Genomic DNA, 227725 nt, shown 5'->3' with positions numbered 1-227725 from the left:
AGAAGCCGAGGAAGACCACGTTACCGGTCATGTTCGCGACGAACACGTGGCCGAGGACCAAGATACTGATCGAGTCGGCCAGCCCCGTCGCAAAGGTCAGCAACAACAACGCCGCAACGGTGTATCGCTCGGTTACCGGCGACGTGGCGGCCACGGGTGCAGTATATTTCGGCGGCCGGACTACGGATGCGGTGTGAGGTCCAGGGAGGTCACGGTCGTCATCCTGGTCACCAGCCAGCGCCCGTTCGCGCGCTTCATGAACAGCCGGTAGGACAGGTACTTCAGCGCCGGAATGTCCTTGGTCAGCGGGCTGGTCGAGGTGGTGTTGGTGTAGACGATGACGACGGCGTTCGGGCCATCGAGCGATTCGACCGCCGCACCGGTGACCTGAGTCCGGTTGGTGATCTTGGCCTGCTTATTCGGTGCCACGATGGCGTCGACGAATTTGCGGTACTGGGCCTCGAAGTCACCGCTGAGGTAAGCCGACGCCCGATCGGCGAGGCTGTCCATGTTCTCCGGTGTGTAGGTCCACAGAGTCGTGATCGCGTTGGCCGCGGTGCGGGCGACGTTGAGCTTGGTTGCCGCCGTGGCGCGGTCGGTCAGATAGGGCTGCACGGCCGCACCCGCGAATGCCGCGGAGCCGACGAACAACAGTGCGGCCACCACCACGACGATGGCCATCCCTTTGCCGGCCAGCAGTTTGCGACGCTTGCGCCCGCCGTTCGCGGGCTCCGCGGCGGACCCCTCGGTCCGCACTTCGGCGTCGGCGTCAGTCTCGTCGGACTCGACCTTGTCCGCCGCTTCGGCGGATTCCGTTGCCGTGGCGGTGTTTTCGTCGCTCTCAGCGGCGTCGTCGGAGGCCGCCTCGGTGGTCAGATCACCTGCAGCAGGCTGCTTATCTTCCACTGATTCCCTTCCCGCGTAGCCGTTGCCGTCCAACGATTGGTGTTCTCGAATACCTGCTTTTGATCCGGCGACTTGGAGGTGACCTCGGTCGCCACCATGACGGTGGCGCTGCCGTCGTCGTTCCACCGTTCCACCGCGGCGCCGAGGATGGTGCCGGTCGCGGGCTCCGCACGCGCAACCTGCAACAGGATCTCGTTGGCCTTGTCGTGATACTGCTTAGCGAAATCGCCTGTCGCCTGGGCCATTATCCGCGTGACGTAGTCATTGGCGTGATACGGGTCGAGCGAAGTGAACTGCGTCATGAACCCCGTCACGTAGTTGAGCACCTCGCGGGTCTTGGAAGCCTCGTGCTCCCGGGATTCGTGGGAGATCAGCATCAGCGTGGTCAGCGTGATCGCCGCGGTCGTCACCACCGCGGCGACCGTACTCGCGACGGGAAGCCCCCACCGCCGGCGCTGCGTCTGCGGATCCGTCTCGACCAGCAGTGCGCCCTCGCCGGGCTCAAACCTGCGGCGGGGGCTCATTTTCCGTTCCCGGGTGGTTTCGGCTTGGTCAGCACGGTGAGGTTGTCGACCAGCCAGTGGCCGCCGGCGTCCTTGACGAAATTCACCCGGACGGTCGCGGTGATGTAGCGCTCCTGGGGGGCCGCGCCACGCCGGCCCTGCATGAACAGCAACATCGTCGCCCGATCCGGCGACGCCGATTCGATCGAGCCGTCGGTCACCCAGTACTCGTTGATGACCGGGTTTCCCTTTTGGACGATGTCCTGCTGCGCCTTGAGTGGGCCGCGGTAGTTATCGGTCGCCAGCGACTGGGCCCGCTTGAAATCCTCGGACAGCGTCTTCGGGTCGTAGGTCAGCATCTGCGCGACGATCTTCGGCCCCTGTATCGAGATCTCGGCCCGCGTCCGATCGGTCTGCTGGTCGCGGGAGTAGACCACTGCGTAGCTCACGGCCCCGCCCGCCACGCACAGTCCGGTCGCGGTGAGCACCGCGATGATCGTCCACCGCCGGATGATGTCGGGCCGCGGCGTCTGCGAGGCCCGCACGTCCGTGCGCAGCAACATGTCGGCGAACGTTCGGCGCTGCGAATCCCACAGCGGCCAAAGCCATCCCACGAGCGACACGGTGTCCAGCAGGTGCGCGAGATCACGCAGCAGCAGGCCCCAGGCGCCGACGACGGAGCCGTCCCGGTGCCGCACCGCGATCCCACACAGTGCGCGGCCCAGGCTCCAGCCGTAGACGGTCGGCAGCAGCAGCCGGTTGACCAACATCGTCAGGATGGCTACGCCGAGAACGCAAATGCTCAGCCACCACCACACACCCTGCGGCGGCACGGTGAACGACACCAACGCCATCGTGGTCGCGACCGCGGCAGCGGGCAGGACGTCGACGGCGAACGCGCACACGCGAATATGCCAGGGCGCCAAGGCATTCTCTGATGACACTTGGGGGGCCGTGGTCTGAGTCTCCTCGACCACCAGCGTCACTTCGTCACCTGGTCGAGCCTGGCGATCCGGTACTGGCCTTCGTCCAGCGCCATTCTCACCCGAAGCCGATAGCCAGTCTCGTTCTGTGATTGATCGGCGACCACCTGGACGCGCATCGCCACGAGTACGTCGATCGATCCGTCTTTGTTGTTGCGCTCGACTGCTCCCCGGACATCGGAGACCTGGACGTGGACGTTCGCGGACTGATAGGCCTGCACGAGCATCCCGGTGTAGACCATGGCCTGTTCGCGGAAGGCATCGGTGCCACATTCGATGATCTTCTGCTCGCTGGCGATCATCGCGTTCGTGTCGGGCGCCTGCGTGGCCGACACGCACTCGATCGCCGCCTTGAGCGCCGCGGCGTTGTTGCGCGCGATGGCCTGGCTCTCGTGGTGGTACCGCGTGGCCAGGTAGCCGCCGGTGCCGACGGCACCGGCCAGCACCACCAGAACCGCGGCGATGCCGGCCAGCCATCCGCGCCCCAGGGCCGACGGGGAGCGCCGTTGCGCATCCGCCTCGGTCGCGTCCTCGCCGTCGGTTTGCGGCGGTTCGGGATCGTCGGCCACGGCTTCGGTGGCGGACTCGGGCTGCTCCGCCGCTTCCGTGGCTTCGGGCTCCGGCGCGGCTTCGGGTTCGGGTGCCGCCGATTCCGGCGCAGTCACCTCGGTCTGCTCGGCTCCGACCTCGGATTCTGGCGAATCCTCGGCCGTCACCTCGGTGTTTGCCTCGTCGGCGACGTCGTCCGATTTCTTCGGCCGTCTCCGACGTAGACGACTAAGCATCGACATCGGTGGTGGGTTCAGCCGGCTGGTGCCAGCATCTCCTTCCATCCGTCGTCTCCTGTTTTGGTCGAGTTTTCGACGGAGTATTTGACCCCGTCGGGTCCTACCAGTTCACCACTCTGGGGACTGTATACCGCCGAGGGAGGTCCAAAGGGTGTGTAGACACACGGGTTGGGCTGCTGCCCGTTGCACTGCACGGTACCTTGCCCGGGTCGGGTCAATGGGTCACTGGTCGGCGGCGGCGTCCCCGCGACCCGGTCCGAAGGTGCCGGGTTCATGCCGTTGTTGATCGACGGCGCGGGGATCACCATGCCCGGGCGCACCGACTGATCGCATCGCGCTCCCGGCGCCGGGCAGGTCAGAATCTGGTTCGGGTCACCGAACCAGGGGTTCGTCCCAGCGGGAACATACGGATGGGGGTCGCGGCACTCCCGCGGCGTGGCCGCCCGCTTGCCGGGGATGTCGGTACACGGGATGTTGCGCGAGCCACGCACGCTGTTGGCCGGCGTATCCATCGGAATCTTGCAGTAGGTGCCCGACGGCAGCGGCTGCATGCTGGTGTCGGCCGGCGCCCGCCATTCCGGCGCGGGAATGAAGCCGGTCAGACACGGCGGCGGCTGGTTGATCGACAGCGCCAGGTCGAGTGCGGCCTGGTTCGGGAAGGGCGCGGCCACCGTCTGCGCGATCGAGGCACCCTGCGGCAGGAACACCAGCACCTGCTCGACCCCCGTGTGGTAGCGCTTGAGCAGGTCGAAGACGACCTCGAGATTCGCCAGCGTCTGCGGCAGCGACTCCCGCACGTCGCTGAACACGTCGTTGACCTGATCGGCGGTCGGCGCCGCTTGCGACAGAATGCTTTTCACGTTCGCATCGCGCTGCGCGGACTGCGCGGCCAGTGTGTTCAGGTTGCGCGCCCAGCGCTCGATTGCGTCATTGGACTTCACCTGGCTGTCCAGCACCGGGCCCGAGTTCGCGATGATGTCGTTCACGTTGGTGATGTTCGTCTTGAAGTCGCCGACGATCGCCTGGGTGGAGTCGACCAGGCGCTGCAACGCCGGGCCCAGGCCGCCGACCGACTCCGCCGTCTCGTCGAGCAGCTTGCCGATCTTGTCCTTGGGCAACGCCTCGAGCCCGCGGTTGGCGGTGTCGAGTGCCGGACCGATCTCGGCCGGCACAGTGCCCTTGGAGATGGTTTGCCCGTCGGCGAGGTACTTCCCGGGGCTGCCCGACGAGACGATGTCCAGATACTGCTCACCGACCGCCGACACCGAGTGCACGTTGGCGACCGCGTCGACCGGGATCTTGTACCGGCTGTCGATGCTCATCGTCGCTTCGGCACCGTGGTCGGTCGGCTCGACGTCGGTGACCTTGCCGATCGTGATGCCGCGATAGGTCACGTTGGCCGTGGGGTACAACCCACCGGACGCCGGCAGCTCAGCCTTCAGCGAGTACCGGCCGATCCCCATCAGGCTGGGCACCTGCAGGTAGTAGACGCCGAGCACCAGCAGCGAGACGACTGTGAGGACCAGGAACGCCCACAGCTGGCGTCGAATGAACGGGGTCAGCAATTCCGGTCCCCCCTTTCCACCAGCGGGCCGCCGGGCGCGTCATTCGGGTTCGGCGTGTAGCGGACGTCGGGAATCATCGTCTCCGGGTCGCGGCCGAACGACTGCTCGAGTGCCCGCAGTGCGCCCGACAACCCGGTCCCGGTGAGGAAGGCATTGTCGACAGAGCTGTAGGTCACGTCGAGCGTCAGCGAGATGTTCACGTAGTCACCGCGGAACATCTTCGGGACGGTGTCGATGTCGAACGGCTGGGTCAGGATCAGCTTCAGCGCGCCGATCAGGTACGGCGAGGAGCGGCCGAGTTCCTTCAGCGGGCATTGCAGCGCCTGCAGGTCGGTGTGCAGCGGACCGCGCGCCTCCGACAGGTACTGATCCGCGGCGCCGCTGAGCCGGCCCACCGAGTCGACGGCGTTGATCAGCAGATTCCTGGTGTCGGCGAAGTGCTTGATCAGCGGCGGGATGTCGGTCAGCACCCGGTCCAGGACGTCCGAGCGGCCGCCGACATAGACCAGCAGCCGGTTGGTGGAGTCGATCGCGTGAGTGATGTCGTCACGCTGCTGATTGAGCTGGGCGGTGAAGGTGTCCAGCTTGCCGATGAAGGAGCGGATCTGCTCGCCGCGCCCGTGGAAGATGTCGTAGACCTCGTTCTGCAGGACCTCGAGGTTCGGGATGCCACCACCGCGCAGGATCAGCGACAGGCTCGCCAGCGTCTGCTCGGTGGTGGGATACGACGACGAATTCTTCAGCGGAATGGTGTCGCCGTTTTTCAGCATCTCCGACGACGGGTTCGGCGGCGCCGCCAGCTCGACGTGCTGAGAACCCAGCAGCGATGTCTGGCCGATCCGCGCGATCGCGTTCTTCGGCAGCTTGACGCTGCTCTTCACACCCAGCGTCAGCGTGGCGACCCAGTTCTTCAACTCGATCTTCTTGATCGAACCGACGAACACGTCGGCCACCATCACCTTGCTGTTGCCGTTGATCGCCAGGGTGTCCGGTACCTGCACGTAGATGGTGTAGGAGCCGGGGCCGTCGCCGGGACCACCCGGAATCGCCACGTTGGAGATGCCCCGCCAACCACACGAGCTCAGCACCATGGCCACGACCAGCAGCACCATCGCCTGCCACGATCGGCGCCGAATCAATGCACGCGCCGCGCTCACTGGCCACCCCCGAAGTCAGGGCCGGACGGCGGCCCACCGGCGTTGGGTGCCACGGCTACGACCGGCGCGGGCGTCGGGGCGACGGGACCCGGAATGACGCCCGGTCCCGGTGCCGGCGGCTGGATCGGCGTCGGCGCCCGCAGCCCGATGGGCGGCAGGATCGGGTTCTCGTCGTAGGCGTTCGGCGGGCCCGGCGGGGTCTGCAGGTTCGACTGAACGGGTTCGATGTTGGGACCGCCCATCAGCTCCTCAAGCGACTCCGGCGTCATCAGGCCCGCGGTGATGGGCCCGACCTGCTGGCCTTGCATGCCCGGCGCCACGATCCAGCCTTGCTGGGTGTTGCGGTGCGAGGTCGGCGTATCCGGCACCCAGATACCCGGGACGGTGGTGTCCTTGTAGCCGTTGGGCGGGTGCAGCCGATCTTCGGAATAGGCGACCTGCTTGGGCAACGTCTCGGCGGTGCTGAACAGGTTCAACCCGAACGGCAGGTAATTGAACTTGATCGCATCCAGGATCGGCGCCAGGTACTGCGCGCACAGTTCGGCGGATTCCTGGTAACCGAGCCGGCTGCCGGCCTGAATCGAGCTGCAGATGAACTGCATCGGGTTCGCGAAGTTCGTGATCGCCGGAATGGCGACCACCGACCCGTGCGACGGGTGATAGATCTGGTTGATGTTGGCCGCCGCCGTCGGCAGGATGTGCAGCGCGGTCTCGAGCCCGTTCAGCGGCTCGGGTTGCAGCAGCGTGTTCGTCGCGGTTTCCAAGTTGTTGACGTCGGTGGTCAGCACCTCACGGTTCTTGTCCAGCCACGGGCGCACGGTGCTCAACAAGCTGTCGAACTGCTGCAGTGCATTGTTCAAGGCGCCGTCATCGCTGGCCAGCCGGCCGGTGACGTCGGCCAGGTTCTGGTTCAGCGCGACGAACTGCTGGTCGTCGGCGTGCAGCGCGTTGACGAACAGCGCCAGGCTGCGCACCACCGCGAAGAAGTCGCCGCGGCCCTCGTTCAATGCGTTCAACGCCGACGACAAACTGTTCAGCGCCGTGTTGATCTGCTTGCTCTTGCCTTCCAGGCCGTCGGCGAACGACGTAATGACCTCACCGAACGGACCCGTCGGCTGCTCCTTGGTCGGACCCAGCTTCGAGATGATGTTGGTGATGCTGTTGCGCAGTTCGTCCCACTCCACCGGCACCTGGGTGCGCTCTTCGGGAATCACCGCGTTGTCGCCCAGCACCGGTCCGCCCTTGTAGGGCGGCTCCAGCTGGATCGCGCGCGAGGCCACCAGGGTGGGGTTCAGGATCACCGCCGAGGCGTTGGCCGGGACCTTGTACTTGTTCTCGTAGTGGAAGGTCACCTTCATCTTGTCGCCGACCGGCTCGATGCTGTCGATCGAGCCCACCCGCAGGCCCATGATCTGGACCTTGTCCCCCTTGTAGAGGGCGTTCGCCGCCGGGAAGTAGGCGACGACGGTGTTGTTGGTCAGCTTCTCGAACAGCCGGTAGCCGACATACCCGACGACCAGGGCGACGACGATGACCAGCGCTCCGATGATCGCCGTCGTCCGGGAGAACTTCGGTAGCCGGACGTTGCGGACGTCAAAGATGGTGCTCAATTCTGGCTACCTCCCGTGACACCACTACCGCCCGAACCGCCGGGGTTGATGAACGGCGCCGGCAACTGGTTCCCCGGTCCGGGCGGGGCCGGGGGACCCGGCGGCAGACCCGGAGCGAAGGTCGACGGCGGCGGCACCGGGCCGGCCGGTCCCAGGTTCTCGGTGCGCGCGCCCGGCGGAGCCTGGGTCGGCAACGGCACCGGCGTGCCCGGAACGTTCGGCGGCGGATCACCCGGGCGCCCGGCGATATTGATGCCGGGCGTGGGCGGCAGACCGTCCGGGTTCGGCGGCGACGTCGCAACGTCGACCGGCGCGGGGAAGCCGGGCCCGCCGAAGGGACCGGTGGCCGCACCCGCACAGGGCAGCGGGTTCCACGGCCGCGGCAGACCCTCGTCGCCGACGGTGACGTTGCCGCCGGGGTTGGCCGGCGTGTAGGAGCACGGCGATCCGGGCGGGATGGCCGGTCCGGGGTGCTCGGGCGTGCCCTCCAGCACCGGCGGTGCCGGCGGCGGCGCGCCGTTGGGGAACCGGGTGCCGTTCGGGTCGGGCCAGCGGTATTCCGGCAGACCCGCACTGCGCCAGAAGTTCTCCGGGTCGATGCCGCGCTTCTTGAAGGCGGCGTCCACCCACGGCTGGATGATCTGGTAGAGCGCCAGGTTGTGCAGGACCACCTTGAAGAACGGTCCCGACGCGATGGCCTCGTTCAAGGACGGCAGGAAGTGGCCGACCTCGGTCAGACCCGCTGCCACGTCGTCCTTGCGCTCGACCAGGATCTTGCTGATCGTGCGCAGCTGCTCGAGCACGTGGTTGAGGTTCGGGTTGTCGTTGATCAGGCCCTTGACCTGTTCGGAGAACGCGGCGATGTTGCCCAGCAGGGCGTTGATCGCCTGCCCGCGCTCGTTGAACGCGGCCAGCAGCGTCTTGGCGTTGACCAGCAGGCGGTCGACCTGCTCACTGCGGTCGCCCAGCACGCTGGCCACCTGGTTGGCCTGGGCGAGCAGGTGCTTGACCTCGGCGTCGCGCTTGCCGACCGTGTCGGAGAACTTCGAGACGCCCTCGAGCGCCGCACTCAGGTGCGGGTAAGTCTGGTCGATGGTCTGCGACAGCACGTGCAGCGATTCTTTGACCGTATCGATGTTCCAGCCGGAAGCGGCCTTGGTGACGTCGAAGAACGCGTCGTAAATCTGATACGGCGTGGTGCTCTGGCCCAGCGGCAGCGAAGCGCCGGGCTTGAGCTGCTGGTTGCCGCGCGCCTCGATCTCCATGACCTTCTTACCGAGGATGGTGTCGGTGCGGATCGCCAGCCGGCTCTCGGTGCCGATGGTGTTGGTCCCGATCGAGAACTTCATCACGATGTGGTCGCCGTCGATCTTGAGGGCCTCGACCTTGCCGACGTCCATCCCGGCGATACGCACCTTGTCACCGACGTTGATCCCGCCGGAGTCGGTGAACTGCCCGTAGTACGCGGGGCGGGCCATCAGGATCGGCACACTGGTGAAGCTTTGCCCGACGCCGATCACGAGCAGCGTGACCACGATGCCCATCAAGCCGATCCGAAGCCGGTTCGGAGGTTCCAGCGTTCTCATTGCGGCGTGCACCTACCCGTCGGCTGCTGGAAGAGCCGGACCGTGCGGACCGGACCACCGCCCTGCAGGCCGTTGATCTTCAACGTGATGTCGCAGGCGTAGAAGTTCACGAAGTCTCCGTACGACCCGATCGCGCGCCCGATCATGTTCAGCGCGCTCGGCACCTTCTTGAGGTAGTCCTGCAGTTGGTCTTGCTGGTCGATCAGCGGCTGCTGAATCCCGTCCAGGTAGTTGATCGATTTGTGCAGCAGCGCGCGATCCTCACCCAGCAGATCGGCCACGGTGCCGGCCGCATTGCTGATGTGCGCGGTCCCGCCGGCCAGCTGATCGCCGTGGTCCTTGAGCCCGGTGATCAGCACCTCGAGGTTGTTGATGGTCTGGTCGAATTGCTGGCGATGCCGGACCGTCGTGTCCAGCACCACGTTCAGGTTCTTGATCACCTCGCCGATCGCCTGGTCACGCTCGCCGATCGCGTTCGTCAGCTGCGCGGTGTTGTCCAGGATGTCGTTGATCGTGCCGCCCTGACCCTGGAACACCGTGACGAGCGCGCTCGCGATCGTGTTGACCTTCTCCGGATCCAGCGCCCGGAACAGCGGCTTGAAACCACCGATCAGCGCGTCGAGGTCGAGTGCGGGCGCGGTGCGCGACAGCGGGATGAAGCCACCCGGCGGCAGCACCTCGTCGGCGCCTTCACCCTCGCCGCGCTTGAGCTCCAGGTACCGGTTACCGATCAGGTCCAGGTAGCGGATCTGCGCCGTCGTCGACTGATATAGCGGAACCGAGCGGTCCACGTTGAACTTCACCCGCACGCGCTTGCCGCTGTCGATCAGCTCGACCGAGTCGACCTTGCCGATCTCCACCCCGGAGGCGCGGACGAACTGGCCTTGCCGCAGCCCGCTGATGTTGCTGAACTCCGCGGTGTAGGCGTTGGTGCGGTCGAACCGCATCTGACCGAACACCACGACGATCATCACAGTGAAGAGCAGCAGCACCAGTGAGAAGATGCCGAGTCGGACGAGCGTACCGGTGATTTTCATGGGTTGATCGTGTTATCCCCTACCTGACGGCCCCACACGTATTCGATTGCGTAGGGCGAACCGGTGTCGAGATGGTTGTACGGCGCGATGCTGTTGCCGGAGTCCATCACCAACTCGGGAGCGGGCCACAGGTCATGCGTGATGTGCTGCCAGCAACCCGGCGCACCGCCCGGACCGCCACGGGCGTTCACCCGCGGCAGGTTCTCGGGATAGATGTAGGGGTTCGGCGCCCCACCGACCACCCCAGCCAGACCGCCGACCAGGCTGGCGATCGTGGCCACCGCGGAGACGGGGTTGGCGAGAAGACCGAGCCCCGACAGCGCTTCGGTGTGGGCGTTCAGCGAGTACCCGTTGCCGGCGAGGAACGAGGCGGCTTTGGGCTCGATGTCGTGGTAGTTGCGCAGGGTGCAGAAGATCGCCGGACTGTAGGTGTCCAGCAGCTGCGCCGTGGGCACCAGATCCTGTGCGCCCCGGGCCAGGTACGGCCCGCCCTTCTCGAAGATCTCCGCACCGGTGTTGCCGAACCCGGCCGCCGACAGCAGCGCCCGGTCCAGATCCTTCTGTTGCTGATTGATCGTGCGCGACGTGATGACCGCGTTGTTGAGGAAGTCGAACAGGTCCGGCGAGGCGTTGGCGTAGGTGTCGCCGAGGCCGGCCAGCTGCTGAATGTCGTGGCGGATCTGCGGCATCTGCGGGTTGACGTCATCGAGGACCGCGTTGCCGTTGACGATCGACTGCCCGAACTTGTCGCCGAGGCCGGCCAGCGATTGCGCGGCCGCGCTCAGCGTCAGGTTCAGCTTGACCGGGTCCACCTTCTCCGCGATCGAGGTGACGGTCTGGAACAGCGTGTTGATCTCGGTGGTCACCGAGCGCGCGTCGATCGTCGACGACGGGCCGAGTCGTTGCGGCGACGGGTTTTGCGGCGTCGTCAGCGACACGTACTTGCCGCCGAACACCGTGGTGGCCTTGATGTCGGCGTTGACGTTGGCCGGGATCAGCTTCAGGTACCGCGGATAGACGTCCAAGGTGAACTTGGCCGCCGGCTTACCGTCGCGCACGATCTCGGAGATGGTCGACACCCGGCCGATCTCCACCCCGTTGTAGGTCACCTTCGAACCGGGGTCCATCACCAAACCGGCCCGCGACGCCAGCATCGTCAGCTTGGTCTTCGGGGTGAAGTCGCCGCGGAACTGCCCGTAGATCAACACGAAGATCAGCGCGCCGATGACCAACAGGCCGATCCCCGCCAACTTGTAGGGCGGGGTCCGCGAAGCGTTCGTCTTTCCGGGGCGGGCCATGGCGCTACACCGTTAAGGCGAAGTTCGGGTTGACGCCGTAGAGCGCCAACGCGGCGGACAACACCACAACCTGCACCGAGACCAAAGAGAACCGCATCGAGCGGCCCACGGCCTCACCCACGCCGACGGGCCCGCCGCCGGCGTTGTAGCCGTAGAAGCAGTGCGTGATCATCACGACCGCGGTGATGATGATGGCCTCCAGGAACGACCAGAACACGTCGTCGGGGCGCAGGAACGTCCGGAAGTAGTGGTCGTAGGTTCCGTTGGACTGCCCGTAGAGCACCGTCGTGGTGATCTGCGGCGACAGGAAACACATGATCATCGCCAGCGCGTAGATCGGGATGATCACGACCAGCCCGGCCATGAACCGGGTGGTGGCCAGGAACGAGATCGACTTGATGCCCATCACTTCCAGGGCGTCGATCTCCTCGCTGATCCGCATCGCCCCCAGCTCGGCCGTGGCGCCCGCACCGACGGTCGCCGCCATCGCGATGCCGGTGACCACCGGAGCGGCGATACGCACGTTGATCAGCGCGGCGAAAAAGCCGGTGAACGCCTCGACACCGATATTGCCCAGCGACGCGAAACCCTGGATGGCCACCAGCGAGCTACCCGACAACGTCACGAAGCCGACGATGGCGACCGTGCCACCGACGACGGCCATCGCCCCGGTGCCCATGCCGATCTGGGCGATCAGCCGCAGCGTTTCCTTGCGGTAGTTGCGCAGCGCATGCGGCACGTGCGCGATGCAGATCATCCCGAACCAGGCCATCCGGCCCACGTCGTCGAGCCCGCGGCCGGCCGCCCCGCCGTAGCGGTTCAGGTTTTCAGCCGCCCGCGGGAACCGGGCGCGCAGTACGGCGACGTTTGTCATCTCAGTGTCCCGTTCCGAATCGCACGCCGATCGTGGTCAGCACCACGTTCACCGCGTACAGCGCGACGACGCAGAGCACCACGGTCTCGTTGACCGCAGTACCCAGGCCCTTGGAACCGCCGCGCACGGTCAGGCCGCGATAGCAGCCGACCAACCCGGCGATTAGGCCGAACACCGCGGCCTTGACCGTCGCGATGACCACCTCCGGCAGCCCGGTGATCGTGGTCAGGGTGGCCAGATAGGCACCACCGGAGACGTTCTGCAGATACACCCCGAACAGATAGCCACCCACCAGGCCCACGGTGATGACCAAGCCGTTGAGCAGCGTGGCGACCAGGGTCGCGGCGATCACCCGGGGCACCACCAGACGGTGGATCGGGTCGATGCCCAGCACCTCCATCGCGTCGATCTCCTCGCGGATGGTGCGTGCGCCCAGATCCGCACAAATCGCCGTCGAGCCGGCCCCGGCCACCACCAGCACCGTGGTCAACGGACCCAGCTGGGTGACCGCACCGATCGCCGCGCCCGCACCGGACAGGTCAGCCGCACCGAACTGCGCCAGCAGCACGTTGAGCGTAAAGATCAGCAGCACCGTCAACGGGATCGAGACGAAAACGGTCGGCAAGAACGCAACCCGCATGATGAACCAGCACTGCAGCACGAACTCGCGCCACTGGAACGGCCGGCGGAACAACGCCCGGCCGGTCAGCACACACATCCGGAAGAACCCGCCGATCAGCGTCAGCGGTGTCTCCAGCTGGTCGCGCAGGTAGCCGACCAGGTAGGGGCCCCGCCCGCCCGCAGACGTCGAAGTCACCACTGCCCCCTCATGCCGGCGCCGCGCGCCCCACGGCGCAGCGAATCGTCTCGCACGCCCTCACCTTGCCCCGGACCCACATGTGTGATCACCGACTCCCTACTGGCAAGTAGTAACGGAGACCACAGGAATGTACCCGATGGCCAAGCAGGTGTGAACCGCATCCGCACAATTAACCCTTCGTCAACAACGGGCAAACGTTACAGTTTCTGTCAGCTTTCCTTTCGTGACGTGAAATCGCTTGAACTAGCCTGATTTTGAGTTGTGCCGGGGCTGCCGTAGCGAACCCGTAGCTCAGTCTTGAGGACCTTGCCGGCCGGATTGCGGGGCAACGCGTCGACGATCTCGAGTGCCTTGGGGTGCTTGTAGCGGGCGAGGCGCTCGGTCAGGAATTCGCCCAAATCCTCGAGACTGAGGCGCTCGACGGCGATCGCCGCAACCGCGATCGGTACCTCGCCCCATTTCTCGTGGACCCGGCCGATGACCGCGACCTCAACGATGCCGGGGTGGCCGGCCAGCACGTTCTCCACTTCGGCGCAGTAGATGTTCTCGCCGCCGGAGATGATCATGTCCTTCTTGCGGTCCACCACCCAGACGTAGCCCTCCTCGTCCATCCGGACGAGGTCGCCGGAGTGGAACCAGCCGCCCGCGAACGCCTCCGCGGTGGCCTCCGGGTTGTTCCAGTAGCCGCTCATCAATGTCGGTGCCCGGTAGACGATTTCGCCGACCTCACCCACCGGCACATCGTTCATGTTTTCGTCGACGACGCGGGCGGCGACGGTCGGGATCACCTTGCCGACCGACCCGCGCTTACGGATCGCGTCCTCGCCGAGCAGCATGCAGGTGACCGGAGACATCTCGGTCTGGCCGAACGCGGCGAGGATCTGGGTGCCGGGGAAGGTGGCCGACATCTCCCGCAGCAGCGCGTCCGGAGCGGGGGCGGCTCCCCACGACATGATCCGCAGCTTCAGCTCGCGCGGGCGAGCCTGCTGCTCGGCGCAGACGGCCTGCCATTGCGCGGGAACGAGGAAGATGCCGGTGACCTTCTCGGCCGCCAGCACGTCGAGCAGCTGGCCCGGATCGAACGCCCCGAGGGGATAGATGACCGTGGGCAGACCGAGTAGCAGCCCGCCGAGCATGTTGCCGACGCCGGCGATGTGGAACAGCGGGACACCGATGAAGCCGACATCGTTGTTGATGTCGGCGCCGTTGGTGTAGAGCCCGGTCATCGTCTGCCCGGTCAGGTTCGTGTGGGTCAGCACGGCGCCCTTGGGGCGGCCGGTGGTGCCCGAGGTGTACATGATCAAGGCCGGCGAGTCGTTCGGGACGTCCACCGGCTCGAACGCGTCGCCGGGCTCGTCGATCAGGTCTTCGTAACCGAGCACGTTGTCGTCGGTCGAGCCCCCGGCCACCACGACGGTGGCGAGCAGGGGCGCAATGTCGCGCACGCCGGTGGCGACCGGAGCCAGCACCGCTTCGGTGACCATTACCCGCGCCTCGCAGTCCTCGACCAGCAACGCGATCTCGGACGGGGTGAGCCGGAAGTTCAGCGGAACCGCGATGCCCCCGAGCATGTTGGTGGCCAGCATCGCCTCGACGAACTCGGGGCGGTTGAGCATCAGGATCATCACCCGGTCGCCGGCGCCGACCCCCCGGCGGCGCAGCGCTGCGGCCAACGCGGTAACGCGTCGCTGCAGGTCAGCCCACGTCAGCGTGCGGCCGGTGAATCGCAGCGCGACGGCCTGCGGCTGCATGAGGGCGTGCCGCTCGAGCTGGTTGACCCAATTCTGCCGGCGGGCCAGATACGGCTGCGCGGTCGGGTGTGACGGCTGCGACGCTTGTGCCTCGTGGCTAGCAAGTTGCGCGGTCAACTAATACCTTCCCTTCACTCGCGCACCGCTTGCGACAGGTTGATATTTGATAAAACATGGTGTTGTGTGGGTCACACTATGGCCTTACCGCCCTGATGACAAGCCCCGATACGTCCTGAAAACTCCCTGAAAACGCCCCTTGAAAGCCTGGCCACCGACGTGAACGTACCTCTATCTACGCGAACCCACGGCAGGCGGCGGCAACTGCGCCGGGCGCAACTGTCGGACGAGGTCGCGGGTCACCTGCGGGCAGCGATCATGTCGGGGACACTGCGCCCGGGCACCTTCATACGCCTCGACGAGACGGCGGCCGAACTCGGGGTCAGCGTGACGCCGGTGCGCGAGGCTCTGCTGAAGCTGCGCGGTGAGGGCATGGTGCAGCTGGAGCCGCACCGCGGCCACGTCGTGCTGCCGCTGACCCGTCAGGACATCGACGACATCTTCTGGCTGCAGGCCACCATCGCCAGGGAACTGGCCGCGGCGGCCACCTCACACATCGCCGAGGCTGAGATCGACGAGCTGGAGCGGATCAACAATTCGCTCGCCGCGGCCGTAGGCGCCAGCGATCCCGAGACCATCGCCGGCATCGAGTTCTCATTCCACCGCGTCTTCAACCAGGCCAGCGGCCGGATCAAGCTGGCCTGGTTTCTGCTCAACGCCGCGCGCTACATGCCGGTGCTGGTGTACGCCGGCGATCCACAGTGGGGTGTCGCCGCGGTCGACAATCACCGACAGCTGATCGCCGCGCTGCGCCGTCGCGATACGTCCGCGGTGATCGAGCACACCGTCTGGCAATTCACCGACGCGGCGCAGCGACTGACCCAAATGCTGGACGGGGCCGGGATTTTCGGCTAACTGGCGGCCAGCTGTTCGGCGCGCTTCTTCAGGTTCTCCGCCAGGTGATCGAGCACGTTGTTCAGCATCATCTTCACCATCGGCGCGGGCACCGGCATCGACGGTTCGACGTCGATGTCGACGGTCAACAGGCTCGAGGCGCCGGTTTCCACGACGCTGAACAGCTGCTCCTGCTTCTTGAACAGCTCGCCCTGCTGCAGCACGGTCTGAATCTGGTTCGGTCCGGGGTAGTAGATGGCCTGAATGAACACGCCCTCGAAACCTTGGTAGGCGGCGTCCAAACGAATCTGGCTGGGCCGGCCGTCGTCGTAGCGCGCCAGCACCCAGCAGCCCTTGGCCCCGTCGCTCCACTCCGGGTACCGCTCGAAATCCGCGACGATGTCCATGATGGCCGCGGCGTTGGTCTCGACCTCGACAGTTTTGCTCAATACGGGCATTGCCGAAGCATAGCCGGGCGCGCGAAAGCCCCAGCGCCTGGCGCTATCTCGGTTAAGCCTCCACGCACGCCGTCGACAGCAGGGTCCGGATGGGGTCGGGAATCGGGGTGGGTTTGCGGTCGGTGCGGTCGACGTACACGTGCACCCAATGCCCCAGCGCGGTGACTGGCCGCGGCTGTTCACCCTCTGGTGAGTCGAACACGCCGAGCCGGTAGGTGACGCTGCTGCGGCCCAGCCGTGTCACGGCGAGACCCACCTCGAGACGCTGCGGGAATTGCAGTTCGGAGAAGTAGCGGCAGCCCGACTCGGCGACGACGCCCAATGCGGGCATCGTAGTCGGGTCGAGCCCGGTGCCGATCGTGATCCAGGCATTGATCGCGGTGTCGAACAGTTGGTAATAGACCGCGTTGTTGAGGTGACCGAACATGTCGTTGTCGGCCCACCGGGTACCCACCGGCCACAGCACCGGGAAGTCGCTGCTGGTGAGCCGCTCGGGTGCCGGCGGAATGATAGCCATGCTGGTATTCCAGCATGTTTGACACCCGGTGGGCGGTTCGACCGGCCCACGATTCGCTGCTGCTACCTCGGGTGCAGGGGTGCGACGGGTTCGGCCGCGATGTCGGCAAGGCGGTGATTTTCGATGTAGTCCCAACGGATCTGGTAACCGAGCCCGGGTGCCTGCGGTAGGTCGACGAATCCGTCCGCACGCAGTGGGTCGCACGACGCTTCGAGATAGGCCGGCACGGTGTCGTAGCGGACCCCGGGCCCGAGCAGGCCGCGCTCGTAGTATTCGCACACGTCCTCGCTCGTGGCACCCAGGACCTGCAGGTTGCCGAAACCGCTCATGTGTAGCTCGCAGCGCATGCCGACGGCCTCGGCCATTCCGGCCAACTTCATCACTCCGGTGATGCCTCCGCGCAAGACGTCGATGCGGGTGATGTCGGAGGCACGACGCAAGATCCAGTCCGCTCGGGTATAGACACCACCTTCGGCGATCTCCGGGGAGCAGATCGGGATATCAAGTGCGTCGGCCAGTTTCACGTATGACTCGACCCGGTACTCGGGCATCGGGTGCTCATACCAATAGAAGCCCAGCCGTTCCAGTTCGCGACCGACCAATAGGGCGTCTTCGAATGTCTGATAGGTGCCCCACGGGTCGAACATGAGCACCATGTCGTCTCCGACCGCTGCCCGAACCTCGCGGCACACCTGGAGGTCCCAGTCCACATACGACGGCCGCGGCAGCGCGGGCTGGCGGGTGGCGGGATTCCAATAGTGATACGGGTGGATTTTGTAGGCACGATAACCCTGACGCTGGCAATCGACGGCATGAGCCGCGTACTCGTCGGGACTGCCCAGATTGTTGAAGCTGCTCGCATAGGCCTTGACGCGGTCGCGAGCACCGCCGAGCACCTTGCGCGCGGGCAGTCCGGTGGCTCGGCCCGCCAAATCCCAAAGGGCCAGATCGATGACGCTGCACACGTTCTCGGGCAACTTCGCGGCCCAGAGTTGGCGCCAGATCTCCGCCCGGTCGAAGGGATCCTGGCCGGTGAGAAGCGGACTCAAAAATTGAGTTATCAGCGCCCGGTCCCCGGGCAACAGCCCGTCCTGGTCGCCGTGGAAATGACCCCCGAAGTAGTACCCCTCGACGGCCTCGTCGGTGAGTACCTTTGTCACTGTCTGCACCACACGGTAATCGGTAGTCAACTGGCCGAACGAGATTCGGTCGACAAAGGTTTCGAAGGGCACGACCTGTAAGCCGGTGATCCTCATAACGGGTCATTGTTCGCGACCTGACTCGTTGACGGGTAGGGGCAAAGGTCCTACGCCGGCGTCTCGAGCGCGGGCCCTAGATCGCGTACCAGACGCGCTGCAGCGCCTGACCCTGCAGCGTGAACAGCCGCTCGGACTCCGACCAGTCGGGCAGCAGCGAATCGAAGCCATGGCAGGTGCGAGCGAACACGTGCAGTTCGGTGGACACCCCGGCGCGCAGCAGCCGCAGCGCGTAGTCGATCGCTTCGTCGCGAAACGGATCGATCTCCGCACAGGTGATCAAAGTTGGTGGTAGATGCTTCAATTCGGGATGACGCGCCGGCACGGTATCCGGCGATGCGGGCCGCCCGCCCAGATAGTAGCGCCACATCAGTTCGGCCGCCTCGCCGTCGAACGCCGGGCTGGTGCGAAACTCCGCTTTCGACGCGGTAGCGCGGTCGTCGAGCACCGGCTGGTGCAACAGCTGGAACATGACGGGAGGCAGCGACCCATCGCCACAACGATGCACCAGGGATGCGGCCAGAGTGGCCCCGGCGCTGCTGCCCGCGATGGCCAGCCGGGCGATATCTACATCCAGTTCCGCCGCTTTGCCGGTGACCCACTTGAGCACCGTGATCGCGTCGTCGAGCGCGGCCGGGTAGGGGTGCTCCGGGGCCAGCCGGTAGTCGACCGACACCACCGTGCAGCGGCCGCGGCGGGCGAGTTCGGCGCACTGCCGGTGATCGGTGTCGAGGTTGCCCAGCGCGAATCCGCCCGCGTGGCAATAGACGACGACCGGCGCCGGTGACGGCCCGCCGCGATAGATGCGCACCGGCACGTTGCCGGCGGCGTCGCTGGTGATCTGCACGCCCGGCAACTCCGTGATGGCCGCGGTGTCGCGGCGGCGCTGGTCGAACGGTGCGCGCATCGACTGAATTGCCTCCGGGGAGAAGACCGTTCGCGTCGTCGCAACCGCACGCAGCGCCGGGTGCAGACGGTGCGCTCCGTCCAAGTCCGTCATCGCGCCTCCGGCGCGCCCAGCGCCCCATGGCCGGCGGATACCGGTCGGCGTGGATGGCTGCATAACACGAAGTCGCCGGGCGTGAACCTGCGTGTCATCTCCCAGAAACTACGCGCGCTGCGCGGCCACTGCGTGACCACGCGCCCGTTTGGAGCACGAAAGTAGTTGCTACACTGGGTCGTCCACACCGTGCCGACCATCCACTGGTCGATCTTGGCGATGAACCGCGCCAGCGCCGACGGCCGCACCGCCACGTACGTCTTGCCCCGGCGCCGCATGTACTTCAACGCCCGCACGATGTAGCGGGCCTGAGCTTCCAACATGAAGATCACGCTGTTGGAGCCGACATTCGTGTTGGGCCCATACAGCATGAAGAAGTTCGGGAATCCGGGGACGGCCATGCCGAGATACGCATGCGCCCCTTCACTCCACACCCCGCGCAGTGTGGCGCCGCCTTCGCCGGACACATCCAGCTGCCCGAGATAGTCGGCGGCGGCGTAGCCGGTCGCACACACCACGACGTCGACGTCACGCTCGGTGCCGTCTTCGGTGACGAAGGATCGGGCCTTGAGGTAGCGGGCCGGACTGGACACCACCTCGACGTTGGGTCGGGTCAGCGTTGGCAGGTAGTCCGAGGAGAACACCAGCCGCTTGCAGCCCATCGGGTGATCCGGAGTAAGCCGCTGTCGCAATTCCTGGTCAGGGACCGTCTTTTCCAGTAGGTCGAGGGCAATCGCGGTGAAATCCTGCGTCTTGTCGCTGCCGTGCTCGATCACCGAGATGTTGGATTCGCTGCGCAACCACAGCCGGGTCCGGTACAACCTTTTGGCGAATGGCAGATGAGCGAAGGCCCAGCGCTCCCGTCGGGTGTAGTGCCGATCCGGCTTGGGCAGAATCCAGGTCGGCGAGCGCTGCACCGAATAGACCCGGGCAGCGACCTTTGCGAGTTCGGGCAACAGCTGCGACGCCGTCGAACCGGTGCCCAGCACCGCCACCCGCGCGCCCTCGAGATCTATCGAATGGTCCCATTGCGACGAGTGCATCACCGTTCCGGTGAACGGCTCCTGCTCGACGAGCTCCGGGAAAAGAGGCCGGGTGAACAAACCCACGGCGGAGACCACAACGTCGAAACGGTGTTCTTCGCCGCTGCTGGTGGTAAGGCACCACTGCTGTGCTTCCTCTTCCCAAGTCGCCGAACGAATTTCGGTGCGCAGCCGCAGATGCGGCCGCATCCCGTATTTGTCGGCGCAGCGTTCGAAGTAGGCGAGGATCTCGGGCTGGCCGGACCATAGCCGCGACCAATGCGGGTTCAGGTCGAATGAGAACGAATACAGATGTGACTTGACGTCGCAGGCCAGGCCCGGATAGGTGTTGATCCGCCACGTGCCGCCGACGTCGTCTTCACGGTCGAAGATGGTGAAATCATGAAATCCCGCACGGTCCAACAGGATTCCCAATGCCAGCCCACCCGGCCCGGCACCGATGATGCCGACCGACAATGTCGTCCTCATCGGATCTGTAGGCATTGCCCACCATCGACGACCAGTTCTGAACCGGTGATGAACGACGCGTCCTGCGACACCAGAAAGGCGACCGCATCGGCGATTTCGGTAGGCTGCCCCAGCCGTCCGAACGTCGCCGTAGCCGTCAACCGAGCCTGCGTGGCATTGTCGAGCATCGAGGTTGCGATCGGTCCGGGAAACACCGCATTGACCCGGATACCCCACGGCGCGAGCTCGGCCGCCGCGGTTTGGGTCAGCCCCCGAAGCGCCCACTTCGACGAACCGTAGGCGCAGTGCGCCGGGAACGGGCGGATGGCTCCGGTGCTGCAGATATTCACGACCGCCGCGTGTTCGGCCTCCCGCAGTTGGCCGAGCGCGGCTCGCATACCCAGGAAGGCACCCAGACAGTTTACCCGCCAGGCGTTTTCGAAATCCGCGACCGTCTCGTCGCCCAGCGGGGCACGATGCAGCACTCCCGCGTTGTTGACCAGCGTGGTCAACTTCCCGAACCGGTCCACCGTCGTCGCGACGGTACTCTCCCACTGCTGCTCGCTGGTCACGTCCAGTTCGATCGCGATCACCTCGTCGTCGCCCAATTCGGCGACCGCCGCCGCGACATCCTCGGCGCGCCGGTCGCAGGCTGCCACGGAATACCCTTGGCCGCGAAGCCTTTTCGCGATCGCCCAGCCCTGGCCGCCCGCCGCTCCAGTGACGAGTGCAACGCTCATGATGACGGAACCTCCGGGCTGTCGGACAGGCCGTGGCTGGTGACGAATTGGCATCTGCGCTGCCGGAAACGCCATTGGCCGTCGCGGCGGACCAGCTGGTCGTCGTAGAGCGCGGGCCGCAGGTGCAGATCGCCGGCCCGGACGAACAGAACCTGGGTGCGGGCGGTCGCGGTGCCGGATTCGTCGGTGCCGACGTCGATGCGCGACACCCCGGTCAGGTGCAGGCCGCGGGGAGCATCGGTGAACATCGTGGCGATCCCTTCGTGTCCGGCGAAAGACCGTCCGTAGACCAGGAATTCCGCGTCGTCGGTGAACAGCTGCACGCACGCGTCGACGTCGCCCCCGTCCAGCGCGAGTGCATAATCGGCGATCAGTTCGCGGATCGCGGTGCGCTCGTCGGTCACTGCCCGGTCGCTTCGCGTAGATGCTCGATCGCCCCGCGTCGCAGCGCCGCCGATTCGGCGGCCAGGGTGATCATCCGAAAGCCGAGCTGCGCCATCGCGTGCCCGGCCTTGCCCTCACTGGCATGAATCCCGGTGACCAGTCCGGCCTCGGTCGCGACGCGGTGGATCCGCACGATCGCGTCCAGCACTTCGGGCTGCCGGGTCGATCCGACGGGCCGGTGGCCCATCGAGATCGCCAAATCGGCGGGCCCGATGTAGATTCCGGCCAGCCCGTCGACCGCACAGATGTCAGCGAGGTTCGCCAGCCCTGCAGCGGTTTCGATCATTGCGAACACGCTCACCCGCGCCTCGTGGGCGGCGGGGTCGAGCCCCAGGCCGGCACGCAGCGGCCCGAAGCTGCGGACGCCCGCCGGTGGGTAACGGGTCGCGGCCACGGCCGCGGCGGCCGACTCGGCCGACTCGACCATCGCGATGAAGACGGCGTCGGCACCGGCGTCGGCCACCCGCCCGATCGGTGCGGGGTCGGCATTGGGCAACCGCACCGCGGTCGCGATAGGTACCTGCTCGAGGCGCCGGAGGATGCCGGCGATGTCGGCGTCGTCGAGATAGCCGTGCTGGGCGTCGAATCCGACGTAGTCGTATCCGGCCCGGGCGAATTCCTCCGGCCCGATCAGCGTCGGGCCGGTGACCCACCCGCCCCAGATCGGGGCGACCTTGGCCGGCGCGTCGCGGAAGACGCTCACAGCGCGATCGCGATCTTGACGCGCTCGGGAACCGGCCGGCACGCCAGGTCGAATGCGCCCTGCACGTCGTCGATCCCGAAGGTGTGCGTGAGGTAGCAGCCGAGTAGCTCGGGATGTTCGGCGGCGAACTTGCCGGCGAGCTCGAGTACCCGCCGCCGGTCAAGCGTCACACCGGATTTCAGGGTCAGGTTGTTGCGCAGCATGAGACGCATGCTAATCGGGTAAGCCTCGTCATCGGCGACGCCGAAGTAGAAGACCGTGCCGCCGGGGGCGGTGGCCTCGATGGCATGGCCCAGCGTGGCCACCTGATGGCCGACGGCCTCGATGACGATATCCGCGCGATCGGTCGGCGCCAGTCGACCGACCCAGCGGTCGCTGGTCGCACGCACCACCTCGTCGACACCGAATGTCGTTGCGAGGCTTCGCCGATCGACCGGGTCCACACCGGTGACGCGCCGGGCCCCGGCGGCCTTGGCGACGTAGGAGAATAGTAACCCGATCGAGCCCTGGCCGATGATCGCGACGTGCTTGCCCGCCAGGTCCGGCAGTTGCTCGCAGGCATACAGCACGCACGCCAGCGGCTGCAGCCCGACCGCCTGCGCCGCGGTGAGCCCGGGGTCATACGGCGCCAGGCCGTTGCCGTCACTGATGACCCGCTCCATCAACCCGTCGAACCCGGACGCCCAGCCCACCACGCGATCCCCGGCCCGGTGCTCGGGATGCCGACTGGCAATCACCTCCCCGGCCACTTCGTGGATCGGGAAGCCGTCCTTTTCGGCGGCGCTGCGACCGTCGTCACCGGCAAGCCTGCCCTGGGCGCCGCGAAAACCCGGCAGGTCGCTGCCGCATACCCCGGCCGCCAGGAACCGCAGCAGCACCTGCCCGTCGGCCAGGTCGTCCGGCTTCTTCTCAACGATCGACGTGCGCTCGAACTCATACGGGGCGATGATCCGATAGGACCACACGTCAGACCTCCACCGGGATCTGGTTCCATCCCCACTGGAAGCTGGACGGCAGGCGGGTCGCGTCTTGGCCCTTGATCTCGAAGTCAGGCACCCGACGCAGCCATTCCTGAACGAGCACAGCGACTTCCAGCCGGGCCAGGTGATAGCCGATGCAGAAGTGCTGACCGCGACCGAAGACCAGCGAGCGGGCGATGGGCCGATCCCAGACGAACTCGTCGGGGTTGTCATACTCCCGTTCGTCGCGATTGGCCGAGGCGAGCAGCGTGATCACCCGCTGGCCCGGTTCGATGGTCCGGTCGTGAATCGTGAAGGGCCGCCGCGCCGTTCGGGCGAACCACTGCGCCGGCGCACAGTACCGCAGCATCTCCTCACGGGCCACCGGCACGGTGTTGACCGGATCGGCACGCACGGCGGCTAGCTGGTCGGGCCGCTGGCTGAGCTCCCACAGCCCGTGCGCAACGATCTTGGGCACGGTTTCGGTGCCGCCGATGAAGATGCACAACATCTGGGTGGCGGTTTCGACGTCAGACAGTGCGCTGCCGTCGGGCAGTCGGTAACCGAGCAGTCCGTCGACCACCGGGAGCGGCGCGCCGGATTGGTCGGCACGGCGCCGTTGGACCACCGGGATCAAGTATTCGAGGTAGTTGGGCCGAGCCTGCGCGGTGTCGACGCCCTCGCCGGGTGCCGCGAGGCTTCCGGCGTTGACAGCGGCCAACACCTGTGGCGCGAGTTCGGTTGATATTCCCAGCAAGTCGCACACCATCGAGGCGGCCACGATGCCGCCGTAGTCCTGGGTCAGATCGAAGGACCCCTGCGGCAGCAGCTGGTCGAGGCGCTCGTTGGCGAGCTCGCGGATCCTGGCCTCCAGCCCGGCGACCGACCGCGGCCGCAGTGGCGCCGAGTGGGACCGACGGATCTCGCCGTACAGGTCGGTGTCGAACACGGCGTGAAATGGCAAGGGATGCAACGGCGGATCCTCGACCGGGCCGCTGTTGTGCTTGGCCAACACGGTCGCCGGGGGCAGCGTTCCTTCCGACGCGACGAAGGTCCCGTCGTTGACTTCGAGAACTTGCCAGATGTCCTCGAAGCGGGACAGCGCGTAGGTATCCCATTGCGGCATGTAGTAGACCGGATGGTGATCCCGCAGAGTTCGGTAGTACGGCAACGGGTTTGCCATGACGTCCGCGTCGAAGGGGTCGTACGCGAAGTCGGCTGTGGGGGCGGTCACTGCAGCGGAGAGGGCGGTAGAGCCTGCAGAATCGAGTCTTCCCAGCCGTCGCGCAATGCCGGGGCCACGCTCATCCAGGTGACGATCTCGGCGGGCGGGCTGTCCTTCCAGGAGGGGTAGTGATTGGCGAAGCATTCCCAGCCGCCGTCCAGCGCCCAGTAGTGGATGACCTCGTTGAAACGGAACGTGGTGGTAAACGATCCCAGCCAGCGCTTCCCGGTGCGCTCCGACCACGGGACGTAAAGCCGTTCCAACTCCCGGATGTAGTCGTCCTGGCGCCCTGGCTTGGTTTGCATGATCTCCTGAATCACCAGTGGCGCAGCGAAATTGGCGTCGCGCAGCTGGGCCAGCGTTTTATTACTCGGCGCGGGGTACATGATCCGCCCCTCTCCCGAGGCCCCGATCTCGGATAGAAACGCCGCCCACTTGCCGGCCGCGGCCTCGTGGTCTCCCCCGCGGGCCTGGGCGGCCCCGATCCTCGCGTAGTCGGAGAATCCGTCGATCTCCCAGATGACGGTCACCTGCGGCCAGTGGCCGTTGTAGGGCGTGGTCTCCCACATCGCGAACAGCCGGGCGCCCAGCGCATCCATCATCGGCTGGTAGGTGTCGGTGAAAACCTCGGTGAAGCGGTCGCTTAACCCCGATCCCAGCGAGATCGTCTCGTGCAGGTAGAGCAGGGTGTGGCCGTAATACTTTTTCATCAGTCGAGCCGCACCGGTGCCGAGTCGACGCGCGAACAATTCGCCTCGCACAGCAGCGTCTCGGTCGGTTCGACCAGGGCAGACGGGATCCCCGCTGCCGCAAGGGCATAGCCCTTGAATGTGCGCGCCGCGGCCGACAGCACGTGCTGAGCTCGGGTCATGCCGCGGTTCACGCCCAGCGGCCATCCCTCGCCCCACAGCGCGACTTCGGTCAGCCGATCGTCGAGGGACTTGAGCACCTTGTCGCGCACCCGGGCGTCCGCGGTGAACGCCTCGGCGCTGACGGCCAGCGTGTGACTCGTCGAGCCCATCGCGGTCGCGACATCGTCGGTGTCCACCACCGCCACGCCGAGAATGCGCAGCGGTCGGGTGTCGTAGCCGCCCGGCAGCAGGACGGTCACCTCCCAGCCGGCCATCACCCGGTCGTAGAGCCAACCGCCGGCCGAGTGCACGACGTCGACCGCGCTTGCAGCCACCACATCCAGTCGATACCGCAGACACTCACCGTTGCCGCGGGTTGCTCGTCCAGCACTGACGCGTCTGCTCTGGCCGATGTCGAACGTCGGAGTGACCATCAAATCCGTTCCTCACCGCCACACCGCGGAGTGCGTTCGCTCCAAGGCAGCTGCAGCGCTTGTCATGGGCTTCCCAAGGGCTGACGCCGCCTCACACCGGGGTGACGCGACTCATGCCCCAGCGTGACACTTGTGTCGAAATTTGTAAAGCTCCCCCGGCGTGGTCAGCCGCGGCGGCGGGCTTTCAGTTCGGCGAGGATTTCGTCGGTGTGCTGCCCCAGTTGCGGTGCCGGGGAGCGCGGCGCCCACGGCGTCCCGTGGAAATCCGCGGGGGTGGCCACCATCGCGACGCTCGCATCGCCGTCGGGGACGTCGACGATGCCGCCCGCGGCATAGAACTGCTCGTCGGCCACGACGTCTTCGAGGGAGTTGATCGGCGACCAGAAGAAGTCCGCTTCCTCCGCGAAGGCCTGCGCCCATTCGTCCAGCGAGCGAGTGGCGAAGATTTCGTCCAGCTCGGCGATCAGCTCCGGGCCGTTGACGAAGCGGGCGGCGGCGTCGCGGTAGCGCGGGTCGTCGACCCATTCGGGGTGGCCGACGACGCGGCACAGCGGCGGCCAGTGCCGGTCGCCTTCGAGGCCGACGATCCAGAACCGCCGGCCGTCACCGGCGGCGTAATTGTTCATGCACGGGTTGCCCATCGTCTCGCGTTGGCCGATCGCGATCGGCTGACCGGTCAGCAGGTAGGTGTTGAGGTCGAAGCTGACGGTGTAGGCGCCCTGCCGGTACAGCGAGGTGCTCACCAGCTGACCGCTACCGGTGCGCTCGCGGGCCAGCAGCGCCGCGCAGATCGCCGCGGCCAGCGTCATGCCCGCCGAGTGGTCACCCATGCCGCCCCGCTGGAACGGCGGCGTCTGGCCGGGCCGGGTCAGCAGGTGCGCCACGCCGGCGCGCGACCAGAACGCGGCGACGTCGTAGGCGGCCCGGTCGGCGTCGGGCCCGGTCTGGCCGTACCCGGTGATCAGGCCATAGACCAGCCTCGGGTAGCGGGCGGACAGCGACTCGAAGTCGAAGCCGAGGCGTTGCAACGCGCCCGGACGGACGTTGGTCACGAAAACGTCGGCATCGGCCAGCAATTCGAAAGCGATGTCGCGGCCGTCATCGGTGGTCAGGTCTAAGACGATGCTGCGCTTGGAACGGTTGTCCAACTCGAACGGCGGGTTGACCCCGAGGTCGCAGCCCAGCATCCGGCCGAACATGCGGCCCGGATCGCCGGCCGGCGGCTCGATCTTGATGACGTCGGCACCCCAGTCCGCCAGGATGGCACTGGCGGCCGGTCCGGCCACCCACACTCCGAGTTCGACGACTTTGAGGCCTTCCACCGGTCCCGCCATGGCTACGTTCCTACTCCGTGGCTCAACCGGACCGCGCACTTGCCCCCGGTCAGCTCGCCTTGAGCTGACCCCGTCGCCCCGAAGAAGCGGTCGCCGGCGTTAACCTGGGCACCATGAGTCTGGTTGCCGGACGTGGTCCGCTCAGCCGGGATCCGGCCGGGCGGTTCGCTCCCCCGATTCCCGGTGACGTGATCTACATCGAGCCACACCCGCGCCGCGTGCAGGCATTCAAGGACGGACGTCTGGTGATCGACACCGAGCAGGTGCTGATGGTGCACCGGCAGGGCCACCCGCTGAGCTATCTGTTCCGCGCCGACGAAGTCGGCGGCCTGCCGGCCGAACCCGATTCGGCGGCACCGGGTTTCGTGCACGTGCCGTGGGATGCCGTCGACACCTGGCTGGAGGAAGGCCGCAAGCTCGTTCACTACCCGCCGAACCCGTATCATCGGGTCGACTGCCGGCCCACCACGCGTCACCTGCGCGTCAGCGTCGCGGACACCGTGCTGGTCGATACCGGCGACACCATGATCGTTTTCGAGACCGCGCTGCAGCCAAGGCTTTACGTCGATCCCGCGCATGTGCGGACCGATCTGCTGCGCCCTTCAGAGACGACGAGTTATTGCAACTACAAGGGATTCGCGACGTACTGGTCGGTGGGCGATGTCGAGGACATCGCGTGGAGCTATCCCGATCCGCCGCCGGAAAGCCTGCCCATCAAGGGTTTTCTGAGTTTTGACGGCGCGCGTGGCGACGTGCGTGCCGAATTGCCGCTCAGCTGGCCAGCGCCACGATCGCAAACATGAACAGCACCCCGCCGACCGTGCATGCCAAGGTGGCCGCAGTGCGATGTCCGGTGTGTGCTTTCGGCAGAATGTCGGCGCTCGCCAGGTACATCAGGAATCCCGCGAAGAAGCCGAGGTAGACCGCGAGCAGCCGGTGAGGAATCGTCACCAGCAGCGTGAGGGCCGCACCGAGGACCGGCGCGACGGCATCAGCGACCAGCAGGGTCAGCGCCCTTCGGCGGTCATTGCCATAGATCGACGTCACCGTGTACGTGTTGAAGCCGTCCGCGAAGTCGTGGCCGATCACCGCCACCGCGACCACTGTGCCCGCTCCCGCCCCCGCCTGGAAAGCGGCACCGATGGCGAATCCGTCCATCACGCTGTGGCCCACCAGCCCCGCTGCCGCCAACAACCCAATGCTGGGTGCGTCCGCGATCACCGCGTCGTTCATCGTTTGACTGCGATGAATACCGACGGTGTGTTCGACGATGTGCAGCACGAGAAAGCCGAGAACGAACGCCACGAGGGGAGCAGGAATGCCGAACAGCATCCACACGTCGCCATGGCTCAGCGCTTCGGGCAGCAGGTCGAAGCTCACCGCACCGAGCATCAACCCGGCGGCCAAGCCGAGTACGAGATATCGGTAGGAGGCGATACGTAGCGCCGCATATCCGCCGGACAACGTCGTGAGGAACGAACAGAAGGCCACCAGAACGACCACCGCGCGGTCTACCTTTCCGCCGTCCGTCCACTCGGAGCAGCACGGCCTCAAGCGTATGACGCGACCCGGTTGAAAGAGAGTTGCTAACCGCCGTAGCTGGGGCGCCCGAGCTTCAGCTCGTGCTGGGCGATCATGTTGCGGAAGACCTCCATCGTGCCGCCGTAGATCCCGGCGGGCACGCCGTGGCGGAAGATGAACTCGACGGCCCCGTTGTCCGCGGAACCCGTTGTGTCGGTGGGCAATGCCGATGCCATCCCCAGCATGTCCATCAATTCCGGTGAGACGTCGCGCATGGTCTGGATGAGCGCGACGCGTCCGTAGATCCCGGGAGTCGACAGCGCCGCCTCGATGCGGGCCATGGCGCGCCCGAGCCGGTATTTCGTCGACTCGTCGTCGATCGGGCGCTGCCCGTTGGCATTCGGCTTGGACAGGATCGCCGCGACTCCGTCGGCCGCCTCGGCCATCAGCTGGCCGTGCTCCGACATCATCGAAACATTCTGCAGGCCATGGTCTTCGGTCTCGGTAATGCCGTGTTCGGCGTCCAGGGCGAACCGCATGACCGTCCAGCCGGCGTTGATCTCGCCGATGCGGTAGAGATCGTCGACCCGCACGTCGCTGTAATACACGATGTTGGTGCGGTCGCCGTCCAGCGTGCGGATGCCCTGGATCTCGATGCCGTCGGAATCCAGCGGCACCAGAAACATGGTCAGGCTCTTGTGTTTCGGCGCTTGCGGATCGGTGTTGGTGAGCAGGAAGACGTACTTGGCGTTCTGCGCGTTCGAGGTGAACATCTTGGACCCGTTGATAACCCAGCTCGATCCATCCGCTTCCCGTACGGCTCGGGTCTTGCAGGTCGCGACGTCCGAGCCGCCCTCCGGTTCGGTGTAGCCCAGGCATAGCCGAATCTCACCGGACAGCACGCCCGGCAGTACCGCGTCGACGAGTTCGGGTTTCCCGAATTGCTTGACCAAACGCGCGACGACCGCGGTGGTGCCCCAGTGGAACCATGGCGTGTGGGCACGGCCGACCTCGAGATGAAAGATTCGCCGGCGCACCGGATCGAATCCCCCCTCGGACTCCTGCTTGAAATCCGACGCCAGATAACCCTCGGCGGCCAGCGCCAAATGCACTGGCTCACTGAAGTTTTCACCCGTCTCCCGATCACGGCGCAACACCTCGTCGGTGACGTGTTCGGCGATGAACGCCCGGGTATGGTCCAAGAATTCCCGGTCCGCGGGCGAAAGGTCGACGTAGGAGAAGTCCATTACGCCGCGTCGATCACGAGGCTGCGAAAACGATCAAGGGTCTCCAGCGCGTGCCCAATGCTGTCGCCGGGCAGGTGGACGCTGACCCAGGTGACCCCGAGCTTCGCCAACCTGTCCAAGCCTTCGAGGTAAGCGTCGGCATTGAAGTCGTCGTCGGTAATGCTGCCGCCCTCGAAGTTGGTGAAGGTGATGTCGATTGCCGACCAGTCCCTGCCCTCAGCATCGCAACGGCGCCGCAGATCGTCGATGCCGGCGGTGAGCTTGTCCAGCGAGTCGATGACCGCGGTGCCGGCGGTCTGCGCCAGCTGCGGCGGGGCGGGGAACGGGCACCAGCCGTCGCCGTACTGGGCTACCCGCTGACGAGACGCCGTGGTGTTGCCGCCGATCCAAATCGGCGGGCTGCTCGGCGGGCGCGGGTGCGCGGTGATGCCACGGGCGCTGAAATGCTTTCCCTCAAAGGTGATGTCGTCGCCGCTCCAGATAGCCCGGATCACTTGCAGGGATTCCTCGAACAGCTCGGCGCGCTCGTCGTAGCCGACACCGAGCGCCGCGAACTCACGCTTGAGGTAGCCGACGCCGACCGCGAGCGTGAAGCGGCCTCCGGAGAGCAGATCGAGGGTGGCACCGGATTTGGCCACCACGAACGGGTTTCGATAGGGCAGTACCACGATGTTGGGGATCAACCGCAGCGTCGACGTGGTGGCCGCCGCGAAACCCAATGCGACGAACGGATCTAGCGCATCGTGACCGCCGGCCTCCAGCCAGCGCTGCGACGGCGCCGGATGATCGGTGAAGCCGAATCCGTGGATGCCGGCCGCCTCGGTGGCCGCGGCCACCTTCCCGATGCCGTCCCCGCCGACCAGCTCCGGGTTGTAGGGGTGGCTGTGCATCGGATGAGTGATCGTGAAGCGCATCGCCGATTCCAGCCGTCAGAAGCGGGCGCGCGAGTCGATCGCGGTGTCGCTGGTGCGCAGCGGCCGGATCAGCGCCTCTTGTGCGAAGGAAGCCAGCAGCTCGCCTTCTTCGGAATGCACGGTGCCGCGCACGTACGACATGCCCGCGCCGACCTGGGTGCTCTCATGTGTGTAGAGCAGCCAGCCGGTCCAGTCCACGGGTTCGTGGAACGCCACCGAGATGCTCATCGGTGCAGTGGACACGGTCAGGTGCGCCTGGGCGGTGCCGATGCCCTCATGCGCGCGCATCGTGGTGGAGATGCCGAGATGGCCGGTGAAATACGCCAGCAGCGCCTTGGCCAGATCGTCTCGGGTAGGAATCGGGTCATAGTGCAGCCACGCGTACAGCTCCGGCGGGCCGACCTCGTCGGGGCTGTTCACGTCGACGACGTCGACCAGCCGCAGCTCCCGGCCGACCATCGGCATCGGCGAGTGGTGGGCGTCGGCCGGGGCCGCCACGTCGGGCTTGGGCAGGTGATGGCGGATCACGTCGTCGGTGGGGACGTCGGCCAGCACCGTGATGCTCAGGCAACGCCGGCCGTTCTGATGCACGGCGACCACGGCGGTCGCGGTCGATCGGCCCTCGGACACCACGTCGATGACGAGCTCGATCGGCGGGCCGACCGTCACGGCGCGGGAGAACACGGCGTGCGCCGAGCGCACCGCCTTGTCCGGGAAGCGTTTGGCCACCGCGACGATCGCCTGGGCCAGCACCTGAGTGCCTTCCACCACCTGGCGTTCGTCGCCGACGGCGATGCCGGTTTCACCGGTGAACCGGTCGTCGTCCCCGTCGGACCGCACATCAAACAGATCCAGCAGGCCCGCAACCGTCCATTCAGTCTGCTCAGATTCCGTGGTCAAATCCGATCCACCTCTCAGGTTGGCAGCTTCCGGCTCAGCGTGACACTTTGAGTAGGATTTGTAAAGGTTGGCTAACAAGACCGCGGCGGGCATGGCGGGCAGCACCCCTTCATGCCGCCGGAAAGCGCAGAGAGGCAACGTAATTGGGCATCGTGACGAGCACATCAGAGACCGCGTTCAGCCAGTCCGCCGAGACCGTGTACGACTTCGTCACCAACCCGGAGAACTGGACGAAGACCTATCCCGGCAGCGCGCACATCGGCAAACTGCCGCCGCTGCCGCTCAAGGTCGGCGACACCTGGGAGGAAGCCGGTCCCGACGGTGACCGGGTCTTCAGCTGGCAGCTGGCCGTCGCGGTGCGGCCCATCCAGTTCGTGTTCACCTCGATCGGGCGGCTGGGTCACGACCGCGACGGAAAGGGCGGGCTGGAGGGTCGCATCACGGTGTCCTACCGGTTCGCCCGCCCCGGCCAGGACATCACGCTGTTTTCCCGCACCATGACCATAGAGGCGCCCAAGCACGCCCCACTGCCCGACAAGCTCTTCGAGCAGGCCAATCCGGCGCGGATCGACGAGTATCACGCGGCCGTGGCGCGAGAGCTCGCCCGGGCAGCAGATTGACACCGGCGCCGCGAGTGCATGACACTTCTGCGATGTTTTGTAAAGGCCTGAGCCGATGACCCCCGAGGTGCTGGCCAACGGGTTCTGCTTCGGCGAAGGCCCCCGCTGGTTCGAGGGTCTGCTGTGGTTCTCCGACATGCTCGGCGAGGCCGTACACACCTCGACCCTGAGCGGCGCGCTCACCACGCTGCCGCTGCCGGGGCACTCGCCGTCGGGCCTGGGTTTTCGTCCCGACGGGTCACTGCTGATCGCTTCGGCCGAGGATCGGCGGGTGCTGCGCTACGACGGGGAAACCGTGGTGGAGATCGCCGATCTCACCGACCTGGTGCCGGCCAACCTCGGCGACATGGTCATCGACGACATTGGGCGCGCCTACATCGGATCCCAGGCCCGAAGCGGCGGCGTCATCGTCCGTCTCGATCCCGACGACGGCACTGCCAGGGCCACTGTTGTGGCCGAGGACCTCGACTTCCCCAACGGCATGGTCATCACACCGGACCGCAGGACGCTGATCGTCGCCGAATCGACCGGCCGGCGGCTCACCGCGTTCACCATCGACGACGCCGGCGCGCTGCACGATCGGCGGGTCTTCGCGGACGGCCTGGACGGCCCGCCCGACGGCATCGCGCTGGACGCCGAGGGCGGGGTGTGGACGTCGATGACGCTGGCGCACCAATTCGAGCGGATCGTCGAGGGCGGCGCGGTGACCGATCGCATCGACATGGGCGAACGGGTCGCCATCGCCTGCGCGCTCGGCGGCCCCGAGCGGCGCATCCTGTTTCTGCTGTCGAGCACCGACGCCTATCCTCAGCGGCTGGTGGGCACCAAACTCTCGCGGCTCGACGCCGTGCAGGTTGCCACGCCCGGCGCCGGGCTGCCCTGAGACACCCGAGAGGGAGACACGTGACCGACTCGTACTACGAGCTGATCGACCCCGCCAGCGCACCCGGCGAGAAGTTCCGGGCGACCGACCTGGCCCGCGGCACCTGGTCGGCGGCCATCCAGCACGGCGGTCCGGTGTCGGCACTGCTGGTCCGGGCATTGGAACGTTGCGAGCAGCGCGACGACAACAGGCTGTCCCGGGTCGTGATCGACCTGCTGGGCGGCGTGCCCTCGGAAGGTGACATCTGGGTTCGTGCCGAATTGCAGCGGGCCGGCAAGCAGATCGAGTTGGTGAGCGCCGAGATGCTGGCTCCTGGCCCCGACGGCCGGCCCCGCCCCGTCGCGCGGGCCAGCGGCTGGCGGCTGCAGCAACAGGACACCCGGGCCGTCGCGCACGCGGCGGCCGAGCTGCCCGCACCGCGCACCGACGCGCGCAACCGTAATCTCAAGGCCCGCGAATGGGACCGCAACTACGTGCACAGCCTGGAGTGGCTTTGGCTGACCGAGCCGCTGACGCCGGGCCCCGGCGAATCGTGGATCAAGCCGGAGGTCGACCTGGTCCACGGCGAGACGATGACGCAGCTGGAGCGATTGTTCGCGGTGGCCGACTGCGCCAACGGCATCGGCAGCAAGCTCGACATCACCAAGTGGACGTTCTTGAACACCGACCTTGCGGTGCACGTGTTTCGGGTACCCGACGGGGACTGGGTCGGTATTCGTGCGGAAACCAGTTACGGACCGGACGGCATCGGGACGACGATCGGCACGTTGTACGACGAGCAGGGCGCGGTCGGCGCCATCCAGCAGTCCGTGCTGGTGCGCCGGCGTCCGCCCAAGGCCTGAGGGGATTCGGCGTGGCTAGTTCGGCAATACTTCGTAAAGTTTCAGATATGAGCCAGCCGGCCGGGGCGACGACAGAGACCGAGACCGACACCTCGACGCGTCAGCGGATCCTGTTGGCGACGGCCGAGGTGCTGGGCCGCAACGGCAAGACCAAACTCAGCCTGTCCGAGGTCGCCGCCCAGGCCGGGGTCTCGCGTCCCACCCTGTATCGCTGGTTCGCGTCCAAAGAGGAGCTGCTGACCGCGTTCTCGCAGTATGAGCGCCAGCTGTTCGAAAGCGGACTGGTGCGGGCCACCGCAGGGCTCAAGGGCTACGACAAGCTGGACGCCGTGCTGCGATTCATCGTCGAGTACCAGCATTCGTACTCGGGCGTGCGCATGGTCGACGTCGAACCCGAGCACACGATCGCCGAGTTCGCCCACGTCATCCCGCAGATGCGCGACGGCCTGCAACGGCACCTGCCCGGGCCCAACGCCGCGGTCAAGGCCGCGACCGTGATCCGGATCGCCATCTCGCACTACATCGTTCGCAGCGACGACGCTGAGCAGTTCCTGGCCCAGCTGCGCCACGCCGTCGGCATCAAACCCGCGGCCGACTAGCACCCGTTTTCCGCGAAACTGTATTCCGCTACCTATTTCCCGAGAAGAGCCGTCGCGGAATACAGTTTCGCGACAAGCACATTAGTCGAACAGCACCGCCGCGTTGAGGTAGCCGGTCGGGTCGAGTGCGGCTTTGACCGACCGCATTGCCGCGATATCGGTTGACTGCCTTGACATTTCGAGGTAAGCACGCTTGCGGCTGCCGACGCCGTGTTCGGAGCTGACGTTGCCCCCGCACCGCGCGATCAGATCCATCATCGGCCCGTAGAGCGCCTTCTCCCGATCCAGCGGCACCCGCAGCACGTTGAGGTGCAGGTTGCCCTCCCCGACATGTCCGAACAACACCGGTATGGCGTCGCTGACCTGCTCGCGAATCAGCGCGACCGCCTCGTGCGCGAATCCGGCGATAGCAGCCAACGGCAGCGACACGTCGAACTTCAGCGGTGGCCCGTACACACCGAGCACCTCGGCCAGCGATTCGCGAACCCGCCAGAGTCGTTGCTGGGCAACAACATCCACACCCACCGCGGGCTCGGCGGACAGCGGCGCATCGGCGAGCAGGTCAGCCAGCCGTTCGGTCTGATCGTGGTCGGCGGCCAGCTCGATCAGCAGCAGCCAGTCCGCCTCGACCGGTGCGGCGATTCCGAGATGCTCGGCGGTCAGCGCGCCGGCCCGGCCGTCGATCAACTCGAGTGCGGCGATCCCGTCCACGTCCCGGAAGGCGCGGCCGGTGGCGACCAGCGCGTCGAGATCCTCGAAGCCGCACACCGCGGTCACCCGGTGCGTCGGCGTCGGATGTAGCCGTAGATCCAGCGCGGTGATCACCCCGAGGGTGCCCTCCGCGCCCACGAACAGCGCGGGCAGGTCGTATCCGGTGTTGTCGCTGCGCACCAGGCTGTGCCGGCGCATCAGCGACCCGTCGGGCAGCACCACGTCCAGGCCGACGACCTGCTCGCCCATGTTGCCGTACCGGACGGTGCGCAGCCCGCCGGCATTCGTCGAGGCCATGCCGCCGATGGTCGCGGTGTCGCGTGCGGCGAGGTCGACGCCGAACACCAGACCCGCCGCGGTCGCGGCGCGTTGCACGGCGGCCAACGTGGCTCCGGCACCGACCGAGATGCGACGCTCGATGGTATCGACATCGCCTAGCGCACAAAGCCTTTCGGTGGACAGCAGCACATCGTCGTGCTCTGGCACGGTACCTGCGACGAGCGAGGTGCGGCCGCCCTGCACGGTGACGTGGGCTCCGGCGTCGCGGCACAACCGCAACACCTCGGCGACCTCCTCGGCCGAACCCGGACGCACCAGCAGGCTGGCCTTGCCGCGGTAGCGACCGGTGTGGTCGACGCTGCGCCCGGACAGCACGTCGGGGTCGGTGACGACGTGATTAGACCCGACGATCCCACTGAGGTCCCCGAGGCTGCCTGGCATGTTCGCGGTTATAGCACCCCGAGCGTCAGAACAGGTCCTTGTGGTTCACGTCGGTGATCAGTCCGCCGTCCATGATGAACTCACTGCCGGTCGAGTAGGACGACTCGTCGCTGGCTAGGAACAGGATGAACGTCGCGACCTCCCGCACCTGTCCGGGCCGGCCCAGCGGAATGGTCACCATGTCCTCGGGCAGATGCTTGGTCATCGGCGTCTTGATGAAGCCGGGGTGCACGGAGTTGACCCGGATGTTGTGGGGCGCCAGCTCCAGGGCGGCCGACTTGGCCAGGCCACGAACTCCCCACTTGGACGCGACGTAGGGGTGCACCATGGGTGCGCCGCGCAGGCCCTCGATCGACGACACGTTGATGATCGAGCCCCCGCCGGCCGCGATCATCGGCTCGACGGCCACCCGCATGCCCAGGAAGGTCCCGGTCAGGTTGACGTCGATGACCTTCTGCCACTTGGCCAGGTCGAAGCTCTTGAGCGGGCCAAGGGCGACGGTGCCGGCGTTGTTGACCAGCACGTTGAGCTTCCCGAATTCATTGATCGCGGTGGCGACCGCGGCGTCCCACTGGTCGGGCTGCGTCACGTCGAGATGGACATAGCGCGCGGAGTCGCCGATCTCGTCGGCCAGTGCCTTGCCCTGGTCGTCGAGGATGTCGCCGATCACCACCTTGGCGCCCTCCTCGACGAGCAGGCGAGCGTCTTCGGCGCCCATACCGCCCGCGGCGCCACTGATAAGTGCAACTTTTCCGTCTACCCGACCCACGGAGGGTCTCCTTTCGTTAGGTGGTCACCAAAGTGCTTGGTGCGTAAAGGCCTTTGCCGGTCACCAGCGGCAGATCGAGGGTGGTCCGGATGCCCGGCGGTGCCGCGATCACGGCAGGGATGGCGTTGACGACGCGGCCCGCGGCTCCGGCGATCGCGGCGTGGTTGTGGTCGCCCTTGCGGCTGCTCGGAATGATGTCGACGGCGTAGGACGGTTCGCCGGTGATCTCGACGCGGTAGGAGCCGTCGCCGGAGGCGGGCTGGGGCAGGTCGGGGCGCAGGTCAGGCCGCAGCCGGGTGACATGCTCGATGACGATCGCGGGGTGGCCCTTGACCATGCCGCGAATCTCGAACTGCAGCACCGCCACGGTGCCCTTGGCCACGTGGCCGATCGCGATGTCGAAGTCTTCCGGCGCCGGTTCGCGCTGGTAGGACTCGCTGATCTCGTCGACCTCGATACCGAGACCGGCCGCCAGCTGACGGATGGCGGTGCCCCACGCGATGCTGAGAATGCCGGGTTGCAGCAGCATCGGGATTTCGTCCATCGGCTTGGCGAACCCCATGTAGTCCATCACCTCGGTCCCGTTGTACGAGGCGTAGTCGTGAATCTCCATGCAGCGCACCTGCTCGATGCGCTGGCAGGTGCCCGCGAGCGCGAACGGGATCAGGTCGTTGGCGAAGCCCGGATCGACGCCGCTGATGAAGATGCTCGAATTGCCTTGCTGGGCAGCGTCTTCCACGCGGGCGATGTATTTGTCGGGCATCACGCCCCAGGGAAACTGCAGCAGCCCGGGCGAGGATCCGACGACGTTGATGCCAGCGGCCAAAATGCGCATCACGTCGGCCATCGCGTCGGGCAGCCGGGTGTCGCCCATCGCGCAGTAGACGACGCATTCGGGTTTGGCGGCGATGATGGCGTCCAGGTCGTTGACGGCCTTGATACCGGTGACCGTGGGGGCATCCAGGCCGACGCCGCACAATTCCCCGGCGTCTTTGCCCACCTTCTCCGACGTGGACACGTTGACGCCGGTCAGTTCGAACTGCGGGTTGGCGATCAGTTCGGCCAGGGCCAGGCCCCCGACATTTCCGGTACCGACGTGCGCGACGCGGATTACCATCTTCAGTCTCCGTCCCTTGCAGCCTGGAAAACTTTTCTAGACACTAGTCCACTATTTTTGTGCCGCCTACCGGGGTCTTGCGGGTTAGGACGCGATCGCTGGCGAGCGTAAGCACACGGCGAAAAATCGAGCGCAATCTCGTGGTGTGCTTACGCTCGCGAGCAGGCAAGAATGGAGTGTCGATGACTCAGCGCGAAGATGTGCAATTCACCTCCGGTGGTGACCGGATCAGCGCGTGGCTGTATCGGCCCGCCGGCGGCAGCGATGCACCGCTATTGGTGATGGCACACGGCCTGGGTGGGGTGCGCACCATGCGCCTGGATGCCTACGCCGAGCGGTTCAGCGCGGCCGGCTACGCCTGCCTGGTCTTCGACTACCGCAACTTCGGCGACAGCGAAGGTCAGCCGCGCCAGGTCCTCGACATCGACATGCAGCTCGCCGACTGGGCCGCCGCGGTGGCCTACGCCCGCACCCTCGACAGCATCGACCACGATCGAATCGCGTTGTGGGGCACCTCTTTTGCGGGTGGTCATGTGATCACCACGGCCGCCCGGCTGCCCGGCACCGCGGCGGTCATCGCACAATGCCCGTTCACCTACGGCCTGGCGTCAGCCCGCACGATCTCCCATCCGCTGGCCACCGCGCGCATCACCGCACGCGCGATTCGCGACATCATCGGCGCCCGGCTGGGCCGGCCTCCGGTGATGATCGCCACCGCGGGCAAGCCCGGGGACGTCGCACTGATGACTACGCCCGACTCCTACGCGGGCTACCTGCGGCTGGTCCCCGACGGTGTCCAACTGCGCAACGAGATCGCGGCACGCATCACGCCGAAAATCTTCACCTACCGCCCGGGGCTGCTCACCCCGAAGATCGGCTGCCCAATCCTGTTCTGCGTGTGCGAATACGACTCGCTGGCGCCGGCGGATGCCACCCTGCGACACGCGGCCAAGGCGCCGCGCGGCGAGGTGCACACCTACCCCGAGGGCCATTTCGCGATCTACGTCGACGACGCTTTCGAGCGGGTGGTCGCCGATCAGATCGCGTTCCTCGACAAGCATCTGCGCCGAGCATGACGCTGGCGTCACGTTGGGCGCCGAGCGTGAAGCCAGCGTGACACTCGAGGGCCGAGACGCCCGAATCTGAGTAGTCCTACCCTGTCCGGTGCGGCCACGCTTTCGCATCCTGGGATACATGGATATTCCCAATGGCATTTCGAAGAACACCCCAGCCTTTTTCCTCCAGGCCGCGATCGCGTTCGGCGTCAGTTTCGTCAGCGCGCTCGGCGGGATCTTCTATCTCCCGCTCGACGCATGGCAGCGACTGTTCCTCGGCATCACCGTGTTGTTCCTCGTCTCCAGCGCGTTCACCCTGGCAAAGGTGATCCGCGATCAGCAGGAGGCCGCGACCGTGCGGGTGCGTCTGGATGAGGCGCGCATGGAGAAGCTGTTCGCCGAGCACAATCCGTTCACCACCGCGACCTGATCCCTGGGCGCGCCCGCGCCGGGGCGTCCCCGACTTATGCTGAGCGCAATGACGCGCCCTAATCCCGATCCGACGGCGCCGCTGTGGCGCGCGGCGCAGGTGTTCCGGCTGCTGAGTTGCCTTTACGCGCTGGGCTTTCAGATCGCCATCAACCCGGACCTGCGCCGGCCCGCGCTGGGTTGGGTGTTGTTCGCGGTGCTGATCGGATGGAGCGCGGTCTGCGCGATCGCCTACCTGCGCGGGTTCGGCCGACGGCCGGCGTGGGTGGTCACCGAGATCGTGGTCGTCGTACTGCTCATGTGGTCCAACCGGGTGGTCACGTTTGACCACTGGGCCTCGGAGAACCAGACCTGGCCGACGACATTGTGGGCCAGCAATCCCACGATCTCGGCCGCGATCCAGCTCGGTCCCGTCCGCGGCATGCTGACCGGACTGGTGGTGATGGCGACCAATTTCGCGGTCAAGAATTACTTCGACCTCAACATGAGCCACAACGCCACGATCATGATCGAGCTGGCGATCGGCATGGCCATAGGTTTGGCCGCCCAAACCGCGCGACGCGCCCACGCGGATCTGCAACGCGCCGCTGCGCTGTCCGCCGCGGTGCAAGAGCGCGAGCGGCTGTCCCGCGAGGTGCACGATGGCGCCATCCAGGTGCTCGCGCTGGTCGCCAAGCGCGGACATGAAATCGGCGGCCCCACAGCGGAATTAGCCGACTTGGCCAGCGAGCAGGAACGCGCGCTGCGACGATGGGTCACCGCCACCGGCATCGACGAGTACGGGGACCGCACGACGATCGATCTGCGCACGCTGCTGCGCCACCGAGAATCCGACCGCGTCTCGCTGAGCGTGCCGGGCACGGCGGTGGCGTTGCCGCGCCGGGTGGCCGCCGAGCTCGATGCCGCGGTGGGCAACGCCTTGGACAACGTTGCGGCGCACGCGGGCGCCGACGCCCACGCGTTCGTGCTGCTGGAGGATCTGGGCGATTCGGTGACGGTCAGCGTGCGTGACGACGGCGTAGGCATCGCCGACGGGCGACTGGAGGAAGCCGCTCAACAGGGACGCCTCGGAGTCTCGAAATCGATTGTGGGACGGCTCAATGCGCTGGGCGGCACCGCCCAGCTGCACAGCCGCCCGGGTGAAGGCACGGAGTGGGAACTGTGCGTCCCGCGCGACGGGGGATCAAATGACTGACGAAACCGCGGCGACGGTGATGGTGGTGGACGACCATCCGATCTGGCGCGACGCGGTTGCCCGCGACCTCGCCGAGGACGGATTCAACGTGGTCGCCACGGCCGACAGTGTGGCGGCCGCCCGCCGCCGGGCGGCCGTGGTCAAGCCGGACGTCGTGGTGATGGACATGCGCCTGTCCGACGGCGACGGCGCGCAGGCAACGGCCGAGGTATTGGCGGTCTCACCCGCCTCACGCGTGCTGGTGCTCTCGGCCTCGGATGAACGCGACGACGTCCTGGAGGCCGTCAAGGCCGGTGCCACCGGCTACCTCGTCAAGAGCGCCTCGAAAGCCGAACTGGCAGAAGCCGTCGAAGCCACCGCGGCTGGGCGGGCGGTGTTCACCCCCAGCCTGGCCGGACTGGTGCTCGGCGAGTACCGGCGCATCGCCCAGAGTAAGGACCCGGGGCCGGCCGGCCCCAGCCTGACCGAGCGCGAGACCGAGGTGTTGCGCCATGTGGCAAAGGGGTTGTCCGCCAAGCAGATTGCCGAGCGGCTGTCGTTGAGCCACCGCACCGTCGAAAACCACATCCAAGCGACCTTCCGCAAGCTGCAAGTCGCCAATCGGGTGGAGTTGACCCGCTACGCGATCGAGCACGGGCTGGACAGCGAACCCTAGGCCCGGTACGGCTGCTGCTTTGGCAACGAAATAGCCAGTGCAACAACAGCTATCGTGGCGACAAGGGTGTAGGCGAAGATGGCCCATGACACCGCCCCGGTGGGCAGTCCGGCCATCTGTTTGCCAAACACCAGCGGGGCCGGGACGAGGTGTGTCACCAGCAACAGGCCCGCCAGCAAGCCCGGCACCGATGCCACCAGGGTGACCCAGATGCCCGCGCGGCGGCGACACCACAGGATGACCGCGCCGATGAACAGCCCGGCCGCCGCGACGGCCTCCAGCAATGCCATCATCAGCAGGCCCATCCCCGTGGGCGCCGCCAGCAGCAGCGGAGACAAAAACCCAAGGCCGCGAACCAGTTTGGCCAGCTCCAGGTCGCAGGCGATAAAACCCAGTCCATGGACGGCCGCACCGGCCAGGGCGAGCAGTCCGGCCGCCACGGTGGCGGCCGACTGCAGCGGGGATTTCACGACCGCTCCCGAGCGGTCGCGGCCAGCGCCCGAGCGCCCAGCAGGGCGGTCACCATCGTCGCGACACACATCAGTCCATTGTCCTTCAGCCCCCACTTGATCGAGGCCAGGGTCGCTACGCCGGCGACGCACAGCAGCAGGCCCGCCGCCACACCCCGAGCGACCGAGGTGATCGCCCCGGCGCCGTCCCACCCGGCAAGCGGGTTGTTCTCCAGCGGCCGCAGCACCAGGAACAGCACCGCCACCACGGCGACCATCAGGATCAGTTGCATCACGCTGATGGCCAGGTAGTCCGGCCGGCCGGGGTAGCGAGGGTGACCGGTCAGATCGAAGAGCAGGTGCATGCCGAGCAGCGCGGGCATGTGCCACAGATACAGCGTCATCGCCCCGGAGTTGCCCAGTGCGGTCCACCACCACACGCGTGGCCGTTGCGCCCATCGGGTGATCGCGGGCATGGCCGCGATTGCCAGCGCGCTCAGGACAATGGCGTGGCCGGCCTGCAGCAGCGACGGCGGGCTGGTGTTGGACAGTCCGTGATGCCCGGTGCCGACCAGGCTGATTTCGTACGGCCCCCAGCACACCAGCGCGACGTCGACCGCGAACGCGACTGCGGCCGTCACCAGCGCGGCACGTCCGGGCAGCAGGCCGCGGCGGTACGCGACACCGAACATGGCAGGGATGAGCCAGACCGCCATGTTGAGGTAACCCAGCGCCGATGCGGCCGGCCAGTGCAGCCGGACGACGTCGATGGCGGCGATGACCCCATAGACCGCGGCCACGCCAGCAACGAAACGGGTGCGGGTGGTGATGCGGGCCATGGCCGGCATCGCGGCCAGCACCAGCACGTAGGCGCCGAGGAACCACAGCAGCTGAATGCTGACACCGGCGACGGGCTCGTAAATATGTTGGGGCAGAACGGGATACAGCAGAGTTAGCGCGATCGCCCAGAATCCGAGGTAGTAGAACACCGGCCGGAACAGCCTGGTGCAGCGTTTCATCAGCCAGCCGCCCCAGTTGGTGCCGGGCCGCCAGGACGACAGGCTCGCGGCGGCACCGGCGAAGAAGAACAGCGGCATGATTTGGAAGATCCAGGTGAGGGCCTGGAACACCACCGAGGTGGTCAGCAGGTTGTCCCAGATCAGCACGTGGTTGCGGATGACGCTGATGGCCATCACGGTGTGACCGGCCACCACGCCGATCAGCGAGACGATGCGGATGACGTCGAGGGCGCGGTCGCGATCGGCCGGCGTAGTGGCCGCCAGCTCGGCGGGGCTAGGAAGTGTTTGCACTCCAAAAGCATTGCCGGGCAGCGCCCCCCGGGACCCGCGCAGTTCTACGCGTTAAGCCTGAGTAGTTCTACTCAAACCGATCAGGGCCGTTACGGCCCGAGCGGAGACTCCGTGCGGATCGTCTCGTCACGGATCAGCCCCCGCAGCAGCGCGGTGCTGAACTCGGCGGCGATTTCCTTGGCGGTCCGGCGGCCGTCGGGGCGCAGCCAGCGGTAGGCGCCCAACGTCATGCCGATGTAGCCCAGCGCCACCACGTGGGTATCGCATTCGAAGAACTCACCGCTGGCGATGCCGCGGTCGATCAGGCCGTGCACGTGCTCGTAGACCTGGGTTTCCTTCTCCCGGACCTCGGCGACCTGCTCCTCGGTGAACCACTCGGTGATGTAGGGCGCCTCCTGGAAGTACACCGCCGCACCCTCCGGGTTCTCGGCGATGTTCGTCAGCAGCCGGACGGTGTATTGGTACAGCGCCTCTCGGGCCGTCCAGGACGGGTCGTCGTGGACGGCTTCCAGGGTGCTCTCGGCGGCCTGGCGGTAGATGTCGAACAGGATCAGCGATTTGCTGGCGTAGTAGTGGTAGACCGTCGCCTTGTTCAGGCCGATGACGTCGGCGACGTCATCCATCCGGGTGCCGTGGTAACCGCGGGCGGCGAACAGCTTGGTGGCGACCGCCAGCAACTCCTCGCGGCGCGTCAACCCGTTGCGGGTGATGCTGTCCGATGACATCTTTACTCACTATCGTCGCGCCAACGCGGCCGAATGGGCAGGGCTTCGGGTCCGGTCTAGGCAAAGTACCAATCAACTGGTTGGACAGTTTAGAGGTATCGGCGCCTGTCGCACCGGCACGGATGCGACTAGACTCGGATATTCGAACTGGTCGCGAGTGCAGAGGTGGGGCGATGGATCCGAGTCCGGATTATGACGGCAGCGACGAAATCGAATTCTTCATGAAGTATTTGACCTGGGGCCTGCGCGGGGTTCAGGATGGAAACGGCTACCCGCCGCCCGCCTACCCGCCCGTCTAAACAGACTTTTTCGCGTCCCGAATAAATCGCGGCACCGTCGCCGTTGCATTCCGCATTTGTTTTGTGTTGCAAGCGAATTCGGCGGGCTCAGTCACACCAATCACTGCTGCGGGCGGCACCTAAAATGCCCGCCTTCGAGCGACAAAATCCAGCGGGCTGCGTAGTGCGCCCTGGTTGTCGGGCTGCGTAGTGCGCCATGGTTGTCGCTCAGAGGCGGGCAATAGGCTGACCCGCCCCCGGACAAGTCGCTCGCAAGTCAGCCGCCGTAGCCGACGGCGAGGCGTTTGACGCCGTTGATCCAGCCCGACCGCAGTCGCTGCGGCTCGGCCAACTTGGTGATGTCGGGTATCTGCTCGGCGAGCTCGTCGAAGATCAGCTTGATTTCCATGCGCGCCAGGTTGGCGCCGATGCAGAAATGCGCGCCATTGCCGCCGAAACTCAAGTGTGGGTTCGGGTTGCGCGAAATGTCGAACTGGAAGGGATTGTCGAAGACTTCCTCGTCGAAATTCGCCGAACTGTAAAACAGCCCGACCCGCTGGCCTTCGCGGACGGTGACACCGCCCAGTTCGACGTCGGCGAGCGCGGTGCGCTGGAAACAGTGCACGGGGCTGGCCCAGCGGATGATCTCGTCGACCGCGGTGGCCGGCCGCTCGCGCTTGAACAGTTCCCACTGCTCGGGGTTGTCGAAGAACGCATTCATCCCGTGCGTCATGGCGTTGCGGGTGGTCTCATTGCCCGCCACCGCGAGCAGGATGACGAAAAACGCGAATTCGACGTCGCCCAGCGCGTCCCCGTCGATGTCGGCTTGGATCAGGCGCGTGACGATATCGTCGGCCGGGCAGCGGCGCCGCTCGTCGGCCATGTTGTAGGCGTAGGCCATCAGCTCGGCGTTGGCGGTGGTGGGATCGCTGTCGAAGTCGGGATCGTCGGTGTTCATGATCGCGTTGGTCCAGTCGAACAACTTCGCACGATCCGCCTCCGGCACGCCGATCAGGTCGGCGATCGCCAGCAGCGGCAGGTTCATCGCGATGTCGTTGACGAAATCGCCGTCCCGCTTGAGCGCGGCGGTACGCACGATCTCCTTCGCCGCCCCGGCCAGCTTCTCCTCGAGTTGGGCGATCGCGCGCGGCGTGAACAGCCGCGACACCAGCTTGCGCAGCCGGGTGTGTTCGGGCGCATCGTGGTTGATCAACAAGGCCTTGGTCAGCTCGAGCTGATCGGCGGTGACGCCTTCGGGAAGCCGCATCACGGCGCCCTTGCGATTGGTCGACCACAGGTGGCCGTCCCGGGAGACGGCCTTGACGTCCTCGTGGCGGCTGATCACCCAATAGCCGCCGTCGTCGAAGATCGACTCGGGCTGCGGGTTCCACCAGACCGGGGCCGTGCGGCGCAGTTCGGCGAATTGGGTGACCGGAAGGCCGGCCAACAGTACGTCGGGATCGGTGAAATCGAAGTTCTCTCCGAACGGACACGTCGTTGTGCTCATCTCGCCGATCATACAGACGATTGCGTGACGTATGACCTGGCGTGGCGCCACGCGTCGGATATCGTCGCGGTGTGCGGACCCGTGGATGGGGTGGCAGCGTGCCGGCCACCGACGAGGAGGCGGTGGCCCGCATCCTGGCGGCCACCCGCCGGACCATCGACGAGCGCGGCGAGCAGACCACGCTGGCCGATGTCGCGCGCACGCTGAACGTGACGCGGCAGACGATCTATCACTACTTCGCCTCGACCGACGAACTACTCCAGGCGACTGCTCTGGGGGCGACCGACGACTTCATGGACCACCTGGCGACGGCGCTACACGGGATGACCGACCCGGCGGCGGCGTTGATCGAGGGCATCTGCCTGACGCTCGAGCGGCTGCCCAAAGACCCCTACATCGGCCTGCTGCTGCGGGTGTCTCGCACCGGGGCGTTCGCCGAACAGGTCACGGTCACCAACGAGACCGCGCGCGTGCTAGGGCGCTCGATTCTGGACCGCCTCGACGTCGACTGGTCGGCCTATGCTCCCGCCGCGATCGAAGACATCCTGCAGATCGTGCTGCGCACGTTGCAGTCGTTCATCCTGTCGCCGCCGACCGGCGACGGGGCCGAACTGCGCCGACTGCTCGGCGTGTGGGTCGGTCCCGTCGTCGCGGCGCTACCGCGCGCCTAGCGGGCCCCTAAAGCGCCTTGAGTTCCTCGGCGACCTCGGTGACCGACTTCTTCGCGTCGCCGAACAGCATGCTGGTGCCCTCGCCGTAGAACAGCGGGTTGTCGATGCCGGCGAACCCGGAGTTCATCGACCGCTTCAGCACGATCACCGACTTGGCCTTGTCCACGTTGAGGATCGGCATGCCGTAGATCGGGCTAGAGGCGTCGTTGCGGGCCGCCGGATTGGTGACGTCGTTGGCGCCGATGACGATCGCCACGTCGGTACGGGCGAACTCGTCGTTGATGTCGTCCATGTCCTTCATGGCGTCGTAGTCGACCTCAGCCTCGGCCAGCAGGACGTTCATGTGCCCGGGCATCCGGCCGGCCACCGGGTGGATCGCGTACTTGACCGTCACACCCTTGTTCTCCAGCAGGGCCGCCATGTCCTTGACCGCGTGCTGGGCCTGCGCGACGGCCAGGCCGTAACCGGGCACCACGATCACCTGGTTGGCGTAGGCCATCTGGATCGCGGCGTCGGCGGCCGAGGTCGACTTCACGGTCTTGTCGCCGGTATCGCCACCGCCGACAGCCACGCCGCCGCTGCCGAATCCGCCCGCGACGATCGCGGGGATGGAGCGGTTCATCGCCTTGGCCATCAGGTTGGTCAGGATCGAACCCGAGGCACCCACGATCATGCCCGCCACGATCATCGCGGTGTTGTTCAGCGCCAGGCCCGCCGCGGCGGCCGACAGCCCGGTCATCGCGTTGAGCAGCGAGATGACCACCGGCATGTCGGCGCCGCCGATCGGCAGCACCACCATCAGACCGAGCACACCGGCCGCGGCCAGCAGGCCGACCATGTACCACAGCGACGCGCCACCGGTGCCCGGATGCGCGTGCAGGCCGACGACGACCGCCGACGCGACCGCGCCGGCCAGCAGCAACAGGTTGATCGGCTGCTGCGCCTTGCCGAAACCGATCGGCGAACCGGAGATGATCTCCTGCAACTTGCCGAAGGCGATGATCGAACCCCAGAACGAGATCGAGCCGATGATCGCGGCGAACAGCGAGGCCACCACGATGTGCACCGTCGGCGACTCGCCATGCTGGAACGCCGAAAAGCCTTTGGTCTCAATGAATTCCGCGAGTGCGATCAGCGCGACGGTACCACCGCCCACGCCATTGAAGAACGCCACCAGCTGCGGCATGGCGGTCATCTTGGTCAGCCGCGCCGGGGGAACACCCAGCGCGACACCAACGACCAGGCCGGCGATGATCAGCACCCACGACTCGGTGTGCCGGATCTTGATGAACGTCGCTGCCACGGCCAGGGCCATGCCCACCGCGGCGATCAGGTTGCCGCGCACCGCGGTCTTGGGGCCGGTCAGGCCCATCAAGCCGTAGATGAACAGCGCGAAGGAGATGATGTAGAGAACCGTCACCAGGTAGTTCATTTGGCGGCCGGCTCCTCAGTCTTGACGGGTTGCTTCTTGCCCTTGAACATGCCCAGCATCCGGTCGGTGACGATGAAGCCGCCGATGACGTTCAGAGTTCCGAACACCACCGCGACGAACAGGATGATCTGCACCGCCAGCGACGGATGCTCGACCTCCCCGAACACCACCAGCGCGCCCAGCACCACGATGCCGTGGATCGCGTTGGTGCCCGACATCAGCGGCGTGTGCAGCGTGTTGGGTACCTTGGAGATCACCGCGAACCCGACGAATCCGGACAGCACCAGAATCGCGAGGTTCTCTAATAGCTCGTCGTACATCTAGGAGTCCTCCTTGCGGGTGACGCACGATGCCGCGATGACTTCGTCGTCGAAGTCGGGGGCCAGCTTCCCGTCGGTCACCAACAGGTCCAGCAGCGCGGTGATGTTCTTGCTGTAGAGCTCACTGGCGTGCTCGGGCATCGTCGCCGGCAGGTTCAACGGCGAGGCGATCGTGACGTCATGCTTGACGACCGTCTTCCCGGGCTCGGTGAGCTCGCAGTTGCCGCCGGTTTCCCCGGCCAGGTCGACCACGACGCTGCCGGGCTTCATCGCCTGCACCGCGGCGGCGGTCACCAGACGCGGCGCGGGCCGACCCGGAACCAGTGCCGTGGTGATCACCACGTCGAATCCACTGATGGCCTTTTCCAGCGCCTGCTGCTGCTGGGCGCGCTCCTCGTCGGTCAGCTCGCGGGCGTAACCGCCCTCACCGGCCGCGTCGATGCCGACATCGAGCCACTGCGCGCCGACCGAACGCACCTGGTCGGCCACCTCGGGGCGCACGTCGTAACCGGTGGTGCGCCCACCGAGGCGCTTGGCCGTCGCCAACGCCTGCAGCCCGGCCACGCCCACCCCGAGCACCAGCACCGTGGCCGGCTTCACCGTGCCCGCTGCCGTGGTCAGCATCGGGAAGAACCGCGTCGACTCCGACGCCGCCAACAGCACGGCCTTATAACCGGAGACGTTGCCCTGCGACGACAACGCATCCATGGCCTGCGCCCGGGAGATCCGCGGAATCGCCTCCAGCGCGAACGCCTGCACCCCGGCCGCCTGGAGCGCGCCGATCGAGTTCTCGGCACTGCGCGGCGCCAGGAAGCCGATCAGCGTCTGGCCGCTGCGCAGCTTGCCCACCTCGTCGGAGGTCGGGGGCGCGACCTTGACGACGACGTCGGCGGACCACGCGTCCCCGATGGTGGCGCCGGCCTCGGTGTACAGCTCGTCGGGAAGCAGCGCCCGCGCACCCGCACCGGACTCGACCACCACCGCCACACCGCTGCTCACCAGGGATGCGACCGCCTTCGGTACCAGTGCAACGCGGCGCTCATCCGTCCCGGACTCGGCAACAACGCCGACCTTGACCGGCTCTAGCTGCGCATCTGTCATGGCGCGTACATCTACTTTCCTTAGCTCAGCTGCATTAATGCGAACCTCGTTGAGTTGAACACCCTAGCGGCCGTTACCAAAGCGGTATGTCTTGGCCGTGTTCCGACACCGGCCGGGGCCCGAAGTGGCGCCGCTGCGATGCGTCGATCCGGATGTCGTTGATGCTGGCCTCGCGGCGCGCCATCAAGCCGGACGGCGAGAACTCCCAGAGTTCGTTGCCGTAGCTGCGGTACCACTGGCCGCTCGCGTCGTGGCACTCGTACTGAAACCGCACGGCGATGCGGTCGTCGTGGAAGTCCCACAGCACCTTGCGCAGCGAGTAGTCCAGTTCGCGCTGCCACTTGCGGGTCAGGAACGCCACGATCTCGGCCCGGCCCACGACGTGTTCGTCGCGGTTGCGCCATTGCGAATCGGGCGTGTACGCGAGGCTGACCTTCTCGGGGTCGCACGTATTCCAGGCGTCCTCGGCGGCCTGGACCTTCTGCAGCGCTGTTTCGCGGGTGAACGGGGGGAACGGGGGACGGGATTCGGCGGCGTCGCTCATGCGTCCATCGTGCTGGATCGCGACCGCGAACGATACAGCCGTCGCGTTCGTCGAGACTGAAACCCCGCACCCCGGCCACGGCGTGTTACCTGCGTAGTTTCAGTGTCGCGTCGGTGGCCGGGAATCGAAGCGTTTGTCCCGCGAGCGCCACCCTTACCCACGTGTCCTATCGTGACGGTCATGGACTTCGCGATGTCGGCTAAGGCCGCCGACTACCACAAGCGGTTGTCCGACTTCATGACTGAGTTTGTCTTCCCGGCTGAGGCCGCCTACGACAGCTACCGCCACGAGGCCGGCGCAGATGACCACACCGTTCCGCCCGTCATCGAGGAACTCAAAGTCAAGGCCAAAGAACGCGGCCTATGGAACCTGTTCCTGCCGGCCGAGTCCGGGTTGACCAACCTCGAGTACGCCCCGCTGGCCGAGCTGACCGGCTGGAGCCTCGAGCTCGCGCCCGAGGCGGTCAACTGCGCGGCACCGGACACCGGGAACATGGAGACCCTGCACCTGTTCGCCACCGAGGAGCAGCGCAAGCAATGGCTGGAGCCGTTGCTGGCCGGCGAGATTCGCAGCGCCTTCTCGATGACCGAGCCCGCGGTCGCCAGCAGCGATGCCCGCAACATCCAAACGGCCATCGTGCGCGACGGCGCCGACTACGTCATCAACGGCCGCAAGTGGTGGACCTCGGGTGCGTCGGATCCGCGCTGCAAGATCCTGATCGTTATGGGCCGCACCAATCCCGACGCGGCCAGCCACCAGCAGCAGTCGATGGTGCTGGTGCCGATGGACACCCCCGGCGTGACGGTGGTGCGCTCGACCCCGGTGTTCGGCTGGCAGGACCAGCACGGGCACTGCGAAATCATCTACGACAACGTCCGGGTTCCGGCCACCAACCTGCTCGGCGAAGAGGGCGGCGGTTTCGCGATCGCCCAGGCGCGGCTCGGACCGGGCCGCATCCACCACTGCATGCGCGCGCTGGGCGGGGCCGAACGTGCCCTGGCTCTGATGGTGAACCGCGCCAACAACCGGATCGCGTTCGGCCGCCCGCTGGCCGACCAGGGTCTGGTACAGCAGGCAATCGCCCAGTCCCGCAACGAAATCGACCAAGCTCGGCTGCTATGCGAGAAGGCCGCGTGGACGATCGACCAGCACGGCAACAAGGCCGCACACCTCCTGGTCTCACAGATCAAAGCCGTTGCGCCGCAAGTTGCCTGCGACGTCATCGATCGCGCCATTCAGGTGCATGGAGCCGCCGGCGTGAGCGACGACACCGTGCTGGCCCGGCTCTACGGCTGGCACCGCGCCATGCGGATTTTCGACGGACCCGACGAAGTGCACATGCGCACCATCGCCCGAACCGAAATCGGTAGGGAGCAGTCCGCCTTCGCCGCAGCGGTGACCCCGCATGACTGAGGCATTGCGAGAACTGTCCGGCGCGTGGAACTTTCGCGATGTCGCCGACGGCGTGTCCGCGCTGCGGCCCGGACGGCTGTTCCGGTCCGGCGAGCTGAGCCGCCTCGACGACGAGGGCCGGGAGACGCTGCGCGAGTTGGGGATTACCGATGTCGCCGACCTGCGCGCAGCCCGCGAGGTGGCCCGGCGCGGACCGGGGCTGGTCCCCGACGGCATCGACATTCATCTGCTGCCGTTTCCCGATCTCGGCGACGAGGAGCCGACCGACGACCCAGAAGACGCAGCGCCGCACGAGACCGCGTTTCGGCGCCTGTTCGAGGGCGAGGCCCACCAGACCGACGAAGAGGTCAACGAGGCCGCCATCCGCCACATGACCGACGAGTACCGGCAATTCCCCACCCGTAATGGCGCGCAACGCGCTGTGCGGCATGTCTTTTCGTTGCTGGCCGCGGGGCGCCCGGTGCTCACCCACTGTTTCGCGGGCAAGGACCGCACCGGCTTCGTGATCGCCACGGTACTGGAGACGATCGGCATCGACGAGGATACCATCGTCGCCGATTACCTGCGCAGCAACGCCGCGGTACCCCAACTGCGCGAGCACATCTACGACATGATCCAGCAGCGCTCCGATGTCGAATTGACCCCGGAGGTCGTCACTTTCACCAAAGCCCGGCTGGCCGACGGTGTCCTCGGGGTGCGTCCCGAATACCTGGACGCCGCACGCCAAACCATCAACCGCGAGTTCGGCTCGCTGGAGGCCTACCTGCGCGATGCGGGCGTCACGCAGACGGATGTGGACCGCCTTCGCGGCGAACTGTTGGCCTGACTACTTGCGCAGGGTGAACTGATTGAGGTCGGTGTAGCCCTTGCGGAACAGGTTCGCGCACCCGGTCAGGTACTTCATGTACATCTCGTAGACCTCTTCGGACTGGATCTCGATGGCCTCGGCTTTGTGCGCCTGCAGACCCGCGGCCCACACGTCCAGGGTCTTGGCGTAATGCCGCTGCAGCGACTGGCGACGCTTCAGCTTGAAGCCGGCCTTCGCCGAGAATTCCTTGACCATGTCGATGGTGGGCAGATAGCCGCCCGGGAAGATTTCGGTCTTCATGAAGTCGCTGAACTCGACGATCGCCGGAGTCAGCGGCAAGCCGGACGCGATGATCTCCTTCTCCGACAGCACGGTGATCGTGTGCAGCAGGAACGTGCCACCGGCCGGCAGCAGCTCGTACGTGCGCTCGAAGAACGCCGTGTAGCGGTCCAGGCCGACATGCTCGAGCGGGCCGATCGCGACGATCCGGTCCACCGGCTCGTGAAAGCGCTCCCAGCCCTCCAGCAGCACCCGCTTGGAACGCGGGCTGTCCATTTCGTCGAGCACCTTTTGTGCGTGGACGGCCTGGTTCTTCGACAGCGTCAAGCCGACGACATTGACGTCGTATTTCTCGATGGCTCGCACCATCGCGGCGCCCCAGCCGCAGCCGAGGTCCAGCAGTGTCATGCCCGGCCGCAAGTCCAGCTTGCCCAACGACAGGTCGATCTTGGCGATCTGCGCCTGTTCCAGCGTCATGTCGTCGCCGCCCAGCCAGTAGGCGCAGGTGTACATCTGGGTGCGGTCGAGGAAGAGACGAAAGAAGTCGTCGGAGAGGTCGTAGTGCGCTTGCACGTCCTCGAAATGCGGCGTCAGCTCCTCAGACATGACTGTGCTGCCTTTCCCTGGATCCCGCCAGGTAGCCGTCAGGTCCAGTCGCTATGCGGCGTGGTTGGGTCGTCGTCCACTGTAAGGCGAATCCGGTTGGAGCGCTTGGCCAAAGGGACTATTGACGTTGTCGTCAGCGCACCATGAAGACGTCGCGCGGCCGGCCGTTGCACGCGTCGCACCACGGCCGGACCACGACGACTGGCTCCCTCAGCCGAGTTTGAAGTCGGCCTGCTTCGCCGCGGACAGATCGGTGATCTGGTCCCACTGCGCGGCGACATCGTCAACCGTCGGCGGCTTGTCGAAGTTGACGCCGTCGTTCTGGAACAGCGCGACGCGCTGCACCTTGCCACCACCGACCACGAAAACCGAAGCGCTGTTGGGGTTTTCCTCGGTGCACAGGTAGGACACCACCGGCGCGACGTACTCCGGGGTGAGCTTCTCGAGTACCTCGGGCGGCAGGATGTCCTGCGTCATGCGGGTGGCCGCGATCGGCGCGACGGCGTTGGCGTGGATGTTGTACTTGGCGCCCTCGAGCGCCAGGCTGTTGATCAGACCGACGAGCCCGAGCTTGGCCGCGCCATAGTTGGTCTGGCCGAAGTTGCCGAACAGTCCGCTGGTCGAGGTGGCGACGACGACCCGGCCGTAGCTCTGCTCGCGGAAGTGCGGCCAGGCGGCGCGAATGACGTTGTAACCGCCGTACAGGTGGACCTTGAGCACGGCGTCCCAGTTCTCGAACGACATCTTGTGGAAGGTGCCGTCGCGCAGGATGCCGGCATTGCTCACCACGCCGTGGATCGCGCCGAACTCGTCGAGCGCGGTCTTGATGATGTTCTCGGCGCCCTCGGGTTCGGCAACGCTGTCGTAATTGGCCGCCGCCCGGCCACCGGCGTCCTTGATCTCCTTGACGACCTCGTCGGCCATGTTGTGGCCGGCTCCGGTGCCATCGCGAGCTCCACCGAGGTCATTGACGATGACGCTGGCGCCCTCCTTGGCGAGGGTGAGCGCATATTCGCGCCCCAGTCCTCCGCCGGCTCCGGTGACGACGATGACGCGATCCTGCACTCCGGGCATCAGGTTCCTCTCTGCAATTAACCAACGGTCGTGGCCGACCCCCGAGCTAGTGTGTCAAAACAGCTTGCGCGCCATCTTCAGGGCCCGGTCGGTGTAGGGCGGGTAAGTGAAGCTGGACAGATCCGGACGGGTTGGTTTGGTCATCACCGACTTGCGGTGACTGAACTCCTCGAAGCCCCACTTGCCGTGGTAGGCACCCATTCCCGACGCACCGACCCCGCCGAACGGCAACTTGGCCGTCGAGACCTGGAAGGCGAGGTGATTGACCACCAGACCACCGGCCGGGACTTCCTGAATCACCTTCTCGCGCACCTCACGCGACTTGGTGAACAGGTACGCCGACAACGGCTTCGGCCGCGAGTTGACGAAACGTATTGCGTCGTCCAGGGATTGGACGGTGATCACCGGCAGCAGCGGTCCGAAGATCTCGTTGACCATCAGCGGGCCGTCCGGGTCGGGATCGACGACGACCGTCGGCTCGATGCGCAGGGTCGACGCGTCGGAACCGCCGCCGACGGTGGTCTTGCCGCCCGAGTCGTTGAGGTAGCTGGTGAGCCGGTCGAACTGACGCTGATTGGCCACCCGCATTCCGGTCGGCCCTTGCGAACGGAACTTCGTAATCGCCGCACCGATCTTGGTCACCAGCTCGTCGCGGATCGTCGCGTCGGCCAGCACGTAGTCGGGCGCGACGCAGGTCTGCCCACCGTTGAGCAGTTTGATCCAGGCGATGCGCTTGGCCGCGACGTCCAGGTCGGCGTCGGCCGCCACGATCACCGGGCTCTTGCCGCCGAGCTCGAGCGTGCACGGGGTCAGGTGCGGCGCCGCGCCTTCGTAGACCTTGCGGCCGATCTCGGTGCCGCCGGTGAACATCACCCGGTCCAAGCCCTGCGCGATCAGCTCCTGGCTCACCGAGCCGTCGCCTTCGAACACCGCGACGGCGTCGTTGTCGAGGTAGCGCGGGACCAGCTCGGCCATCAGATGCGACGACGCGGCCGCGATTTCGGAGGGCTTGAGTATCACGGCGTTTCCGGCCGCGATCGCGCCGACCGCCGGACCCAAGGTCAGGTAGAACGGATAATTCCAGGCGCCGATGATCAGCACCGTGCCGTAGGGCTCGTACTGGATCCAGCCGCGGCCGGGAAGTTGGGCCGCTTCGAGGAGCGCGTACTTGCGCTTCATCCACTTGCGGACCTTCTTGGCCGCGAACTTCGCCTCGCCGATGGTGCCGGCGACGTCGCCGATGAACGCCTCGAACGGGTGGCGGTCCAGGTCTTCGGCGAGCGCGGCGTTGATCGCGGTCTCGTTCTCTTCCATCAATCGCGCCAGCGCCAGCAGCTGGCGCTTGCGCCACTCGACGTCGCGGGTGCGCCCGGTGGCGAAAGTCTGGCGCAGCCGGGCCACCGTCGCGGGGATATCGGCGGGCCGGGCCTCCGGCCCCGACGAAGCCCCGTTGGTGGACTCGGACGTCTTGCGTGCAACCGATTCGGTAGTCATCGCTGTCTTCCCCTCTCGCACCTTCCCGGAAATGCCCACAACTGTGCGCGCGGACACATACGGGCGATAACCGCGATCCTAACCATCCGGTCGGTTGGGAGGTAAGGGAAGCTCCAACAGATGCGCCGAATATCGCGCCGACGAGCGATCGCGGCCGGCGAACCGCCTGGTCAGCCCTTGGTTGCGGTGACGAAGGTGTTCGCGAAGGGCCGGTCTTCGTTTTGTGGCTCGCGACCCAGCCGGGTGGCCTCCTCGCGCGCATTGACCGTCTGCACCGTCCAGCCGTGAGTGGCGAACCATTCGCCGCAGTCGGGGCGGCCCTCGTCTTCGAACCAGAGGTCGAACGGGTTGAACGAGGTGTCCTGGCCGCGCGCCTGGCGCTTGGCCTTCAGCTCGGCCCACCGCTGTTCGGCTTCGCGCCGCTTCTCGACGTCGACTCCGAAATTCTCGACGGCCACCCGACTACCCGCTGCGCTCAGCGCGTCGATCGAGACGAACAGCGCTTCTTGCGCCGCCGCCGGCAGGAACGGTAGCAGCCCCTCGGCCAGCCACGCCGTCGGCTGGCTCACGTCATAGCCCGCCTCGCGCAACGCCTTCGGCCAATCGTGGCGCAGGTCGACGGGCACGGGGCGCCGCACCGCGATGGGCGTCGAGCCCGCCAGCGTCTCGGCCTTGTACTCGAGGACCTTGGGCAGGTCGATCTCGTAAACCGTCGTCCCGGCGGGCCAGTCCAACCGGTACGCGCGCGAATCCAATCCGGCGGCCACGATCACCGCCTGGCGAATACCGGCGGCGGCCGCGGCGGCGAAATACGCGTCGAAGAAATGCGTGCGCACCGCCTGGTAGTTGATCATCTCCTGGGCACGAACCGCGCCGTCGGGATCGTCGTCCTCGGCGCCTGCCCACCACGCCGTCACCTGTTCGCGCACGCCCTCGAGTGCCGGCGTGGAGACCAGCGGCTCGGCGAACCGGTCGCGGATCAGCGGATCCGCGCTGGCGGTCTCGGCGGCGCGGGCCAACGCGACCATCACCGCGGTGGCCCCGACGCTGGTGGCGATGTCCCAGGAGTCGTCTGCCGTGCGTGCCATTACAACCGCTCTCCAATCACGAAGTTGGAAAAGATGTCCTGATCGTCGGCAACCGGGCGATTGTCGGTGCAACGACCCAGCCTGCGCCTCTCGTCTGCCGACAGCCACAGCTGCGCGCGCCAGCCGTGCCCGTTCAGCCACTGCGCGACATCCGCCCGATGCTCGTCGAAATACATCAGTTCCCCGGCGTCGGGGTTTTGCACCAGACCGATCTCGTCGGCCAATGTGCTCACGCGCTCGTGTACATGCGTGCGCCGTTGCTGGGCCCGGGCAGGGGCGGTCTCGACCGCGACCCGGCTTCCCGCCGCGCTCACCTCGCCGATCCGAACCAACAACCGATCCTGCGCCTCGGCGGGCAAGTACATCAACAGTCCCTCGGCCAGCCACGCCGTACGTGCCGATGCGTCAAAGCCGGCGGCACGCAGCGCCGACGGCCAATCCTGCCGCAGGTCGACGGCGACCTCGCGGCGATCGGTCGACGCACGCACGCCGTTTTCGGCCAGCGTCGCGGACTTGTAGGCCAGCACCTGCGGCTGGTCGATCTCGTAGATCGCGGTACCGTCGGGCCAATTCAGGCGGTAGGCACGGGAGTCCAGCCCGGCCGCGAGGATCACCACCTGACGGATTCCGGCGGCCGCGGCATCGGTGAGATAGCGGTCGAAGAAGTGCGTCCGCACAGCCACGTAACCGCGAATGTGGGCGAGATCGGCCACGAATTCCGGGTCGAGCCCTTCCACCTTGGCGGCGACGGCCGGGTCGAGCATGGCCCCCCAGAGGACCCCGATACCGGCGTTAGTGGCCAGCAGTTTGGCGTACGGGTCGCGGATCAGCGCATCAGGCTGTTCGGTTTCGACGGCCCGCGCCGCGGCGATCGTCACCGCCGTCGAGCCGACGCCGGTGGCGATGTCCCACGTGTCGTCCGCACTACGAGGCATGACTGGGACTTAACGTGCCGCCGGTTACAACCGCTCCCCGATCACGAAATCGGAGAACGAACCCTTGTCGTCGTCCAGCTGGAAACCGGCGACCCGGCGGCCTAAGCGTTCCATCTCGTCGACCGAGTTCTGCGACGTGGCGCGCCAGCCGTGATCGTTGAGCCACTCCGCGACATCCGCCCGATTCTCGTCGCGATACATCAGCTCGCCGACGTCGACGCTTTGCTCGATGCCGATCTCGTCGGCGACCTTCTTGAATCGTTCGCGCATCTGTTGACGCCGCTCATCGGAGTGCGTGGGTGCGGTTTCGGCCGAGACCCGGCTGCCCGCCGGGCTCAGCTCACCGATCTGGGTGAACAACTTGTCCTGCGCCTCGGCGGGCAGGTACATCAGTAATCCCTCGGCCAGCCAGGCGGTGCGTTGAGTCGGGTCGAAGCCGGCGGCACGCAGCGCGGCCGGCCAGTCCTCGCGCAGGTCGATGGGCACCTCACGACGGTCGGCGGACGGGGTGGCGCCACTTTGGGCCAGCGTGGCGGACTTGTAGTCCAGCACCTGGGGCTGGTCGATCTCGTAGACGGTGGTGCCGGCCGGCCAGTCCAGGCGGTAGGCCCGCGAGTCCAGTCCCGACGCCAGAATCACCACCTGGCGGATTCCGGCGGCGATGGCGTCGGCGAAGTACGCGTCGAAGAAGTGCGTGCGCACCGCCTGGTAGCCGCGCATGTGGTGGATGCGAGCAGCGGATTCTTCGTCGATGGCTTCGATCTTGGCGACGACCTCGGGGTCGAGCATGGCCTCCCAGATGATCTCGGCCCCGGCGTTGTTCACCAGCAGCCTGGCGTAGGGGTCGTGGATCAGCGCGTTGGGCTGCTCGGTTTCGATGGCCCGAGCGGCGGCCACCATGACCGCGGTACTCCCGACGCTGGTCTTGATGTCCCAGGTGTCGTCATGTGTGCGAAGTGAACTCATCGGCGGTGCTCCAGGTCTTGTGCGGTCGGGTCAGTGCGATGGTCCGGTGAAGCGCGCACGCAGCAGGGCGCTACGGACGGCATCGTCGGCCAGGTCTTCGGGGACGGCGCGGCCCAAACGGGCCATCTCGTCGCGGTTGTTCACGACGTTCACCTGCCAGCCGTGCTGGGTCAGCCACTCGGCGGCGTCGGTTCGGTCCGGCTCGTGGAAGGTCAGCGCCTGGACGTTGACGTCCAGCCCGAGCCGGTCGCGCATCCGCTGCCAGCGGTTGGTGTTGCTGCTCGCGTTGATCCCGAACACCTCGATGGCGACCTGGCTATCGGGCACGCTCAGCTCGGTGAACATCTGGAAAAGCCGGTCCTGGGCATCGCTGGGCAGATAGGGCAACAGGCCCTCGGCCAACCACGCCGTGGGCTGGGCGCGGTCGAATCCGGCCGCCGTCAGTGCCGCCGGCCAGTCGTCGCGCAAATCCACCGCGACCGTGCGCCGGCTGGCGGTGGGCACATGCGATTCCAGAATCTTGCCTTTGTACTCCAGCACCTGCGGCTGGTCGATCTCGTAGACCGTGGTCTCGGCGGGCCAGTCCAGCCGGTAGGCCCGCGAGTCGAGGCCGGCGGCCAGAATCACCACTTGCCGGATTCCGTCGCGGGTGGCGTCGGCGAAGTACTCGTCGAAGAAGTGCGTGCGGACGGCCTGGTAGTCGATGCCGAGACGATGCCCCCGCTGGCCCTGCTCGTCGCCGTCCAGCCAGGCCAGTTCGGGGTCGGTCAGCCGGGCCCATGCCGGTCCGGCCGGCGAGACCAGTTTCCGGGCGAAATCGTCACGAATTAGTGGGTTGGATCCGGCGGTCTCCGCGGCGCGCGCGGCCGCGACACCCAAAGCGGTGGCGCCGACGAGCTCGGTGATCGCCCACGAATCCCCCGCGGTGCGGAGCGAGGGTGGTAGCGGCGGCTGCAACGAGGAGGAGTCGTCGAGATCAGTCATTTCCGGGTAATCCTACCCGGAAAAGTTAGTTAGCCTATACGCTTTGTGCGCGATCTCACTCGCACCCGAACCGGGCTCAGTCCCGCCCCTTGAAAAGCGCGCCCTCCAGCAACTGGCCCAGCATGTCGGTGACGGCCTGCATCTCCCGGTAGCTCTGGACATAACCGGCGTAGAACCCCGCGCCGCAGAGCACCACCAAAAGCGTCTCGATCAACGCATTGGCATCGATTGAGACAGCGAACTCCCCCTGCTCGATTGCGTCATTGATGACACGCGTCAAGAACTGTCGACAAATCCTTACCGCGTCGTTTTCTGCTTGGCTCAATTCGGGGTGACGCTGGGATTCCAGAATCGAACCGATCAGAAACGCCGATGCCGCGGGATGCTCGGAATTTGTCGCCACGGCCGCCGAGATGAACCCGGTCAGCCGGGCCATCAGGGTCGTCTCGCGGTCCGCCTGTGCGATACCGGCCCCGAAGAGGAGTTCGCTGGTTTCGCTCAGCACCTCTCGATACAGCACCCGCTTGCTGGAAAAGTAATGGTTGATGGCCGGCCGGGTGAGATCGGCACGCACCGCGATGGCTTGAAATGTGGCTCCCTCGTAGCCACGTTCGCTGAATACCAAGCGACCGGCGCGCAAGATTCTCTTGCGCGTCTCGTCTGCCTTCGCGGCGGGTGGACGGCCCGGCCGGCGCCTCGCCGTGGACGGCACCGTTAGAGTGTGCCACCCCTTCGGGTAGGCATTAAAGCATTTGGCGGAATATTGCCGAATTTTCCCGCTTGGTAGTCCTCCAGTGCTTGGAGCAATTCCGCGCGCGAGTTCATCACAAATGGCCCGTAGTGGAATACCGGCTCACGAATCGGTTGTCCGCCCAGCAGTAACACATCAATTGCTGAGGTCGATGAGGATTCCTGAGTCGAGTCAGCCGTTACCGTGATCCGGTCGCCGGGTCCGAGCACGACCAATTGGCCCTGGTGAATCGGATGACCGACCGGTCCGACCGACCCACTGCCGGACAACACGTAAACCAGCGCGTTGAAATCGCGCCGCCACGGAATGTTGAGCCGTGCGCCGGTTTGAATTGTGGCGTGCGCCAGTGTGATTGGCGTGTGTGTGATGCCCGGGCCACCCTGGCCGTCGATCTCACCGGCGATGATGCGAACCAATGCCCCGCCGTCGTCGGAGGCGAGCAACCTGGCGTCGATACCTTCGATGGCCTGATACCTGGGCGCCGCGAACTTGGCTTTCTTCGGCAAGTTCACCCAGAGCTGGATGCCGTGGAACAGACCGCCACTTTCGACCAATTCGGCGGGCGGCGTCTCGATGTGCAGAATCCCGGACCCTGCCGTCATCCACTGCGTCGCGCCGTCGGTGATCAGCCCACCACCGCCGTGGGAATCCTGATGCGCGAACTTGCCGTCGATCAGGTAGGTGACGGTTTCGAAGCCGCGGTGCGGGTGCCAGTCGGTGCCCCGCGGCTCGCCCGGCTCGTAGTCCACCTCGCCCATCTGGTCCATGTGCACAAACGGGTCCAGGGCGGCGGCACTGACGCCGGCGAATGCCCGGACGACGGGGAACCCCTCGCCCTCGTATCCGCGCGGCCCCGTGGTGATCGAGCGGACCGGGCGTTCGGTGTCTTGCGGGGTGGCCGCGCCGACCCGGGGCAACGTCAACGTGTCTGCGGTGATGGCAGGCATATCAACCTCCTTGTATTGAGAACTACCCATATAACCGGACCGGAGTCCGGTTATTCCGCTCTGTCATAGGATGGCGCGGTGGAGCCGACGGAGGACGAGCCCCAGCCCGCTGTCGCTCCGGCCGCGGCCGCCGGCGGGCGGTTCGGGGCATCGATCAGACAGGCGAGCTACCTGCCCAAGTGGTTCGCGCTGGGCATCACGATCGGCGTGATCGCGGGCCTGGGCGCGGTGGTGTTCTATCTGGCCCTGAAATACGCCGGCGATTTCCTGCTCGGCTATCTGGCCGACTACCGCATCCCGACGCCGGTGGGCGAGGGCGGCAGCCGAGGGTCGGCCGGCTTCACGCGTCCGTGGGCTATTCCCCTGGTGACGACGGCCGGGGCGCTGCTGTCGGCCTTGCTGGTTGCCAAGCTCGCACCGGAGGCCACCGGGCACGGCACCGACGAAGCCATCGAGGCGGTGCACACCGATCCCCGCGCGATCCGCTTCCGGGCGGTGCTGGTGAAGATGGTCGCCAGCGCGTTGACGATCGGTTCGGGAGGTTCGGGTGGCCGCGAGGGCCCGACGGCACAGATCTCGGCCGGCTTCTGCTCGCTGCTGACCCGGCGGCTCGGCCTGTCCGACGAGGACGGCCGGGTCGCGGTCGCGCTGGGCATCGGCGCGGGTATCGGCGCGATCTTTGCCGCGCCACTGGGCGGAGCCGTGCTGGCCGCCTCGATCACCTACCGCGACGACTTCGACTATCGCTGCCTGTTGCCCGGATTCATCACCTCGGGGACGGCGTACGCGGTGCTCGGTGCGTTCCTCGGCTTCGACCCGCTGTTCGGGTACATCGACGCCGAGTACCGCTTCGAGAAGTCGTGGCCGCTGCTGTGGTTCGTGGTGCTCGGCCTGGTCGCGGCGGCGGTCGGCTACCTGTACGCCTGGACCTTTCACGCCTCGGTCCGGCTCACCCGCCGACTGCCGGGCGGGCCGATCCTCAAGCCCGCGGCGGGCGGCCTGCTGGTCGGGCTGCTGGGTCTGTTGATCCCCGAGATCCTGAGCAGCGGCTACGGCTGGGCCCAGCTGGCGGCCGACCGCACCGCCCTGTTGCAGATCCCGCTCTGGATCGTTCTCCTGCTGCCGCTGGCCAAGATCGTCGCGACGTCGTTGTCGATCGGCTCCGGCGGCTCCGGCGGGCTGTTCGGGCCCGGCATCGTGATCGGCGCCTTCGTCGGCGCCGCGGTCTGGCGTCTTGGCGAGCTAGCCGGGCTGCCCGGCATACCCCACGGGCCGGGCATCTTCGTCGTGGTCGGCATGATGAGCTGCTTCGGCAGCGTGGCCCGCGCACCGCTGGCCGTCATGATCATGGTCGCGGAGATGACCGGCTCGTTCTCGGTGGTGCCCGGAGCCATCATCGCGGTGGGTATCGCGTCGTTGCTGATGTCGCGCACCAACGTCACGATCTACGAGGCACAGCGCCTCAACCGAGAGGCGGCCGAAGCCGAGCGCGCGCACAAAGCCGCGCCCCAGTAGCTGCGCTACGACTTCTTGCGTCGCGCGGTGTCGGCCGCACCCTTTTCGGTCTTCTTACCCTCGTGAGTCAGCGTGCCGCCCGCGCTCTCCAGATGCGCACGGACGAACCACTGGAACTTCTCCAGTTGCCCGGCCTGACCGATCAACATGTCCTGGGTGACCTGGTCGAGTTCTTCTGTCTCGTCGATGGCTTCGCGGATGTCTTCGATCACGCCGTTGTAGACCAGATCCAGCGCAGCCAGGTGCGCCTGGACGGTGTCACGCCCAACCGAATAGTCGTCCCACGACCGGTCCCGAATGATGGCGCCCGGCGTACCCTCCGGCGAAGCACCAAGAGCCGCAATACGTTCGGCGACGTCATCGGCGAAACCGCGCACCGCCTCCACCTGGGGATCGATCATCTCGTGCACACCGATGAAGTTGGGGCCCACCACATTCCAGTGCACGTGCTTCAGCGTCAAGTGCAGGTCGTTGTAGGTACTCAACTGCTTCTGCAACAACTCGGCCAACCGGGCACCCTGCTTCTCGGTCAATCCCGGAATGGTGAACTGCGTCATCGATCGCTCCCCTGCGTTTCGTACCGGCAATTTCACGACGAGTACCCGATGACCCGGCCCGAAAACACCGGCTGGTCAGAGCGCGTGGATTTGCTGGACCGGCAGGCGCGCGCCACGCCGCGGCTCGTAGGCCAGACCGCTGGCATAGAGCACGCAGACCACCCGGTGCCGGTGTGGCCGCATCGGCTCCAGCAGCTCGAGCATGCCCTCGTCGTCGACCGGGTGGCCCAGCAACGTCCAGCCGATCATCTTCGGGATGTGGTAATCGCCGACCGAGACGGCATCGGCATCGCCGAATGCCCGTTGCGCGGTCTCGGCGGCCGTCCACTCCCCGACTCCCGGCAGTGACGTCAGCGCTTCGCGCACCTGCGCCGCCGGCCGTGACCCCAGCCGTTCCAGCGAGGCCGCCCGGCGCGCACACGTCACGACGGTCCCGGCGCGGCGCGGATCGACGTTGGCACGATGGAATTCCCAAGACGGGATGGTCCGCCAGACCTCGGCCGACGGCGGCACGCGCATGCCGGTCGGCGCCGGCCCGGGTGCCGCCGTGCCGTACTTGGACACCAGCTTCCGCCACGAGGAGAACGCGTCGGCGCCCGGCACCCGCTGCTCGATGATCGCCGGGATCAGCGCTTCCAGCACCTGCCCGGTACGGCCCAGGCGCAGGTGCGGGACGCGTGCGTGCGCCGCGGCGACCGTCGGGTGTGCCGGCGTGAAGTCCGAGGCGTCGTCGTCGGCACCCAGCAGTGCGGGTAGCCGCTCGAGAAATTCTTCGGCGCCGGCACCCCAGGCCTCGCAGCGCGCCGCGTCGGCGGCCGCGCGGCCGATACGCGCGGTGACCGGCCCACTGGGGAGCAGGCTGGTGCGCCAGATGGTGCCGTCGCCCGGGAGGCGAAAACAGGGGTCGCGGGGACCGCGGCGAAGCGGCGCCAGGGTGGGCCCGAAGCTGACCGCCCCGGGAAACGTCACCGTTCGCGTGCTCGTCACCGACGACTCCGGATTTCCACTCTGATTGACCGCCCACTACCTGCCAAGACACTATTGCGATGTGATGACGCCGTTCGATGCTCCCAATGCCGAGCTGGCCTGGATGTTCCTCCAGAGTCTGAGCGAAGGCGGCGACCTCGACGAGGGTTTCGCGTTGCTCAGCGACGACTTCAGCTATTGGAGCCTGTTTACCCGGGAGACCTACGACAAGGAAGCCCTGCGCCGCGTGACCGACCGGCGCAAGCAGTCCGTCGAGCTCACCATCGATTTGCTTCGCTGCATCAACGAAGGAGAAACGGTCGTCGTGGAGGCGTATGCCACCGGCACCAATTCCAACGGCGAGCAGTACGACACCCCGTTCGTGTGCATCTTCGAGACCAGTGACGGGCTGATCATCTCGATGCGCGAGTACAGCGACACCCGGGCCTACGCCAAGCTGCTGGGCGGGTGACCTATTCGGCGGTGACGCTGATCTCGGCCTTGTTGGGGTAAAACGCGACGTGCCCGGCGATCTCGGCTACCGCGGGGTACGGCTGCTCGTAGGTCCAGATCGCATCCTCGACGGTGTCACCCGCCGTAGTCGTGACGGCGTAGTAGCTGGCGTCGCCCTTGAACGGGCAGTAGCTGACGGTTTCGGTGCGAGTCAACCTGTCCTGGGCCACGTCGGACAGCGGAATGTATTGCACCCCAGGGATGGTCGCTTCCCGCAATTCGAGGGCCGAGGTGGTGTCCGCGACGACTTCGCCGTTGACGCGGACCTGGACGCGCCCCTTCGTCGGGCTGATGGTGATCGGGTGCCCCGCGTTGGGTTCCAAGATTTCTTTGTGGGCCATGCTGTTCCTCCTCAGACGTATCGGTGCAACACCGGCAGACGGTCAAGACTTCCCCGCATCGACCGGCCCGAAGGCGTAGCGGTGGTACTGCGACATGTAGCGCAACGCCGGAACCGCCGCCATCGCCTTGGCTATCCAGCGCACATACGGTGAAACCAGGTCGAACGTATCGCTATCGAAGACCGATTCCCAGGCCAGCACGCGCACCCCGGGAACCGCGTCGACGATGTCGCCGGGCCCGTCGATGCCCCAGTGCAGCTTCGAGCCGGAGCGCCGGACCACCGCATTGATCCACTGGGTACGAATGCCGAACGTGTTGAACGCGTCGAACTGCAACTCACCCGACGCGAACCGGTCGACGACGCGGCGCAGCAGCGCCAGCCCGTCGTCTTTGGTCAGATACATGGTCAGGCCTTCGCCGAGGAACAGCACCGGACGGTCGGGCAGTATCTCCGTTAGCCACGCCGGCTCGGTGACCGAGGCCGCCAGCATCCGGCAGTTGGCCCGCTGCGGGTAGACACGTTCGCGCAGGCTGATCACGTCGGGGTAGTCGATGTCATACCACCGCACACCCGGGCCCGGATCGAGCCGGTACACCCGGGAGTCCAGGCCGCAGCCCACGTGCAGCACGACTGCTTCGTCGTGCACGGCCAGAAACTGGCGGGCCCAATTGTCGAAGTGCGCGGTACGAACCGCGACCGACGGAGCGCGGCGCGCGTCGATAGTCGTTGCGGCCCAGTCATATTCGATGCGGTCCACGGCGGTCTTGGCGTAGTGATCGCTCAGGATCGAGTTGGGCGCGTCGGCGTCCAGCGCCTTGGCGTACAGCGTCGCCAACATCGTCTGCGGGGGCCCGCTGAGATCGACGCGAATCCGGTCCATTCGACCGAGCCTATTCGGGTTGAGTGGCCGTCCGGGGGGTGCGCATCGCGGCCCAGAACCGGGCGGCCTCGCGAATCGATTCCTCGACCGGGCGCGGCTGCCAGCCCAGCTCGCGGCGCGCCTTGCTGCTGTCCACCGGCGCTTCGGCGCGCATCATCCGCACCGACGCGAGGCTGAGTTGGGCGTCGGTGCCGGTGAGCTTGGCTTTCACGGTGCCGGCCGCCGCGAGTGCGTAGAGCATCGGGACCGAGATCGCCCGCTGCGGCGGCGGGACGCCGGCCTCGTCGGCGGCGATCCGGATCGAATCGTTGAGCGCCATCATCTTCTCCGAAACCAGGTAGCGCTCCCCGATGCGACCGTGCTCGGCGGCCAGGATCATGGCCCGGGCGGCGTCGTCGACGCCGACGACTTCGAGCTCAATGCCGTTCATCAGGAAGGGCAGTTTGCCGAAGACCGCGCCCGCGATGAAGGCGCCATGCGGGGTCCCGCCCCAGTCGCCGTCGCCGTAGGTGGTGGACACGCACATCGCGACGGCGGGCAACCCCGCGTCCGCGACGTAGCGCATCACCAGGTTTTCGGCCTGGACCCGGGATTGCACGTAGGGAGTCAGCCCGCGCGAGGCGATCACGTCGTCTTCGGTCGCCACGTGACCGTGCCGTCGGCCGACGGTCGCGTAGGTACTGGTAAAGATGAACCGGCGCAGGTTGGCGTCCTTCGCGACATCGAGCACGTTGCGCAGCCCGTCGACGTTGGTGCGAAACAGCGGCGCCGGGTCGCGCAGCCACGCGCGGGTGTCGACGACGCAGTAGTAGACGTCCTCGACACCGTCCATCGCCTCGCGCAGCGTGGCGGTGTCGAAGACGTCGCCGTGAAAGCGGGTGACGTCGAGGTCGTCGATAGAGCGGGTGTTCGCGCCTTCGCGCACCATCACCCGCACCTGCGCACCGTCGCCGACGAGTTGGCGGGTCACATGCGAGCCGAGAAAACCGTTGGCGCCGATGACAAGTTTCGGTTTGGCGCTCACTGCGCGCCTCCGTACTGCGCCACGAATTGCGCCCCCGCTTCGTCGAGGGTGCCGAGTTCGGCCGCCTTGCGGCACCACTTCAGCGTGGCCTGCACGAAGCGCAGCGGGTTGTAGATGTCTTCCTGCTGCCGCCACAGGCCGTCACCGGCGTAGGTGATGATCGAAATGTTGGTCTCCCCGATGACGGTGCCGTCGCCCGGATCGCGCATCGGGTTGTCGAGCTCCATGATGACGCGGCCGGTGGGCTCGTCGATGACATGCCACAGCGAGGGGAACGCCACCATGTGGCTGCCCGGAAAGCTGCCCATGGTCCGGCTGATCCATTCCCGGACCTCGTCGCGCCCGCGCATCGTGCCCGCCGCGTGTTCGATGTACAGGACATCGGGTGTGTAGTGCTGAACCCAGGCGTCCCAGTCATGCGATTGCGCGGCCGCATCGACGGTCGCTTCGAATGCGGCGAAGGCGTCGACGAGTTCGCTCCGGGAGAATTGCGGGCTGTTCACGCGAAAACTAGAACACGTTCTACCGTGGTTTGTCGAGGGCTTCGCCTCGCGGGTGTACGAGGTCAAGAACATCAGGATAATCGGAGGGAGATTGCGGCCATTGGGCCCGAACGAAATGAGGCAATGACATGACCGACACGCAAAAGGCGATTCTCGCCGGCGGCTGCTTCTGGGGCATGCAGGACCTGATCCGCAAACAGCCCGGCGTGGTTTCGACCCGCGTCGGCTACACCGGCGACCCGAATGTACCCAACGCCACGTACCGCAACCACGGCTTGCACGCCGAGGCCATCGAGATCGTCTACGACCCGACCGCCACCGACTACCGCACGCTGCTGGAGTTCTTCTTCCAAATCCACGATCCGACAACGAAAAATCGTCAGGGTAACGATCGCGGCACCAGCTACCGGTCGGCGATCTTCTACGTCGACGACGAGCAGAAGCAGATTGCGACGGACACCATCGCCGATGTCGAGGCCTCGGGGCTCTGGCCCGGCAAGGTCGTGACCGAGGTCAGTCCCGCCGGCGACTTCTGGGAGGCCGAGCCCGAACACCAGGACTACCTGGAGCGCTACCCCAGCGGATACACCTGCCACTACATCCGGCCGGGCTGGAAGCTGCCGCGGCGCGCGTCCGCCTAGCGCCGCCGCAGCACAACCCGGCCGCCGTCCTTCGGGATGAACGCGACTCCGCGGGAGTGCCAGCGCTCGCCGGGTGCATCGGTGGTCTCAATGGTGAAGTGGCGCAATACCGTTCGAAGTACCACGTCCATCTCCATGTTGGCGAAGGCGGCCCCGACACAGCGGCGGGTGCCGCCACCGAACGGAATCCAGGACAGCGCCGACGGCTTGTTTCCGATGAACCGCTGCGGGTCGAAGCGTCCGGGATCGGGGAATACGTCCGGATTGTCGTGTATCTGCGCGATGCCGACGATGATCGAGTAGCCGCCGGGAATCGCCCACTCGCCCAGTTGATACGTCTGCGGGTAGACGTGACGGCCGGCGAAGTCGATCACCGTCCTTGCCCGCTGAACCTCCAGGATCGTGGCCTGCCGCAGCTCGTTGCCGTCGCCGTCGGCCTCCTCGACGAGTTGCGCCAGCAGCGCAGGGTGCCGGCTGATCCGCTCGAATGCCCACGCCAGCGTCGACGCGGTGGTCTCGTGTCCCGCTGCCAATAGGGCCAGGAGCTCGTCGCCAATCTCCTTGTGCGACATGGTCGAACCGTCTTCGTAGCTGCTGCGCAACAGCAACGCGAGCACATCGGACCGATCCGCGAAGTTCGGGTCGGCCCGCTCCGCCGCGATCAGTTTCTCGATCACGTTGTCGTACTGGCGGCGCCATTCGTCCAGCCGGTGCCATGGGCTGAACCGGCCGTAGTCGCGCTTGGGCTTCGGCAGTGCGGCCAGGCGCGAGCCGAGCGTGACCCACGGCGGAATGAGCCGTCGTAGTTCGTCGAGTTCGGCGCCATCGGCTCCGAAAACCGCGCGCAGGATGGCGTTGAGCGTGATTCGCATCATCGGCGACAGCGTCGCGAACACCTGGCCCTGCGGCCACTCGGCGGACTCGCGCAGTGTCTCTTCTTCGATGATGCTCTCGTAATTCTTCATGCTCTTGCCGTGGAAGGGCGGCGCGAGCAACCGCCGACGGCGGCGGTGGTCGTCGCCCTCGAGTCCGAACACCGAGCCGGAGCCGAAGAATCTGCTCAAATTGGGCTGGATGTTGCCGAGTTCGTCTGGGCTGGTGGTGAATATCTGCTTGGCCAGCTGCGGGTCGCTGACCGCGATCACGCGCCCCCACATCGGGAGCTTCAGCGTGACCACACTGCCGTAGCGGCGTGACAGTCGTTGCATCATCGTTCGTCGTGACATCGCGAAGCCCAAGCCTTGCAACAGCTTTGGCGCCCGGACTGCCGGCGGCAGTCTGACTGCGGAGCCCGGCGGTGCGGCGGTGACTACTTCGCTCATGGCGCTACGTCTCCCAACATCAGCCCCGGTCCAGGGTTGGTACCGCGGTGTACCACAGATCTATCCGTGTACGGTACTCTGTGGTACCGAACCTGACAAGGGAGTGAACACCGAAAGGGCCGACGACCATGCCATCCGCGACGACGGTGACAGACGCGGTTGAGGTCGCGGTTGTTCAGGATCCTTTCCGGCTCCGGCTGCTCGACGGTCTGGCCACTTCCATCGGCGAACGCGGCTATCGCGCCAGCACCGTCGCCGACGTGGTGCGCCACGCACGCACGTCCAAGCGCACCTTCTACGGCCAATTCGCCAGCAAGGAAGAGTGTTTCCTCGAGCTGTTGGCCGCCGATATCGAAAAGCTCGGCGAGAGCATCGCCGACTCGGTCGATCCGGAGACCGACTGGCACGACCAGATCCGTCAGGCCGTCGAGGCCTATGTCGCCTATATCGAAGCGCGGCCGGCGATTACGTTGAGTTGGATTCGTGAGCTCCCCTCGCTGGGACCCGTCGGTCGACCGGTCCAGCGCCGCGGCCTACAGCTGTTGTCCGACTTGTTGATCGACCTCAGCGCCAGCCCCGGGTTCCAGCGCGCCGAACTGCCGCCACTGACCGCGCCGCTGGCCGTGATCTTGCTGGGCGGGCTGCGCGAATTGACCGCGCTCGCCGTCGAAGACGGCCAGGCCGTGCGCGAGATCGTCGAACCGGCCGTCGATGCCTGCGTCGCGCTGCTGGGCCCTCGCCACTAGCGGCTAACCTCGTCGCATGCGGCTATCCACTCGAAACCAGCTCAAGGGCACCATCACCGAGGTTGAACTCGGAACGGTGATGGCGGTGGTGAAGGTCAAACTCGACGGTGGCGATCAAGTCGTCACCTCCTCGGTCACCAAGGACGCGGCGCTCGACCTCGGCCTCAAGGTCGGTCAGCCCGCGACGGTATTCATCAAGTCGACCGAAGTCACGATCGGCGTCGAGTAGCTCACAGTTTCAAGAACGCGCGCACCCGGTCGAGCACCAAGTCGGGCCGTTGCGCGATGATCCAGTGGCCGGCATCATCGACCAGCTCCACCTCGAAATCGCTTATGTGGTCCTCGTATCCGTCGGTCAGGTCGGCCGTAATCACCGGATCCTGCGTACCGGTCAGCCAGCGCACGGGTACGTCGACGCGTGCATCCGCGTACTGGCCGCGCACCCAACGCAACATTTCTCCGGTCTGATAACTGCGGTACCACCGTGAGCCCGCCTCCGCGTGGCCGGGCTCGCGCATGCACTCGAGGTACAAACCGGCGCTCTCCTCGGGAATCGAGAACCCGCCACCGACCCAGGGACCCAACATCCGCATAAACCGCGAGTTGGGATCCCTGAGCAGCCGGGGACCGATCACCGGCAGCGATATCGGAATCTGGTACCACAGCCGCCACAGGTTGAGCACCCCCGACGGACTCAACTTCACAAAGGGCGCAACGGTGTTGATGCCGAAGAATCCGGTCACCTTCTCCGGATGGCGCAGCATCATGATGAACGCGGTCGGTCCGCCCCAGTCGTGGGCGACGAGCTTCACCTTGTCGATACCCAAATGGTCCAGCACGCCGGCGAGATCCTCGGCTTTCTCGACCTTGGTGTAGCGCGAGCGGGGCGCCGAACTCCAGCCCGCGCCGCGCAGGTCCGGACACAACACCCGATAGCCATCGGCGGCCAGCGGACCGATCAGCTCATGCCACTCCCACCAGTTCTCCGGGAAGCCGTGCACCAACATCACGGCCGGCCCGCCGGGCGGCCCGGCGTCGGCGACGTGGATCGTCACGCCGTCGCCGAGTTCTACGTACCGGTGTTCCAAAGCGACAGAGGCGTCCAACGCGGGCATGGTGACCATGCTTGAAAAGCTAGCGCACTGAGGCTAATCCAGGAACCGCTCGACATACGGAGCGAACCGTTCGCGCAGCGCGCTCTCCTGCAGACCGAACATTTCGAACGATGTCTGCACGTTGCCCAATCGACCGCGCTGGTGGCCCGCGAGGTAGTCGGCGATGGGCTTGCGCGCCTCGTCGGTGAACGGTTCGCCGGCCAGGGCGTAGACCCGCTCGGCGACACCGAGTTCGTCGGCCATGAATTCGTCGAACCGAATGTCGATCGAGCGATCCGGACCGATGGCGTCGCGATCGCGCACGAGCGCGGTGAGCATCGCATCGAGTCGGTCGATCCAGGAGCCGGCGATCTGTTCCACCGGCACCGGTGAGCGGTGCATGCGTGCGGAGTAGGTGATCATCGCGATCATCGAGAGCGCCACCGGCACCGGATCCCGGTGGGTGAACACGACGATGCTGTCGGGAAACACCCGATCCAGCACCCGCACCTGCTCGAGATGCTGCGGCGACTTGAGCAGCCAGCGCCGGCCGCCGCGCAGGAACTGCATCGCCCGCAGTTGTGTGGCGAGGTATTCGTAATGGGGTGTCTGGTCATGGGTGCGGTAGTAATCGCGCCAGCGCGGCACCTCGCCGAGCGTCTCGAACAGCATCGTAGAGATGTCGTTGGCCAGCAGCTGGATCTCTTCGTGCACGTGATCGGTGGTCATCTCATGCATCAGTGCGAAATGCGGCATCACCATGTTGACCACCCCGACCGCGACGTCCATCCTCGCGCGGCGCGGATCCGGTTCGACGCCAACCTCATTCGGCATCGGGAACGGCTCGTTGCTTTCCCAGTACGGCATGGTGCGGAAGGTGGGCGGCGCGGCCAGCAGGTTGTGCAGGTGCGTGGTGCCGGTGCGGGGCAGCCCGGCGATCACCACCGGCGAGCGCAGTTCGATGTCGTTGATCTCGGGATGCCGCTTCAAAAGGTCGGTCAGCAGGAGACGGTTCTTGAGCAGCTGCAGCAGTTGGCCGTAGAAGTTGACGATGCCGGCGCCGTGCAGCCCGTCGATCTCACGCACCGCGGCGAGGTAGACCTCAAGGCGTTCCCGGTAGTCGTCGGGCCCGAAGTCGTGCAGGCCGGTGTCGGCGCTGGCCTGCGCGTGCAACACGTCGGACTCCAGCGGGCACTGCGGAGCCATCGTGGCCATCATGTCGAGGATCTGCTGGCCCTCGGCGCTGAAACGGGGCAGGTCGAGGTCGTCTAGGCGAACGGCGTCGGTCACGGCGACTTATGTTACTCTGAGTTTCGTAATGGTAGTGGATTTTGGCCGGCCCCGTGACCCGCGCATCGACGGTGCGGTGGTGCGCGCCACCGTCGAGCTGCTGGCCGAGACCGGCTATCCGGGGCTGTCGGTCTCGGCCATCGCGGAACGCGCCGGCACCAGCAAGCCCGCGATCTACCGCCGCTGGCCCAGCAAGGCGCATCTGGTGCACGAGGCGGTGTTCCCGATCGGCGCCGCCACCGAGATCCCCGATACCGGGTCGCTGCCCGATGATCTACGCGAAATGGTCCGTCGCGCAATGGTTTTCCTGACCACACCGGCCGCCCGGGCGGCCTTGCCGGGCCTGGTCGGCGAGATGGCGGCCGATCCGACCCTGCATTCGGCGCTGCTGGAGCGCTTCGCCGGCATCATCGGCGACGGTCTCGGCGAGTTACTCGCGCGCGCCGCAGCTCGCGGCGAAGTGCGCAGCGACGCAACAGCTTCCGAACTCACTGACGCCATCGCCGGCATCACGCTGATGGGCCTGCTCACCCGCCCGGACGAATTCGATGACACCTGGGTAGACCGCACCACCACGTTGCTCCTGAAAGGAATCAGCGCATGACGCACGAATCGACGGCCGCGTGGAAAGGGCTGCTGGCCACCATCGGCGACCTCGACCGCTCCTTCCTCGAGGGCGACCGCGCGGTGGCCGACGACCGCCACATTGCCGACGGTTATCGCATGTTGGCCACCACCTTGGGCGTCGCTTTCGACACCTACTTGTTCCCCGAGCCCGGTCGTCCGCAGTTCGTCGCCGTGAACACCCCATTCCGTCGCGATCGCCGTTGGGGTGGCGACAACACCGACGCGTATTACTTCATCTGCCCGGTCGATGAGAAGCGGCGGTATCGCATCAGCGGCAATAAGGGTGACAGCGTGTACTTTTCGGTGACCGCCTACAACGAACCAGCACCGGGCACGTGGTCGGACCGCATCGTCGCGATCGTCCGCGACACCGATCTGGACATCGACGCCGACGGCAACTTCGCCTTCGATTTCCCGGCGACACCCGACGCGGTGGTGCTGATGACCCGCGATTACCAGGCCGACCCGTCGACCGGCCGCCCGGTGACATGGCGGATCGAGGCACTCGACGAGCCGGAGCCGATCCGGCACGGCGACGCCGAGACGGCGGCCAGGCTGCGCGCGGTCGCGGCCTGGATGCGCACCATGTTCGCCATCGTGCCGCTGGCCGTCGGGACACGGGTGGACGACCAACACGGCCTGGGCCACGAAACCGCCCACGCCGCAAACCAATTCGCCGACCCCTATCAGGTGCCCGATGCTAACTTCGGCTGGTCGGCCCGCGACGCCTGCTACGCGTACGGCAGTTTCGTGCTCGACGACGACGAGGCGTTGGTCATTACGCACCGACCACCGTCGTGCCGGTTCTGGAACCTGGTGGTGTGGAATCAGTTCATGGCCACCTATGGCGACGAGGGCGCCCGCTCGTCGCTCAACAACCACAGCGCCGCGCTCAACAGCGACGGCTCCGTGACGATCGTGCTGTCCAAAGACATACTGGCCCACCCGAATTCACTGACGACGCTCGGCTATCCACTCGGCAACCTGGCGTTTCGGTGGTTCCTGTCCGACGGGGTGCCGCAGCGGCCCGAGGTGCAACTCGTCAAAGCCATCGACGCACCGACCGCCACCACTTAACCCGAGTCAGCCCACGTCGCGGACCAGTTCGATCGCGCGACCCAGCGTCGTGAGCTTGGCATCCAGCGTGTCGCCGCCCGGATAGAGTCGCACGGTGTTGACGCCGGCATCGCGCCACACCGCCAGGCGCGCGCGGACCATCTGCTCGGTGCCGATCAGCGTGGTGCCCAGCACCATGTCGTTGCTCACCAGCGCTGCGGCGCCGTCGCGATCGCCGGCTTGCCAGCGCTCACGCACCGCAGCGGCGACATCGGCCCAGCCCTGCCGGCTGTAGGCCTGGTTGTAGAAGTTGGTGCTCGACGACCCCATGCCGCCGAGGCTGAACGCGAGTTCCTTCTTGCGGTTGGCGATCATGCCGCTCAGCTCGTCCTCGTCGGCCGCGAACGCGACCTCGGCGCCCTGACAGATGTCGATGTCCGCGCGGGTGCGGCCGGCGCTCTCGAGACCCTCGTCGAGGTGGGCGAAGTACGCCTCGCCAGCACCCTCGGGCACGAAACTGGTGCCCAGCCAGCCGTCGGCGATCTGTCCGGTCAGCCGCAGCATCGCCGGCGACAGCGTGGCCAGGTAGATCGGAATGGCGTGCGCTGGCGCGTTCGCCACCCGCATCGGGACCGCCTCACCGGGGCGGGGGATCTGAAACTCGTTGCCGGAGTAGGAGATCTTGCCCCCAGCGAAGACCTGCCGCACGATGTCGACGGTTTCGGAAACGCGGGCCAGCGGCCGGCGGAACGAGACGCCGTGCAGGCCCTCGATCACCTGGGGCCCGGAAGCACCCAGCCCCAGCAGGAAACGCCCGTTCGACAGGTTGGACAGCGTGATCGCGGCCTGGGCGACCAGCACCGGCGACCGGGTGCCGACCTGCAGGATGCCGGAGCCAAGCAGCATCGTCTCGGTGCGCGCCGCGAGGTAGCCCAGCGCCGACGCAGCATCCGCACCCCACGCCTCGGCGACCCAGCACACGTCGAGCCCCAGCTTTTCGGCTTCGACGGCCAGCGTCACCACCTGGCCGGTTTCTTCGCTGCCGCCGGACAACTCGACCGTGGTCGCGGTGCGCATCAGCGCACCCCATGTTCGGCCAGCCTCTTGATTGCCGCCAGGGTCTTGCTGATCGCGGTCTCGAATTCGCGCAGCCGGACGAACACGATCTTTTCCTCTTTGTCCGGCATGGAGTCGATTGCCGCCGACAGCCCCGAACGTCCCGGTCCCATCTGCATCCAGTAGCTCAGGGCAGTGCCGCCGTCCCGAGGTTCCAGCCGGAACCGCCAGATCGCCGACGGATGCCCGGCATCGCCGACCGCCCAAGCGAATTCGCGCTGCTGGTCGCAGACGACGATGTGCGAGGTGGTACTCCATTCGCCGAACGCGTCGTGCTGGTTGTGGCCGACGAAGCGGGCACCCACCTTCGGCCGGTCGGCGCCGCCGGCCCACTCCACGGACTGCAGCTCGTTGCTGAGGGTCGGCATCAGCTTGATATCCGAGACCAGATTCCAGACCCGGGCTGGATCGGCGTCGATCCACGTCGAAACTTCCACGGTCGGCTTGTCCGCGTAGCGTGCTCCGGTCCACTCCACGCCGCCCATTGTCCCCCACCGGGGCGGGACTCAGGCCGCGACGGGCTCGCGATCGGCCGGCTTGTCGGACTTGAACTTCGGCAGCAACGACGTCACCTTGCCCGGGTCCGGGAAGGTCAGCTTGACGATCTTGCGCACCACGGTGCCGAACTGCTGCAACAGCGGGCCCTTGTTGTAGGGGATCCCGTAGCGCTCGCAGATCTCTTGCACCTCGGACGCGATGTCGGCATACCGGCGGGCCGGCATGTCGGGGAACAGGTGGTGCTCGATCTGGTGCGACAGGTTGCCGGACAGCAGGTGGAAGATCTTGCCGCCGGTCAGGTTCGCCGAACCCAGCACCTGGCGGAAGTACCACTGGCCTCGCGACTCGTCCGTGGTCTCCTCGATCGTGAATTCCTGGGTGCCGTCCGGGAAGTGGCCGCAGAAGATGATCATGTACGACCACACGTTGCGCATCAGGTTGGCCGTCATGTTGCCGGTGAAAACGAACGGGGCGAACGGGCCGGCCAGCAACGGGAACGCGACGTAGTCCTTGAGGGTCTGGCGCTTGGTCTTCTTCCAGATCTCCTTCAGGGTGTCCTTCTTGTCCCAGACCCGGATCTCGCCGGAGCGGATCTTTTCGGTCTCCAACTCGTGCAGCGCGACGCCGTACTGGAACAGCACCATCAGCAGGAACGCGTACAGCGGGTTGCCGATGAAGTAGGGCGTCCATTTCTGGTCTTCGCTCATCCGGATGATGCCGTAACCGATGTCGCGGTCCATCCCCACGATGTTGGTGTGGGTGTGGTGCATGTAGTTGTGCGAGTGCCGCCACTGGTCGGCCGGGCACGCGGTGTCCCACTCGAACGAGCGCCCGGAGATGTTCGGGTCGCGCATCCAGTCGTACTGGCCGTGCATGATGTTGTGGCCGATCTCCATGTTGTCCAGGATCTTCGCGACGCCTAGCATCGTGGTGCCCAACAGCCAGGCCGGCGGCAGGAACAGCAGAGCGCGTCCGCCGACTTCCAGCGCCCGCTGAGTCTTGATGACGCGCCGGATGTAGTCGGCGTCTGCTGCGCCGAGGTCTGCCATCACGCGATCCCGGATGGCGTCAAGCTCACGGCCGAACGCGTCGGCCTGCTCGGGGGTAAGGGTGATCTTGTCGGGTGACATAGCTCCTCCTTCAAGGGTTGACGAGATTAAAGGGATAGATCGACGTCGCCCACAGGGACGGATACGCAGATCTGGATGTCTTCGTCGGCGCCGGTGGAGACCGCGCCGGTGGTGAGGCTGCGCACGGTGCCGGAGACCTTCCGGCGCGTGCAGGTGTGGCAGATGCCCATCCGGCATCCGTTCTCCGGCGTCAGTCCGGCCGACTCCGCCTGCTCAAGCAGCGAGCGGCCGTCATCGACGACGTCAATGCCGCTGTCCGCGAACGTGATTCGGCCACCCGACGGGTTCGACGGAGCCGTGGTCACCGGCGGTACGAAGCTCTCGGTGTACACGTTGTCGCAGTGCTCGCGGACGGCATCGACCAAAGCGGTTGGGCCGCAAACGAATACCGCGTCCGGCGCGGGCATCGCGGCGGCGAGATGCTGCGGCCCGAAGCGGCCGATCAGGTCGCCGGCGCCCGATCGCGTGTAGCCGTGCAGCACCCGTACCCCGGGCATCGCGGCCAGCTCGTCGCGGTAGCAGGCCTCGGCCGGGGTGCGCGCGTAGTGGACGAACGCGATTTCCGCCCCCTGGTTTTCCAAGTGACCCTCGGCGACCAGGGTGCGCAGCATCGCCATGACGGGCGTGATGCCACTACCGCCGGAGACCAGGAGAATCCGCCGCGGCCTTGCGGAGGAGTCCAGCGCCGGCAGGACGAAGTCGCCGCCGACACCGGTCAGTCCGACGACCATCCCGCGGCGGGCCTGTTCGTACAGGAAGTTCGAGACGAGACCGCCCTCGGAACCGGATCCGTGCCGGCCGACGGTCAACTCGAGGGTTTCACTGCCTTCGACATTGGCCGGGGAATAGCAGCGGGTATGCCGGCGGCCGTCGATTTCGACGGCGACGTTGACGTACTGACCAGCCCTGACGGTGTAGGTGGAGGTGAAGCTCTCGTTCGGAGCGAGGGTGAGCGTGACGCTGCGCGGCGTCGTGCGGCGCACATCGACGACCTTGGCGCGGGCTTCGCCCTGGGTCCAGGTTGGGTCTACCAGCTCGGTGTAGCGGTCGACACCGTGCGGGCCGGTAAGCAGGTCAACCAGGTCGGAACCGAGGATCCGGTTCCGGAAAGTCTTGGCGAAGCTCCGACGCGAGGTCTGACTTCTTTGAGTGAACATGTGTACACCGTGCGACTTAAGGGCGCAGCTAGTCAAGGGTTTCCGCAGCTCTGTGGTAGGGTTCACACAGTGAACGGTCGTACTCCTAGCTCACGGCCACACCGTTCGGGCCGCGAGCGTTCCCGGGAAAGCCCCTCACGCGAAGAGCGCAAGGAGGCCACTCGGCGCGCCATCATCGCCGCCGCACTCAAGCTGCTGCAGGACCGCAGTTTTTCGGCCCTGAGCCTGCGTGAGGTCACCCGCGAGGTCGGAATCGTGCCCGCGGCCTTCTATCGGCACTTCGAGTCGATGGAGGCGCTCGGGCTGGTGCTGATCGACGAGTCGTTTCGCAGTTTGCGCGACACCCTGCGCGACGCGCGCGCCGGCAAGCTCGACCCGAACCGGGTGATCGAGTCGTCCGTCGAGATCCTGATCGCCAGCGTCGCCGACCGCCGCGAGCACTGGCGTCTGATCGGCCGCGAGCGCAACAGCGGGCTCAGCGTGCTGCGCTACGCGATCCGCACCGAGATCCGGCTGATCACCTCGGAGCTGGCCACCGACCTGGCCCGATTCCCGGGCCTCAACGCCTGGAGCACCGAGGACCTCAATGTGCTGGCGACCCTGTTCGTCAACTCGATGATCGTCATCGCCGAGGCGATCGAAGATACCCAGACCGCGGAGGCGCTCGAAGACATTCGGCGGATCGCGGTCAAGCAGTTGCGCATGATCGCCATCGGCATCGCCGGCTGGCGCAGCAACCCGTGACCTCTAGCGGGGTTCGCGCCACATCGCCCACAGCGGTGGGCCGCCGCCCGGCAGCGGCATTTCCTGGGTGACCTCAAAGCCGAAACGCAGGTAGTACGGCACGTTTTCGGGCTTACTCGACTCGAGGTAGGCCGGGCAGTGCTCGGCATCGCAGCGGTCCAGCCGCGATTGCATCAACGCCTGGCCGTAGCCCTGACCACGCACCGTCGGGTCGCTGCCGATCGCGGCAAGATACCAGTGCGGCTCTTCGGGATGCTCGCGCTTCATCATTTCCTGGATGTCGCGTGCCATCCCGGTCCGCAACCCGAACACCCTCAAGAAGGCCGGCGTCATCGCGAACTGGGCTCGACGGGATTCCTGCCAGTGGCCCGGCGGATCCCACAGGGCAGCCGCGCCGATGCCGGATCCGTTGTCGGCCACCTCGACGCCGCCCTGGGGCAGATGATGGTGGCGGGTCATGGCGGTGAACATCCTCATCAGATGCGTGGTCCGGGTCATGCTGTTGGGGAATATCCAGGCCATCACCGGATCGTCGAAGAAGGCACGGCTCAGGGTGGCGGACAACTCGCGGAGGTCGGCTTTGCGCGCCGGACGTGCCTGGGGGGCCATCACGCCAGGCTAGTGGCAAATCCTGGTCAGAACGACGAACCCCGGAACATCATGGTGAAACCCGTGACCGCCGCGACGGCACCCACGGCGTAGACGACGATCGAAAGCCACAGCAGCCCGATCGTGGACGCGAGCCAGCACAGCAGCACAGCGCCGCACATCAGGCACACGCGGTAAAGCGGTGTGCGGTGTGGATGATCGATCCTCGCCATCGGTTGCCCCCAATTCCGATCCGGGTCCCGCCCCCGAACAGCACGCGTGCGACGGTGCAGCCGAGGGGTACTTTAGTGCGATGACCGGACTCTCACGTCGGACATTCGGGCAGATCGCCACCGGCGTGGGGGTGCTCGGCGCCGGCGCGTTGGCGCCGGGATGCTCGAGCGAACATCGTGGTTCTCCCAGTAATCCGCCGCCGGTGACCAAGGGCGTGGGAATCACGCTGTCGCACGAGCAATTTCGCACCGACCAGCTGGTGCTGCAGGCCCAGGCCGCCGAAAAGGCAGGCTTCCAATATGTCTGGGCCAGCGACCATATCCAGCCGTGGCAGGACAACGAGGGCCACTCGATGTTCCCGTGGCTGACGCTGGCGCTGGTGGGCAACAGCACCAGCCGCATCTCCTTCGGCACCGGCGTCACGTGCCCGACCTACCGCTACCACCCGGCAACGGTGGCGCAGGCCTTCGCGTCGCTGGCGATCCTGAGTCCGGGCCGGGTGTTCTTGGGCCTCGGGACCGGCGAGCGGCTCAACGAGCAGGCCGCCACCAACATGTGGGGCAAATATCCCGAGCGCCACGACCGGCTGGTCGAGGCGATCCAACTAATCCGCCAGCTCTGGTCCGGCGAGCGAATCTCGTTCGCGGGCCGCTACTTTCACACCAACTCGCTGAAACTCTACGACATACCACCGAACCCGCCGCCCATCTTCGTGGCCGCCAGCGGACCCAAAAGTGCACGGCTGGCAGGACAATACGGCGACGGCTGGATCACCCAATCCCGCGACCTGATCAATCCGAAGCTGCTGGCCGCGCTCAACGACGGTGCCCACGCCGCCGGGCGCGATCCCGCGACGTTAGGCAAGCGCGCGGAATTGTTCGCGGTCGTCGGCGATGCCGAGGAGGCCGCCCGCACGGCTGCCTTGTGGCGATTTACCGCCGGTGCCGCCGACCAACCCAATCCGGTCGAGATTCAGCGTGCCGCCGAGGCGAACCCGATCGAGAAAGTGCTGGCCAACTGGACCGTCGGCACCGATCCCGCCACGCACGTCACCGCCGTGCAGTGGGTTCTCGACGGCGGCGCCATCCCGTTTCTGCACTTCCCGCAGGGCGACCCTATCGCCGCGATCAACTTCTATCGCGACTACGTCCTGCCCAAGCTGCACTAGCTGCTTTCGCTTCTGGCCTGATTTGCGCTGTGGCGCAACGTATTGCGCTTCCGTCGGCTTCGTGCGGCCAACACCGGGTACAAGCCGCGCGCCAGATCGTGCAGAATGCGATCTCATGGACCCTTCGCAGCCGAACGCCAGGCATCAGCTGGCCGTCCGCATGGCCGAGCTTGCCCGCACAATTGCCACCCCGCGCGCCCTCGACCAGGTGCTCCGGGATGTCACCGAGGCAGCGGTGGAATTGATACCGGGAGCCGACGTCGCGGGAGTGTTGCTGGTGAAGAAGGCCGGGGAGTTCGAGTCCCTTGCCGACACCGATGGCCTGGCCGGCCAGCTCGACAAACTCCAGCAAGATTTCGGCGAAGGACCCTGCACGGAGGCGGCTCTTCACGAAACGATTGTTCGCGCCGACGATCTCCGTAGCGAGACCCGGTGGCCTCGATACGCACCGGCAGCCGTGCAGCTCGGTGTCCTCAGCGGCCTGTCATTCAAGCTGTACACGGCGGACCGCACGGCCGGCGCGCTGAACTTGTTCGGCTTCGAGGCGGGGGTGTGGGATACCGAAGCGGAAACCATTGGATCGGTGCTGGCCGCGCATGCCGCAGCGGCGATCTTGGCGGAGCGGCACGGAGAACACCTGCAATCAGCACTGTCGTCCAGAGATCGCATTGGCCAGGCCAAGGGCATCATCATGGAACGCTACGACGTGGACGACGTACGCGCCTTCGACATGCTGCGACTGCTATCTCAGGAGCAACAAACAAAACTCGTCGACATCGCGGATCGGGTCATCGAAACCCGCGGCAGCGTCGACTGAGTTGGGCCAGCGCGAGCACCGGCCTGCCTTGAACGCACGCCACGACGGACCGCATCTACGATGAGGTAGCTCGTTGCGGGCTTTATCTGAGATGCCGGTGCGACGGTGCACCGGGGGATGGGTGGCCACGGTGTGGGACTTCGAAACGGACCCGGAATACCAGGCAAAGCTGGACTGGGTCGAAAAGTTCATGGTCGAGGAGCTGGAACCGCTCGATCTGGTCGCCCTTGATCCGTACGACAAAAAGAACACCGAGATGATGGCCATCCTGCGGCCGTTGCAGCAGCAGGTGAAGGATCAGGGCCTGTGGGCGGCACATCTGGGCCCCGAGCTCGGTGGGCAGGGCTTCGGCCAGGTCAAGCTCGCGCTGCTCAACGAAATCCTCGGACGCTCCCGCTGGGCGCCATCGGTGTTCGGCTGCCAGGCGCCGGATTCCGGCAATGCCGAAATCCTGGCCCTGTTCGGCACCGACGAGCAGAAGGCGCGTTATCTGCAGCCACTGCTCGACGGCGAGATCTCCTCCTGTTATTCGATGACCGAACCGCAGGGCGGCTCCGATCCGGGGATGTTCGTGACAACCGCAACCCGAGATGGCTCAGGAAATGGGGACTGGGTGATCAACGGCGAGAAGTGGTTCTCCTCCAACGCCAAACATGCGTCGTTCTTCATCGTCATGGCCGTCACCAAGCCCGACGCCCGGACCTACGACAAGATGTCACTGTTCATCGTTCCGGGCGAGACGCCGGGAATCGAGATCATCCGCAACGTCGGGGTGGGCGGCGAATCGAAACACGGCTCGCACGGCTACGTCCGCTACAACGATGTCCGGGTGCCGGCCGATCACGTGCTCGGCGGTGAAGGATCGGCGTTCATGATCGCCCAGACCCGCCTCGGCGGCGGCCGCGTCCACCACGCGATGCGCACGATCGCGTTGGCCCGCAAGGCTTTTGACATGATGTGCGAGCGCGCCGTGTCACGCAAGACCCGGCATGGCCATCTCAGCGATTTTCAGATGACCCAGGAGAAGATCGCCGACAGCTGGATCCAGATCGAGCAGTTCCGGTTGCTGGTGCTGCGCACCGCGTGGCTGATCGACAAGCATCACGACTACCAGAAGGTGCGCCGCGACATCGCCGCGGTGAAGGTCGCGATGCCCCAGGTGCTGCACGACGTCGCGCAGCGCGCGCTGCACCTGCATGGTGCTCTCGGGGTCTCCGACGAGATGCCGTTCGTCAAGATGCTGGTGGCCGCCGAGTCGCTGGGCATCGCCGACGGCGCGACCGAGCTGCACAAGATGACCGTGGCCCGCCGCACGCTGCGTGAATACCAGCCTGTGACAACGCCTTTCCCGTCGGCTCATATACCGACTCGCCGCGCGGAAGCCGAGGCTCGCCTGGCGGAACGACTAGAGCACGCGATCGCGGAGTTCTAGCACCAATTCCACCGAGATTGCCGTGAGGCTGCGATTCGACTCTCAGCACGACCATGGCGGCAATCTCGGCGCGGGAAATTACGTGATATAGCGAACGATGCTTTCGGCCACACAGGCCGGCTTCGGTGACCCGTCGATCTCGACGGTGGTGGACACGATCGCCTGCACGGCGCCGCCGCCGACGTCCTCGACCGAGATCAGCGAACTGGTCGCCCGTACCTTTGAACCCACCGGCACCGGCGCGGGAAAACGAACCTTGTTCAGGCCGTAGTTGATTGCGAGCTTGATGCCCTTGACGGTGTACATGTCGTGTTGCATCCGCGGCAGCAGCGACAGCGTCATGTAGCCGTGGGCGATGGTCTTACCGAAGGGTCCGGCGGCCGCGCGTTCTGGGTCGACGTGGATCCACTGGTGGTCACCGGTCGCGTCGGCGAAGAGGTTGACGTCTTCCTGAGTGATGGTCACCCAGTCGCTTTGCCCGATGGTCTCCCCCGCGGCGGCGGCGAGGTCGGCGACTGACTCGAAGGTACGCATGCTTTCTCCTCTGCTCGCGGGTAAGCATAGAACTCGTGAGGCTGCTGCTGATTGCCGATACCCATGTGCCCAAACGTGCCCGCGATCTGCCGGCCCGGGTGTGGCAGGAAGTCGAGCAGGCCGATGTCGTTATCCACGCCGGCGACTGGATCGCGCTCGAATTGCTCGACGAGCTGGAATCCAGGGCCGCGCGCCTGGTCGGCTGCTGGGGCAACAACGACGGGCCGCCGGTGCGGGCGCGACTGCCCGAGCGCGCGGATGTGACGTTGGCGGGCGTGCGGTTTACGGTCGTGCACGAAACCGGCGCGGCGTCGGGCCGCGAGGCCCGCATGTCGCGGCTCTATCCGGACACCGACGTGCTGGTGTTCGGGCACAGCCACATTCCCTGGGATACGACGGCCCCGTCCGGCCTTCGCCTGCTCAACCCGGGCTCGCCCACGGATCGACGCCGCCAACCGTTCTGCAGCTACATGACGACCAGCGTCGATCACGGCGCAGTGACCGAGGTCATGCTGCACCACCTGGAGAAGTAGCCCAGATAAAGGCCCTACACAGCCTGCACACATATATAGCTCGTAAACAGAGCTATATATGCAAGCACTGAAATCGCACACCGACCTGGTCGGCGAGGTGTTCGGCGTCGTCGGCCGATTCCGCCGCCAGCTGCGCAGATCCGCCGGCCGGGGGCTGGACTCCGCCCGGTTCACCGAAGCTCAGGCGGAGCTGCTCTGGCTGGTCGGCCGCCGCCCGGGGATCTCGGTCCGCGCAGCGGCGAGCGAACTCGGCCTGGTCCCGAACACCGCGTCGACGATGGTTTCCAAGCTGGTGTCCAACGGTTCGCTGATCCGGACCGTCGACGAGACCGACCGACGCGCCTGCCAACTACGACTCGCCGAGCCCACCCAGCAGATCGTCGACGCATCCCGTGCCGCCCGGCGCGCGCTGCTGTCCGAGGTGCTGCAAGAACTCAGCGACGACCAAATCGATTCTCTGACAAAGGGATTAGAGGTTCTCGACATGGTGGCCCGCAGATTACAGGAGAAATGATGACGAAATTACCGATGGCGATCGACTGCCGGCACCTGAGCTTTCACTACGGACACTTCACCGCCGTCGACGACCTGACGCTCAAGGTGCGGCCCGGCGAGACCATGGGCCTGCTGGGACCCAACGGCGCGGGTAAGACGACGCTGGTGCGGATGCTCACCACGCTGACCCCAGTGCAGCACGGCGAGTTGCGCATCTTCGGGATGGACTCCCGTCGCGATACCGTCGACATCCGCAGCAATATCGGCTATGTCCCGCAACAACTTTCGATCGAGCCCGCGCTGACCGGCCGACAGAACGTGGAATGGTTCGCCCGGCTCTACGGCGTCCCGCGCGCCGAGCGCGCCGACCGCGTCAAGCAGGCGCTGGACGCGATGGAGCTGATTGACGTGGCCGACCGACTGGCCGGCACCTACTCCGGCGGCATGGTGCGCCGCCTGGAAGTAGCGCAGGCGTTGGTCAATCGCCCGTCGCTGCTGGTGCTCGACGAGCCGACCGTGGGATTGGACCCGATCGCGCGCGACGGCGTGTGGAACCAGGTGCAGAGCATGCAGGCCCGGTTCGGTATGACCGTGCTGCTGACCACCCACTACATGGAGGAAGCCGACGCCTTGTGTGATCGCGTCGCGCTGATGCATCGCGGCGTCCTGCGCGCGGTGGGCACACCCACTGAGCTGAAGTCGAAGGTGTCGTCCGGCGCGACGCTCGAGGACGTCTTCCGCCACTACGCGTCCACGGACCTGCACGACGACTCCGCGTCGTCCGAGGTATCCAAGTCCGACTTCCGTGAAATCCGTTCCAGCAGAAAGGTTGCCAGCCGTGCCAGTTGATCACACCTGCGAAATCCCGGCCGCCACGCTGGTGCGTGCACCCCGTGGATGGCAGCGGGTCAGCGCGACGCTTGGCCGCGTCGGCGCGTTCGCGATCGTCGAACTGCAGAAGCTGCAGCACGATCGCACCGAACTCCTCACCCGGATGGTGCAACCGGCGTTGTGGTTGCTGATCTTCGGGACCACCTTCAGCAAGTTGCGTGTCATCAACACCGGGTCGGTGTCCTACCAGGCCTTCCTGGCCCCGGGCATCATCGCGCAGTCGGCGCTGTTCATCTCGATTTTCTATGGCATCCAGATCATTTGGGACCGCGACGCCGGCGTGCTGTCCAAACTGATGGTGACGCCGGCACCGGCGGCGTCATTGATCACCGGCAAGGCGTTCGCGGCCGGTGTGCGCTCGGTTGCCCAAGTCGTCGGCGTGCTGGCCCTGGCCTACCTGATGCGCGTCGGCCTGACCGTCAACCCGCTGCGCATCCTGGCGGCCATGGCCACCGTGATGCTCGGCGCGGCATTCTTCGCCTGCCTGTCGATGACGCTAGCCGGACTGGTCCGCAATCGCGATCGACTGATGGGCATCGGACAGGCCATCACGATGCCGTTGTTCTTCGCCTCGAACGCGCTGTACCCGGTCGACGTGATGCCGTCGTGGCTGCGTGTGCTGAGCACCGTCAACCCGCTGAGCTACGAGGTCGACGCGCTGCGCGGGCTGTTGATCGGCACCCCGCTGAACTGGTTGGACTTCGTCGTGCTGGCCGCCGCGGCGCTGCTTGGAATTACCACCGCCTCAACGCTTTTGCGCCGCTTGGTCGCCTAGGCGTTAGCGCATGCGCGATCGGTTCGCAAGGGGGTGGCACGGTTCCGGCAGCCGATCGTGACCTGACCGAGATGATAACTGGGCGACTCTGAATCGTTAGCCAACCGCGATCTGCGGGCCCGGCCGTGACAAACGAATTCGACCCTCCCGCTGTGTTTCACTCCCGGAGAACAGATTCCACCGCGCGACGCGGCAGATGAAAGTGGGATGGGTAATCGCTATGACATTCGTTGGGAAGTTGCGTGGCGCTGCGACATTTCGGCCGCGCCGACTGGCGATCGCGGTTGTAAGCGCTGCCCTGTTGTCCGGTCTGGTCGCTGTTGTCGGCGGCTCGGCGACTGCGGGGGCGTTCTCGAAGCCGGGTCTTCCAGTGGAGACCCTGCAGATTCCATCACCGTCGATGGGCCGCAACATCAAGGTCCAGTTCCAGGGCGGCGGACCACACGCGGTCTACTTGCTCGACGGTCTGCGGGCGCAGGATGACTTCAACGGCTGGGACATCAACACCCCGGCGTTCGAGGAGTTCTACCAGTCCGGTATTTCGGTGATCATGCCGGTCGGCGGCCAGTCCAGCTTCTACAGCAACTGGTACCAGCCCTCGGCAAGCAACGGCCAGACCTACACCTACAAGTGGGAGACCTTCCTGACCCAGGAGATGCCACTGTGGTTGCAGGCCAACAAGCAGGTGTCGCCGTTCGGCAACGCCGCGGTGGGGCTGTCGATGTCGGGTGGTTCCGCGATGATCCTGGCCGCCTACTACCCGCAGCAGTTCCCTTACGCCGCTTCGCTTTCCGGCTTCCTCAACCCCTCCGATGGGTGGTGGCCGACGCTGATCGGCTTGGCGATGAGTGACTCGGGTGGCTACAGCGCCAACAACATGTGGGGCCCCTCGACCGACCCGGCGTGGAAGCGCAACGACCCGATGCTGCAGATCCCGCGACTGGTCGCCAACAACACCCGCGTCTGGGTGTACTGCGGTAACGGCACACCGAGCGACCTCGGCGGCGACAACATGCCGGCGAAGTTCCTCGAGGGCCTGACGCTGCGCACCAACGAGCAGTTCCAGAACAACTACGTGGCAGCGGGTGGACGCAACGGCGTGTTCAACTTCCCGGCCAACGGAACTCACTCGTGGCCCTACTGGAACCAGCAGCTGATGGCGATGAAGCCCGACATGCTGCAGGTGCTCAACTCGCCGGCGACCGCACCGCCGGCCCCGGCCGCCGCTCCCGCCGGCTGAGCATGGCAAAGTCGGCCTCGGCAGCAGCCGCACCAATCAGTGCTGCTGCCGAGGCCACTTACTCCTTGGCGTCCTTTTTTCTCAGCTCTTCCTGGCGGTCCTGATGGAAATAGGTGTAGACGGTCGTCAAAGCGCACACGGCGGTGGCGGCCACCAGCATCGCGGTGCCGTTGACGACTGAACCGATGAAGCCGCCCAGCGTGGCGCCCAGGACGATGCTGGAAAACAGCAGAAAGTAACCCAGCCAATCGGCTGGCCGCCCACCGGCGATGTGTCGCTCGATGCCCTGGCCCATCTTGACCAGCGTGCCGGTCACGTAGCTCAAGGGCACCGACACCTCGCCGTTCTTGACGAAGGAAGTGTTCAACGCGCCGATGCCGAACGCCATCAGCGCGATTGGCGGGAAGTCGACATCACTTTCGCTCCATCCCTCGTCGATGACGTCCACCACGGTGGCCGCGATCAGACTGAAGGTGGTCAACACGGTCGGTCCGTGTGGGTGCGCCACCCAGAAATGGCGCCGGCACGCCGACGCGACCACCACCCCGGCAACGAAGCACAGGATCAGCAGCATCGCGGCTACCGAAGGCCACACCTCGCCGCGGAAGAACCCGAGCGGAGCACGTTGGGCGTTGCCCGTCATGAAGGTCACCAGATATCCGGCGGAATGAAGAAACGAGGTCGCACCCAGCACACCCGCCAGCGCCCCTAAGACCCAGGACAGCCGTGTTTCGCTGTTGAAGATTTCATTCGCCACGGCAACCATGCAAGCAGAGGTCGTTGGCGCGCGCACGGATCGCATTGGAAACGCATAGGAAACGCATGTGTTGGTCCCGCCCGACACATGCGTCGCGGAAAATTACTCGGCCGTCGTCAGCCGGGCGATGGAACGCAGCGGGATGGGCAGCCATCCCGGCCGGTGCCGCGCCTCGTAGCCGGCCTCGTACACGGCCTTGTCGAGTTCATATGCGGCCAGCAGCCGCGCCGAATCACGCGGATCGGTGCCGGACGCGGCCGCATAGCCGTCGCAGAAGGCGGCGCGGTTGCGGTCGACCCATTCGCGGGCGCGCGCCGCCAGCTGCTTGTCGCCCTCATGGTCCACCAGCGGCCCGTAGGCGGCGTACTCGAACGACCGCAGCACGCCGGCCACGTCGCGCAGCGGCGAATCCGGGGCCCGTCGCTCGTCCAGTGGCTGGCCGGGCTCACCCTCGAAGTCGATCAGCACCCAGCTCTCGGGAGTGCGCAGCACCTGTCCCAGGTGCAGGTCACCGTGCACGCGCTGCACGGTGATCGCCTCGCCCGCCAGCTTGCCGAAGCGCTCCTCGACCGTCGGCGCGTACTCTTCCAGCTCGGGCACCAGCGCCGCCGTCGACGCCAACCGGGCCAGCACATTGTCCACCGGGAAGGTGGTCTGCGCGGTGCCCAGGGTTTCGGCGAGGGTGGCGTGCACGGACGCGACGGCCTCCCCGAGCCGGTAGGACTCACCGGCGAAGTCGCCGCCGACCTCATGGGCGTACAGGTCGCCCTCGGCGAACAGGTCGCGAACGCTGGCCGTGGCCATGGCCCAGCCCTCGGCGGCGTTGGCCTCGAACTCGGTGACCATGCCCAGCGGCCACGCCGTGTCCTCGGCGCCGTCGTCCCCGGCAATCTCGTAGGTGCCTAACAGTCGGGCGACGTTTGGGTTGCCGGCGCGGCCGAGCACCCGGTTCAGCTCGATGTCGGGGTTGATGCCGCTGCTGACCCGGCGAAAGACCTTGAAGATCGCGTCCCGATCGAAGATCACGCTGGTATTGGACTGCTCGGCGTCGGCGACCCGGGGCCACGCCTCCAGCGGAAGCGTGGCATCGGGCTCTTTGCGAAACACCACTTCGGCGCCATCCGCATCGCGCGTCGCGGACTGGTCGATCAGCGACAGCAGGAACCGCGGGCCGTCGGTTCCGTACAGCGCGTCGTAACCGGTCTGGTCGTCGGCCGAGCCGATGGTGGCCACCGTGTTGTACTCGGTTACCGGTTCGGCGTCCCACCCGACCAGCACCTGATAGCGCTCCGCGGGGCCGCTGGCGTAGGTGGCATCGACGAGCACCAGCTCGAGATTGTCGCGCAGCGGAACGACCAGCCCGGCCTCGGCGCGGGACAGCTCACGATTGCGCCCGGCGTACCAACGTTGCTGCGGCAGCCATTCGGTCCAGGGCAGCTTGGCTGACTGACTCATGAGTTCTCCTCCGATGCGCACAGCTGGAACCAGTAGAACCCATGTCCCGGCAGTGTCAGCAAATAGGGCAGATGTCCGATCCGCGGGAACTCCACTTGGCCGGTGAGTTCAATCGGCGTGTGGCCGCTCCAATGTTGCAGGTTCAACTCGATCGGCTGCGGGAACCGCGAGAGGTTGTTGACGCACAGCACGATGTCTCCGTCGTCGGGCGCTTGGCGCAGAAACGCCAGCACCGATGGGTTTGATCCGCCGAGTTCCTCGAACGATCCGATCGCGAACGCGTCGTGGCGGCGCCGCACCGCCAGCATCATGCGAGTGAAGTTGAGCAGTGACGTCGAGGTGTCTCGCTGCGCCTCGACGTTGACGGCCTGATAGCCGTAGACCGAATCCTGACTCGGCGGCAAATACAGCCGGCCGGGGTTGGCCTTGGAGAAGCCGGCGTTGCGGTCCGGGGTCCACTGCATCGGGGTGCGCACACCGTCGCGGTCCCCGAGCCAGATGACGTCTCCCATGCCGATCTCGTCGCCGTAGTACAGCACCGGTGAGCCGGGTAGCGACAGCAGCAGACCGGTGAACAGCTCGATCTGGTTGCGATCGTTGTCCAGCAGCGGAGCCAGCCGGCGGCGGATCCCGACGTTGGCCTTCATCCGCGGGTCCTTCGCGTACTCGGCATACATGTAGTCGCGTTCTTCGTCGGTGACCATTTCCAGCGTCAGCTCGTCGTGGTTACGCAGGAAGATCCCCCACTGCGCCATGTCCGGGATCTGCGGCGTCTGGGCGAGGATCTCCGAGATCGGGAAACGCGATTCGCGCCGCACCGCCATGAAGATGCGCGGCATCAGCGGGAAGTGGAACGCCATATGGCATTCGTCGCCGCCGGTGGTGGCGTCGCCGAAGTACTCCACGACGTCGGCCGGCCACTGATTGGCTTCGGCCAGCAACACCCGGCCCGGGAACTCGTCGTCGATGACCTTGCGGACCTGTTTGAGGAACGCGTGGGTCTCCGGCAGGTTTTCGCAATTGGTGCCCTCGCGCTCGAAGAGATAGGGCACCGCGTCCAGCCGGAAGCCGTCGATGCCCAGGTCCAACCAGAAGCGCAGGACGTCGATCATGGCCTCCTGCACGGCCGGGTTGTCGTAGTTCAGGTCCGGCTGATGCGAGAAGAACCGGTGCCAGTAGAACTGCTTGCGGACCGGGTCGAACGTCCAGTTCGACTCCTCGGTGTCGATGAAGATGATGCGCGCGTCGGTGTACTTCTCGCTGGTGTCGCTCCAGACGTAGAAGTCGCCGTACGGCCCGTCCGGGTCGTGACGCGACTCCTGGAACCACGGATGCGAATCGGACGTGTGGTTCATCACCAGGTCGGTGATGACCCGGATCCCCCGTTCGTGCGCCGCGTTGAGCAACGCGACGAAATCGTCGACGGTGCCGAACTCTGGCAGCACCTTGTAGAAGTCACGGATGTCATAACCACCGTCGCGCAGCGGCGAGTCATAAAACGGCGGCAGCCAGATGCAGTCGATCCCCAGCCACTGCAAATAGTCCAGGCGCTGCAGCAGCCCGCGCAGATCACCGGACCCGTCCGCATTGCCGTCCAGGAATGCCCGAACCAGCACCTCGTAGAAGACCGCGTGTTTGAACCAGGTCGGATCGGCCGGCAGCGAGGCCGCGATCTCAAAGTCCTCCGCGTTGGGGTGTTCGACGACACCCCCCTCGACGTGGCTGCCTCCCGCGGGATCGTGCTCCGAATCCTTCTTCGAGGCGTCGTTTGCGTCGTTCATCAATTCCACGATGCCACGTGTACCCGAGGCAAGCAGATCGGAATCACCTCGCTAATCTGCCGTCCCGGCAACCGAATTGGCCTCCGGTCAGGCATTTGCGCGCATCCAGATCAGGCCGGAGGTCCGTCGCCCAGTGTCACGGGCGCGCTGCGCAGGGCGCCACCGGAGTTCCAGTGCAGGGTGATCACGTCCCCGGGGTGATGCGGAACCAGGACGTCCGTCATCGCGGTGGGACCGTTGATCGGCACATTGTCGACCGCGGTGATGATGTCACCGGGCGCAATGCCACTGCCCGCGGCGGGGCCGCCGTCAACCAGGCGTTGGACCCGGGCACCGTTGCCGCCGTTTTCGGCAACGCCCATGCCGATGAAGGCCGTGGGCCCGATGTGCACGGTGTTGGATCCGGCGCCGGAGCGGATCTGGTTGGCCACGCCCATCGCGTGACCGATCGGAATCGCGAAGCCCTGCCCGCCGGACATCTTGTAGCTGTCGGTCGCGGCGGTATCCACGCCGACCACCTGCCCGGCGTTGTTGACCAGCGGACCACCCGAGTCGCCGGGCTTGATCGCGGTGTCGGCCTGGATCAATCCACCCAGCGTCTCGTCGGCGCCGGTCAGGGTGTCGGTGGCCGAGACGGTCTGGTTGAGCGCGACGACGCGGCCGGGCACCACGCTGGGCGCTCCGCCCTGTCCGTGGGTATTGCCGAGCGCGGTCACCGGCTCGCCGATCCCGACGCCACCACCGATTGCGGCGGCGGGCAGGCCGCCGGCACCGCGCAGCTGCAGCACCGCGATATCGGCGGTGCGGGAGTAGCCGATCACGTCGACACCGTAGGTCTGGCCATTGCCGACATCGAACGCGGAGATGTCAGTGGCAGCCGAGATCACGTGGTTGTTGGTGAGCACCACACCACCGGGATCGATGACGATGCCGGTGCCGGCACCGATCGCGTTGTTGTAGCCGAACCGGGTGCTGATGTTGACGACGGCAGGTCCGACCTGGCTGGCGATGTCCAGCGGGAACATCGGTGCGTCGCGGACTTGGTCGGACGCCAGGGTCGACGGCGATGCAGCTGCCGGCACCGTGGTCAGGCCCAGGCCCAGTCCCACCACAGCCAGCACACTGACCAGCCATGACCACCAGACTGAGCGGGGGTGCCCTTTGCTCATCCCGTACCTCCCTGCATCGGGGTGCGAACCACAAGCGGCCCAGCCTCCACGTCTGGACCGCACAATTTCGTGTACCTCACCGTAATGCAGGTAGCTAGTTCGGGGCGCACGGAACGCTGATCGGCTTTACCGCCCCTCAGCTCGCCTAAGCTGGTTCGGTGGGCGAATTCGACCCCAAAGCCCGGTTCACGCACTGCCCGGTGGCGCGGCTGGCGACCAGCTCGGCCGACGGAAAACCGCACCTGGTTCCGGTGGTTTTCGCGGTCCATGAAGGTGCCCGCGACCTGGTGTACACCGCGATCGACGCGAAACCGAAGAGCACGCAGCGGCTGCGCCGGCTGACCAACATCGCGAGCAACCCACAGGTCAGCCTGCTCGTCGACCACTACGCCGACGAGTGGACGCAGTTGTGGTGGGTCCGGGCCGACGGGGAGGCTCGCATCCATGTTGACGGCGCGGCACTGCACACCGGCTACCGGCTGTTGCGCGCCAAATACCCTCAGTATCAATCGGTTTCGCTAGACGGCCCGGTCATCGAGATCGCGGTCCACCGCTGGTCGAGCTGGCAGGCCTGACTCGCCGCGTCACAGCGGGTAATTGTGGCCGGCCCGTGGCCTTGAATTGGGCGGCAGTTGGGAGAAAGGTTGCCTGAATACGTTCTGTGAGCTAGGACACACCGTGCCCGGCCGAGCGACTGGAGGAAGGCCATGGCGGACAAGGCGAACGCTTCGGTGGGCACGGGAGCAGCTCCCACCGCCACCTGTCCTGGCGATGTCCGCAACATCGTCCTGGTGGGCCCGTCGGGCGGCGGCAAGACGACGCTGGTCGAGGCCCTGCTCGTCGCGGGCGGCGTGCTGAGCAGGGCGGGATCGGTGACCGACGGCAGCACCATCTGCGACTACGACGACGCCGAGATCCGCCAACAGCGGTCGGTGGGCGTCGCGGTGGCCTCGCTGTCGCACGGCGGCATCAAGATCAACCTGGTCGACACACCCGGCTACGCCGACTTCGTCGGCGAGTTGCGTGCCGGCTTGCGTGCCGCGGACTGCGCACTGTTCGTGATCGCGGCCAACGAGGGCTGCGACGGTATTGACGAACCGACCAAGTCGCTCTGGCAGGAATGCAGCCAGGTCGGCATGCCCCGCGCCGTGGTGATCACCAAGCTGGACCATGCCCGCGCGAACTACCTGGAAACACTGCAGGCCGCGCAAAACGCGTTCGGCGACAAGGTTTTACCGCTCTACCTGCCGACCGGCGCGCCGGCCTGCGAAGGCCTGATCGGCCTGCTGTCACAGCAGCGCTACCGATACTCCGGTGGCACCCGGACCATCGAGCCGCCGGATCCCGCCGACGCCGACCGGATCGAAGATGCGCGCGGCACGCTGATCGAGGGCATCATCGAGGAATCCGAGGACGAGTCCCTGATGGAGCGCTACCTCGGCGGTGAGGCGATCGACGAAGCCGTGCTGATCGACGACCTGGAGCGTGCGGTCGCCCGCGGGTCGTTCTTCCCGGTGATCCCGGTCTGCAGCAGCACCGGCGTCGGCACCCTGGAACTGCTCGAGATCGCCACCCGCGGATTTCCGTCCCCGATGGAGCATCGGATGCCGGAGGTGTTTACGCCGCACGGCGCTGCGCACGCCGAGCTGGCCTGTGACGCGGCAGCGCCGTTGCTGGCAGAGGTGGTGAAGACGACGTCTGACCCCTACGTCGGCAGGGTGAGTCTGGTCCGGGTGTTTTCCGGGACCATCAGGCCCGACACGACGGTGCATGTGTCGGGCCATTTTTCGTCCTTCTTCGGGCAGGCCAACGGCTCCGACTCCCGCGGCCATACCCACCCCGACCACGACGAAGACGAACGCATCGGGGTGCTGTCCTTCCCCCTGGGCAAGCAGCAGCGACCCGCACCCGAGGTGGTGGCCGGCGACATCTGCGCGATCGGCAAGCTGAGTCGTGCCGAGACCGGCGACACGCTGTCCGACAAGTCCGAGCCCCTGGTGCTCAAACCGTGGGCGATGCCGGAACCACTGTTGCCGATCGCCATTGCGGCCCATGCCAAGACCGACGAGGACAAGCTGTCGGTCGGGCTGGGCCGCTTAGCCGCCGAGGACCCGACCCTGCGAATCGAGCAGAATCAGGAAACGCACCAGATCGTGCTGTGGTGCATGGGTGAGGCCCACGCCGGCGTCGTCCTCGAGGCACTGGCCAGCCGGTACGGCGTCACCGTGGACACGGTCGAACTGCGCGTCCCGCTGCGGGAAACGTTCGGCGGCAAGGCAAAAGGACACGGTCGCCACGTCAAGCAGTCCGGCGGCCACGGCCAATACGCGGTGTGCGACATCGAGGTGGAGCCGCTGCCGGAAGGTTCCGGATTCGAGTTCGTCGACAAGGTGGTCGGCGGCGCGGTCCCGCGCCAATTCATTCCGAGCGTGGAGAAGGGAGTCCGCGCACAGATGGAAAAGGGCGTGCACGCCGGATATCCGGTGGTCGACATCCGGGTCACCCTGCTCGACGGCAAGGCCCACAGCGTGGACTCGTCGGACTTCGCGTTCCAGATGGCGGGTTCCCTGGCGCTGCGGGAGGCCGCGGCCGCGACGAAAGTCGCACTGCTCGAGCCGATCGACGAGATCGCGGTGCTGGTGCCCGACGATTTCGTCGGCGCGGTGATGGGAGACTTGTCCGGGCGGCGCGGCCGCGTGCTGGGGACCGACACCGCGGGCCAGGACCGCACCCTGGTGCGCGCCGAGGTGCCAGCGGTCGAACTGACCCGATACGCGATCGATCTGCGTTCGCTGGCACACGGCGCCGCGTCCTTCACCCGAACGTTTGCCCGCTACGAACCGATGCCGGAGTCCGCTGCGACCCGAGCGAAAGCTACTGTTTGAAACCACTTGATAAACAGCCAGATTGGGAGCCCTGGATCCACGTATGTCAACGTTCAATGGGTTGCCTGCCCATATCCTGCTCAATCACTTCGTCGTTGTCCTCGCTCCGCTGGCGGCGGTTCTGGCGATCCTGTGTGTGGTGTGGCCCGCGGCTCGGCGCCGGCTGATCTGGCTGGTTCTGCTGCTGGCGGTGGGCACGCTCGTCTTGACCCCTTTGACGACCACCGCGGGCGTCTGGTTGGCGGCTCGCGTCGGAGCTCAGACGCCGATGCTCACCAACCACGAGCAACTCGGCTCCACCCTGATCTACATCGTCGCGGCGCTGGCGGCGACGGTCACCGTGCTGGCCGTACTGCACGTGCGTGAAGCGCACGGTGTAGACATGAAGCTCACCCTGCACGCCGCGGTCGGGGTGCTGGTGGTCATCGCGGCGGTAGCCACCCTGGTGCAGACCTACCGGGTCGGTGATTCGGGTGCGCGCGCCGCGTGGGGGAACGTGACGTCGGGCCAGTGAGGTTGGCGCACAGCCTTTCTCAGGCTCCGCCAAACTGTCGGGCCACGGCCCGCCGATCCAGCGAACCCTTGGCGGTGTGCGGCAGCTCGCCGGTGTGCAGGAAAGTGGCCGGCACCTCGTAGGGCGCCAGCCGGTCACGGCAGAACTCGGTCAGCTCCTCGGGGCTGGGCGGAGTCGAGTCCCGCGCGACGATCACCGCGGCCACCGTCTCGCCGTACATCTTGTCCGGCAACCCAAGCACGGCCACCTCCAGGACATCGGGATGGCTGGCCAGCACGCCCTCGACGCGTTCCGGCGAGATCTTCTCGCCGCCACGGTTGATCAGTTCCTTGATCCGCCCGCGAATGCTCAGGTCACCCGCCGGGGACAGCGACCCGAGGTCGCCGGTGCGCAGCCAGCCGTCGGTGAAGTTGGCGGCGGTGATCGCCGGGTCGCCGAGGTAGCCGCGGACCACGGTCGGACCACGCAGCCAGACCTCGCCGACGGCCTCGGGCGGAAGCGATTCACCATCGGGCCCGACGATCCGGATCTGCGGGCTGGTCGACTTACCGACGAGACCTGTTGTCTCGGCCGGGTTTTCGTCCTCTTCGATGCCAGTGGTGGCCACCTGATGGGTGCCTTCGGTCATCCCGAACGCGCACACCACGGTTGCGCCGAAGGTTTCTTGCAGGGCCTGAGCCGTTTCCGTGGTGAGCGGAGCGCTGCAGCTGCGGATGAAGTGCAGCGCGAGCTGTCCGCGTTCCGGTCGCTGCGTCTTGGCGCGCTCCAGCAGGATCTGATGAATCGTCGGAACCGCGGTGTACCAGGTGGCCCCGACGGCGTTGATGTCGTCCCAGAAGGTGTGCGCCGAAAACTTCCCGCGCGCGGGCAACAGCACGGTCCCGCCCGATGCCAGCGTCGACAGCAGCGCGGCGATCAGACCGTGGCCGTGGTAGAGCGGCATCACCGCGACCGTCGCGTCCGCCGGGCCCAGCTGGTAGGCGGCGATGATGGCCCGCACCGAGCTGGCAATGTTCGTGTGTGTCCACGGGACCATCTTCGGCATCCCGGTGGTGCCGCCGGTGAACATGATCATCGCGTCGTCGTCGTGCAGGCCCTCGGGCGCCGCCACGTCCGGATTCGGTGCCGCCGGCGCGTCCAGGTCGACCGACGACGACGGCGCCCCGTCGGTGCCGACGGTCACCGCGAACGTCCACCACACCAATCCCGGCTCCTGCTTGTCACCGGGACTCTCGCCGTCGACAAGCACCACGCCCGCGCCGGCGACCTCACTGCGGGCACGCTGGTCACCGACGGGCAACGCCGGGTCCAGCGGCACCGCGATCAGCCCCGCGCGCGACGCCGCCAGCAACCCGACGACGAATTCGGCGTTGCTGCCCGAGCGCAACGCGATCCGGTCGCCCGGCCGCAGGCCGCCGTCCTTGAGTTGTCCGGCCAGCTCGTCGACCAGCCGGACCAGCTCGCCGTAGCTGACCGGCGTGCGATCGGCGGTGACGATGAGCGCCGTCGCCTCCGGGTCGCGGATTGCCGCCGCAGTGACAAGATCGGCGATGCTCGGGGATTCGTCGGTCAGCTCGGCCGCCGGGGTGATCAAGTCAGACATCGCCATGGTCCTTCCGCTTTCTCGCATGTGTAGCAGCATCTGATTGCACGATGCAGAGAAACCTCCCTGTTCGTCCAATACTGTTCAGCTCACGATCGATAATCCGCGGCTATCGATCAGCTGGGCAGCGGTCGATAAGCGCCGTGAATCGCTGCATAGTGGCTTGGTCTTGGACAGCGGCGGGGACCCGGACCACAGTGGTGGAGGACAAGCATGGACACGCGAGGAGTCGGGCAATGACCACACTTTCGACACCATCGGCCGCCGCCCCGGACGAGGCGGAGGATACCGCGCTGACCGACGGTTTCCACCTGGTCGTCGACGCGCTCAAGGCCAATGACATCAACACGATCTATGGGATCGTCGGCATCCCGATCACCGACCTTGCCCGGGTCGCGCAGGCCTGCGGCATGCGGTACATCGGTTTTCGGCAGGAGACTTCCGCGGGCAATGCCGCCGCGGCCGCCGGGTTTCTCACCGGCCGCCCCGGGGTGTGCTTGACGACCTCCGGCCCCGGTTTTCTCAACGGTCTGCCCGCGCTGGCCAACGCCACCACGAACTGCTTCCCGATGATCCAGATCTCGGGTTCGAGCAATCGAGCGCTGGTCGACTTGCAGCGCGGCGACTATCAGGACCTGGATCAGCTCAACGCCGCGCGGCCTTTCGTGAAGGCGGCCTACCGGGTCGAGCGGGTCGAGGACATCGGGCTCGCGATCGCACGGGCGATCCGCACCGCGGTCTCGGGCCGGCCCGGCGGTGTCTACCTCGACATCCCGGGCGCGGTGCTGGGGCAGGCCATGGACGCCGCCCGGGGGGCCGAAAGCGTCTGGCGGGTCATCGATCCCGCGCCGCGCCAGCTGCCCGCCCCGGAGGCGGTCGACCGTGCGCTGGACGTGCTCGCGTGGGCGCGCCGGCCGCTGATCGTGCTCGGCAAGGGCGCCGCATACGCGCAGGCCGACGCCGTGATCCGGGACTTCGTCGAAGCCACCGGAATTCCATTCCTGCCGATGTCGATGGCCAAGGGTCTACTGCCTGATTCGCATCACCAGTGCGCGGCGGCCGCGCGCTCGCTGGCCATCGCCCGCGCCGACGCGGTCTTACTGGTCGGGGCGCGGCTGAATTGGCTGCTCGGCCATGGCGAATCGCCGCAGTGGGCCGCCGACGCGAAGTTCGTGCAAATCGACATCGCGGCCTCGGAGTTCGACAGCAACCAGCCGATCGTGGCGCCGCTGGCCGGTGACATCGGTTCGGTGATGTTTGCGTTGCGCGACGGTCTGGCCACCCGGCCGATCACGGTGCCGACGGAATGGACCGACGAGTTGGCCGATCGGCGAGCCCGTAACGACGCCAAGATGCGTGAGCGGCTAGCCGAAAATCCGCACCCGATGCGGTTTTACAACGCACTGGGTGCGATTCGTTCAGTGCTGCAAGAGAATCCGGATGTCTATGTGGTCAATGAAGGCGCCAATGCACTGGACCTGGCCCGCAACGTGATCGAGATGGAGCTGCCGCGGCACCGCCTAGACACCGGGACCTGGGGCGTGATGGGCATCGGCATGGGCTACGCGATCGCCGCCGCCGTCGAGACGGGCCGACCCGTCGTCGCGATCGAGGGCGACAGCGCATTCGGGTTCAGCGGCATGGAGATCGAGACCATCTGCCGCTACCGGCTGCCGGTAACGGTCGTCATCCTCAACAATGGCGGCGTGTACCGCGGCGACGAAGCGCCTACCGGCGACCGCCCCGCCCCCACCGTGCTCAACGCCGGTGCACGTCATGAGTTACTCGCAGAGGCGTTCGGCGGCAAGGGATATCACGTCAGCACCCCGGCCGAGCTGCAGTCGGCACTCACGGAGGCGCTCGCGTCGAACGGGCCGTCATTGATCGACTGCGAACTCGACCCGGCGGCCGGGGTGGAGAGCGGACACCTCGCGAGTCTCAACCCGACCAGCGCGGCCAACCGGAAGGTCAGCGCCGACGGGTAACACCAATCAGTTGGGCATTGAAGAACTCGTCCAGCGAAAGCTCATGCGCGCAGGCGACGAGCGCCCTGGCGACCGGCGACCCGGGCCCGGAGGCATTGGTGGCCAACGTGATCTCGGCCTTGACGGCCGGATCGACCATTTCGACCGCACGAATCTCGCCGCCCAGCGGCGATGTCCACAGCCACGTTTGCGGAACGATGCACGCCCAGTTGCCGGACGCGACCTGTGCGAGTAGTGAAGCCACCGAATCGGTTTCGACTTGTGGGGTGACGGTGATGCCGTGGCCGGCGAATGCTTCGTCGATGATTTGGCGGTCCCGCATGTCCGCGGTGAGCAAGGCCAGCGGCAACTGCGCGGCATCCGGCCACCGCAACGTGGATGCGCCCGACGGCAGCATGTCCGCCGGCGACAGCAGCACGTAGCGCTCCGTGTAAAGCGGCACCAGGGCCACCTCGTGGGCATCGTCGTGTGATGCGTGCACGATAGCGGCGTCGAGCTCGAATTCCCGCAGGCGCCGGTACAGTTCGGTGGCGGCTAACCGGGAATTGATGTGCACCTTGACCAACGGATGCGCCGAGCAGAAGGCCGACAGCACCAGTGACGCCGTTGTCGATGCGGTCGGCACAGCGCCCAGCCGAAGCGTTCCGGTGATTCCCGATCGCACCGCGTCTACCTCGGCCTTGAATGCGTCGTGCTCGGCCAGAATCCGCTTGGCCCACACGACCAGTCGCTCCCCTTCGGGGGTGAGGCCTTCGAAGCTGTGCCCGCGGTTGATCAGGGTGACGTTCAGTTCACGCTCCAGCTTGGCGATCGCCGCGGACAGCGCGGGCTGCGACACGTAACACTTCTCGGCGGCCCGAGCGAAGTGGCGCTCCTGGGCGACCGCGACGAAGTACTCCAGCTGACGAAAGAGCACTCGCACCTCCTGGCTCTGGCGGCGCCGATTCCGCTGAGGTTAGCCCGCCGCCGGCGATCGAACTCATCCGGTGATCCGATCGTTACCGTGGAGACCGGGCGGAGTGTCATTGTTTGCTAAAAACCGCAATGGTCAGACAGCCAGTAGAATATCGTCGTGTTGATCGCACCATCTCGGAGGGTTGACGCCATGCGTCGTGGGGTTCGTTATCTATTTGTTATGGTCGCGATCACGGGGTTTGGCGCGTTGGGATCCGGTTCCCACGCGGTGGCCTCGGTCCCGGTACCGGCGCCAACCCCCGCAATTGCCTCGATTTTGCCGGCCGACGGCGCGACGGTGGGAGTTGCGCACCCGGTGGTCGTCAAATTCACCGCGCCGGTGACCGACCGGTCCGCCGTGGAACGCTCCATCCACGTGGCCTCCCCGACCAACATCACCGGACACTTCGAGTGGCCCGAAAACAACGTCGTGCAATGGGTTCCGAACCAGTATTGGCCTGCCCACAGCCACGTTTCGGTGGGTGTGCAGGAGCTGACAACAGGTTTCGACACCGGCGACGCATTCCTGGGTGTGGCCAGCCTCTCCGCGCACACCTTTACCGTGAGCAGGGACGGGGAGATTCTGCGCACGATGCCCGCGTCGATGGGTAAGCCCAGCCGCCCGACGCCGATCGGTAACTTCACCGCCCTCGAGAAACAACGCAGCGTCGTGATGGACTCGCGGACGATCGGTATCCCGCTGAGTTCGCCCGAGGGATACAAGATCACCGCCCAGTACGCGGTCCGCGTCACCTGGAGCGGTGTGTACGTGCACTCGGCACCCTGGTCCGTCGACTCGCAGGGCCACGCCAACGTCAGCCATGGATGCATCAACCTGAGTCCGGACAACGCCGCGTGGTACTTCAACAACGTCAACGTCGGCGACCCCATTCAGGTCGTCGCGTAGCGGTTCCGGGCCAGGTCGGAGGCCTCAAAGCCCGCTGTGGCCACGGTCACAGTGACCAGGTGGAAGACTCATAGCGGCCTAACGGTTTGGGCTAGAGAGTCGTCCGAACGAAAGCCTGGGACTGGTCATGACTACTGATGCGAAGCGCGACAACGGCACGAGCGCAGGTGCGACGACCACCCCACGAGAACGTGTGGCCGAGCGCATTAGACGCGTGGCGGCGACCGACGAGCAATATCAAAATGCCAAGCCCGATCTCGCGCTGCAGGCCGCGGCCCGCCGGCCCGGTCTTCGGCTTCCGCAGATCCTGGAGATGTTCGTCGAAGGCTACGGTGACCGCCCGGCGTTGGGATGGCGCGCTCGCGAGCTGGGCGCCGATCCCACGACCGGCCGTACAACTACCCGGCTGCTCCCCCGATTCGACACGATCAGCTACCGCGATCTGTGGGCCAACGTTCGCGCCGTCGCCACCGCGTGGCGGCGCGACGAAGCCACCCCGGTGGCGCCGGGGGACGTGGTCGCGACTCTCGGTTTCGCGAGCCCCGAGTACTTGACCCTTGACCTGGTGACCGGCTACCTGGGCCTGGTGGTGGTGCCGCTGCAGCACAACGCAACGGCGTCGCGGCTGCAGCCGATCGTCGCGGAGATCGAACCTCAGGTGCTGGCCGCCGGCGCGGAGTATCTGGACCTCGCCGTCGAGGCCGCCCTGGGCAGCACATCGTTGCGGCGTCTGGTGGTCTTCGATTACCAGGCGGACATCGACGACCAGCGGGAGAACCTCGAGCGCGCGCAGGCGAAATTGGCCGATGCCGGCATGGTGGTCACCATCGAGACCTTCGACGAATTGGTCGAGCGTGGCCGGGCATTGCCACCGGAGCCGATGTACACCGGCGAGACAGACGAGCGGCTGGCCATGATCATGTACACCTCGGGCAGCACCGGGCTACCCAAGGGTGCGATGTACACCGAGCGCATGATCTTGAAGCTGTGGACCAACGAGCTCTACCCCGAATTCGCCGACGTGCCGGTGTTCAACGTCAACTTCATGCCACTCAACCACGTGGGCGGACGGATACCGCTGTCGTCGTCGTTCCAGGCCGGCGGCACCAGTTACTTTGTGCCGGAAAGTGATCTGTCCACGTTGTTCGACGACTGGAATCTGGTGCGCCCCACCGAAATGGGCATGGTGCCGCGGGTGGTGGAGATGTTGTACCAGCGCTACCAAAGCGCCGTGGAGCGGCTGATCGGCCAGGGTGCGGAACCCGACGACGCCGATGCGGAGGCCAAAGCCGAACTGCGCGAACAACTTCTGGGCGGGCGTGTGATCACCAGCTTCTCCACCACCGCACCGCTGGCCGCCGAGATGAAGACCTTCATCGAGTCGTGCCTGGACGTGCACGTCCTCGACGGCTACGGCCTTACCGAGGTCGGCATGGTCTTCAAGGACGGAGTGGTCAGCCGGCCGCCGATCCTCGACTACAAACTGATCGACGTGCCCGAACTGGGCTACTTCCACACCGACAAGCCCCACCCGCGCGGCGAACTGCTGGTGAAGTCGCTCACCGCGTTCAGGGGATATTTCAAGCGCCCGGACGTGACGGCGAATGCGTTCGACCCGGACGGCTACTACCGGACCGGCGACGTGATGGCCGAGGTTGCACCGGACCGCCTTGTCTATGTCGACCGGCGCAACAACGTATTGAAATTGGCGCAAGGCGAATTCGTCGCGGTGGCACGACTGGAAGCCGTCTTCAGCAGCGCCGCGCTGGTGCGGCAGATCTTCGTGTACGGCAACAGCGAGCGGCCTTACCTATTGGCCGTCGTGGTCCCGACTCGGGAAGCCGAAGAGCGGTTCGCCGGTGATCCGGACGGCCTCAAGGCAGCGCTGAGCGAATCCCTGCGCCGCACCGCCAAACTCGCGGAGCTGCAGTCCTACGAAATCCCGGCGGACTTCATCGTCGAGTCCGAGCCGTTCAGCGAGGACAACGGACTGCTGTCGGGGGTCGGAAAGTTGCTGCGCCCCAAGCTGAAGGAGCACTACGGCGCCAGGCTGGAAGGCCTGTACGCCGAGCTCGCCGCCACCCGCACCGCAGAGCTGCGCGCGCTGCGCGAAGGCGCGGTGGACCGTCCGGTCATCGATACCCTGACGCGCGCCGCCGAGGCGTTACTAGGACTGCCCGGCGGTCCGCCGCAGCCGGATACCCAGTTTCTGGAACTGGGCGGTGACTCGCTGTCCGCGCTGACCTTCTCCAACCTGCTGCAGGACATCTTCGATGTGCAAGTGCCGGTGGGCCAGATCATCAGCCCGGCGTCCGACTTGCGTCAACTCGCGGAATATGTGCAATCCGAACGTGAATCCGGTGCCAAGCGACCCACCTTCTCGACCGTGCACGGCCGCGGCGCCACCGAGGTCCGCGCGTCCGAACTCACCCTCGACAAGTTCATCGACGCCGCCACCCTGAACGCAGCTCCGAAGCTGCCGCACGCCACCGGTGCGCCACATACGGTGCTGCTCACCGGCGCCAACGGCTATCTGGGTCGCTTCCTTACTCTGGAATGGCTTGAGCGGCTTGCCGATAGAGGCGGAAAGCTCATCACCATCATCCGTGGCACCGACACCGATGCCGCCACCAAGCGTCTGGAGGCTGTTTTCGACAGCGGTGATCCGGGACTGCTGCAGCGGTACCGCACCCTGGCCGCCGATCATCTCGAGGTCATCGTCGGCGACATCGCCGAGCCGAATCTTGGTTTGGACCAAGCAACTTGGCAGCGCCTCGCCCAAGACGTCGACATGATTGTGCACCCAGCGGCGCTGGTTAACCATGTCTTGCCGTACGACCAGCTGTTCGGCCCCAACGTGGTCGGCACCGCCGAATTGATCCGGCTGGCGATCACGACGCGCATCAAGCCGGTCACCTACATGTCGACCGTCGCGGTGGCCTTTACGGTCGATCCCGCGAAGTTCGCCGAGGACGGCGATATCCGCACCGTGAGCGCGGTACGTCCCGTCGACGACAGCTATGCCAACGGCTACGCGAACAGCAAGTGGGGTGGCGAGGTGCTGCTGCGCGAGGCGCACGACCTGTGCGGGTTGCCGGCCGCCGTGTTCCGGTCCGACATGATCCTCGCGCACAGCCAGTACGCCGGACAGCTGAACGTCCCGGATGCGTTCACCCGGTTGATCTTCAGCTTGCTGGTAACCGGCATCGCACCGTCGACGTTCTACCAGACCGATGCGCAGGGAAGCCGGGCGGTGGCGCACTACGACGGTCTGCCCGCCGACTTCGTAGCGGAGTCGGTCACCACGCTGGGCGAGCAGACGGCGACGACCGGAGAATACCGGTCATTCGACGTGATGAACCCGCATGACGACGGCATCTCGCTCGACGTCTTCGTGGACTGGCTGATCGCCGGCGGCAACGACATCCGGCGCATCGACGACCACGACGAATGGTTCGGGCGTTTCGAGACGGCGCTGCGGGCGCTGCCGGACAAACAGCGTCAGTACTCGGTGCTTCCGTTGCTCGATGTCTACCGCAAGCCCGAGGCGCCGCTGCGCGGCGCGCCCGCCCCGACGGATGTGTTCCGCGGCGCGGTGCAGGCAGCGAAAATCGGCGCAGACAAAGATATTCCGCACTTGTCGCAGCAGCTGATCGAAAAGTACGTCACGGATCTGGCGCTACTCGGGCTGGTCTAGCCCGAAAAGCTAACCGGGCAAGCCGTTCTTGACCGCTGCGTCCTGCTTGCGACCGACGTCGATCGCGATCGCCGGGTCGATCGGGTCGTTGGGTGCGCTGTCGAATTCCAGGTTGACCAGCGCCCTGCCCTGCGTGAACAACAACACCGCGATCGCCTGCGAGTTGTCCGACGTGGTTCCCGAAATCATCGCACCGTTGGAGCCGACGTCGACGGGCTGCCACGTGCCGCTGACCTTCTTCGCGTAATTCGTCTTCGTGTTATCCAGGGCGGCGGCCGCCGTCGCGGGATCGGCGACGACCAGGATGGTGTCCCCGATACGCCGGCTGTTGTCCGCGTTGACGAACAGCTGCGCGACGCCGGTCGTGTTGTTGGAATTCAGCACCGGGGGTTGCGGCGCGGTGAAATCGCCGCCGATATCACCGGGCTGGATCAGCAGCGCGCTGTAATCCGGGGGCGGTCCCGCGGGGGTGCTGGGCGCCGGCGTAGCGCCGCGCCCGGATGGTGGGGCCGATGTCTTGCCGCATCCGGTGATCGCGATGCCGACCACCATGGCGGCGGCCACCCAACCGGTGACAGTCCTACGCGCACGTCGCATGGGCATCCTCTCGGTCGAGAACAAGGTCGGCGCATATGAACATACGCCCGGCCGACTCGTGCCGATCCGCGCCTATCCTGGCCAGGGGCCGGGCGCGCGTTTCGATTCAACTGGGTAAGGAGATAGAGATGACGGCTGCGGTGGCACGCGCGGTACGGTTCGACCGGTACGGGGGCCGTGACGTGCTGTACGTAGAAGATATCGACATGCCGGCACCCGGACAGGGTGAAGTCGTTGTCGAGGTTCGCGCCGCCGGCATCAATCCCGGCGAGGCCGCGATCCGATCGGGCGCGATGCACGAGATGTTCCCCGCCACGTTTCCCTCCGGGCAAGGCAGCGACCTCGCCGGTGTCGTGACGGCAACCGGTCCGGGGGTCACCGAGTTCACGGTCGGCGACGAGGTGCTGGGGTTCAGCTTCCGGCGATCGAGCCATGCCACCCACACCGCCGTCCCGGTGGATCAGTTGATCCGCAAGCCTGCGCAATTGAGTTGGGAGGCAGCGGGTTCGCTCTATGTCGTCGGTGCGACCGCATATGCTGCTGTGCGCGCGGTCGCACCGCAACCGGGCGAGACGGTCGCCGTGTCCGCGGCGGCCGGAGGTGTCGGCGGTCTCGTCGTCCAGCTGTTGGTCCGGCACGGGGCGCGCGTGCTCGGCATCGCCGGCGAGGGCAACGCCGAATGGCTGCGGGCGCACGGCGTCATTCCGATCGGCTACGGCGGTGATTTTCAGGGCTTGGCCGAGCGGCTGCACCAGGCGGCGCCGAACGGGATCGACGCGTTCATCGACCTATTCGGCCCGGATTACGTCCAGCTCGCCGTGGATCTCGGGGTGTCACCGCAACGCATCGAAACGATCATCTCCTTCCAGAAGGCCGGCGAAGTCGGCGCCAAGACCGAAGGCAGCACCGACGCGTCGACTCCGGAAGTGCTCACCGAGGTCGCCGATCTCGTCGCCAGCGGCGCCGTCGATTTCGACATCGCGGCGACGTTCCCGATTGATCGGGTGGCTGACGCCTTCGAGGAACTCGAGCGCCGGCACACGCACGGCAAAATCGTTCTGCTGCCCAATGGTTCGCCGTAGTCGTCAGCCGACGCCGACCTCCACCATCTTGACGATCACGAATACGACGGCCAGCAGCAGGTAACCGCGCAGGATCAACAGCCCGGTCCGGCGAATCGGCGAAAGAGCGGGGCGGGCAAGAGAGCTCAATTCGGGCGTCTGCCAAGACTGCTGTTCCTGCCGGCGCAGGGCCCGGCTTTCGGCGCGGCCGACTGGCGAGGCGAGTTTGGCCGCGCGAGTGTCGCTGTAGCACTGGTCGCCGATGATCGCCACGGCGCCGCAAAGTACGCCCACCGCCGCACCGGCTGCCAACCCTGCCTCGAGTGCTGCCGTGGACAGATCCGGGAAGAACGTGGCCGCCGTCAGCGCCAGCGACAGCAGCACCAGCGCCCATACGATGGCCCACGCAATGATGTTCTGCCGCAACGTATTTACCCATGGTCCCAGGATCGCCCGGTCATTGCAGAGCAAAACCAGGAACACGGTCGCCGAGGGCAGCAGGATGCCGGCCAGTGCCTGCACACCCTGGGTAACCAGCCCGAGGATGTGATCCGGACTGAACGCCACCGCGGCCGACGCCCCGAGCAGCAGGGCATAACCGCCGTAGAACCATGGCGCCTCGCTGATTTTCCAGTGCAGCGAATGCCGCTTGCCCATCGCGTCCCCGATGGCATAGGTGGTGGCCAGCCCGATCGCATTGGCACCGATCAACGAACCGTCGAGCAGAATAATCGCGAACAGCACGCCAACGGGGTGGCGCAGCGCGTGCGCGACCGCACCGGCATCGGTGAAGCTGCCGGTTGCGGTCAGACCGAAGGCGGTGACTGCCATCAACGCCGTCGCACCGACAATGACCACGACGATACCGATGATCAAATCGGCTCGTGCATAAGGAATCCAGCGTGCCGTAATGCGCTTGTCAACCACGTTGGACTGTTGGAAGAACAGCTGCCATGGCGCCACCGTGGTCCCCACGATCGCGATGATCAACAACAGGACGGTTGAGTTCAGTCCGCCCGGGAACTGCGGAACCAGACCCCCGGCAGCCACTTTCGGACTCGGATGCACCATCAGCACCATCGGGAGCATCACGACGTTCACCGCGATCAGCAGGAACATCAGCCCTTCCCAGCGCCGAAACGAGCCGCCGGCGACCACGGCGAACAGCAGTACCGCGGCGGCGGGTATCGCGACGATCTTCGGACAGCCCAGGAATCCCAACGCCAGTGCGACACCGATGAATTCGGTGACGATCGTCAGGGCGTTCAGGATCAGCAGATCACCGACGCTGAAGGCGCCCCAGAATTTTCCGAAGCGCTCGAAGATCAGGCGTGCGTGACCGACTCGCGCGACCGCACCCAGGCGCAGCACCATCTCCTGGTTCACGTACAGCACCGGAATCAGCAGGGCCAGCGTCCACAGCAGGTTCATCCCGTAGTCCTGGCCCGCTTGTGCGTAGGTCGCGACGCCGCCGGCGTCGTTGTCGCCCACCATGACGATCAATCCGGGTCCGGTGATCACCAGCAGGGTGCGTAACCGCCGCCACCAGCCGCCCAACGCGCCGCTGTCATCGCGCGTGATACGGCCGAACGCGCCGACGATGTCGCCGGTGTGCGCGGAATCCAGCGCGGCCTGCGGACGGGTGGATGTCAACGTCATGTCGTTCTCGCTATCTGAAGAGTCGGGCTACACAAGTCGGGTGTTCAACGCGCCCCAGCGGCGGGCTACCAAACCCCCCGCCCGCCGCTGGGGACCGCTGGCGGAACAGATCACCGGTGGTTTTTCCCACCGCCCGGTGACTGTCCGCCCGGCGCGGACGAGAGCACGGCGATCGGCGTGAGCGACACATACAGGTTCGCCCGCTCTTCGGGCGTCGGGATGTGCATGGCGCACAACCTGTTTGTCAGCAGCCGACCCGCACGCAGCATCGACCGTCCGCGCAGCCTTCCAAGATCGCGAATACGGTGCGCAACAACAAAAGTCATGGGTCTTCCCCCTGTCGGAAGCCCGATCGGTTCGCCGGCACGCCAAATACATCCCGCATTCGCCGCCGTCAATACTGTTGCGGAACAGCCAATTTGAGCTGCGTCAGCAGAAAGAAATGCCGGAACCGGATCGGTTCAAGATGGATTTCGGATAGCAACTATCGCCGGGACTCATCTCGCCCTCACCTCCTCACGGCCATGACACGCGCGGGTGTCCACGTTTCACACGCGGGAGAGGTACGAATGCCGGGCCATGAGCCCGCCGGCCGCACCCCTCTCGTCGGAGCTTCGGCACTGCACGGCGTATCTGGATCGACCGATGGTCGTCCAGAAGCCACTTGGGCTCAACCCTTGTGTCCGGGAAGAGCTGTCCTGACCCGGGGCGTCTCTCGACGTTCGGGGTCAGTGGCCTGTGTCCGTGCAGACGCCTCACCTACCGAGGTGCTTGCCCAACCATGCTGGCACTGCCACCCGCTGCTCGTCAAACTCCTTTTGTCACAAGTTCGGCCATCCGTGTTCTGGGTCACACCCCGGAGTGTGCGGTCATCACCCGCGCAAAAGTCGCCGAGGCCTACCCTCGAGGGCATGGCCACAACCTTGCAAGACCCGCGCGTCCAGAGCGTGCTCGACCGGATGTACACAGAGACGAAGAACCAGATGTCACTGCTGCGTGAGCGGCAAGGTCAGCTCCAGCGCCCGATGACCACCGCCGAACGCACCGAGGCGATGAGCGAGTTCTACATCCCGGTGACACCGGACGCCGGCCGGCTGCTGTACGCCCTGGTTCGGGCGACCCGTCCGACGACGGTGGTCGAGTTCGGAATGTCGTTCGGTATCTCGGCCATTCACCTGGCGGCGGCCGTCCGCGACAACGGCGTGGGGCGCGTGGTGACCACGGAGCTCAGCGCCAGCAAGATTGCCGCCGCGAAGAAGACGTTCGCCGAGACCGGCCTGGACGACGTGATCACGATTCTCGAAGGCGATGCACTGACCACGCTGCAGGGCCAGGACGGGCCGATCGAATTCGTGTTGCTGGACGGCTGGAAGGATCTCTATCTGCCGGTGATCAAACTGCTCGAACCCCGGCTTACCACAGGCGCTTTGGTGATCGCCGACAACGCCAGCGCGCCCGACATGGCGCCGTACCTCGATCGCGTGCGCGACCCCGCCAACGGCTACACCAGCTTCAATTGCCTGGTCCGGGAAAGCGACAGCATGGAAGTCAGCTGCCGAACCAACGACTAAGTGCCTACCGCAACGACTCTTCGAGCCACGGCGTCAGCCACTTGACCCCTTCCGGGGTCAAGTGCACGCCGTCACTGCGCACCTTGATGCCGTCGACCTTCGCGGTGTAAACGCCGTCGGGGCAAAGCTTTTTGTTCAGGTCCAGGATTTGGACGCCGCTGTGCTGCGCAACAGTCTTGCGCAGCATGGCATTCCATTGATTGACGCGGTCCGGCTGGTCCTCCGGATACAAGCGGCCGTCCGGTTTCTCGCCACCCCGGCTGTACGGCACCGTGGCAACCACTACCCGAACCCCGCTGGCGCTCACGATATTCAGTGCTCGTTCCAGCTCGGCGTTGAGATACGCGTCGAACGTCGGGTCACCGATGTGGGTCCACTGTCCCTCGTTGACCCGGTCCACCGTCTCCCAGCGGCCGATGATCAGCAGCGCGACGTCCGGCTGGTCCTGACTGATTTGCGTTGCCCATCTGCTCGGCCACGTGTCGCATTCGGCCCGCTGATCCAGGGTCTGGCCGATGTACCGGTAGGGGGTGCCGCGCACCAGACTGCACCCGATGACGGTGTGGTCGAGGAACGCGAATCCGGGCGTCGGCGGCAGGAAGTGCATCCAGGTCCACCCGATCGAATCACCGAAGACCGAAACGGTGAATGGCCGGTTGGGGTTTCGCGGCCCGACCGGGCGGCTGCCACCGGGCGGGGCGTTCGACACCGCGGCGACCGCCGAAACGCCCGGGGGCAGGCCGGTCTCGCGCAGACCCGTTCCGGTGCCGACCGGAATCAGCAGCAGGGTGATCGCCGCGGCGCTGGCCACGGTGGCAGCGGCCAGCGGCAGCAGCGCCACCCGGGCCGGCCGCCAGCGCCGGACGGGTTGTTCGATCAGCCAATACGACGCGCCTGCCACCGCCAGCGTGAGCCCGCACCGGGCGGCGAACAACGGCAGCCCCGACCATCCGGTGCGTTCGCCGTTGAGCGCCAGAAAGATTGGCCAGTGCCACAGATAGATGCCGTAGGAAATGGTGCCCAGCCAGACCAGCGGTGGCGCGGCGAGAATGCGGGCGACCAAGCCGCGCTGCTCCATCGCCACCGGGGCGACCACGAAGACCGCCGCGATCGCGACACCGATCAGCAAGCCGTGCCGGAAATCACCGACATTGCCCGTCGCGAAGTGCGCCGCCGCCGCCAGCCCTGCCACCCCGATCATCGGCAGCAAGCGGGCGACCCGTCGCCCCCAGCGACTGCGGATCATGCACCAGCCGCGGTTGAGCGACGGCCAATCTCGCACCAGCAGAGCCGCCGCCGCGGAACCGACCAGCAAGGCCTGCGCGCGCGTGTCGGTGCCGAAGTAGATGCGATCACGCGTGGTGTCGGAGACGAACACGATCGCTGCCGCCGCGGAAGCCAGCGCACCCAGCGTGGCGATCACGAAGATGGCGAAGCGCACATCGCCGACCGTGGCCCGCATGAAGTAGCGCTTGGCCCGCGCGGCCAGCAGCAGGGTGGCCGCGATCAGCAGGACCGGCCAGACGAAGTAGTACTGTTCCTCGACGCCGAGAGACCAGGCGTGCTGCAGCGGCGACGGCGGCGCACCCTGGGTGAAGTAGTCGGTCTTCTGCGCGACGAAACGCCAGTTCGCCACCCATAAGAACGCCGCGATCGCATCGTCGCGTAATCCGGTAAGAGCTTGCGCGGGAAGCAGTTCGCGGGCGGCGCCGACGGCCAGCACCATCAACACCAGCGCCGGAAGCAGCCGGCGGGCCCGGCGAATCCAGAACCCGGTGAGGTCGATGCGGCCGGTACGCCCGAGCTCGTCGAGCAACAACGAGGTGATCAGGAATCCGCTGAGCACGAAGAAGACGTCGACGCCCAGGAACCCGCCGCTCACGCCGGGGATGCCACCGTGGTCCGCGAGCACCAAGCCGACCGCTACCGCGCGCAGTCCGTCGAGTGCGGGAATGCCGCTGCGCTGCTCGGGTTTATCCCATATCGCCAGCCGGCCGATCCGACGTACGGGGTCTACCCACCGATTCTGCCGAGCAGAACTTGCCGGCGCGGAGTCTGTTCCGTCCGGCTCAGTGACCGCTTTTAACGCGCCCTGACCACTGCGGTGCCCGGCGCGGTCGTTGCTGCCGATACGTCGTACCCCTCCTCTTGATTTCAGCAAGCTTAGGGGCGACCGCGTCGGATACGGCGCAGACACGCGCCGGTTTTCGGCGGTGGTGTGCTCGGTTTTCGGCCTAGAGTGTTTAGGCCTTGTCAGGGCCTTCTAGGGGGAATAGCCCAGGGTGCTCTTGACTTCCAGGTACTCGTGGAAGCCGTACTCGCTCCACTCACGACCGTTGCCGCTGCGCTTGTAGCCGCCGAAGGGCGCGTTCATGTCGAAGGCGTGGTTGATCGTCACCCAGCCGGCGCGAATCTTGCGGGCGACCTCACGTGCCTTGTCGAGGTCGGCTCCTGAGACGAATCCCGCCAGCCCGTATTCGGTGTCGTTGGCAATCTCGACGGCCTGGTCCAGGTCGTCGTAGCCGAGGATGCACAGCACCGGCCCGAAGATCTCCTCGCGCGCGATCGTCATATCGTTGGTGACGTGCGCGAAGACCGTCGGCTTGACGTAGTAGCCCTTATCCAGCCCGTCCGGCCGGCCCGGGCCGCCCACCACCACGGTTGCACCCTCATCGACGCCCTGCCGGATTAGCCGTTGCACCTTGTCGAACTGAGTCTTCGACGCCACCGGCCCGATCGTCGTCCCTGCGTCGGGATGGCCCACCGTGACCTGCTCGGCGGCCTCCCGCGCGAGGGAGATCGCTTCGGCCATGCGCGAGTTCGGTACCAGCATGCGCGTCGGTGCGTTACAGCTCTGCCCGGAGTTCGGCATCATGTTGGCCACACCGGCGCGGACACCGTCGGCGAAGCCGCTGTCATCGAGCACGATGTTGGGGCTCTTGCCACCGAGCTCCTGGGTCACTCGTTTTACCGTCGGGGCGGCAAGCTTGGCCACCTCGATACCGGCGCGGGTCGATCCGGTGAACGACACCAGGTCGATGTCGGGATGGCTGGCCAAGGCGACGCCCACGCCCGCGCCATCGCCGTTGATCAGGTTGAACACCCCGGGTGGCACGCCCGCGGCATCAAGGATCTCGGCAAAGATGTACGGCGAATACGGTGCTACCTCAGACGGTTTCAAGACGACGGTGCAGCCGGTCGCCAACGCCGGGTACACCTTGACCGCGACCTGGTTGATCGGCCAGTTCCACGGCGTGATCAGTCCGCAGACACCGATCGGCTCCTTGGTGATCAGGCTGGCCCCTTTTTGTTCCTCGAACGCGAAGTTCTTCAAGGCCTCGATGGCCGTGTTCAGGTGTCCGATCCCGAGGAAGACCTGTGGCCCCGCGGCCAGCGACGCCGGCGCGCCGATTTCCTCGGTGACCGCCTCGGCGAGGTCGCTCGAGCGCTTCTGGTATTCGGCGAGGATGGCCTGCAACAGGTCCAGCCGCTGTTCGCGGCTGCTTTGCGACCAGCTCGCGAAGGCGTGCCGCGCGGCCTTGACCGCGACGTCGACGTCGGCCGCCGAGCCCAGCGAGATCCGGCCGGACACCTGCTCGGTTGCCGGGTTTTCCACGTCGAAAGGGTTGGGCGCCAACGGCTCAACCCAATTGCCGTCGATGTAGAAGTTCAGGTATTCGCGCATGACATCATCCCTTTCTCGGTGAAGTGCGCTTACTGAGTGCCTTCGGCATACCAGGTCCGGAATCGGTCGTACTTGGGCATCTCCTCGGAGTTGGCCTTGGGGTCGATGCACACGTGCACCACACCGACTTTGCCACTGGCGTAGGCGCGAGCGATCGCAGGGCCGATCTCGGATTCCTTCTCGACGTACTCACCGTGGCAGCCGAAGCCTTCGGCAACCTTGTCCATCCGAACATCCTTGCTCCAGTGCACGCCGGGCTGCGGCGACGGCTGGGGGAAGGTGCGCTTGTACACGCCCACTTCCAAGCCCCACTGGTGGTCGACGCCCACCACGCAAACCAGCGGAAGGTTCTGTCGCGCAGCGGTTTCCAACTCGGCTATATGGAAGAGGAACGCGGAGTCGCTGGTCAGCAGCATCACCGGCCGCTTACCGCCCTCGGCGACGGACGCTCCGATCGCATAGGGCAATCCGGTGCCGAGGTGGCCGAAGTTCTGGTTCCAGATGACGTCGCGCGGCTTGGACTGCGAGTAGGTCCACTGAAAGATCACGGTCGCGCCGCCGTCGCGCACCATGATGCCGTCCTCGAGTTCGTTGAACGCCTTGGTGGCCTCGACCACGTAGCGCGCCGGGTGGATCGGCGAGCGCCCAGACGGTGCCGATTCCGCCACGTCCGCAAGCTCTTTCGCATCTTTTTCGATCAGGGCCGCCAGCGTGGGCGCGGGTTGGCGCGCAGACCCCTTGAGTGCGGAGACCAGCTGCGGCACGACACCGCGCAGATCGCCGACCAGCGCGACGTCGACGGGGCGGTTGACGCCGATGGCGGTCGGATCCTGCTCGACCAGAACCCATTTGCGGTTCGCATCGTTGCCCGCCCAGTGCTGGGTGCGGCCGTAGTGCATCGGCTCACCGAGTTCGGTACCCAGCGCGACGCACAGGTCGGATTCCTCGACGGCGTCGTTGGCCGCCGGGGAGAACAAGTAGGGAAACGTCCGCTCCTGCAGTCCCGGGATGAACGAGGTGCCGCCGGAGGTCTGAATCACCGGGCAGGCCATCAGCTCGGCCAGCTCCCTGACCTGTTGTTGAGTACGGGTGGTGTACACGCCGTGGCCGACCAGCAGGACCGGGCTTTTGGCCTCGCGGATCAGCTTGACGGCCTCGGCGACCTCGCGGGTGCCGGCGCCCTGGTTGACCAGCCGGTAGGTACTGGGCGGCGGCGCTTCGGCGACGTCGAGCTCCTCGAGGATGACGTGTGACGGGAACTCGACGTAGACCGGACCCGGGGTGCCCGACATCGCCTTACGGATGGCCTCGTGGATGATCTCGTCGGTCTGGTCGGCGTATTCGATCGAGCTGCTGTACTTCACGGACGCGGCGAAAAGCGGTTCCTGTTGCACGAATTGGATGCGGCCGCGGCGCACCCGGCGCTCGGTGACGCGGGCCCGCTGACCGCCGAGGAAGATCACCGGCGAGTTCTCCACGAGTGCACACTGGATCGCCCCGGCGATGTTGGCCATGCCCGGGCCGAGGGTGCCGATGCACAGTCCGGGGTTACCCGTCATCCGCGACGCCGCCTCGGCCATGAATCCCGCGCTCAATTCGTGATGCGGTGCGACCACCGACCACCCGCGCGCGTCGGCCTCGGCGAACATGTGCACGAAGTTCGGGTCCGGGATGCCGAACAGGGTGTTGACGCCCTCGGCCTCGAACAGGTCGAGGATCCGCTGGTAAACGGGGACGGTCATCGTTGGAAACTCCTCTGCTGGCAATACATTTCGTGGTCTCAGCGCTAACCCTGGTTCGCGTCGACGGCCAGACCGATTTCGGCGAGCACTTCTGCTGTGTGGGCGCCGAGCTCCGGCGCGGGTCCCGCGACACGGCCCGGCGTCTGGGAGAACCAGGTGGGCACACCCGGGAAACGCACCCGCCCGTGCGGGGTGTCCACCGTCTCGAACATGCCGACGGCGGCCAGATGGGGATCGTCGAAAAGCGCGCCGGGGGTGTTCAGCGGCGCGGCCGGTATCTCGAGTCGGCGCAACAACGTCAACCACTGGGCGGTGGAACGCTCTTTCATCGTCTCGGCAACCAGCCCGTAGACGGTGTCGATCTCGCGAGCACGTTGTTCCAGCGTCGAATACAGCTCGCTGGCCCACGGCGGCTGCACGGCCTCCATGAAGGCGTTCCAGTGCTTGTCGTTGTAGATCAATGCGGCGATGTAGCCGTCGCTGGTGCGATACGGGCGGCGGTTGGGCGCCACGGTGCGCGGATACACCGCCGGCCCCAGCGGGGGGTCGAACATCGCGCCGTTGGCGTGTTCGACCAGCATGAACGAGGCCATCGTTTCGAACATGGCGACTTCGACCTCTTGCCCCTCGCCGGTGCGTTCGCGGTGAAACAACGCCATCATCGTCGCGTACAACGCCGTCAGCCCGGCGATCTTGTCGGCCATGATGGTGCCGACGTAATCGGCCTCACCGGTCAATTGCTGCTGCACCGCGGGCAGACCGCATTCGGCCTGAATCGTGTCGTCGTAGGCGGGACGGTCGTGGTCGGGTCCGCGTCGCCCATATCCGTAGCAATTGGTGTAGACGATTGCGGGGTTGATGGCGGCGACGTCGTCGTAGCCGAAGCCGAGCTTCGCGATTGCCTTGGCACGCATCGAGTGGATGAATACGTCGGCGGTCTCGACGAGAGCGCGCAGCGCATCAGCTCCAGCGTCGGTTTGCAGGTCCAGTACGACGCTGCGCTTGCCGCGGTTGACGTTGACGAATACCCCGCTCATGCCGGGCGCCGGCCCCACCGAGATGTAGCGGGTGTTATCCCCTTGGGGTGGTTCGACTTTGATGACGTCGGCACCCATGTCTGCCAATATCTGCGTGCAGTAGGGTCCCATCACCATTGCGGTGAGATCGACCACGCGCACCCCGGTCATCGGGCCCGTCGGGCTAGCCACGAAGCGCTCCTTGGTCGTTTGAGCCATGTAGTTCGTTTGACCGCTGAGCCAGCTCGAAGCTGTAGCGAATGTGCTCGTTGTGGCCGTCTGGGGCGACCGGAAAGATCAGCGGCGCTTCGACGTAACGGATCGCATCCAGGTGGCTGTCGACGTCCTCGATCGTCCACGCTGGCCGGCACACGCCCGGGCTTTCCGCGATGACGGCGCGGGCCACCCGCCCCGCCAGCGCGATGAACAGTTCACCGGTCACCGAGCACGACTCGTGCGCGAGCCAACCCACTACGGGTGCAACAAGTTCCGCACCCATCGGCGGGTAGCCCGAGATGTCGATGCCCTCGGCCATGCGTGTCACCGCGGCCGGGATGATCACGTTGCATTGCACACCTTCGGCGGCACCTTCGAGTGCGACGACGTTGGACAGCCCGATCACGCCCGCCTTGGCGGCGGCGTAGTTGGCCACGTTGCGGTTTCCGTACAGGCCGCCGATCGACGACGTCAGCACGATGCGGCCGTAGCCTGCCGCGCACATGAGCGGAAAAGCGGGCCGCACCACGTGGAACGCGCCGCGCAGATGCACGTCGAGTACGGCGTCGAAGTCCTCGTAGCTCATGTCCTTCAGCGAGCCGCGACGGACGTTGCCGGCGTTGTGCACCAGAATGTCCAGGCGGCCGAAGTGTTCGAGTGCGGCCGCGACGATCGCCTCGCCACCCGCGGCGGTCGTCACCGACGCGCTGCAGGCAACCGCCCGGCCTCCGGCCGCGGTGATCTCTTCGACCACCCGTTCGGCCGGACCGGCATCGACCCCCGCGCCGCCGAGATCCCCACCGACGTCGTTGACGACCACCTTGGCTCCGCGCGCGGCGAGCAGCTGTGCGTAGGCGCGACCCAAGCCGCGGCCCGCTCCGGTCACCACCGCGACGCGGTCGTCGAATCGCAACTCGCTCATGAAAGCTCGAGACCTGCTAGATCACCCGCGTCGCGCCACTCGGCGATCAGCTCGCCGAAGGCATAGAAGCCCGGCGAGTAGAAATCACCGAGGAACGCACCATTGTCCTTGGCGCCACCCTGACCCTCGTTGTTGTAATAACCAGGCGTGCAGGACATCTCGAACGCGGAGTTGTCGATCGCGAGTTCACCGACGGTATTGACCCAACCGTCTTGGCCCTCTTGACTAGGTTCGACGGTGGTAGCGCCGCGTTTCTGCGCCTCGGCGATGATGTAAGCAATGTGCTCGGCCTGTTGCTCGAACATCGCGGTGGTGTTGGCCGAGACGCCGCCCTGGATGAAACCGGTGAAGAACTGGTTGGGGAATCCGCGAGTGGTCATGCCGTGCAGCGTCTGGTACCTGTCGCGCCAGTAATCGAACAGCGACAGCCCGTCGCGGCCCTCGATGACGTCGACCGCGAAGCGGCGACTAATCTCCGTGGAGATCTCGAACCCACTGGCGAACACGACGCAATCGACCTCGTACTCAATACCGTTCGCGACAATGCCCTTCTCCGTCAGGCGTTCCACGCCCTTGGATTCCGACACGTCCACCAACGTCACATTGGGCAGGTTGAACGCCGGCAGGTACGTCTCGCTCGAACACGGCCGCTTGCACATAAAGCGGTAGTAAGGCTTGAGAGCCTCGGCGGTGTCGGGATCGTCAACCAGCGCGGCCACGCGGCGTCGCAGCCGCTCCATGATCTTGTAGTCCTCTTCCTCCCGGATCTCCATGATCTCCTCGATCCCCAGCGCGGCGGGATCCGGGCTGGCGGCAATCCGCGCGGTCATGTTGCGGCCCAATTCGGTCCAGAAGTCACACACCAGATCCGGTTCGCCGAAGACCACCCCGACAAACGGTGACCAGTTGTGGAAATTGCGCTTACGCTCCTCCTGCCAACCGGGCTGCAGGGTCGCGGCCCAGGCCGGATCGGTGGGCGTGTTGGCGCGCATGTCCACCGACGACGGGGTGCGCTGGAACACGAACAGTTGCTGGGCATCCCGGCCGAGATGCGGCACCAGCTGAACGCCGGTGGCACCCGTGCCGACGAGTGCCACACGCTTGTCGGCGAGCTTGTGCAGACCACCGTTGGCATCGCCTCCGGTGTAGTCGTAGTCCCAGCGTGCCGAATGGAATGCGTGGCCGCCGGCGGCCAGGTACTCCTTGATGCCGGGGATGCCGGGCAGCTTCGGCTTGTTGTACGAGCCCTGCGCCATCACCACGAACCGCGCGCGGATGTCGTCACCGCGGTTGGTGGTCAGCCGCCAGCGCTTGCTGCTTTCGTCCCAACGCATGGTCTCGACCTGGGTAGAGAAGATCGCGCCGTCGTAGAGATCGAAGTGTTTGCCCATGGCCTGGCAGTGCGCGAATATCTCGGCGCCGTCGGCGAACTTCTTGCTCGGCAGGAACTCGAGTTCCTCAAGCATCGGGACGTAGCAGTAGGCGTCGTTGTCGCACTGGATGCCGGGGAAGCGGTTCCAGTACCACACGCCGCCGAAGTCCCCGGCCATATCGATGACCCGAACATCGTGCACGCCAGCCTTTTTCAGGTAGGCGCCCGACAACAACCCGGCAAAGCCGCCGCCGAGCACGACGACCTCGATGTCCGCATCGATCGGGGGGCGGTCGGCCACCGGGGTGTACGGGTCTACCTCGTAGAGGTCCGCCAGGTCGCCGTCGAGTTCGAGATACTGCGCGCTGCCGTCGGTGCGCAGGCGCTTCTCGCGCTCCTGGGCGTACTTGGCCCGCGTCGCGTCGATGTCGACGTCCTGCGGCACCTCGGTGGGCCCGCAACCGTCTTGGCGTTCATCCGTGCCGGGGATCATGCCCGTGGGCGCTCCTTGCTCGAAAGCTCCTGGGGCTCACCGGCACCCATATACTTCGACAATTGGTAATGCAAGTTGACCGTGCTGCGTTCCCGGTATGGGTTGGGCTTGGTGCCGGGGAAGCCGAGCGATTTCATGCCCTGCTGCACGGCAGCCATATTGGAGAAGTCTTGCGGCAGCACCGACCGCCATCTCGGGTCACCGACCGGCGTGTACTCCCAGTGCGTTTGTGGCTCTTGCCCTTTCGGGTATAGCTCGAAGACCGACACCTCAAAGATGCACTTGTTCGGGTTGTAGCTGGGGTGCGGCCGTGCGCCGTAGCACAGCGCTACCGTCAGGCCCTGCCCGATCTGGAAGTTTGGGAAGATCTGCCAAGCGGTGCCGGCTTGCCCGAGGATGTCGGACGGAATCGTCGGCCAGATCACGCCGCGGGCTTCGTCGTCGCGGCGCGCGGAGGCCAGCCAATGTTCGAGGACCTTGTCGGCCGGTGTGCCCTCGGGCAGTTCGTCGACCAACCGTTTGGCGGCGTTCACCAGCGTCTCGGTGGTGGAGGTGTTGGTTTCCTCCATCGTGTAGATCTGCATCTGCGCCGTCGACACCCGGGGATCGGCGCCGGTTCCGAGGCGGATTTTGGACTTGGTCGCCGCGAGGTCGTCCGGGGCGTCATAGCCGATGTTGCTGTGCTTGCCTTGTGCTTTCGCCCAGCCCTTGAACTCGCCGAACTTATTGAACTCCGGATGCGTGGTGTAGACGTGGTAGGTCTCGTTGAACGCCTCCAGCGCGACTTTCCAGTTGCAGTCGAAGGACAGCCACTTGCGCCATTTGTAGCGCATGTTCTCCAGCCCGAACGGGTCGAGGATCTTCGCGGCGGGGAACAGGAAGTCGGCCAGCGGCTCGCAGTCCGGGTCCATGTTGATCCACAACCACCCACCCCAGGTGTCGACCCGGACCGGCCGTAGGTGGGTGTTGTCCGGCGTCAGCGCTTCCTGCCAGTCCTGCTGTTCGCGGATGTGAGTGCACGCGCCGTCGAGACCATAGGTCCAGCCGTGAAAGCCGCACACGAACGACTTTCGCGCTCGGCCGCAGGCGTTTTTGGCACCATCGGGGGTGTCGATCAGCCGGCGGCCACGATGCATGCAGACGTTATGGTGCGCGTGGAACTCGTCGCTACCGGTGCGCACCACGATGATCGAGTCGTCGAGGATGTCATAGGTGAGGTAACTGCCCACCTCGGGCAACTCTTCAGCGCGGCCGACCTGCTGCCAGACCCGGCGCCACAACTTGTCACGCTCGGCGCGGGCATAGTCCTCGGAGATGTATGCCTCGACGCCGATAGTCATCGGTGTCGATAGTTCTTCACCCGCTTCGGGATTCACGCCGCTTGCCAAGTCGGTCATCGCATCCTCCTAATCTCGGCGCGGAAGGACTCGTCCTTGAGGAAAAGCGATGTGTTGTCGGCCCCGAGGTGGGTCCACTTGAGGTCCAGACCGCCGTCGACGAGCAGCGTCTGTCCGGTGATATAGCTCGACATCTCGGAGAGCAGGAACAGGATCGCGCCGGCCTGCTCCTCGGGCCGGCCCCGCCGACCCATCGCGATTGCCTGCCGATCCCGCTCGGGGTCCTCGTCGACGTAGGTGCGCGAGGCCGCGGTCTCGGTGACGCCGGGCGCCACCGCGTTCACCCGGATGCCCGAGTCGGCCAACTCGACGGCCATCGTGCGGGTCATCGCAACGATCGCGGCCTTGGCCGTCCCGTAGGCGATGTGAAACGGAGCGGTGTTCATGCCGCTGATCGAGGAGATCGACACGATCGACCCCGGCTGTCGCTGCGCGACTAGTTCGCTCGCCACGGCCTGGCTCATGAAGAACGCCGTTTCGAGATTGTCGGCGAAGATCGTGCGCCAGTCGCTGCGCGCCACCCGCGTCGACGGCATCCACGTCGACGGTTGCGCGCCGCCGGCGACGTTGACCAGCCCGTACAAGCTGCCCTCGGCGCGGCGCGCGTGGTCGATCACCGTGGCGATGCCCGCATCGGTGGACGCGTCGGCGACGACGGGCACCACGGCCAGCCCGCGGGCGGCCAGCGGATCGATGTGCTCGTCCAGGTTTTCCTTCGAGCGGCTGACGGCGATCACGGTGGCGCCGGCGCGAGCGGTCATGGCCGTGACGGTGGTGCCGATGCCGCCGCCGCCGGCCCCGGAAACCACCACGACGCGGCCTTCCAACCCTAAGAGGCGCCCTAGAAGATCGTCCATGACCTGCTTTCGCCCGCCTTGGACGTGTCCTGTCGTCATCGTCCGCAGTCGGATCTAACACCGTTTTGTCCAGACAAAATATCGCATTCTGCCCGTTGGAGAACACTATTCCGATCGGCAGACTTGGCTGTCAAGGTCGGGCCGTTACGCGTAAGCAGCTATTGTCTGGACTAGGCCGAGTTGATAACGTCCAGCCCAAACGGCGCACGGAAGGACCTCGGCGAGTCGATGGCGATCTCCACGCAGCTCTCGCGGTACCCGGTGACGCACCCAGTGGACGTCGCCGAGGGATGGGAGCTCGAACGAGTCACCGCGCCCAGTCGGCTGTTCGGCGCCAACGGATTGCGGACCGGCCCGGACGGTCGCATCTACATCGCCCAGGTCACCGGCAGTCAGATCAGCGCGCTGGATCACCGCACCGGGGAGCTCGTCACCGCCAGCCCCAAGGGCGGCGACATCGTGGCACCCGACGACGTCGCGTTCGACGCCGGCGGCAACCTGTACGCGACCGAGGTGATGAACGGGCGGGTCAGCGTGCGCGACACCGGCGGCCGGACGCGGGTGCTGCGTGACGACGTGCCGTCGGCCAACGGCATCACCTTTTATCGGGGCCGGTTGTTCATCGGTGAATGTCGAACGGGCGGACGGCTACTGGAGTTCGACCTGACGGGTGGACCGCCTCGGGTGCTCTTGGAGAACGTGCCCTCACCCAATGCGATGGAGGTCGGGCCGGACGGCCTGCTCTACTTCCCGGTGATGGGCGCCAATGAAATCTGGCGTATCGACCCTGACGGCGGCGAACCACAGTGTGTCGCAAGCGATCTCGGTGTGCCAGATTCGGTCAAATTCGACGCGCAGGGCCATATCGTTTCCACTCAGGTGGCCAGCGGTCAGGTGCTGCGCATCGATCCCCGCAGCGGCGAACGGCAACTGCTCGCCCAGCTGAATCCCGGCCTGGACAACTGCACCTTTGTCGGCGAGCAGCTGTTCGTCTCCAACTTCACCGGCGAGATCACCGAGATATCGCCGCAGGGCACCACGAGGTGCGTGTTGCCCGGCGGACTCAACTGGCCGCTGGACCTCGCGGTCGGCTACGACGGACAGCTCTACATCGCCGACGGCACCTACTTTTACGTCGCCGCGCCCGACGGGTCCTTGCACACCGCGGGCATGTTGTTCAGCCCCGGCTATCCCGGATTCCTGCGCGGCGTTGTCGCCAGCGGGCCCGGTGAGTTCGTCATCACGACGTCCGGCGGTCAGGTCAGCCGCTACCGGCCCGAGGCGAACGAAACCGAGGTGCTGGCAGACGGTTTCGATCAGCTCTACGGTGTCGCGCTGAGCCCCGCCGGGGTGGTGTTTGCGGAGCTGGGCACCGGACGGGTGCTGTCGCTGCGGTCCGGCGGTAGCGAGGTGCTGGCCACCGGCCTGCATGAGCCGGTCGGGGTCGCGATCGATGTCGACGGGACCTGCCTGGTCGCCGAGGCCGGGGCGGGCCGAGTGGTCAGGGTGAACGGGTCGAAAATCGACACCGTTGTCGCGGATCTGCAACGCCCGCAAGGCATTTTGGTACAAGGCGGAGTGCTCTACATCGTCGATGCCGGCGCCAAGGAGCTGATCGCGTTCGATCTGACCAGCAGCGCACGGCAGACGGTCGCATCCGGGCTGCCGGTCGGTCCGCCCCCCGGCGTCACGCCCAAGCCGCTGCTGGGCATGCCGCCGTTTTCCGGACCGCAGGGCCCGTTCGCCGGGATCACCGCCGCGGCCGACGGAACAATCTACATCGCGGCCGACGGCGACGGCAGCGTGCTGGCACTGCACCAGGACGGCGGCTGATGTCTCAGGCCATCGCGGGTGACCACCGCTACCTACAGATCGCACGCACGTTGCGCAAGGAGATCGTCGACGGGGTGTACCCGGTGGGCTCGCAGCTGCCGACCGAACACCAACTGTGCGAGCGCTTCGCGGTAAGCCGCTATACCGTCCGCGAAGCGCTGCGCCGACTTCGCGAGGACAACCTGGTCGCATCCCGACCGCGGGCGGGCACCCGGGTGGTGCCCCGGCCCGCGTCGAGTTCCTATGCCCAGGACGCGATGTCGATCGATGATCTCCTCGCGTTCGCGGCCGGTGCGCAACTGACCATCGAATCCAACGCGATGGTGACGATCGACGAGGAGTTGGCCGCTGCCACCGGACTCGAGGTCGGCTCCCAGTGGCTATCGGTAAGGGGCTATCGGCAAGCCGACGGCGCGCCGGTGCCGATCTGCCGAACCGAGTACTACATCAGCCGCAGTTTCGCCGCGGTCGGCAGGCTGCTGCAACGTCATGCCGGCCCTATTTTTCCGCTGATCGAGGATCTGTTCGGCGTCAGTGTCGCCGCGTTGCACCAGGAGATCGCCGCCGTTTTGCTTTCGCCGGAACTGGCCGACGGCCTGGGCGTCGAAGCGGGCACTGCTGCCCTGCAGATGCGCCGCACCTACACGACCTCCGACGGCGAGGTGGCTCAGGTGACGATCAACACGCACCTGTCGTCGAGGTTTCGGTACGCGATGACGATGCGTCGCGTCGCTGGTCAGGCCGGTTGAGGTGACCGCCCAGCCCCCGCAGTACACCGCCGAGGCATACCGCCGCGGGCTCTGGGTTCACACCACGCTGGCCGATTCGCTGCGCACCGCCGCCGAAGTATCGCCGCAGCGAGTAGTTCTGGTGGACAAGGACATCCGGATGGATTGTGCCGCGCTCTACACGCAGGCCGGCGCGTTGGCAACCGCTCTAATGTCGCGCATGCCGACGGGCAGCGTCGTGTCGTTCCTGCTGCCGAATTGGCATGAGGCCGCCGTCATCTATCTGGCCGCGACGCTGGCCGGAATGGTGGTGAACCCGATCCTGCCGTCGCTGCGCGACCACGACCTGCGTTTCATCCTCGAAGATGCCCATACCGCAATCGTTTTCGTCCCGGGCCAATATGGCGGACATGACTATGCCGCGATGCTCGACCGGGTGACGGCCGCGATGAGTCCGGCACCGACCGTGGTGGTGGTCCGCGGCGCCGGCCCCGCGCACACTCCATACGCTGCCCTGCTCGCCGAGCACTCGGCACAAGACGCGGTGCTTCCTCAGCTGGATCCCGATTCGGTGCGGATGATCCTCTACACCTCGGGCACCACGAGTCGGCCGAAAGGCGTCCTGCACACTCATAATTCGATCCACGCCCTGATCTGTCAGATCCGTGACCACTGGATGATCGAGCCGGGCGACACCTTCCTGGTCCCGTCGCCGATCGCCCATATCGGTGGCTCTATCTATGCCTTCGAATGCCCGCTACTGCTGGGAACGACCGCGGTGTTGATGGACCGATGGGAACCGTCGGAGGCCGTCGCCCTGATGGACGCCGAGCGATGTACCCACATGGCCGGGGCCACGCCATTTCTGCAGCAGCTGTTGTCTGCCGCCGAGCAGGCCGGGACCCGGCTGCCCGACCTGAAGGTGTTCATCTGCGGGGGCGCGTCCGTATCGCCGACGCTGATCCGCTGCGCCGCAGCGTATTTCAGCCGTGCCCTGGTCACCCGGGTGTATGGGTGCACGGAAGTGCCCGTCACGACGGTCGGCGCTCCCGGGCCCGACGAAGCCGATTACGCGGCGGACACCGACGGCCGGCCCGGGATCGCGCGGATCAAGCTCGTCGCGCACGAATCCGCACCCGCCGGTGACGGGGAAATCTGCGTGCGCGGCCCGCAGATGCTGGTCGGCTACCGCCACGCGCAGGACGAATCCGTCGATGCCGCAGGCTTTTTCCACACCGGTGACCTGGGACGCTGGGTTGACGACCGGTACCTCGTCGTGACCGGCCGAGCCAAAGATGTCATCATCCGCAGCGGCGAGAACATCTCGGCCAAGGAGGTCGAGGACCTGCTTGCCGACCACCCCGGCATCGCCGAGATCGCGGTCGTCGGGCTGCCCGACGAGCGCACCGGCGAGCGGGCGTGCGCGGTGATCGTGCCCGCGGGGAACCCCGCCCCGGACGTCGCGAGCCTGCTTGCGCTGCTGGTGAGCAAGGGTGTGGCCAAATTCAAGGCGCCGGAGCAGGTCGTGATCACCGATGCCCTGCCGAAAAACGATGCGGGCAAGGTCCTCAAGCATCAGATCCGAGCGTCTTTGACCAAGGCGGGAACCGAGGATGGGTGAGATGCAGGTCGCAATCGTCACGGGAGCAAGCAGCGGCATCGGGTTGGGCTGCGCGACAAAACTCGCCGAGATGGGCATGGCGATTCTGGGCACGGGCCGCAACCCGGACCGGCTCGCCGAGCTCGAGAGGGCGATCGACGATCCGGACCGGGTGGCCACGCTGGCGGTCGACTTGACCGACGAGGACGCGCCACGACGCATCGTGGATCTCGCGGTGCAGCGCTGGGGTCACATCGACTTCCTGATCAACAACGCCGGTGTGGGCAGCCCGAAACCGCTGCACGAGACCGACGACGAAACCCTGGACTACTTCTTGGGTTTGATGTTGCGGGCACCGTTTCGGCTTGCCCGCGACGTGCTGCCACACATGGCGCCGGGGTCGGCGATCATCAACGTGACATCGACATTCGCCGTCGTCGGCGGCCTGCGCGGCGGCGCCTACTCCGCCGCGAAGGGCGGGCTGACCGCGCTGACCACCCATATCGCCTGCCAGTACGGCGCGTCGGGCATCCGCTGCAACGCCGTCGCGCCCGGGGTGACGGTGACGCCGATGGTCGAGAAGCGCTTGCAGGACCAGCGATTCCGCAAGATCAACACCGAGATGACCCCGCATCAGCGGTTGGGCCGCATCGACGACATCGCCAGCACGGTGGCCTTCCTGTGCTCGCCGGGCGGAAGTTTCATCAACGGCCAGACGATCGTCGTGGACGGCGGATGGAGTTCGACGAAGTATCTGTCGGACTTCGCGCTGGAATCACGGTGGATCGAGCAATGAATCTGTTCGCGCTGCTCGATCAGGCCGCCAGCCGGTTCCCCGATCGCGGCGCCCTGTACCACGGAAGCCGCGAAGTTTGCACCTGGATCGAGTTGCGCGACCGGGTGTTACGGCTGGCGGCGTCGATCCGGCAGCAGCACGGTGCGCATGCGCGTATCGCGATCGCGACCCACAACCGCCCCGAGATCATCGAGTTGATGTTCGCGATCTGGGCCGCCGAATGCGTCGTCGTCCCGGTCAACTTCAAGCTGCATCCGCTCGAGATGGCGCAGATTTTCCAGGATGCGGGCGTCGCGCAGGTGTTCGCCTCTACCAAGATCGGCGCCGACCTGGCACCGATCACCACCACACGCACGGAAATCATTGATTCCGAGGACTATTCACGGCGCTTCAGCGCCACCCCGTCGGCGCCGCCACCGCACACCGATCCGGCCGCATTGGCGTGGCTGTTCTATACCAGCGGCACCACCGGACGATCCAAAGGCGCGATGCTGTCGCACCGCAACCTCACGGCGATGACCGTCGCACATCTGGCCGACATCGACGCTGTCGATGAGGACTGCAGCCTCGTGCACGCGGCGCCGATGTCGCACGGCTCCGGCCTCTATGTCCTGCCGTACGTGCTGCGCGCTGCCCGCCAGGTGGTGCCCGAATCCGGTTCCTACGATCCCGGGGAGTTCCTCGATCTCTGCGAACACCACCCGGCCGTCAGCGCATTTCTGGCGCCGACGATGGTGCAACGACTGGTCGACACGGGCCGAGGCCGTCCGGCCAATCTCAAGTTGATCGTCTACGGCGGCGGGCCGATGTACGTCGAAAGCCTGCGCAGGGCGATCACGGCATTCGGCCCCATCTTCGCGCAGATCTACGGCCAGGGCGAGTCCCCGATGACGATCACCGGGTTACGCGGCGTCGATCACGACTCCGACGACGACGCGATTCTGGGTTCGGTCGGGTATGCGCGCTCGGGAATGGAGGTCGCGGTGCTGCGTACCGACGGCCTCCCGGCGCCCGTCGGCGAGATCGGCGAAATCGTCTGCCGCGGCGAGGCGGTCATGTCCGGGTACTGGCGCAATCCCGACGCGACCAACGCCACGCTCAAAGACGGCTGGCTCTACACCGGCGACCTGGGTTCATTCGACGCGCGCGGTTTTCTGACGCTGCGCGACCGGTCGAAGGATGTCGTCATCAGCGGCGGAAGCAATATTTACCCCCGCGAAGTGGAGGAGGTGCTGCTGGAGCACCCCGGCGTCGCGGAGGCGTGCGTGGTCGGAACCCCCGACGCCGAGTGGGGTGAGGTGGTGGTCGCGTTCATCGTCGGCACGGTCGACCCCGCGGCCTTAGACGCACATCTGTTGCGGCGCATCGCCCGTTTCAAGCGGCCCAAACGGTACGAATTCGTCGACGAGCTACCGAAAAACAGCTACGGCAAGGTGCTCAAGCGGGAACTGCGGGCAGCCCTGGCCCGGTGAGCCGCAACGAAAGATCAAGGAGAACACCATGAAGTGTCGTGCCGCTGTGATTCGCGGGGTCGGCCAGGACTGGGAGATCAGCGAGATCGAACTTGATCCGCCCCGCGCCGGTGAAGTCCTGGTGCGGATGGCCGTCGCCGGAATCTGCCATTCCGACGACCATCTGTTCACCGGCGACGTATTGCCGACCGCGCAGGTGCGGGCCGCGACGGGAATCCCTGAGCCAGACTGGTTCCCGATGATCGGCGGTCACGAGGGCGCTGGTGTGATCGAACAAGTCGGGCCGGGCGTGACGACGGTGCGCCCGGGCGATCGGGTGGCGATGTCGTTCATTCCCGCGTGCGGCGATTGCCGGTTTTGCGTGAACGGGCAGAGCTACATCTGCGATGCCGGCGCAAGTCTGTTCTCCCGAGAGATGCCGACCGACGGAACGTGCCGACGGCACCTCGGCGGCGAAAACCTGATGGCTTACGGTCAACTCGGCACGTTTGCCGAGTACGCAGTCCTGACGGAAAGATCCGTCATCAAGATCGGCGACGCGGTCCCCTTCCACGCCGCCTCGCTCGTATCGTGCGGCGTCAGCACCGGCTGGGGCTCCGCGACGGTGACGGCCGGCACCGAACCCGGTGACACCGTGGTGGTGATCGGCACCGGTGGCGTTGGGATGAACGCCCTGCAGGGAGCGCGTGCCGCCGGCGCGAAATATGTCGTTGCCGTGGATCCTGTTGAATACAAGCGGGATTCGGCGAAGATCTTCGGTTCCACGCATGCCGCCGCCTCCGCCGAGGAGGCGATACCCCTGGTGGGCGACATCACCGCCGGCGTGATGGCCGACCGCGTCGTCTTGACCCCCGGTGTCCTGCACGTGGAGCTGATCCCCATGGCCATGAGGTTGCTTCGCAAGGGGGGGACCTGCGTGGTCACCGGCATCACCCCGTATACCGAGGCGATGGTTCCACTGGTCCTGCAGGAGATGGTGCTGTCGGCCAAGCAACTCAAGGGAGCGCTGTACGGCGGCATGAATCCGCGCACCAGTGTGCCGATGCTGTTGTCCATGTACCAGGCCGGCGCGGTGAAGCTCGACGAGTTGGTCACCCGCCACTATCAGCTCGACGAGATCAACGAGGCGATGACGGATCTGCGCGAGGGCCGCAACATTCGCGGTGTGATCGATTTCGCCGGCGGGTGAGCGGCCCCGGACTCGTAGCGGCTCAGGCTGATTCGAAGTGGTTACGAATCCCGGCCAGCATCTTGCGGTGCGCTTTGACTCCCTCGCGCCGGGTGATCGGGGCCAACAGCCGGGGCGCCGATATCCGGATCCGCTCGGTGAGCCGGGTGCCGCCTATCGGCTCCTGGATCGGCTCGAAGCTCACCATTCCGCGCAGGCGCACCCCCGGGGATTGATCGGCCTCAGTGAGCACGTAGCCGCTATGGCGGACGTGCATGCACGCCTGGTAAGTAATCTCCTTGGTGAAGGGCCCCAACGGAATTCGATCGACCACTCGGTAGCTCTGCCGGTAGCCATCCGGCGTATCGCTGCGCTCGAGCGACTCCACCGACACGATCAGCGGGTGCACGAGTTTGATGTTGTGCAAATCCACGTAGAAGTCGCGCACCGCATCCGGCGGGGCGGGCACATCTTCTGACAGCGCGTGTTCGGAGTGCGCGGTCCACAAACTCATACCGAAGAACCTAGCCCTGCCTCCGCGGCGCGCTTACCGTGGACCCAGAAGTGAGCGGAGGCGCCATGAGTACGCACGGTCAGGTGGTCGAGCGTTATCTGGAATGCCTGGCCGCGCACGACTGGGCGGGCCTGGCCGACACCATCGCCGACGCAGGACTGATCCGGGAGGGTCCGTTCTGCGATGTCATCGAGGGCAAGGCACACTATGTCGCCTACCTGCGCAAGGTATGCACCAATCTCGCGGGCCATCGGTTACACGTGCAGCGGGTCTCTCACGTCGATTCCCGGGTGTGCTACGCCGAACTGTCCGAGACATTCGAGATCGATGACGTCGCGACGACGTGGCCCGAGTGCATCCTGTTCGAGCAAGACGACGACGGCCTGATTTCTCGAGTCAGCGTTTTTTTCAAGCAGCGCCACGCCGACAGCACGTAGCGGTCTATTCCCTGATTCGCGGAATTGACCTAACGTGTCATGGATGGAGGCAGATGCAACTCCGGAGTCGGTTGCGGTCGAGAAATTGCACTCGGGCGACCCGATCACCGATTGTGGCCAGCGGTACATTGTTCTCGAATCAAAATCCCTCGGCGATAGCTGTGTCGTTCTCGAACTGGAGTCCCGGGTGGACCACCAGCTGCAGGTCATCGAGAAGTCGTTCCCGGTCGGATACCAGGTCGACAGGGCGCACCACCGAATTCTGTAGAACGAATTCACGCGTCGGAATATAATGCGCGAGTAGCCGTTGGACGGCTACCGCGTATTTGTGTTATTCGCACCTAATTGCGGGCAATTAGGTGACCCGCTTAGCCGTCGCGCGGCGGCCGCTGATCGTTGGGATCGTTCGGATCGGGTTCGCCGAACCATCGCGACGGCTGGTGCTGCCCGTAGGCGTCGTGCCAGTCCCACCACTCGTAGGGTGCCGACTGCGGGTATCCCGGCGGCGAATCCTCCCAGGTTTCCTGACGCCCGAGCGCCGTGATGTCCAGGAAGCTCCACGTGTTGCCCAGCACCTCGTCGCCGCGGTTGTTGATGAAGTAGGTGCGAAAGATCCGGTCGCCGTCATGGATGAACGCGTTCGTGCCGTGCCACTCGTGCACGCCGAAGTCGACGTCAAAGCTGTCGGTGATCGTGTACCACGGCATCTGCCAGCCCATCCGCTCCTTGAGGCGCTCGATGTCGGGCTGGGGTGCCCGCGACGCGAACACCAGGGTGGTGTCGCGGGCGTTGAGATGAGCGAGGTTCCCGACATGGTCGGCGATCATCGAGCAGCCACGGCAGGCATGGTCGGGCCAACCGTGCACGTCGGGTCCGAAGAAGGCGCGATAGACGATCAGCTGACGCCGGCCTGCGAAGAGGCCCAGCAAGTTCACCGGGCCGTCGGGCCCCTCGAATTCGTACTGCGCCTGCACGCCCAGCCAGGGCATGCGCCGTCGCATCGCCGCCAGCGCATCGTGGGCCCGCAGCACCTCCTTCTCCTTGACCAGCACTCGCTGATGCTCGGCCTCCCATTCCTGGGACGACACGATCGGTGGTGTGTCCATTGCGTTGTCCGCCTTTCGATTTGGTGTCAGGACAGTGACGACAAGCCGGATGCGGTGAGCAGATAGGCGCCGTGCTGTCCGGGCTCGGCACCAGCGATCGCCGATACCGACGTGCCGACCAGTTCGGCGGTCAGCGCCGGTCCGGTCGACGCGACGAAAGTGTCGAGATCGACGCCTTGCCGCTCGGCGTAAGCCGCCGCGGCCTTGGCGCCCAGCTCGGTGGCCGCCGTCAGGCGCGGCAGCACCGAGACGAAGGTGATCCCGAGCCCGGCGCGGTCCGACTCCCCGGCCGCATAGCTGCCGATGAACTTGACGGTCGATTTCGCGCCCGCGTATCCGCCCGACAGTGGCGACCCGTTGACCGCGGCGCCGCTGGACATCAGGATGACCGAGCTGCCCGGCGCCAGCGGGCGCTGCAGCGCGTACCGGGTCCAGTGAAACGCTTGTGCGACATCCACATTCCAGTTGGCGCTGAAGGTTTCCCAGCTGTGTTCCTGCAACGGGCTCAGCTGCGGGGCAGACCCGGCGCACAACACCAGCGTGCGCGGGGTGTACTTGTCGATGAGCGCGCTCGCCGTGGCCGGATCGGCGGCGTCGGCGACCACCGGGACGAAGGAATCGCCGAGCTGCCCGCGGACCTCGTCGAGCAGCGCGGCCGTGCGGGCGACGCCGACCACCTCGACACCGGCCTCGGTCAGCGCGGTCGCGATAGCGCGACCGAATCCTCGACTCGCCCCGGTGACGATCGCGGTGCTGCCGGCAAGGTCGCCGGCGTGGGTTTGGTTATTCATGTCCGTTCTCGCTTCCCTACTGTCGCTGCCGGCGCTCGAGTGTGCGGCTGGCCGCACATTGGGGCTCGAGTGTGCGGCTGGCCGCACGTTGGTGGAGATCACGCCGGCGTGGCTAGACATCCACTAGTCCAGATACGGCGCATCGACCGAATTCATCGCCGCGAGGCCGATGAATTTCGCCGGCTCGACGTCTCTGTAGAAGGAGTAGCGTTTCGGCCCACCCGGCAAGACATAGGAGCGACCGTGCCGGCTCAGCACGATTTCATCGAGCACGCGGCCCCGTATCGCAGCGAGTTGATTGCGCACTGCTACCGAATGCTTGGCTCGGTGCACGACGCGGAAGATCTCGTCCAGGAGACCTACCTGCGCGGCTGGCGTGGTTATCAGGCTTTCGAGGAGCGCGCCGCGCTGCGCACCTGGCTCTACCGGATCGCCACCACCGCATGCCTGCGCGCGCTGGAGAACCGCGCGCGGCGCGTACTGCCGGCCGGCCTGGGCGACAGTTCGGTCGACCCGGACGCCGATCTCGACACCGGCGCCGGCGTCCATCAGTGGCTGGAACCGATCCCGGACACCCGTGCGTTCGCGACCCCGGAAGACACCGTAACGGCGCGGCACAGTGTGCGGCTGGCCGTGATGACGGCGCTGCAGGAACTGCCCGCGCGGCAGCGGGCCGTCCTGATACTGCGTGACGTGGTGCAGTTCAGTGCCGCCGAAGTTGCCGAACTCCTGGAAACCACCCCGGCTTCGGTCAACAGCGCGCTGCAGCGGGCGCGGGCCCGCCTCGCCGAGGTCTCCCCCACCGAGGACGACGCGGCCGAGCCCGACGATGCCCAACGCCGCGAATTGCTCGACCGTTACTGTGCGGCATTCGAAAACGCCGACATGGCCGCCCTGACCGAGCTGCTGCAAGCCGACGTGAAACTCGAAATGCCGCCGATGCCAGTGTGGTTCACCGGCCGCGACACCGTGATGGAATTCCTTGCCGCACGCGCCTTTACGACGGCCGGCGACATTGTGATGGTCCGGACTGCCGCCAATGCCCAACCCGCCGTGGCCGAGTACCGCCGCGCCGACGACGGCGTAATGCGGGCCCATTCGATACACGTCATCACCCCGGTATCCGGCCGAATCGCCGCGATTACCGTTTTTCTCGACCCGGCGTTGTTCGCGACGTTTGATCTGCCATCCAGCCGGTAAACTTCCCAGGGGACGCGATTACACCCGCTGTTAACCCGGCGGATCCCCACCCACCAGAGCCGTTGGTGTCATCGCATCTCCTGACTTCGCGCTCAGATGTGGACAGGTCCCCAGCACCCCAGGATTATTAGCGCGACGAACGCATTTGAAGGATGACCGAATGAAGATTCCGGGTGTAACCAGCGTTGTCGCTGGTCTCACCGACGGAGCAGCCCAGCTGGTGAAAGCCGGCGTGTCCACTGCCGCCGGTGCCGCGGGCGCGGTGCAGCTGTTGGCGAGCCCGGTGGTCGAACTTGCCGGGCCCGTGGTGCAGTCGATGGCCGACTCCACCACCCGGGCGCTCGGAATCAACCCCTCGTCGAACGGCTCTGTCGCCCCCGTCACGCCTCCGGTGCGCTGGCAGAGCGGTCGGCGAGTGCATCTGGACCTGGATCCGTTGCTGCCCTTCTCGCGCTGGTACGAGTACTCGGCGGTCGTCGAGGAGCCGGTTCGCCGGATTCCGGGCGTGGCCGAAGCCCATGTCGAGGGATCGCTGGGCCGACTGGTTTTCGAACTCTCCGACGACGCCGAAGACTACGACGCCGTCCTCGACGAGGTGCGTTCGACGGTGGCGGCCATTGCCGCCGACCTGGCTTCCACGAAGTCCGACGTCCCGATTTCCGCTCCGTTCGCCGACCCGGGTAACCCGCTGGCGATTCTGGTGCCGCTCACCTCGGCGGCCATGGACATGGTCGCGATGACGGCCGCCGTCACCGGCTGGGTGACCCGGCTGCCCGCGGCGCCGCAAACCACCCGGGCAGCGGCCGCCCTGATCAACCATCAACCGCGCATGGTGTCGGTGCTGGAGTCGCGGCTGGGGCGGGTGGGCACCGACATCGTGCTCGCCGCCACCACCGCGGCGGCGCACGGGCTCACCCAGTCGTTCGGCACCCCGCTGCTCGATATGACCCAGCGGACCCTGCAGATCACCGAGGCGGCGGCACACCGTCGGGTGTGGCGGGAGCGGGAGCCGCAATTGGCCTCGCCCGAGCGACCGCAGGCTCCGGTGGTTCCGGTCATCTCCTCGGCCGGGCCCAAGTCGCACCTGCCGCGACACAGCTGGGCCGCCGCAGCGGCGGGCGAAGCCTCGCACGTCGTGGTCGGTGGGGCCATCGACGCCGCGATGGACACCGAGAAGGGCTCGATGGCCGGGCCGGTGGAGGCCTATGTCGAATCGGCGGCCAACGGCTCGTTGATCGCCGCGGCCAGTGCGCTGGTGGCCGGCGGCGGCACCGAGGACGCGGCCGCCGCGATCGAGGCCGGGGTGCCCCGAGCCGCGCACATGGGCCGCCAAGCGTTCGCCTCGACGCTGGGTCGCGGGCTCGCCAACGACGGACAGCTGGTCCTCGACCCGGGCGCGCTGCGCCGTCTGGACCGGGTGAAGGTAGTCGTGATCGACGGTGCGGCGCTGCGCGGTGATCACCGCGCCGTATTGAAGTCGATCGGGGAGGCACCCGGCTGGGACGACGACCGAGTCTACGAAGTCGCCGACGCGCTGCTACACGGTGAAGAGGCGCCCGAGCCCGATCCCGACGAGTTGCCCGCCACCGGTGCACACCTGAGATGGGTTCCGGTGCAAGGACCGTCGGCCACCCCGGCGCAGGGCCTCGAAAGCGCCGACCTGATGGTCGACGGCGAATGCGTCGGCAGGGTAGAGGTCGGTTGGGAAGTCGACCCGTACGCGATCCCGTTGCTACAGACCGCGAATCGCACCGGGGCCCGAGTGGTGCTGCGGCACGTGGCCGGCACCGAGGATCTGACCGCCAGCGTGGCCGCGACGCATCCGCCCGGCACCCCGCTGCTGACCGTGGTACGTGACCTGCGGGCCGATCGCGGCCCGGTGCTGCTGATCACCGCGGTGCACCGCGACTTCGCGTCGACCGACACGCTGGCCGCCTTGGCGATCGCCGATGTTGGTGTGGCACTTGATGATCCACGTGCCGCCACACCGTGGACCGCGGACATCATCACCGGCACCGACCTGGCCGACGCGGTGCGGATCCTGTCCGCGATTCCGGTGGCCCGCGGCGCCAGCGAGTCGGCGATTCACCTTGCCCAGGGCGGTACCACGCTGGCCGGGCTGCTGCTGGTCACCGGCAGCGAGCAGGAGCGGCCCAAAAACCCGGCCAGCTTCCGCCGCTGGCTCAACCCGGTCAACGCCGCCGCGGTCACCGCGCTGGTGGCCGGAACCTTCTCGGCCAGCCGGGTTTTGCGCCTGCCTGACCCGACCCCGCAACCGCTCACCGCCTGGCACGCGCTGGACCCGGAGATCGTGTACTCGCGGCTGGCCGGCGGCTCGCGACCGTTGGCCGTCGAAACGCTGACCCCATCCTGGCGTCGCCGTCTCGACGACTTGTCCTACAGTCCACCCTTCGCGAGCCTGCGCGCGCCGCTGCACAACCTGGCGCGGCTGGCCGCGGCGACGCGCGTCGAGCTCTCCGACCCGCTGACCCCGATTCTGGCGGTGGGAGCCGCGGCATCGGCCATCGTCGGCAGCAACATCGACGCCCTGCTGGTCGGCGGCGTCATGACAGCCAACGCGATAACCGGTGGGGCACAACGCTTGCGGGCCGAGGCCGCGGCCGCCGAGCTGTTCGCCGAGCAGGACCAGCTGGTGCGACGTGTCGCGGTCCCTGCGGTGGCCACCACCCGGCGTCGCCTGGAGGCGGCCCAGAACGCGACCCGCACGGTCACGGTGTCGGCCAAGTCGCTGCGGCCCGGCGACGTCATCGACCTGGCCGCCCCGGAGGTGGTTCCGGCCGACGCGCGCCTGCTGGTGGCCGAGGACCTCGAGGTCGACGAGTCGCTGCTCACCGGGGAGTCGCTGCCGGTGGACAAGCAGGTGGAACCCGTCGCCGTCAACGACCCCGAGCGCGCGAGCATGCTGTTCGAGGGCAGCACGATAGTCGCGGGCCGTGCTCGCGCGATCGTCGTGGCCACCGGCGTCAATACCGCTGCGCACCGGGCCATTTCGGCGGTGGCCGACGTCGAAACGGCGGCCGGAGTCCAGGCCCGGCTGCGCGAGCTCACTTCCAAGGTGCTGCCGTTGACCCTGACCGGCGGTGCCGCGGTGACCGCACTGGCGTTGCTGCGCCGCGCCTCGCTGCGCCAGGCCGTCGCCGACGGCGTCGCGATCGCGGTGGCGGCGGTACCGGAGGGTCTGCCGCTGGTGGCCACGTTGTCCCAGCTCGCGGCCGCTCAGCGGCTGACGTCGCACGGAGTGCTGGTCCGCTCGCCGCGCACGATCGAGGCGCTGGGCCGGGTCGACACCGTGTGCTTCGACAAGACCGGCACGCTCACCGAGAACCGGTTGCGCGTGCTGTGCGCGATGCCGCACGATGCTCGTCCGGGCGATCCCTTCCCCGAGGCCGAGGATCCGCGCTCGGCCGCGGTCCTGCGGGCGGCGGCCTGGGCGTCCCCCCAGCCCCAAGACGGTCAGGGCCACGCCCACGCCACCGACGAGGCGATCGTCACCGCGGCGGGTTTCCTTCTGACCAAGAACAATTCGGGGTGGCAGCTGCTTGCCGAGGTGCCGTTCGAGTCCAGTCGTGGCTATGCCGCCGCGATCGGAACGCTGAGCGCCGACGCCGACAAGCCGGTGCTGATGCTCAAGGGCGCACCCGAAGTGGTGCTGCCCCGCTGCCGCTTCGCCGACCCGGAGGCCGACCGCGCGCACGCCGAGTCGGTGGTGCACAGCCTCGCCGAGCGGGGTTTGCGGGTGTTGGCGGTGGCGCGCCGGCCCTGGCCCAACGGGACCACTCACGATAAAGACACCGACGTCGAAGCCGTCGATGCCACCGCGCACGACCTGGAGTTGTTGGGCTACGTCGGCCTGGCCGACACCGCCCGCGCATCGTCGCGCCCGTTGATCGAGGCGCTGGAGGCGGCCGGCCGCGACGTGGTGCTGATCACCGGAGACCACCCGATCACCGCGCGGGCGATCGCCCGTCAGCTGGGACTGCCGGCGGATGCGCGGGTCATCACCGGTGCCGAGCTGGCCGGTCTGGACGAGGACGCCGCCGCTAAGGTCGTTTCCAACGTCCAGGTGTTCGCCCGCGTCAGCCCCGAGCAGAAGGTGCAGATCGTGGCCGCGCTGCAGCGGTGCGGGCGGGTGACGGCGATGGTCGGCGACGGTGCCAACGACGCCGCCGCCATCCGGATGGCCGACGTGGGCATCGGTGTGAGCGGCCGCGGTTCGTCGGCCGCTCGTAGCGCCGCCGACATCGTCTTGACCGATCGCGATCTGTCCGTGCTACTCGACGCGCTGGTAGAAGGCCGCAGCATGTGGGCCGGCGTTCGCGACGCTGTCACGATCCTGGTCGGCGGCAACGTCGGCGAGGTGCTGTTCACCATCATCGGGACGGCGTTCGGCCAGGGCCGCGCGCCGGTGGGAACCCGTCAGCTGCTGCTGGTGAACCTGCTCACCGACATGTTCCCCGCGCTCGCGGTTGCCGTCACGTCGCAGTACGTCGAACCCGACGAGACCGAGTACGAATCCGAGGAGCAGGCCGAAAAGGCCCGCGCCGCACATCGACTCGCGGTGCTGACCGGGCCCACGCCGTCGCTCGACGCGCCCCTGATGCGCCAGATCGTCACCCGTGGCGTCGTGACGGCCGCTGGCGCGACAGCCGCGTGGACGATCGGGCGGTGGACGCCTGGAAGTGAACGTCGCACGGCGACAATGGGTTTGACTGCGCTGGTGACCACGCAGCTGGCCCAGACACTGCTGACGCGCCAGCACAGCCCGCTCGTCGTGGCAACCGCACTGGGCAGCGCCGGGGTGCTGGTCGGCATCGTGCAAACCCCGGTGGTCAGCCAATTCTTCGGGTGCACACCGCTGGGACCGGTCGCCTGGTCGGGGGTGATGGGAGCCACCGCCGGCGCCACCGCGATCTCGTGGCTCGCGCCCAACTGGCTGAACAAGGCCATCGGTGTCATCCAGCCCGAGGGCCAGGACGGAGACGAATCGCAGGCCTAGGTTGCCAGTTCCTTTCGGATGACCTTGCCCGCGGGATTGCGCGGAATGCTGTCGACGATGTGGATGTCCCTGGGCTGTTCGAAGCGAGAAACTTTGTCCTTCAAGTATTCCCGTAACGCTGTCACGTCGATCCGCCGCTGGGCGCGGGCGACGATGAATGCCGCAAGCCGGCGACCGAATTGTTCGTCGGGCACCCCGACGACCGCGTTCTCGGCGATGTCGGGATGGGCGGCGAGTGCGTTTTCCAGCGCGCGCGGATACACGTTCTCACCGCCCGACACGATCATGTCGTCCTCGCGGCCGACGATGTAGAGTCGGCCCGCGTTATCCAAATAGCCCATATCGCCGGTGCTGGTCATCTGGTCGATGACGGTCTTGTCGGCACCGCCGATGTAGCCCTTGGTCGTCAGCTCGCCGCCCACGAAGATGCGGCCGGTCACCCGCGGCCCGACGGCTCGGCCGTTTTTGTCGAAGATGCGAACCGGGCAGCCCGCGACGGGCCGTCCCACCGTGTCCGGGGCATGGCGCAATTCGAAAGGTGTTGCCAGGGCGCCGATCCCTACCTCGGTGGAGCCGTAGCCGTTGTAGAGAATCTCGCCGTAGGAGTCCATGAACCGCCGTGCGAGGCTAGGGTCGAGCCGATCTCCGCTGGATATCACGACCTGCAGCGACAACGGGTTTCGCATCCGGACCCGGTTGGGCAAGTCCAAGATGCGCGCCAGCATGATCGGGACCACGCTGAGCGCATCGGCGCGCTGCAGTGATGCCTGGGCGAGCGTCGCCTCGGCATCGAAGCGCCGACGCGTCAGGACCGTGCCGCCCAGGCTGACCGTGAGCATCAGCATGCCCAGACCAAGGCCATGAAACATGGGTACCGCCACCGCGATTCGCGCCCCGACGCGCAACCCGGTGCGTTCGAGAATCGTCATGCCGACGCCGATGCCCGAACTCATCCGCGGCATCCGCGGAACTCCCTTGGGCACACCGGTGGTACCCGAGGTCAGCAGAATCAGCCGTCCGGCCTCGACGACGCGTGGACGCCGTACGCCCGGCCGGGTCTGCACAGTCGCCGGATCGATCACACCCACCGACGGGGCGGCGTCCGCGACTCGCTCGGTGAACTCGTTGTCGCAGAACATGTTTCTGATCTGGTGCGAACTAAGCGCACCCGCGAGAGCCGTGCTGCGAAACTCCGTGTTCACCAGCACGACGTCGGCTCCGACCAGCGACGCGGCGAACACCGACGCCGCGAAGTCACGGCCGTTGCGGCACATGATCCCCACGGCCTCGCCCGGCCCGGCACCGTCGCGGACGAGCTCGTGCGCGAGGGCCTCGATCTTGGATTGCAGTTCTCGGTAGCTCAGCGCCCCGTCGTCGTCGATGATCGCCGTGCGCTCCGGCCAGCGCGCCGCCGCGACGGCCACCAGCGTGGACAGGTTGGTGCCGCCGCGATACAACTCGCGGATCAGCCGTAGCACCGCGATCGGGGTGGGCACACTGAGCAGCCGCGACGACACCAGGGCCCGGGCCGTCGTGGCGGCCACACCGTCGGTCATCCCTGGTCCTTTCGCCCGCGCGAGTCGGCGAAAAACCGGCTGGCCAGCGAACTATGCCACCACCGCGCCGCCCAATCGGCGGGACCGGCCAGCAGCACCGAGGCGAGCTCCGCCGGAAACACCCACGGCGGCTCGTTGGTGCGCGGGCGCTCGATGATCGCCTTGGCGATGGCGTCGGCGGCCTGGCCGGGCGACAGGCCGGGAAGCCGGCCCAGGATCGGCGTCGGGGCGATCATCCGGGTTCGAACCAGGGCGAAGTACACCGACGTGACGTCCACTCCGTCGGCATGCAGTTCCGGCGCCACGCTGCGCAGCCAGCGATCGAAGGCGCCCTTGGACGCCTGATACGCGCCCCATTGCGGCCCCGGCACCACGCGGACACCGACACTCGACACGTTCACGACGAGGCCGCCGCCGTTTTCCCGCATGGCCGGCAGCAGTCCCAGCAGCAGCCAGATGGGCCCCAGGTAGTTGATGTCGATGGTGCGCTGGAAATCGTGGGGGCGGTCGTATTGCTGATGCAGCGAACGGCGCAGAGATTTACCGGCATTGCTGACGACGATGTCAAGTGGGCCGTGATTCTCGGTGAGCTGCTTGGTCAGTCCGTGGACGGCGTCCTCGTCGCTCAGATCGGTCGGGTAGGCGAAGGCGTGACCACCGCCGGCGTTGATCGCCGCGGCGAGGTCGTCGAGCCGTTCCGCCGAGCGGGCGACGACCAGCACCGTCGCCCCGGCCGCGGCCAGCTTGCGGGCGGTCGCCTCCCCGATCCCGTACGAAGCGCCGGTGACCAACACCGTCTTGCCCGAAACCGCGGCGCGCAGCTTGTCGGGGTCGCCCACCCGCGCCGGGTTGGCCAATCGGTCCGTCGCCGTCTTAATGGCCTGGCCTAACAAGTTCACCTTCACACCGCATTCACCGAGATGGCGTGCCGAGTCCTGGTGCAGCGCTGCTTTCCCAACGCTTTGCGACTCGTAACCTACAGCTACCAGACCGCCCGCACCGGGCGAACCCCGGTACCGGCTGAATGCGTTAGTTCACGACTCCCGGCGGTCGGCGTCGCTCGCGACTCCTTCGGCGGCCGGCGGGGATTCGTCGCAGGGGTCCTCATGCCAGTCGCCGAACGGGTCCGGGTAGCCGCCCCATTCGCGCGGGTGGGCCATCTCCGCGTCGGTGAGTAGCGCTGCGTGCAAGGCATCGAGAAGATCGGGCGGCTCTGCGCCGCAGACCAGCACCGTCATCGCCGTGTGCCGATCACCGAAGCGGTACTCCCACTGCAATTCGGCGAACAGACGCCGTTCGGCGTCGACATTGGCAGCCTCCGGTGCGGTCATGGCCGCCAGCCATTTCCCCGCGCTGGCGACGCGCAAACCGCCGCCGGCCGACTCCATCCACATGACCTGGTCAGGCCGGCTGGCTAGCCAGAGCCGCCCGCGGGTGCGCACCACCCGGTGAGCAGCAGATCCACGGCGGCGTGCAAGCGCTCGGGGTGAAACGGGCGGCGGGCGTTGAACTCGACCATTCGCACCATCCCGTCGGCGGCCAGCGGCGGGCGGCCGGCCAGCAGCCAACCGTGCGGATGATCGCTGCGGCCGCGTCGCGAGTCGTGATCCAGATTCGCCAGCGCCATGTCGACGCGCTCGAGCCCCACCGTGATCCGCGCCCGCGGAGCCAACCTGCGCAGCACGGCCAACGTCACGGGTTCCGGGCGCGTCAGGACTAAAACGTCGGCGAACTCCGCCTGGCCGACAACGACCTGGGCCATCGTGCGTCCGTCGCGCAGCACGGCGTCGCCCAGCGCGCGGGAAAGCCAGGTGTGGGCGTCGACGCACGTCACCACCCCGGCGATCGTCACGTCCAGGGCGGCCGGGCCGTCGGCGTAGCCAGGGCCGACACGCACCCGGACATGGTTGATCGCGACACAGATGGGCTCGGGTTCCAGCCACTGCGACAGATGGACGACGATGCGCTCAACGCCGGTGTGGCGGGCCAGCTTGCGCAGCAGTATCAGCAGGTCGTTGCGAACGGTGCAGGAGACACACCCGTGCGCCAGCTTCAGTGCTTGCTCGGCGGTCCTCAACTCGCCCTTGCACAACATGGCCGTCGTGCGCCGCACCACGTGGCCGTCGAACCGGTGCTCGACCACCACCGTCCCGGGCCGGCGCAAGAACGCCCCCGCCACCGCGTCGGTGTCGCCCTGACCCGCAACCAGCACCACCGGGGTCCGCATCCCAACTCCTTATTGCAAATGATTTTCAATAACGACTCCGCCACGGTACAGTGCCCGGCAGACCTTGTCGAAAATGATTTTCAATAAGCGAGAGAGGAGGCGTCGTGTCCAAGCACTGTCAGGTCACCGGCCGCACAGTGAGTTTCGGTAACTCGGTGTCGCACTCGCATCGCCGTACCTCACGGCGGTGGTCGCCCAACGTCCAGACCAAGACGTATTACCTGCCCTCGGAGGGCCGGCGTATCACGCTGCGGGTGAGTGCGAAGGGCATCAAGGTCGTCGACCGCGACGGCATCGAGGCGGTCGTCGCGCGACTGCGCCGAGAAGGTCAGCGAATCTGATGGCGCGCAATGAGATTCGCCCCATCGTCAAGCTGCGCTCCACGGCCGGCACCGGCTACACCTACATCACCCGCAAGAACCGGCGCAACGATCCCGACCGGCTCACGCTGCGCAAGTACGACCCGGTGGTCCGCCGCCACGTCGAATTCCGGGAGGAACGCTGAATGGCGAAGAGATCAAAGATCGTCAAGAACGAACAGCGCCGCGCGACCGTGGCCCGCTACGCGGAGCGCCGCGCCGTGCTCAAGCAGATCATCCGCTCTCCGGCGAGCACTACCGAGCAGCGGCTGGCCGCGCAACAGGCGCTCGCCCGCCAGCCTCGCGACGCCAGCGCGGTGCGGGTACGCAATCGCGACTCGGTGGACGGTCGTCCCCGCGGGCACCTGCGCAAGTTCGGCCTGTCCCGGGTGCGGGTGCGCGAGCTGGCACACGAGGGCCAACTTCCCGGCGTACGAAAGGCGAGTTGGTAGATGGCCGCCAAGAAGGTCCGGCCGAACCGTCCCCAGCCGGTCCAGGAAAAGAAGAACCTGCTCAGCAGCCTCGGTATCAAATACGTTGACTACAAAGACATTACGACGCTGAAGATGTTCCTCTCCGAACGGGGCCGGATGCGGTCCCGCCGCGTCACCGGCCTGACGGTGCGCCAGCAGCGGCAGGTGGCCACCGCGATCCGTAATGCCCGCGAGATGGCGCTGCTGCCTTACATCGCCGAGCGCTAGTCCCGGATGAAACCCTTGTTGCGCATCAGCACGTCGGCCAGGAATCCGTCGTGCGGGATCTCGGGCGCGCTGTAGAAGGTCGGGTGGTTACCGCGGTAGACATTGCCGATGGTGGGGTCAGCCAGCACGTCGTCGATCAGGTCGTCGTCACCGGTAATCACGTTGATTACCAACGATTGTCGCAGTGGTGTCAGGCCGTCGGCGTGCGACCACGGCGACACCCACACGCAGGGGAACGCCAGTTCGACGTTGAGCTTGTCGACATCGGGCTCGGCCAGCAGATGTACGGCCGGGCGCAGCGCGGCATAGCCGTCACCCAACGCGGCGACGACCTGGTCGGCGCCGAGCAGCGCGGTGGTGCCGGCGGCCTTGGTGGCCAGATAGCCGGCCAACGCCTGCGCCTTGTCTACGGGCTGGGTGGGCAGGATCGCCCGCTCGTCCTCGGTGGGCAGTGGCTCGATCGCCGCTAACCGGTCGGCAATCGCGGCGGCCAGCGGGGCGGGGTCGCCCTCATAGAGCACGGCGGTGGTGTTGACACACGCCATACCACCGAGATTCGCGATCGAGTCGACGATCAGGTCGAGGTAGTCACGCCAATCGCGATCGGCGGTGATCAGGATCTTCGCCCGGCCCGGTCCGTTCACCATCACCGTCGGATCGACGGCGTACTTGTCGACGACGTCCTGGCCGCCGTACACCATCGCGAGGTCGGCGCAGCGGATGATCTCGTCGGCCCCGCCGTGATCGGTGGGCAGAAAGACGACATCCTCGGGCCGAAACCCAGCCTGGCGCAAAGCACTAACCAGTCGATGTCCGGTGAACGGTTCACGACGGGACGGGCGCACCGCTACCCGGTAGCCAAGAGCGAGCGCTTGAGGCCACAGTCCGTGCACGCCCGGGCCGTTTCCCGCGGCATGCACCGCGAATATCTCGCCACGCCGCGTCCAGACCGCACTGCCGGTACGGGTGCGTTCCTCGCGCCAGTCGCGGGCCGAGCCGACCGGCTGGGCCGGGCGTACCGCGTCGAAGGCGTGCGCCACGGCGTCCGCGACGTTGCGGGCCCCGGTCCGGGTGACCACGATCGGTACACCCGAAATCCGGCTCGCCAGTTCGACATAGGCGTCGAAGCTCAGACCGCCGATCTGCGCGGTCCGGAAGATTTCGGCCGCGGCGGCCAATGCCTTTTCCCGCTCCGCGACCGGCAGTGGTCCGACCTTGCGCTGCGCGCCGATGGCCCGCGACACATAGAGCCCAGGCACCAAACTCAGCTCGGCAACCGGCACCCCTGCGGTGGTGGCCACGATCTCCCGATTGCGGGTCCGGTACTCGCCGCTTGGCCCGAGCGCGTCGAGCAGCACTAAATCAGCGGTGACACTTGATGTTTCGCCAGACACCTCAGTACACGCCCTCGATGACGGCCTCGCCCTCGAAAGTGGCGACCGGCCGTACCGCGCTGACCGAATCGCTGAGTTGCCCTGCGGGCCCGGGTATCCGGATCGCCATGTCGCGTTCCAGGTTGTTCGGCAAGAACATGCCCTTGCTGATGTGGTTCATCACCACCTGGCCCAGTTCGCCGTAGGGCACCTGCTCCCCGGTGTCGGGATCGATCACCCAGAACACGACGTACGGTGTCCGCGGATCGAAAACAAATGTGTCACCGTCGGTTCGGGTGACGGCCTGCGACAGAATCATTGTGCTGCCGAACGCCATCGTGATCGTCGTCTCGGGGAAGATGTCGCGCAACAGGTCCAGCGTGTCCGCGTCCACGTGCGCACCGCTGAGCAACAGATAGCGAATCTTGGCGTTCACCAGGTCCACCAGGTCGTCGTTGCGGGCAATCGCCTCCAGTAACGGCGGAGTGGCGTGCAGGTTCGCGACGTTCTGGGTCTGCAGCACGTGAACCGCTTGCTCGAGGACGTGCTCGACATAGGCGGCCACCTCTGCGGCGGCATTGCGCGCGGCGATCTTCTTCACCCAGCGGGGATCGATGTCGATCGCGTGAAACGCCGAGCCAAGCCGCTCGGCGACCAGGCGCGAGAAAAAGCCCACGCCGTGCGGACCGCTCGGCATCAGGCACAGGAAACCCCGGCCCCGCTGAAAGCCGCCGGTGGCGAAGTCCTCAGTTTGCCATTCGATGACTTGTGCGACCCAATCAGGAAGTTGCGCAGTACGTTTCGGAGCCCCAGTGGTGCCGCCGGATTCGAAAACCTGCGGCACCGGCGGCGGTGAGCCGTATCCGCGCGGGATCAGATCTTCGACCGGCACATTGCGCAGCTCGCTGAGCAGGTTGGGGAACAACCGCAAATCGGTGAAGGTCTTGACGTCGGTCAACGGATCGAAGTCCAGTGTCTTGGCGGTCCGGAGCCAAAAGGCGGAGCCGGTGTCCGCGCCGAAGTGCCAGGCGATCGCCGCACGCAGGTACGCCTCGGGGTCGTCGACCGGTGCCGATCTCGGGACGTCCAACAACGAAAAGTCGATATCGGCCATGGCATCGATCCTGTCTTATGCCGGTTCCGCCCGCCACGCAGGCTCGGGCCCCACCGGGCATACAGACACTGAACGTTCGCCCATGGCGCGCCGAATTCTGGGTAGCCGCAAGGTTTTCAGCGGGCGCCCTGGGTGCTGCTCGCGGTGGGCAGCCAGGCGGTTATGGCCTCGTTGAAGGCCGGATAGATGTCGCGGTAGGTGCCGTCGCGTTCGGCGTAGCGGAAATTCTTGACACGCTCCACCACGATCTCGTCGGCCAGGGGTTCGGTCCGTAACAGCGACATCGTCTCCGCGACGTAATCCTCCAGCGGCATCGCCCTCGGGTCGAATCCGCGCTCGCCCTGCAGCGCGGTCTGCACATGCGGCGGAATGATTTCGATGACCTGGACCGCGGTGTCACGAAGCTGGAAGCGCAGCGACTGCGTGTAGGAGTGCAAGGCGGCCTTGGAGGCGCAATAGGTCGGTGTGAGCGCGCTGGGCATGAAGGCCAGACCGGACGTCACGTTGAGGATCGTGGCGCGCGGCTTTCTGAGCAGCGCCGGGAGCAATGCCGAGGTGAGCCGGATCGGGCCGAGCAGGTTGATCGCGATGCTCTGCTCCGCCAGGCCGACGTTGCTGGCGGTGAGGTCCTCGACGCGCTGCGTGCCGGCGTTGTTGACCAAGACGTTGAAGTCCGGATAGCGGTCCGTCAACTCGACGGCGAACCTCCTGACGTCGGCCGCGTCGGATTGATCCAGCGACAGGTAGTCGATGCCGGGGTTTGCCTCGACGACGGCCTGCAGCAGTTGGCGACGGCGGCCCGCGATCACCACCTGGTTGCCGAGCCGATGGAACGACTCCGCTAAACCGCGGCCGATTCCGCTGCCACCGCCGGTGACCAGAACGGTATTACCCGTCAATTCCATCGGTCGTGCTCCTCACGCTCGGGCTGACGTAGCGGGATGCCTCGATATGCCTTGAGGTAACCATGAGTTACCGCCGGAGTCACCACCCTTCCAGCCAAGTCGGCCAGTATGCACAGTAGACATACTCGATATGCAGAACATTCATTTCACAAATAGCTGGCCGGCGGGCAGGGTCGAACGGAGACAAAGTAATCCGACAGTGAGGAACGCCGATGCGCTACATCGCCTTGGAGGAGGCATTTTTCATCCCCGAGCTGGCCGAGCGTCAGCCCACCACGGAGCATCAGCAGCTGCAGCAGCGCATGACGACGGAATGGGCGCAGCGCTGCGAACTGCGGCTCCCCGACTTCAGCGAACACCGACTGGCCGAGATGGACGATGCCGGCATCGACATCCAGGTGCTCTCGCTGACGTCTCCCGGTCTGCAGGTCGACATCGACGCCGAACACGCCCGTGACAACGCACGCTTTGCCAACGACTACCTGGCGAAGGCAATCGGCGAAAATCCGGACCGCTTCCGCGGCTTCGCGGCGTTGCCCTTGCAGGATCCAGCCGCGGCGGTGACCGAACTGGAACGCGCCGTCACCCAAGACGGATTCTGCGGCGCCCTGGTCAACGATTGCATCACCGGCCCCGGCGGTCGCTACCTGGATGCACCCGAATACGACGAGCTGTGGGCGGCGGTCGAATCCCTCGGCGTGCCACTGTATTTGCACCCCGGCGCACCGCCGGCCGATCACTGGCAGGTCATCGAGGGGCGGCCCGAGCTGTACGGCGCAACCTGGAGCTGGGCCGCCGAGGTCAGCGGACATGCGCTGCGGATTCTGTTCAGCGGCGTATTCGACCGGCATCCCGCGGCGACGATGATCTTGGGACACATGGGCGAGTTTCTGCCGTTTCAGCGCAGCCGCATCGACACCCGCTTCGCGTCGACATCGCTCTCGGAAACCAGCACGTTGCGGCGCGCGCCGTCGGAGTACCTCGGCACCAACATCGTCTTCACCAACAGCGGTGTGTTCTCACCCGCGGTCATGCTCGGAGCCGTGCTGGAAGTAGGGGCCGACGCGTTGATGTTCTCGATCGACTACCCCTACGAATCGTCGTACGAAGCCGTGCGGGGATTCGAGCAGACGACGCTGTCCCCCACCGACCGGGAGAAGATCGCACACGGCAATGCCGAACGGCTGCTGCTAATCACCTAGCCGGCGCGGTTGTGCAGCCGGCGCGGGTCGACGCCGGCCCGGCGCCATGCCGTCACCGCCCACGGGGTGTAGAGCACCCGGAGTGGAAGCCGATTGAGCACCGGATTCAGGGCGCGCATGATCGCCGCAAAGCGCTGAAACCGCTTCTCCTTCTTGGTATCCCATTCGAGCTGGCATACCTCGCGCATTTGTGGCGGCATGGTTCCGACCAGCACGAGACGGGTGTAGGCGTTCAGCGGCGCGGACATCAGCTTCCAGATGCTCTTGGGTATCCAACGGGGTCCGGGAATTCCCTTGCGGATGTAGCCGGTGCCGTACAGGACCGTCTTGTGCGGCACGAACCGCTCGAGCATGTCGTCCCAGTAGTCGACGAAGTCGGCGTACGTCTGCGGCTGGCCGCGGTCGCTGACGCCGTAGAGGCTGTACCAGACCTTGCCTTCGTCGAAGATCTGTTGCTTCTCCGCGTCCGACAGCCGCCGGATGAACGTGTCGGTGTTGTAGATGACCTGGTCGACGAAAGTCGCGTGCGCCCAATAGAACAGCTCGGGGTTCAACGCGTGGTAGCGCGAACCGTCGCTGATGGTGCCCTTGATCGATCTGTGGAAGTCACGGACCTTACGACCCCACGCGTACGGATCGTCGGAGTAGACGGTCTTCATCAACGGCGGCGCGGTTCGCTTGGCGCGGCCCAACGTGTCGCTGAAGACCACCGAGTGATCGAGCACGCCCTGCGCGAGCTGCTCGATGCAGTTCTCGACACCCGCGGTGCGCTGGAACCCGAAGAACTGGGTGCGGTGATCGCCGTAGAACTTCCAGATCAGGGAGTCGGGCCCCAGCCGCGGCGCGGTCTCGGCGATCTCGTCGCCCAGCGGCCCCTCGAGCAACACAGGGACCGCCTCCCGCACCCCGATGTCGAAACGGGTGCCGGCCAACTGGTCGTTCTGGGCGGTCATGCCCCACCTCCCGTGAATCAGTGGTACAAATCTATATCTTTGTTTCAAACGTAGCATTCTGGCACTGACATCGCCGAGGAGGTCGTCATCCATGCGGAAACACAGCCTTGACGGCACCCTCGTCGACAGCCGCGATACCGACGACACCATCCTGGACACCGCGCGAGCGGTCTTCGAGACCTACGGCGTGCGCCGCGCGAACATGGAGGACGTCGCCGCCCGGGCCGGGGTCAGCCGCAGCACCCTCTATCGGCGTTTTCCCACCAAGGACGACCTGGTCGAACAGGTGGTCCGCCGCGAGGGCGAAATGTTCTTCGCCACCTTGGACCGGGCTACCGCCGGCTGCACTCCGGCCGAAGCAGTGATCGAGGCGTTCACCCTGGGCGTGCGCCTGGTCCAGGACTCCGCGCTGTACTCGCGCATCGTGGAGAGCGAACCCGAGCTGTTCGGGCTCTTCTCGCGGTCGCATGTCTTCCCGATCAGCCAGTTCGCCGCCGGGATCGCTCGCACGCTGCGCAGATGCGGCGCCGACCTGCCCGATGCCGACCTGGCCAACGTCGCCGATGTGCTGCTGCGCGTGGCGCTGGGGATCATCGTCTTCCCCACCGACCGGCTCGACATCTCGGACCACACCGCCGTGCGGGAGTACGCCGGGCGGTACCTGGTGCCCATCATCGGCGGCTTGGCCCCGGATTTGTCGTAGCCCTGCATTAGCCTGGTGGCGTGGCGCCGGTTCCGCGGACCCGGTACGCCAGTTGCGGCGAACTCGACATCGCCTATCAGGTGTTCGGCGATGGCCCGATCGACTTGCTGGTGCTGCCGGGCCCACTCATTCCGATCGACTGCGTCGACAGTGAGCCGTCGATGTACCGCTTTCATCGACGGCTGGCATCGTTCAGCCGGGTGATCCGGTTCGACCAACGCGGGATCGGCATGTCTTCGCGGGTTCCCTCGTTGGACATGATCGGGCCCAGGTCCTGGGCACAGGACGCGATCGCGGTGATGGACGCGGCCGGGTGTGATCGGGCGACCGTGTTTGCCCCGGGCTTCACCTCGTTGGCCGGACTGGTGCTCGCCGCCGAATTCCCCGAGCGGGTTTGCAACCTGGTGATCTTCAACGGCGCGGCCAGGACCCTGCGTGGTCCTGACTACCCGATCGGCACCGACGAGGTCGAGGCGACGCCGTACACGACGGTGGGGGTCGAGCCGGACGCCGTCGAGCAGGGCTTCGACATGCTCGGCATCATCGCGCCCTCGGTCGCCAACGACGACGCATTCCGCGCGTGGTGGGACCAGTCCGGGAACCGGGCCGCGTCCCCGAGCATGGCGCGTGTGGTCATCGAGACCATCCGGCGCTCCGACGTGCGCGACATCCTGCCGCGCATCAGCACGCCAACGCTGATCCTGCACCGCGACAATCCGGAGTTCAGCCCGATCGGCCACGCGCACTACATGGCCGAGCACATCGCCGGGTCGCGTCTCGTGGAGTTACCGGGCGAAGATGCCCTGTACTGGACCGGCAACACGGCTCCGATGCTCGACGAGATCGAGGAGTTCATCACCGGACTGCGCGGCGGCTCGGACGCCGAACGCCTGCTGACCACGATCGTGTTCACCGACATCGTCAGCTCGACCGAGCGGGCCGCCCTGCTCGGGGACGATCGCTGGCGCGATCTGCTGGACAACCACGACGCCATCGTGCGCCGGGAGCTGCAGCGCTTCTCCGGCCGCGAAGTCAACACGGCCGGAGACGGATTCGTCGCCACGTTCAGCAGCCCGAGCGCGGCGATCGCCTGCGCGGACGCCATCGTCGACGCGGTTCGGGTGCTGGGTATCGAGGTGCGCGCGGGCATCCACGCGGGTGAGGTGGAGGTGCGCGGCGGCGCCGTCAAGGACGACATCGCCGGCATGGCAGTGCACATCTGCGCCCGGGTCGCCGCCCAGGCGGGCCCGAGCGAGGTCTTGGTCTCGTCGACGCTGCGCGACATCGTCACCGGCTCGCGGCACCGGTTCACCGACCGCGGCGAGACCGCGCTCAAAGGCGTTCCGGGCCAGTGGCGGTTGTACGCCCTGGTAAGCGAGCACGCAGTCGTCAAGCGTTAACGAACGCGACCACTCGGCTAGTCGAGGCGCCTGGCCGCCGCGCGTAGGCTGCGGTTGGGAGACTGTCAGCGTCGCGGCTCCCGGATTTCGGCGTACAGCTTGGCATTTGATCGAAGGAGTACGCATGACCGACGTACACGTCTCGCTTCCGCCCGCGCTACGCCGAGCGCTGGATCTGCTTGCCGACCCGCCGGCGATTCCGGATGCCAGCAAGGGGTATCTCGATCTGCTCGGCGACGACGACATCCCGAAGAACACCGGCCCGATACAGGCGGCATGGGCATCACCCATCGGCTCAATGCTTTACGACACCGCGCAGGCCTTCTCCCGACGCCTGATCGCCGCGCTGCAGCACCCGGCCGACTGGCTGGACATCCCGCCGGGCGGAACCGCGCTGGATGTGGGTTCCGGCCCGGGCACCGTCACCGCATCGCTGGCACGCTCGGCCGGCAAGGACGGATTGGCCTTGGGCGTCGACATTTCCGAGGCGATGCTGGCCCGGGCCGTGCGCAACGAGGCAGGCCCGCACGTCGGCTTCATAAGGGCTGATGCACAACGACTTCCGCTGCGAGACGACACCGTCGACGCCGTGGTCTCGATGGCGGTGCTGCAATTGGTTCCGGATCCGGCGGCCGCGCTGGCCGAGATGGCACGGGTGCTGCGAAGCGGCGGACGGCTGGCCATCATGGTTCCGACCGCGGGGCGTGCCGCGCGAGCGTGGCAGCTGCTGCCCAACATGGGCGCTCACATCTTCGGCGAAGACGAAATCGGCGACATCCTCGAAGACAACGGCTTCGTCAGCGTGCGCGTCAAAAACGTCGGCACGCTGCAGTGGGTGCGCGCCAAGAACGGCTGAGATTCCGTCCTGTGAGAACGCCGGGGGCGACGCAACGGGCCTACCGGGTGCTACCCGAGGCGCTGCGCCAGCATCGCGAGCTTGTCCATCGAGTCGCGCAGCATCTCCGACGTCGTCGAACGCGCCTTCTCCAGCCGCGTCGGGTCGGTCAGGGCGGTGTAGTCGTAGGTGTGGGTGACGTTGGTCAGCGTGGAGTTGATCTCGCTGAGCTCCCAGCGCCACAGGTGACCGGGCGGTTGCTTTCCGGGTTCGGCTGGGCGCCAAGCGATCTTGGTGCCTTCGATGAATTCCACGACGTGGTTCTCCCGCACGGCGCCGTTGGTCAGCGTCATCTTGAACACGTCACCGACCGCGCGCACGCGCTGCCCGGGCTCCGCCGCAGCGAGGTTGTTGTTGCCGTCCCAGCCGGGCTGGCTGGATGGCTCGGCGATCAGTTCGAAGATGCGCTCGGCGCTGGCCGAGATGACGCGGGTCGCGCTGACTATGCCTTCGGGATCCGTATCAGCCATACGCCAATCCAAACATGTTGCGTACGGCAATGGGGGCCGGCATCGTGCCGACCCCCAAACCGGCTGATGATCAGCTGATGCGCAGTAACTCGGCCGGTCCCGAGAGAGCCGTCTTGGCCTGACGGGTGTCCTCGTCGGCCAGCACCTCGGTCTCGTCGTCCCGGATGCCGTCGACGATCTGCCTGGCAACGTCCTGCGGGTCGTTCTTCGGCACGTCAAACGCCGTGGTCATGTCGGTCTCGGTGTAACTCAAGTGCACCGAGGTGACCAGGGTGCCCTGCTTCTCGAGCTCGACGCGCAACGAGTTGGTCAGCGACCAGATGGCCGCCTTGGAATCGCCGTAGCCGCCGGAGCCTGCCACCCAGGCCAACACGGAGCTGATGTCTGCCAGCGCGCCACCGCCATTCTTGGCCAGGATCGGGGCGAACGCCCGGGCCACCCGAAGCGCACCGAAGTAGTTGGTCTCGAACACTTCACGGACTTCGTCGACGTCACTGGCGAGCAGCTTCGTCGCACCGAAAATCCCGGCGTTGTTCACCACAATGTCGGCGTCGGGGGCGGTAATAGCCAGCGCCGCAACCGAATCGGCCTTGGTGACATCGAGCGCGACGCTTATGACGCGAGGGTCAGTGCTGGGCTTGGGTGTGCGTGCGGTGGCGTAGACCTTGGCCGCGCCACGACGCAGAAACTCGTCCACGATGGCCTTGCCGAGTCCGCGCTGCCCGCCGGTAACTACGACCGTCGACCCCTTGATGTTGACCATGATCCGTACTCCTTGACTGATGTTAAGTAGCTTTGCTTCTGTCAAGCTAATTGCCGCGCATGACATAGTCAAGTAGCATTTGGTTATGTCTTCATGGTCTGCATCACAGCGATACGAACTCGCGACCGCACCCGGCGGCCTTGGCCTGGTCCAGGACTTCCTCAACACAATCGACGTCAAGCGCGACAGCCCGGATCTACTCGACGACGCCGCGCTCGCGCGGGACTGGGTGAGCGGCGCGGTGCGGACCTGGGCGGAGCTGCGCGGCGTGCCCGCCGACCCGCCTGCCATCACGGACGCGGACCTGCCGAAGCTTCGGGCATTGCGCGAAGTGATCGCGCAACTGGTGCGCGGCGAAGCAGCGGCCGGGGCGGGCGTGGCGGCCATCTCGGCGTCCTTCGCGGTGTCCGAGACCGGCGATGTCCGACTGGAACCCGCCGGCACTGGCTGGCGCTGGCTGGCCTCGGCATTGTGGGGTGAGATCGTGCTGAGCCAACGCGACGGCACCTGGCGGCGCCTCAAGAACTGCCATCACCAACCGTGCGCGTCGACCTTCTACGACCGCTCGAAGAACAACAGCGGTGTCTGGTGCAATGCCAGGACGTGCGGCAACGTCGCCAATCTGCGGGCCTCGCGGGCGCGGCGGCGCGAACGCGAGCGTGCCGCGCAGGACCGCCTCAGTCCAGCACCGGCAACAGGTGCAGCAGGACACGAGCCGAGCTGATCGCGACCTGCTGCACGAACTGGTTGAAATCGGCACCGGAGTCGGTGCCGGCCAGGTCGGATAGCGCGCGGATCACCAGCCAGGGGATGCCGAACGCCTCGCAGACCTGGGCCAGCGCGCCGCCCTCCATGTCGATGGCCAGGCCCCCGAAATCGTCGTGCAGCCGGTCGCGGGTGGACTCGCAATGCAGGTACTGATCGCCGGTCAAGACGGTGCCGTAGCTGATCCGCGGCGGCGTACCGGTGCCGCCCGCCGCCGATGGCAGCACCGGAAGGGTGAATCCCTCGAGACGGCGGGTGACGCGATCGAAGAGTTCGGGTTCTACCGGGTAGCCGAAACGCTCGGTCGCATTGATGAACGGGACGTGCCCCGGTTGGTAGGGCGCCAGCCGCTCGTTTTCGATGACCCCGAAGTCGTGCTGCACCACCCGGTCGGCGATAACGATGTCACCGATGTGCAGCCGCGGATCCAGTCCGCCTGCGACACCGGTGAAAACGATTATGTGACAACGGAATCGATCGGCCAGCAACGTCGCCACCAGACCGGTGTTGACCTTGCCCATGCCGGCTGCGGCCAGCACCACCCGCTGCGCATCGAGTTCGCCGGTATCGAAGGTGACCTGTGCGACCTGTTCGCGCCGCGCCCCGGACAACGCAGTGCGCAGATAAGCCCACTCTTGCGGGATTGCACAGATGACGCCGATCGTCACCGCGCCGGGTTAGGGGGCAACTCGAAACTCCAATCGCCGGCCATTGGCCTTGGCACCGTCGGCGATTCTATCGACGGGGTCAGCAGCGCTCGGCACCCCTGCGCATGACGCGTGAGCCATCTGCCTGCCCGCGCGCCCTGTTCCTCAGCACCAGATTCAGCGCGTCGCAGGCGCGGGCTTTGATCGGGGCAACTACATCGAGGTTGGTAGAGCTCTGGTTGATCAAGGTCTGCAGTGTAGGCACAGTCTCGACCCCTCCTTCGCCGGCCTGGTCAGCCGACATGTCAATATCACCCCAGCTGTTTTACAAGTGTGCAGCAAGCTGGTAAACGCAGTGATAATCCGGCTTGTGTGGTAGCGCACATTCCCGGGCATCTATTCCCGCCCACCACGCCTGCGACCAGCACTAATCCGGTCTGCGACGTAGCAACGCGGAACCCATGCCCGTCATGGTGCCCTGACGATAGCGGTTAGCTTCACGCCGACGAAAATGCCGCTGCTACAAGGGAAGTCCCCTAAGTCCAACGCTGGACGCGTCCAGTCTGCCACATCCGGCGGCGGCACGCCGCCAGCGGACTGTTAGTTTGCCTATATGTCTGACGAGATGCTCTGCATTGACTACCGCCAGCTCGAATCGATCTACGGCCCGCTGGCCCAATCGGTCCGCCGGCTCGTCGATCTGAGCATCCGGACCAAAGCGGACCCCGCGACCATAGCGGCAGCAAAGGCCAAAATCGACAGGGCCGCAGACGAATTGAGCGCGTCGGTGCGGCCGGGGACCTTCGGCGTCCACTCGACGCCGGACGGCGACACCGTCGCATGGGGCAATGCGGTGGTAGGTCTGCGCAACGCGGTCGCCCCACCGCTGGTGCTGCATCACGAGGCCGACGGACTGGTGTGGTCAGAGTTCAACCTCGGTGCGGCGTACGAAGGCCCGCCGGAGCATGTGCACGGCGGGGTGTCGGCCCTGATCCTCGACCACGTGCTGGGGGCGACCGCGCACAAGCTGGGCCGCCCCGCCTATACCGGCACTCTGACCTTGCGTTACCGGCGCCGCACGGCGCTCGGCCGTCCGCTGCGGGCAGAAGCCCACATCGACCGCATCGACGGGGTCAAGACGTTCTCCGTCGGTCACATCGCCGACGCGGACGGTGTCACCGTGGAAGCCGAGGGCGTGTTCATCACTCCCAAGACGTGAGCCTCACGTCGTCATAGCGGCCCGCTCGACGTCGAGGAGCTGCTCACCGCGCCGTTCCTCGTCGTAGGCCTTGCGACCGCCGCGCACGCCGAACAGGCGTTTGGAGACCACCAGGTAGATCACCGCCAGGATGTTGATGCTGAAGGTGACCACCCGCGTCATCGTGATGCCCTTGGCCAGGTCATGGATCTCCAACGGCAAGAACACCGAGGTGGCGATCACCGCGAAGTACTCGCCCCAGCGCTTGAGTAACCACAGGCCGACGGCCTCGAGCAGCTCGACCAGGGCGTAGGCGGTCAGCATCAGGGTCAGCAGCGCCAACGTCGAAGGTTTGGCGGCCAACGCCTTTTCCAGCTCGTGCACGAGCGTCATTTGGTCGACCCTGAATCCGGCGGCCCGAAAGATCGGCAGGTCGCGATCGAGGGTGGCCTGGATGGATCCCCGGGCGCCGCGGAACGTCCACACCGCGTACGCCGCGAGCGCGATCACCACCGCTCGGAACACGCGCTCGACCGCGAGAGCACGAATGATGATCGCCTGTCGTAAAGCCTTGCCACGCATAATCATCGGTGCGTCCTCGGCGTGGCCCCGGCCGTGAGGTTCGCCGACGACGAACTCCCCGCAGCGCAAGCACCGCCACACTTCACCGAGTCCGGTCGTGCCACTGAGCCGGTCGGCAAGCCCCTGCTCCTCGGGCGCGTACGTCACATGGCCTGCGAGCGCGCAGGTAACCAACTCCCAGCGGTTGATGCCGCGATCTTTGCGCATGGCCGATCATTCATCGCGGGCAGCAAACGATGCAAGAGGGCGCGCAGATGTCAGAACCGCGGCCGGCTGCGCGGACGTTGCGCTACCGGACTCACCGTGCCGAGCAGTTCGGTGAGCCCGGCGATGGCGATGTCGTCGATATGGGCGACGGCGGTGACGATGTCGGTCTGTAGCGCGGGTTCGCAGAACGGTTCGGCGAGCCATCCGAACTTGTCCACCACGCGCTGCCACGTCATCGGCCGGGTCGGTGATCCCTCGTAATCGCTTTCCTCACGGCTGAATTCCCGTCCGTCCCGGGTGTGGACATGCACGCGCGTCGCGGTGCGTTGCGGATAGTCCGCGGTCAGGTCGGCCGCCTCGACCACGTCCACTCGCGCCAGCAGCTCCTGAACGTCGCGGCGCAGAACACGTTCGTTCTCAAGCTGTTCGGGGCCCACTCCCCCGTCGAGCAGTGCGACGGCACTGAGGTACTTGAGGTTGTAGTCGGCCTGTTCCTTGGTCCGCGGATGATCCTTGTCGCCGTAGGCTCCCCCACCGGCGATGTCGTAGGCGGTCTGAAACACCTCGATCGTCACGCGCGCGACGTCATCGCCGCGCAGGTTGTTGTCCGCCCGGATCGCCAACAGGGCGTCGATGATGGCCTGTCCGTGGATCAGTGCGCAGTACTGCTTGAGATAGGTCTGTTCGACCGCCGTCAGTCCGCGGTCGGAGGTGTTGAAATCGATTGGCTGATCGAAGAGTTGGACGAGCCCGTTCGGGCCTTCGAACAACGACGTGGGCCCGGTGATCCCACGGCCGGCCAATATCGTGGTGTAGACCGCACGCATGGCGGTGATGGCCGGGGAGATGCCCTTCCAGTTCGAGACCGGCTCGGCGTGCACCACGGCCAGTGAGACATTGTCGGCCGTGGCCGCCGCGATGGCGTGCGCGGTGCGCTGTGCGTCCAGCCCCAGCAACCTCGCCGATCCGGCTGCGACCGACATCGCCAGCTGCAGCGCATGGTTGAGTCCACGCGCCATCACGGGAACTTGTGCGCTGAAACGACATTGGACCTCGTAAGCGACCGCGAGGGCGAGCAGGAAGTCGGCACCGCTGGCGTCGACGCGCTCGGCTACCGCCAGGACCGCACCGACGTTGTCGGCCGGGTGGCATAGGCCGCCCACGGTCAAATACGTGTCGAGCAGGTCTGGATAGCGCACCAGCACGGAGTTGAAGAAGGCGGCCTGGTCGACCGAGGCGCGACCGCCGCCGACGAGCGTCGCCGAAGCACTGCCGCTGAACTGACGGGCGTGCTCCCGGATCGCCGGGATCAGTTCACCGTCGAGCGAGCCGATCGCACAGGCGATGCTGTCGAGCACATTGCGTTTGAGCAATTCCCGGGGATGCGTACCCAGGTCCGACGGCGTGGCGCCGACGACGAACTCGGCCAGTTCGTCCACAACATACCGATGTGCCATGGCTTTTCGTCCTTCCGCTGCTGCCTCTCACTCAAGCGCGGCCAGGATCAGCCGTCCAGGACCAGTCGCTTAGGTGTGTTCGGCGCGGCTTCCTACCGCCGCTCAGAACCGTCGAGCACGCCGCGGTGCGGATCGTCGGCAGGGATCCACCATCGCTGCCCAGGAGGCGTGCGCCAGCCGCTTGTGTGCGCCACTGTCAGCAGTGCCTCGACCACCCGCATGACCCCGGCCCGTTCGTCGTTCTCGCGGCGCACGAGTGACCATGTCCACAGCGGCACCGGATCGGTGACCGGGCGCTGACCCAGACTGGGTGGCGGCACCGCGGTGTGCCGCTTGGGCGAGGCGAGAATCGGCGCGGCAATCCGGCGCACATGCGCGTAGTACGCATCCCCGGTGATACCGCCGTCGTCAATCCGGACGACGCGGGCACCGGTTGCGGCCGCGAACTCCGTGGCGAAGCGGTTCCAGGAAGACCAGGCTGATTCGTCGGCGTCGACTAGAACGGTAAGCTGCTGTGCTGCAATGGGTTCAGTTGAGCTCACGCCGGGCAGTACCGCGGGCAGCGGCTCGGCGCGCACCAGATATGTCGCGAGTCCGCGCTGACTTGCCTGTTGGGCGGTCACCCAGGTCAACGCGACATCGAGGGCACCCTCGGCAACGCGATCAGCCTGCACGTGCGACGGCAGCACCCACTCGTCGAGCCGCAGGGATATGGCCGCCCCCAATACCGCAGTGAGGTCATCCGGCAGCCAGCTGACATACCCTAGCCGCACCGGAACGCTGTCGACCGCCGCCCGTTGCACCCGGCGTTTCGCGTCATCGGCCAGGGCCAGCATCCTGCGCGCATCCGGCAACAGGGCGCGTCCTGCCTCGCTCAACCGGACGCTGCGCCGGTCGCGCACGAACAGGTCGGCTCCAATCTCGCGCTCCAGCGCGATGATCTGTTGCGACAGAGCCGGTCCCGAGATGTGGATGCGTCTGGCGGCGCGTCCGAAATGCAACTCTTCGGCAACCGCCACGAAGTAGCGCAACTGCCGCAGTTCCATGAGATGAGCTTAAGCGGGCTTGACCTGCGGTAGAAAGCGGAACTTATCAGTGATCACAACCCGGTCGTGGACACGAAAGCGTGCCGGCACTTGGCTGGACTCAGCCACTGCGATCACGTGAGGAGAAAGCCCCGTGCGCCTTGCCCCATTGCCGCCGACCAGTTTGACCGGCGCACAGCAGCTGCTGTACGCCGACATGCGAGCCGCGATCGACAGCGACTTCGGTGAACTCGTCGCCGATCGCGACGACGGTGCGCTGATCGGCCCGTTCAACGGCTGGCTGCACTATCCTCAATTCGGCTCGCCGGCTTGGGCATTCAACAGATCACTGTGGGAGCATGGCCGGCTGCCGGGCCGGGTCCATCAACTGGTCATCCTGGTCACGGTCGCGAAGCTCAAGGCGCGCTATGCGATCTACGGGCATGAGTACTTCGCCGAGCGCGCCGGGTTGCCCGAGGACAAGGTCGCCACCATCGCCGCGGGCGAACGCCCCGCCGATCTGACCGACGACGAACGTGTTGCCTACGACATGGCGGCCGCCCTCATTCGCGGCGGCGCCCTGCCCGAGACCACTTATCGGGCCGCCGTCGGATGTTTCGGTGAGCACGGGGCCGCCGAGATCGTATTTCTAGTCGGCTGTTTCTGCATGGTCGCCGTCACGCTCAACGCGTTCGACGCCGGAGTGCCGGGCCGAGACGAAACGGCCTGAAACTACCGCGCGGTGCGACGCTCCTCGAGGTCCACGACCGGCGGATTCTGCTGAGCTTCGCTGATCGCCGCGGTTTCCGCGGTGAGCTTGTCGCCGATGACCTGGATCTGCCGCGCGCTCAGCGGAGACAGAGGGTGCACGGCGAGCATCATGGCGACGTGGCCGCGGTGGTCGAAAACCGGTGCGGCGATGGTCACAACGGGCTGTTTGCGGCGACCGGGGTTGTCGTCGGACAGGAAGCCGATCGTGGTGAACTCGACAAGCAGCTGGTCAAGGATATGGCGCACCGGGGTCGGCATCTCGTTGCTGTCCAGTGTGCCGACCACCTGGACGGCCTGCGCCAGCGCGGGCGTTGTCCAGTCGACATCGAATCCACGCTCGCGGGTGTGCGCCAAGACGTGTTCCAGGCGCTGGACCCGATCGGCGTTGCTGCCCGCGCCGCGGCGAATCCACGCGCGCTGTTCCTCGTCGGTGTCCCAGGCAGCGAACGCGACGCCGAACGGCGGCGCGTATGGGATCCGGTCGCCCGGTATCCCTGCGGGTTGGGTGGCGGGATCGCCCTCAAAAGCCGTGACTACCAACGAATCACCGAACCGTTCGACCACCGAGCCGGCGTAACCGACCTCGCGGTAAAGTCGCAGCGCCGCCGAACGCGCGGCGTGCGCGAGTGGCCGAGCGGTGTCCATTCGCGCACCCACGACGGCGAGCGCCGGGCCCAGCGAGAAGGTCTTGGTGACGGGATCGCGGCTCGCCCAGCCGCGATCGCACAGTGTCTTGAGGATCGCGTGCACCGTGCCCTGTGTCAGGCCGAGTTCACGCACGATGTCGGAGAAGCGCATCCGGGTGTTTGCCGACCGCGCCAGCAACTCGACAATGTCGAGTACCCGCGCGGTCGGCGCCGAGGTGGATCCGCGAATGGCTTGACTCCTTTAAGACCGGATTCCTACAGTTATATTGAACATTCGACAGATTAACTCGATTATTCGAGAAAATGGGGTAGATGCTTTGCGCGCTGTGGTTTTGAGAGATAGTCGGCTGACGGTCCGCGAGACGGCCGACCCGAGCCCGGACCCGGTGAACTGCTGCTGCGCACGCTGAGCACCTCGACCCGCCGAGGCGTCACAATCCAATTCGGCGGCGGCCCACATCCCCAGGACTGGTACGGAACCCTCGAGGCCGTGGTCCACCCGAATTGAGGCAGGCGTGACCGAACGAGAAGACCGTCAGGACATCTGCGATCTGGTGGTGCGCTACGCCACCGGGATCGATCGCCGCGACTGGCCGCTGTTTCGCACCGTGTTCACCGACGACTGCGAGCTCGACTACGGCGAGATCGGCAGCTGGCATGGCGTGGACGAGGTCACCGAGTTCATGGACACCACGCACGCCTTGGCGGGCCACACCCTGCATCGCTTGTCCAATCAGGCCGTCACGCTCGATGGTGACAAGGCATCGGCCCGCACCTACGTCGATGCGGTGATCATGTTCGGCGACAACCAATCCGGCGTCAACGCGTGGGGGTTCTACGACGACGAGATCGTCCGGACCGCCGATGGCTGGCGCATTGCTCGACGCCGGTTCACGCAGGTTCGCATCGCGACGTTCGGCCCGTAGGGAGCGCTCATGACATTCGCCACGAAGTACGGCCCGTGGGCGCTGGTCGCCGGCGCCTCCGACGGCGTCGGTGCGGCATTCGCCGCAGGACTGGCCGAACGCGGCGTCAACGTCGTACTCCTTGCGCGCCGCCAAGCGGTGCTCGATCGGGTTGCCGCCGAGATCGAATCGGAAACCGATATCCAAACCCGCACTCTCGCAGTCGATCTCGCTGAAGCGGGCGCGGCCGACAAAGTAGCCGAAGCCACCAGCGATCTGGAGATCGGTTTCTTGGTGTACTGCGCGGGTGCGGATCCCAATTACCAACCCTTCCTTGATAATCCGATCGGTGCCGCGGAGGCGATGGTCTACCGCAACTGCATGGTGCCGATGCAGCTTTGCCATCATTTCGCCCCGGCGATGGTCGAGCGGGGCAGCGGCGGCATCGTCATCTTCGGGTCCGGCGCCGGATTGGCCGGCGGACCCAACATGGTCGCCTACGGTGCGACGAAGGCGTTCGACATGGTTTTCGCCGAAGCGCTCTGGGCCGAGCTGCACGACAAGGGCGTCGACGTGCTGGGCCTCATCCTGGGCAAGACCAACACGCCCGCGTTGCGCGAACTCGAATACCGCCGCGGCAACATCGGTTCGCCGGACGAGGTGCCCGAAGGTGCCGCCTCGGTCGACGACATCATCGCGGAGGCTTTCGACAACCTGGCCAACGGCCCGACGCTGATGGCGGGTGACGTCATGAAGGCCGCCGCACAATTCGTTTCGTCGTTGACCCGCAAGCAGGCCGTCGAAATGTTCACCGCGGCCGCGGCCGCGGCGATGGGTCCGGATCGCTAACCAGCCACGGCCCAGGTGATCAGCACGCGGCCGTAGAGCAGCCGGCGAACCGTCGCCACATCCGACGTCGAGGATCCGCCGCGGAACCCAGGACTCCAGCTATGCGTCGTAGTGGATGTTGATGTGCCACGGCTGCTGTACGGACGCACCAGCCACTCCCCCGAACCCAGCCCACCAAACCCTAAGTACCCGTAAGAGCACTAGATCGGTTTGCCACATTCTGAAGTTAGTTGAGCCTAACAATTTAGATTGACGCCTCTAGCCAGCAAATATAGGCAGGCGATTGGTGTCGATTGGCACTCTCACAACGTTGCTGGATAAGGGTATCCAGGGTAGCTTTGGCGGGCAGGTCAAGCCACGGCCGCGAGCCAGATAGCGATGACGCCCGACCGAAGGACGACGATGCTCGCCACTGAGAGGCCCGCCGGCTCGATTCCGACGGCGGCGGCACATTCGCCGCGGCGAACGCTGTTCCGTTCGGCGTTGATCACCGCCGCCTTCATTGCCCCCGCGGTCGTGGTCCGGATCATCGGCCTGCATCCGGACCCGGTTGTCGCCCTACTGATCTTCGGTGCCGCAGTGGTCTCGGCCAGCTTCCTGCTGGCGTGGGCCGCCGAGGCCGCGCAGATCGACGTCTCCGGCGGCCTGGCGATCGCAGTGCTCGCTCTGGTCGCGGTGTTGCCCGAATACGCAGTCGACCTCTACTACGCGTTCGTTTCCGGTCATAACCCGGAATACACGCAGTACGCGGCGGCCAACATGACCGGATCCAATCGGCTGTTGATGGGCCTGGGGTGGCCGGTCGTGGTGCTGGTCGGTGTCGTCGCGGCGCGCCGGTTCGGCGCCGGCAAGAGCACCGCCCTGGCGCTGGAGCCCGCCAATCGCGTCGAACTCGGGTTCCTGCTGATCGCCGGTCTGGCCGCGTTCGCGATCCCGGTCGGCGGCGAGATCCATCTCGCGATGGGGCTGGCACTGCTCGCCTGGTTCGGCTTCTACCTGTACAAGGTCAGCCACGGCGACGTCGAAGAGCCCGACCTGGTCGGTACCGCCGCCGCTCTGGGTGAGCTCTCGGACCGGACCCGCCGCATAGTCGTCGTCGGCTTGTTCGCGGTGTCCGGCGCCGTAATCCTGCTGTGCGCCAAGCCCTTTGCCGACAATCTGGTCGCGGCCGGCTCCGAGCTGGGCATCGACCGATTCCTGCTGGTGCAGTGGCTCGCACCGTTGGCTTCCGAGGCACCTGAGTTCATCATCGCGACGATCTTCGCCAGCCGCGGCAAGGGCACCGCGGCCATCGCCACGCTGATCTCGTCCAAGGTCAACCAATGGACGCTACTGATCGGATCGCTGCCGGTGGCTCACATGCTCGGTGGCGGCGGCTTCTCCCTAGAGCTCGACTCCCGCCAGATCGAGGAAGTGTTGCTCACCGCCAGCCAGACGCTGATGGGTGTCGCGGTGATCCTGGCGCTGCGCTTCCGCCGTGCCGCCGCCTGGACGCTGCTGGGGTTGTTCATCGTCCAGTTCCCGCTCACCTCCACCCCGGAGCGTCTGGTGCTCTGCGGTGTCTACACCGCGATCGCCGTCGGCGGACTGGTCGTCAACCGCCGCTATCTGACGGCCACGCTGAAGGCACCTTTCCTCGGAACGGCCGTGCGGCACGCCGGTCATCCGCACCACCTGGCAGAGGAAGCGGCGCTCCCGACGTAGGACGTGCCCGCACCTCGATGGGGTGGGTATAGCGTCGCGGTATGAATCGAGTCTCGGTGATCACGGGTGGCGCGGGCGGCATGGGTCTGGCCACGGCAAAAGTTGTCGGCACCGACCACACGCTGGTCCTCTGCGACGTCAGGCAAGACCGCCTCGATACCGCGGCCGCCACCCTGAAAGACCTCGGGGTCACCGTTACCGCGATCAATTGTGACGTGACAGACCGGGATGCCGTCGCCGAGTTGCTCGACACCGCAAAGGGCCTCGGCACCCTCTCCTCCGTGATCCACACCGCGGGAGTGAGCCCGAGCATGGGCTCCGCCGAGTACGTAATGCGCACCAACGCAATCGGCACCCTCAACGTCAACGAGGCTTTCTACGCCACAGCAGGCGAAGGCTCTGCGATCGTCAATGTGGCATCGATGGCGGCCCACATACTGCCCGCGGAAATGATTCCGACGGGCCAGTTTTCGTCGGCGCTGCAGGACAGCGGCGCCTTCTGGGACGCGATGATGGCGGCGTGTGACCCGATACCCGAGGAAGCTCGATCCGGCTACGCGTACGCGTTGAGCAAGAGTTTCGTGAAGTGGTACAGCCAGTCTCAGGCGGAGCGCTTCAACGCGCGCGGATTGCGCATCGTCTCGGTGTCTCCGGGGTCCGTCGACACCGAGATGGGCCGGCTCGAGGAACAGGCCGGGGCCGGGGCGATGGTGGCCAACGCCGCCGTGCCGCGGTGGGGCAAGCCGGAGGAGATGGCCGAGCTACTCGCCTTCTGCGCCAGTGCCAAAGCGGGCTACCTCACCGGCACCGACATCCTCAACGACGGCGGCGTGGTCGCCTCGATGACCGAGCGGGCCCGGGTGGCCGCCGGCAGCTAGACCAGGTAGTAGAAATTCGTGAGTTCTGGCGCGATCGGGGACGGTTCCTTCAGTTTCCAGTCAGCCAGCTTGCCGTGGGCGTAGCGCACCGCCTTGAGCGTCGCGGAGAAATCCTCGTCCTCTTCGGGGAAGACATGCTCTGCGGTGAACCAATTTCGGAATCCGACGTTGTTCAGCACTGCGAGCGTGTCGGGACGTACGCCGGCCAGTAGCACGGTGACACCGCGTGCGGTTTCCTCCCTGAGGAAGTGCTCGATGCGCTCGATGCACACGACGTCCGGGTGGCGCACCCGCTTGAGGCGCAACACCGCGAACTTGATGTCGTCGTCGGCGATTCGTCGGCTGATCTCGGACAGGTAGCGATCCAATTCCGGTGCGGCGCCGAAGAACAACTCGCCTTCCAGGTCGTAGATCACCACAAACTCGTCCGCGGGCTCGCCCGGAAGTCGCTCACGCACCACACGTTCGGGTGTGACGATGAGTTCGCGCGCCTTCAGCTTGGCAGCACGCGGTACGAACAGCAGGATCGACAGCACCACGCCGAGCAACACTGATTTGTCCAGATCGATGGCAACGCCGGTGAAGGCGGTGACGATCACCAGGCCCGCGTCGTAGCGCGACGCCTTGACGGTGTAGACCAGCCGCTTGAAATCGACCAGCCGCAAGGCGGTCACCAGCAGCAGGCCCGCCAGTGCGGGCTGTGGCACGTAGCGCAAGAGCGGGGCGAACAACAGCAGCGCACCGGCAACCGTTGCGGCCGAGACGATTCCGGAGAATCGCGTTTTGGCTCCGGACTGGAAGTTGATCGCCGACCGCGACAGCGAACCCGAGCCGGGCAGGCTCTGGAAGAAACCGCCGGCCAGGTTGGCCAGACCTTCGGCCATGATCTGCCGGTTGTAATCGATCTTCTGCTGGGTCTGGTAGGCAATGGCTTTGGCGATGGACAAAGCCTCGATGATGCCGACGAACGCAATCGCCAGTGCTCCGGTCGACAGGTGCGGCAACCACTCGGTGTGGACTTCGGGGACGTGGGCGGTGGGCAGGCTCCGTGGGATCTTGGCGGCCACCGACACCGCGGTATGGCCGCCGGCCCCGGGGATCGACCACCCCGCGAGGTAGGCGATCACCGATGTGATGATCAGCACCGCGAGCATGTCGATCTGCGGCCAGCGGTAACGCTGCACCAGCTTGCGTAGCACCACGGCCAAAAGCACTGCCGCCGTGCTCAATACCACGGCGCGGTAGTTGACGTGATCGCCATGCGAGAGGGTCAGCCAGACCCGGTGCAAGACCTGCATGTGCCCGTTGCCCTTGTCGCGCACGCCCAGCGCGTTGCCCAACTGTCCGACGGCCAGCAGAAACGCCGCGGCCGCCATGAAGCCGATGATGACCGACTCGGAAATGTAGCGGGTCAGGTTGCCGAGCTTGAACAGGCTGATCACGATCTGAACCACGCCCACCAGCACAGCCAACAGGAACAGCCCTTCGAAAAGCTCGGTGCTGTTTTCCGAATCGATGAAGGCAAGTGCCGTGAAGACCAACAGCGATATGGCACTGGTGGGCCCGTTGATCAGATGTGAGGACGAGCCGAATATCGAGGCGACGATCGTGACGACGATGGCCGAGTACACACCGAATCGGGGATCGACGCCGGCAATCAGCGCATACGCCATCGCCTGGGGAAAGGAGATGGCGGCGACGGTAAGGCCGGCAATGACGTCATGCCTGCCTTTTACCGCGTCGTAATTCAGCGCGAAGCCCACCGTGCCCACGTCTTTCGCTAGGTTCCCGACGCCGCGGCGGGCGGCGCCGAGATCGTGTCGAGAATTCCGTTGGTTCCGAAGAACTGCTCGCGCGCGTCGCTCCAGTCCTTGGCGATCTCGCCGATTCCGAAGAGCGCGAGCGGAGGCAGCCGGCCAGCGTGTTTGGCGAGGATTTCCGGCTTGAACGGCCGATACCCGAATTGCGCCGCTTGCTCTTGTGCGGCATCGGTGAACAAGTACTCCAGATAAGCCTTGGCATAAGTCGCGGTCTTGGGTTCGGCGAGGTTCGCGTCGACCCACGCCACCGCCGGCTCGGCCAGAATGCTGACCGGTGGGTAGACGACCTCGAGCTCGTCGGAGTTGGCGGCGACCTCGCGCAACGCTTCGTTCTCCCAAGTCAATTGGACGTCACCGATCTTGGCCAGGGTGAAGGTGTCGCTCGCCCCGCGCGCTCCGGTGTCGGATACCGCCACGTGCGACAGCAGCGACTTCACGTAGGCCTTCGCCTGGGCCGGGGTGCCGCCGCGGGTGGTCACCGATCCCCAGGCCGCCAGAACGCTCAACTGACCGTTGCCGGAGCTGCGCGGGTTCGGCGTCACCACCGATATTCCGGCATTGACCAGATCGGGCCAGTCATGAATGCCTCGCGGATTGCCCTTGCGGACAACAAAGACGACGGTCGACGTATAGGGCACCGAATTGTGCGGCAGCCGATGTTGCCAATCGGGCACGATCAGCCCGTGTTTGCTCAAGGTCTGGATGTCGCTGATCAACGCCAGCGACACCACGCTGGCCTTCTGACTACCATCGAGAACACTTCGTAATTGACGGCCCGAACCGCCGTGCGACTCTTTGATGTCCAGGGTGACACCGGTCTGTGCCCGATAGTGCGGGACGAACGCCTTATCGATCGCGGCGTACAGCTCGCGCGTGGGGTCATAGGAGACGTTGAGGATCTGATTGGATCCCGCCTCGGGAACGTTCTTGACCACGAGTGCGACCGTCGCGAAAACGAGGGCTATAACACCGAGGGCATTGAGCCGGCTAATGCGGGGAAGAAGACGCCTCAGCGGCGGACGCGCTTTCAGCATCCAGGCGTCCCCTCACACTGATCACCAGACCATCTGGTCTGGTGATCCAACATTTTTACGATGCTAACGATCGGGCCACCCGTTGACATCGTTGAGAATCAGCCTGAGATTAAGTTTGCTGGGTTTGACGATCCGACATCTATCGCGGCCACGACCCCCTACGTATGCTGAGCGCATGCCGCAACGGGTGTTGCGTGACCGCTTGATCGAACTCGAAGTTCCGGGCGAAGATGTGGCCCGCGGCCGGGCACTGCGCAAGACCGTCCCACGACGTTCCCTCGCGCAGCTGACTCCCTCGTCGCGATCCGCGACGGAAATTCTCGTCGCCCAAAATGCCGGACGGATAAGCGAACTCGTTCCGCTGCGGTTCGCCCGAATGCTCACCGACCCGTTCGCCTTTTACCGCGGTTCGGCGGCGGTCATGGCGGCCGATCTGGCCGCGAGCCCGTCGACCGGGATCGAAATCATGTGCTGCGGTGATGCGCACATCTCCAACTTCGGCCTGTATGCCGCCCCGCACCGCTCGATTGTCTTCGACCTGAACGACTTCGACGAGGCCGCGGTCGCCCCGGCCGAATGGGACGTCAAGCGCCTGATCACCAGCGCGGTCATCGGGGGCCGTCACGCCGGATACTCCGGCAAGGCCATCCGGCGTTGCGTCGAGCAGGCGCTGGTGGGTTACCAACGCAGCCTGGAGTCGATGCTCGAGGAGATGGACGTCCTGGAGCGGTACTACTTGCGGGTGGAGCCCGAGCACTACACCGGGACGATGTCCAAGGGCCTACAGGCGGTGATCCAGAAGACGATCTCACGGGCGCGTACCCGGACGTCGGCGCGAGTCTTCAAGCAAATCACCGAGATCGGGCCCGACGGGACACCGCGCCTGCGGGAGGCGCCGCCCGTGCTGCAACACGTCGACGAGGACGTCGAGGCCCCGCTGGTGGAGTCGATTCAGGAGTATCTGACCGCGGTGCCTGCCGACGTCGCGCTGTTGCTGTCGCACTTCCGGGTCACCGACGTCGCGCTACGCGTAGTTGGTGTCGGCAGCGTCGGGACCCGCTGCTACCTGGTCATCCTGGTGGGCCCGAACGACACGCCATTGATCCTGCAGATCAAGGAGGCCACCCGTTCAGTGCTCGACGAATACGGCGGGTGGCGTCAGCCGGAGAGCCTGACGGCGGCGATCGAAGCCCATGGCCAAGGGGTGCGCGTCACCGATGGGCAACTGATCCTGCAGGCCATGTCGGACGTGTTCCTCGGATCTACCCGCAAGGACGGCCGCGACTATTACGTCCGTCAGTTCCACGACATGAAGGGCACCATCGAGACCGACGGCATGTCGCCGTCCACCTTCACGGATTACGTCACCGCGTGCGCGGTGCTGTTGGCGCGGGCGCACGCGCAGAGCGCGAATGCCTCGATTCTGCGGGGCTACGTCGGCACCAGCGTTGCGGTGCACGAAGCGGTCGCCGAATGGTCGTACGCCTACGCCGATAAGTCGCTCGACGACTTTCATCAACTGCGCGCGGCGGCAGCGGCCGGCGAGATCGAGGTTGCCGAGGATCCCGCGCGATAGCGCCGGGTTCGGCGGCGCCAACAACGCCTACTGTGCCTAGCTGCCGGTGAATTGATCTGCGGTGTAATCGCTTTCGGCATCGGATAACCGTCTCGGAGCAACACCAGTACGGTGCAGCCAGTCGCGGGTTCGTAGCCTCCAGGTCCGGCGCGCGTACTCCAGTTCGGTGTACGGCCATTGCGTGACGATCCGGCCGGTGGGTGAGCGAAAGTAGCTTTCGCATTGAGTCCAGATGGTCCGCTCCAGGTCGGCCGAAAGTAGGTCGTTGTACCGCTTTTCGGCCTCGGGACGCACCTCGAGATAACCGCCGCGTCGCGCCAGCCGGGTGACCGCGCTGGCCACCAGCCGGGCGCCCGCCTCGAGGATGTAGACGATCGAGTTGCCACCCTGGTTGGTGTTGGGTCCGTACAGCATGAAGAAGTTCGGGAATCCGGCGACGGCCACGCCCAGGTAAGCGCTGGGGTCCTCACCCCAGCGTTCGTGCAGGCGCTGCCCGCCGGTTCCGACCACGTCAATGCCCGACAGATAGTGCGACGTCTCGAATCCGGTGGCCAGCACGATCGCGTCGGCGTCGACGACTCCGCCCGCGGTCGTGACGACGGATGTCTCGGTGATCCGGTCAATCGGGTCGGTGACGAGGGTGACGTTGTCTTGCTGCAGCGCCCGGTAGTAGTCGTCACCGAGCAACACGCGCTTACAGCGGAACGGATAGTCCGGCGTCAGGGCGCGCCGCAGCTGTTCGTCGGCCACGGTGCGCTCCAGGAAGGAGGTGGCGATCTGGGTGCGCGCGGCGACCACCGGGTCGTCGGCGAAGGTGGCGGTGTTGTCGTGCTGGAACTTCCAGATCTTCCAGCGGGTGCGCGGGACCGCGAATGGGTTGCGCCGGAACTGCGCCAATTCGGATGCGCTGTAAGGGCGGTCGTCTTTGGGAACCATCCACGGCGGAGTGCGCTGAAAGACCGTCACTTGTGCCGCGGCTTTCGCCAGTTCGGGAACGAGCTGTATCCCGCTGGCGCCGGTGCCGATCACCGCCACCTTCTTGCCCGCCACCGCGAAGTCGTGATCCCACTGCGCAGTGTGCATGACGAAGCCACGGAAATCGTTGAGGCCCATGATATCCGGCAGCTTCAACGAACCGAACAATCCGACGGCGCAGACCACCACGTCGGCGACCAACGTGCTGGCACGGCCACCTTGTTCCAGCCGGCACTCCCAGCTCCAGGTATCCGCATCCCATTCCACCGAGCGCACCTTGGTCTCGAGCCGCAGGTGACGGCGCAGGTCGAAGTCGTCGGCCACCGACTCCAGATAGGCGAGAATTTCGGGCTGCCGAGCGTAGGTCCGGCTCCAGGATTTGTTGGGCGCGAACGAAAACGAGTATAGGTGGCTTTGGATATCGCAGGCGGCACCCGGATAGGTGTTGCGGCGCCAGGTGCCGCCGACGCCGTCGCCGGCCTCGATGATCACCAGGTCGTCGATGCCGGCCCGGCGCAGCGCCACCGCCGCGCCCAGCCCGCCGAATCCCGCGCCGATGATCGCCACCCTGGGTGAGCGTCGCCGCCGGGTCGCCGCGCGGGCCCGGCCGAGCAGGTACTTCACCAGCCGGCTCGGCGAATGTCGAGACCCGACAGATCGCCCTGTGCCCGCCAGGCCTGAAGGATGTCGGCGTATTCCGTTGGCGTGCCGAAGAAGAAGCTGCCCTGCCGGGTTTTGGCGTCCGCCTTGCCCTCGCGGTTGTAATAGCCGGGTGTGCACGTCCTGGCGCGCTCGGCGGTCGCGGTCGAGCGCGCGACCACCGCGTCGACCCACGCGGCTTCGGCGGCGGGCGATGCCTCGACCTCGGTGGCGTCGTGCTCGAGGGCCCACGCGATGATCCAGGCGGCGTGGGTGGCCTGCACGTCAAGCAAGTATGGGAAATTCACCGTCAATCCCGCCTGCGAGATGCTTTCGATGAAGCAATTCGGAAAACCGTTGGCGCACAGGCCCTGGAAGGTGCGCACGCCGTCGCTCCAGCGCTCGGTCAGACTCACGCCGTCCCGTCCGATCAGCTCGAAGCCGGTGCGCCGGCTGTAATCGGTGCCGACTTCGAAGCCCGTGGCGAAGATCAGGCAGTCCAGCTCGTAGGTCACGCCGTCGACGACAACGCCGGACTCGGTGATGTGCTCCACCCCGAGACCGCGAGTATCGACCAGCGTCACGTTGTCCCGATTGAACGTTTGCAGGTAGTCGTCGTGGAAGCAGGGACGCTTGCAGAAATAGCCGTACCAGGGTTTGAGCGCCTCGGCGGTGGCGCGGTCGGTGACGATCGCGTCGACCCGGGCACGGATTTCTTCCATCTTGGCGAAGTCCGCGAGCTCGATATCGCGGCCACGCTGCTCCGGGTCCGCCGACCCGTCTCCGTCGTGGCGCATCACCGGCAGCTTGCGGGTGATGCTCGTCCAGGCATCGGCAACAAGATCCTCGGGCGCCTGCCCGCCCGCGGTCAGGATCTGAAAGTTCTGGATGCGCCGACGTTGCCAACCCGGCTGTAATGTGCTGACCCACTGCGGATCCGTGGCCGCGTTGGCACGCACATCCACCGATGAGGGGGTGCGCTGGAAGACGTACAGTTGCTGCGCGGCGGCACCCAGATGAGGCACGCATTGGACCGCGGTTGCGCCGGTGCCGATGATGCCGGCGCGCAGCCCGGCCAGGTTCTCCAGCTCCTCGCCGGTGTAGCCGTAATCCCAGCGGCTGGTGTGAAATGTGTGGCCGCGAAACGATCCGAGGCCGGCAATGCCCGGCAGTTTGGGTTTGGCTTGATAACCGTTGGCCATCGAGACGAACTTGGCCCGCATCTCGTCGCCCCGGTCGGTGCGAATGATCCAACGGGATTCGCCTGACTCCCAACGTATCTCCAGCACCTCGGTGCGCAGGCACGCGTCGCGGTACAGGTCGTATTCTTCCGCGATGCGCTGGCAGTGCGCAAAGATCTCGGCGCCTTTGGCGTATTTCTCCGCCGGGATGTAGCCGAGTTCCTCCAGCAGCGGGATGTAGACGTAGGACTCGACATCGCAGGCGATCCCCGGATACCGGTTCCAGTACCAGGTGCCGCCGACGTCGGCCGCCCGGTCGATCAGCCGGACGCTTTTCACGCCGAGTTCGCGCAGCCGCACCCCGGTCAGTAGCCCGCCGAAGCCGGCTCCCACGATCGCCACATCGACCTCGTCGGTGCGCGGCTCACGGGTGAATTCCCCGTCCACCCAGGGATCTTCGGCGAAATGGGCGAATTCGCCGGCGATCTCCACGTACTGGTCGATCCCGTCGGGCCGCAACCGGCGCGCGCGTTCCTCGGCATACTTGCGCCGCAGCGCATCGACGTCGAATGCGTACTCAACAGTTTCGGTCAAGTCCCGACTCCGCTCTTCGTGCGTCGACTCTATAATCAATCGCTTGATCGTATCAAGGATTCGTCGGTGACTCCTCGAACAAAGCACCTCTGACCAGCACCTTCGCCGAACTCAAAGCGGCGTGATAGTCCTCCGGCGCGAGGGTGGCCGCGAGCTCCGTCAGGCCATAGATCAGCGCGTAGATCGCCGCGACCACCGCCCGCGAATCCGGCTGATCACCCAATTCGCCGCGCTGACGGGCGTCCTCGACGACGCCCTCGATGATCTCGCGGAACGCCTCGAACCCCGGGTTTCTCGGTTTCCCGCGGACCTTCGGCCGCAGCGGCGCCGCAACGGATTCCGACCGGATCGCGAACTCGAACGCGGCCAGGTCTGGATACTCACGCATCAATTGGCCGGATTCGTCGAGCACCGCTTCGATCCGGTCGACGATGTTGCCCGGTCCTTGCGCGGCCCGGCGCAGCCGGGGCATGGCCGTGTCGGTTCTGGCCGCGACGGCCGCCTTGATCAGTTCGGACTTGTTCGGAAAGTAGTTGTACAGGCTGGCGCTGGTCATGTCGGCCATCCGGGCGATCTCGCGGATCGTTGCCTTGGCGTAGCCCACCTGCGCCACCGATTTCATCGTCGCGACGATGATGCGGCGGCGGGTCTCTTCGCCGCTGGCACCGACAGGGCGACCCAGCTGGGTCTTCGCTCGCATGGTTGCCCACCCTTCGACCGCGGGCGCAGTACAACGTCGAATATATTTGACCGACCGATGAATCCGGAGGTGAGCGGCCGTGAACCTCGCGTTGGGGGAGTTCTCGCGCGCTATCGACTTGGCCGGCGTATTCGTCAACGCCGTACTCGGTGGCGTCGTGGCGCGCGAATTCCGCATGGACCCTGTGGGATTCGTAGCGCTCGCGATTCTGTCGGGACTCGGCGGCGGCTTAATCCGAGACACGCTGTTGCAGCACGGGCCGCCGGTGGCATTGACGGACACCCTTTACGTGGTGGTTGCGCTGGCGGGAGCAGCGGTCGCATTCTTGATACCGCTGCGAGCGCGGCTGTGGTCGCTGACCTATCCAGTCGTGGACGCGCTGGCGCTGGGCACCTGGGCGGTGGCGGGTGCGGAGAAGACATTGGCAGCCGGATTGTCTTGGCTCCCAGCAATTTTGCTCGGCACCATCAGTGCTGTCGGCGGTGGGGCGCTGCGAGACCTGGCGGTGAACCGCACTCCGGCCATCTTCGGCGGTAATACGCTCTACGCGACACCCGCGGTGGCGGCCAGTGGCACCGTGGTGCTGCTCTCCCGTTACGGTCACGCTCCGCTGGGGGAACTGGCCGGAATCGCCGTCGGCTCGGGCCTGTGTCTGCTGGCCCGATGGCGGGGCTGGCGGCTTTCAGAGAGTTTTACCACCGATTACTACCTGACACGGCGGAAGCGGACCTGGCGCATCCGGATCGGCAGACGAGCGCGCCGACCCGACGACCGGTGACTCAGCTCGGGCGCCCGGTGGGCGCGGACAGCGACGAGACCCGCCGCCGGATCATCACCGCCGCGATGCGCTGCGTCGCCGAGGTCGGCTACTCGCGAGCGTCCATTCGCGAGATCGCCCGAGCCGCCAAGATGACCAGCGGCAGCCTGTATCACTACTTTCCGACCAAGTCCGAACTGCTCACCGCAACCGGCGAGGAGATCGAGGCGATCGTCGCGCCGCGACTGCGGGCGGCCGCCGCGCGGCACGAAAACATCATCGACCGGCTCGACGCGGTGCTCGACGAGTCGACGGGCCTGGTTCGCGACTATCCCTATCTGACCGGATTTTTGCGAGCACTGCGCGCCGCCGGCACAACGAGGTCGCCCGGATCCAAGGCGTTGCACGACGTCGTGTTCGAGATCATCGACGACGCCCGGCAACGCGGGACACTGTCCGGCGACACCGACACCCGGTCGACGGTCGAAGCGATCTGCGCGCTGACCCGGGGGCTCTCGGAGCAGGCGGACAGCTTGGCGCCGCGGACCTACCGCGCCGCGGTCGTTTCAGCCAAAAGCCTTGTCCGGGGAACGCTGTTCACGCAACGCGTCGCCGAGCGTCCATAGCGCCACCCCGATCAGCACCAGGTCCTTCAGCAGGAACTGGCCCGGCAGTGCCGACAGCACGGGCAGGCCGGCGGCGTGTGTCGAGACCACGCCGGGTGTGGTGAACAGAAAGCTCAAGGTTCCCAGGAACAGCACCACCGCTAGGGCACTGCCGGCCGCGGATACCCGCGGCCATACCGGACGCAACGCAATCAGAAGGGCGGCAACGATTTCCATCGTCCCCAGCCCGTGGGCCACAGTCGTGACGCTGAATACGTCGTAGACCCAGCTCATCAGCGGGTTGTGTTCGATCAGCACCCGGGATTCCATCTTCACGTACTTGCCGAACCCGATCCAAGCCAGCACGACGACCAACCCGTAGCGACTGATCAGGTGGCCCAACCGAATCAGTGACTCCGAGAGGTGGCTCGTTGCTGCGAGGGGGGCGGCGGTGCGGGTCATCGATTGGCGTCCTTCGGTGAGGGGCTGGTCTTCCGAAGGAACCACGATTCAGGCCACGATGGCGTTCACGATGTCCCGGCATAGCGGTCGCGCAGCTTGGCCAACGTCGCTTCGATGCCGGACGCGTTGCCCTTCACAAATCCCATCCGCTCGTAATACTTCAGGCTGTTCTTGATCGGACCCGCGTCTCGATAGTCGAAGGTCTCGGTGACCCTGGTCAGAGTTGGCGAGAGCGCCTCGAATTCCCAACGCCAGCTGTGTCCCACCGGGTGTCGCCATTCGACTACTTCGTTCGGCTTCAGCTTGGTCATCGTGCTGGTGATGCGGTAGGGCACCCCGAACATCTTCATCTTGGTCGAAAACCGGGACCCGACAACCATTTCGGACGGGGTGGAGATGTTGTCGCAAACCGTGCCCGAACCGTCGAGCTCGCAGTGGCGCCTGGGATCGGCCGCGAAGGCGTACAGCTCCGAGGCCGGGGCGGCCACTTCGACCGATCGGCTCACTTGTCGGGGTCCTGCGTCGACAACGGTGACAGTCATGATGTCTCTTTCCGCCTAGCCGGAAGCCTAAACCCGCCTGGTCTCGTAGTCCCGGGATGTGGGGGTCCCCAGTGAACGGGGGTCGGTGGGTGAGAGATCCGATGCCGGTCCGCCCACCAGAGTGAGGTCCTCGACGAGAAGCCGGCCGGGCAAACCCGACGACCTCGCTGCGGTCACCGCGATCCTGCCCTGCGAGGAGCCCGAGTGGATCCACCGGCCAGGCGTGGTACACCACGGAGGATCGCATCCGCGGCAATGCTGCTCAACTGCCCATCGCCCAACTAATTCCCAGGTAGAGTCGCCCGCCATGGGCGTCCTGCGCTTCATCTGGCAACGCGTGCTGGCATTCGATCGGATCGGATCGCGCATCCCCCAGCTGATCCAGATTTGGCTCACCGAGTTTTTCTTCGTGATGCCGTTGACGTTCTTCATCGGCAAAGTCATCGACATCCGTGGGGCATTCGGTGTGCCCGGAACGGGCGATCGGCTCGACGGGGTGTTTTGGGGCGCGCTGGTGGTTTCGGTGATCTTCGGATTCTTCTTCGTGCGCTCCCTGGTTAAACCCCGGGTGGTGGAGGGCTCGTGGACTCCGACGGTGCACGCCGACATCGGGGGGATGACCATCTACGGCGGTAACCGCGCGTGGACCGTGACTTACCCATTCCTGACCAGTCACCCGTCGTACGCATTGCTGCTGTTGATCACCGCGCCGATCCCTGCGGTGATGCTGGCCGCGACCACCAATCAGGGTGACAGCACCTTCTATTGGCGGGTCTGCGGCATCGTCGGCCTGGTCATCCTTGGCTGCATGGCACTGGCCCGTGTCTTGGCGTGGTACGTCTTTCGCCTCGGACGCAACAAACTCGATGCGCGGCTGGAGGGCTTGCCGATCTCACAACGCCGGCTCGGCTGGGAGATCGCGTGGAAACCGGTGCTGGTGTTGCTGCTGATGATGTACGCGATCGTCTGTATCCCGCTGGGCGCCATGTGGTTCAAAGAACAACGCACGATCGCCGCGCTGCCCGTCGTGACCGTCGCCGATACCGACCACCCGGGCGCGTACCGGCGGGTAAAGGGCACCGTGGCGTCCCAGCCCGTCTACTGGGCGCCGCGAGGCACCGGCCGCGGCGGCAACAACTACGCGGGCGCCGGGGTGCTGGTCACCCTGGCCTCCGGTGGCGAGGCGCTCCTGCTCGCCGAATCACTGTCGGTGCCCGACTTCAAGGGCATGATGGCCGGCGTCCGCGACGGCCGGCTGACGGCCAGCGGCAAGGTGATCGACGCCGTCACCGACATCCAGCGCAAGTACTACGGCTTCGATCTCAGCGCCTTCCCCGAGGCGCCGGCGGAGGGCCGGGTCATGCTGTTGTTGTCGCAGCCGTAGCGGACGGATGCCCCACCACCGCCAACGCGCGCCGACCAGGCAGAATCTCACAGTGACACGGTCTTGACGTCAATACCCCTTGGGGGTATATACGTGAGTATGGCTTGAATACCCCGGCGGGGTACAGGGAAGGAGCGTCATGACCACGAGTGCGGTCAGCAACCTGGAGCTGGACATCACCGGGATGACGTGTGCCTCCTGCGCGGCCAGGCTGGAAAAGGCGCTGAACAAACTCGACGGCGTGACGGCGACCGTGAACTTCGCCCTGGAGCGAGCGTCGGTCACTGTTCCGGTCGGATACGACCCGCAGTCGCTGGTGGCCGAGGTCGAGAAGGCCGGCTACACCGCCGTCATGCCGCAGTCACACGCGGAACCCGCCGGCAACGACCGCGAGCTGGCTTCGCTGCGTAACCGGCTGATCGCGGCGATCGTGCTGGCCACCCCGGTGATCGCGATGGCGATGATCCCGGCATGGGAGTTTCGCAACTGGCAGTGGGCATCGCTGGCCCTGGCTGCGCCGGTGGTGCTGTGGGCGGGTTGGCCGTTTCATGCCGCCGCCTGGGCGAACCTCAAGCACGGCGCCGCGACGATGGACACGCTGGTGTCGATCGGGACCCTGTCGGCGTTCCTGTGGTCGTTGTATGCCCTGTTCCTCGGGACGGCCGGCCACCCGCACCTGCATCACGGCTTCTCGCTGACTGTCACGCCGAGCAGTGGCGCCGGCGACATCTATCTCGAAGTGGCCGCGGGTGTGACGCTGTTCGTTCTGGCCGGCCGCTACTTCGAGACCCGCTCCAAGCGGCGGGCCGGCGCGGCGCTGCGCGCCCTGCTGGAGCTCGGCGCCAAGGACGTCGCGGTGCTGCGTCCCGATTTTCTGCGACCCGACGGTGCGGGCATCGAGATCCGCGTCCCCGTCGAGCAGCTCAAGGTCGGCGACGAGTTCGTCGTGCGTCCCGGCGAGAAGATCGCGACCGACGGGGTCGTCATCTTCGGATCGTCAGCCGTCGACGCCTCGATGCTGACCGGCGAGTCGGTGCCGATCGAGGTGGGCGAGGGCGACGTCGTCACCGGCGCCACCGTCAACGCCGGCGGACGTCTGGTCGTGCGCGCCACCGTGGTCGGCGAAGACACCCAGCTCGCGCGGATAGCCCGGCTGGTGGCAGCCGCGCAATCGGGCAAGGCCAAGGTCCAGCGGCTCGCGGACCGGGTGTCCGCGGTCTTCGTGCCGATCGTCATCGCGATCGCCGTCGTCACCCTGGTGGCGTGGCTCGTCGCCGGATTCCCCGTCGCCGCGGCGTTCGCGGCCGCGGTCGCGGTGCTGATCATCGCCTGCCCGTGCGCCCTGGGCCTGGCCACGCCGACCGCGCTGTTGGTCGGCACGGGTCGCGCCGCCCAACTCGGCGTGCTGATCAAGGGGCCCGAGGTGCTGGAGTCCACCCGCAAGGTCGACACCATCGTGCTCGACAAGACCGGCACCGTGACCACCGGCAGGATGACGCTGGTCGACGTCATCGCGGCGCCTGGCACCGACCGCGCCGCACTGCTGCGCTATGCGGGAGCGCTCGAGGACGCCTCCGAGCACCCGGTAGCCCAAGCGATCGCCAAGGCCGCCGCCACGGAACTGGGCTCGCTTCCGGCGCCCGAGGGCTTCACGAACGTTCAAGGCAAAGGCGTGCACGGCGTTGTCGACGGCCATGCCGTCGTGGTTGGCCGTGAGAGCCTGCTCGCCGATTGGGCGCAGTACCTCGACCCCGCCCTTCGCCAGGCCAAACTTCGCGCCGAGAGCGAAGGCAAGACCGCCGTCGCCGTGGGCTGGGACGGCAGCCCCCGCGGGATCCTGGTGATCGCCGACACCGTCAAGCCCACCAGCGCCGAGGCCATCCGGCAGTTCAAGCAGCTTGGGCTGACCCCGGTCCTGCTGACCGGGGACAACCAGATCGTGGCCGACCGCATCGCCGGAGAGCTGCGGATCGCGCACGTCATCGCCGAGGTGCTGCCCGCCGACAAGGTCGCAGTCGTGCAGCGTCTGCAGTCCGACGGCAAGGTCGTCGCGATGGTCGGCGACGGGGTCAACGATGCCGCGGCCCTGGCCACCGCCGACCTGGGTATCGCGATGGGAACCGGCACGGACGTGGCGATCGAGGCCGCCGACCTGACGCTGGTCCGCGGCGACCTGCGGGCCGCCGTCGACGCGATCCGGCTCTCCCGCAAGACGCTGGCCACGATCAGGATGAACCTGTTCTGGGCCTTCGGTTACAACGTGGCCGCGATCCCGCTGGCCGCGCTGGGCCTGCTCAACCCGATGCTCGCGGGTGCCGCGATGGCTTTTTCCAGCGTCTTTGTCGTCGGCAACAGCCTGCGGCTGCGCTCTTTCACGAGCACGATCCGTTCGGGCGATATGGGATAGTTGGTCTGGCCTACCGGGTTCCATAGCTTTAAGGTCTGCACGTTTGCCCCAATTCCTCGGACAACTGTCGTTGCTGCACGGCTGGCTGCCCCTCGCGACGCAAGCACTCGCGCTGCTGGTGGCGCTGATCGTGATCGACTGGCGCAGGCCGGGCTGGCTGCGGCGGGCGCTGCCGGTGGCACTGGTCGTCGCGGCCGCGGTGGCCGCGCTGGCCTACTGGTATATCGCATCGCTCGGGGTGGCCGGCGACCCGGCACCCAAGTCGTTGTGGCTGTGGATCGCACTGAGCGGATTGACCGCCGCAGTGTTGGTGCTGGGCTGGAAAGGCGCCCGCTGGTGGCGGCGCGGACTCGCGTTCCTGTCGGTCCCGCTGTGTGTGTTGTGCGCGGGCATGTCCTTGAACCTCTGGGTTGGCTACTTCCCCACCGTGCTCGCCGCGTGGAATCAGCTGACGTCCGAGCCGCTTCCCGATCAGATCGACCGGCTGCAGGTCACCGCGATGCAGGTCGCCGGCACCAAGCCGGACAAGGGTGTGGTCGTGCCGGTCAACATCGACTCCAACGCATCCCACTTCCCGCACCGCCAGGAACTCGTCTACCTGCCTCCGGCGTGGTTCAACACCAACCCGCCGCCCCGGCTCCCGACGGTCATGATGCTCGGCTCGGCATTCAATCTGCCTCGCGACTGGCTGGGGCCCGGCGGTGCCTTCACCGCCATCGACGGCTTCGCTGCCCGCCATCACGGTTTCGCCCCGGTCTTCGTGTTCCCCGACCCCACCGGCGCGTTCGACAACGACACCGAGTGCGTCAACGGAAGCCGCGGCAACGCCGCGGATCACCTGACCAAAGATGTGGTGCCATTCATGGTGTCGAACTTCGGCGTCAGCGCCGAGCGGGCGAACTGGGGTGTTGCCGGGTGGTCGATGGGCGGTACCTGCGCCGTCACCCTGGCCGTCATGCATCCGGAATTGTTCAGCGCCTTCGTCGACATCGCCGGCGACTTCCGGCCCAACATCGGCAGCAACGACCAAACCATCGCCGAGTTGTTCGGCGGCAACACCGCCGCCTGGACCGACTACGACCCGCTCACCGTGATGACCCGGCACGGCCGCTACACCGGGCTATCGGGATGGTTCGACATCCCCTCCCCGCCCGGTGGGCACGGCGTCGCGCATGGGGCCAACCCCGCCCTGGTGAGTACCGCCGCGGCTAATCCGGAGGGCCAGGACGCGGCCGCCCACGCGCTGTGCACGATCGCCGAGGCAAACGGCATCAACTGCGCGGTGGTGACCCAACCAGGCAAACACGACTGGCCGTTCGCCGCCGAGGCATTCGATGCATCGTTGCCCTGGCTGGCCGCCACCCTGGGAACCCCGAATGTCGAGCCGGTGCCGTTACCGCAACGCGGTAGCGGGCAGCCGAACTGATCCGATAGCGCGTCGTGACCGCCCCGTGACCTTCGCAGCTCCGCGCCATTTTTCCCCGGGAATTCACAGCTGACCCTCCCGTCCCGAAACGGACATATTTGGGCTGGTAGTGGTACGGTTCGCTCCTGTGGATGCGGAGTTTGGCAGGAGAGGTGATCGGTACGTCCGGTCGCCTCGTCGCCACAGCACCGCAAACGAATCAGAGATGAAGCGCCGCCGTTTCCTCGGCTCGCTCGCCGCGGCTACGGTCGCCGCAGTCGGTGCAGCACGGCTGATCGTCGATCCGCAACCGCGAACCTTTGCCCAGGTGCCCCTGGATTCGATGCCCACCCCCGGGCCCGCGGCGCCATCACCGGCAGGCTTGTTGCCGCCACCCCCGCTGAGTGCGCGGATCCCGTTACCGGGCGGCGGCGCATTGATGAAGCTCCCCGGCGACGGCGACCTGCTCGCGCTGACCCTCGATGACGGCGTGAACAGCGACGTGGTGCGCGCCTACACGCAGCTCGCCAAGGACACCGGCGTGCGAATGACGTTTTTCGTCAACGGGATCTACAACTCGTGGACCGACAACCTGGATCTGCTGCGACCGCTGGTGGAGTCCGGGCAGATCCAGCTCGGCAACCACACCTGGTCGCATCCGGACTTGACGACCGTGCCGCAGAGCAAGATCGAAGAAGAGCTCAAGCGCAACGACGAGTTCCTGAAGAAGACCTACGGCGTCGGGGCCAAACCGTATTACCGGCCACCGTATGGCAAACACAACGCCGCCGTCGACGCCGTGGCGAACGAGCTCGGTTACACCGTGCCGACCCTGTGGTCAGGATCGTTGTCGGACTCCACCTTGATCACCGAGGAGTACATCCTCAAGATGATCGACGAGTACTTCGTCCCGCAGTCCATCGTGATCGGCCACCTCAACCACCTGCCTGTCACGCATGTGTATCCGCAACTCATCGACACGATCCGTGATCGAAACTTGCGTACCGTCACGCTCAATGACGTGTTCTTGAGAACACCTTAGCGACAACACGATTGACCGCGACTGTGCCCGATCCGCAGCGGCTTGGCGGGCTCGGCTGGGCGCGTCGCACCGGCGGCCGGCTGTCTGGAGCGCAGCGGCGCCGTCTGCTGCTCGCGGCCGCGGTGGGCCAATGGACCAACGCGGTGGGCCGGGTCAAGCTGGCGCTGGGCCGAATTCCGGAGGCGGCCACGCGCGTCGATCTGAACACAGTGCGGGTACCAGATTCCAGGTTCGCGCGCGAGGCCGAAGAGGCGTGCGCGGAATTGCCGCCGACGCTGCTGGGCCACTCCTACCGCACCTGGCTGTTCGGGCATGCCCTCGCGGCGGTCGACGGCTGCGAACTCGACGACGAACTCTTCTATTGCGGCGCGCTGCTGCATGACTACGGCATCGTAAAGCCAACGCCGGAGCGCGATTTCACACTCGGCAGCGCCGACCGGATGTTCGCCTGCGCACAGGTGGCAGGCGTGGATGACCAGCGCGCGGACCTGCTGGCCGACGGCATCTGCGTGCATACGACACCGGGCATCACGGTCGACGTCGACGGGGCGATGGGCTGTTACCTGCAGTGGGGCGCGATGGTCGACGGCGCCGGGCTGCGCATTTGGGACATCGCTGCGGGCAACGTTGCCGAGGTGTTGCGACGGTACCCGCGAGGCGATTTCAAACGCGAACTCGTGGGCATGATGCGTGCCGAGGCAGCGGCGGTGCCGCACGGACGCTTTGGGCTTCTGGTCCGCTGTGGATTGCCGTTGGCGGTGCGGATAGCGCCATTCGACTCCTGAGGTCACCGGGGGTGATGATTGCGCCAATCGCCGTCCCGCCTCGCTTGGACCCAAAAGTCACCAGGACGCGCATCGTTTACTCCCATCCATCGCTGCCTCAGCGTTGGCCCTAATCGTGTTCAGGGTGGCGCGCATAATGTGCGCGACGAAGGGCCGGATCAGCCACCAATACCGCCGGAAGTGTCGCCGTGCAGCGGGATCTGTTGTGGCAGTGCGGCATTGGTAACTAAGTAGGGTGTGGCTTTCCCCGTAAGGTGCCACCGAGAAGTTAGCCCCGATTTTCGCCCACCCGGGTTCGGCGAAGGTGGTGAAATCTGCCAGCGTGACGTCACGCCATTCGATCACCGGCTGCCAGAATTTTCCGATCGCGCCGAACGCGAATTCGCGGTTCGGCCGTTCGCCCAGCACCAGCCAGCCGGGCAGTCTGTTCTCGCCAATCACCAAGCGGGGTGGTGTGGGCGCGGCCCGACCCGACAAGCGGGCCGGTAAGTTCCGGATCCACATCGACGCCACCAGCAGTGGCGTGCGCACGGTCAGCAGGTCCAAGGCTCTCGCGGCCCGGTAAGTCGTCGCCGGGTCAGCGGCTACGACAACGTGCTCGTCGAGCATCGCGTCGAAAGCCGGAACCGCCGATTCGATCATCATGCGTTCGGCGCCCATGGTTGACATGGAGCGATTGTCGATTCGGCCCGGGCCCGCGGCCTAGGGTCACTTGTCCTCTTCCCGAGGGACACTGGGCACCGCGGTGGACTCGGCGCGCTGCTTGATGCCGAGCATCATCTTGCGGACCATCGCGAAGTGCAGCGGCTCCCCCACCGTGTAGTCGATGACCGCGCCGAATGCGCGAAGCAGCCCGGAGCCTCGCGGGGCCAGCACCCGCAACCATCCGGTGTCCCGCTCGCGAACGAGCAGGCGGGTGCGGTTGTCATTCGTCGGCACGAGGGCGAACGCCCAGGTCCCGATGACCAGAGCACGCTGGGGCTCGAGAACCGTCACCGCACTGCCGATGCGCACCGAGCCGATCGACCCGGTGTCGATCCGGTCGCCGACGCGCAGGTCCTGAAGTTCGGGGTGGATGCGGGTCGCGGAATGCCGCCCGTCGATGTAATGCACGGTTCCCGCGAACACCCAGCGCTCTACCCAGTCGTAGCTGTAGAAGCCCGCTCGGTGATCACCCATCTGCACCAGCCATGGCCAGATTTGCCTCGGCGCAGCATTGATCGTCACGGCCTTGGTGTGATGGCTCATGACATCCCCGACGATGTCGTCGCCGGGCAAGCGCATCGTTCTTTCGGAAGCTGTTGCGCCCCAATCCAACTGCGCCGGCCGGATCAACAGGTCGTAGCCGACCAGCCCGATAACCGCAGCAGCGACCCCCCACCTCATTGCGGGACAGCCGGCCGGACAGCGGTTTTCATCGCTACGCCTCGGTCTGCGGCAAGCCGTGTTCGGTCGCGGTGTGGGGCGTGATCACGATGTATGCCGGCCGCGACTGAGCGTAATACCGCATTCGCAGTGGCCACAGACCGATGTGACTGAGCTCAACCCCCGCGAATCGCGGTCGCAGGTAGTAGCGCCAGGCGATCCGGGCCAACACCTCCGGCGGTGGCATGGCGAGGACCGCCCGGGCGCTTGCCTGCACCAGAAGACGACTGCCTTTGTCACCGCCTTCGCCACCGAGTAAGAGGGCCACCCGGGACGTAGCAGCCAGATTGCGCGCGGTCCAAGACGACGCCGAGGTTGTCGCGTAAAGCCGACCTTGATGGGGAACAAACCAGAGCGGTACCGCGAACGCCGTGCCCTTGCGTGATCGGGTTGCCAGCACCATGACTCGCGATTTGCCCACCACCGATTGGAGTTTCGGGGAGTCCAGAGCGGGGCCGTCCTCCTGTTCGGCTGCGGCCGAAACCGCTGCGGGTTGCCGATCCGGGGTTCCGGGCGGATCCGGTACCTCGCGAAGCGCGCCGTAATCCCACGCGACGATCCGATCGGGGGCGACCCGATAGGTGTCATTGCCTAAGGCCCGGGCTGTCCCTCTGATCGTGAGCGAGCGCAGTCGAAACCATTGGGGCCCGTCGTCGGCGACCACCACGACGGGCCGATCGGTGAGGTCTGCGCTGCCGGCGGGCAGCTGCACGATGCGCGTCGATGACGCTGGATCGAGCGGCTCCTCGAGAGTGACGTGCACCGGAAGCAAAAGGATATCGCCCTTGTCGACGGCGGCTAACGCAGCGCGTGGCGGAGAAAGCGCCAGATCGGCAACGGCGTCCACGTCGACATCACGGACTATCACAATCGCCGCCCTCTCATTGAACGGGCCCCGATTCGACAGTATGACGGCAGCGCGGCTCTACGGCAGGAGTTCACCGGCCGTCAGTTCGAGCCGGATTCCGCCGACAACAGCATCACCAACGTCTCGCGAAATTCGCCCAGTCGCTGCTTACCCAGCACCTGTTGCCATCGCCGCTCCAATTCGATTGCGTGGGAACGCATTACCTGAAGAGCCTGTCGACCGCGCGGGGTCAGCTCGATTGTTCGGGCGCGCGCGTCGGCCGGGTCCGGTACCCGGGTGACGTATCCGTGCCGCTCCAGGGCAGCTACCGCCTGGGCCACCGCCTGCCGGCTCACCCTGAGCCGCTCGGCCAAGGCCGACGCATGAAGTCCGCCCAGCGCCAGTGGTACCAAGGCGACCGCTTGCGCGGGCCGGATCCCGTCAAGACCAGCCGCGGCGAACGCCGCTCGCAACTGCGGTGCCCCGGACGCGGCAACCAGATTCACCAGCGCCGGAACGGTCGGTTGCCATTCGCCCTCCACAACACGTCGCATGACAAGGAGTGTGCCATTCGCGGCCAGATTGACAAGTTACTTGTCAAAGAGGCCCGCGGGTGCCACGATGGCGTCATGCAATCCGGTTACCTCCGCGCTTTGCGCGTGTGCGTCCTCGGGACTTTGATCGCCGTGCTCGCCGGCTGTGTGGGTGGCGGACATGCGTTGGGAACACCGGGTTCTCAGTCGATCCCGGTCGGGCAATCCACCCAGAGTATCGAGTCGGGTGGGGTCAGCAGGACCTTCCACGTCTATCGGCCGCAAGGCCTGACCGATCCGGTTGCGCTGGTGGTGATGCTGCACGGCGGCTTCGGCAACGGCGCGCAGGCCGAGCGCTCCTATCACTGGGACGACGCGGCCAACGGTGGTCATTTCCTGGTTGCCTACCCCGACGGTCTCAACCGTGCTTGGAATGCCGGCACCTGCTGTGGCCAACCCCAGCGCGATAACGTCGACGACGTCGGATTTCTCACCGCGATGGTCAGCGCCATCGCGCAGGAGATCCCGATCGATCGTGCCCGCGTCTACGTCACCGGCATGTCGAACGGGGCGATGATGGCGCTGCGGCTGGGCTGCCAGACCGATACCTTCGCCGCGATCGCTCCCGTCGCAGGGACCCTGCTGACAGATTGTGGCGCGGCCCGGCCGACGTCGGTTCTGCAGATCCACGGCACCGCCGACGACCTGGTGCCGTACAACGGTGGCCCCGGCAAAACATTTGGCGCCGGTGGAATTCCACGGGTGAACGGACCTTCGGCGGAGGCGGTCAATGCCACCTGGCGAGCGATCGACGGCTGCGCCGCGCCGACGTCGACGACGGCCGGGGACGTGACGACTCAAACGGCCGGATGCGCGGACGGGCGGACCGTGGAGTTGATCTCGGTGGCCGGCGCGGGACATCAGTGGCCCGGCGGCGAGCCGAGTCCACTTGCCGAGCGGGTCGGCGGCATTCCGGCACCGTCCACCGCGCTCGACGCCACCGGCACCATCTGGCAGTTCTTCACCCAGAGCCACCGCTGAACACTCGTCACCGCGTCGGGTCGTGCAGCATCCCGTCGATCAATCGGTGGAGTACCTGGCGGGTTTCGCGCCGGGCGCGCTTGGGGTCGTCGGACGTGGCGATGGCCATCGCTGCCTCGTCGAGCGCGCCAATCAACACGTGCGCCAACGGCCGGGTCGGCTGGCGCGCCAGCTGGCCCGCCTTGATGGCCTCGGCCAGCATCTGTTCGGTCATCCCCAGGCTGTATCGCTGAGCCACGTCGCGGAATCCCGCCCAGCCCAGCACGCTGGGCGCGTCCAGCAGGATCAGCTGCCGGACCTCGGGATCGCCGGACACCTCCAGCCAGGCATCGACGGCGGCGCGGATCGCGTCGGCAGGTGTCGTCGCACCGGACGTGGCCACGATGGTGGCCATCCGGGCCATCACGTCTTGTTCCACCACTTCGACGACTTCTGCGAATAGTGCTGCCTTGTCAGCGAATTGGTGATACATCGCGCCGCGGGTGACACCGGCGGTCGCGGCGATCTCCGGCGTGCCCACTTCGGCGTAGCCCCGCTCGCCCCACAGGCGTCGGGCAGCCGAGATCAGCGCCTCGCGGGTCGCCGCGGAGCGCTCCTCCTGAGTCCGTCTCTTGCTTTCCATACAACCTGTTGGTAACTTACGAACAGACAGCCTGTTTGTAAATGCACATCTCTGAGTAGGAGTTATCCATGTCGACGATCGACATTAGTGCCGGGACCATCCATTACGAAGCAACCGGACCCGAAAATGGCAGGCCAGTCGTCTTTGTCCACGGCTACATGATGGGCCGAGAACTGTGGCGCCGGGTCAGCGAGAAGCTCGCCGCGCGCGGGCTGCGGTGCATCGCCCCGACCTGGCCGCTCGGCGCGCATCCGGAGCCGCTGCGGCCGGGGGCCGACCGGACTATCTATGGTGTGGCCCGCATGGTCGCCGACGTGCTGGCCGCGCTCGACCTCGAAGACGTGGTGCTGGTCGGTAACGACACCGGCGGGGTTGTGACGCAACTCGTCGCGGTGCACCACCCCGAGCGGCTCGGCGCGCTAGTGCTGACGAGTTGTGATGCGTTCGAACACTTTCCGCCGCCGATCCTCAAACCGGTGATCTTGGCGGCCAAGTCGAAGACGACGTTCAAAGCGGTGGCCCAGGCAATGCGGGTACCGGCGGCGCGCAAGCGCGCGTTTGACGGCCTGGCGCATCGCAACATCGACGATCTCACCGAGATCTGGGTGCGCCCCGGGCTATCCGATCCCGGCATCGTCGAAGACCTGCGCCAGTTTTCACTCTCGCTGCGTACCGAGGTGACCACGGGCGTCGCGGCCCGGCTACCGGAATTCGACAAGCCCACGTTGATCGCGTGGTCGGGTGACGACACGTTCTTCGAACTCGCCGACGGCGAAAAGCTGGCCGCCGCTATCCCGAACGCCCGGCTTGAGGTCATCGATGGCGCCCGGACGTTTTCGATGGTGGACCAACCCGACCGGCTGGCCGATCTGCTGTCCACGATTGCGGTGCGTGCCTAGGGCCGGGCGGCCCGCACGCAGCTTCTCGTAGCGTGTTACGCATGGCCATCAAATTTGAGAACGTCGGCATCGCCGTTCACGACCTGGAGGCGACGATCTCCTTTTTCACCGATCTCGGTCTCACGGTCGTCGGCCGTGACACGGTCCGCGGTGCGTGGGCAGACACCGCCGTCGGGCTCGATGGCAACCACGCCAACATTGCGATGCTGCAGACGCCGGACGGTCACGGTCGCCTTGAGCTTTTCGAGTACATCCACCCAACAGCGATCGCCTCGAAGCCCACGCTTCCCAACGAAATTGGTATGCACCGGGTGGCCTTCTCAGTCGACGACATCGACCAAGCCCTTGAGATAGCCGCGCGGCACGGATGCCGCCCGCTTCGCGGCGTGGCGACATATGAGGACACCTACAAGCTCACGTACCTCCGCGGCCCCAGCGGCATCATCGTGATGCTCGCCGAGGAGCTGGAGCAGGACTGACGTCCCGCCGACGCGCTGCGCGTCAGGCGGTGTGCGGGCCGTTGCGCTGGCCGTATAGCGTTTCGGCCATGTCAGAGTCGACACAGGTGCTCAAGGGCCGACGAATCCTGGTGACGGGCGGGGCGACCGGAATCGGTGCGGCCGCCGTTGAAGTTCTCACCGCGGCGGGGGCTGACGTCGCCGCGACCTACCACAAGACGCCGCCGCCCGAGGGCCTCATCGCCAACTGGATGCAGTGCGATGTGCGCGACGCCGACGCCGTCTCGGCGATGGTCCAACAATCCGCCGAGCACCTTGGCGGCCTCGATGTCCTGGTCAACGCAGCCGGGCTCTGGCAAGCGGGGATACCCGGCTACGTCGGCGCCGAGGACATTTCGTTCCTGTTGGACACCAACGTCAAGGCGACCATCCTCACCAATCAGGCGGCCTATGCCGTGATGAAGGAGCAGAATCCCAAGGGCGGCAGGATCATCAACTTCGGATCCTCCGAAGCCATTATGGGCAGCCCGATTTCGGCCGTCTACGCCGCGACCAAGGGAGCCGTGCAGGCCTGGACGCGATCGGCGGCCAAGGCCTGGGCCTCCGACAACATCACCGTCAACTCGCTGGCGCCCGCGGTACAGACGGCGGGTGCCGAGCGGCTGCGCGAATTCCTCGGGCCGGACGCCGCCGCGCTGATCGACCAGCAGATGCAAATGATGATTCCCCTCGGGGGGACCTTGGGAGATCCGGTGCGCGACCTCGGCCCGATGCTGGTGTTCCTGGCCGGCCCGGGGTCGGGCTTCATCACCGGGCAGCTGCTGGCCGTCGACGGCGGCCTGATGATGGTGGGCGGGTAAGAGGCCGCCGCCGGTTTATCGACCCGCTAAGATAAGACGGACCGTCTCGTCTCGCAAGGTGAAGGTGAATCTCGATGGCTGACGACACCATGCAGGCGTTCCTGCGCCGCCGCCTGTCGGATCCGAACGTCGCCGTCAAACACCGTGATCTGCAATGGAGTTGGGCTGAGCACCTGCAGCAGGCCACCGCGCGGGCCGCGGCCCTGATCGGTGCTGCCGACCCGCAGCGGCCACTGCATGTCGGTGCGCTGCTGGGCAACACCCCCGAGATGGTCAACCAGATGGCGGCCGCCGGGCTGGGCGGGTATGTACTGTGCGGACTGAACAACACCCGCCGCGGTGCGGCGCTGGCCGCCGACGTCCGGCGGGCCGACTGCCAGTTCGTCGTGACCGACGCCGAGCACCGGTCACTGCTGGACGGCCTGGACCTCGAGGGCACGCGGATCTTCGACATCTCGACGCCGCAATGGACCGAATTCGTCGGAGCAGCGGGCGAACTGGTTCCGTATCGGGAAGTCGGCGCGACGGACCCGTTCATGATGATCTTCACCTCGGGTACGAGCGGAAATCCCAAGGCAGTTCAGGTCTCTCACCTGATGGCGATGTTCGCCGGCACCAATCTGGTCCAGCGGTTCGCCCTCACCGAACAGGACACCTGCTATGTGTCGATGCCGTTGTTCCACTCCAACGCGGTCGTCGCCGGCTGGGCACCCGCGGTCTGTTCCGGCGCCGCGATCGTCCCCGCGAGGTTTTCAGCGACCAGCTTCCTCGACGACGTTCGCCACCACGGTGCGACCTACATGAACTACGTCGGCAAGCCGCTGGCCTACATCCTGGCCACGCCCGAGCGTGACGACGACGCCGACAACCCGCTGCGGGTGGCGTTCGGCAACGAAGCCAACGACAAGGACATCGAAGAGTTCGGCCGCCGCTTCGGGGTTCAGGTGGAGGACGGCTTCGGCTCGACCGAGAACGCGGTCATCGTGATTCGCGAAGAAGGTACGCCGAAGGGCTCGATCGGCAAGGGCATCGACGGGGTCGCGATCTACAACAGCGACACCATCACCGAGTGTGCGGTCGCGCGCTTCGACGCCAGCGGCGCGCTGACCAATGCCGACGAGGCGGTGGGCGAGCTGGTCAACACCGCGGGATCGGGCTTCTTCACCGGTTACTACAACGACCCCGCCGCGAACGCCGAACGGATGCGCCACGGCATGTACTGGTCCGGGGACCTCGCGTACCGCGACGCCGACGGATGGATCTACCTCGCCGGTCGCACGGCGGACTGGATGCGGGTCGACGGCGAGAACATGGCCGCCGCCCCGATCGAGCGAATCCTGCTGCGCCACAATGCGATCAATCGTGTCGCGGTGTACGCCGTGCCGGATGGTCACGTCGGCGATCAGGTGATGGCCGCGGTGGTGCTGAACGAGGGCCGGACGCTTGAGCCCGAGGAATTCGAAGACTTCCTGGACCAGCAACCCGACCTGTCTCCCAAGGCGCGGCCGCGTTATGTGCGGATCGCCACCGACCTGCCCAGCACCGCCACGCACAAGGTTCTCAAACGCCAATTGATCGCCCAGGGAACGGCGATCGGCGCGGACGAAACACTGTGGGTACGCGAGGCGCGCGGTACGGCCTACCGGGACGCGGCTAGTTCCTTGGTGCCCGACGGCGGATCTGCCCCTTCGCCCGTGGCACCCGCTTAACGGGGTCTCTGCTTGTGCCGCTGGCGATCTCGTCGCGCAGCTGCGCGATGTTGGAGATCTCCGCATACAACCCGCGAATCGCGTAGTCCAGCACGGCGAACGAGAAGCGCTGGTCGGGATCGTCGGTGATGCCGAGTTCGCGGGAACGCTGTCGCGACCACAGTGCCTCGTCGAGGCGGGCCCGGGTGGCTTCCAGATGCCGATCCAGCGTGTCGACGACTCGCTCGGGATCCTCGCCCCGCGCGAGCCAGGTCCGCAAGATGACCGGGTGCTTGATGACCACCTGATCGTCGCCCGGGAAGTGTTGGACCCATCGGCGAAGAGCATCGAGCCCGGAATCGGTGGTCTCGTACAACGTGATCGCGCGCTTGCCGGATTGCGTGGCAATTTCGCTGACCATCCCCCACTCCAGCAACCGATTCAGTTCGCGTCGCACGTGACTGACCGAGGGTGACCAATAGAAGTGGCCCACCGTCAGCTCGGCGCGCATCTTGATCTCACCGGCGGTCAGTTGTTCGTCGTTTGCCGCCAGCACGCCCAGCACCAGGTAGGCCGTTACCGGTAGGCCGTTGGTGCTGCGCCGGGGACTCACGACTGGTTACTTCTGGCTGGTGAAGTAGGGCAGCGTCAAGTCCGGGTCCACGACATGGAAGTCCACCCGCACGCGCATACCGATCGCCAGCTCGTCGGGTGAAATCCCGACGAGGTTGGTGAGCATCTGATAGCCCTCGTCGAGCGTGACGATCGCCGGTGCGTAGGGCGGTTCGAACTCGGGCGTGACGGGCCGGGAAACCACTGTCCAGCTGTAGATTTCGCCGGACCCAGCGCTGTTCGCCCAGTGCAATTCGGTCGAGAGACATTGGCGGCAGTGCTCGGTCGGCGGGAAGTTGGCCAGGCCGCACGGCTCGCAGCGCTGATAGCGCAGCTCTCGTGATTGACATCCCTGCCAGAACGGCACGCTGAGGTGGCTGCTCGCGTGCGGCAGCGGACCGGTCTGAGGTTGCAACTCGGTCATCGTGGCTCGTCTGCGACGATCAGCACCGTGGTGAACAAGGCGCCGGCTCCCCCGTTGCTGCAAAACGCGACGTGTGCGTCGGGCACCTGGAGCGCACCGGCCTCACCGCGCAACTGCTGCACGGCGCGGATGGCGCGCTGCATCATTTGCGGATTGGCCCCGGCGTGGCTGAAGGACATCGTTCCTCCATCGGTGGTGATCGGATGGCTGCCGTCAATGGCGATGTGACCGTCGGCGACGAACGGTCCGCCCTCGCCCTCGCCGCAGAAGCCGAAAGCCTCGAGCTGACGGATGATTTCGAACGAGAACGGATCGTAGAGTTCCAGTACGTCGATGTCGTCGGGCCGAATTCCGGCGTGGCGGAACGCGCCTTCGGCCGCGCGTCGCCCCACGACACCATTGACGTGATCGCCGCGCCGCCCGCCGAGATCCCAGGCTGGTGGATGCTGATACGACGGCCCGTGAAAATCCGCGCCGCTGCCCAGTACGTAGATCGGCCGGCTCGCCACATCAACCTTGTCGATGTTCGCCACCACCAGCGCACAGCCGCCCTCTGAGGTGGTGGCGCAGTCGAGCAGGTGAAACGGGTCCGCGATCGGCCGGGATGCGGTGATGTCCTCCGGGGTGAACGGACCACGTTGGTAGTAAACAGCTTCGGGGTTCTGCGACCCGTTGTTGCGGATCGTCGACGCCACGATCGACAGCTGCTCGCGAGTGGTGCCGTAGACGTGCATGTGCCGCCGGGCGATCAGCGCGAACTCGGCGGTGGTGAACATGCCCCACGGCGCGACGAATTCGTTCTCGGGTCTGGTCCATGGCGCCGTCGCCTCGTGGTCGCGGTATTCACCGGCCTGGGCGGCGACCAGGACCACGACGTCGGCCATACCGTGCTCGATCGCGGTGACCGCCTCGGTGATCATGCCGACGCCGAAGGCCAAACCCTGCCACGCCGCGCCGATCCGCAGGTCATAGATCAACGAGGTCGAGTGCGGGCTCGCGCTGATGCCGTCCACGTCGTCGAGGCTCAGGCCGGCGTCGTCGAGTGCACCCAGAATCGCCTTGATAGCCAGCCCGCGCGACGTTTCGCCGTCCAGCCGTCGTCCCTGCCGGGTGTTGTGCACCCCGACGATCGCCGCGGTGCGCTTCGTCGCACTCACCCTTGTTCCATCCGTTACGGCCCTTCAGTTCTCATCCGCTACTACCCCGAGATAGGTTCCCAGGACCTCATATTGCCGACCGTCACGCAGCACCACGCCGATCGTCCGGGTGCGTGGGTCGGCCCCCGGGGTGCCGGCAGCCGCGCCTTCTTCCACGACGTCGATTCGCACGTCGACCGGCCGTGCGGTTTGCGGATCGGTGATCTCGACGACCATGGCCACCGCGCGCTCTTGCTCATCCCACTCCACGCTGGTGATGCGGTGCCGCGCAGTCAGTTCCATCACGACGGAGTCCTGACGCACCAGGAAGCGCACCGGCGCGCAGAGCTCCCCGGCCCGCGGCGGCACGCACAGCGTGACGGCCATGTCACAAGCCCGCCGGACGGACGCTGATCGCGCCCGCCGCACGCAGTTGCGCCAGATCTTCTCCGCTTTTGCCCAGCACGCCGGTCAGCACCTCGGTGGTGTGCTGCCCGTACAACGGGGAACAGCGACGAATCCAGCGCCTCGGCTTCCCGATGAGCGTGAAAGGCATTCCGACACAACGAAACGAGCCGGCCACGGGGTGGTCGACCGTTTCCCAGAATCCGCGCGCAACCAGGTGCGGGTCGCTCAGCAGTGCGGCCGCCTCCGTCACCCGCGCCGCAGGAACCCCTGCGGCGCGCAACGTGGCGACCGCGTCGCCCACCCGGTGGCGCGCGGTCCAATCGGAGAGCAGCTTGTCGATCTCGTCGGCCCGCTCCCGCCAACCGGCCTCCTCCGCTCCGAGCTCGGGCCGGTCGATCAACGTGGCCAGCGCGGCTCGCGCGGCATCGGTCATCGCGGCCAGCGCTACCCATTCATCGTCGCCCTGACAGCGGTACACGCCCTGCGGAGTCGCGCCAGGACCACGATTTCCCGCTCGACGCATCTGAATACCGTTGCGCGAATATTCGAGCAGCATCTCGGCCGCGACGTTGAGCGCCGACTCCACCATCGTGGACTCGACATGCATGCCGATTCCGTCCCGGTCACGAATCACCAGGGCCGCAACGGCTGCGAAGGCGGCATGCAGCCCGGCTATCGGATCGCATACTCCGCGTGGAATCACCGGCGGGCCATCGGCATGCCCCGTCATCCACGCCATCCCGGTCGCCTGCTCCATCGTCTGCGCGAACCCGACGCGGTCGCGCCATGGACCGTCGAGACCGAATGCCGGCATCCGTACCATCACGGCGCGCGGGTTGGCCGCCCGGACCGTATCCCAGTGCAGCCCGAAGTTTTCCATCACCCTCGGGGAGAAATTCTCGATCACCAGATCGCTTGCCGCGATTAGCTGCAACGCCAGCTCACGACCTGCGTCGGTGCTGAGCTCGACACTGATACCGCGCTTATTGTTGTTGCTGCACAAGAAGACTGGACCCCACTCCCACCACTGGTCCCAATCGGGTGGGCGGCCCGCGGAGAACCGCATGCCGTCGGGGCGACGAACGCCCTCGAGTTTGATCACGTCGGCGCCCAGTGCTCCGAGAAATTGGGTGGCCACCGGCCCGGCCCAAAATGCGGTGAAGTCGGTGATCCGGATGTCGGCCAGCGGAAGGGCGTCGGGACGACTGGCTTTCGGACGGGCGGGCCGCGGCGACCAGTGCACGCGGCCGTTGTCGGCGCCCAGCAGCGGTGCCGGCCCGGGTGCCCGCGTCGCGATGGCGTCGCTGCGGTAGGGCACCCGCGGCTGCAGCACGCCAGACTCGGATTCGACGAACACGCCCCGCTCGACGAAGTGGTCGACGGCCGACAGGGTGGCGGGACTACCGATGGGCGCCACCGGGATTCGGAACGCTACCGCGAGGTCGACGATCTCCTGCGTGGTCCGAGTCTGGGTCCACTCGGTCACCATGCGCAGGAACTCGTCGCGGCGCTCGACTCGACCGACGAACGATGCCAGCTCGGCATCATCGACCAGATCAGCGCGCTCGATCATGATCAGGAAATCCTGGAACTGCTGGGCGGTGATCGTGCAGAACCCGACATTGCCGTCGGCAGTGGGAACGATCGACGGGAGTTCCAGACTGCGTTGGTGCAGCAGGGAATCCGCGCCCAGGACGCTGGCCGACATCGCCGACAGCCCACCCATCGCGATCGCCATCGCCTCGTAGGTCGAGACGTCGATGACTTCGCCGTCGCCGCCCCGCGCGGCGTGCCGGGCCGCCGCGGCTGCGACCGGAGCGGCGAACGACGCCGCCAGCCACTCTCCGAGCCGTCCGCCCGCCTGTACCGGTTCGTCGCCCGGCCAGCCTCTACCGGAGGTCGAGCCGCACAACGCTTGCAGGATGAACTCGTTAGCGACAAGTTGGTCGTCGACGTAGGGGCCCGTCGTTCCGAACGGCGTCACAGCGACGACCACCGCCGACGGGCCGGTGTGCGCGGTGATGTCGTCGAGCGTCCAGCCGTCGGTCAGGTCGGTGAGGACGACGTCGGCACCGGCCAGCAGCGCGGCGATCTCGGCGTCGTCGTGGCGCACCACCGATTTCTTGCCCGCGGCCAGGTAGCCGAACAATGCCCCCGGCGGTCCGCCGGCAGACCAGCCCCGCATCGAATCGCCTTGTGGGGATTCGATCTTCACTACCTCGGCGCCGGCGTCGGCGAACATCTTGGCGCAGTAGGAGACGGCGATCCCGTTGGACAGCTCCAGCACCCGCCAATCGCTGAACGGTGCCCGGGCCGCCACGCTCAATTGCCCAGCGTGGTCGCGCGGCCGGCGATGCCGGCGGCTTCGGCCGTCACCGGGACCTGCGCCGAGGCCTGGGCTTGCAGCGCGAATTGCGTCATACGAGTCCAGGCGTCACGGTCACGCTGGCTGGCCTGACGCCCGACATGGGTGACCACGTCGACGTCGGTGGCCTGTGCGCGCAGCTGGCCGGCCCGGGCGCGCTCCTTCGGAATGTGCTGGAACGGGTCGAAAGAATAAGCGGCCATAGCGTTTTCGTGGGTGATCTTGTTGATCACCGCGTCGTCGAGGTGACCCATCGTCTCGATGACGTCTTCGGGCGCGAACGGCCAGTTGCTGTCGGAATGCGGGAAGTCGGATTCCCAGCACAGCATGTCCGCGTTGAACCACTCCATGTTGTGCACACCGACCTTGTCGCTGATGAAGCAGGTGTAGAAGTGCCGCTTGAACACGTCTATGGGTCCGCTGTAGCCGGGCGGAAACTTTGCCAGCGTCCAGCCCGAGTGACGGTTGTAGACATGCTCGGCGCGCCACAGGAAGTACGGGATCCAGCCGACATCACCCTCGGTGAGCGAGAATTTCAATTGCGGGAAGTCGGCCCAGAATTCGGCCCAGATCAGCTCGGTGAAAGTGAACATGCTCATCATTGACGAAGCCGTCATCTGGACACTGGGCGGCGCGTCCGTCGACACCTGCGGTGACCGCGACGCGGAGCCGACGTGGGTGCACAGCACCGTTTTGTTCTCGCACACAGCCTCGAACAGCGGATACCAGTATTTGGTGTGAATGCTCGGCATTTGCAACGCTTCTGGATTCTCCGAGAACGTCACCGCGTGACATCCTTTGTCCGCCAGGCGCTTGACTTCCTTGGCCGACTCAGCCACGTCGTACAGGGGGAGAATTCCACACGGGATGAACCGCCCGGGGTAGGCCGCGCACCATTCGTCGACGTGCCAGTCGTTGTAGGCCTTGATCATCACGAGGTTGACGTCGCGGTCGGGGCCCTGGTTGAGGACCTGGCCGGAGAAACCGGTGAAGTTCGGGAAGTTCAGCCCCGCCAGCTGCCCGCCGGCGTTCATGTCGCGGACCCGCTCGTCGACGTTGAAGCAGCCGGGCCGCATCTCGTCATAGCGTGAGGCGTCGATGTTGTACATCTCGCGGGGCTTGCCGGCGACGGCGTTCAGGCCCATGTTTCGCCCGCGCACCTCGCCGTAGTACCACTGCTGGATGCCGTCGGGCTCCACGACCACCCGTGGAGCGAGGTCTTTGTACTTCGCCGGAACGTGCGCGTCGAACATGTCCGCCGGCTCGGCGATATGGTCATCCACACTGATCAGGATCAGGTCGTCTTTATTCATGTCGCACTCCTTGAATACAGCGACTAGTAGACAATGATATCGGTCACACCGTCAACGCCGGGCGTTGCTTCCGCCGGGGCGTCAAAATCCCGCAGTAGCGGTAATATACCGCCGATACGCGGACAGGCAGCCGTTTACTCACCAGGTGGCCCGAAACGGACTAATAGTCCGTTTCTATTTGGCGTCTGGCGTGGTCTGGGATGGTCGGATCGTGGTTGCCGCTCGTCGCCGCATGCCACCATGAGTCATGGTTGGGCCCGAGGTGAACGCGAATAAGGTGGTGCGGCCCACCAACGCTGACGTGGCGCGGTTGGCCAGCGTGTCGACCGCGACGGTCAGCTATGTCCTCAACAATGCTGCGGGCCGCCGAATCTCGGCTCAGACCCGCGAGGCAGTCCAACGCGCCGCCGAGCTATTGGGCTACCGGCCCAACCTGGCCGCGCGCAACCTCGCTCGGGGCAGGAGCGGCGTGGTGCTCTACATCGTGCCGTATGTAGCCGTGGGCGACATGCCGATGCAAGCCGGCAGCCGAATGACCACCGAGCTGGCGCGCCTGGGCCTGCTTCAGGTGCAGATCTTCGAGACCGAGGACGATCAGCATGTCGTCGATGCGATCGAGAACCTGGACCCGATCGCGGTCACCAGCCTGTTCCCGCTCAGCGCTGCCGCCGCCCGCGCGGTCAAAGCCGCCGGCATACCCAACATCGAGATGGGGACACTGCCCGCACTCGGCGAGCCGCACCTCGCCATCGGGGAGATGCGCGTCGAACATCTCGTGTCGCGTGGCCACCGGAGGATCGCGTTCGCCTACACCGCAATTCAGCGATGGCGGGCGCTTGGCGACTATTGGATCGAGGGTGTCGTGCGGGCAGCCAAGTCGCGGGACTTGCCGCGAGTGGCCGTCGCCGAGGTGACGGTGGATAACGCCGCGGATGTGGTCAGGGGTTGGGTGGGCGACGGCGTCACAGCGGTGTGCGCGCAGAGCGACGAAATCGCCTGCCTCGTCTTGCATGGCATTCATGAAGCGGGACTGCGCTGCCCGGGCGATCTCGCCGTCATCGGCGTCGACGCCAGTCCGATGGGTATGGTGAGCAGCCCGCCGCTGACCACCGTACGGTTCGACCCGCGCGCCGTCGCCGACTTCGCGCTGGCCGCACTCCTCGAACGGTTGGGATACCCCCCGCCGCCCGCCGGCGAGCCCACCGACATCGCCCGCCTGATCGTGCGTTCCTCGACCTAGCACCGCACTGGCATACTCCCGTCTGAGCGCACGCCGCAGAGGAGCGATCCGATGGACATCGTTGACGCCCAGGTCCACGCCAACATGCTCGGCACCGAGGTCACGCTGGCGATCATGGACGCCCTGGGCATTGCGGGCGTGCTGTTCGACGAGTTCGACACGTTTACCGACGAGGGATTGCAGCCGGGCTATCGACTGGCCAACGGCGCCTTTCGATGTGTGGGACCGAATGCCGAAGCGGCGTCGATACGTCATCCCGAGCGTTTCGCCTTCCTGATGCGAGTGGATCCGACCGACCCGGGCATCGAATCTTGGATTGAAACGCTGACTGCCGCACCCGGATTCAAGGCCCTGCGCACCACGATCTTCACTCCGGCCGAAGCTGCGGTGTTCGAGCAGGGCGGTCACGATCGGTTACTGAAAGCCGCCGGTTCGCACAGCCTGCCGGTGTTCGTCACGTGTCCCGGCACGGTGGCGCACCTGACGCAATATGTGCAGCGCTTTCCCGACGTGCAATTCGTCATCGATCACTGCGGCGCCGCTTTCGATGCCCCACCCGGCCAAGCGAGCATTGACGACGCGATCGCGATGGCGAGCTACGCCAACGTGGCCTACAAATGGGCGCACGCACCGTCATTGTTGTCGACCGAGCCCTACCCCTTCGGCGACCTCGAACCGAAGCTGCGCCGCGTGATCGATGCCTTCGGAGCCGAGCGGGTGATGTGGGCCAGCGACTACACCATGACCCGGCACCGCGCCACCTGGGCCGAGAACCTGTTCAGCATCCGCGACTCCTCGTCGCTGTCGCAGGACGAGAAGACCTGGATTCTCGGTGGATCGGCCCGTAGGATTCTCAAATGGCCAGCGCCGCAAGCTAATTAACGTCAGGCGATCACGATCGCGGCCAGGCCGTCCCGCACCCGGTCGGGCAATGATCCCCCGTCACTGAGCCAGTCGTCCAGTGCGATGCGGACCGCCGCCATCGCCAGCGCACCGATCAGTCGGGGCCTGGGGTCTTGGGGTGCCAGCTCGGGTAGCCGGGGCGCGATCAGGTCGGCGATCGCCGCTTCATAGCGCACGTAGATGCGTCCATGCGTCCATGCCTCCAGGGTTTCCGACGAGCGGGTCAGGGTGGCCAACTCGCGCACCTGGTCCTCGATCTCGGCGAAGCCCTTCCCGAGGTCACCGAAGGCGCCGGCGACGGCTTCCACGGCACTGCGTCCCGCGGGTTGGGCGGCCAGGGCGGTGATGATCCGATCCAGCCAATGGGTGTTCATGCCCTCCGCGACGGCATCTTCCTTGGAGTTGAAATAGCGGAAGAACGTTGCCCGCCCGATCTCGGCCATGTCGGCAATGTCGTCTACGGTCGCCCCGGCCAGCCCGCGGCTGATCACCAGTTGCGCGGCGGCCGTGGCGATACGCTGCCGTGTCGCCGTGCGCTTTTGCTCCGCAAGGGACATCGACGAAGACGCCGCAGACATTCAACCACCATATCCGGGTAAATCGACTGGTTGCTCGAGCCGTCCATGGCGGGGGTTTCGCCGACGGTGCTGCAGGTCCGCCGGCCGCAGTGACATCACACACCGCATCCGGCTCGATCCAAATTATCGTAACCGAGTATTAATTTGTCTGGAACATTGTGATGGCATTTATACCTCGTCACCGAAGTCGTTGTGTAGCAGCATCATCGATGCGAATGGCCCTCATCACGAATTCGTATTGGACCGTAATTATTCCGGGCTGCGAAGATCCGTTGAACATGTCGGCCAACGCGATATCCCTGGAGACCAACGATGGATCAAAGCTCTATGCAGAGTGCACGTGACACCATCGTCGACGGTGTTGGTCGACGCGATTTCGTCAGGGCCGTCGCCGCAATCGATGCCGGTGTCGGCGTAGCGGGTATCGCAGCCGGTTGCGCCAAAACCGGTTCGGCGGCTGCGACTTTCAGTGCCACTCAGGTTCTGCAGCCAGGCGAGGGCGATATCAGGGGCAACCACTACCTGCAGTCCACGCCCGACCAGGTGCTCTGGGGCTATGTCCCCAACGTGCATGCCAAACCGGTGCTGCAAATGAAGTCGGGGGAAACGCTCACGGTCGACGCCGTCTCGCACGAGGGCATCCTGGAGGATCAGGGGCGAAATCCCGTCGCGTACTTCGGGTCAAAGGGCGTCCACCAATCCGAGGTCCTCACCGACGCCATCGCGATCGCCGTGGAATATCGGCGCACCCCAAGGAATTTCGACAAGGACGGTCCCCACGTGGTCACCGGTCCGGTGTTCGTCGAAGGAGCGCAGCCTGGAGACGTGCTCAAGATCGAGACGCTGGAGGCGACGCCACGAGTGCCTTACGGCGTCGTCTCGAGTCGGCACGGCAAAGGAGCATTGGCCAGCACGACGGACGGAAAGGCACCCGCGGGAATCACCCTGGCAGAAGTGATGCCGCCGGTAGGCGACGATCACCGACCCAACGCCGACCCGACGAAATACGGCGACTCCTTCACGTTCACGTCCATCGAAGACGGCCATGGCGTGATGCGCTATGGCAAAGCGTCGGTGCGATTTCCGCTCAACCCGTTCATGGGCATGATGGGTGTCGCCTTCTCTCAGGATTCGGATCTCACCGCGGCAAGCGCGAATTCGATACCGCCGACCCTGGGTGGGGGCAACATTGACATCCGGTTGCTGGGCGTGGGCTCCACTTTCTACCTACCAGTGTTTGCCGAAGGCGCACTGTTTTACGTCGGTGACCCCCACCACGCGATGGGCAACGGCGAGGTCGCGCTCACCGCGATGGAAGGATCGCTGCGAGGAACCTTTCGGCTTACGGTGTGCAAACCGAAATCCGGTGATGCGCCGTCGGTGGCCTACCGCTACCCCTTCGCCGAGACCGCCGATCTCTGGGTGCCCATCGGGCTCTCCGATCCCGATGCCAGCGTCAACGGCCAGATCAATGATCTCAACGTGGCGATGCGCCGGGCGGTCGTCAATGCACTGGACTTTCTCGAGTCCGACAAGGGTATGGATCGGGCCACCGCATACGCCTACCTGTCCGCCGCGGCCGACTTCTGCGTCTCGCAGGTGGTCGACCGCACTGTCGGGGTGCACGCACAAATCGACAAGTCGCACTTCAGGTAGGCCGCGCCGGCAATTCGGGTGAATCCTTGTTCAGGAGGCTGACCATAGTCCTAGCATGAGACTATGTCTCATAATCCGGCAGCGTCGCCGACCGATCATGCGCCGCAAGCGCGCGCCGCGTGGCAGTTCTTTCAGCAGATGATCAGCGACGTCACCAAGATCGTGACCGAGGACGCCGAGACCGAGCGCGAGCTTCTCGAGGGGTTGCGGGTGATCGCCCGGGTGTCGTCGCTGTGTTCCCAGATGGCCGTCGAGGCCGACACCGCACGCCCGGCGTTCTTCGATATGTGTTCGGACACCCGGATGATCGGCGGGCCCAATCCCGACGGCAACTATTTCCTGGCGATGATCCGCGGCGATCGGCGCTATCGGATCACCGGTACCCGCGGCACGACGACCTACCTCGGCTTCCAGATCTTGGCGGGCACCGGCCTGACCCCTCGGCGAATGTCGAACTACCTCGGCGACACCAACCTGGAGCTCAACTCCGGGCAGTTCGCCCTGGTGCTGTCCGCCGACGAGCCGGCCGACCTCGGGGGTGCGCAGTGGATCCAGATACCGGATGACGCGTCGTCGGTCGTGGTCCGCGAGTACATCGCCGATCGCGACGCCGAAGAGCTCGCCACGATGCGCATCGAGGCACTCGACCCCGATCCGGTGGGCGTGCTGTCCGATGATGAACTGGCCGAACAGTTCACCGCGATGGCGTGGTCGCTGATGAAGCTGACCACGCTGCACCGCACGATCAAGCCGGAGTTGCTGCAGCAGCCGAACACACTGCTGACCGCCGAGGCCGCCGATCTGGGTGCGGCCGACACGACGCCGGACAACCTGTACATGATGGGCACCTACCGGCTCGACCCCGGCCAGGCGCTGGTACTCGACATCGAGCCTCCCGACACCCGGTACTGGAACGTCACGCTGGAAAGCGTTTGGCACGAGTGCTTCGAGCCGCGTCGCCGGCACAGTTCGGTGACGAATCGCGGGGTGCGCCCGGATGCCGACGGGCGGGTGCGTATCGCGATCTCCGCGCAGGACTTGGGATTTGGGCATTGGCTCGACACCGGTGGCCGGCATCGCGGCTTCGTGGTCCTGCGCTGGCTGGACAATCCCACCCCGCCCGACGTGTTGGTGTCGGTGCGCGAGGCCGGAGAGCAGGCATGACGTTGCAGGAGCGATTCAACCCGGACAACCTGATCGCCGCCGCCTGCGAACAGGCCGGCTGTGACGACTTCGGTGCCGACGGTTGGCAGCCCGGGCTGCAGCTTCTCGCCGACGGACTGATCAACGAGGCGCGACTGTCGGCGATCGGCGTGGAGGTCGCCTACCTGGACATCATCCGCGCTCTGACCAACCGGCTGGGCGTGACCGCGTGGCGCAAAGAGCACCCCGAAATCGCCGCCGAGCCAATCACTTCGCCAATCTTCATCGTCGGCCAGCCCCGCACCGGAACCACCATCCTCTACGACCTGCTGGCCCAGGACCCCGAGTTGCGGGCACCGTTGACGTGGGAGGTGGACGCGCCCTGCCCGGTTCCGCAACCCGAGACGTATCACACCGATCCGCGGATCGCGCAGACGCAGGCCACGATCGAGATGTCCGAGCAGATCATCCCCGGTTTCCTGGCGTTTCACCCGATGGGTGCGCTCGTCGGCCAGGAGTGTGTGCGCATCACGGCCAGCGAATTCACCAGCATGATCTTCCCCGTGCAGTACCGCCTGCCGAGCTACGCCCACTGGCTGATGTACGAGGCGGACCACACCGGGGCCTACCGCTTCCATCGAATGTTCCTGCAGCACCTACAGTCTGGCGTCTGCGGGCAGTGGCTGCTGAAGTCGCCGGCACACCTGTGGCAGCTGGACAAGCTGATGGCCGAATACCCCGACGCGCTGGTCGTGCAGACGCACCGCGATCCGCTCAACGTCATCTCGTCGATCGCCGCGCTGACCAATCACCTGCGGCGGATGGGCAGCGACGAAACGAATACCGCCGAGTGCGCGGCGCAGTCGTACGAGGAAATCGTCGTCGGCCTCGAGCGCGGGATGGCGATGCGCGACAAGGGCGTTGTGCCCGAGGGCCGGATGATCGACGTTCAGTTCACGGATTTCGTCAAGGACCCGTGGCGCACGATCGGCGACATCTATCAGAAGCTCGGCCGCGAGCTCAAGCCCGAGGCCGAACAGAAGATGCGCGACTTCCTGGCCGCCCACCCCGGTGACGGCGGGCGCGGGCGCTACACCTGGTCCGACACCGGCCTGGACGCCGACGAAGTGCGGGAGCGGGTGCGCGATTACCAGGAGCGCTACGACGTGCCGACCGAGGAGCTGAAGTAGCTTTCGCCGAGTGTGACGCTGGCGTCACGTTGGGCGTCGAGTGTGGCGCTAGCGTCACGCTCGACGATGAGCGCGCGCTACTCCGGGGCGGGCTCGTAGCGCAGCATCGTGACGTCGTGCTCGGGATAGTCGAAGAACACCGGGCGCACCCGCATGCCGACGTTGAGATCCACCGGATCGACATTGACCATCTCGGTGGAAAACCTTGGGCCTTCGTCCCATTCGACGATGGCGAGCAGCTGCGGAACGGCGTCGGCGAAATGCGGGCTGACGGGCCGGTGCGCCACGGTGAACGAATACAACGTCCCCATGCCGGAAATCTCGCGCCATTCCAGGTCGTCGGCCAGCGTGCGCGGCGCGCGTACCCGCGGATAGAACACGTAGCTGTCCGACGACGGCGAGTACTGAATCGCGATGCGGTGCTGGGCCAGCGCGTCCCAAAACGGCGCGGTGGTAGGCGTTTTGACGGGCATCGGGCGGTCGAACTTCATCAGTCAGTCCCCTTGCAGGATGAGCGTCGTCTGCTCGGACAGGATTCCGCCGTTGCCGGACACGAAGGCCCGGTTGCAGTCGGCGACCTGCGCCGCGCCCGCGCGGCCCATGATCTGGCGGGTGGCGTCGCAGACGTGGTGCATGCCGCCGGCCAATCCCGCTTGGCCGAAGCCGAGTTGACCGCCAGCGGTGTTGAGTGGAAAGTCGCCCCGGAAGGTCAGGTCGTGGTTGGCGACGAACTCCATCCCGGTGCCCTTCTCGCAGAAGCCCGCGTCTTCCAGCGACAGCAGCACGGTGATCGTGTAACAGTCGTAGATCGACACCATGTCCATCTGCTCACGGGTCAGATCGGTCATCGCGAATGCGGTGTCCGCGGCCGCGGCGATCGGCGTCGACAGCAGATCCTCGGCGTAGGTAGGTGTCTTGAACGGCACGTGCTCGCCAAATCCCCTGATCCACACCGGGCGATTGCGTGAACGTCTGGCGAGATCGGCGTTGGCCACGACCACCGCAGCGCCCCCGACACACGGCATGACGATCTCGAGCATGTGCAGCGGGTCGGCGATCACCGGGCTGGCCAGCACGTCCTCGACCGTGAGCGGCTTGTCCTTCCAGATCGCGCCGTCGGTGTGGTTGGCGTTGGTGCGGGTATCGACGACGATCTTGGCCATCGCCCGCTCGTCGTAGCCGTAGATCGCCGCATATCGCTGGGCCACCTGGCCATACGGCCCGTTCTGCCCGAGGTTCCCGTACGGAATCTCGAATTCAGCTTGTGGAGAGCCGTATTGGTTGCTCGACGACCCGAAGAACATGGCATCGACCATCGGTCGGGGCTTCTGCTTCGACGTCGGCGTGATGTAGCGAGCCGGCAATGCGCACAGCACGGCGTCGCAGATTCCGAGCTCGACAGCCGCGGCCGCCCGCCACACCATGGCCGCGGCGCTGGCTCCCCCGAGATCGACATGCTCGGCGAATCGTGCACCCACGCCGAGGTATTCGGCGATCGTGGAGGGGACGAAGATCTCCGACTCGGCCAGGTGAGAGGCGACGATCCCGTTGACGACCTCACCTGGTAATCCCGCGTCGTCCAGTGCCGCGGCGGACAGCTCGGCCCACTGCTCAAGGACGAAGGGCGCCGGTGACGCCTTGTTCAGCCGCTCGGGAGGCAGTTCGACGTAGCCGACGATCGCGGCTTCTCCGCGTAATCCCATGGCGTGTCCTTATTTTCGGAGTTTACTTGCGCGGCAGGCCCAGAATCATCTGCGCGATGATGTTCAGCTGGATCTCCCTCGTCCCGCCACCGATCAGCTCGGCCGGCAGATGCAGGTAGGGCTCGACAACCGCGGCATCGTCGTCGTCGACCATTGCGACCTGCCCGGTCAGCTGCAGGGTCGCCTGGAAGGTCCGCCGCAGCAGTACGTTCATCGCGACCTTGGCGATGCTGGACGCCGGGCCGGAGGCCTGGCCGTCGAGCAGCCGGATCGTTTCGCGCACCCCGAGTGCCCGGATGGCGTTGGTGTAGGCGTCAAGCTCACCGAGCTCGCGCAGCGCGTCGTCACGGTCCGGCCCGGGTTGCGATGCGAGGCGGCGCAGCGCTATGGCCCGGTCGAATTTGACGTATCCACTGATGGCCGAACGCTCTTCGGCCATCGTGGCTATCGCGAGGCTCCAGCCGTCGGTGGGACCACCCAGCAGCATCTCGTCGGGGATGAAGACGTCGTTGAGAAAGACCTCGTTGAAGTGTGCCTGCCCGGTGGCCGTCTTGATGGGCTGGATTTCGATGCCGGGCGAGCGCATATCGAGGAGGAAGTAGCCGATCCCACGGTGCTTACTGGCCTCGGGGTCGGTGCGCGCCAACAGGGCACCCAAGTCGGCGTATTGTGCCAACGACGTCCAGATCTTGTGGCCGTTGATCCGCCAGCCGCCATCGACCTTGGTCGCCCTGGTGGCCAATGATGCGAGGTCGGAGCCGGCTCCCGGCTCGCTGAACAGCTGGCACCAATGGATATCCCCGCGCTGGGTCGCCGGTATCAACCGCTCCTGCAAGTCTTTTGAACCGGCAGCCAGAACCGACGGCAGAATCCATTCGGCAATGTTCAGCGACGGCCGCACCAGTCCCGGTCGCTTGGCGAATTCTTCGTCGATGATGAGCTGCTTGAGGGGGTCCGCGTCGACGCCCCACGGCGCCGGCCAGTGGGGCGCCATCAGACCGGCGTCGGCGATCAGCGTGCGCTGTGGGCCGGAGGCCTGGTCCTCGTAGTCGCCGTGCGGGGCCGGTTTGTCGTTGCGCAGCTGCATCGCGGCATCAAGCGTCTCGGCGACCCAGCGGCGGAATTCGGCTTCCGCATCACCGAGATTGACCGACATGTCGCGGGTCTGGGTGCAGGTGGCCTCGCCCAGCCGTCTCGCCCAGCGGTTCGCGGGTCCGATCGATCCGGCCAGGCTGATGGCCCGCCGCCAGTACAGGTGCATGTCGTGTTCCCAGGTGAAACCGATCGCACCGAGCATCGTCAACGCGTCGAGCACCAGGTCCGGCACCGGCGAGACAGCTATCGTCGCCGCCCCCGCCGCCGCAAGCCGGTGCTGCTCGAGTGACTCGTCCGCGGCCCGAACCGCGTCCCAGGCCGCCGCGGTGGCCAGCTCGCTGTTGACCAACAACATTGCGGCGCTGTGCTGTAACGCCTGGAAAGTGCCGATCACCTTGCCGAACTGCTCCCGGGTGCGCAGGTGCGCGGTGACGGCATCCACGCACCACTGGGTGATGCCCGCCGTCGTGCAGGCCACCAGCGCCACCGCCAGGCAGGACGCGCGCTCGGCGTCGATTCCGGTCAGAAGATCGGACTGCGCGACCCGGTAATCGGCAAGGCGCAGCACCCCGACATCGATGACGAGGTCAGTACCGGGCATGTATTCGACTGTCGCAGTCGGCCTTTCGGCGTCAACCACCACCCAGATGACCTGATCACCGGCGCCACGCGCGCCGACGAGGATAGCCCGTGCGACACCCATGCCGGCGGTGACCTTCGAACCGCCGGTCAGCAGCCATCCGTCGCCGTCGGCGTCGGCCTGAATATCGGCATTGTCGGGCAGCACGATGGCGGCCGGCGCGCCGGATGCCAGCTCACGCAGCAGTGACTCGGCGGCTGGAGTCGGATCCGCCAGGAGCGCAACGGCTCCCGTCGTGACGGTCGGCAGCAGCGGCCCGGGCAGCAGCGCCTTGGCCGCCGACTCCAGGACGCATGCGGCGTCGATCAGCCGCCCGCCCTGGCCACCGATATTCTCCGGAAGATGCACGGCGTGAAACCCGTTCGCCACCAATGCGTCCCACCATTTGGGAAGCTGACCGGATGCCAGGGCGTCGAATTGGTCTCGTGTCGAGGCGATCGGTGCGTGCCGGGTGGCGAACTGGCCGACGGCTTCGCTGAGATCCTGCTGCTCGGGGGTCAGTCCCAGGGTCATGACCGCGGCCGCGCAGTGGCGAACATGGGCTTCGGCCGCACCGGCTGATATCCTTCCGTCTTACAAGACGAACCGTCTCGTCTTGTGGAAGATTACCGGGGCGGGTCCAGATCTGCAAAGCGACCCCGGGCCCGTGGCCCGCGGCGAGGACGGCGGGGACCTGAAAAACGAGGATCATCAGATGCCAACCGATCTCACGCAGGCGAGTCCACCGGCCGGCTCACCACGACGCCGCAGCGAGAAGTCGCGGACGGCCATCGTCACCGCCACGCGTGAACTCCTTCTCGAACGCGGATTCGACGGCTTGACGATCGAGGCGGTCGCCGCGCGCGCCGGGGTAGGCAAGCAGACGATCTATCGGTGGTGGCCCAGCCGTCCGGCGCTGGTGGCCGACGTCATGCTCGAAGACGCCGACAAGATCCTGGCGTCCGTCGACCACACCGACGACCTCGCCGCCGACCTGCTCGGTTGGGTGCGCAAGCTGACCTCGACGCTGACGACGGAGCGCGGTTCAGCGATGCTGCGGACGCTGACCGTCGCCTGCATGGAGCACGAGGAAACCGCGGTCAAGTTGCGCGCCGGCTTCAGTTTGCCGCTGCACGACAGTGTGCGGACCCGGCTGTTGGCCGACGGCATCGATGCGGCCACCGCGGAGTCGGCGGCCGATGCCATTGTCGGCGGCGTGGTTTATCCGATCCTCTCGGATGCCCGGCAGTATTCGCGGCGCCGAGCGGAATTGACCACGCAAATCATCGTCGAGTCCTTGAAACGCAAACGCTGAACACGCCGGATTGGGCGATGGAGATCGGCGCCGCAATTCGGCACTGAGTGCCTCAGTGAATAGTTAGATTAGCGAGGCATCTCACGGGCCGTCCGCGCAATTAACGGTTGCGCATAAGCGTTGCGCATCACGCCCGTGGTGGCCGCGAAAGTGGCTGGCATAGAGCATCATCTATACGGATTATCGGTATCACCGATTCGAATTGGACCTCGATCCGGCCGGGTGTAAAGATCCGTTGAGTACCTCGATCGGACGACAATCCAGGAGCCCAGCAATGGATCTGTCCATTCAGCGGGTGTGGAACTCGCGAACTGCTGCGCCGAGCAACTGCATCGCCGATTGCCGCGGCGCTCACGGTGGTAGTCACGCGGCTACCCCAAACCCGGCGCGAGCGAATTAAGGTTCGGAGTATGACCAACCGGCCGAGTCCGTGGGGGAATGAGCGAGCGAAACTCTCGCGTCAGTTGGACATGCGCGGTGAGGAGCTCGGGCGCCGGCATGCGCGGCGGCTTTGCCATCGCTTCGCGCGCGTCGGCGTCGAAACTTCGCCGGCCCGCTTGCGAGCGATGCTGGCCGGCGCACCGTGCGCGGCGAGTGAAGAGGCCAATCTCCGATTCGCATTGATCGCGGCCGAACTCGACCGCGAGGCCCGCACCGCGAAGTACCGCCAGATGAGACGCGAGGGCGCGCGATCGTTACTGATCGCCGGCATGACGCTGCTCGCACTGAATTTCCTGCTGTGCGCGGCCTACGCCCTGCTGAACCTGGCCCAACAGTCCTCGCCGTACTAGAGAACTCGGGTCCCGCTGTTCGTTGAGACGCTGCCGGCACAGTCGGGCGGGTTGGTAACTGAGTTTCAACCCACAGCGTCGCGGCGATGATCGCGCATTCAGACACGTGAATCGCGCTGAATCCCTTGGTTAACAACTCCGGCGCATGTCGGCTTTGCGGTACAGACGACACCCGCTCGCGCAGCGTCTGGGCTTATTGTCTGTTGTCCCGCACCGATATACGGAATCTATCGAAGGTTCTCTCGCATCCCGTGTTTGCTAATTTTGTTGTGTAGCAACAGATGTCGGATCAGCGAATCGTCCTGTGATTGAGTGTTAATCCGCCGGTTACTATCGGTGCGGGTTCGGTAACACGCGAAATCTACTGTTAGCACATCATATTGGACGCCGCGCTGATTCGTGCTGGCTGAAACCTGCTTGCAACCAACGTCGTTCAGATCGCGTCGAGCACGCTAACTAGATGGAAGAACCACATTGATTACGCACACGGACGCATTACACGGCACGGCCGCACCCGTAGCGCCGACCATCGCGCGGACCCGCTGGCTTCAGCTTGGTCTTGGCCTTGTTTGCATGATGGCGATATCGAGTCCGCAGTATGTGTGGACGCTAATGACCAAGCCGCTAGGCGCCAAGCTCGGCATTGCCTTGCCCGAATTGCAGGTTACCTTCTCGATTCTGGTGGTGTTGCAGGCCTTCTTCTCGCCACTCCAGGGCGCGCTGATCGACCGCTTCAGGCCGCGTCTGCTGATCTCAGTCGGCACGCTGCTGGCGGGCGCGAGCTGGATGCTGGCTTCCTACGCGCATACGGTGCCAATGCTGTATCTCACCTATGGCGGTGTCGGGGGCCTCGGCACGGGCATTGTCTATGTCGGCGTGGTCGGACTGATGGTCCGGTGGTTTCCCGATCGACGCGGTTTCGCCACCGGTGTGGTAGCGGCCGGCTACGGGATGGGCGCGATTCTGACGACCTTTCCGATTACCTCGTCGCTGGCTACGCGAGGCGTGGAGTCGACGTTGTGGCTGTTCGGTATCGTCTTCGCCGCCGTCGGGTTCATTGCCGCGCAAGGGTTGCGCATGCCACCGTTGGACCTAGGGCCTAGCGTGTCGAGCGTCCAAATGCCCGTCACTTCGCGCGATTATCGACCGTCCGAGATGCTCAAGCGGCCGCTCTTCTGGTTGATGTTCCTGATGATGACAATGATGGCCACCTCGGGCCTGATGGTCACATCGCAGATGGCGACCTTCGCGTCCGACTTCGGTGTAAGCAAGGTCTTGGTGTTCGGGCTTGCGGCTTTGCCGCTGGCCTTAACGATCGACCGTTTCACGAATGGCCTGACGCGGCCGTTGTTCGGTTGGGTGTCGGATCGACTGGGCCGCGAAAACACCATGGGGTTTGCCTTTGCGCTGGAGGCCGTTGCGATGACGCTCTGGTTGCTCACGCGAGACGACGCGGTGCTGTTCGTGCTCCTCTCAGGTGTGGTGTTCTTCGGATGGGGCGAGATCTTCTCGTTGTTCCCGTCCACCTTGACCGATACCTTCGGAACTCGTTACGCCACGGCGAACTACGGGTGGCTTTATATCTCGTTTGGGATTGGTTCCATCTTCGGCGGTCCGCTCGCCGCGCTGCTGCATCAGCAAGCTAGGAGCTGGATTCCGGTATTCGGGTGTGCGATTGGCCTTGATGTGGCAACCGCAGCGCTCGCCGTCTTCGTGTTGAAGCCAGCGCGTAAACGTTTCTTCGGCACCGTGCGCTGAGAAGGCTTCGGTCAGGCATCCGCGGTCCGCTGGCTACCCGGTTTTCCGTTGGGACACATCACCAAAGGGCCGGACCGCTGACCTGACGGCCCGACGACCAGGTCGCAACGACGGCAGCCATCGGTTCGGTGCGCACCGCAACCAGATCGGCGGGTTGACCCGGTGTCAGCCCCCCGACATCGCCGCTCGACGATGCAACGACCTGGCGCGGATGCGTGGTGAGCATCGCCACCGCGGAGTCGATCGAGGCCACCCCCGCCTCGCTGATCGCCACGGCGGCCCGGGCCAATGACCCGCTGTGGTAGTCCGAGGTCAACACGTCTACCACGCCGGCTTCGATGGCATCTCGCGCGGACAGGTTGCTCAAATGTGAGGACCCGCGCCACGCGTTGGGTGCGCCCATGACGACGGCGAGTCCGTTATTGCGTGCTGCCGCAGCAGCATCCAAGGTCAGGGGGAACTCGCAGATGCTGGCCCGCATCGTGGCCGCCTCGATGACGGCGCCTTCGCTGTCCGGGTCGTGCGTGGCGAAGACCGTGTTGTGCGCCGCGGCGAACCGGGCGATCTGTCTGCGGCGCAACGGTGTTCCGGTGGCATGCCGGTGCAACGTCGCCAGCCAGCGGTTGAGTTCGTCGTCGTCCAGGCATAGCCTGGTCCCCATTGCCGGACGCCATGCCCGCTCGGTTTGGTATTGCCCCTGACCGGGGGTGTGGTCCATCACCGACAGCAGCCCGATCCGGCGGCCGTGCTGGCGCAACAGTTCGGCTGTGCCGTCCACTGATTCGGGGTCACTGACGTCGACGCGAAGATGGACCGGCACCGTCACCGGGAGTTCCTCCGCGACACGGTGCAGGGTCTGCAGCACGCAATGGGCACGGCGATATCCGTCGGCCGTGTCGGGTCCTTCGCCCACCGAGATGCACAAGTAGGGACGCACGACGCCATGGGCGACCGCATCTGTCGCGAAGTCCTCCAATGCGGCGTCGAGCGGTATCACCGTTGCGGGCCGGGGAGATTCGAAGCGCGGCAGCGAATCCGCGTGCAGGTCGGTGAAAGCGGGCCAAAGCTGCAAAGGCCGCAGATCGACTCGCGTCGCGTGGGGCGGTGGCCGGGTGTCGACGGAGCTGATGCAGCCGTCTTCGATCGTCACCCAACGGGGCCCGACGGCCTCGTCGTGGTCTACGTGTTCCGTAGTCCCGGTGACCACCCGGGCAGCTTGCAGACTAATCACGATGTGGGACAGACGGATTGACGTAGTGATCGCGACGCTGACGCGCTACGCAACGCGTCGTCGAGGTGATCGAGATCGGCCGCCGCCGACACCAGCTCGGCGAAGGGATAGCGGTCGTGGTGAGCGGCAAGGAAATCGACGGCAGCCCGAAGATGCTGGGGGCGATAGTTGTGCACTCCGGTGATTGTCATGAGATTTCGGACCAGATACTCGGGGTCGATCGATATGGGCTGACTGGCGGCCACCGATCCCGCGAGGACGGCCCGGCCCCCGACATCCAAGCTGGCGATGCAGGCTTCGACGGCCAGTGAGCTCCCCGACAATTCCAGCGCCACGTCGACCGGCGGAACGTCCTCGGGATCGCCGACAACCAGGTCGGCACCGAAGCTGTACGCCGTTTCCTGCCGCCCCGGGTCCGGATCGCATACCGCAACCCAGGCGCCGAGTGCATCGGCCATCGCAGCGGCGGTGACTCCCAGCATGCCCGCACCGGTGATCAGGATCCTGGTGGGATCGCGGTGGCGGTCGAGCTCGGCTGCGTCGAACACTGCCGCGACAGTCGCGGTAGCGCACGACGCGGGTGCGGCCACGGTGTCCGGCACGCTATCGGGCACCTCGACAATCGTGGTGCCCGGCAACAGCACACAGTGACTGGCGAAGCCGCCGTTGAGCGGCCAGGCGCTGTCGAGTGCCTCGTGACCGTACTTCTTCAGATGCAGGCACTTCTGTTCCAAGCCCCACACGCAATTTCGGCATCGCCCGCAGGATGCCGTGATGGACCACACGACCCGGTCTCCGACAGCCACCTCGGAGTCGTTGGGATAGCGGGGCCGCCCGCCGGAGCCGATGGCCACCACACGACCGACCTGTTCGTGGCCGAGGATGCCCGGATGCGGAGCGTCCCTGCGTCCGTTCACGGTGTGCAGGTCGCTCCCGCAGATGGTGGCCAAGTCGACCGCGACCAGGACCCGGCCGGGGCCCGGGTCGGTCGCCGCGCTGGTCGTCACCACGGTGATCGGCTGCCCTACCCCGTCCCACCGCGCATACCGCGCCGCCACGGCGCCGTTGACTGCCGTCATGCCGACACCGGTTGCGAGGTCGTCGGCGCAATCGCCTTGCGAGCGTGCCGTTTGCGTTGCCCTGGCTCGACGGTATCCAGCGCGACGTCCTTGGGCTCGGCCAGCAGCATCGTGGCGACGATGCCGAGCGCAAAGCACATGCCGGCGATCAGCACCGTCGGTCGCAGCCCCAAGTGGGCGAGGGCGACCGGAGTGATCAGGGCGCCCAGGAAGGCACCCACTTTCGCCGTCCCGGCCGAAATCCCGTGTGCGGTACTGCGGATCGCGGTCGGATACGATTCCGCGGCCAACAGCATGGTCGTGTAGTTGGGTCCGACGGCGATGCCGAACAGCGACAACCCGAAGACCACCGCGAACGGTGTCACCGTCGACGTCAGCCCCGGTATCGCGGCGATCAACGCCATCGACAACGCGGAGAGGCTGAATCCGATCATCTGAAGCGGTTTGCGGCCGATGCGGTCCAACAACGCCAGGCCGACGAGCGCGGCGACCAGGCTGAAACACACCACCAGCGCGGCGTTGATCGCCATGTTGGTGACGATGCTGGTGTGTGGCGCAATGCTATTGATCAGCAGCGGCTGGCTCACCGAATTTCCGTACACGGCAACATTGAAGAAGAACCAGCTACCCGCGGTGCCGAGCAGGGTCAGCTGAAAAGAACGGGAGCGCAAGGCTTTCCACAATGTCACCGACTCGGGCGCGCGATCAGCAGCCGCTGCCGCCACCGTGCTTCCGGAGAACACGCTCAGATCCCGAGCCGCTCGGTCGGCATCGCCGGCCACGACCAGGGTCCACCGCGGGGATTCCGGCATGTGCCGGCGATTCCACAGCACCAGCAATGACGGGATCGCCCCGAGGCCGAGAATCAGCCGCCAGGACAGCCCCGGCGACGTGCCCACAGCGACGATGACAAGCGCGACCACGTAGGCCGCGACCTGACCGAAAACGTAGAACAGAAAGGTCAATCCGACCAGCCGACCGCGATTTCGCCGGTTCGCGTACTCGGTCATGATCACCCCGGAGGCCGGATAGTCGCCGCCGATACCGATTCCGAGAACGACACGGGCGATCAGCAGGCTGATGAAGTTCGGCGCGAAGGCCGAGGTGAGCGCACCGATGATCATCAGCACCGCCTCCAGCCCGTACACCCGCCGGCGGCCCAACACATCCCCAAGGCGCCCGAACAGGAATGCGCCCACCGCGACCGCCAGCAGGGTCGAACTGGTCAGCGCTCCGACCTGTCCGGCCGACAGGTGAAATTCGGGCTTGACCAACAAGGTCACCGTGCCAATGACGTTGAGATCGTAGGAGTCGGTGAAGAATCCCATGCCTGCGGTGACGGCGGCCTTCAGATGAAACCGGCTGACCGGCGCATCGTCGAGCCGCGCACGCACGCCGGCGCTGTCCAGCGTCGTCATCGCGACACCGCCTGGTGATGGGCGTCGATACAGGCGACCAGGTCGGCGACCGAATCCAGCACGTGGGTGTGCGGCACGGTCGCGAAGTCGGCGTCACCGTGTGCCCCGGTCCGGACCCCGGCCACGATCGCCGCTCCGGCGCGCGAACCCGCCCACAGGTCGCTGGTGGTATCGCCGGCGACGGCGATCTGGTCGACGGCTTCGGTTCCGGTGCGCAGCAAAGCCGTGAGGATCATGTCGGGATAGGGCCGCCCGCGGCCGACGTCCGCGGGTGACAACGCATGTGTGATCAAGTCGCCCCACCCCAGGGCCGCGATGATGTGGTCGCGAGTGGACGGGGCAAAGCCCGTCGTGAGCACGACGGCACAGCCGGATCCGCGGAGCTTTTCGATGGTCTCGGCGGCCTGCGGAACGGGCACCACCCCGTTGCTCTGGATGGCTTCGATGTAGGCCGCTTCGAACGCGGCGTTGGCCGCCTGCGCGCGCTGCACGTCGCCGTCGAAGATGGCCCGAAACACCTCGATCTTCGACTGTCCCATCGTCTCGTGGACATAGCGGACGGCCGCCTGATAGTCGGGGCTGCTGGTAGACAACCCTGCCGACGACAGGGACGCGTCGAACGCGTCCGCTACGGCGCCGTCGTCGAGCACCGTGGTGCCCGCCATGTCCAGGCAGGCCAGTCTGATCATGTCCGTCTCCTCTGGGCGCCAGCGTCGGGCAGGTAGGTCGGCGCCGGGCATCCGAGTACCGCACCGAGCGTTGCTGAAACCGTCTGGCTGAGCCCTGGCGCGACGGCTTCGCGTAGGTGTACGAAAGGTGAACGTTGACGGCCGATTTCGTCGCAGTTGTCCGAACAACTCGACGATCGTCGTTCTCTGGCAAAGCGCGAGCATCCGCGCGGCGTTAAGGTGCGCTGTGGTCGCCGACCCGAAATACCGCTCGATCGCCCGAATCCTGGAAGCAGAGATTCGCGAATTCAACGACGGGCAGCGGGTCCCGAGCGAAAACGAGGTGGCCCAGCGTTTCACCGTCGCCCGCTCGACCGCGCGTGCCGCGCTGCAGTACCTGACCGCCCGCAACGTGATCCGCCGGGTGCGCGGAGCCGGCAGCTTCGCCACCCACCGCATCGACTATCCGATCGACGCGGAACGCGCGCCCTCATGGAGCGCCACGGTGCGCGCGGCCGGCGCCTCTCCCCGAAATGTGGTGCGCACCTGCGTCCAGCAGCTGCCGCCCGCGGAGATCGCCGCCAAACTGCAACAGCTGCCTTCGGATCCATGTCACCGTCTGGTGCGGCTGTCGTACGTCAACGATTTGCCCGCAGCGTGGGGGATCGAATGGGTGCCCGCCACTCTGGTTCCCGACCTCGCACTGGCGATGCGCGCCAACGACTCGCTTCACGAAGTCCTTACCAACGCCGGCCTTGCGCCGCGACGGTCGTGGGTGCACGCCAGCACCGAGATATTCGAAGGCGAAGTCGCCGACCAACTCGACGCGCCACAGTCCAGCCTCGGTTGGTACATCGAGAGTCTCAACGTCGATGACCGCACGTTACGGCCGGTGTCGATCACACAGCGGTGGTTGCGCGCCGACACCGTTCGGGTCACCTTCGACAGCGCGGTCAACAGCCGGGTCGGCCGTTGACTAACGCGCCGAAATGTTGGCGACGACTTCGTCGGTGGTCAGAATCGCGTTGGCATAGTTCGGGATGTTGACCTCCAGAGCCGCGCGCATTTCCACATCCGAATAGCTCGCCGTCGCGTCCTTGACCATCGTGACGTCGTATCCGAGTTCGGCGGCGAATCGGACCGTCGCCTCCACACAGGTGTGAGCGATCAGGCCGACGACGATCAATTTATGGATACCGTGCTGTTTGAGCAGGAGATCCAAATCAGTGTTGGCGAATCCACTCGAGCACCAATGTTCTTGGGCGACAACGTCGCCCGGTCGAGGCTCGAAGTCGGGATGCAGCTCGCCACCCCAGGTTCCGTACTCGAATGTCTTACGCGACCACGCGGCCCGCTGGATCGGCGCGGTGTACCTCCAGGTCTCGTAGTCCCCGGAGCGGTACCGGCGATGCAGCGCGTAAAAGACCCGGATGTCCGCAGCCCGCGCCGCATTGAGGGTTTCACGCATGTGCTGAACACATCCGTTGGCTTCGGCGACGGCCTTGAGGCGATCCCACACCTTGCCGCCTTCGGAGATGAAGTCGTTGTACGGATCGATCACGAGAAGGCCGGTGCGGTCGGCCTCCTGCGTCACGGCGTGACTCACGAACCGGTCTTACTGCCTTGGCCCGCAGCGCGGAATCTGCGGGGCCACAGCGCCATTCGATCGAGCAGACCATCGCGCAACACCAGCGTGTGAAACAACACCGCGCACATGTGGGCGGTGAACGCGGCGAACAGCAGGAAGGCGAAGACCCCGTGGCATTCGCGCAGCACCGCATACAGATCGAGGTTCTGCGGTGCGATGCCCGGCAGGCGGATCGGCCCCACCATGGTGACCGGCAGTCTCGCGGCCGACAGGGTTGCCCATCCGATCAGCGGCTGTGTCAGCAGCAACGCGTAGAGCGCGTACTCCGACCACGTCGCTATCCGGCGCTCGGCACGGCTCATCGTGGCCAGAAACGCCGGCGGGCGGTGCGTGAGCCGGTTCGCCAGCCGCACCACCGCGAAGATCAGGATGGCCACGCCCAACGGCCGGTGGATGGCCAGCAGCAACGGGTAGTAGCTCAGCGAAGCGATCATCGTCACGCCAATGAGCAACTGCACGATGACCATTGGCGCCATCGTCCAGTGCAGTATCCGGGACGGAATTGTGAAACGTGCTGGCGTGCTCGTTGTTTCGAGTTTTTCGTCGGTCATGAGCGCACCTGGCCGACATTGACCTCACTGGGCGACTTGGGTTCCTCGGCACGACGGGTGAACGAGCGCGCGTATACAGCCGACCGCGCAGCCAGTAACGGGTCGTCGGACACGGCGATGCCGTCGGGTAACACGGTCGGGTCGAAGTTGATGTCGCGTGCGTTGCCGGCTTCCTCGGTCTGCACCGCGTCGATGGTGATGGTGCCCGCGTCGATCGACCTGCGCGATGGCGGCCAGGCCTTGGTGGCGTCGCTGGTCGGGTCGCCCGGTTCACCGATCGTGAGAATGAGTTTCCAGGTCAGCGGCCGCTGCGCGACCGCACGGATGACGTCGTCGAACAGGTAGTCCTTGCCCGACGATGCCGGCGCAGCGGCCTGCTGCGCAACCGCCGACCAGCGCACCGGGACCGTCGCACCGGCACTGTTGGTGAAGAAAAACGCGTTCAGACCGTGAAACGTGCTGTCCGCGAACCCCACACTGGGCGGCGTCTGCTTGATGACCTTCAGCGCCGCGACGGTCTCGGGATGGCGCTCGAGGAATGCGGCCATCTTCTGGGGATCGGGCTTGCCCGTCGCGGGAACGGGCTTGGACGCGAGCAACCGTTCGTAAAAGCCTTCCGGCGTGCGGTCGGTGAAGACGGGGAAATTCACCATCGCGGTGCGCCACTGCTGGCCGTTGGGCACTTGGAACACCAGCCCGAATCCGCGGACGGTGTCTGGCTTGTCGCTCTGGTCAGGCAGGCCACCGCCCAGCGAAAACCTGCCGATCAGCGGCACGTTTCCGGGCCGGAACACCGTCGCCCGGCATACCGCCGCCCCCGCGCCGTTGCTCGCGAACGATCCCGTGGCGCTGAGGCCTTTGGCATGGTTCCGCCGGAAACCGTCGTGGCGGCCGAAGACGTGTTCGAACCGATCGGCGAAGCGCGGCGGGGTCAGCGTGTCGGGCCGCAGCCAGCCGCCCGCGTACGCGAATCCGCCGACGTCCACGGCGGCGACGCCCGCCACCGCGCCCATCCCCAGCAGCGCGCCGCGCCGGGAGAGGGCGCCGAAACGGCGTTGGCTGGGTTGTGGTTCAGCGGGCCGATTGTCCGGCTCCTGATCGCGATCAGCGGGCTCCATGGCCCACCGTCCTTTCCGGTCTGCCGCAGCGTGGAACTAAGTCGCTGAAGGCAATTCAATCCAGGGGCTGTTGAGGTGCGCAACTCCTAGGCGTTACCGACGCGCACAATGCGGACCACGACTCGGCGCACGGTTTCGTTCAACTCGGGCCAAGACCTTCACTATTTACGCTCCGAGGCGTAGCGTAATGGACGGCCGAGGCCGGGCGTTCCCCGGTCTCGTGTCCACCATCTCCGGCCAGCCAGCCCCATGGCTACCCCGAACAGACTCGGAGGACACTCGTGTTCGACCTCAAGATCACCGGTGGGACTGTGGTCGACGGCACTGGCGCCGAGCGCTACACCGCCGACATCGGTATCAGGGACGGCCGGATCGTCGACGTCGTCCGTCGCGGTGCCAACGATCCCACGACGGGCGGCTTGGAAACAGCCCCGGCGGCCGAAACCATCGATGCGACAGGGCATGTTGTCGCTCCCGGATTCGTCGACATCCACACCCACTACGACGGCCAGGTGAGCTGGGACGGCTTGCTCGAGCCGTCCAGCGGCCATGGTGTCACCACGATCGTGACCGGCAACTGCGGCGTCGGTTTCGCGCCGGTGCGGCCCGGCAGCGAGCAGTGGCTGATCGAGTTGATGGAAGGGGTCGAGGACATCCCCGGCACCGCCTTGACCGAGGGCATCGAATGGGGCTGGGAGACCTACCCCGAATACCTCGACGCGATCGGCAAACACAAGTTCTCGATCGACGTCGGCAGCCAGGTCGCCCACGGCGCCATTCGTGCCTACGCGATGGGCGAGCGCGGGGCCCGCAACGAGCCGGCGACACCCGACGACATCAAGGCGATGGGCCGGCTGGTGACCGAAGCGATCGAGGCCGGCGCGCTCGGCTTCTCGACGTCGCGCACGATGGGACACCGAGCGATGGATGGCGAACCCGTCCCGGGCACCTACGCGGCCGAGGATGAGCTGTTCGGTCTCGGCCGGGCCATGGCGGCCGGCGGCCAGGCGGTGTTCGAGCTGGCACCGCAGGGGTCCGCGGGTGAGGACATCGTCGCACCCAAGAAGGAGCTCGACTGGATGCGGCGGCTGAGCGCCGAGATCGATCGACCGGTGTCGTTCGCGCTGATCCAGGTGGACGCCGACCCGAACCTGTGGCGCGAGATGCTGGATCTGTCCGCCGACGCCCACGCTGCCGGCGCCCGGCTTTACCCGCAGGTCGCGGCGCGCCCGTTCGGCATGATGATCGGCTTCCAGGGCCACCACGGCTTCAGCCACCGGCCCACCTACCGCCGGCTGAAGGCCGAATGCAGCCGCGAGGAGCTCGCGCGGCGGCTGGCCGAGCCCGCGGTGAAGGCCGCAATCCTGTCCGAGGACGACCTGCCCGCCGACCCGAGCCTGCTGTTCGACGGCATGTTCGCGTTGGTGCAGCACTCGCTGGGCCGGCTCTTCGCGCTGGGCGATCCGCCCGACTACGAGCCCACCGCCGACCGCACCGTCGCGGCCATCGCCAAGGCACGCGGCGAGGACCCGCTGTCGACGCTGTATGACCTGATGCTCGAGCGGGACGCGACGGCGATGCTGATGCTGCCGTTGTTCAACTACGCCGAGGGCAACCACGACGCGATCCGCGAGATGTTGCTGCACCCCGCCGGCGTGCTCGGGCTGTCCGATGGCGGCGCCCACTGCGGGATGATCTGCGATGCCTCCTATCCCACCTTCCTGCTGACGCACTGGGCGCGCGACCGGCACCGCGGCGACAAGCTGGCGCTGGAATACGTGATCCGCAAGCAGTCTCGCGATACCGCGCACCTCTTCGGGCTGACCGACCGCGGCACCATCGAGCCCGGCAAGAAGGCGGACATCAACGTCATCGACATGAACGCGTTGCGACTGCATCCCGCGGCGATGGCCTTCGATCTGCCGGCCGGCGGCAACCGGATCCTGCAGGGAGCCAGTGGGTACGCGGCGACGATCGTCAGCGGAACCGTGACCCGTCGCAAGGACGTCGACACCGGAGCCCGGCCCGGTCGCCTGGTGCGCGGAGCACGTTAAGGACTCGGTCAGTGACCGCGGCTGCCGGCAATCCGGCGCGCACCCGGGACGAGGATGCGATCGGCACCCCGCCCGAGCGCCCGACGCTGGTGCCCGTCGAACGCTACTACTCGCCGGCATTCGCACAGCTCGAAATCGAGCGGATGTGGCCGAAGGTATGGCAGGTCGCCTGCATGGTCGACCACGTCGCCGAACCGGGCGACTACTTCGAATATCGCTGCGGCCCTTACGGAGTGCTGATCGTCCGCGGTGACGACGGCGCGCTGCGGGCATTCCAGAACGCCTGTCGCCATCGCGGCAACTCGCTGTGCACCGGCTCGGGTTCGGGACTGCGCGAGCTCAAATGCGGCTATCACGGTTGGACGTGGGATCTGGCCGGCACGCTCAAGCGGGTGCCGAACCGCAAGGGCTTCGGCGCCCTGCACATGTCCGACTTCCCGTTGGTTCCGGCCAAGGTCGACAGCTGGGCCGGCCTCGTCTTCGTCAATCTCGACGCGGGTGCGATGCCGCTGATCGAGTATCTGGAGGCGATACCCGATGACATCGCCTGGTGCCATTTGGAGGACTTCCGCTGCTACGCGACCCTCACGGTCGACGTCGAGGCGAACTGGAAGACGATCGCCGACGGGTACAGCGAGACCTACCACATCCAGACCCTGCACCCGGAATTGCTGCGCTGTATCGACGACATCCATGCGCCACAACAGATCTGGGGTCACACGGGTAAGTCCGACCAGCCCTACGGTGTGCAGAGCCCACGCTTCGACGGCATACTGAGCGACGAAGAAGTCTGGGACGCTTACGTATACACCCAGGGTGCGCTGATGGGCGCGGCCGAAGGCACCCCCTTCCCCGCCGACGAACGCCGGCCCGGACAGACGGTGCAGGAACTGATCGCCGAGCGCACCCGGGATTTCGCGGCCAGCCGGGGAGTGAACCTGGACTGGGCCGACACCGACCGGATTACCCGGCTTCACCAGTACAACGTGTTCCCGAACATGACGTTGCTGGCCAACGCCGACCACCTGACGATCATGTGCTCGCGCCCCGGCTCGACCCCCGATGAAGGCGAGTTGGTGATGTTCTTGATGACGCGGATGCCGCCAGGGGCCCCGCGCAACAAGCCGACGGATGTTCGGGTGAACGCCGGGGAAGCCGAACCCGGCCTGGTACTCACCCAGGACATCCGGGTGCTGCCGGGCTTGCAGCGGGGCATGCACCAACCAGGATTCACCCACCTCGTGCTCTCCGGCGAGGAGCGTCGGGTGATCAACATGCACCGCAATCTGGAGCGCTACCTCGACCTACCGGAATCCGATCGGATGACCGGGGGCATAGGAGAACCCGGCACATTCGCGTCGACAATTTAATCGGCGAGCGCCCCCCGAAAGCGCCGCCACGGGTCTAGACTTCCGGCTTGTGACGACCGCGTCGAATCCCTGTGGTGACGAACAAGGGCAGCTGCCACACCGGTTGCATATGCAGTATCAGATCGTCGGTCAGCGGCGGGCGCGGCGGATGTGCCGGTCTTTCGCGGACGTGGGTGTCGATACCGGGCCGGTTCGTCTACAGCAGATGCTCGCGGGCATGCCGGTCACCGAAGGCGAAATGACCGACGTCAATTTCGCTCTCATCGCGACGCGGATCAAGCGCGACGAGCGCAACGCGAAGCGCAAGCAACTCCAGCGTCAGGGCACCCGCTCGCTGATGTTCGCCGGGATGATTCTGCTCGTCCTGAACTTCTTGTTCTGCCTCGCCTACCTGATGCTCAACCTGACCGACCAGGCCCCGCTGTAGGGCTTCAGCGCGGCGCGACGATCCCGTTGTCGTAGGCGTAGACGATCGCTGCCGCACGGTCTCGCAGGCCGAGCTTGCCGAAGATCCGGCCGATGTGGCTTTTGACGGTGACCCCCGAGATGCAGAGTTCGTTGGCGATCTCGGTGTTGGAGAGACCTTTTCCGATCAAGGTAAGGACGTCGAGTTCACGGCTGGTCAACTCCGCGATGTCGATCGTGCGCGGGGTCTCGGCCGCGGTGCGGTAGGTGGTGAGCACCCGCGAGGTGACCGCAGGGTCTAGATAGCTTTCACCCCGGGCGACGGCGCGCACGGCACGGATCAATTCCTCGGCGGAGGAGTCCTTGAGCACGAAACCGGCACACCCGGCGCGCAGGGCGCCGGAGAGCAACTCGTCCTCGTTGAACGTCGTCAGCGCGAGCACCGGTGGCCCGCCGTTGAGTCTACGGGTGGCCTCGATGCCGTCCACCCGTCGCATCCGCAGGTCCATCACGATGACATCGGGCCGGTGCTCGGCCACCGCGGCCGGCACCTCGTCACCGTCGGCACATTCGGCGACGACGACGAACCCGTCCTTGCGGCGCAGGATCCGGCGCAACCCCGACCGCACTAGATCCTGGTCGTCGACGAGCAGGACCGCGATCTCCGCGGTCTCGGCAATATCGGGGCTCACAAGGTGCACCACGGCGGACGCCAGCCGGGATCGCCTTCTTGTAGCGGTATCTCCGCGCACACCGACCATCCGTCGAGGGTCGGGCCGACGTCGATCACGCCGCCCAATAGCTCCACGCGCTGACGCATGCCGCGCAGACCGCGGCCGTCCGAGGACTGCGCACCTACTGCGGCCGCCAGCCGATTACTGACCGCCAGCCGCGCTGACTTCAGCGAAATATCTAGCACCACTTCGGATTTCGAGTCAGCTGCGTGTTTGGCGATGTTGGCCAACGATTCCTGCGTGATGCGGTACAGCGCGAGGCCGACCGCGGCCGAGACCCGCTGGGTGGGACCTGCGATGCGCAGGGCGACGGCCAGGCCCGCGCGGTCGAAGTCCTGAACCAGAATGCCGATGTCGTCGATCCCGGGCTCGGGGGTGAATTGCGCGGCTTTCTTAGGTCCGCTGTCCAGCAGACCGACGGTGCGACGAATGTCGGCCATGGCCTGCCTGCCGAGTTGCTCGGCCTGCTCGAGGGCTTCGACCGCGTCGTCGATATCGCGATCTTGCTGCAGCGCGCGCCGCGCCCCGGTCACGTGCAACAGCGTGACCGAAAGCGAGTGGGCGATGACGTCGTGCACTTCGCGGGCGATGCGCCGTCTCTCGTCGGCCGCGGCATGCTCGGCCAAAGCCTCATGCGCACGAATCTGTTCGGCCAGCAGCAGCCGTTGTGTTCGCATCAGATAGCCGAGCAGCCAACCCGCCGCCACGAAGCCCAGGTACAGCGGCACCGCGTCGAGCCGGTGCGCCGCGGCAGCGGCCAGCAGCAGCGCCACCGCCGACGTCGCCGACAGGACGCCGCCCGGGACCGAGGCCAATGTCGCGACCGCCAGCACCATCAGGACCAATAGGGACGGCGCGAAATCGTTGTGTACCGGCGTCGACGTGGCGAACAGCATCAACGCGGTAGCCGTTGACCAGGCCAGCCACAACGGGGCCGCGGAGAGCTTCATATTGAAGACGAAGAAGGTCGCCGCCGGCGACATCGCGAGCAGGAACGCGATCAGCGCGACGAGAAGGTCGGTGGTGGGTCGTTGCCATGCCGCTATCACTGCGCCCGCCACTACCGTGACGTCGACCGAGATCAATGACGCCCAGGTGATGCCGAGGGGAATCAGCTCACCTTTGCGACGTATCCGTTCCACCACGAAGGCCGCAGCGCCCTGCAACATCGTCCAATGGTAAAAGAGTGCACCGCGTGCCCACATCATGCCGGGGTCGGTACCGGTCTCCGCCCGTAGTAGGAGACAAAGACCGCACTTGGGCAGGACGCGCCGGGGCCGCCCGTCGACTTAGCGTCACAAGGCATGACATGGAGGGGAATGCTCGCGCGTCTCACCGGCCGATCCGCACTCTTGATCGTCGGACTGTGGGTATTGGCCGCAGTCGTCGGCAATCTGACGGTGCCGCAACTGGAACGGGTGATCGACTCGCATTCCCGGTCCTTCATGCCCGCCGACGCGCCCAGCTCGATCGCAGCTTCCCGCGCCGCCGAGTTGTTCGGCCAGCAGCCAAGCAACAACTTCATTTACGTTGTGCTGGAACGCGATCAGCGCCTGACGCCGCCTGATCGCCACTACTACGATGCTCTGACGGCGGCGTTGGCCGCCGATCGGCGCCACGTGGACGCGGTGACGGATCTTTGGTCGAAGCCCGCGGCCGCGGCAGGTGCGCAGAGTTCCGACGGGCACGCGGTCCGGGTAATGGTGCGGCTGGTAGGCATGCTCGGCACGTCGCAAGCACGCGATTCGATAAGCGTCGTGCGCAAAACCGTTGCCGCCCTGGGACCGCCGGCCGGCCTACACGTCGACGTCACCGGCCCTGGCGGAACCATCGTCGACGAATTCACCGCTATCGATCGCCAGATGCTCGCGATCACTGCCGCCACCGTCGCGCTGATCCTGCTGCTGCTTCTGCTGGTGTACCGCTCGCCTGTCGCCGCCGCGATCCCGCTGTTGTCGGTCGGCCTCGGGCTCTCCGTGGCACGGCCGGTGGTCGCCGCGCTCGGGCAGGCCGACGCGGTAGAGGTGTCGATCTTCTCGGTGGCGCTGATGGCGGCGATGACATTGGGGGCCGGTACCGACTACGCGATCTTCTTGATCGGCCGCTATCACGAGGGCCGGCGCCGGGCCGTGGCTCCTGCGCCGGCCCTGACGGATGCCTACCGCGCCGTCGCTCCGGTGGTGGTCGGGTCAGCGTTGACCGTCTCGGTGGCCCTGGCGTGTCTGGGGTTCGCCAGGGTTGGCATGTTCCGCAGCGCGGGAATCCCCTGTGCTATCGGCATTCTGGTGACGATGGCGGCGGCATTGACGCTGACGCCCGCGTTGATGGGGCTGGCGGTGCGGCGCGGTTATCTGGAGCCCAGACCGTCGCGGACGGCGCGACGGTGGCGCCGCGTTGGGGCGGCGGTCGCTCGCTGGCCCGGCCCGATCCTGGTCGCCGCGGGCGGGCTGACCCTGGTGGCGGCACTGCCGCTGGCGGGTCTGCAGATCGGCTGGAACGAGCCCGCGGCCACGCCGTCGTCCAGCGAATCCAACCGCGGCTACGCGTTGAATGACACGCATTTCCCGGCCAATTCGCTGTTGCCCGATGTCGTGACGATCCAGGCCGATCACGACCTGCGCAATCCGGCGGGCCTGATCGCGATCGAACGGATCACCCGGCAGATTATGGCCGTACCGGGCGTGCGCGCGGTGCAGTCGGCCAGTCGGCCCGATGGGAAAGTGCCCGATCAGGCGACCTTCAGCTACCAGGCCGGCGTGCTGGGCCATCAGTTCGGCGAAACGGTGGACTCACTCACCCAGCGCCTGAACCGGATCTCGGAGCTGGACAACGCACTGGCGCAGGCGCAGGTGGCGGTGGACCGGCTGGGCAGCGGATTGCGCCGTGGTGGTGCGGGATTGGCGGATATGTCGGCCGCCGCAGACGACATGCGCAGCGGCATGGACGGGGTGCAACACACCGTGACGACGGTGTCGGGCTACCTCGACCCGCTGCGGGGCTTCGTGGCGGGGACCCCGGACTGCGTCGCGAATCCGCTGTGCTCGACGGTCGACCGGCTGATCAAACCCGTCGACAGTCTGATGCAGGATTCGACGCGACTCGGCGACGGCGCCGCCAAGCTCACCAGCGGGTCAGCAACCACCGCTCGGGCGATGGCGGGCCTACCGCAAACCGTGTCTTCGATGAACAGTGCTCTGGGGCAAGCGCGTTCTGCCACCCACGAACTGCTGGGGCTTTCCGAGGCGCTCGGGCCCCAGATGCATCAGCTGACCGATTACCTGACCGAGATCGCCAACGAGTTCCAAGGCAGCGCGGCGGCGGGCTTCTACCTTCCGCAGCGGGCGTTGAGCGATCCGCAATACGTCGATGTGCTGCACCAGCTGGTGTCCACCGACGGTCGCGCCATCTATCTCCTGGTGTACGGCGACGGTCAAGAGTGGGGCGGCGATGGCGCTCAGCGCGCCGACCAGGTGCGCACCGCCATCAAGGAAGCCACCAAGGAGGGAACCCTCACCCCGACAGCGGTTTACCTGGCCGGCGTAGGGCCGGTGACCACCGATCTGCAGCGCTTTGTCGCCCGTGACATGGCATTGCTGGTGGGCGCGGCACTGGCGCTGATCTTCGTGATCATCATGATCATGCTGCGCAGCCCGGTGGCCGGACTCGTTGTCGTCGGCACCGTCGTCGCCTCCTACGCGTCGGCGCTCGGGATGAGCGTCCTGATCTGGCAGGACCTGTTGCATCGCGACTTACATTGGGCGGTAGCACCTATCGCGTTCATCGCGCTGATCGCCGTCGGTGCCGACTACAACCTACTGCTGGCCTTGCGTATCAAACAGGAGGCGGCTGCGGGTCTGCGAACGGGCATCATCCGAGCGTTCGGCGGCACCGGCGGGGTGGTCACCACCGCCGGGATTGTCTTCGGTCTCACGATGCTGGCGTTGATGGGCAGCAGCGTGCTCAGCATCGCCCAGATCGGCACCACGATCGCGGTCGGGCTGCTGGTGGATACGCTGGTGGTGCGGGCACTGGTCGTACCGTCCATCGTGGCACTGCTGGGCCGGTGGTTCTGGTGGCCCGGTGGCATTGCCCCCCGGATCACAACGCGCGTGAAAGTGCCTGAACGCGAGCTGGTTCGGCTATAGGCGATCATCCTGGGCTTTGCGCGTGCGTTCTCG

Annotated in this window: 221 protein-coding genes, 1 pseudogene and 1 riboswitch (1 of these 223 cut by a window edge); of the genes and pseudogenes, 89 read left to right on the top strand and 133 right to left on the bottom strand. The window is 66.2% G+C overall.

Annotation, left to right across the window (positions count from 1 at the left end; genetic code table 11):
- The 14 genes from ACAG21_RS11625 to fadD5 form a co-directional block, all read right to left on the bottom strand.
- Nucleotides 1–154: the beginning of a YoaK family protein gene (locus ACAG21_RS11625; RefSeq protein WP_370496212.1), read on the bottom strand. It extends 548 nt beyond the left edge of the window; the window shows 154 of its 702 coding nt (coding positions 1–154); its start codon is at nt 152–154; its stop codon lies beyond the left edge, outside the window.
- A gap of 26 nt (nt 155–180) precedes the next feature.
- Nucleotides 181–906, bottom strand: a complete 726-nt coding sequence (locus ACAG21_RS11620; RefSeq protein WP_370496211.1) for a mammalian cell entry protein — start codon at nt 904–906, stop codon at nt 181–183.
- Entirely contained in the window at nt 873–1430 is a 558-nt protein-coding gene (locus ACAG21_RS11615; RefSeq protein ID WP_370496209.1) for a mammalian cell entry protein, read from the bottom strand. Before ACAG21_RS11615 ends, ACAG21_RS11620 begins: the two co-directional genes overlap by 34 nt.
- Complete coding sequence (locus tag ACAG21_RS11610) at nt 1427–2395, bottom strand: RDD family protein (RefSeq protein WP_370496208.1); 969 nt, start codon at nt 2393–2395, stop codon at nt 1427–1429. The genes ACAG21_RS11615 and ACAG21_RS11610 overlap by 4 nt, the downstream gene beginning before the upstream one ends.
- A complete protein-coding gene (locus ACAG21_RS11605; RefSeq protein WP_370496207.1) occupies nt 2392–3225 on the bottom strand; it encodes an Mce protein in 834 nt (277 codons plus the stop codon). Before ACAG21_RS11605 ends, ACAG21_RS11610 begins: the two co-directional genes overlap by 4 nt.
- Entirely contained in the window at nt 3195–4745 is a 1551-nt protein-coding gene (locus tag ACAG21_RS11600) for an MCE family protein (protein ID WP_370496205.1), read from the bottom strand. Before ACAG21_RS11600 ends, ACAG21_RS11605 begins: the two co-directional genes overlap by 31 nt.
- Nucleotides 4739–5857 (bottom strand): virulence factor Mce family protein, encoded by a 1119-nt coding sequence (locus ACAG21_RS11595; protein WP_370496317.1) that lies wholly within the window; start codon nt 5855–5857, stop codon nt 4739–4741. Before ACAG21_RS11595 ends, ACAG21_RS11600 begins: the two co-directional genes overlap by 7 nt.
- 41 nt (nt 5858–5898) lie before the next feature.
- The gene (locus tag ACAG21_RS11590; protein ID WP_370496204.1) at nt 5899–7512 is read right to left on the bottom strand and encodes an MCE family protein; all 1614 of its coding nucleotides are present in this window, start codon (nt 7510–7512) and stop codon (nt 5899–5901) included.
- Nucleotides 7509–9098, bottom strand: a complete 1590-nt coding sequence (locus ACAG21_RS11585) for an MCE family protein (protein ID WP_370496202.1) — start codon at nt 9096–9098, stop codon at nt 7509–7511. The genes ACAG21_RS11590 and ACAG21_RS11585 overlap by 4 nt, the downstream gene beginning before the upstream one ends.
- Nucleotides 9095–10135, bottom strand: coding sequence for a virulence factor Mce family protein (locus tag ACAG21_RS11580; RefSeq protein WP_370496201.1), 1041 nt, complete (start codon nt 10133–10135; stop codon nt 9095–9097). The genes ACAG21_RS11585 and ACAG21_RS11580 overlap by 4 nt, the downstream gene beginning before the upstream one ends.
- Complete coding sequence (locus tag ACAG21_RS11575) at nt 10132–11433, bottom strand: MCE family protein (RefSeq protein ID WP_370496200.1); 1302 nt, start codon at nt 11431–11433, stop codon at nt 10132–10134. The genes ACAG21_RS11580 and ACAG21_RS11575 overlap by 4 nt, the downstream gene beginning before the upstream one ends.
- A 4-nt stretch (nt 11434–11437) precedes the next feature.
- Nucleotides 11438–12307 carry an ABC transporter permease gene (locus ACAG21_RS11570; protein ID WP_096283811.1) on the bottom strand — a complete coding sequence of 290 codons (870 nt, stop codon included), beginning with the start codon at nt 12305–12307 and terminating at the stop codon, nt 11438–11440.
- Nucleotide 12308: 1 nt separating this feature from the next.
- Nucleotides 12309–13127: an MlaE family ABC transporter permease gene (locus ACAG21_RS11565; protein ID WP_370496199.1), complete on the bottom strand. Its 819-nt coding sequence runs from the start codon at nt 13125–13127 to the stop codon at nt 12309–12311.
- 209 nt (nt 13128–13336) lie between these two features.
- Nucleotides 13337–14995: a fatty-acid--CoA ligase FadD5 gene (fadD5, locus tag ACAG21_RS11560; RefSeq protein ID WP_370496198.1), complete on the bottom strand. Its 1659-nt coding sequence runs from the start codon at nt 14993–14995 to the stop codon at nt 13337–13339.
- 159 nt (nt 14996–15154) lie between these two features.
- On the opposite strand from fadD5, the gene ACAG21_RS11555 reads away from it, so the two are divergent.
- Nucleotides 15155–15850: a GntR family transcriptional regulator gene (locus ACAG21_RS11555; RefSeq protein ID WP_370496197.1), complete on the top strand. Its 696-nt coding sequence runs from the start codon at nt 15155–15157 to the stop codon at nt 15848–15850.
- Here ACAG21_RS11555 and ACAG21_RS11550 read toward each other — a convergent pair.
- From ACAG21_RS11550 to ACAG21_RS11490, 13 genes are all read right to left on the bottom strand, one after another.
- Nucleotides 15847–16287 (bottom strand): SRPBCC family protein, encoded by a 441-nt coding sequence (locus ACAG21_RS11550; protein WP_370496195.1) that lies wholly within the window; start codon nt 16285–16287, stop codon nt 15847–15849. The two genes, ACAG21_RS11555 and ACAG21_RS11550, sit on opposite strands and share 4 nt — an antisense overlap.
- Nucleotides 16288–16339: 52 nt before the next feature.
- The gene (locus tag ACAG21_RS11545) at nt 16340–16804 is read right to left on the bottom strand and encodes an acyl-CoA thioesterase (RefSeq protein ID WP_370496193.1); all 465 of its coding nucleotides are present in this window, start codon (nt 16802–16804) and stop codon (nt 16340–16342) included.
- Nucleotides 16805–16866: 62 nt separating this feature from the next.
- On the bottom strand, nt 16867–18060 hold the full coding sequence (locus ACAG21_RS11540; RefSeq protein ID WP_370496192.1) for an enolase C-terminal domain-like protein: 1194 nt from the start codon (nt 18058–18060) through the stop codon (nt 16867–16869).
- A gap of 76 nt (nt 18061–18136) precedes the next feature.
- Nucleotides 18137–19060, bottom strand: a complete 924-nt coding sequence (locus ACAG21_RS11535) for an alpha/beta hydrolase (RefSeq protein WP_370496191.1) — start codon at nt 19058–19060, stop codon at nt 18137–18139.
- Entirely contained in the window at nt 19057–20586 is a 1530-nt protein-coding gene (locus ACAG21_RS11530) for a flavin-containing monooxygenase (RefSeq protein WP_370496190.1), read from the bottom strand. Before ACAG21_RS11530 ends, ACAG21_RS11535 begins: the two co-directional genes overlap by 4 nt.
- The gene (locus tag ACAG21_RS11525; protein ID WP_370496189.1) at nt 20568–21290 is read right to left on the bottom strand and encodes an SDR family NAD(P)-dependent oxidoreductase; all 723 of its coding nucleotides are present in this window, start codon (nt 21288–21290) and stop codon (nt 20568–20570) included. Before ACAG21_RS11525 ends, ACAG21_RS11530 begins: the two co-directional genes overlap by 19 nt.
- Nucleotides 21287–21694 carry a nuclear transport factor 2 family protein gene (locus tag ACAG21_RS11520; RefSeq protein WP_370496188.1) on the bottom strand — a complete coding sequence of 136 codons (408 nt, stop codon included), beginning with the start codon at nt 21692–21694 and terminating at the stop codon, nt 21287–21289. The genes ACAG21_RS11525 and ACAG21_RS11520 overlap by 4 nt, the downstream gene beginning before the upstream one ends.
- A complete protein-coding gene (locus tag ACAG21_RS11515; protein ID WP_370496186.1) occupies nt 21691–22437 on the bottom strand; it encodes an HpcH/HpaI aldolase/citrate lyase family protein in 747 nt (248 codons plus the stop codon). Before ACAG21_RS11515 ends, ACAG21_RS11520 begins: the two co-directional genes overlap by 4 nt.
- On the bottom strand, nt 22434–23402 hold the full coding sequence (locus ACAG21_RS11510) for a zinc-binding dehydrogenase (RefSeq protein WP_370496185.1): 969 nt from the start codon (nt 23400–23402) through the stop codon (nt 22434–22436). The genes ACAG21_RS11515 and ACAG21_RS11510 overlap by 4 nt, the downstream gene beginning before the upstream one ends.
- 1 nt (nt 23403) lies before the next feature.
- A complete protein-coding gene (locus ACAG21_RS11505; protein WP_370496316.1) occupies nt 23404–24579 on the bottom strand; it encodes a cytochrome P450 in 1176 nt (391 codons plus the stop codon).
- A gap of 47 nt (nt 24580–24626) precedes the next feature.
- A complete protein-coding gene (locus ACAG21_RS11500) occupies nt 24627–25331 on the bottom strand; it encodes an NIPSNAP family protein (protein ID WP_370496183.1) in 705 nt (234 codons plus the stop codon).
- Nucleotides 25331–25906, bottom strand: a complete 576-nt coding sequence (locus tag ACAG21_RS11495; RefSeq protein WP_370496182.1) for a hypothetical protein — start codon at nt 25904–25906, stop codon at nt 25331–25333. The genes ACAG21_RS11500 and ACAG21_RS11495 overlap by 1 nt, the downstream gene beginning before the upstream one ends.
- Before the next feature lie 164 nt (nt 25907–26070).
- Nucleotides 26071–27240 (bottom strand): CaiB/BaiF CoA transferase family protein, encoded by a 1170-nt coding sequence (locus ACAG21_RS11490; RefSeq protein WP_370496181.1) that lies wholly within the window; start codon nt 27238–27240, stop codon nt 26071–26073.
- A 113-nt stretch (nt 27241–27353) separates the two neighbouring features.
- Here ACAG21_RS11490 and ACAG21_RS11485 point away from each other — a divergent pair, with 113 nt between their 5' ends.
- Nucleotides 27354–28043, top strand: a complete 690-nt coding sequence (locus ACAG21_RS11485; protein ID WP_370496180.1) for a DUF427 domain-containing protein — start codon at nt 27354–27356, stop codon at nt 28041–28043.
- Here ACAG21_RS11485 and ACAG21_RS11480 read toward each other — a convergent pair.
- The 4 genes from ACAG21_RS11480 to ACAG21_RS11465 all read right to left on the bottom strand — a co-directional run bounded on the left by ACAG21_RS11480 (nt 28012) and on the right by ACAG21_RS11465 (nt 31822).
- The gene (locus ACAG21_RS11480; protein WP_370496179.1) at nt 28012–28743 is read right to left on the bottom strand and encodes a ZIP family metal transporter; all 732 of its coding nucleotides are present in this window, start codon (nt 28741–28743) and stop codon (nt 28012–28014) included. The genes ACAG21_RS11485 and ACAG21_RS11480 overlap by 32 nt on opposite strands.
- 83 nt (nt 28744–28826) lie before the next feature.
- On the bottom strand, nt 28827–30008 hold the full coding sequence (locus ACAG21_RS11475; RefSeq protein WP_370496178.1) for an acyl-CoA dehydrogenase family protein: 1182 nt from the start codon (nt 30006–30008) through the stop codon (nt 28827–28829).
- Complete coding sequence (locus tag ACAG21_RS11470; RefSeq protein ID WP_370496177.1) at nt 30008–30922, bottom strand: LLM class F420-dependent oxidoreductase; 915 nt, start codon at nt 30920–30922, stop codon at nt 30008–30010. The genes ACAG21_RS11475 and ACAG21_RS11470 overlap by 1 nt, the downstream gene beginning before the upstream one ends.
- Nucleotides 30923–30937: 15 nt before the next feature.
- Complete coding sequence (locus ACAG21_RS11465; protein ID WP_370496176.1) at nt 30938–31822, bottom strand: acyl-CoA thioesterase; 885 nt, start codon at nt 31820–31822, stop codon at nt 30938–30940.
- A gap of 143 nt (nt 31823–31965) precedes the next feature.
- Between ACAG21_RS11465 and ACAG21_RS11460 the strand changes: the two genes are divergently transcribed.
- The 4 genes from ACAG21_RS11460 to ACAG21_RS11445 are packed head-to-tail and all read left to right on the top strand — an operon-like array spanning nt 31966 to nt 34766.
- Nucleotides 31966–32442: an SRPBCC family protein gene (locus tag ACAG21_RS11460; protein ID WP_370496175.1), complete on the top strand. Its 477-nt coding sequence runs from the start codon at nt 31966–31968 to the stop codon at nt 32440–32442.
- A gap of 55 nt (nt 32443–32497) precedes the next feature.
- The gene (locus ACAG21_RS11455) at nt 32498–33325 is read left to right on the top strand and encodes an SMP-30/gluconolactonase/LRE family protein (RefSeq protein WP_370496174.1); all 828 of its coding nucleotides are present in this window, start codon (nt 32498–32500) and stop codon (nt 33323–33325) included.
- 20 nt (nt 33326–33345) lie between these two features.
- Nucleotides 33346–34167: a thioesterase family protein gene (locus tag ACAG21_RS11450; protein WP_370496173.1), complete on the top strand. Its 822-nt coding sequence runs from the start codon at nt 33346–33348 to the stop codon at nt 34165–34167.
- A 47-nt stretch (nt 34168–34214) separates the two neighbouring features.
- Nucleotides 34215–34766 (top strand): TetR/AcrR family transcriptional regulator, encoded by a 552-nt coding sequence (locus ACAG21_RS11445; protein ID WP_096283769.1) that lies wholly within the window; start codon nt 34215–34217, stop codon nt 34764–34766.
- Between the two features lie 81 nt (nt 34767–34847).
- On the opposite strand, the gene ACAG21_RS11440 is transcribed toward ACAG21_RS11445, so the two are convergent.
- From ACAG21_RS11440 to ACAG21_RS11430, 3 genes are read right to left on the bottom strand one after another with little or no spacing between them, the layout of a single operon-like run.
- A complete protein-coding gene (locus tag ACAG21_RS11440) occupies nt 34848–36197 on the bottom strand; it encodes an FAD-binding oxidoreductase (RefSeq protein WP_370496172.1) in 1350 nt (449 codons plus the stop codon).
- A 25-nt stretch (nt 36198–36222) separates the two neighbouring features.
- The gene (locus ACAG21_RS11435) at nt 36223–36966 is read right to left on the bottom strand and encodes a glucose 1-dehydrogenase (RefSeq protein WP_370496171.1); all 744 of its coding nucleotides are present in this window, start codon (nt 36964–36966) and stop codon (nt 36223–36225) included.
- A gap of 16 nt (nt 36967–36982) precedes the next feature.
- Nucleotides 36983–38083: a diacylglycerol kinase gene (locus ACAG21_RS11430; RefSeq protein WP_370496170.1), complete on the bottom strand. Its 1101-nt coding sequence runs from the start codon at nt 38081–38083 to the stop codon at nt 36983–36985.
- Between the two features lie 182 nt (nt 38084–38265).
- On the opposite strand from ACAG21_RS11430, the gene ACAG21_RS11425 reads away from it, so the two are divergent.
- The 4 genes from ACAG21_RS11425 to ACAG21_RS11410 all read left to right on the top strand — a co-directional run bounded on the left by ACAG21_RS11425 (nt 38266) and on the right by ACAG21_RS11410 (nt 41417).
- Nucleotides 38266–39159, top strand: coding sequence for an alpha/beta hydrolase (locus tag ACAG21_RS11425; RefSeq protein WP_370496169.1), 894 nt, complete (start codon nt 38266–38268; stop codon nt 39157–39159).
- Between the two features lie 118 nt (nt 39160–39277).
- Nucleotides 39278–39568 carry a YiaA/YiaB family inner membrane protein gene (locus ACAG21_RS11420; RefSeq protein WP_370496168.1) on the top strand — a complete coding sequence of 97 codons (291 nt, stop codon included), beginning with the start codon at nt 39278–39280 and terminating at the stop codon, nt 39566–39568.
- Nucleotides 39569–39616: 48 nt separating this feature from the next.
- Nucleotides 39617–40762: a MacS family sensor histidine kinase gene (gene macS, locus ACAG21_RS11415; RefSeq protein ID WP_370496167.1), complete on the top strand. Its 1146-nt coding sequence runs from the start codon at nt 39617–39619 to the stop codon at nt 40760–40762.
- Nucleotides 40755–41417 (top strand): response regulator, encoded by a 663-nt coding sequence (locus ACAG21_RS11410; RefSeq protein WP_370496166.1) that lies wholly within the window; start codon nt 40755–40757, stop codon nt 41415–41417. Before macS ends, ACAG21_RS11410 begins: the two co-directional genes overlap by 8 nt.
- On the opposite strand, the gene ACAG21_RS11405 is transcribed toward ACAG21_RS11410, so the two are convergent.
- The 3 genes from ACAG21_RS11405 to ACAG21_RS11395 form a co-directional block, all read right to left on the bottom strand.
- Nucleotides 41414–41887, bottom strand: a complete 474-nt coding sequence (locus ACAG21_RS11405; protein ID WP_370496165.1) for a hypothetical protein — start codon at nt 41885–41887, stop codon at nt 41414–41416. The two genes, ACAG21_RS11410 and ACAG21_RS11405, sit on opposite strands and share 4 nt — an antisense overlap.
- Complete coding sequence (locus ACAG21_RS11400; protein ID WP_370496164.1) at nt 41884–43176, bottom strand: acyltransferase; 1293 nt, start codon at nt 43174–43176, stop codon at nt 41884–41886. The genes ACAG21_RS11405 and ACAG21_RS11400 overlap by 4 nt, the downstream gene beginning before the upstream one ends.
- A gap of 89 nt (nt 43177–43265) precedes the next feature.
- On the bottom strand, nt 43266–43901 hold the full coding sequence (locus ACAG21_RS11395) for a TetR/AcrR family transcriptional regulator (RefSeq protein WP_096283751.1): 636 nt from the start codon (nt 43899–43901) through the stop codon (nt 43266–43268).
- A 173-nt stretch (nt 43902–44074) separates the two neighbouring features.
- Between ACAG21_RS11395 and ACAG21_RS11390 the strand changes: the two genes are divergently transcribed.
- Nucleotides 44075–44200 carry a hypothetical protein gene (locus ACAG21_RS11390; RefSeq protein WP_139826857.1) on the top strand — a complete coding sequence of 42 codons (126 nt, stop codon included), beginning with the start codon at nt 44075–44077 and terminating at the stop codon, nt 44198–44200.
- 256 nt (nt 44201–44456) lie between these two features.
- Here ACAG21_RS11390 and ACAG21_RS11385 read toward each other — a convergent pair whose 3' ends face one another.
- Nucleotides 44457–45686 carry a cytochrome P450 gene (locus ACAG21_RS11385; RefSeq protein ID WP_370496162.1) on the bottom strand — a complete coding sequence of 410 codons (1230 nt, stop codon included), beginning with the start codon at nt 45684–45686 and terminating at the stop codon, nt 44457–44459.
- 71 nt (nt 45687–45757) lie between these two features.
- On the opposite strand from ACAG21_RS11385, the gene ACAG21_RS11380 reads away from it, so the two are divergent.
- Entirely contained in the window at nt 45758–46357 is a 600-nt protein-coding gene (locus ACAG21_RS11380; RefSeq protein WP_370496161.1) for a TetR/AcrR family transcriptional regulator, read from the top strand.
- A gap of 7 nt (nt 46358–46364) precedes the next feature.
- On the opposite strand, the gene ACAG21_RS11375 is transcribed toward ACAG21_RS11380, so the two are convergent.
- The 4 genes from ACAG21_RS11375 to ACAG21_RS11360 form a co-directional block, all read right to left on the bottom strand.
- Entirely contained in the window at nt 46365–47789 is a 1425-nt protein-coding gene (locus tag ACAG21_RS11375) for an NAD(P)(+) transhydrogenase (Re/Si-specific) subunit beta (RefSeq protein WP_370496159.1), read from the bottom strand.
- Nucleotides 47786–48109, bottom strand: a complete 324-nt coding sequence (locus tag ACAG21_RS11370) for an NAD(P) transhydrogenase subunit alpha (RefSeq protein WP_370496158.1) — start codon at nt 48107–48109, stop codon at nt 47786–47788. The genes ACAG21_RS11375 and ACAG21_RS11370 overlap by 4 nt, the downstream gene beginning before the upstream one ends.
- Entirely contained in the window at nt 48110–49210 is a 1101-nt protein-coding gene (locus tag ACAG21_RS11365; protein ID WP_370496157.1) for a Re/Si-specific NAD(P)(+) transhydrogenase subunit alpha, read from the bottom strand. It lies immediately after the preceding gene.
- 73 nt (nt 49211–49283) lie between these two features.
- On the bottom strand, nt 49284–49754 hold the full coding sequence (locus tag ACAG21_RS11360) for a DUF1348 family protein (RefSeq protein ID WP_370496156.1): 471 nt from the start codon (nt 49752–49754) through the stop codon (nt 49284–49286).
- Between the two features lie 192 nt (nt 49755–49946).
- Here ACAG21_RS11360 and ACAG21_RS11355 point away from each other — a divergent pair, with 192 nt between their 5' ends.
- Together ACAG21_RS11355 and ACAG21_RS11350 are read left to right on the top strand one after the other, a co-directional pair.
- A complete protein-coding gene (locus ACAG21_RS11355; protein ID WP_370496315.1) occupies nt 49947–51167 on the top strand; it encodes an acyl-CoA dehydrogenase family protein in 1221 nt (406 codons plus the stop codon).
- Nucleotides 51160–51993 (top strand): tyrosine-protein phosphatase, encoded by an 834-nt coding sequence (locus tag ACAG21_RS11350; protein ID WP_370496155.1) that lies wholly within the window; start codon nt 51160–51162, stop codon nt 51991–51993. Before ACAG21_RS11355 ends, ACAG21_RS11350 begins: the two co-directional genes overlap by 8 nt.
- On the opposite strand, the gene ACAG21_RS11345 is transcribed toward ACAG21_RS11350, so the two are convergent.
- The 9 genes from ACAG21_RS11345 to ACAG21_RS11305 form a co-directional block, all read right to left on the bottom strand.
- Nucleotides 51994–52860 carry a cyclopropane mycolic acid synthase family methyltransferase gene (locus ACAG21_RS11345; protein WP_370496154.1) on the bottom strand — a complete coding sequence of 289 codons (867 nt, stop codon included), beginning with the start codon at nt 52858–52860 and terminating at the stop codon, nt 51994–51996.
- Nucleotides 52861–53070: 210 nt separating this feature from the next.
- Nucleotides 53071–53934 carry an SDR family oxidoreductase gene (locus tag ACAG21_RS11340; RefSeq protein ID WP_370496153.1) on the bottom strand — a complete coding sequence of 288 codons (864 nt, stop codon included), beginning with the start codon at nt 53932–53934 and terminating at the stop codon, nt 53071–53073.
- 54 nt (nt 53935–53988) lie between these two features.
- Nucleotides 53989–55428, bottom strand: coding sequence for an aldehyde dehydrogenase family protein (locus ACAG21_RS11335; RefSeq protein WP_370496151.1), 1440 nt, complete (start codon nt 55426–55428; stop codon nt 53989–53991).
- 170 nt (nt 55429–55598) lie between these two features.
- Nucleotides 55599–56516: an SAM-dependent methyltransferase gene (locus tag ACAG21_RS11330; protein WP_370496150.1), complete on the bottom strand. Its 918-nt coding sequence runs from the start codon at nt 56514–56516 to the stop codon at nt 55599–55601.
- Nucleotides 56516–57451 carry a class I SAM-dependent methyltransferase gene (locus ACAG21_RS11325; RefSeq protein WP_370496149.1) on the bottom strand — a complete coding sequence of 312 codons (936 nt, stop codon included), beginning with the start codon at nt 57449–57451 and terminating at the stop codon, nt 56516–56518. Before ACAG21_RS11325 ends, ACAG21_RS11330 begins: the two co-directional genes overlap by 1 nt.
- Before the next feature lie 24 nt (nt 57452–57475).
- Entirely contained in the window at nt 57476–58417 is a 942-nt protein-coding gene (locus ACAG21_RS11320; RefSeq protein ID WP_370496148.1) for a class I SAM-dependent methyltransferase, read from the bottom strand.
- Nucleotides 58418–58447: 30 nt separating this feature from the next.
- On the bottom strand, nt 58448–59401 hold the full coding sequence (locus ACAG21_RS11315; RefSeq protein ID WP_370496147.1) for a class I SAM-dependent methyltransferase: 954 nt from the start codon (nt 59399–59401) through the stop codon (nt 58448–58450).
- Nucleotides 59402–59477: 76 nt separating this feature from the next.
- Nucleotides 59478–60113, bottom strand: coding sequence for a TetR/AcrR family transcriptional regulator (locus ACAG21_RS11310; RefSeq protein WP_370496145.1), 636 nt, complete (start codon nt 60111–60113; stop codon nt 59478–59480).
- A gap of 2 nt (nt 60114–60115) precedes the next feature.
- Complete coding sequence (locus tag ACAG21_RS11305) at nt 60116–61099, bottom strand: pirin family protein (protein ID WP_370496144.1); 984 nt, start codon at nt 61097–61099, stop codon at nt 60116–60118.
- Between the two features lie 78 nt (nt 61100–61177).
- Here ACAG21_RS11305 and ACAG21_RS11300 point away from each other — a divergent pair, with 78 nt between their 5' ends.
- Entirely contained in the window at nt 61178–62614 is a 1437-nt protein-coding gene (locus tag ACAG21_RS11300) for a chloride channel protein (protein ID WP_370496143.1), read from the top strand.
- A 5-nt stretch (nt 62615–62619) separates the two neighbouring features.
- Here ACAG21_RS11300 and ACAG21_RS11295 read toward each other — a convergent pair whose 3' ends face one another.
- Both ACAG21_RS11295 and ACAG21_RS11290 read right to left on the bottom strand, forming a co-directional pair.
- Nucleotides 62620–63171 carry a Dps family protein gene (locus ACAG21_RS11295; protein WP_370496142.1) on the bottom strand — a complete coding sequence of 184 codons (552 nt, stop codon included), beginning with the start codon at nt 63169–63171 and terminating at the stop codon, nt 62620–62622.
- A gap of 75 nt (nt 63172–63246) precedes the next feature.
- The gene (locus ACAG21_RS11290) at nt 63247–64158 is read right to left on the bottom strand and encodes a DNA-3-methyladenine glycosylase (RefSeq protein ID WP_370496141.1); all 912 of its coding nucleotides are present in this window, start codon (nt 64156–64158) and stop codon (nt 63247–63249) included.
- 64 nt (nt 64159–64222) lie between these two features.
- Between ACAG21_RS11290 and ACAG21_RS11285 the strand changes: the two genes are divergently transcribed.
- Nucleotides 64223–64609 carry a nuclear transport factor 2 family protein gene (locus ACAG21_RS11285; protein WP_370496140.1) on the top strand — a complete coding sequence of 129 codons (387 nt, stop codon included), beginning with the start codon at nt 64223–64225 and terminating at the stop codon, nt 64607–64609.
- A gap of 1 nt (nt 64610) precedes the next feature.
- Here ACAG21_RS11285 and ACAG21_RS11280 read toward each other — a convergent pair whose 3' ends face one another.
- Genes ACAG21_RS11280 through ACAG21_RS11265 form a run of 4 tightly spaced genes read right to left on the bottom strand, consistent with a single transcriptional unit; the run spans nt 64611 to nt 67400 of the window.
- Entirely contained in the window at nt 64611–64991 is a 381-nt protein-coding gene (locus tag ACAG21_RS11280) for a DUF427 domain-containing protein (protein ID WP_370496139.1), read from the bottom strand.
- A gap of 42 nt (nt 64992–65033) precedes the next feature.
- Entirely contained in the window at nt 65034–65873 is an 840-nt protein-coding gene (locus tag ACAG21_RS11275; protein WP_370496138.1) for a class I SAM-dependent methyltransferase, read from the bottom strand.
- 10 nt (nt 65874–65883) lie between these two features.
- Nucleotides 65884–66897: an NAD-dependent epimerase/dehydratase family protein gene (locus ACAG21_RS11270; protein ID WP_370496137.1), complete on the bottom strand. Its 1014-nt coding sequence runs from the start codon at nt 66895–66897 to the stop codon at nt 65884–65886.
- Nucleotides 66894–67400, bottom strand: coding sequence for a nuclear transport factor 2 family protein (locus tag ACAG21_RS11265; RefSeq protein ID WP_370496136.1), 507 nt, complete (start codon nt 67398–67400; stop codon nt 66894–66896). The genes ACAG21_RS11270 and ACAG21_RS11265 overlap by 4 nt, the downstream gene beginning before the upstream one ends.
- A gap of 128 nt (nt 67401–67528) precedes the next feature.
- Between ACAG21_RS11265 and msrA the strand changes: the two genes are divergently transcribed.
- Nucleotides 67529–68041 (top strand): peptide-methionine (S)-S-oxide reductase MsrA, encoded by a 513-nt coding sequence (msrA, locus tag ACAG21_RS11260; RefSeq protein ID WP_370496135.1) that lies wholly within the window; start codon nt 67529–67531, stop codon nt 68039–68041.
- On the opposite strand, the gene ACAG21_RS11255 is transcribed toward msrA, so the two are convergent.
- A complete protein-coding gene (locus ACAG21_RS11255) occupies nt 68038–69363 on the bottom strand; it encodes a cytochrome P450 (protein ID WP_370496133.1) in 1326 nt (441 codons plus the stop codon). The genes msrA and ACAG21_RS11255 overlap by 4 nt on opposite strands.
- 128 nt (nt 69364–69491) lie before the next feature.
- On the opposite strand from ACAG21_RS11255, the gene ACAG21_RS11250 reads away from it, so the two are divergent.
- Nucleotides 69492–70109 (top strand): TetR/AcrR family transcriptional regulator, encoded by a 618-nt coding sequence (locus tag ACAG21_RS11250; RefSeq protein ID WP_370496131.1) that lies wholly within the window; start codon nt 69492–69494, stop codon nt 70107–70109.
- Between the two features lie 16 nt (nt 70110–70125).
- Nucleotides 70126–70338 carry a molybdopterin-binding protein gene (locus tag ACAG21_RS11245; protein WP_370496130.1) on the top strand — a complete coding sequence of 71 codons (213 nt, stop codon included), beginning with the start codon at nt 70126–70128 and terminating at the stop codon, nt 70336–70338.
- Between the two features lies 1 nt (nt 70339).
- Here the strand turns inward: ACAG21_RS11245 and ACAG21_RS11240 are convergent, their stop codons facing one another.
- Complete coding sequence (locus ACAG21_RS11240; RefSeq protein ID WP_370496128.1) at nt 70340–71233, bottom strand: alpha/beta fold hydrolase; 894 nt, start codon at nt 71231–71233, stop codon at nt 70340–70342.
- Nucleotides 71234–71257: 24 nt separating this feature from the next.
- The gene (locus ACAG21_RS11235) at nt 71258–72493 is read right to left on the bottom strand and encodes a sulfotransferase (protein WP_370496127.1); all 1236 of its coding nucleotides are present in this window, start codon (nt 72491–72493) and stop codon (nt 71258–71260) included.
- 28 nt (nt 72494–72521) lie between these two features.
- Between ACAG21_RS11235 and ACAG21_RS11230 the strand changes: the two genes are divergently transcribed.
- Together ACAG21_RS11230 and ACAG21_RS11225 are read left to right on the top strand one after the other, a co-directional pair.
- Nucleotides 72522–73097, top strand: a complete 576-nt coding sequence (locus ACAG21_RS11230) for a TetR/AcrR family transcriptional regulator (RefSeq protein ID WP_370496126.1) — start codon at nt 72522–72524, stop codon at nt 73095–73097.
- Nucleotides 73094–74197 (top strand): DUF1214 domain-containing protein, encoded by a 1104-nt coding sequence (locus tag ACAG21_RS11225; RefSeq protein WP_370496125.1) that lies wholly within the window; start codon nt 73094–73096, stop codon nt 74195–74197. Before ACAG21_RS11230 ends, ACAG21_RS11225 begins: the two co-directional genes overlap by 4 nt.
- Nucleotides 74198–74203: 6 nt before the next feature.
- Here ACAG21_RS11225 and ACAG21_RS11220 read toward each other — a convergent pair whose 3' ends face one another.
- From ACAG21_RS11220 to ACAG21_RS11205, 4 genes are read right to left on the bottom strand one after another with little or no spacing between them, the layout of a single operon-like run.
- Entirely contained in the window at nt 74204–75253 is a 1050-nt protein-coding gene (locus ACAG21_RS11220) for an LLM class flavin-dependent oxidoreductase (protein ID WP_370496123.1), read from the bottom strand.
- Complete coding sequence (locus ACAG21_RS11215) at nt 75253–75777, bottom strand: SRPBCC family protein (RefSeq protein ID WP_370496122.1); 525 nt, start codon at nt 75775–75777, stop codon at nt 75253–75255. The genes ACAG21_RS11220 and ACAG21_RS11215 overlap by 1 nt, the downstream gene beginning before the upstream one ends.
- Before the next feature lie 21 nt (nt 75778–75798).
- Nucleotides 75799–76920, bottom strand: coding sequence for a fatty acid desaturase (locus ACAG21_RS11210; protein ID WP_370496121.1), 1122 nt, complete (start codon nt 76918–76920; stop codon nt 75799–75801).
- Between the two features lie 26 nt (nt 76921–76946).
- The gene (locus ACAG21_RS11205; protein WP_370496120.1) at nt 76947–78077 is read right to left on the bottom strand and encodes a ferredoxin reductase; all 1131 of its coding nucleotides are present in this window, start codon (nt 78075–78077) and stop codon (nt 76947–76949) included.
- A 69-nt stretch (nt 78078–78146) separates the two neighbouring features.
- Here ACAG21_RS11205 and ACAG21_RS11200 point away from each other — a divergent pair, with 69 nt between their 5' ends.
- Nucleotides 78147–78821, top strand: coding sequence for a TetR family transcriptional regulator (locus ACAG21_RS11200; RefSeq protein ID WP_370496119.1), 675 nt, complete (start codon nt 78147–78149; stop codon nt 78819–78821).
- A gap of 3 nt (nt 78822–78824) precedes the next feature.
- Here the strand turns inward: ACAG21_RS11200 and ACAG21_RS11195 are convergent, their stop codons facing one another.
- Entirely contained in the window at nt 78825–79430 is a 606-nt protein-coding gene (locus tag ACAG21_RS11195; RefSeq protein WP_370496118.1) for a GNAT family N-acetyltransferase, read from the bottom strand.
- Between the two features lie 26 nt (nt 79431–79456).
- Entirely contained in the window at nt 79457–79642 is a 186-nt protein-coding gene (locus tag ACAG21_RS11190; RefSeq protein ID WP_370496116.1) for a hypothetical protein, read from the bottom strand.
- Between the two features lie 80 nt (nt 79643–79722).
- Between ACAG21_RS11190 and ACAG21_RS11185 the strand changes: the two genes are divergently transcribed.
- From ACAG21_RS11185 to ACAG21_RS11175, 3 genes are all read left to right on the top strand, one after another.
- On the top strand, nt 79723–80811 hold the full coding sequence (locus ACAG21_RS11185) for a F420-dependent hydroxymycolic acid dehydrogenase (RefSeq protein WP_370496115.1): 1089 nt from the start codon (nt 79723–79725) through the stop codon (nt 80809–80811).
- A gap of 115 nt (nt 80812–80926) precedes the next feature.
- Nucleotides 80927–81628 carry a GAF and ANTAR domain-containing protein gene (locus ACAG21_RS11180; RefSeq protein WP_370496114.1) on the top strand — a complete coding sequence of 234 codons (702 nt, stop codon included), beginning with the start codon at nt 80927–80929 and terminating at the stop codon, nt 81626–81628.
- A gap of 130 nt (nt 81629–81758) precedes the next feature.
- Nucleotides 81759–83060 carry an acyl-CoA dehydrogenase family protein gene (locus ACAG21_RS11175; protein ID WP_370496314.1) on the top strand — a complete coding sequence of 434 codons (1302 nt, stop codon included), beginning with the start codon at nt 81759–81761 and terminating at the stop codon, nt 83058–83060.
- A 78-nt stretch (nt 83061–83138) separates the two neighbouring features.
- Here ACAG21_RS11175 and ACAG21_RS11170 read toward each other — a convergent pair whose 3' ends face one another.
- Nucleotides 83139–83594 (bottom strand): MaoC family dehydratase, encoded by a 456-nt coding sequence (locus tag ACAG21_RS11170; RefSeq protein WP_370496113.1) that lies wholly within the window; start codon nt 83592–83594, stop codon nt 83139–83141.
- A 35-nt stretch (nt 83595–83629) separates the two neighbouring features.
- On the opposite strand from ACAG21_RS11170, the gene ACAG21_RS11165 reads away from it, so the two are divergent.
- The 5 genes from ACAG21_RS11165 to ag85C all read left to right on the top strand — a co-directional run bounded on the left by ACAG21_RS11165 (nt 83630) and on the right by ag85C (nt 87528).
- Nucleotides 83630–84127, top strand: a complete 498-nt coding sequence (locus ACAG21_RS11165; RefSeq protein ID WP_370496112.1) for a metallophosphoesterase — start codon at nt 83630–83632, stop codon at nt 84125–84127.
- 58 nt (nt 84128–84185) lie between these two features.
- Entirely contained in the window at nt 84186–84641 is a 456-nt protein-coding gene (locus ACAG21_RS11160; RefSeq protein WP_370496111.1) for a MarR family winged helix-turn-helix transcriptional regulator, read from the top strand.
- Nucleotides 84638–85471: an ATP-binding cassette domain-containing protein gene (locus tag ACAG21_RS11155; RefSeq protein WP_370496109.1), complete on the top strand. Its 834-nt coding sequence runs from the start codon at nt 84638–84640 to the stop codon at nt 85469–85471. Before ACAG21_RS11160 ends, ACAG21_RS11155 begins: the two co-directional genes overlap by 4 nt.
- Nucleotides 85461–86288 carry an ABC transporter permease gene (locus tag ACAG21_RS11150; RefSeq protein WP_370496108.1) on the top strand — a complete coding sequence of 276 codons (828 nt, stop codon included), beginning with the start codon at nt 85461–85463 and terminating at the stop codon, nt 86286–86288. The genes ACAG21_RS11155 and ACAG21_RS11150 overlap by 11 nt, the downstream gene beginning before the upstream one ends.
- Before the next feature lie 220 nt (nt 86289–86508).
- Complete coding sequence (gene ag85C / locus ACAG21_RS11145; protein ID WP_370496106.1) at nt 86509–87528, top strand: diacylglycerol acyltransferase/mycolyltransferase Ag85C; 1020 nt, start codon at nt 86509–86511, stop codon at nt 87526–87528.
- Between the two features lie 58 nt (nt 87529–87586).
- Here ag85C and ACAG21_RS11140 read toward each other — a convergent pair whose 3' ends face one another.
- The 4 genes from ACAG21_RS11140 to ACAG21_RS11125 form a co-directional block, all read right to left on the bottom strand.
- A complete protein-coding gene (locus ACAG21_RS11140) occupies nt 87587–88285 on the bottom strand; it encodes a YoaK family protein (protein WP_370496105.1) in 699 nt (232 codons plus the stop codon).
- 102 nt (nt 88286–88387) lie between these two features.
- Nucleotides 88388–89740 carry a maltokinase gene (locus ACAG21_RS11135; protein ID WP_370496104.1) on the bottom strand — a complete coding sequence of 451 codons (1353 nt, stop codon included), beginning with the start codon at nt 89738–89740 and terminating at the stop codon, nt 88388–88390.
- Nucleotides 89737–91521, bottom strand: coding sequence for a maltose alpha-D-glucosyltransferase (gene treS / locus ACAG21_RS11130; RefSeq protein ID WP_370496103.1), 1785 nt, complete (start codon nt 91519–91521; stop codon nt 89737–89739). The genes ACAG21_RS11135 and treS overlap by 4 nt, the downstream gene beginning before the upstream one ends.
- A 110-nt stretch (nt 91522–91631) precedes the next feature.
- Nucleotides 91632–92690 (bottom strand): S1C family serine protease, encoded by a 1059-nt coding sequence (locus ACAG21_RS11125; RefSeq protein WP_370496102.1) that lies wholly within the window; start codon nt 92688–92690, stop codon nt 91632–91634.
- Between the two features lie 158 nt (nt 92691–92848).
- Between ACAG21_RS11125 and ACAG21_RS11120 the strand changes: the two genes are divergently transcribed.
- The 3 genes from ACAG21_RS11120 to ACAG21_RS11110 all read left to right on the top strand — a co-directional run bounded on the left by ACAG21_RS11120 (nt 92849) and on the right by ACAG21_RS11110 (nt 96089).
- Complete coding sequence (locus tag ACAG21_RS11120) at nt 92849–93265, top strand: TIGR03668 family PPOX class F420-dependent oxidoreductase (protein WP_370496101.1); 417 nt, start codon at nt 92849–92851, stop codon at nt 93263–93265.
- A gap of 132 nt (nt 93266–93397) precedes the next feature.
- A complete protein-coding gene (locus ACAG21_RS11115; RefSeq protein WP_370496100.1) occupies nt 93398–95575 on the top strand; it encodes an elongation factor G-like protein EF-G2 in 2178 nt (725 codons plus the stop codon).
- Between the two features lie 43 nt (nt 95576–95618).
- A complete protein-coding gene (locus ACAG21_RS11110; protein ID WP_370496099.1) occupies nt 95619–96089 on the top strand; it encodes a DUF2231 domain-containing protein in 471 nt (156 codons plus the stop codon).
- Nucleotides 96090–96108: 19 nt separating this feature from the next.
- On the opposite strand, the gene ACAG21_RS11105 is transcribed toward ACAG21_RS11110, so the two are convergent.
- Nucleotides 96109–97698, bottom strand: a complete 1590-nt coding sequence (locus ACAG21_RS11105; protein WP_370496098.1) for a FadD7 family fatty acid--CoA ligase — start codon at nt 97696–97698, stop codon at nt 96109–96111.
- A 230-nt stretch (nt 97699–97928) separates the two neighbouring features.
- Between ACAG21_RS11105 and oxc the strand changes: the two genes are divergently transcribed.
- On the top strand, nt 97929–99677 hold the full coding sequence (oxc, locus tag ACAG21_RS11100; RefSeq protein ID WP_370496096.1) for an oxalyl-CoA decarboxylase: 1749 nt from the start codon (nt 97929–97931) through the stop codon (nt 99675–99677).
- Here the strand turns inward: oxc and ACAG21_RS11095 are convergent.
- The gene (locus tag ACAG21_RS11095; protein ID WP_370496095.1) at nt 99661–100593 is read right to left on the bottom strand and encodes a LysR family transcriptional regulator; all 933 of its coding nucleotides are present in this window, start codon (nt 100591–100593) and stop codon (nt 99661–99663) included. The genes oxc and ACAG21_RS11095 overlap by 17 nt on opposite strands.
- Before the next feature lie 189 nt (nt 100594–100782).
- On the opposite strand from ACAG21_RS11095, the gene ACAG21_RS11090 reads away from it, so the two are divergent.
- Together ACAG21_RS11090 and car are read left to right on the top strand one after the other, a co-directional pair.
- On the top strand, nt 100783–101538 hold the full coding sequence (locus ACAG21_RS11090) for a L,D-transpeptidase family protein (RefSeq protein WP_370496094.1): 756 nt from the start codon (nt 100783–100785) through the stop codon (nt 101536–101538).
- Nucleotides 101539–101665: 127 nt separating this feature from the next.
- Nucleotides 101666–105235 carry a carboxylic acid reductase gene (gene car / locus ACAG21_RS11085; RefSeq protein WP_370496093.1) on the top strand — a complete coding sequence of 1190 codons (3570 nt, stop codon included), beginning with the start codon at nt 101666–101668 and terminating at the stop codon, nt 105233–105235.
- Between the two features lie 9 nt (nt 105236–105244).
- On the opposite strand, the gene ACAG21_RS11080 is transcribed toward car, so the two are convergent.
- A complete protein-coding gene (locus tag ACAG21_RS11080) occupies nt 105245–105832 on the bottom strand; it encodes a hypothetical protein (RefSeq protein ID WP_370496092.1) in 588 nt (195 codons plus the stop codon).
- A gap of 128 nt (nt 105833–105960) precedes the next feature.
- Between ACAG21_RS11080 and ACAG21_RS11075 the strand changes: the two genes are divergently transcribed.
- Nucleotides 105961–106914 (top strand): NADP-dependent oxidoreductase, encoded by a 954-nt coding sequence (locus tag ACAG21_RS11075; protein ID WP_370496091.1) that lies wholly within the window; start codon nt 105961–105963, stop codon nt 106912–106914.
- Between the two features lie 3 nt (nt 106915–106917).
- Here the strand turns inward: ACAG21_RS11075 and ACAG21_RS11070 are convergent, their stop codons facing one another.
- Both ACAG21_RS11070 and ACAG21_RS11065 read right to left on the bottom strand, forming a co-directional pair.
- Nucleotides 106918–108552, bottom strand: a complete 1635-nt coding sequence (locus tag ACAG21_RS11070) for an NRAMP family divalent metal transporter (RefSeq protein WP_370496090.1) — start codon at nt 108550–108552, stop codon at nt 106918–106920.
- A 110-nt stretch (nt 108553–108662) separates the two neighbouring features.
- On the bottom strand, nt 108663–108878 hold the full coding sequence (locus ACAG21_RS11065) for a hypothetical protein (protein WP_370496089.1): 216 nt from the start codon (nt 108876–108878) through the stop codon (nt 108663–108665).
- Between the two features lie 265 nt (nt 108879–109143).
- Nucleotides 109144–109326, bottom strand: a riboswitch (M-box (ykoK) riboswitch).
- A 137-nt stretch (nt 109327–109463) separates the two neighbouring features.
- Here ACAG21_RS11065 and ACAG21_RS11060 point away from each other — a divergent pair.
- Nucleotides 109464–110123, top strand: a complete 660-nt coding sequence (locus tag ACAG21_RS11060) for an O-methyltransferase (RefSeq protein WP_370496088.1) — start codon at nt 109464–109466, stop codon at nt 110121–110123.
- 4 nt (nt 110124–110127) lie between these two features.
- On the opposite strand, the gene ACAG21_RS11055 is transcribed toward ACAG21_RS11060, so the two are convergent.
- From ACAG21_RS11055 to ACAG21_RS11020, 8 genes are all read right to left on the bottom strand, one after another.
- On the bottom strand, nt 110128–112122 hold the full coding sequence (locus ACAG21_RS11055; protein WP_370496313.1) for an acyltransferase family protein: 1995 nt from the start codon (nt 112120–112122) through the stop codon (nt 110128–110130).
- Between the two features lie 264 nt (nt 112123–112386).
- Nucleotides 112387–113808, bottom strand: a complete 1422-nt coding sequence (locus tag ACAG21_RS11050) for an aldehyde dehydrogenase family protein (protein ID WP_370496087.1) — start codon at nt 113806–113808, stop codon at nt 112387–112389.
- A gap of 29 nt (nt 113809–113837) precedes the next feature.
- Nucleotides 113838–115550, bottom strand: coding sequence for a thiamine pyrophosphate-binding protein (locus tag ACAG21_RS11045; RefSeq protein WP_370496086.1), 1713 nt, complete (start codon nt 115548–115550; stop codon nt 113838–113840).
- A gap of 44 nt (nt 115551–115594) precedes the next feature.
- Entirely contained in the window at nt 115595–116737 is a 1143-nt protein-coding gene (locus ACAG21_RS11040) for a CaiB/BaiF CoA transferase family protein (RefSeq protein WP_370496312.1), read from the bottom strand.
- A gap of 13 nt (nt 116738–116750) precedes the next feature.
- On the bottom strand, nt 116751–117704 hold the full coding sequence (locus tag ACAG21_RS11035) for an SDR family NAD(P)-dependent oxidoreductase (protein ID WP_370496084.1): 954 nt from the start codon (nt 117702–117704) through the stop codon (nt 116751–116753).
- Complete coding sequence (locus ACAG21_RS11030; RefSeq protein ID WP_370496082.1) at nt 117701–119569, bottom strand: flavin-containing monooxygenase; 1869 nt, start codon at nt 119567–119569, stop codon at nt 117701–117703. The genes ACAG21_RS11035 and ACAG21_RS11030 overlap by 4 nt, the downstream gene beginning before the upstream one ends.
- Nucleotides 119566–120966, bottom strand: a complete 1401-nt coding sequence (locus tag ACAG21_RS11025; protein WP_370496080.1) for an SRPBCC family protein — start codon at nt 120964–120966, stop codon at nt 119566–119568. The genes ACAG21_RS11030 and ACAG21_RS11025 overlap by 4 nt, the downstream gene beginning before the upstream one ends.
- Nucleotides 120963–121823 carry an SDR family NAD(P)-dependent oxidoreductase gene (locus ACAG21_RS11020; protein WP_370496078.1) on the bottom strand — a complete coding sequence of 287 codons (861 nt, stop codon included), beginning with the start codon at nt 121821–121823 and terminating at the stop codon, nt 120963–120965. The genes ACAG21_RS11025 and ACAG21_RS11020 overlap by 4 nt, the downstream gene beginning before the upstream one ends.
- A gap of 228 nt (nt 121824–122051) precedes the next feature.
- On the opposite strand from ACAG21_RS11020, the gene ACAG21_RS11015 reads away from it, so the two are divergent.
- Genes ACAG21_RS11015 through ACAG21_RS10990 form a run of 6 tightly spaced genes read left to right on the top strand, consistent with a single transcriptional unit; the run spans nt 122052 to nt 129441 of the window.
- On the top strand, nt 122052–123656 hold the full coding sequence (locus ACAG21_RS11015; protein WP_370496076.1) for an SMP-30/gluconolactonase/LRE family protein: 1605 nt from the start codon (nt 122052–122054) through the stop codon (nt 123654–123656).
- Nucleotides 123656–124405, top strand: a complete 750-nt coding sequence (locus ACAG21_RS11010; RefSeq protein WP_370496075.1) for a GntR family transcriptional regulator — start codon at nt 123656–123658, stop codon at nt 124403–124405. Before ACAG21_RS11015 ends, ACAG21_RS11010 begins: the two co-directional genes overlap by 1 nt.
- Nucleotide 124406: 1 nt before the next feature.
- Nucleotides 124407–126005 (top strand): AMP-binding protein, encoded by a 1599-nt coding sequence (locus ACAG21_RS11005; RefSeq protein ID WP_370496073.1) that lies wholly within the window; start codon nt 124407–124409, stop codon nt 126003–126005.
- Nucleotides 125998–126780, top strand: coding sequence for an SDR family NAD(P)-dependent oxidoreductase (locus ACAG21_RS11000; RefSeq protein ID WP_370496072.1), 783 nt, complete (start codon nt 125998–126000; stop codon nt 126778–126780). The genes ACAG21_RS11005 and ACAG21_RS11000 overlap by 8 nt, the downstream gene beginning before the upstream one ends.
- Nucleotides 126777–128252 (top strand): AMP-binding protein, encoded by a 1476-nt coding sequence (locus ACAG21_RS10995; RefSeq protein WP_370496071.1) that lies wholly within the window; start codon nt 126777–126779, stop codon nt 128250–128252. Before ACAG21_RS11000 ends, ACAG21_RS10995 begins: the two co-directional genes overlap by 4 nt.
- 28 nt (nt 128253–128280) lie before the next feature.
- Nucleotides 128281–129441, top strand: coding sequence for an NDMA-dependent alcohol dehydrogenase (locus tag ACAG21_RS10990; protein ID WP_370496069.1), 1161 nt, complete (start codon nt 128281–128283; stop codon nt 129439–129441).
- A 22-nt stretch (nt 129442–129463) separates the two neighbouring features.
- Here ACAG21_RS10990 and ACAG21_RS10985 read toward each other — a convergent pair whose 3' ends face one another.
- Entirely contained in the window at nt 129464–129934 is a 471-nt protein-coding gene (locus ACAG21_RS10985; protein WP_370496068.1) for an SRPBCC family protein, read from the bottom strand.
- A gap of 65 nt (nt 129935–129999) precedes the next feature.
- Here ACAG21_RS10985 and ACAG21_RS10980 point away from each other — a divergent pair, with 65 nt between their 5' ends.
- Both ACAG21_RS10980 and ACAG21_RS10975 read left to right on the top strand, forming a co-directional pair.
- A complete protein-coding gene (locus ACAG21_RS10980) occupies nt 130000–130371 on the top strand; it encodes a nuclear transport factor 2 family protein (RefSeq protein ID WP_370496067.1) in 372 nt (123 codons plus the stop codon).
- A gap of 43 nt (nt 130372–130414) precedes the next feature.
- Nucleotides 130415–130639: a hypothetical protein gene (locus ACAG21_RS10975; protein WP_370496066.1), complete on the top strand. Its 225-nt coding sequence runs from the start codon at nt 130415–130417 to the stop codon at nt 130637–130639.
- Between the two features lie 100 nt (nt 130640–130739).
- Here the strand turns inward: ACAG21_RS10975 and ACAG21_RS10970 are convergent, their stop codons facing one another.
- Together ACAG21_RS10970 and ACAG21_RS10965 are read right to left on the bottom strand one after the other, a co-directional pair.
- Nucleotides 130740–131477 (bottom strand): DUF899 domain-containing protein, encoded by a 738-nt coding sequence (locus tag ACAG21_RS10970; RefSeq protein WP_370496065.1) that lies wholly within the window; start codon nt 131475–131477, stop codon nt 130740–130742.
- Nucleotides 131478–131503: 26 nt separating this feature from the next.
- A complete protein-coding gene (locus ACAG21_RS10965) occupies nt 131504–132268 on the bottom strand; it encodes an SDR family NAD(P)-dependent oxidoreductase (RefSeq protein WP_370496064.1) in 765 nt (254 codons plus the stop codon).
- A 243-nt stretch (nt 132269–132511) separates the two neighbouring features.
- Between ACAG21_RS10965 and ACAG21_RS10960 the strand changes: the two genes are divergently transcribed.
- Together ACAG21_RS10960 and ACAG21_RS10955 are read left to right on the top strand one after the other, a co-directional pair.
- On the top strand, nt 132512–133468 hold the full coding sequence (locus ACAG21_RS10960) for a sigma-70 family RNA polymerase sigma factor (RefSeq protein ID WP_370496063.1): 957 nt from the start codon (nt 132512–132514) through the stop codon (nt 133466–133468).
- Between the two features lie 160 nt (nt 133469–133628).
- A complete protein-coding gene (locus ACAG21_RS10955; protein WP_370496062.1) occupies nt 133629–138485 on the top strand; it encodes an HAD-IC family P-type ATPase in 4857 nt (1618 codons plus the stop codon).
- Here ACAG21_RS10955 and ACAG21_RS10950 read toward each other — a convergent pair.
- From ACAG21_RS10950 to ACAG21_RS10935, 4 genes and pseudogenes are all read right to left on the bottom strand, one after another.
- Entirely contained in the window at nt 138482–140041 is a 1560-nt protein-coding gene (locus ACAG21_RS10950; RefSeq protein ID WP_370496061.1) for an AMP-binding protein, read from the bottom strand. The two genes, ACAG21_RS10955 and ACAG21_RS10950, sit on opposite strands and share 4 nt — an antisense overlap.
- Nucleotides 140038–140940 (bottom strand): SDR family NAD(P)-dependent oxidoreductase, encoded by a 903-nt coding sequence (locus tag ACAG21_RS10945; RefSeq protein WP_370496060.1) that lies wholly within the window; start codon nt 140938–140940, stop codon nt 140038–140040. Before ACAG21_RS10945 ends, ACAG21_RS10950 begins: the two co-directional genes overlap by 4 nt.
- A gap of 135 nt (nt 140941–141075) precedes the next feature.
- On the bottom strand, nt 141076–141870 hold the full coding sequence (locus ACAG21_RS10940; RefSeq protein ID WP_370496310.1) for a GTP-binding protein: 795 nt from the start codon (nt 141868–141870) through the stop codon (nt 141076–141078).
- Nucleotides 141792–142136 (bottom strand): annotated as a pseudogene (locus ACAG21_RS10935) (GTP-binding protein); the annotation flags it as partial. The gene ACAG21_RS10940 and the pseudogene ACAG21_RS10935, both read right to left, overlap by 79 nt.
- Before the next feature lie 236 nt (nt 142137–142372).
- On the opposite strand from ACAG21_RS10935, the gene rpmB reads away from it, so the two are divergent.
- From rpmB to rpsR, 4 genes are read left to right on the top strand one after another with little or no spacing between them, the layout of a single operon-like run.
- Nucleotides 142373–142609: a 50S ribosomal protein L28 gene (rpmB, locus tag ACAG21_RS10930; RefSeq protein WP_370496058.1), complete on the top strand. Its 237-nt coding sequence runs from the start codon at nt 142373–142375 to the stop codon at nt 142607–142609.
- Complete coding sequence (gene rpmG, locus ACAG21_RS10925) at nt 142609–142773, top strand: 50S ribosomal protein L33 (RefSeq protein ID WP_036465848.1); 165 nt, start codon at nt 142609–142611, stop codon at nt 142771–142773. The genes rpmB and rpmG overlap by 1 nt, the downstream gene beginning before the upstream one ends.
- A complete protein-coding gene (gene rpsN, locus ACAG21_RS10920; protein ID WP_370496057.1) occupies nt 142774–143079 on the top strand; it encodes a 30S ribosomal protein S14 in 306 nt (101 codons plus the stop codon). It begins immediately after the preceding gene.
- The gene (rpsR, locus tag ACAG21_RS10915) at nt 143080–143328 is read left to right on the top strand and encodes a 30S ribosomal protein S18 (RefSeq protein WP_370496056.1); all 249 of its coding nucleotides are present in this window, start codon (nt 143080–143082) and stop codon (nt 143326–143328) included. It abuts the gene before it with no gap.
- Here rpsR and ACAG21_RS10910 read toward each other — a convergent pair.
- From ACAG21_RS10910 to ACAG21_RS10900, 3 genes are all read right to left on the bottom strand, one after another.
- Nucleotides 143325–144722, bottom strand: a complete 1398-nt coding sequence (locus ACAG21_RS10910) for an aldehyde dehydrogenase family protein (RefSeq protein WP_370496055.1) — start codon at nt 144720–144722, stop codon at nt 143325–143327. The two genes, rpsR and ACAG21_RS10910, sit on opposite strands and share 4 nt — an antisense overlap.
- A gap of 1 nt (nt 144723) precedes the next feature.
- On the bottom strand, nt 144724–145815 hold the full coding sequence (locus tag ACAG21_RS10905; protein WP_370496054.1) for a phenazine antibiotic biosynthesis protein: 1092 nt from the start codon (nt 145813–145815) through the stop codon (nt 144724–144726).
- 116 nt (nt 145816–145931) lie between these two features.
- Nucleotides 145932–146720 (bottom strand): SDR family oxidoreductase, encoded by a 789-nt coding sequence (locus ACAG21_RS10900; RefSeq protein ID WP_370496053.1) that lies wholly within the window; start codon nt 146718–146720, stop codon nt 145932–145934.
- 212 nt (nt 146721–146932) lie between these two features.
- Here ACAG21_RS10900 and ACAG21_RS10895 point away from each other — a divergent pair, with 212 nt between their 5' ends.
- Entirely contained in the window at nt 146933–147922 is a 990-nt protein-coding gene (locus ACAG21_RS10895; protein ID WP_370496052.1) for an amidohydrolase family protein, read from the top strand.
- Here ACAG21_RS10895 and ACAG21_RS10890 read toward each other — a convergent pair.
- Complete coding sequence (locus ACAG21_RS10890) at nt 147919–148875, bottom strand: oxygenase MpaB family protein (RefSeq protein ID WP_370496051.1); 957 nt, start codon at nt 148873–148875, stop codon at nt 147919–147921. The two genes, ACAG21_RS10895 and ACAG21_RS10890, sit on opposite strands and share 4 nt — an antisense overlap.
- Nucleotides 148876–148966: 91 nt before the next feature.
- Between ACAG21_RS10890 and ACAG21_RS10885 the strand changes: the two genes are divergently transcribed.
- From ACAG21_RS10885 to ACAG21_RS10875, 3 genes are all read left to right on the top strand, one after another.
- Complete coding sequence (locus ACAG21_RS10885) at nt 148967–149578, top strand: TetR/AcrR family transcriptional regulator (protein ID WP_370496050.1); 612 nt, start codon at nt 148967–148969, stop codon at nt 149576–149578.
- A gap of 20 nt (nt 149579–149598) precedes the next feature.
- The gene (locus ACAG21_RS10880; protein ID WP_370496048.1) at nt 149599–150978 is read left to right on the top strand and encodes an adenylate/guanylate cyclase domain-containing protein; all 1380 of its coding nucleotides are present in this window, start codon (nt 149599–149601) and stop codon (nt 150976–150978) included.
- 124 nt (nt 150979–151102) lie between these two features.
- Entirely contained in the window at nt 151103–151834 is a 732-nt protein-coding gene (locus ACAG21_RS10875; protein ID WP_370496047.1) for a class I SAM-dependent methyltransferase, read from the top strand.
- 50 nt (nt 151835–151884) lie between these two features.
- Here ACAG21_RS10875 and ACAG21_RS10870 read toward each other — a convergent pair whose 3' ends face one another.
- The gene (locus tag ACAG21_RS10870) at nt 151885–152343 is read right to left on the bottom strand and encodes an SRPBCC family protein (RefSeq protein WP_370496046.1); all 459 of its coding nucleotides are present in this window, start codon (nt 152341–152343) and stop codon (nt 151885–151887) included.
- A 70-nt stretch (nt 152344–152413) separates the two neighbouring features.
- Nucleotides 152414–153106, bottom strand: coding sequence for an SDR family oxidoreductase (locus tag ACAG21_RS10865; RefSeq protein ID WP_370496045.1), 693 nt, complete (start codon nt 153104–153106; stop codon nt 152414–152416).
- A gap of 85 nt (nt 153107–153191) precedes the next feature.
- On the opposite strand from ACAG21_RS10865, the gene ACAG21_RS10860 reads away from it, so the two are divergent.
- Nucleotides 153192–153830, top strand: coding sequence for a CGNR zinc finger domain-containing protein (locus ACAG21_RS10860; protein WP_370496044.1), 639 nt, complete (start codon nt 153192–153194; stop codon nt 153828–153830).
- Here the strand turns inward: ACAG21_RS10860 and ACAG21_RS10855 are convergent.
- A complete protein-coding gene (locus ACAG21_RS10855; RefSeq protein WP_370496043.1) occupies nt 153784–154539 on the bottom strand; it encodes a 5'-methylthioadenosine/adenosylhomocysteine nucleosidase in 756 nt (251 codons plus the stop codon). The two genes, ACAG21_RS10860 and ACAG21_RS10855, sit on opposite strands and share 47 nt — an antisense overlap.
- A gap of 592 nt (nt 154540–155131) precedes the next feature.
- Between ACAG21_RS10855 and ACAG21_RS10850 the strand changes: the two genes are divergently transcribed.
- Nucleotides 155132–155737 (top strand): PaaI family thioesterase, encoded by a 606-nt coding sequence (locus tag ACAG21_RS10850; protein WP_370496042.1) that lies wholly within the window; start codon nt 155132–155134, stop codon nt 155735–155737.
- Between the two features lie 3 nt (nt 155738–155740).
- Here the strand turns inward: ACAG21_RS10850 and ACAG21_RS10845 are convergent, their stop codons facing one another.
- From ACAG21_RS10845 to ACAG21_RS10835, 3 genes are all read right to left on the bottom strand, one after another.
- A complete protein-coding gene (locus ACAG21_RS10845) occupies nt 155741–156505 on the bottom strand; it encodes a DUF2127 domain-containing protein (RefSeq protein ID WP_370496041.1) in 765 nt (254 codons plus the stop codon).
- Between the two features lie 50 nt (nt 156506–156555).
- Nucleotides 156556–157944, bottom strand: coding sequence for an MmgE/PrpD family protein (locus ACAG21_RS10840; RefSeq protein ID WP_370496308.1), 1389 nt, complete (start codon nt 157942–157944; stop codon nt 156556–156558).
- 110 nt (nt 157945–158054) lie between these two features.
- Entirely contained in the window at nt 158055–159008 is a 954-nt protein-coding gene (locus tag ACAG21_RS10835) for a LysR family transcriptional regulator (RefSeq protein ID WP_370496040.1), read from the bottom strand.
- A gap of 133 nt (nt 159009–159141) precedes the next feature.
- Here ACAG21_RS10835 and ACAG21_RS10830 point away from each other — a divergent pair, with 133 nt between their 5' ends.
- Complete coding sequence (locus ACAG21_RS10830) at nt 159142–159717, top strand: carboxymuconolactone decarboxylase family protein (protein ID WP_370496039.1); 576 nt, start codon at nt 159142–159144, stop codon at nt 159715–159717.
- 2 nt (nt 159718–159719) lie between these two features.
- On the opposite strand, the gene ACAG21_RS10825 is transcribed toward ACAG21_RS10830, so the two are convergent.
- Nucleotides 159720–160634, bottom strand: a complete 915-nt coding sequence (locus ACAG21_RS10825) for an IclR family transcriptional regulator (RefSeq protein ID WP_370496307.1) — start codon at nt 160632–160634, stop codon at nt 159720–159722.
- Nucleotides 160635–160920: 286 nt separating this feature from the next.
- On the opposite strand from ACAG21_RS10825, the gene ACAG21_RS10820 reads away from it, so the two are divergent.
- The 4 genes from ACAG21_RS10820 to ACAG21_RS10805 all read left to right on the top strand — a co-directional run bounded on the left by ACAG21_RS10820 (nt 160921) and on the right by ACAG21_RS10805 (nt 164741).
- Nucleotides 160921–161331, top strand: a complete 411-nt coding sequence (locus tag ACAG21_RS10820) for a nuclear transport factor 2 family protein (RefSeq protein WP_370496038.1) — start codon at nt 160921–160923, stop codon at nt 161329–161331.
- A 9-nt stretch (nt 161332–161340) separates the two neighbouring features.
- A complete protein-coding gene (locus tag ACAG21_RS10815) occupies nt 161341–162159 on the top strand; it encodes an SDR family NAD(P)-dependent oxidoreductase (RefSeq protein WP_370496037.1) in 819 nt (272 codons plus the stop codon).
- A gap of 402 nt (nt 162160–162561) precedes the next feature.
- Nucleotides 162562–163863, top strand: a complete 1302-nt coding sequence (locus tag ACAG21_RS10810; protein ID WP_370496036.1) for a sodium:proton exchanger — start codon at nt 162562–162564, stop codon at nt 163861–163863.
- Nucleotides 163864–163904: 41 nt separating this feature from the next.
- Complete coding sequence (locus ACAG21_RS10805) at nt 163905–164741, top strand: SDR family oxidoreductase (RefSeq protein WP_370496035.1); 837 nt, start codon at nt 163905–163907, stop codon at nt 164739–164741.
- On the opposite strand, the gene ACAG21_RS10800 is transcribed toward ACAG21_RS10805, so the two are convergent.
- Both ACAG21_RS10800 and ACAG21_RS10795 read right to left on the bottom strand, forming a co-directional pair.
- Nucleotides 164738–166504 (bottom strand): SulP family inorganic anion transporter, encoded by a 1767-nt coding sequence (locus tag ACAG21_RS10800; protein ID WP_370496306.1) that lies wholly within the window; start codon nt 166502–166504, stop codon nt 164738–164740. The genes ACAG21_RS10805 and ACAG21_RS10800 overlap by 4 nt on opposite strands.
- Before the next feature lie 17 nt (nt 166505–166521).
- Nucleotides 166522–167595 (bottom strand): sulfate ABC transporter substrate-binding protein, encoded by a 1074-nt coding sequence (locus tag ACAG21_RS10795; protein ID WP_370496034.1) that lies wholly within the window; start codon nt 167593–167595, stop codon nt 166522–166524.
- A gap of 175 nt (nt 167596–167770) precedes the next feature.
- On the opposite strand from ACAG21_RS10795, the gene ACAG21_RS10790 reads away from it, so the two are divergent.
- Nucleotides 167771–169171, top strand: coding sequence for a DUF2252 domain-containing protein (locus ACAG21_RS10790; protein ID WP_370496033.1), 1401 nt, complete (start codon nt 167771–167773; stop codon nt 169169–169171).
- A gap of 36 nt (nt 169172–169207) precedes the next feature.
- Here ACAG21_RS10790 and ACAG21_RS10785 read toward each other — a convergent pair whose 3' ends face one another.
- The 3 genes from ACAG21_RS10785 to ACAG21_RS10775 are packed head-to-tail and all read right to left on the bottom strand — an operon-like array spanning nt 169208 to nt 173260.
- Nucleotides 169208–170770, bottom strand: a complete 1563-nt coding sequence (locus ACAG21_RS10785) for a flavin-containing monooxygenase (protein WP_370496032.1) — start codon at nt 170768–170770, stop codon at nt 169208–169210.
- Complete coding sequence (locus tag ACAG21_RS10780) at nt 170767–172560, bottom strand: flavin-containing monooxygenase (RefSeq protein ID WP_370496031.1); 1794 nt, start codon at nt 172558–172560, stop codon at nt 170767–170769. The genes ACAG21_RS10785 and ACAG21_RS10780 overlap by 4 nt, the downstream gene beginning before the upstream one ends.
- Before the next feature lie 52 nt (nt 172561–172612).
- Nucleotides 172613–173260, bottom strand: a complete 648-nt coding sequence (locus ACAG21_RS10775; RefSeq protein ID WP_370496030.1) for a TetR/AcrR family transcriptional regulator — start codon at nt 173258–173260, stop codon at nt 172613–172615.
- Between the two features lie 79 nt (nt 173261–173339).
- On the opposite strand from ACAG21_RS10775, the gene ACAG21_RS10770 reads away from it, so the two are divergent.
- Together ACAG21_RS10770 and ACAG21_RS10765 are read left to right on the top strand one after the other, a co-directional pair.
- Nucleotides 173340–174038 carry a trimeric intracellular cation channel family protein gene (locus ACAG21_RS10770; RefSeq protein ID WP_370496029.1) on the top strand — a complete coding sequence of 233 codons (699 nt, stop codon included), beginning with the start codon at nt 173340–173342 and terminating at the stop codon, nt 174036–174038.
- Entirely contained in the window at nt 174035–174643 is a 609-nt protein-coding gene (locus ACAG21_RS10765) for a TetR/AcrR family transcriptional regulator (protein WP_370496028.1), read from the top strand. The genes ACAG21_RS10770 and ACAG21_RS10765 overlap by 4 nt, the downstream gene beginning before the upstream one ends.
- Here ACAG21_RS10765 and ACAG21_RS10760 read toward each other — a convergent pair.
- Entirely contained in the window at nt 174584–175084 is a 501-nt protein-coding gene (locus ACAG21_RS10760; RefSeq protein WP_370496027.1) for a YkgB family protein, read from the bottom strand. The two genes, ACAG21_RS10765 and ACAG21_RS10760, sit on opposite strands and share 60 nt — an antisense overlap.
- Before the next feature lie 65 nt (nt 175085–175149).
- A complete protein-coding gene (locus ACAG21_RS10755; RefSeq protein ID WP_370496026.1) occupies nt 175150–175626 on the bottom strand; it encodes an SRPBCC family protein in 477 nt (158 codons plus the stop codon).
- Nucleotides 175627–175933: 307 nt separating this feature from the next.
- On the opposite strand from ACAG21_RS10755, the gene ACAG21_RS10750 reads away from it, so the two are divergent.
- From ACAG21_RS10750 to ACAG21_RS10730, 5 genes are all read left to right on the top strand, one after another.
- The gene (locus ACAG21_RS10750; protein WP_370496025.1) at nt 175934–177010 is read left to right on the top strand and encodes a hypothetical protein; all 1077 of its coding nucleotides are present in this window, start codon (nt 175934–175936) and stop codon (nt 177008–177010) included.
- Nucleotides 177011–177149: 139 nt separating this feature from the next.
- Nucleotides 177150–179417: a heavy metal translocating P-type ATPase gene (locus ACAG21_RS10745; RefSeq protein WP_370496024.1), complete on the top strand. Its 2268-nt coding sequence runs from the start codon at nt 177150–177152 to the stop codon at nt 179415–179417.
- A gap of 43 nt (nt 179418–179460) precedes the next feature.
- Nucleotides 179461–180843: an alpha/beta hydrolase gene (locus ACAG21_RS10740; protein ID WP_370496023.1), complete on the top strand. Its 1383-nt coding sequence runs from the start codon at nt 179461–179463 to the stop codon at nt 180841–180843.
- Between the two features lie 205 nt (nt 180844–181048).
- Nucleotides 181049–181864: a polysaccharide deacetylase family protein gene (locus ACAG21_RS10735; RefSeq protein ID WP_096283533.1), complete on the top strand. Its 816-nt coding sequence runs from the start codon at nt 181049–181051 to the stop codon at nt 181862–181864.
- A gap of 11 nt (nt 181865–181875) precedes the next feature.
- A complete protein-coding gene (locus ACAG21_RS10730) occupies nt 181876–182649 on the top strand; it encodes an HD domain-containing protein (RefSeq protein ID WP_370496021.1) in 774 nt (257 codons plus the stop codon).
- Nucleotides 182650–182706: 57 nt separating this feature from the next.
- Here the strand turns inward: ACAG21_RS10730 and ACAG21_RS10725 are convergent, their stop codons facing one another.
- From ACAG21_RS10725 to ACAG21_RS10710, 4 genes are all read right to left on the bottom strand, one after another.
- Nucleotides 182707–183318, bottom strand: a complete 612-nt coding sequence (locus tag ACAG21_RS10725; protein ID WP_370496020.1) for a hypothetical protein — start codon at nt 183316–183318, stop codon at nt 182707–182709.
- 39 nt (nt 183319–183357) lie between these two features.
- On the bottom strand, nt 183358–184035 hold the full coding sequence (locus tag ACAG21_RS10720) for a hypothetical protein (RefSeq protein WP_370496019.1): 678 nt from the start codon (nt 184033–184035) through the stop codon (nt 183358–183360).
- Nucleotides 184036–184069: 34 nt separating this feature from the next.
- Nucleotides 184070–184942: a pyridoxamine 5'-phosphate oxidase family protein gene (locus ACAG21_RS10715; RefSeq protein WP_370496018.1), complete on the bottom strand. Its 873-nt coding sequence runs from the start codon at nt 184940–184942 to the stop codon at nt 184070–184072.
- Between the two features lie 80 nt (nt 184943–185022).
- Entirely contained in the window at nt 185023–185475 is a 453-nt protein-coding gene (locus tag ACAG21_RS10710) for a MarR family winged helix-turn-helix transcriptional regulator (RefSeq protein ID WP_370496017.1), read from the bottom strand.
- Nucleotides 185476–185550: 75 nt separating this feature from the next.
- Here ACAG21_RS10710 and ACAG21_RS10705 point away from each other — a divergent pair, with 75 nt between their 5' ends.
- Nucleotides 185551–186495 (top strand): PHB depolymerase family esterase, encoded by a 945-nt coding sequence (locus ACAG21_RS10705; RefSeq protein WP_370496016.1) that lies wholly within the window; start codon nt 185551–185553, stop codon nt 186493–186495.
- Between the two features lie 7 nt (nt 186496–186502).
- Here ACAG21_RS10705 and ACAG21_RS10700 read toward each other — a convergent pair whose 3' ends face one another.
- Complete coding sequence (locus tag ACAG21_RS10700) at nt 186503–187117, bottom strand: TetR/AcrR family transcriptional regulator (protein ID WP_370496014.1); 615 nt, start codon at nt 187115–187117, stop codon at nt 186503–186505.
- Between the two features lie 68 nt (nt 187118–187185).
- Here ACAG21_RS10700 and ACAG21_RS10695 point away from each other — a divergent pair, with 68 nt between their 5' ends.
- From ACAG21_RS10695 to fadD1, 4 genes are all read left to right on the top strand, one after another.
- Nucleotides 187186–188016: an alpha/beta fold hydrolase gene (locus ACAG21_RS10695; RefSeq protein WP_370496013.1), complete on the top strand. Its 831-nt coding sequence runs from the start codon at nt 187186–187188 to the stop codon at nt 188014–188016.
- 41 nt (nt 188017–188057) lie between these two features.
- Nucleotides 188058–188495: a VOC family protein gene (locus ACAG21_RS10690; RefSeq protein ID WP_370496012.1), complete on the top strand. Its 438-nt coding sequence runs from the start codon at nt 188058–188060 to the stop codon at nt 188493–188495.
- Nucleotides 188496–188563: 68 nt separating this feature from the next.
- A complete protein-coding gene (locus ACAG21_RS10685; RefSeq protein WP_370496011.1) occupies nt 188564–189334 on the top strand; it encodes an SDR family NAD(P)-dependent oxidoreductase in 771 nt (256 codons plus the stop codon).
- Between the two features lie 74 nt (nt 189335–189408).
- Nucleotides 189409–191043 (top strand): fatty-acid--CoA ligase FadD1, encoded by a 1635-nt coding sequence (fadD1, locus tag ACAG21_RS10680; protein ID WP_370496010.1) that lies wholly within the window; start codon nt 189409–189411, stop codon nt 191041–191043.
- On the opposite strand, the gene ACAG21_RS10675 is transcribed toward fadD1, so the two are convergent.
- Genes ACAG21_RS10675 through ACAG21_RS10650 form a run of 6 tightly spaced genes read right to left on the bottom strand, consistent with a single transcriptional unit; the run spans nt 190988 to nt 197280 of the window.
- Nucleotides 190988–191635 (bottom strand): MarR family transcriptional regulator, encoded by a 648-nt coding sequence (locus ACAG21_RS10675; protein ID WP_370496009.1) that lies wholly within the window; start codon nt 191633–191635, stop codon nt 190988–190990. The two genes, fadD1 and ACAG21_RS10675, sit on opposite strands and share 56 nt — an antisense overlap.
- Nucleotides 191636–191641: 6 nt before the next feature.
- On the bottom strand, nt 191642–192058 hold the full coding sequence (locus ACAG21_RS10670) for a Zn-ribbon domain-containing OB-fold protein (RefSeq protein WP_370496008.1): 417 nt from the start codon (nt 192056–192058) through the stop codon (nt 191642–191644).
- Complete coding sequence (locus ACAG21_RS10665; protein ID WP_370496007.1) at nt 192055–193215, bottom strand: thiolase family protein; 1161 nt, start codon at nt 193213–193215, stop codon at nt 192055–192057. The genes ACAG21_RS10670 and ACAG21_RS10665 overlap by 4 nt, the downstream gene beginning before the upstream one ends.
- A gap of 24 nt (nt 193216–193239) precedes the next feature.
- Nucleotides 193240–193581: a hypothetical protein gene (locus ACAG21_RS10660; RefSeq protein ID WP_370496006.1), complete on the bottom strand. Its 342-nt coding sequence runs from the start codon at nt 193579–193581 to the stop codon at nt 193240–193242.
- Between the two features lies 1 nt (nt 193582).
- Nucleotides 193583–195922 (bottom strand): CoA transferase, encoded by a 2340-nt coding sequence (locus ACAG21_RS10655; protein WP_370496305.1) that lies wholly within the window; start codon nt 195920–195922, stop codon nt 193583–193585.
- A 2-nt stretch (nt 195923–195924) separates the two neighbouring features.
- Entirely contained in the window at nt 195925–197280 is a 1356-nt protein-coding gene (locus ACAG21_RS10650) for an amidohydrolase family protein (protein WP_370496005.1), read from the bottom strand.
- A gap of 262 nt (nt 197281–197542) precedes the next feature.
- Between ACAG21_RS10650 and ACAG21_RS10645 the strand changes: the two genes are divergently transcribed.
- On the top strand, nt 197543–198520 hold the full coding sequence (locus tag ACAG21_RS10645; protein WP_370496003.1) for a LacI family DNA-binding transcriptional regulator: 978 nt from the start codon (nt 197543–197545) through the stop codon (nt 198518–198520).
- A gap of 51 nt (nt 198521–198571) precedes the next feature.
- The gene (locus ACAG21_RS10640; protein ID WP_370496002.1) at nt 198572–199402 is read left to right on the top strand and encodes an amidohydrolase; all 831 of its coding nucleotides are present in this window, start codon (nt 198572–198574) and stop codon (nt 199400–199402) included.
- Nucleotides 199403–199404: 2 nt separating this feature from the next.
- On the opposite strand, the gene ACAG21_RS10635 is transcribed toward ACAG21_RS10640, so the two are convergent.
- Nucleotides 199405–200001, bottom strand: coding sequence for a TetR family transcriptional regulator (locus ACAG21_RS10635; protein ID WP_370496001.1), 597 nt, complete (start codon nt 199999–200001; stop codon nt 199405–199407).
- A gap of 312 nt (nt 200002–200313) precedes the next feature.
- Here ACAG21_RS10635 and ACAG21_RS10630 point away from each other — a divergent pair, with 312 nt between their 5' ends.
- The 3 genes from ACAG21_RS10630 (at nt 200314) to ACAG21_RS10620 (ending at nt 203990) form a co-directional block, all read left to right on the top strand.
- Nucleotides 200314–201657, top strand: coding sequence for an acetamidase/formamidase family protein (locus tag ACAG21_RS10630; protein ID WP_370496000.1), 1344 nt, complete (start codon nt 200314–200316; stop codon nt 201655–201657).
- A 63-nt stretch (nt 201658–201720) separates the two neighbouring features.
- The gene (locus tag ACAG21_RS10625; protein WP_370495998.1) at nt 201721–202821 is read left to right on the top strand and encodes a DUF1214 domain-containing protein; all 1101 of its coding nucleotides are present in this window, start codon (nt 201721–201723) and stop codon (nt 202819–202821) included.
- Nucleotides 202818–203990 carry a sulfotransferase gene (locus ACAG21_RS10620; protein ID WP_370495997.1) on the top strand — a complete coding sequence of 391 codons (1173 nt, stop codon included), beginning with the start codon at nt 202818–202820 and terminating at the stop codon, nt 203988–203990. The genes ACAG21_RS10625 and ACAG21_RS10620 overlap by 4 nt, the downstream gene beginning before the upstream one ends.
- Before the next feature lie 77 nt (nt 203991–204067).
- On the opposite strand, the gene ACAG21_RS10615 is transcribed toward ACAG21_RS10620, so the two are convergent.
- The 3 genes from ACAG21_RS10615 to ACAG21_RS10605 are packed head-to-tail and all read right to left on the bottom strand — an operon-like array spanning nt 204068 to nt 207941.
- Nucleotides 204068–204484, bottom strand: coding sequence for a Zn-ribbon domain-containing OB-fold protein (locus ACAG21_RS10615; protein ID WP_370496304.1), 417 nt, complete (start codon nt 204482–204484; stop codon nt 204068–204070).
- On the bottom strand, nt 204485–205693 hold the full coding sequence (locus ACAG21_RS10610) for a thiolase family protein (protein ID WP_370495996.1): 1209 nt from the start codon (nt 205691–205693) through the stop codon (nt 204485–204487). It abuts the gene before it with no gap.
- Between the two features lie 22 nt (nt 205694–205715).
- A complete protein-coding gene (locus ACAG21_RS10605; RefSeq protein WP_370495995.1) occupies nt 205716–207941 on the bottom strand; it encodes an acyl-CoA dehydrogenase in 2226 nt (741 codons plus the stop codon).
- A 181-nt stretch (nt 207942–208122) separates the two neighbouring features.
- Between ACAG21_RS10605 and ACAG21_RS10600 the strand changes: the two genes are divergently transcribed.
- From ACAG21_RS10600 to oxlT, 3 genes are all read left to right on the top strand, one after another.
- Nucleotides 208123–208722 (top strand): TetR/AcrR family transcriptional regulator, encoded by a 600-nt coding sequence (locus tag ACAG21_RS10600; RefSeq protein ID WP_370495994.1) that lies wholly within the window; start codon nt 208123–208125, stop codon nt 208720–208722.
- 410 nt (nt 208723–209132) lie between these two features.
- A complete protein-coding gene (locus tag ACAG21_RS10595) occupies nt 209133–209513 on the top strand; it encodes a hypothetical protein (protein WP_370495993.1) in 381 nt (126 codons plus the stop codon).
- 474 nt (nt 209514–209987) lie between these two features.
- Nucleotides 209988–211271 (top strand): oxalate/formate MFS antiporter, encoded by a 1284-nt coding sequence (oxlT, locus tag ACAG21_RS10590; protein WP_370495992.1) that lies wholly within the window; start codon nt 209988–209990, stop codon nt 211269–211271.
- A 58-nt stretch (nt 211272–211329) separates the two neighbouring features.
- Here the strand turns inward: oxlT and ACAG21_RS10585 are convergent, their stop codons facing one another.
- The 4 genes from ACAG21_RS10585 to ACAG21_RS10570 are packed head-to-tail and all read right to left on the bottom strand — an operon-like array spanning nt 211330 to nt 215688.
- Nucleotides 211330–212478: an alpha-D-ribose 1-methylphosphonate 5-triphosphate diphosphatase gene (locus tag ACAG21_RS10585; RefSeq protein ID WP_370495991.1), complete on the bottom strand. Its 1149-nt coding sequence runs from the start codon at nt 212476–212478 to the stop codon at nt 211330–211332.
- 20 nt (nt 212479–212498) lie between these two features.
- Nucleotides 212499–213581, bottom strand: a complete 1083-nt coding sequence (locus ACAG21_RS10580) for a zinc-binding dehydrogenase (RefSeq protein WP_370495990.1) — start codon at nt 213579–213581, stop codon at nt 212499–212501.
- Nucleotides 213578–214999, bottom strand: a complete 1422-nt coding sequence (locus tag ACAG21_RS10575) for an MFS transporter (protein WP_370495989.1) — start codon at nt 214997–214999, stop codon at nt 213578–213580. Before ACAG21_RS10575 ends, ACAG21_RS10580 begins: the two co-directional genes overlap by 4 nt.
- Nucleotides 214996–215688, bottom strand: coding sequence for an HAD family hydrolase (locus ACAG21_RS10570; RefSeq protein WP_370495987.1), 693 nt, complete (start codon nt 215686–215688; stop codon nt 214996–214998). Before ACAG21_RS10570 ends, ACAG21_RS10575 begins: the two co-directional genes overlap by 4 nt.
- Nucleotides 215689–215914: 226 nt before the next feature.
- On the opposite strand from ACAG21_RS10570, the gene ACAG21_RS10565 reads away from it, so the two are divergent.
- Entirely contained in the window at nt 215915–216643 is a 729-nt protein-coding gene (locus ACAG21_RS10565) for a GntR family transcriptional regulator (protein ID WP_370495986.1), read from the top strand.
- On the opposite strand, the gene ACAG21_RS10560 is transcribed toward ACAG21_RS10565, so the two are convergent.
- The 3 genes from ACAG21_RS10560 to ACAG21_RS10550 are packed head-to-tail and all read right to left on the bottom strand — an operon-like array spanning nt 216644 to nt 218984.
- A complete protein-coding gene (locus ACAG21_RS10560) occupies nt 216644–217273 on the bottom strand; it encodes an isochorismatase family cysteine hydrolase (protein ID WP_370495984.1) in 630 nt (209 codons plus the stop codon). It abuts the gene before it with no gap.
- Nucleotides 217270–217866 carry a cytochrome b gene (locus ACAG21_RS10555; RefSeq protein ID WP_370495983.1) on the bottom strand — a complete coding sequence of 199 codons (597 nt, stop codon included), beginning with the start codon at nt 217864–217866 and terminating at the stop codon, nt 217270–217272. Before ACAG21_RS10555 ends, ACAG21_RS10560 begins: the two co-directional genes overlap by 4 nt.
- The gene (locus ACAG21_RS10550) at nt 217863–218984 is read right to left on the bottom strand and encodes a catalase family peroxidase (protein WP_370495982.1); all 1122 of its coding nucleotides are present in this window, start codon (nt 218982–218984) and stop codon (nt 217863–217865) included. Before ACAG21_RS10550 ends, ACAG21_RS10555 begins: the two co-directional genes overlap by 4 nt.
- 281 nt (nt 218985–219265) lie before the next feature.
- Here ACAG21_RS10550 and ACAG21_RS10545 point away from each other — a divergent pair, with 281 nt between their 5' ends.
- The 3 genes from ACAG21_RS10545 to ACAG21_RS10535 are packed head-to-tail and all read left to right on the top strand — an operon-like array spanning nt 219266 to nt 222835.
- On the top strand, nt 219266–221038 hold the full coding sequence (locus ACAG21_RS10545) for an amidohydrolase family protein (RefSeq protein WP_370495980.1): 1773 nt from the start codon (nt 219266–219268) through the stop codon (nt 221036–221038).
- Between the two features lie 11 nt (nt 221039–221049).
- Nucleotides 221050–222408: an SRPBCC family protein gene (locus ACAG21_RS10540; RefSeq protein ID WP_370495979.1), complete on the top strand. Its 1359-nt coding sequence runs from the start codon at nt 221050–221052 to the stop codon at nt 222406–222408.
- A 49-nt stretch (nt 222409–222457) separates the two neighbouring features.
- The gene (locus tag ACAG21_RS10535; RefSeq protein WP_370495978.1) at nt 222458–222835 is read left to right on the top strand and encodes a hypothetical protein; all 378 of its coding nucleotides are present in this window, start codon (nt 222458–222460) and stop codon (nt 222833–222835) included.
- 4 nt (nt 222836–222839) lie between these two features.
- On the opposite strand, the gene ACAG21_RS10530 is transcribed toward ACAG21_RS10535, so the two are convergent.
- Both ACAG21_RS10530 and ACAG21_RS10525 read right to left on the bottom strand, forming a co-directional pair.
- Nucleotides 222840–223505 carry a response regulator gene (locus tag ACAG21_RS10530; protein WP_370495977.1) on the bottom strand — a complete coding sequence of 222 codons (666 nt, stop codon included), beginning with the start codon at nt 223503–223505 and terminating at the stop codon, nt 222840–222842.
- Nucleotides 223502–224716: a sensor histidine kinase gene (locus ACAG21_RS10525; protein ID WP_370495976.1), complete on the bottom strand. Its 1215-nt coding sequence runs from the start codon at nt 224714–224716 to the stop codon at nt 223502–223504. Before ACAG21_RS10525 ends, ACAG21_RS10530 begins: the two co-directional genes overlap by 4 nt.
- Before the next feature lie 135 nt (nt 224717–224851).
- Here ACAG21_RS10525 and ACAG21_RS10520 point away from each other — a divergent pair, with 135 nt between their 5' ends.
- A complete protein-coding gene (locus tag ACAG21_RS10520; protein ID WP_370495975.1) occupies nt 224852–227692 on the top strand; it encodes an RND family transporter in 2841 nt (946 codons plus the stop codon).
- Nucleotides 227693–227725 lie beyond the last annotated feature (33 nt).

It is taken from the genome of Mycobacterium sp. pR1184, from assembly GCF_041287235.1.
Classification (GTDB): domain Bacteria; phylum Actinomycetota; class Actinomycetes; order Mycobacteriales; family Mycobacteriaceae; genus Mycobacterium.
Note: the sequence above shows the minus strand (reverse complement) of the source record. Positions and strands in the feature narration are given on the sequence as shown.

Excerpts from the sequence above, each read along its gene's own strand:
- ACAG21_RS11025 (WP_370496080.1), bottom strand. The coding sequence starts at position 120,966 with ATGACCGACTTGGCAAGCGGCGTGAATCCCGAAGCGGGTGAAGAACTA.
- car (WP_370496093.1), top strand. The coding sequence starts at position 101,666 with ATGACTACTGATGCGAAGCGCGACAACGGCACGAGCGCAGGTGCGACG.
- ACAG21_RS10660 (WP_370496006.1), bottom strand. The coding sequence starts at position 193,581 with ATGGCCGTCACGCTGTGCGTGCCGCCGCGGGCCGGGGAGCTCTGCGCG.
- ACAG21_RS10745 (WP_370496024.1), top strand. The coding sequence starts at position 177,150 with ATGACCACGAGTGCGGTCAGCAACCTGGAGCTGGACATCACCGGGATG.
- ACAG21_RS11440 (WP_370496172.1), bottom strand. The coding sequence starts at position 36,197 with ATGCCAGGCAGCCTCGGGGACCTCAGTGGGATCGTCGGGTCTAATCAC.
- ACAG21_RS10805 (WP_370496035.1), top strand. The coding sequence starts at position 163,905 with ATGAATCGAGTCTCGGTGATCACGGGTGGCGCGGGCGGCATGGGTCTG.
- ACAG21_RS10865 (WP_370496045.1), bottom strand. The coding sequence starts at position 153,106 with ATGGTCAACATCAAGGGGTCGACGGTCGTAGTTACCGGCGGGCAGCGC.
- msrA (WP_370496135.1), top strand. The coding sequence starts at position 67,529 with ATGACCGACACGCAAAAGGCGATTCTCGCCGGCGGCTGCTTCTGGGGC.
- ACAG21_RS11585 (WP_370496202.1), bottom strand. The coding sequence starts at position 9,098 with ATGAGAACGCTGGAACCTCCGAACCGGCTTCGGATCGGCTTGATGGGC.
- ACAG21_RS11390 (WP_139826857.1), top strand. The coding sequence starts at position 44,075 with ATGGATCCGAGTCCGGATTATGACGGCAGCGACGAAATCGAATTCTTC.
- ACAG21_RS11365 (WP_370496157.1), bottom strand. The coding sequence starts at position 49,210 with ATGACAGATGCGCAGCTAGAGCCGGTCAAGGTCGGCGTTGTTGCCGAG.
- ACAG21_RS11505 (WP_370496316.1), bottom strand. The coding sequence starts at position 24,579 with ATGGCAAACCCGTTGCCGTACTACCGAACTCTGCGGGATCACCATCCG.
- ACAG21_RS11475 (WP_370496178.1), bottom strand. The coding sequence starts at position 30,008 with ATGGACTTCTCCTACGTCGACCTTTCGCCCGCGGACCGGGAATTCTTG.
- ACAG21_RS10670 (WP_370496008.1), bottom strand. The coding sequence starts at position 192,058 with ATGACCGAGTTGCAACCTCAGACCGGTCCGCTGCCGCACGCGAGCAGC.
- ACAG21_RS10990 (WP_370496069.1), top strand. The coding sequence starts at position 128,281 with ATGAAGTGTCGTGCCGCTGTGATTCGCGGGGTCGGCCAGGACTGGGAG.
- ACAG21_RS11280 (WP_370496139.1), bottom strand. The coding sequence starts at position 64,991 with ATGGCCCACAAAGAAATCTTGGAACCCAACGCGGGGCACCCGATCACC.
- ACAG21_RS11335 (WP_370496151.1), bottom strand. The coding sequence starts at position 55,428 with ATGACTACCGAATCGGTTGCACGCAAGACGTCCGAGTCCACCAACGGG.
- treS (WP_370496103.1), bottom strand. The coding sequence starts at position 91,521 with ATGAACGACGCAAACGACGCCTCGAAGAAGGATTCGGAGCACGATCCC.
- ACAG21_RS11330 (WP_370496150.1), bottom strand. The coding sequence starts at position 56,516 with ATGGCACGCACGGCAGACGACTCCTGGGACATCGCCACCAGCGTCGGG.
- ACAG21_RS11250 (WP_370496131.1), top strand. The coding sequence starts at position 69,492 with ATGCCATCCGCGACGACGGTGACAGACGCGGTTGAGGTCGCGGTTGTT.
- ACAG21_RS10700 (WP_370496014.1), bottom strand. The coding sequence starts at position 187,117 with ATGGAAAGCAAGAGACGGACTCAGGAGGAGCGCTCCGCGGCGACCCGC.
- ACAG21_RS10790 (WP_370496033.1), top strand. The coding sequence starts at position 167,771 with ATGCCGCAACGGGTGTTGCGTGACCGCTTGATCGAACTCGAAGTTCCG.
- macS (WP_370496167.1), top strand. The coding sequence starts at position 39,617 with ATGACGCGCCCTAATCCCGATCCGACGGCGCCGCTGTGGCGCGCGGCG.
- ACAG21_RS11340 (WP_370496153.1), bottom strand. The coding sequence starts at position 53,934 with ATGCCCGGAGTGCAGGATCGCGTCATCGTCGTCACCGGAGCCGGCGGA.
- ACAG21_RS10775 (WP_370496030.1), bottom strand. The coding sequence starts at position 173,260 with ATGCGAGCGAAGACCCAGCTGGGTCGCCCTGTCGGTGCCAGCGGCGAA.
- rpsR (WP_370496056.1), top strand. The coding sequence starts at position 143,080 with ATGGCCGCCAAGAAGGTCCGGCCGAACCGTCCCCAGCCGGTCCAGGAA.
- ACAG21_RS10685 (WP_370496011.1), top strand. The coding sequence starts at position 188,564 with ATGTCAGAGTCGACACAGGTGCTCAAGGGCCGACGAATCCTGGTGACG.
- ACAG21_RS11490 (WP_370496181.1), bottom strand. The coding sequence starts at position 27,240 with ATGGCGGGACCGGTGGAAGGCCTCAAAGTCGTCGAACTCGGAGTGTGG.
- ACAG21_RS11410 (WP_370496166.1), top strand. The coding sequence starts at position 40,755 with ATGACTGACGAAACCGCGGCGACGGTGATGGTGGTGGACGACCATCCG.
- ACAG21_RS11425 (WP_370496169.1), top strand. The coding sequence starts at position 38,266 with ATGACTCAGCGCGAAGATGTGCAATTCACCTCCGGTGGTGACCGGATC.
- ag85C (WP_370496106.1), top strand. The coding sequence starts at position 86,509 with ATGACATTCGTTGGGAAGTTGCGTGGCGCTGCGACATTTCGGCCGCGC.
- ACAG21_RS11230 (WP_370496126.1), top strand. The coding sequence starts at position 72,522 with ATGGTAGTGGATTTTGGCCGGCCCCGTGACCCGCGCATCGACGGTGCG.
- ACAG21_RS10620 (WP_370495997.1), top strand. The coding sequence starts at position 202,818 with ATGACGTTGCAGGAGCGATTCAACCCGGACAACCTGATCGCCGCCGCC.
- ACAG21_RS11050 (WP_370496087.1), bottom strand. The coding sequence starts at position 113,808 with ATGCGCGAATACCTGAACTTCTACATCGACGGCAATTGGGTTGAGCCG.
- ACAG21_RS11495 (WP_370496182.1), bottom strand. The coding sequence starts at position 25,906 with ATGGTCACTCCGACGTTCGACATCGGCCAGAGCAGACGCGTCAGTGCT.
- ACAG21_RS10735 (WP_096283533.1), top strand. The coding sequence starts at position 181,049 with ATGAAGCGCCGCCGTTTCCTCGGCTCGCTCGCCGCGGCTACGGTCGCC.
- rpsN (WP_370496057.1), top strand. The coding sequence starts at position 142,774 with ATGGCGAAGAGATCAAAGATCGTCAAGAACGAACAGCGCCGCGCGACC.
- ACAG21_RS10975 (WP_370496066.1), top strand. The coding sequence starts at position 130,415 with ATGGAGGCAGATGCAACTCCGGAGTCGGTTGCGGTCGAGAAATTGCAC.
- ACAG21_RS11070 (WP_370496090.1), bottom strand. The coding sequence starts at position 108,552 with ATGACGTTGACATCCACCCGTCCGCAGGCCGCGCTGGATTCCGCGCAC.
- ACAG21_RS10985 (WP_370496068.1), bottom strand. The coding sequence starts at position 129,934 with ATGAGTTTGTGGACCGCGCACTCCGAACACGCGCTGTCAGAAGATGTG.
- ACAG21_RS11170 (WP_370496113.1), bottom strand. The coding sequence starts at position 83,594 with ATGCGTACCTTCGAGTCAGTCGCCGACCTCGCCGCCGCCGCGGGGGAG.
- ACAG21_RS11030 (WP_370496082.1), bottom strand. The coding sequence starts at position 119,569 with ATGATCCCCGGCACGGATGAACGCCAAGACGGTTGCGGGCCCACCGAG.
- ACAG21_RS11615 (WP_370496209.1), bottom strand. The coding sequence starts at position 1,430 with ATGAGCCCCCGCCGCAGGTTTGAGCCCGGCGAGGGCGCACTGCTGGTC.
- oxc (WP_370496096.1), top strand. The coding sequence starts at position 97,929 with ATGACCACACTTTCGACACCATCGGCCGCCGCCCCGGACGAGGCGGAG.
- ACAG21_RS11040 (WP_370496312.1), bottom strand. The coding sequence starts at position 116,737 with ATGACCGGGGTGCGCGTGGTCGATCTCACCGCAATGGTGATGGGACCC.
- ACAG21_RS10650 (WP_370496005.1), bottom strand. The coding sequence starts at position 197,280 with ATGAATAAAGACGACCTGATCCTGATCAGTGTGGATGACCATATCGCC.
- ACAG21_RS10980 (WP_370496067.1), top strand. The coding sequence starts at position 130,000 with ATGAGTACGCACGGTCAGGTGGTCGAGCGTTATCTGGAATGCCTGGCC.
- ACAG21_RS11355 (WP_370496315.1), top strand. The coding sequence starts at position 49,947 with ATGTCGGCTAAGGCCGCCGACTACCACAAGCGGTTGTCCGACTTCATG.
- ACAG21_RS11220 (WP_370496123.1), bottom strand. The coding sequence starts at position 75,253 with ATGCGCACCGCGACCACGGTCGAGTTGTCCGGCGGCAGCGAAGAAACC.
- ACAG21_RS10520 (WP_370495975.1), top strand. The coding sequence starts at position 224,852 with ATGACATGGAGGGGAATGCTCGCGCGTCTCACCGGCCGATCCGCACTC.
- ACAG21_RS11550 (WP_370496195.1), bottom strand. The coding sequence starts at position 16,287 with ATGCCCGTATTGAGCAAAACTGTCGAGGTCGAGACCAACGCCGCGGCC.
- ACAG21_RS11180 (WP_370496114.1), top strand. The coding sequence starts at position 80,927 with ATGGACCCTTCGCAGCCGAACGCCAGGCATCAGCTGGCCGTCCGCATG.
- ACAG21_RS11360 (WP_370496156.1), bottom strand. The coding sequence starts at position 49,754 with ATGAGCGACGCCGCCGAATCCCGTCCCCCGTTCCCCCCGTTCACCCGC.
- ACAG21_RS10895 (WP_370496052.1), top strand. The coding sequence starts at position 146,933 with ATGCGCTACATCGCCTTGGAGGAGGCATTTTTCATCCCCGAGCTGGCC.
- ACAG21_RS10875 (WP_370496047.1), top strand. The coding sequence starts at position 151,103 with ATGACCGACGTACACGTCTCGCTTCCGCCCGCGCTACGCCGAGCGCTG.
- ACAG21_RS11605 (WP_370496207.1), bottom strand. The coding sequence starts at position 3,225 with ATGGAAGGAGATGCTGGCACCAGCCGGCTGAACCCACCACCGATGTCG.
- ACAG21_RS11160 (WP_370496111.1), top strand. The coding sequence starts at position 84,186 with ATGCAAGCACTGAAATCGCACACCGACCTGGTCGGCGAGGTGTTCGGC.
- ACAG21_RS11135 (WP_370496104.1), bottom strand. The coding sequence starts at position 89,740 with ATGAGTCAGTCAGCCAAGCTGCCCTGGACCGAATGGCTGCCGCAGCAA.
- ACAG21_RS10570 (WP_370495987.1), bottom strand. The coding sequence starts at position 215,688 with ATGATCAGACTGGCCTGCCTGGACATGGCGGGCACCACGGTGCTCGAC.
- ACAG21_RS11470 (WP_370496177.1), bottom strand. The coding sequence starts at position 30,922 with ATGCGCTTCACGATCACTCATCCGATGCACAGCCACCCCTACAACCCG.
- ACAG21_RS11185 (WP_370496115.1), top strand. The coding sequence starts at position 79,723 with ATGACCGGACTCTCACGTCGGACATTCGGGCAGATCGCCACCGGCGTG.
- ACAG21_RS10625 (WP_370495998.1), top strand. The coding sequence starts at position 201,721 with ATGTCTCATAATCCGGCAGCGTCGCCGACCGATCATGCGCCGCAAGCG.
- ACAG21_RS10850 (WP_370496042.1), top strand. The coding sequence starts at position 155,132 with ATGTCTGACGAGATGCTCTGCATTGACTACCGCCAGCTCGAATCGATC.
- ACAG21_RS10705 (WP_370496016.1), top strand. The coding sequence starts at position 185,551 with ATGCAATCCGGTTACCTCCGCGCTTTGCGCGTGTGCGTCCTCGGGACT.
- ACAG21_RS11395 (WP_096283751.1), bottom strand. The coding sequence starts at position 43,901 with ATGTCATCGGACAGCATCACCCGCAACGGGTTGACGCGCCGCGAGGAG.
- ACAG21_RS11540 (WP_370496192.1), bottom strand. The coding sequence starts at position 18,060 with ATGAGGATCACCGGCTTACAGGTCGTGCCCTTCGAAACCTTTGTCGAC.
- ACAG21_RS10640 (WP_370496002.1), top strand. The coding sequence starts at position 198,572 with ATGGACATCGTTGACGCCCAGGTCCACGCCAACATGCTCGGCACCGAG.
- ACAG21_RS11255 (WP_370496133.1), bottom strand. The coding sequence starts at position 69,363 with ATGAGCGAAGTAGTCACCGCCGCACCGCCGGGCTCCGCAGTCAGACTG.
- ACAG21_RS11205 (WP_370496120.1), bottom strand. The coding sequence starts at position 78,077 with ATGTTCACTCAAAGAAGTCAGACCTCGCGTCGGAGCTTCGCCAAGACT.
- ACAG21_RS11110 (WP_370496099.1), top strand. The coding sequence starts at position 95,619 with ATGTCAACGTTCAATGGGTTGCCTGCCCATATCCTGCTCAATCACTTC.
- ACAG21_RS11075 (WP_370496091.1), top strand. The coding sequence starts at position 105,961 with ATGACGGCTGCGGTGGCACGCGCGGTACGGTTCGACCGGTACGGGGGC.
- ACAG21_RS11210 (WP_370496121.1), bottom strand. The coding sequence starts at position 76,920 with ATGTCACCCGACAAGATCACCCTTACCCCCGAGCAGGCCGACGCGTTC.
- ACAG21_RS11535 (WP_370496191.1), bottom strand. The coding sequence starts at position 19,060 with ATGACGGACTTGGACGGAGCGCACCGTCTGCACCCGGCGCTGCGTGCG.
- ACAG21_RS11385 (WP_370496162.1), bottom strand. The coding sequence starts at position 45,686 with ATGAGCACAACGACGTGTCCGTTCGGAGAGAACTTCGATTTCACCGAT.
- ACAG21_RS11275 (WP_370496138.1), bottom strand. The coding sequence starts at position 65,873 with ATGGACCGGATTCGCGTCGATCTCAGCGGGCCCCCGCAGACGATGTTG.
- ACAG21_RS11060 (WP_370496088.1), top strand. The coding sequence starts at position 109,464 with ATGGCCACAACCTTGCAAGACCCGCGCGTCCAGAGCGTGCTCGACCGG.
- ACAG21_RS11090 (WP_370496094.1), top strand. The coding sequence starts at position 100,783 with ATGCGTCGTGGGGTTCGTTATCTATTTGTTATGGTCGCGATCACGGGG.
- ACAG21_RS10810 (WP_370496036.1), top strand. The coding sequence starts at position 162,562 with ATGCTCGCCACTGAGAGGCCCGCCGGCTCGATTCCGACGGCGGCGGCA.
- ACAG21_RS10710 (WP_370496017.1), bottom strand. The coding sequence starts at position 185,475 with ATGCGACGTGTTGTGGAGGGCGAATGGCAACCGACCGTTCCGGCGCTG.
- ACAG21_RS10815 (WP_370496037.1), top strand. The coding sequence starts at position 161,341 with ATGACATTCGCCACGAAGTACGGCCCGTGGGCGCTGGTCGCCGGCGCC.
- ACAG21_RS11240 (WP_370496128.1), bottom strand. The coding sequence starts at position 71,233 with ATGGTCACCATGCCCGCGTTGGACGCCTCTGTCGCTTTGGAACACCGG.
- ACAG21_RS11430 (WP_370496170.1), bottom strand. The coding sequence starts at position 38,083 with ATGGTAATCCGCGTCGCGCACGTCGGTACCGGAAATGTCGGGGGCCTG.
- ACAG21_RS10885 (WP_370496050.1), top strand. The coding sequence starts at position 148,967 with ATGCGGAAACACAGCCTTGACGGCACCCTCGTCGACAGCCGCGATACC.
- ACAG21_RS10860 (WP_370496044.1), top strand. The coding sequence starts at position 153,192 with ATGTCTTCATGGTCTGCATCACAGCGATACGAACTCGCGACCGCACCC.
- ACAG21_RS11215 (WP_370496122.1), bottom strand. The coding sequence starts at position 75,777 with ATGGGCGGCGTGGAGTGGACCGGAGCACGCTACGCGGACAAGCCGACC.
- ACAG21_RS11375 (WP_370496159.1), bottom strand. The coding sequence starts at position 47,789 with ATGAACTACCTGGTGACGGTTCTCTACATCATCTCCTTCGCGCTGTTC.
- ACAG21_RS10755 (WP_370496026.1), bottom strand. The coding sequence starts at position 175,626 with ATGACTGTCACCGTTGTCGACGCAGGACCCCGACAAGTGAGCCGATCG.
- ACAG21_RS11000 (WP_370496072.1), top strand. The coding sequence starts at position 125,998 with ATGGGTGAGATGCAGGTCGCAATCGTCACGGGAGCAAGCAGCGGCATC.
- ACAG21_RS10900 (WP_370496053.1), bottom strand. The coding sequence starts at position 146,720 with ATGGAATTGACGGGTAATACCGTTCTGGTCACCGGCGGTGGCAGCGGA.
- ACAG21_RS10750 (WP_370496025.1), top strand. The coding sequence starts at position 175,934 with ATGGGCGTCCTGCGCTTCATCTGGCAACGCGTGCTGGCATTCGATCGG.
- ACAG21_RS10635 (WP_370496001.1), bottom strand. The coding sequence starts at position 200,001 with ATGTCTGCGGCGTCTTCGTCGATGTCCCTTGCGGAGCAAAAGCGCACG.
- ACAG21_RS10575 (WP_370495989.1), bottom strand. The coding sequence starts at position 214,999 with ATGACGACGCTGGACAGCGCCGGCGTGCGTGCGCGGCTCGACGATGCG.
- ACAG21_RS10905 (WP_370496054.1), bottom strand. The coding sequence starts at position 145,815 with ATGGCCGATATCGACTTTTCGTTGTTGGACGTCCCGAGATCGGCACCG.
- ACAG21_RS10795 (WP_370496034.1), bottom strand. The coding sequence starts at position 167,595 with ATGCTGAAAGCGCGTCCGCCGCTGAGGCGTCTTCTTCCCCGCATTAGC.
- ACAG21_RS11105 (WP_370496098.1), bottom strand. The coding sequence starts at position 97,698 with ATGGCGATGTCTGACTTGATCACCCCGGCGGCCGAGCTGACCGACGAA.
- ACAG21_RS11595 (WP_370496317.1), bottom strand. The coding sequence starts at position 5,857 with ATGGTGCTGCTGGTCGTGGCCATGGTGCTGAGCTCGTGTGGTTGGCGG.
- ACAG21_RS11010 (WP_370496075.1), top strand. The coding sequence starts at position 123,656 with ATGTCTCAGGCCATCGCGGGTGACCACCGCTACCTACAGATCGCACGC.
- ACAG21_RS10595 (WP_370495993.1), top strand. The coding sequence starts at position 209,133 with ATGACCAACCGGCCGAGTCCGTGGGGGAATGAGCGAGCGAAACTCTCG.
- ACAG21_RS11125 (WP_370496102.1), bottom strand. The coding sequence starts at position 92,690 with ATGAGCAAAGGGCACCCCCGCTCAGTCTGGTGGTCATGGCTGGTCAGT.
- ACAG21_RS11155 (WP_370496109.1), top strand. The coding sequence starts at position 84,638 with ATGATGACGAAATTACCGATGGCGATCGACTGCCGGCACCTGAGCTTT.
- ACAG21_RS11305 (WP_370496144.1), bottom strand. The coding sequence starts at position 61,099 with ATGCCTGCCATCACCGCAGACACGTTGACGTTGCCCCGGGTCGGCGCG.
- ACAG21_RS11445 (WP_096283769.1), top strand. The coding sequence starts at position 34,215 with ATGAGCCAGCCGGCCGGGGCGACGACAGAGACCGAGACCGACACCTCG.
- ACAG21_RS11545 (WP_370496193.1), bottom strand. The coding sequence starts at position 16,804 with ATGGCTATCATTCCGCCGGCACCCGAGCGGCTCACCAGCAGCGACTTC.
- rpmG (WP_036465848.1), top strand. The coding sequence starts at position 142,609 with ATGGCGCGCAATGAGATTCGCCCCATCGTCAAGCTGCGCTCCACGGCC.
- ACAG21_RS10580 (WP_370495990.1), bottom strand. The coding sequence starts at position 213,581 with ATGACGGCAGTCAACGGCGCCGTGGCGGCGCGGTATGCGCGGTGGGAC.
- ACAG21_RS11525 (WP_370496189.1), bottom strand. The coding sequence starts at position 21,290 with ATGAGCGTTGCACTCGTCACTGGAGCGGCGGGCGGCCAGGGCTGGGCG.
- ACAG21_RS10965 (WP_370496064.1), bottom strand. The coding sequence starts at position 132,268 with ATGAATAACCAAACCCACGCCGGCGACCTTGCCGGCAGCACCGCGATC.
- ACAG21_RS10890 (WP_370496051.1), bottom strand. The coding sequence starts at position 148,875 with ATGACCGCCCAGAACGACCAGTTGGCCGGCACCCGTTTCGACATCGGG.
- ACAG21_RS10955 (WP_370496062.1), top strand. The coding sequence starts at position 133,629 with ATGAAGATTCCGGGTGTAACCAGCGTTGTCGCTGGTCTCACCGACGGA.
- ACAG21_RS10695 (WP_370496013.1), top strand. The coding sequence starts at position 187,186 with ATGTCGACGATCGACATTAGTGCCGGGACCATCCATTACGAAGCAACC.
- ACAG21_RS11320 (WP_370496148.1), bottom strand. The coding sequence starts at position 58,417 with ATGAGTTCACTTCGCACACATGACGACACCTGGGACATCAAGACCAGC.
- ACAG21_RS11455 (WP_370496174.1), top strand. The coding sequence starts at position 32,498 with ATGACCCCCGAGGTGCTGGCCAACGGGTTCTGCTTCGGCGAAGGCCCC.
- fadD1 (WP_370496010.1), top strand. The coding sequence starts at position 189,409 with ATGGCTGACGACACCATGCAGGCGTTCCTGCGCCGCCGCCTGTCGGAT.
- ACAG21_RS11370 (WP_370496158.1), bottom strand. The coding sequence starts at position 48,109 with ATGTACGACGAGCTATTAGAGAACCTCGCGATTCTGGTGCTGTCCGGA.
- ACAG21_RS10725 (WP_370496020.1), bottom strand. The coding sequence starts at position 183,318 with ATGTCAACCATGGGCGCCGAACGCATGATGATCGAATCGGCGGTTCCG.
- ACAG21_RS10610 (WP_370495996.1), bottom strand. The coding sequence starts at position 205,693 with ATGGGATTACGCGGAGAAGCCGCGATCGTCGGCTACGTCGAACTGCCT.
- ACAG21_RS10555 (WP_370495983.1), bottom strand. The coding sequence starts at position 217,866 with ATGACCGACGAAAAACTCGAAACAACGAGCACGCCAGCACGTTTCACA.
- ACAG21_RS10630 (WP_370496000.1), top strand. The coding sequence starts at position 200,314 with ATGGATCAAAGCTCTATGCAGAGTGCACGTGACACCATCGTCGACGGT.
- ACAG21_RS11420 (WP_370496168.1), top strand. The coding sequence starts at position 39,278 with ATGGATATTCCCAATGGCATTTCGAAGAACACCCCAGCCTTTTTCCTC.
- ACAG21_RS10550 (WP_370495982.1), bottom strand. The coding sequence starts at position 218,984 with ATGGAGCCCGCTGATCGCGATCAGGAGCCGGACAATCGGCCCGCTGAA.
- ACAG21_RS10845 (WP_370496041.1), bottom strand. The coding sequence starts at position 156,505 with ATGCGCAAAGATCGCGGCATCAACCGCTGGGAGTTGGTTACCTGCGCG.
- ACAG21_RS10690 (WP_370496012.1), top strand. The coding sequence starts at position 188,058 with ATGGCCATCAAATTTGAGAACGTCGGCATCGCCGTTCACGACCTGGAG.
- ACAG21_RS11035 (WP_370496084.1), bottom strand. The coding sequence starts at position 117,704 with ATGAGCGAGTTGCGATTCGACGACCGCGTCGCGGTGGTGACCGGAGCG.
- ACAG21_RS11580 (WP_370496201.1), bottom strand. The coding sequence starts at position 10,135 with ATGAAAATCACCGGTACGCTCGTCCGACTCGGCATCTTCTCACTGGTG.
- ACAG21_RS10600 (WP_370495994.1), top strand. The coding sequence starts at position 208,123 with ATGCCAACCGATCTCACGCAGGCGAGTCCACCGGCCGGCTCACCACGA.
- ACAG21_RS11080 (WP_370496092.1), bottom strand. The coding sequence starts at position 105,832 with ATGCGACGTGCGCGTAGGACTGTCACCGGTTGGGTGGCCGCCGCCATG.
- ACAG21_RS11045 (WP_370496086.1), bottom strand. The coding sequence starts at position 115,550 with ATGACCGTCCCCGTTTACCAGCGGATCCTCGACCTGTTCGAGGCCGAG.
- ACAG21_RS11015 (WP_370496076.1), top strand. The coding sequence starts at position 122,052 with ATGGCGATCTCCACGCAGCTCTCGCGGTACCCGGTGACGCACCCAGTG.
- ACAG21_RS11195 (WP_370496118.1), bottom strand. The coding sequence starts at position 79,430 with ATGGCCCCCCAGGCACGTCCGGCGCGCAAAGCCGACCTCCGCGAGTTG.
- ACAG21_RS11285 (WP_370496140.1), top strand. The coding sequence starts at position 64,223 with ATGACGCCGTTCGATGCTCCCAATGCCGAGCTGGCCTGGATGTTCCTC.
- ACAG21_RS11345 (WP_370496154.1), bottom strand. The coding sequence starts at position 52,860 with ATGTCTGAGGAGCTGACGCCGCATTTCGAGGACGTGCAAGCGCACTAC.
- ACAG21_RS10760 (WP_370496027.1), bottom strand. The coding sequence starts at position 175,084 with ATGACCCGCACCGCCGCCCCCCTCGCAGCAACGAGCCACCTCTCGGAG.
- ACAG21_RS10970 (WP_370496065.1), bottom strand. The coding sequence starts at position 131,477 with ATGGACACACCACCGATCGTGTCGTCCCAGGAATGGGAGGCCGAGCAT.
- ACAG21_RS11065 (WP_370496089.1), bottom strand. The coding sequence starts at position 108,878 with ATGACTTTTGTTGTTGCGCACCGTATTCGCGATCTTGGAAGGCTGCGC.
- ACAG21_RS11115 (WP_370496100.1), top strand. The coding sequence starts at position 93,398 with ATGGCGGACAAGGCGAACGCTTCGGTGGGCACGGGAGCAGCTCCCACC.
- ACAG21_RS11500 (WP_370496183.1), bottom strand. The coding sequence starts at position 25,331 with ATGAAAAAGTATTACGGCCACACCCTGCTCTACCTGCACGAGACGATC.
- ACAG21_RS11295 (WP_370496142.1), bottom strand. The coding sequence starts at position 63,171 with ATGACGCAGTTCACCATTCCGGGATTGACCGAGAAGCAGGGTGCCCGG.
- ACAG21_RS11315 (WP_370496147.1), bottom strand. The coding sequence starts at position 59,401 with ATGACTGATCTCGACGACTCCTCCTCGTTGCAGCCGCCGCTACCACCC.
- ACAG21_RS11020 (WP_370496078.1), bottom strand. The coding sequence starts at position 121,823 with ATGGACGATCTTCTAGGGCGCCTCTTAGGGTTGGAAGGCCGCGTCGTG.
- ACAG21_RS10525 (WP_370495976.1), bottom strand. The coding sequence starts at position 224,716 with ATGTTGCAGGGCGCTGCGGCCTTCGTGGTGGAACGGATACGTCGCAAA.
- ACAG21_RS10950 (WP_370496061.1), bottom strand. The coding sequence starts at position 140,041 with ATGACCGACGGTGTGGCCGCCACGACGGCCCGGGCCCTGGTGTCGTCG.
- ACAG21_RS10870 (WP_370496046.1), bottom strand. The coding sequence starts at position 152,343 with ATGGCTGATACGGATCCCGAAGGCATAGTCAGCGCGACCCGCGTCATC.
- ACAG21_RS11530 (WP_370496190.1), bottom strand. The coding sequence starts at position 20,586 with ATGCCTACAGATCCGATGAGGACGACATTGTCGGTCGGCATCATCGGT.
- ACAG21_RS10720 (WP_370496019.1), bottom strand. The coding sequence starts at position 184,035 with ATGAGGTGGGGGGTCGCTGCTGCGGTTATCGGGCTGGTCGGCTACGAC.
- ACAG21_RS11225 (WP_370496125.1), top strand. The coding sequence starts at position 73,094 with ATGACGCACGAATCGACGGCCGCGTGGAAAGGGCTGCTGGCCACCATC.
- ACAG21_RS11570 (WP_096283811.1), bottom strand. The coding sequence starts at position 12,307 with ATGACAAACGTCGCCGTACTGCGCGCCCGGTTCCCGCGGGCGGCTGAA.
- ACAG21_RS11485 (WP_370496180.1), top strand. The coding sequence starts at position 27,354 with ATGAGTCTGGTTGCCGGACGTGGTCCGCTCAGCCGGGATCCGGCCGGG.
- ACAG21_RS11245 (WP_370496130.1), top strand. The coding sequence starts at position 70,126 with ATGCGGCTATCCACTCGAAACCAGCTCAAGGGCACCATCACCGAGGTT.
- ACAG21_RS10835 (WP_370496040.1), bottom strand. The coding sequence starts at position 159,008 with ATGGAACTGCGGCAGTTGCGCTACTTCGTGGCGGTTGCCGAAGAGTTG.
- ACAG21_RS10995 (WP_370496071.1), top strand. The coding sequence starts at position 126,777 with ATGAATCTGTTCGCGCTGCTCGATCAGGCCGCCAGCCGGTTCCCCGAT.
- ACAG21_RS11190 (WP_370496116.1), bottom strand. The coding sequence starts at position 79,642 with ATGGCGAGGATCGATCATCCACACCGCACACCGCTTTACCGCGTGTGC.
- ACAG21_RS11575 (WP_370496200.1), bottom strand. The coding sequence starts at position 11,433 with ATGGCCCGCCCCGGAAAGACGAACGCTTCGCGGACCCCGCCCTACAAG.
- ACAG21_RS11325 (WP_370496149.1), bottom strand. The coding sequence starts at position 57,451 with ATGCCTCGTAGTGCGGACGACACGTGGGACATCGCCACCGGCGTCGGC.
- ACAG21_RS10605 (WP_370495995.1), bottom strand. The coding sequence starts at position 207,941 with ATGACCCTGGGACTGACCCCCGAGCAGCAGGATCTCAGCGAAGCCGTC.
- ACAG21_RS11350 (WP_370496155.1), top strand. The coding sequence starts at position 51,160 with ATGACTGAGGCATTGCGAGAACTGTCCGGCGCGTGGAACTTTCGCGAT.